This window comes from Brenneria izadpanahii (genome assembly GCF_017569925.1).
Classification (GTDB): Bacteria; Pseudomonadota; Gammaproteobacteria; order Enterobacterales; family Enterobacteriaceae; genus Brenneria; species Brenneria izadpanahii.
On record NZ_CP050854.1, the window covers coordinates 3,166,497 to 3,397,182 of the forward strand.

Below are 230,686 nucleotides of genomic sequence, written 5' to 3' on the forward strand. Positions count from 1 at the left end.
GTGCCGGTGAAAATCTTCGCCGCCACCCAGCCGGCCGACGTGCAGTTTGTGGTCCCGGCCGACTCGCCTATCAGCCAATTTTCCCAGTTGAAAGGCAAAAAGATCGGCATGTCTCCGGCCGGCTCGTCCGTGGCGGTGATCGCCGGCGCCATACTGGCCGGCAACTACGATATCAAACCGGCGGATTTCTCGCTGGTGGGCGGCAACGAATCGCGGCTGGCGCAATTCCTGTCGCAAAAGCAGGTCGATGCGGCGGCGCTGCGCTCGGTGACCATCGCGCAATTGGATGAACTGCAAGTCAAACCGCTGGGCAGCTTCGCCGATGAATGGCGCAAGCTCACCCACAGCGACGCCGTTCCCTACATCGGCATCGGCGCCGTACGCAGCGATCTGATCGATAAACAGCCGGATACCGTCGCCAGGGTAATCGCCTCGCTGCGCGATACGCTGATCTGGGGACAGGCGCACCCGGACGAGGTGGTCGGCATTCTGCAGAAAAAGGCCAATCTGCCGCAAAAAGACGCTGAAGTTTACGTCAGCCGCTGGGAGAGCATGAACCGGATGTCGTTTGAACCGGCCGATATCGATACGTTGAAACTCCAGCACAAGGTATTCGTCGAAAGCGGCGCGATCAAAGGCCAACTGAGCGATGACCTGTTCGTCACCGGCCCTTATCAACAGGCGAAGTCCATTCAATCTCTGGCCCAATAACCCCCTACCGACAGGAGAAACATCAGGTGAGCAATACCATGAAAGCACTGATACTGACGCAGCACGGCGACCTTGATCGGCTAAAAGTCGTCGACGACCATCCCCGGCCGACGCCGCAGCCAGGGCATGTGGTGATCCGCGTCGGCGCGTCGTCGTTTAACTATCACGACGTGTTTACCGTACGCGGAATGCCGGGTATTACCGTGCCGCTGCCGGTGGTGCCCGGTCTGGATTTAGCCGGCGCCGTCAGCGCCGTCGGCGACGGCGTCGAGGGCTGGCGCATCGGCGACCGGGTGCTGGTCAATCCGTTGAAACCCTCCGTGGGACTGATGGGCGAGATGATCGACGGCGGCATGGCCGAATATGCGCTGGCGGATGCCGCTCAGTTGATTGCGCTGCCGGACAACGTTAGCTTCGCCCAGGCGGCGGCCCTGCCGGTCGCTTACGGCACCGCGCACCGCATGCTGATCACCCACAACACCATCAAAGCCGGCGATCGCGTGTTGATTCTCGGCGCCAGCGGCGGCGTCGGCAGCGCCTGCGTGGTGCTGGCCAAACGGCTGGGGGCCGAAGTCATCGCCTGCGCCGGCAGCACGCAAAAAGCCGACGCGCTGCGCGCGCTTGGGGCCGACCATGTAATCAACTACCGGGAAACCGACTTCTCAAAATGGGCCATCGCCACCTACGGCAAACCACAGCGCCGCACCTATGAAGGCGGCGTCGATGTGGTGATCAACTTCACCGGCGGCGATACCTGGCGGCCATCGCTGCGCTGTCTAAAGCGCGGCGGCACGCTGCTGGTGTGCGGCGCGACCGCCGGTTACGACCCGCAGGAAGATCTGCGTTATGTCTGGAGTTTCGAACTGACTATCAAAGGCTCCAACAGTTTCTATACCGACAACCTGAGCGCCCTGCTGAAGATGGTGGCGCAAGGCGAAATCGATCCGCTGATCGACCGGGTTCTGCCGCTGGAACAGGCCGGCGAAGGACTCAGACTGATCCGCGATCGGGAAGTGCTTGGCAAGGTCATCGTCACGCCTTAGTGACTAGGATAACGATTGAGGGTAACGATAATGACGCAATCCGCACCGCTGAACGCCGCCGATATACAGGCGCGTTTATTACAGGGCCCCTATCACCAGTGGCTCGGTCTGGAAGTCACCTCCCTGAGCGAAGGTGAAATCGAATTAACCGCGCGCTGGCGCGAAGAGTGGGTGGTCAACTCCGCCGGAGGATACACTCACGGCGGCATCCTCGCCGCGCTTATCGACCTGACCGCTGACTGGGCGCTGGTTTCCTTTACCGGACGGGGCGTGCCGACGCTTAATCTGCACGTCGATTATCACCGTCCGGCGCGCGGCGACCTTACGGCCCGCGGCCGGGTGATCAAAGCGGGTAAGCAGGTATCCTGCGCCGAAGCCCAGCTGTTTGACGGCGAAGGACGGCTGGTCGCCAGCGGGCGCGGCCTTTATTCCACCGTCAGCGCCTGAGGAGAAAACGATGCGTTTATCTCTCGATCATCTGGTGCTTAATGCGCAATTTGCAACCGATCAAGCGGCGGCGATACTGCGTCAGTTGGGCTTCATCCTGACGCCGCGCGGGTATCACTCAATGGGCTCCATCAACCATCTCGTGATGTTTGACGGACACTATCTGGAAATTCTGGGGCTGCCGCCCGGCGAGCCGGTGCGGCGGCAGGAACTGCTGGCCGGTCCGGCCGGACTCGACGGACTGGTGTTCGCCAGCCAGGATATTGCAGCCAGCGCGGCGGCCATCCGCCAGGCCGGTTTTACTGCTCAGCCGGTTCGTTCGTTCTCCCGTCCGGTGGATATCGAGGGACAACAGCGGCAGGCGCGTTTTAGCACCGTCCATTTGGCGGCAGGCACCTTCAGCGCCGGACGAGTCTATTTCTGCCAGCACCATACCCCGGAACTGGTCTGGCGCGATGAATGGCGGCGCCATCCAAATGGCGTGACGCACATCGGCCAACTGACCGTCGTCACCCGCGCTCCTGCGCCGCTGGCCCGGCATTATCAGGCGTTGGGGACGCTGGAGCCGGGCTTTGAACTGGCTTTTCTCGATCATGACGACTACGCCAAGCGCTATCAGCGTCTGCTCACCGTGGATCCGGCGCGTGAGAGTCAATTTTCCGCTTTGCGTTTTCACGGCGGCGACCGTGAATGGATAGCCGCGCAGGCCCGCATCCTTGATCTGCCGTTCAGCGAACAGCCGGATCGTCTGCTGGTGGCGCTGCCCGCGTTTCATTGCCTGTTTGAGTTTCTGCCATGATGAACAGTCATAATCTCGGCGTACTATTTTCCGCGCTCGGCGGCGAGCAACCGGCGTTGATCGCTCCGCGCGCCGATCGCCCGGCGCAGGTAATCAGCTACGCGCAACTTAACCGGCAGGCCGATGCCATTGGCCGCGCCCTGCTGTCGCGCGGTCTTGTTCCCGGCGATAAAGCCGCCATTCTGGCGCTTAACTCGGTGGAATACGTCGCCACGCTGCTGGGGATCCTGCGCGCCGGGCTGGTGGCGGTGCCGATCAATATCAAACTGCCGGTCGACGCCATCGAACATATTTTGCAAGACAGCGGCGCGCGCTTTCTGTTCGGCGACAGCGAACAGCTGGCGCGGCTCGCCAGTCCGCCGCCGTTCGCCAGTTTCAGCGACGGCGCTCTGACCGCGTTTTATGACCAGGGGCCGCTGACGCCCTGGCAAGCGCGTCCGGATGATGTCGCGCTGCTGCTGTATACCTCCGGCTCCAGCGGGATCCCCAAAGGCGTCAGGCTAAGCCACGACAGCCACCTGTGGGTGGTGCGGACCCGTCTGGCCGCGCGCGAACTGCATGACGAACGGGTGTTGATTGCCGCCCCGTTTTATCATATGAACGCGCTGGCGCTGATCCTGCTTTCGCTGGCCAGCCGCGTCGCCACCGTCATACTGCCGCAGTTCAGCGCTCCGGCCTATATCCGCGCCATTCACGACTATCGCTGTAGCTGGCTGACGGCGGTGCCGCCGATGATCGCCATGATGCTACGGGAAAAAAGCCTGCTGGCGCAAAGCGATTTATCCTGCGTGCGGGTGGTGCGCATGGGCTCGGCGCCGGTGAGCGCCAGCCTGATAAGCCAGATTCATCAGCTATTGCCCAAGGCGCGCATCATCAATGCCTACGGCACCACCGAAGGCGGCCCGGTGGTTTTCGGCCCGCATCCGCAAGGATTGCCGCTGCCGCCGCTGGCGACCGGCTACCCGCATCCCCAGGTTCAGTTGCGGCTGCGCGCCGCGGACGGTCAACTGTCCAACTACGGCGTGCTGGAGATGAAAAGCCCGGCGCTGATGCTCGGCTATCATCAGCGGCCGGACCTCCCCGCCCCCTTCACGCCGGACGGCTATTACATTACCGGCGATGTGTTCCGCCGGGACGAAGCCGGCTTTTTCACCTTTATCGGACGTTATGATGATATGTTCGTCTGCGGCGGGGAAAATATCTATCCGAGCGAGGTCGAACAGCTGCTGGAGCGCCATCCGGCGGTACAGCAGGCGTGCGTAGTGCCGGTGGCCGACGAGATTAAAGGCTGCAAACCGGTGGCCTGGGTGATATTGCGCGCCGGCCGGCAGATCGACGGCGAAGCGCTCAAAGCATTCACGCTACGGCACGGCGCCGCCTATCTGCATCCGCGCCATATCTGGCTGGTTGACCGCTTTCCGCTGGCCGGCACCAACAAAATCGATCGCAAAGCGCTGATGGCGGAAGCCGCCCGGCGCGTACGGCAGTCCGGGCCGACAGGTTCAGACAAAGAGCAGAGTAAGGAGAGTAAGGATTGACGGCCTAGCGCGGCACATCGTCTTAAGATGGCGATGATCAGTCGGACTCACGCAGCCAGGGCGTATAGGTCACGCCGATCAGTATGCCTTCGGGACTGAGAAAACGGGTTACCTGCTGTCCCCAGGGTTCCAGCCGGTTATCAACCAGGAGCCGGTAGCCCTGCCGTTTAATCGCCTGCGTTGCCTCAGCCACGTCGGCGACGTCAAACTCCAGCCAGCTCTGCGGCACCGGCAGATCCGGCGGCCACCGATCCTGACCGAAACAGGACTGGCTGGCCTGCTCCAGCGGCCATAGCGAAAAGTGTTTTACGCCGGCCAGCTTATCGGTCACCAGATAGTCGCTGTTGCCCTCCAGCGGCTTCAACGGCAGACGCAGCGTGTCGACGTAGAGCGCGTAACTGTCCGACAGCGATTTGACGATGGGGCCGAAGCCCGCGACAAACAACACGTTCACGCCGGGTATAGCGATATCCATAATGGCTTCTCCGTGTATTTCAAATCATTAGATCAATCAGAATGCGGCGGTGAATTGCGCAATAATAAAGACGAGATATCATCGTAGCCGAATATCTTGCTGGCTACGCTGTGTAATCATTCTACTGCTTCGCGTATGACGCTTCCATGTCAGTCGGTTCCCGGTCGATCATCGATAACGGGCGACGGTAAAACGCCGCCGCCCGTTTACCCATGCTCAGAACAAAATGGCAGAGGTTATGAGTTTGCTGACAAACCTGTCTGTGAAGCCGAGATACCCGGGGCGACCACGGGGGTGAGGCGTCCCTGCGGGAACCTCCCTCCGTGTTTCCCCTACAAAAACGCGTGCGTTTTTGAACGCCGCTTGCAGCGGCACAAAGGGCGAGTCCCGCTAGCGGGGCGAGTAATAATTGGCTTTATCAACAGTCTGAGGTTATGCCGCTTTCACCGCTGCCTGACGTTTTTTATTCAATTCCTCGGCGCAGGTAATGCCAAAGATGGTGGCGGCGGTAAGCTGCGCGCCCACGATATAGTCATCGTAAAACAGTCCGCCGATGGAGTTGCCGATTGCATACAGCCCGCGGATAGTTTTCCTTTCGCCGTTCAGCACTTCGGTTTTCACATTCACCAGCGGTCCGCCGAACGTCGCCGTCATGCCGCCCTGGAACGGAAATGCGTAGAAAGGCGCTTTATCAATACGTCGCGGATTCTCCAGCGTCAGCGGCGGATTAAGCTCGCCGGTGCGCTGATTACTGATGGCGTCGTTATACTCTTTAATGGTGGCAACCAATGCCTGAGGATCGATACCGGCCGCTTTCGCCAGCCCCTCGATAGTATCGGACTGATATACCGGCGCCTTGTTTCTTTCGTATCTGGCAAAGCGCTCTTTCACCGTCGACGAGGTCTCTTTAGAGGCTTCGTCGATAATAATAAAGGCCAGGTTTTCTTTTATCTGCCGGGCGGTTTCCTTAGCGACGCGGACATAGGTATTCACTTCATCGATATAGCGCTTGCCCTCTTTCGTCACCAGCGGGCCATAATTCACCAAAATGGAAGGATTGGCGCTGCCGTAAATCGGCCCGGCGTGGAACTGATCGATGTTGACCATTTTGGCGTATAGCGGCCGCGTCAGATTCAGGTTTTCTCCGGTGATGATGCGCGATCCCCGGATCGGCATCTGCGCCGCCCATCCGCCCATATAGGTGGTGACCAGATCTTCCGCGGCGTGGAAACCGCCGGTGGCGATCACCACCCCGTACTTGCCCTTAAGGTGTTTAATTCCTTCATTGCCGACGACCTTAACGCCGGTGACGGCAAACTTGTTATCCGTAAGCAGCTCCAGCGCCTTGGTATTGGTCAACACCGGAATGCCCCTGGCTTTGACCTGTTCAAAAAGCTGCATCACTAACTGCGAGCCGCCCGGCTTCGAGGGACCGTCGACCACATGGCTGCGTCCACGCGCCGGATAGGCTTCGGTTTCAATTTTCGCCCACTTGATGCCGACGACGTCGGAAAGCCATTCCAGCGCGGAATTGCAATGCTGGACAAAGTAACGCGTTAATACCGGGTCGCCTTTGCCCTGCGACATTTTGATCATGTCATCATAGAAAAGCTGCTCGCTATCCTCGGCATTGACGCCCTGCGCTTTTTGAAACCGGGTGCTCAATCCCAGAAAAATACCGCCCGCATAGAGAGAATTCCCCGCCGGCCGGGACATTTTCTCAACCAGAATCGGTTTTAAGCCCAACTCCGCGGCGTGGATGGCGCAAACCATACCGGCGCAACCGGCGCCCAGGATCACGGTATCGAATTCGGACTCGCCGCCCGCCGGCTGTGCGGCCGCCGCTACGCCAGCGGGCTGCGCCGCATGTGCGATGCCCGCCGCGCCCATCAATGAAAGCGCGCCAACCCCGGCGGTGGCTATCCCTCCCGTAATGGCCTCGCGCCGGGTTATTTTTTTCTCAAGCGTCATCATATTTTCCTCGCGTTAATATAAAAATTTATCAATGCCAATAATCGCAACAAATAATAATTATTTATACGCTTTGAAAAATCATGCTGAGAAAAAACGCCCCTGTTAATGATTTCATTCAACTATTATTTGAATTTATTCCACGCTTGGCGTTAATTGTTATCGTTGTCACAGAATCAATATATGTTTTTATATAGTTAGCGGGCGTATTACAGATTTGCATCAAAGTGGCTTGCAGCGGATCCAGAGAGGGCGGGTTCAGGATAAGCCGAATAATAAAGGGGAGTCGGCCTTTTTAATCATCCGTAAGTAATTCCACTGATTTCATGTAAGGTGAATATGTTCCGTACCTATCCGTTTGACCCTCTCATCATGAGTCACAATTATCGCTGTCCTTCCTTTAGAAGATTCCGCGATAGCCCAAATAATCTTAAGTACTGTCGCATCATCAAGGCCCGTTGTCGGTTCATCAAGAATCATCACTTTTGCATCATGATAGAGCATTCTTGCCAATCCGACTCGCTGTGCCTGCCCTCCAGAAATGTTTGTTCCCATCTCCCCGAAAGAGCGCTCAGACATACTCCGGATCTCATCCTCTGAAAAACCGACCCGGTTAAGGCAAGATACAAGCTTCATCTCATCCCTTGACTTACCAAGAATAATATTCTCGTCGAAATTCATGTCAAAAATATCTACATTCTGATGAAGATAAAATATATCATCGGATTTGAAATTTGTATTCACACAACCGTCATATTCACACAGACCAGCCAGCACTTTAGCTAGAGATGATTTACCCACGCCAGAATCCCCCGATATAATAACTATCTCATTTTCGGGTATATATAAATCTGGAAATGTTATTCTCTTTCCATCAGGATAAACAACCATTACACCATCAAGTTGAAATCCTTTTACATTTACGTTCAGATTATGACTTTTTTTCTCTTCAACACTCCTGAGTGCAAGTAGGTTAAACAATTGCCTGGCGCTTGAGAGTCCCTGAATAAAAAACCGATAAGAAGAAGAAAACTGTAATAAAGGAATAGCTATCTGCAAAAGTAATCCGTTTACAAGCACAAGGAGGGAAACCATTTCATCAGCGTCAGTCGACGTATGAATAGTATAGAATGTTGATATGAAGAACAATAAAAACAATAGTCCACCCTGAATCATCCCCAAAATGATCCCCGGTTTAAGAGATATTTTCACTTCCTCTATAAACCTGTCATTTGCTCTGCCATACCTTTCGTTCATCCACCTTGTCTGATTAAAGGAACGAAGAAACTCGAATGACCGTATACCCTCTGACATCATTTTATAGTTACTTGATGCTGTTTCAAACCACTTCTGCTGAAGCTTTTGAGCAATAATGGAGAAGTTATAAGTGAAATAAACAAATGCTGACAGAAGGATAAAAACAACAACTGCAAGAAAGGCACTTGCTTTATAGCCAATAATTATCAGCAGAAGTATACACTCCAGACTCAATGGAAGAAGAGTAAAAATAAGATTATAAAGCGCAGACCGAATACCACCCAAACCGCGATCTATTATAATAGCGCTTTCACTGCTTGTATTTTTCCTTGCATCCGTGAAAGATAATGAAAAAAATTTATTCAATGTGTTTAATATAAGGCTCTTTTGCAATATCTGTTCAAAGTAAACGTAACAGGCCAGTCTGAATTCCTCAAGAAAACGTGAGACACAAAATATCCCGGCATAAACCAGACAAAGCATAAGAATATTTTCCCTGACATACCCGGAAAAACTGATTATATATGCGAAAAATACGGGTGTAGACACACGCAACAATGTAGTTAATAAGAACAGAACTACCGCAAGGTAAAAGTAACCTTTGCTTCTTTTATCTATCATCTTCCAACTGCGAGATGCTATATATAGAAAATTATTCATGCGAAGGCAATAGGTCCTGTATTAACTTGTCCAGAATAGCCATAATAGTTCGCGGCTTCCTCATTAGCAAACTCATTACATCGATCAAGACTCATCGACGTAAAACCATTGACACTTTTTATATTATAGTAGAAAAGTGACATCCGTGGATCACTGAAAATAATTTTTCTGTTCCATATCAATAGTTCCTCTTCATAGAAATTCTTGATAAACTCAATATTCTCATTAATATTCCTCCTTTCAATCCTCTGATTATTCAGAATATAAGAGAACTTCTTAATTACATTCGGATTATTAAAACTTGCATACCCTGATATTATCGGGTCATCAATAGTTTGGTTCTGGTAAAATCTCGAATCTGAGATATTTTGCATCAGAATATAAGCTTGATACATCTCGGTGAGAGATTTTTCTACTGCCTTTTCAATATGCTCATGGCCGGCAGCACCTGCCGAAAAATGTACAGGACCTTTCTCAGATAAATACACAGATACAAAAGTTCTTACCGGTGAGATAAGTGAAACATCAAATAGATAGACCTCTCCATTTTCTAGCAAATGATCCATAAATCGTAGATGAGGGACATTAAACTGCCAAAGGGTATCCGGTGATATCCTGATAAAAGATAAGCAATGCCCATAATACCAGAATAGCGACAACGCCTGCCTTTCACAGTACTCATCACGGCTACCAAGAAATGCACCTTCATCTGTATAGTGAAGCGCGGTACCTGAACTATCTCTGAATCCATATTTCACATCATCAGGGCAAATCCCAAGCGTGAATGCAACCAAAGGGGCCAAGTAAATATTTCCTGATAATTGTTCACGCACTTGGGTCATTATGAATTTATGAACTGCTATATCTTCGTTGTTCTGTGCTGAAGACAGTGTCCGAAGAAACCACTTTTGTATAAAGGGTTCTAGTTCACTTAGCGTTGTTTGTTTCGTTCCATAATCTGAATCTGAATAACACAGATGCCTTTCCAACCCCTCCCCGATAGCCCGGGTGACAACAAGCCGATCATACCCGGTTGCACAACTGGCAATCCCTCTTTCAAGGTGCATTCTCACCATCATGGGTGCATTCAGGTTTGGTGAAAGGTCATAACAAATACGTAAGAATTTCGGACCTAACATTAAGACCTCCCGACCAGTTGGCAAACGACTGGTAAAATGACTCTTGGATCAAGGCCCAGTGCAACCGTCAGTGCTTCATCATTAAATCCCCCCCAAACTCTGTTATCGAGTTCAAGAGTGTTGCAGGCTATTTCCATATTCCGGTACATCGAACCGATCTCTAGCATTGCCAGGCGATACCCTCGATAGCCATATTTTGCTGCATGTTTAGTAATAACCGAACCATAAAGGATAAAGAAATCGTAATCGCTAAATTTATCATTTTTCCCAATAAAAAGACTTTCTTCAACCACCTTTATTGATAGTGCTGAAAGACTCTCTATTTCTCCCGAAAGAGGTAAAAAGTGATAAGCTCCCGGTTGAAAATTACTTATGTTTTTTACATAAATAATTACTTGTCCGGAATACAGAGCACCACCACTTGGGTAAGGCATAATAATTCTTTCACCAGAACGGTGAGCCCCATAACAACTGTTAATAAGGGCGGAAAAAACATCCCCGGATAAAGGAGAGCAAGCAGAAAAACCAGATGAAGATGGTACCCTGTGAAATGAATGAAGAATCTCATCATTCCGAAGTTCACGTTTCACATTACCAAAACGGTGCTCAGACCATTCAAGCATCCGGTTCTGTCCGTCCGTCAGAAGCGTTCGGTTAAAATTAAAGGGATTAATTTTCTTATCCACACGATTGCAGGTTTTTACATGGAAATCCATTAAATCGTTATGTACCCTCTGATCAATTGTATCATTTAAAACTGCCAGCATATAGTCAAACATTGGTCTGCTCCTTTGACTTATGATAATGAAGCAGGCAATCACAACGAAATGAAAATGGTATATCCATTTCCTGCTTTTCCAACGTATACATATTAATAATTTTTGTATGTTCTGTATTACACTCTGCGAAAACTGAACGCCCCTTACCGGATAGAATATCTACATCCTGCATGACTACTCTACAGATAAATGCCAAATCCAGTAAATCCGGTTTCACTTCCGGTAAGGTTGAATGATAAAGATGCTCAAGATAAAGCATAGCATTTGAAAGACTATTTATTTTATTCTCACTATCATAGTAAACCCGATCCATCAGATAATCGTAGACACATAACATACAGGGATTGCAAAGAGACTTTGACCAGATATGACTTATTACAGCATATTCCCCAATTATAAAAACGAACAAACATAATTGGTTAGATTTTGTTCCATTCATTAACCTTTCAATTTGCTCTCTTTTCGGCCAGACAGGAAGAAAAAATATTAAAATAGCATTATCGTTCAGAGAGTTCGTTTCAAAATATTCATTAATAGTATAAAAACTTAAAATAGAACAATCATTTTCAAAAAGTAATAACACACTCTTTTCATCAGTGATGAAATGAATATCTCTCATCAAATATCTATCCGATAATTTTATTAAAACCTGTGTTTCATTGGTAAGATAGTTAATAACCTCCTCTTGTTTATCCATATCCCCACCATAAGCAACCCATTTTTTTATCAAAAAGTCATATGTAACAACAATTTCAGCACTGATAGTTGCAAGCAATTTAGACATTACGCAATCATCAACAACAAAAACCCCTTTTGGGGTGTACATTACTGTCTTTCCAGCAGATTGTGAGATACTGACAGGTGTTCTTGAATATAACATGCTAGTTTCTCCCCATGTTTTTAAAGGCCACAACCTAAAGGCATGACCTTTAATTAATGGTTAGTGTGGATTTAATTAACCTTAACCACCATCACTACAGTTACTTGGCGCACTGTTGGAGCAAGCTGCACAATTTCCCGGCGACTGACTGTAAAGCCCCTTTTTGACAGGATTGTTTTTATTGACGATCTGTGAACCAAAGCGGTTTTTCAGTTTAGACATAATAACTCTCCTTACCCAAGTATTGATATTACAGGTTATTTATAACACCGACTATTGACTGTTAAGTCATATAAAATCTTAACGACATTACCGAATTAATCAATTTTTTTAAATTACTCTCATCACTATTAAAAAGCAACTCACTACATATTAATAGAAAAAATCTATCATAATGAAAGGCTGTCAACTTCGAAAAGCATTTAATTACAAAAACAAAAACCCTTTAACTTTATGATTTTAATCATTCAATGACATAGAATTATTTATCACACCGAACCTTCCCCAAAATATTACCGCCATCAAAACATAATATTTAAATATTTATTTTTGTTATCCACTGCAAATAAAAAATAAACTTACCACCTTTAAATTATTAACAACCTATTAATAATTTATTTTATTTATGGAAATATTATCTAATTCATTTAAATTAATATAAAAACAAAAGAATATTAAATATATATAGTAATCATTGAAGATTCTTGATTTTATACATTATGGAGATCATGCCTTCCAGCATGAATATATTTATCACTATGAATAAAAACAGAATCAGTTCGTTGAATATTATGCGAATTTAAAAGAAATCGCCGGTGATGAACCGATTGATGTGGTTCATCCGACACAAGCCACGGAAATCAGCTATGGGTGGATACTCAAAGGTTAGAAAAAGCAGTCAGGACCACGGGAAGCCAGCCGGGCCCTCCTGAACATTTTGGGTGCGCTGAATCTGAACGATATCGGCGGGACAGTCATTCATTACTATAAAAGCGATTAATGACTATATCCAATAAATAAGTCGCTTAAGAAAATGGCAACCAGAACCGATACCCTTTATGCAGCGGACTTGTCTATGGATTGTCAGCCAACAAACGCGCATACCATTTCTAGGGAGGAGCATTATGTCAATATCTATTGATGCAGCAGGAAGCAGCGCCGCCATCGCTGGCGGAACAGGCAATACCAGCGCTGAAACCCGCATTTTAAATCGTATCGAAGTTCTGAATAAGCAATTGAAGACGCTGGTATCACAAGCCTTGTCCGCCGAAAGCAGTAAAGAGCGGGAGGCGATCCTCGCACAAAGAAAGATGATCCAGTCGGAAATATCCATGCTGCAGGCTGAGTTGGCAAAAATTCAGCTTGAACAGTTTGCGGCGGCTCAAAATAAGAAAGAGATCGAAGAAATGAACGCGGCGACCAAAACGAGTGATGGCGCGCCACAGGATAACAGCGGCAAGGCATAAGCGGTAGAGGCTCGCTTGCCGCCGGCCTGCCTTTATTTATGCAGAGGCAGAAACCGTTTCGTGCGCCGGAATGCCGCCATTTCTATGCTATGCCGCAGCCCGCATTCGGCCCAGGCGCGGCGGGCTTGCGGCGCAAACGGTCAGGACGCGGCGATAAACTGTGCTCGCAAAGCCTGAACCTGATCGCGCAGTTCGGCAGCCTCTTCAAATTCCAGATTCTGCGCATGCGTCATCATCTTGCTTTCCAGCTCGCGAATCTTCTGTTCCAGCGCTTTCGGCGTCATTAACTGATAGCCCGCAGCCGGCTCGGCGGCTTTTTTACCTCGCCCTTTGCCTTTATGGTTCGGCTGGCCCAATTGCAGAATATCGGCGATTTTCTTATTCAACCCCTGCGGTACGATGCCGTGTTCATGGTTGTAAGCCTGCTGTTTCTCACGCCGGCGTTCCGTTTCGCTAATCGCCCGTTCCATGGACGGCGTAATTCTGTCGCCATACAGAATGGCTTTACCGTTCAGGTTTCGCGCCGCACGACCGATGGTCTGAATCAGCGAGCGCTCGGAACGCAGGAAACCTTCTTTATCGGCATCCAGAATCGCCACCAGCGACACTTCCGGCATATCCAGCCCTTCCCGCAACAGGTTGATGCCCACCAGCACGTCAAACTCGCCAAGCCGCAGATCGCGGATAATCTCGACGCGCTCCACCGTATCGATATCAGAGTGCAGATAACGCACCCGCTCGCCGTGCTCTTCCAGATATTCCGTCAAATCTTCCGCCATTCGTTTGGTCAGCGTGGTGACCAGCACCCGCTCGTTCACGGCGGCGCGCAACCGGATCTCCGACAGCAAATCGTCCACCTGGGTGGCGACCGGCCTGACCTCCAGCACCGGATCGAGCAGGCCGGTGGGCCGCACCACCTGATCGATCACTTCGCCGCCGGATTTTTCCAACTCATAGTTGCCCGGCGTCGCCGATACATAAATGGTCTGCGGCGCCAGCGCCTCAAACTCCTCGAACTTCAGCGGCCGGTTATCCAACGCCGACGGCAGGCGGAAGCCGTACTCCACCAGCGTTTCTTTGCGCGCCCGGTCGCCGCGGTACATACCGCCAATCTGCGGGATGGTGACGTGCGATTCGTCGACCACCAGCAGCCCATCGGCCGGCAGATAGTCAAACAGGGTCGGCGGCGGCTCTCCGGGCCCGCGCCCGGAGAGATAGCGCGAGTAGTTTTCGATCCCCGAGCAATAACCAAGCTCGTTCATCATTTCCAGGTCAAACTGCGTTCGCTGGCTCAGCCGCTGCTCTTCCACCAGCTTATCGTTCGCCAGCAGTATTTTGCGGCGTTCGGCCAGTTCAACCTTGATATCCTCCATCGCCTGCAAGATACGCTCGCGCGGCGTCACATAGTGCGTTTTCGGATAGATGGTATAGCGCGGCACGGTTTGCAGAATCTGCCCGGTCAACGGGTCGAACAGCGACAGGCGTTCCACCTCCTCATCAAACAGCTCGACGCGCAGCGCCACCTCGTCGGACTCGGCAGGGAAAATATCAATCACTTCGCCCCGAACGCGGAAGGTTCCGCGCTGAAACGCCTGATCGTTACGGGTATATTGCAGCTCCGCCAGACGCCGCAAAATCGCGCGCTGGTCGATAAGCATCCCCTTCGTCAGATGCAGCATCATTTTCAGATACAGATCGGGATCGCCCAAACCATAAATGGCGGAAACCGAGGCGACCACCACCACGTCGCGCCGCTCCAGCATGGCTTTGGTCGCCGAGAGCCGCATCTGCTCAATATGTTCGTTGACCGACGCATCCTTCTCAATGAAGGTATCGGAACTCGGCACATAGGCTTCCGGCTGATAGTAGTCGTAATAAGAGACGAAATATTCCACCGCGTTATCCGGGAAAAACGCCTTCATTTCCCCGTAAAGCTGGGCGGCCAGCGTTTTATTGGGGGCCAGCACCATGGTGGGACGGTTCAGATCGGCGATCACGTTGGCGATGGTAAAGGTTTTACCCGATCCGGTTACGCCCAACAGCGTCTGATGCGCCAATCCATCCTCTAACCCTTCCTTTAAACGGCGAATGGCTTCCGGCTGATCGCCCGCTGGTTTAAATTCGGAATTCAGTTTGAATACTTTACTCATAATCGAATACGTTTCTCTTGGATGGGCTGCCGGATGTCAAGCGAATGGAACCGGATGGCTATCGTCGGCACTCACAGTATTATGGAAATCAATCTCAGGCTTTGCCACCACCATGATACTGGATATAAAAACAGCATCAAGGGGATTATGATCCGCGCGCGCGATTAATCCACCAACCGGCTTGCCAACACATCGGTTTTCAGTTCGCCGGTAAAATATTTATCCCCAGATTAATAATTTTGCTAATGAATAGGAGATAGTCGCTGCCGCTAATTTATGCAACTGCATGTCATCAACGGGAAAGGGACTTGATTTTAAATAACGCAATGATTTAAAAAGAGTTAACAAAAAAGCAGAGAATAACGTCAACCTGGCGGGAACCCGCGTCGTTTCTCGCCTGGCATGGTTTTTCTATCTCTAATGCACACAGTTATCCACAGAAATAGTGGATAACCCCCACAACCCCGCATCCGCTCTGCGCTGCCGAAATACTATCGTCACATAATAGAGGTATCGATATAGGTTTTCTTCACCTTTTTTCTGCAATTTATCTGATAAATATTAGGTGAAAAAACGATAAGCGCGGGAACTGACAGATACGCGCATAGCCCACGCTGTCAAGGGCTAAGATGCGAATTTCAAGATATTTTTTCTACCGGGCGCTGATGAATATGACGCTAATTATCAGCGCGGGAATAGCGATAAAATATACTATTAACGCCATCCCCTATTTACTATTTAGGATTGCCGATGGGAAAATTTACGTTACGCCAGCCGAGTCAAATCGACATACTGTCCTAAATTTCGCGACAGGGGATCGGCCAAATGCGGAATTTCCCCCAGCATCGGCGCAGACAACCGCTGTCGTAAGCTGGACAGATATTCCTGATGCCGTTTTCCCGGCGGCATAATATCGTTGGCGATCCAGCCGCTGAGCGTCAGCCCGGCCTGTCTGACGGCGCAGGCGGTCAGCAACGCGTGATTAATGCAGCCGAGTTTGATCCCCACCACCAAAATAACCGGCAGTTGTTCCCGCGCCACCCAGTCAGCAAAGGTTTCCCGCTCCGACAGCGGCGTCAGCCAGCCTCCGGCGCCTTCCACCAGCAGCCAGTCGGCCTGCGCTGCCAGCGCTTGCAGCCCGGCGGAAAGCTCAGCCAGCCGAATCGGCCGCCGTTGCGCGGCGCTGACGATATGCGGCGACGTCGGCTCGACGAACGCCACCGGATTGACGGCATGGTAATCAAGCCGCACGCTGCTATTAGCCTGAAGCGATAACGCATCGCCGTTACGTATTCCTTCCGGCGTAACGTCACAGCCGGATGCCACCGGCTTATACCCCGCGGTGCGGTATCCGGCCTGATTAGCGGCTTGCAACAACGCGCTGCTGGCAACCGTTTTACCGACCTCCGTATCGGTTCCTGTCACAAACCAGCGTCTAGTCACGATAAATTACTCCATAAACCAGTTGATAACTAAGCGGGTAGCCATCCTCTCGCGGCGGGTACGACGCGGAGAGCGCCGCAAGACGCTTACGGCTGAGCAAACCGGGCGTCCGCCCCTGATGCAGCCAGGTGGCGCCGATACCTTTCAGCGATTTGAGCAAGGCCGGCACATCAGGAAAACAGCAGGTGACGCATTCCTGATGAAGTTGGTAACGATAAGGGCGGCAAGCGGCTTCAATGGCGGAAACGGGCAGAAACCGATTCACCCGGCGGGTGCCGTCCAAACGCTGCCAGGCCTGAGCCAGCTCAATCAGCGAGCCTTCCGCCAGCGTGGAAAATGCGATCGCGCCGCCGGCGCGGGTAACCCGGTGGAATTCGGCCAACGCCGCAGGCAGATCATCGCACCACTGCACCGCCAGATTGCTGTAGCTGATGTCCACGCTGCAATCCGCCAGCGGCAGATTTTCTATGTCCCCCAGCACATAACGCGCGGCGGAGCGCCGTTCTGCGGCGCAGGCCAGCATCTCCGCGGATAGATCCAGCGCCGTCACGCTTTTCCCCAACTGCTGCCAGCAACGGCTGAAATACCCGGTTCCGCAGCCGGCATCCAGCACCTGCCGCCCGTTGTGAGCCGCGATCATGTTGAGTAATCGCTCGCCGCTGGCGCGTTGCAGCGCGGCAAAGCGGTCATAGCTGGCGGCCGCCCGGCCAAAAGCCCGGGCAATAGCCTGTTTGTTATGCGTATGCGCGTCAGACAGCATGATGCAGCACCGTCAACAGCCGTTCGATATCTTCCGGCCGGTGCGCCGCCGTCAGCGTAATCCTTAGCCGGGCGCTGCCGGGGGGAACCGTGGGAGGACGCATCGCACTGACCCACAGCCCCTGCGCGCGAACTCGCGCCGTCAACGCCAATGCGCGGGCATTGTCGCCCACCACCAGCGGCTGAATGGCGCATTGGGAATCCATCAGTTGGAAAGCGGCGGCATCGCAACCGGCACGGAACTGGGCGATATTGCGCCGTAGCTGCGCGCGCAACGCCTCGCCCTGCCGGATACACGCCAGCGACGCGCTCAATGCGCACGCCTGCGCCGCGGGCATGGAGGTGCTGTAAATTAAATGGCGGGCAAATTGCAGCAGATATTCCGCCAGCGGTTCCGCGCATAGCACGGCGGCGCCGCTGACGCCGAAGGCTTTGCCGAAAGTGACGATCAAGAGTTCGGGCTTTACGCCCTGCGACCAACAGCTCCCCCGCCCTTCATCCCCCTGGACGCCGATGCCGTGCGCATCATCCACCATCAGCCATGCGCCATGTTCACGGCACAGCGCATGCAGCGGCGCGAGCGGCGCGGCGTCGCCGTCCATGCTGAAGACGCCCTCGGTCATCGCCAGCGCTTGCCCCTCGGCCGTTTTCTCCAACAGTTGCCGCAACGAATCTTCATCGTTGTGGATAAAGCGCCGCAAGGTTGCCGGCGAATGCGCGGCAGCCTCCAGCAAAGAGGCATGGCTCAGCCTATCGGCCAGAATACGGTCGCCCTTCTGGGTCAACGCCGCCACCACCGCCTGATTCGCGGCATAACCGGAAATAAATAACAGCGCGCGCGGATAGCCCAGCCAGTCGGCCAGTTGCCGTTCCAGCCGCGCGTGGGCGTCGGTATAACCGGTGACATGGCCGGAGCCGCCGCTGCCGACGCCATAGCGCTCCGCCCCCTGCCGCCAGGCCTGAATGATATCGGGATGACGGCTCAACCCCAGATAGTCATTGCTGGAAAAATTGATGTAGCGCTGTCCCTCCAGTTCCAGCCAACGGCCATTCCCCCCCTGATTCGCCTGCCGCGTCCGGTAGGCGTCATCCTGGCGGCGCTGTTCCAACGCCGACGCAATACGTTGTTGCCAGCTCATTGGCTCATCCGCCCTTTGGGATCCGCCTTACCGCGGCGATGTTCCTTATATCGCGGCATTTTTTTATACCGCGGCATTGTAGAACTGGTCCGTATCGGCATGGGTGGTTAACTGCTGCGTCAGCCGCTCCTGCTGTTGATTGTCGCCGTATTCGATCTCGGTCTGCTGCGGATTCAGCCCCAGCTTGCGGAACAGCGCCAAATCTTTGTCCTCTTTGGGGTTCGGCGTGGTGAGCAGTTTGCAGCCATAGAAAATGGAGTTGGCGCCGGCCATAAAGCACATCGCCTGCGTCTGTTCGTTCATCTGCTCGCGTCCGGCGGATAAGCGCACGTATGACGTCGGCATCATGATGCGGGCCACGGCGATGGTGCGGATGAAATCGAACGGATCGACGTCCTCGTTATCGGCCAGCGGCGTACCTTTTACCTTGACCAGCATATTGATCGGCACGCTTTCCGGCGGCTTAGGCAGGTTAGCCAACTGCACCAGCAGGCCCGCGCGGTCGCGCACCGTTTCCCCCAGACCGACGATGCCGCCGGAGCACACTTTGATCCCGGCGTTACGCACCTTATCCAGCGTATCCAACCGCTCCTGATAGCTGCGGGTAGTGATGATGCTGCCGTAAAATTCGGGCGAGGTGTCCAGATTGTGGTTATAAAAATCCAGACCGGCCGAAGCCAGACGCTCCGCCTGATCGCCGTTCAACGTTCCCAGCGTCATGCAGGTTTCCATGCCCAGCGCCTTTACGCCCTGCACCATCTTTTCCAGATACGGCATGTCGCGCTCATGCGGATTCTTCCAGGCGGCGCCCATGCAGAAACGGGTCGAGCCCGCGGCCTTCGCCTGACGGGCGGACGCCAACACCTGATCCACCTGCATCAGCCGTTCGGTTTCAATCCCCGTGCGGTAGCGGGAGCTTTGCGGGCAATATTTACAGTCTTCAGGACAGGCTCCGGTTTTAATCGACAACAGCGTGCTCACCTGCACCTGCCGGGGATCGAAATGCTGGCGGTGAACCTGCTGGGCTTCAAACATCAGTTCCAGAAAGGGCTTATCGAAGAGATTTTGCGCTTGCTCAAGCGTCCAGTGAATGCGGTCTGCCATGTCGGCATCTCCAAAATAAAAACACTTCGTCAGTTTAAATTAACCCTTTATACTGTCAACCAACTCAATGCTATTTTAGTTTACGAAAGATGATGATGACCCCTGCCGATCTCGCCTTTGACCAACGCCACATCTGGCACCCTTACACGTCAATGACCCGGCCGTTGCCCTGCTATCCGGTCGTCGCGGCCGAGGGCGCCGAGCTTCAGCTTGATAATGGACGCCGCCTGGTAGACGGCATGTCCTCCTGGTGGGCGGCGATCCACGGTTATAACCATCCGGCCATCAATCAAGCGTTGCAGCAGCAGATGTCGCAAATGTCGCACGTAATGTTCGGCGGCATTACCCACCCGCAGGCGGTGGCGCTGTGCCGTCGGCTGACGGCTATCACGCCGGAGGCGCTGGAATGCGTGTTTTTGGCGGACTCCGGCTCGGTGGCCGTCGAAGTGGCGCTGAAAATGGCGTTGCAGTACTGGCAGTCCCGCGGTCAGAATCGTCAGCGCTTTCTGACGCTGCGCCACGGCTATCACGGCGATACCTTCGGCGCGATGTCGGTCTGCGATCCGCAAAATTCGATGCACAGTCTGTATCAGGGCTATCTGCCCCGGCATCTGTTCGTCGATGCGCCGCAGTGCCGGTTTGACGGCGTCTGGGATGAAGAAGATCTCGCCCCGCTGCGCGCTCAGTTGGCCGAACATGCGCAGCAGGTGGCGGCGGTGGTGCTGGAGCCTATCGTACAGGGCGCCGGCGGCATGCGTTTTTATCATCCGCGTTATCTGCGGCAGGTCCGGGAACTCTGCGACCAATACGGTCTGCTGCTGATTGCCGATGAGATCGCCACCGGATTCGGCCGGACCGGCAAGCTGTTCGCCTGTGAGCATGCGGGGATCGCGCCGGATATCATGTGCCTGGGTAAAGCGCTGACCGGCGGCTATCTGACGCTCTCCGCCACGCTCGCCACCCGCCAGGTTGCGGAAACCATCAGTAACGGCGCGGCGGGCTGTTTTATGCATGGCCCGACGTTTATGGGCAATCCGCTGGCCTGTGCGGCGGCCAACGCCAGTCTGGCGCTGCTGGCGGAGAACCGCTGGCCGCAGCAGGTAACGGCTATCGAGCAGCAGTTGCGTCAGGCGCTGACGCCTTTATCCGCCTGCCCCGAGGTGGCGGATGTGCGCGTGCTGGGCGCAATTGGCGTAGTGGAAACGCGCCGACCGGTCAATATGGCGCGTTTACAACACTTTTTCGTTGAGCGCGGCGTATGGATCCGTCCATTCGGTAAACTCATTTATCTGATGCCGCCATTTATTATTCAGCCGGCGCAGTTGCGCCGGCTTACCGATGCTATCGCCGAAGCCCTATCCGCGCGTTATTTATTTAACGAATGAACAAAATATCGCCGATCCGACTCAAGGCGCAAATTAATGTAGCGAGGGGAAAGTTGTGATCGGTGGCACACTAATTATATTAGCGTTATGATTAGCCCATCAGTTAATCAGGACTTCCCCATGCGTAATACGATCACCCTTTGCTGGCAGTATTTACGCGCTTTCGCATTGATTTACCTCTGTCTGCTGGCAGGCAATGCGATATCCGCGCTACTCCCGATTGTTATTCCCGGCAGCATTATCGGCATGCTGATTTTATTCTCGCTTCTCGCTTCGCAGATCCTGCCGTCGGACTGGGTCAGACCCGGTTGCCATATGTTTATTCGCCATATGGCGATGCTGTTTGTTCCGATCGGGGTGGGCGTGATGAACTATTACGATCTGCTCAGCCAACAGTTCGGCCCGATTGTTATCTCCTGTCTGATCAGTACCTTTTTTGTGATGCTCGTCGTCGGTTTCAGCACGCAACTTATGCAGAGAGAACACGCTATCGCTGGCGAAAAAGAATTATTACCCAAGGATAAAGAATAATGCTCGCCTATATATGGTGGTCATTGCCACTTACGCTGCTGGTCTTTTTTGCCGCCCGGAAGCTGGCGGCGTGGACAAAAATATCGTTGCTGAACCCGTTACTGGTTTCGATGGCTATTATTATTCCCTTGTTGCTGCTGCTGCGGATCCCTTACGACCACTACTTTAAAGGCAGCGAAGTGCTCAACGATCTGCTTCAACCCGCGGTCGTCGCCCTGGCCTTCCCGCTGTATGAGCAGTTGCACCAGATTCGGGCCCGTTGGAAATCCATCATCAGCGTCTGCTTCATCGGCAGCGTCGCCGCTATCGTCTCCGGGACGCTGGTCGCGCTATGGCTGGGCGCGTCGACTGAAATCGCCGCCTCCGTACTGCCAAAATCCGTTACCACGCCAATCGCCATGGCGGTAGCCAGTTCGATCGGCGGCATTCCCGCCATCAGCGCGGTATGCGTGATTTTCGTGGGTATCGTGGGCGCCGTAACCGGCCATAGCCTGTTCGACCGCGTCGGCATTAGAACCAAAGCGGCGCGCGGCCTGTCAATGGGCACCGCCTCGCACGCCCTGGGCACCGCACGCTGTGCCGAGGCGGATTTTCAGGAAGGCGCTTTCAGCTCGCTGGCGCTGGTCATCTGCGGGATTATCACCTCGCTGCTGGCGCCGTTTATTTTCCCCATCCTGCTGGCGTTTTTTAAATAACCTTCCAGCTTTCCATACGGGTTAAAGCTCGGCGCTTTAACCCGTAAAAACTATTTCCTCATCCCGCGTCTATTGCCGCCATCCCTCGCACGATTTGATTTACACCTCATATTGATAATATCAATTTCATTTGTTTCATAGATAACGAGATATATATCACTATTTATTATTTATCTGATTCCTATTATGGTTGCCTGTATTGGTTCAAAGAGATAGGCCGCTATGCACCCACGATTTAATGACGCATTCCAACAATTACCGGCTCGTTTGCAATCCGCGCTTAAGCCTATTCTGGACAGGCGGAACTTTGCCGCCATGTTGACTGCTGATGAAGTGAAAATGTTGGGCGCCGCCGCCCGGCTGGACGGCAATGACCTGGCGTTTGCGCTGCTGCCGCTGGCGGCCGCCTACGCCCTGCCGCGCATTTCTCATTTTTCTGTGGGCGCGATCGCCCAGGGCGTCAGCGGCAGTTTTTATTTCGGCGCCAACATGGAGTTCAGCGGGGCGCAGTTGCAGCAAACGGTACATGCCGAGCAAAGCGCCATTACCCACGCCTGGTTGCGCAATGAACGGGCGCTGCGTTCGATAACGGTGAATTACACGCCGTGCGGCCATTGCCGGCAGTTTATGAATGAACTAAACGCCGCGTCTTCTTTACGCATCCAATTGCCGGGACGTCAGCCCGCGCTGCTCGGCCATTATCTCCCCGATTCGTTCGGCCCCGACACTCTGAACATCAGCACGCGGTTAATGGATGAAGTCGACCACGCCTATACGCTGCCGGATAGCGATCCCTTATCCGTTGCCGCACTGGAAGCCGCCAATCATAGCCACGCGCCGTACAGCCAGGCGATAAGCGGCGTTGCATTAGCAACGGCCGGCGGTAATATCTATACCGGCCGCTACGCCGAAAATGCGGCATTCAATCCCAGCCTTCCTCCTTTGCAGGCGGCGCTTAATCTGATGAATCTGGCCGGCGAGAAGCACACGGAAATACGCCGGGCGGCCGTTGTCGAACGCCGTAACGTCGCCATAAGCCAATGGGCGATCGCCAAAGCGATATTAAATGAACTCGGCTGTAAAAATGTCACATTACATTTCATCTGATTAATAAAATGAGTAACGAGGTTAATTAGAAGCTGTTGAATCGTTACAGCTTTTTATATTTATTGACGCAAGTCATATGTAACTATTTTAATTAACATTATCTGTACATATTTCACGGGTAATTTAAGATCGGGACTGCAATAATTTCGCACTACCACCTAAATTCGTTTCCGTCACCAAAAGAGTAAAAAAGTCATGGAATTAGAATACGAAAGTAAACGTCCTCTCTATATCCCTTATGCTGGTCCAATACTTCTTGAATTTCCCTTACTAAATAAAGGCAGCGCATTTACAGAAGAAGAACGCGCCAACTTTAATCTGCATGGTTTATTGCCGGAAGCGGTAGAAACAATTGAAGAACAGGCTGAACGCGCCTGGCGGCAGTGTCAGGAATTCAAAAACGATATCGAAAAGCATGTCTATTTGCGCAATATACAAGACACCAACGAAACGCTGTTCTATCGCTTGCTGGATGCGCATCTCAGCGAATTGATGCCCATCATCTATACGCCGACCGTGGGCGAAGCCTGTGAGCATTTCTCCGATATTTACCGCCGGGCGCGCGGTCTGTTTATCGCTTACCCCAACCGCGCCAACATCGACGATATGCTGCAAAACGCCACCAAGCAGAACGTCAAGGTTATCGTGGTTACCGACGGCGAACGTATTCTGGGCCTGGGCGACCAGGGCATCGGCGGTATGGGCATTCCGATTGGTAAACTGTCGCTATATACCGCCTGCGGGGGCATCAGCCCGGCCTATACGCTGCCTGTAGTGCTGGATGTCGGCACCAACAACCCGCAGCGCCTGAACGATCCGCTGTATATGGGCTGGCGTCATCCGCGTATCACCGATGACGAATATTACCAATTCGTTGATGAATTCATCCAGGCGGTTAAACGCCGTTGGCCGAACGTGCTGCTGCAGTTCGAAGATTTCGCCCAGAAGAATGCCACCCCGCTGCTGAATCGCTACCGTGACGAAATCTGTAGCTTCAATGACGATATCCAGGGAACCGCCGCGGTAACGCTGGGCAGTCTGATCGCCGCCAGCCGCGCTGCCGGCAGCCAGTTGCGCGATCAGACCGTGGTCTTCCTCGGCGCGGGCTCTGCGGGATGCGGTATTGCCGAGCAGATCATCGCCCAGATGAAATCGGAAGGTCTGAGCGAAGAAGAGGCCCGCGCCCGCGTATTTATGGTTGATCGTTTCGGTCTGCTGACCGACAAACTGCCGAACCTGCTTGAATTCCAAAGCAAACTGGTGCAGAAAAGCGAACGACTGGCTCACTGGGACGTCACCAGCGACGCGATCTCGCTGCTGGAAGTGGTAAGCAACGCCAAACCGACCATCATGATCGGCGTTTCCGGCCAGCCGGGTCTGTTTACGGAAGAGATCATCCGCGAGATGCACAAGCACTGCGCGCGGCCGATCGTTATGCCGCTGTCTAACCCGACGTCTCGCGTGGAAGCCCGTCCGGAAGACATCATTCGCTGGACGGAAGGCACCGCGCTAGTGGCCACCGGAAGTCCGTTCGCGCCGGTTAACTATCAGGATAAGGTTTACGCCATCGCCCAGTGCAATAACTCCTTTATCTTCCCAGGTATCGGCTTAGGCGTGCTGGCCTCGGGCGCGACCCGCATTACCGACGGCATGCTGATGGCGGCCAGCCGCGCGCTGGCGGACTGCTCTCCGCTGGCGACTCACGGCGAAGGCGCGTTACTGCCGGATATCGCCGATATCCAGAGCGTATCGAAACGCATCGCGCTGGAAGTCGGTAAAGCGGCCCAGTTGCAGGGGGTAGCCGTAGTCACCTCCGCCGACGCGCTGGCGAAATCCATCGAGCATAACTTCTGGCAGCCGCAGTACCGCAGCTACAAACGCACCTCGTTCTGATTTTTCTCTCCACAAAACCGCGCGGCTTAGGCCGCGCTATTTTCATACGGCCTCAAAGCACGCGTCCGGCACGGGGCGGTCAAGGTCAGCGCTGCATATTTGTTTCCGCCGGGTAACGGCAGAATCCGCCATCAGCCTTATATTTGTATATAAGAGACTGGCGAGGGGGGAAGCCGGGATTCGTTACCCGGCCGCCGCCGCTTCACGTTGCGCGCCGGCCGGCGTCATCGCGGCCAATACCTCGCGCCGCAGGTCGGTAAACGCATAGCTGGCGCGATCTCGCGGCGAGGGCAGCGACACTTCCACCACCTTGGCTATTTGTCCCGGATGCGAGTGCAACACCATGACGCGATGACTCAAATAGATCGCTTCCTCAATATCGTGCGTAACCAGAATCATGCTGGTGCGCTCATGCTCCCAGATATGCAGCAATTCATCCTGCAAGCGGGTTCGCGTCAGCGCGTCCAATGCGCCCAGCGGTTCATCAAGCAACAGCACTTCCGGGCGCGCCACCAGCCCGCGGGCAATGGCGGCGCGCTGCGCCATACCGCCGGAAAGCTGGTGGGGAAAGGCGTGCTCATAGCCCGATAGTCCGACGAGTTTAATATGTTCGCGCACCGTGTCGCGTTTTCGCGCCGCCGGCCAGGAGACATTCTCCACCGCCAGAGCAATGTTCTCCTCCAGCGTCAGCCACGGCAGCAAACGATGGTCCTGAAACACGATGCCGCGCTCTGGGCCGGGGCCGCTAATGCGCCGCGTTCCCAGGGTAATCTCGCCCTGATAGTTTTGATCCAGCCCGACGATCAGACGCAGCAGAGTGCTCTTGCCGCAACCGCTCGGCCCAACAATGCTGACGAATTCGCCGGGCGCCACCGTTAAATCGATGCCGCGCAGCACCTCGCGCGGCGCGTCGCCGTCGTGCGAATAGCGCTTGGTCACGCCGCGCACATACAATGTCTCGGTCATGGGTTATCCCTCATAGCCCTGTTTCCATACCAGCGCGCGCCTTTGCAACGCCAGCATCAACCGGTCGATCAGAAAACCGACGATGCCGATTGTCGCCATGCAGACCAGCAACTGGTCGGTCAGCAGCAGCGACTGAGCGCGAAAGATCAGAAAGCCGATGCCCACCTGCCCCGCGATGCCTTCGGCCACCACGACCAGCGCCCAGGCCAGCCCGGCGCTGTAGCGCAGGCTCACCATCACGTTGGGCAAGGCCGCCGGGATCACGATGCGCCGCAGGGTTTGCCCGCGCGTCAGACGCAGCACCTCCCCCAGTTCAATGTAATTGCGATCGACGTTGCGGATCCCTTGCAGCGTATTGAGAAATACCGGAAAGAACACCGATTTAGCGATCACCAGCGTCTTGGCCGGCGCCCCTACCCCCAGCCACAGAATGATCAGCGGCAACCAGGCGATGCCGGGGATATGACGGATAGTGTCGAACGTCGGGCCGAAGAAAACTTCCACCTTGCGGGACATACCGGCGGCGATCCCCAGCAGCAGCGCGGCCAGCGCGCCGAGCAGGAACGACTGCGAAACAAGCATGATACTGGTAAAAAAATCCTGCTCGAACGACTGTTTAGTCAACAAGTCCCAGAACGAGGCGAGAGTACGCGCCGGCGACGGCAGAAATACCGGCGGAACCCACTGATAATAGGAAGCGGCCTGCCAGCCGGACAAGATCGCCAACGGCAGGATAAAGCCGATCCAGTTCCCCGCTCGCCAACGGCGGCGAGGCTTTGCCACCATTGCGTCGGTAAGAATGTCGTCACTCATGGTTATCGGTCCTGTTCATAAGAGGCGGTCAGCGATAGGCCGAGTAAGCGCCGCCTTTGAAAAAGCGAGCGTCGACCAACGTATCAACCTGGGTATCGCTTAGATGGCGATCGCTCAAGATATCGTCCCCGTGCTTGATGTACCAAGCCTGGAAGTTTTTGATATTGCCGCGCACGCTATCGGCGTCTTCCTCGCCGCGCATAAAGAAGTACTGTGACGGATCGGTGATTTGAAATCTGGCGATAGATTCCGGCACGCGCGTGGCTTTGGCGACGATCGCCGCCGCCTCATCGGGGTTCTCCCGCGCCCACGCTTTGCCGCGATCGACCGCCTGCAAAAACGCCTGGATGGCCTGCGGGTAATTTTCGGCGAACGAACGCATCGCGAAGTAGGAAACCCGGCCGGCGCCGTTGACATAAACGCCGTCATCCGGGGAGCGCCCGATCACCTTCACCTGGCCGGAGGTATAGAGCGCGGCAGCGCCGGACGCGCCGAGATGCACCGCCGTCGCATCGATGGAGCCGCTCAACAAGGCGGCGGCTACCGCGGCGTTGCTATCTATCGACTGGTAGCGTATCCGCCCCTGCTGCTTACGGGAATCCAGCGGCAACCCCGCCTTGGTCAAAACTTCGGCGGGTGCTGTCCAGTAGCAGCTCACCCGGCTGCTGGCGAACCGGCGTCCGTCCAGATCCTGAACCTGATTAATCCCCTGGTTGTCCGCCCGCGCGATTATCGGCGTCCGGTATTTGTCGGAAGGCTCCGACACCCAGACGATGACGGCATCCAGCCCGTTGGCGCGGTGCACCACCGCCGGATAGATCATGCGCTGCGCCACCGCGATGCCGCCGTGGTTGAGGTGCGCCGCCTCCGCGCCCAGCAGCTCGGCGCTGCCGGAGGCGCTCAGGTTGACCTCTTCGATGCCGATCTTGTCAAACTCCTCTTTGAAGAAACCCTTTTCCTGCGCCACCGCCGTGGCGGGGTCGAGTTGCAGCGTAATACTTTTAAGCGATTGCGCCGCGCCGGATTCGGCAATCGCCGGCGGCAACCCCAAAATGAGCGTTACGCTCAGCGCCAGCAGGGCGGCGGCCCGCCTCTTTTTGCTCACAGACTGATTAGACATATAGAACCTCCTGTAAAACGAATCGAATAATGACGGGATAGCGGCGGCGCTGGTATCGGCGATGCCCGTCGGTTGGCGTTATCCGTCCGCCGAAATCGGTTATTGCCTGGCCAAGTCAACCCGCGTTTTCGCAAACCAAGACGTCAGGCGTAGGTTTGATTATTTTCCTGTTTGTTCAAAACGACTTTCAGCCCGAAACCGGACAGAATCTGGCAGGCTTCCCTGACTCGGGGGCGCTTATTTTGATAAACGTGGTAGCTTTTCCCCAGCGCTTCGTATTTAGAAGAACCAAATTCGTGATAAGGCAGAATCTCGATGGCGGGCAGGGCGGCCTCCGTCATAAAGGCGCCGAGCCGGGAAAGATTGTCGTCGTCGTCGTTAAAACCGGGAATCAGGGGCAAACGCACAAGTACGGGAAATCCACGCTTGCCGAGGTTGCGGGCGTTTTCCAGAATGCGTCTGTTATCGCGTCCGGTCGCCTTTTTATGGCGGGCGGCATCCATATGTTTCAAATCCAGAAGGATCATATCGGCGTGGGGCAAAAGCGGCTCCAGCGTCGACCAGGGCGCGTAGCCGCTGGTGTCGAGACATAAATGAAAGCCAATTTCGTCGTGGAGTTTCCGCAATAGCGCTTTCAGGAAAACGGGTTGAGACAGAATTTCTCCGCCGCTGCAGGTAACGCCGCCTCCGCTTTGCATGAAAATGCGCCAATGCTGGCGCACTTCGTCCACGATTTCATCAACGCTCATCTTGCGCCCCGATAGGCTGCGGGCGTCATTGGGACAGGCTTCAACACAGAGGCCGCAGCCTTGGCAGACGGATCGGTCAATACTGACGCCCTTCTCCCCCAAAGAAAGCGCGCCGGCCTTACAGACGGCGACGCAGGAGCCGCAGCTGACGCAGTTCGCCACAAAATACAGCAATTCCGGTTTTCTACGCTGGGATTCCGGATTGGAACACCAAAGGCAGGATAAAGGGCAGCCCTTGAAAAACACGGTCGAACGCACGCCAGGCCCGTCATGCAAGCTGAAATGCTGAATGTCAAAAATAACGCCCTGCTGTTCCATTGCGCTACCCCTGATAGAAGAGGCGGCGCGGAGTCGCCTCACCGCCTCTACAGTTTTAAAACCCGCCAGTTAAAACGAGAGTTCGGTCCGAGCGATGATTTCGTCTTGCACCCCTTTATGGAGGCGGGTGAAATAAGCGGAGAAACCGGCCACGCGCACGGTCAAGCCCTTGTACTCTTCAGGGTTGGCCTGCGCCTTGCGCAAGGTTTCCGAACTAACCACATTGAACTGGATATGCGACCCGTTGCGATCCATATAGTCCTTGATCAGCGCCAGAAGTTTGCGGGCGCCGCCAATCCCCGCCAAAGCCTGCGGATGGAACTTCATATTGAAATGGTTCGAACCGTATTTAACCGTATCCAAAGCCTGTGCGGCTGAGCCCAGAAGGGCGAGAGGCCCTTTTCGATCCGAACCGGGCGTGGCCGAGACGCTGGCATCGGTCAATGGCGTGCCTTTCTTGCGCCCGTTGGGCAAAGCGCCAGTCAGGATGCCGAAGTAGTTGTGGATGGAAAGCGAGAACGCCTCCAGGTTGGCGCCGTTGTCGCCGAAAAAATTGTCCTGGCCGTCGAGCGAGTGGAACAGCGTCCAAGCATCATCATACACGCGGCGGATCAGGGCGTCGGTTTCGGGATCGCCGTTGCCGTGTTTGGGGGCTTTAAGCAATTTGGCGCGCAGGTCGTCGTAACCTTCGAAATCGGCGGCCAAAGCGGCCAGCAACTCGTCCCATCCGGTTTCTTGCTCGTCGTAAATCACATGCCTGAGCGCCGCCAACGAATTGGCGACATCCACACCCGCCGTCGAGATGACGAAATAGAGGTAATAATCCGCCCCGCCTTTGTAGATATCCTTGCCGCGCCTGCGGCAACCTTCATAAAGCGATGAACGGAACGGCACGGGAACCGTATCGCCTAAAGCCTTGTTGGACAGCGATCCCAACGGCCGCACCTGCTGAAAAAGGTGAAGAACCTGCTTCGAGTAGGCGTCATAAAGCTGTTCGAAATTAGCGAAATTTCTTGGATCTCCGGTTTTCGCGCCGACGATAAGGCCGGTTCCGGGATCGACGCCGTCATGAAGCGCAAGCTCCAGCGCCTTTGCCAGATTAAACGAACCGCCTTCGTGAAGAAACGCCGTTTTGCCCGCAATGCCGGTGGCGACGCAGCTCATGTTGATGCAGTTTCTTGCGTCTTCAATGGTGATGCCAACCTTGGCGTAACGGGCCAGCAGACGTTCGATGATCACGCGGTTGTTCAGCCATTGAGGCTGACCAAGACCGGTACGTTCAAGATCGATCGCCTTTAGCAGGAAATCCTCCGCGAGACCGTCATGGTAAAGAATCGTGATGGTGGGCTGAATAGTCTGCAATTCTATCTGCGTATCGAGCAGAATGTAATCCAACTCCGTGGTCGCATCCCGGCCGCTAGCGTCCAGTCCGCCCAGATTGATGGTGTGGCCGGTGTGGCCCGATCCTTGGCGGGCGGCGATCACCCCCTGATAGAACCCATAGGACAAAATCTTGACAAACAGCGCCTTAAGCCAGCTTTTGGCCTGGTCGGCGGTAAGGCCGTTTTCGGTTTTATCCGCCTGGTAATATTTATTCAGGTACTGCCCCAGCCTGCCGGGGGACGAACCGCAGCCACTTTGCTCGATCTGAATTCCCAGATGGATAAACCACCAGCTTTGCAACGCTTCGCGGAAATTTCTGGGCGGATTTTCCGGCACGTTGCGAGCAACCTCGGCGATCGCCAGAAGTTCGGCGCGTCGTATGGGATCGCCGGTTTTATCCGCTTCGTTTTCCGCCAGATCGGCGTAGCGATGTGCAAGGGCGATCACCGCTCTTAACGTAATCAGGCTGGCTTTGTAGTAATCGATCCTATCCGAATCCGCAGCCGTTCTGGGAACCGCGCGAAGGCGCTCTTCGGTTTCCCGGATGACGTCTTTCAGCCCCCGGTCGATGAAGCTCGCGTAATCGACGTTACCCGCGCCGACGGTGTAGCGCGCCGACTCCGTGAACAGGCCGGCCGCCACGCCTTCTTTGGGGTCAAGCCCCAAAAGCTCGCGCGCCAGTTCGCGGGAGCGGGCTTCGGCGTTTTTATCTTGAAAATAGGCAGCCGCTTGCGCCAACAGTTCCCGGTCCTTTCTGGAAAGTGCAACTTCCCCCAGATGGGAGACGATCGGCTGGTCAAGCTCCTCGGCGATCCACTCCGAACCGTATTCGGGATAAACATAAACCCCGGCGGGATGCGACGTAATCGTCCCTACTAGAGGGTTATCATCCAGAAACAGCGTCTTGTTTTGCAAAATCTGCTCAAACACGCGAGCTCTTAAAAGTATGGCGGGCTCGGTTCCGTATTTCTGATACACATCCAGAAGATGGACCAGCCGTTCGGTATCCACTATCTGAGGCGAATCCAGCAGCCGCTCCTTGATTTTCAGCGCCGCTTGCAAGGCGCGCTGCGCCTGTTCTTCGTAAGTCAGCTTTCCATTCACAGCGAAAACCGAGCGGGAAAACGTTATTTCCTCTTGCAAAAGCGCGTTGCCGCTTGATGGCATGATGGTCTCCTCCATAAAGGTAAATACGTCGCAGCATTAATTAGCAATTTCGAATACAGACCTTGTATGTAGCGATCCCGAAGTTAATAAACATTAGAACGACTTACAAATATAACATTAACATTAGTATTGTTAATATTAACAATTGTACGTTTTTCAACCATTTCGGTATGGTGACGGTTGGTGATTATCTCTCTCGAAACAATAAAATTTTCAGATGCCGGTACTAGCCGCGCGGCATTAACCCGCCGTGAACACCGCTTGGTATACGTCTCGCCGGCGCGACGCGTAACAACCTATCAATAAAAAGCCGGGATTCAGGCCGATCCCTCTATGAACGTTGGCGAAAAAGGTTTTTGCTATTTTTTTCCTGTCTTTTCCCCACGTTCTGCGTCACAACCATTGGTGATCGCCCGGATTGAGTGGTAAAGATGGTATTATCCGCTTCATAACGTTAGCTTTTCTCATCCATAATTGTGTTCTGAGTCAGGGAAGGCAATGCGCGTTAGAACCCTGTCCCGGTTAGCGAGAACGTACTCCGTTGCCATCGGGTTTTAAATTGAAAATAGAGGTTTCATTGATGTCTATACTCCCTCGCCTCCCCTGCGGCTGGGAATATGCCGCAGGCCTGAAACAGCAAACGCTTCAGAATGAATATGAAACAGAACTGCCGCAACAGCATTCTCTGCACGGCGTTGATGTTGCCGTTATCGCCTATCGGGAAAGAAATGACGACATTCTGTTGCGGCACACTCAGGAAGCGGATCGCGTTTCCGTCGTTCATCTTACCTGGACAAAACGCACGGAACTCGCCAACTTTCCACGAGTGGAATTTACCGGCAGCGCCGATGAATTTATACGCTGGGAATTCGACGTCTATGGCGTTGGCCTGGATGATGGCTAACAGCTGACCGGCGATTATCCTTCGACGTCAGCAGCAATGGCGAATCGATAGCTACAAATACCAGTTCACAAACGAAACCACCTGGAATAATGGAATACTTTGATGGCTAATCCTGCGCAGCCCTCCCAATGTCCAATCTGTGCCGGCGAACTGCGCCCCATACCGGTCGCGCCCTGTTTCGACTGCGGCCACGTCCGTGGCGAACTGAAAGAGTGTAAACGCGGAGAACATGAATACAACGTTTGGCAATTGTGGGGACAGGAGCTGGTGTTATGCGATTTCTGCGATGCGGATTTCGACTCCTACACCCCGGTTTACTGGGGGCTGGCCGACAAGCAGAACGGTAGCTACCCTCTGCAATGGATACGAAAAGTTGAACGTCCGCGTATTTCGGAAGATCTTTATTGCCCAAACTGTAAACATCGTCTGGCATTTTTACTGTTTCGCCAGCAGGCCTTACGTTTTAACGGCGCGTCAGAACCCGACAATAATAATGCAGAGTGAAGCGTTGTTATGCCGAGGATAGCTCAACGCACTTCAACCCATACGTCGCCGGTTCGCCGCAAACGGCCCCCCGGTCGCCCATCGGCCATATCAATATCAGAAACCATCGAATAAACCGCGGCGTAGGCTAAAAAAAAACGGCCAGCTTGGATAGTCGAGCTGGCCGCCGTTATAAATATGCGTTTAGCCTTTCAACTTCGGATCCAGCGCATCGCGCAATCCATCCCCCAGCAGATTGAACGCCAGCACCGTCAAGAAAATGGCCAGACTGGGGAAAATCGCCACGTGCGGCGCGATCACCATATCGGAACGGGCCTCATTGAGCATGGCGCCCCATTCCGGCGTCGGCGGCTGCGCGCCGAGCCCCAGAAAGGAGAGACTGGCCGCCGTAATGATCGACATGCCGATACGCATGGAGAAGTAGACCACAATGGAAGACACGGTTCCGGGCAGAATATGCCGGCAGATAATCGTCCAATCGGACGCGCCGATACTGCGGGCCGACTCAATATAGGTCTGCTGCTTCAATACCAGCGTGTTCCCCCTCACCAGCCGGGCAAAGGCGGGAATGCTGAAAATGGCCACCGCGACAATCACATTCGCCATACCGCTGCCCATGATCGCCACCACGGCAATCGCCAGCAGAATGCCGGGGAAAGCGAATAACACATCACAAATGCGCATGATCGCCCGATCCCACCATCCCTCGTAGTATCCGGCCAACAGCCCCAGCGCCGTGCCGATCAACATGCCGACCAATACGGAGAAAATGCCGGCGGCCAGCGAAATCCGCGCCCCTAGCAAAATGCGGCTAAAAATATCCCGCCCCAGGGAATCGACGCCGAGCCAGTGAACCCATGACGGCCCTTCATTCAAGCGGTCGTAATCAAAGTAATTTTCCGCATCAAAGGGAACCAGATACGGTGCGAACAAGGCAATAATAATCAGCAGCAGCACAAACACACCGGCCAACATCGCCACATGTTGATGACGGAAACGCCGCCAGAACTCATGCCACGGCGTGCGAATCTGATTTTCCTTAATCACCGGCATAGCCGACAATACCGCTTTACGTCGCCAGTTTCTCATTCTCCTTCCTTATTTATAACGAATCGCAGGGTTAATCGCGGCATACAGCATATCGACCAACAGATTGATAAGAATGAACTCCAGAGAAAACAGCAGGACTTCCGCCTGGATCACCGGATAATCGCGCATCTCCACCGAATCGACCAATAGCCGCCCCAGTCCCGGCCAGTTAAAAACTTTCTCGACCACAATCGATCCGCCGAGCAAAAAGCCGAACTGTAACCCCATCATGGTGATAACCGGGATCAACGCATTGCGTAAACCATGTTTCACCACCACCAGCGATTCCCGCACGCCTTTGGCACGCGCGGTACGCATATAATCTTCCTGCATCACCTCAACGAAAGAAGCGCGGGTAAAACGGGCCATCACCGCGGCGACCGCCGCTCCCAACGTAATAGAGGGTAAAATATAGTGCCGCCAGGTATCCGCGCCGACGGTGGGCAGCCAGCCCAGCTCCACGGAAAATACCTGCATCAACAGCATGCCGAGGGCGAATGCCGGAAAGGAGATGCCGGATACCGCCAGCGTCATGCCGATTCTGTCGGGCCAGCCATTGCGCCACACGGCGGAAACCACGCCGATCGTCATACCGAAAATAACCGACCACGCCATACTGCTGATGGTCAGCCACAGCGTCGGCATAAAACGGGTGGCGATCTCTTCCGTTACCGGCCTTTTGGAAACTATCGATTTGCCCAGGTCGCCCTGAAGCACATTGGTGAAGAAATGCCAAAACTGCTGCGGCAGCGGCTTGTCCAGCCCCAGATCCTGGCGCACCAGTTCTATCACCGCGGCGTCGGCTTCCCGTCCGGCGGCTAACCGCGCCGGATCGCCCGGCAACAGGTGGACAAAGAGAAAAACCAACACCATGACGATCAATAAGGTGGGAATCAGTCCCAGTAACCGTTTAATAAAATAATTCAACATGGATAAGTTTCCACGTACATGCGACTTGCTCTCCCTTGAGTGAAATTTCCCGAAAATTCAGGGCGGTATACAACCGCCGCCGCCCTGGGTCGCCGCCGAGTGATTTACTCTTTCAGATCCGCATCATCAAAACTGAAGGCGGTATCCGGCATGACGTAAAACCCGGTCAGCTTCTTGCTGTTCGCGGAAACCAGACTTTCAGTCGCCAGGAATATCCAAGGGGCATCAGCCCAGATTTTATCCTGCGCGTCTTTATACAGTTTCTGTTTTTCCGCCCGATCGGTGGTTTTTAACGCGCCGGCCAGATCGGCATCAACCTGAGAATTGCTGTAAAACGCCGTGTTAAACAGCGCCGGCGGCCAGGATGACGTCGCAAACAGCGGCGACAGCGCCCAATCCGCTTCCCCGGTTGAAGCCGACCAGCCGGTATAGAACATCCGCACGCCGGTCTCTTTTACGCCCTTACCTTCTACCTCGGCGGCGCGCTGTCCCGCATCCATCGCGGTGACTTGAGCCTTGATGCCGACCTGCGCCAGCTGTTGCTGGGTGAACTGCAACACTTTCTGCGCCGTACTGTGGTTATGCGACGACCAGAGCGTAGTGGTAAAGCCATTCGGATAACCGGCCTCTTTCAGCAGTTCTCGGGCTTTAGCCGGATCGTAAGGCCACGGCTGATACTTCACCGCGTAATCGATACTGGGCGGCAGCGGCCCTTCCGCCGGGGTCGCATAGCCGGAAAACGCCACTTTAATCAGCGCGTCTTTGTTGATCGCATAGTTGAGCGCCTGCCGTACTTTAAGATTATCAAACGGCTTTTGCGTCACGTTGAGGCTGATATAGCGATGTAAAATAGACGGCGAAGCGACCAGATCCAGCCGATCGTTTTTCTCCAGCACTTTGGCCTGTTCAAAAGGGATCGGAAACGCGAAGTGCGCTTCGCCGGTTTGCAGCAGCGCCGCGCGGGTATTGTTATCCACGACCGGCCGCCAGGTAATGCTATCCAGCTTAGGCAGGCCCGACTTCCAGTAACCGGCAAATTTTTCAACCTTGACGTAGTCGGTCTGGTTCCAAACCACAAAGCGGTACGGGCCGGTGCCGACCGGATGGAAACCGATATCTTTACCGTATTGACTTAATGCCGCAGGCGAAATCATCACCGCCGCCGGATGCGCCAGGTTATTGATAAACGCGGAGAACGGCGTTTTCAGCGTGATTTTTACCGTTTGCCCGTCAACCACTTCCGTTTTATCGATCATCCTGAACAGGTTATAGCGCTTTAGGCGGTTTTCCGGATTGCTGGCGCGATCCAGGTTCACCTTCACCGCTTCGGCATTAAAATCCGTGCCATCATGGAACTTCACCCCTGGGTGCAGCTTGATGGTATAAACCAGACCATCAGGGCTGGTGGTATAACTTTCCGCCAGCACATTAACCAGCTTCATATCCTTGTCGAAACCAAATAGCCCCTGATAGAACGATTTGGCCACGGTTTGGGATAACGAGTCATTGGCATCGTAAGGATCCAGGGTAGTGAAGTTCGATGCGACAGCGATAACCGCATCCTTGGCCGCCCAGGCTGGCGCCGTTGCCATGGCGGCGGCGATACCGGCAGCAAGTAACCATTTACGTTTCAAAGTGATAACATTCATTGCGTTACATTCTCCTTGTGAATCCCTGTCAATAAGCGCCCGCAATCGGATGTTGAGCGACAAAATGCCGCTCGCCAACCTGAACTAAAGGCGCGGTGGTAGGTTCATCGCCTATTGCCCGGATCGGGCTCGGTACTTCATCAACCAATAAAACCTGTTCACGATGGCGGCGCGATGGATCGGCTACGGGCACCGCCGCCATCAGCTTGCGGGTATAAGGATGCTGCGGGTGCTCAAACACCTCGCTGCGCGGGCCAATCTCTACAATCTGCCCCATATACATCACCGCAACCCGGTGGCTGATCCGCTCCACCACCGCCATATCGTGCGAAATAAACAAAAAAGAGATGCCGAATTCACGCTGTAGTTCAAGCATCAAATTGACGATCTGCGCCTGAATAGAAACATCAAGCGCCGAAACCGCCTCATCGGCGATCACCACTTTGGGGTTCAGCGCCAGCGCTCTGGCGATGCAAATACGCTGCCGCTGTCCGCCGGAAAACTCATGGGGATAGCGCCGGGCGTGTTCCGGCTCCAAACCAACGCGGGCCAATAGCCACGCCACGCGTTTCTCCGCCTCCTGACGGTTCGCCACGCCGTGAACCAGCAAAGGTTCCATAATGGAGAAACCGACCGTCAGCCGCGGATCCAGAGAGGCGTAAGGATCCTGAAAAATAAACTGGATATCCCGCCGCAGATGCTGCAACACCGGACCGGTCAAACGGTCGATTTGTTGTCCGTTAAAGATAATGGCGCCGCTCTGGCTTTCCACCAGCCGCAGTAACGAGCGGCCGGTCGTGGACTTTCCGCAGCCCGACTCGCCCACCAGCGACAGCGTTTCTCCCGGATAGAGATCAAAACTGACTTTTTCCACCGCATGAACCTGCCGCGTGACGCGGTTCAAAATACCGCTGCGAACCGGAAAACGGGTGACCAGATCCTTCACCTGTAGGATCGGCTCGGCGTTGGGCGGAACCGTATTCTGCGGCTCGTTGTCGGCCGGCGACGAGGGATCCTGGTTCAGCAACGGAAATTTTGCCGGATAGGGCCGACCGCGCATCGAACCCAGCTTGGGCACCGCCGCCAGCAACGCTTTGGTATAGCGCTGGCGCGGGGCGGTAAAAATCTCGGCGGCGGCTGCCGCTTCAACGTTCTCCCCGCGATACATCACCAGCACCTGGTCGGCGATCTCGGCCACGACGCCCATATCGTGAGTAATGAAGATCACCGCCATGTCCATTTCCCGCTGCAATACGCGGATAAGTTGCAGGATCTGCGCCTGAATGGTGACGTCCAGCGCCGTTGTCGGCTCATCGGCGATCAACAATGACGGCTTGCAGGAGAGCGCCATCGCAATCATGACCCGCTGACGCATTCCCCCCGATAGCTGATGGGGATAACGGTCCAGCACATTGCGCGCTTCCGGGATGCGGACCAAATCAAGCATGCGCAACGCTTCGCGCCGCGCCGCCCGGTGATCCATGCCCTGATGCAGACGAATGGACTCGGCGATTTGCTCGCCGACCGGGTATACCGGATTCAGCGATGTCATCGGCTCTTGAAAAATCATCGCCATATCGGCGCCGCGCAGTTTGCGCATCTGCGATTGCGCCGTAGTTTTCAAATTCAGCACCTGGCCGTCTCGCTTGCGAAACAGCATTTCGCCCTGATGAATAACGCCGCCGGCCTGCTCGACGAGCCGCATCAGCGCCAGAGACGTCACGGATTTCCCCGACCCGGATTCCCCCACAATCGCCAGCGTCTCCCCTCGATCCACCGAAAAGGTTAAATCACGCACCGCATCAGTCCGCTGGCCCTGCTGTTCAAAATAAACGCTCAGATCGCGTACAGATAACACCCGCTCATCCGGCAAAAAAAAGCCCGGCGCAGGTTCGGAAAGCGGCGCATGATGATGCCGTGTTTGTGTCATTAACAGTGGGTCTCCATAAAAAACGGGATGCAAAAATAGTAGAGCAGACAGGCAGGTAAATAACCGATTGTCATTAAACTCGTTTTTTTGACTATATTTAGCGCAATGTAGGATGTAAAGCGGAAACTGAATCGCCACTCTGGAAAATTTCTTTTATAACATTAAGTTAATTAACATAAACAAACAGTATAAATAACGGGAAAAGCCGACGCGCCGCCGCCCGGAAAGATGAAGGGGGCGGCGTTCTCTGACATAATATTGGCATATAATGCGCATTTTCGCCTACCGGCGGAAATACGATCCATAAAATGATGGAGTGCAGATGGAAAACGTTAACTCTGGTTTATTGACTCTCGAACACGCGCGAGAAAAAATGTTTTCCCAGCTTGAAACGATCCCGGAAACGGAGACGGTTTCACTGTTTGATGCGACGGGCCGAATTACCGCCCGGGCGATAACTTCTCCAATAAACGTTCCCCCGTTCGCCAATGCCGCGATGGATGGCTACGCCGTTCGCTGCGCGGATTTGTCCGCCGCCGCCCCGCTCCCGCTCATCGGCAAATCTTTCGCCGGCGCGCCGTTTGACGGTGAATGGCCGGCCGGAACCTGTATCCGCATTATGACGGGCGCGCCGATCCCCGCCGGCGCCGATGCGGTTGTGATGCAGGAACACGCCGAGGCCGGTGAATCGGGCATCCGCTTTCTCCGTGAAGTCAAAGCAGGACAGAATATCCGTCTGCCGGGGGAAGATATCCGCGCCGGCGCCGGCGTGCTGCCTGCCGGAACCAGACTGGGCGTGGGGGAATTGCCTTTGCTGGCATCGCTGGGGATCGCGCAGGTTGAGGTATTCCGTCGCTTGAAGGTCGCTATTTTTTCAACCGGCGATGAGCTTCAGCCCGTCGGCCAACCGCTGCAAGCCGGACAGATTTACGACACCAACCGTTTCGCCGTACGTTTGATGCTGGAACAGCTGGGCTGCGAGGTTAATGATTTGGGTATCGTCCGCGACGATCCCGCGGCGCTGCGCGACGCATTCTCGCAGGCTGACGAAAGCGCCGACCTGGTCATCAGCAGCGGCGGCGTTTCCGTTGGCGAAGCGGATTACACCAAACAGATGCTGGAAGAGATGGGCGATATCCATTTCTGGAAATTAGCCATCAAGCCGGGCAAACCTTTCGCCTTTGGTAAGCTGCAAAACGCCTGGTTCTGCGGCCTGCCGGGTAATCCGGTTTCCTCCGCCGTGACGTTCTATCAGCTGGTTCAACCGCTGTTGGCCCATTTATCCGGATATTCGCAGTGGCGTTTTCCCGCCCGGCTTCGGGTGAAAACCGCCAGCGCGCTGAAAAAAACGCCGGGCCGCGCCGACTTCCAGCGCGGGATCTTTAGCCGTAACGCCCAGGGCGAATGGGAAGTCAAAACCACCGGACATCAGGGCTCGCATGTGTTCAGCTCTTTTAGCCTGGCTAACTGCTTTATCGTGCTGGAGGCCGAACGTGGCCACGTAGCGGCCGGTGAATGGGTTGAAATTGAACCCTTCAATGCGCTGTTGGGCCATTAGCCATGCTGCCGGAACTCAGCGACGCAGAAGCGCTGCGCTATAATCGCCAGATTGTGCTGCGCGGCTTTGATTTCGACGGCCAGGAAAAGTTGAAAGCCGCGCGGCTCCTGGTTGTCGGGCTCGGCGGACTGGGCTGCGCGGCGGCGCAATATTTGGCGACTGCGGGCGTTGGACGCCTGACGCTGCTCGATTTCGATACGGTATCGCTCTCCAACCTTCAGCGTCAGATACTCCACCACGACGCCCGCATCGGAATGCCTAAGGTTGAGTCCGCGCGCATTGCCCTGGCGGAAATCAACCCTTACCTTACGCTCGACGCGATTAATGCCGATCTGGATGATGACGCCTTAAGCGCGCTGGCGGCGAAACACGATGCGGTGCTTGATTGCACCGACAACGTATCTATCCGCGATCGCCTGAACCGCATTGGCTTTCATTTGAAAAAACCGTTGTTCTCCGGGGCGGCCATTCGTATGGAGGGCCAGATTAGCGTCTTTACCTATCAGAAAGATGAACCTTGTTACCGCTGCCTTAGCCGGCTGTTCGGCGAAAACGCGCTAACCTGCGCCGAAGCGGGCGTAATGGCGCCGCTGGTGGGCGTCATAGGCAGTTTGCAAGCGATGGAGGCCATCAAGCTGCTAACAGGATATGGCAAGACGATCACCGGCCGCCTGCTGTTGTTCGACGCCATGACCATGCAGTTTCGTGAAATAAAATTGCCTAAAAATCCCAACTGCGAAGTCTGCGGCGGCTAATATATTAAATACGACACGCAACCGTGCCACACGCTCGAAGTAAGCAATCATGCAAAGAGGAACCAACCATGAGTAATGCTTTTTTGCAGTCCATTAAGAATCGTCGTTCTATCTATGCCATCGGTAAAACATTGCCAATATCAGAAGATCGGGTTGTCTCGCTCGTTACCGAAGCCGTTAAGCAAAGCCCCTCATCGTTTAATTCCCAGAGTTCCCGCGTCGTTATTTTGTTCGGCGAACAACATAAAAAACTTTGGGATATCGTTAAGCAGCAGCTGAAAAAAATCGTTCCTGAAGATGCTTTTGCCCCAACAGAGAAAAAGCTGGCGTCGTTCGCGGCGGGCGCCGGCACGGTGCTGTTTTTTGAAGACACCAAAGTCATTGAAGATCTGCAACAAAAATTTGCCCTGTATGCGGATAATTTCCCCATTTGGTCGGAACATTCGACCGGGATTGCGCAATTTTCCGTGTGGTCCGCTCTGGCGCAGGAAAAAGTGGGCGCCTCATTGCAGCACTACAATCCGCTGATTGATGACGATGTGAAAAAACAGTGGCAGTTGCCGGCAAGCTGGAAATTACGCGCCCAAATGCCGTTTGGCTCAATTGAACAACCGGCGGGTGAAAAAACGTATATTCCCGACGAAGAGCGTTTCCGCATTTTTAAATAACAAGCAAAAGTCAATGAATAAAATTCAGGCCAGCTACGCCGATAGCTGACCTGAATCTTTCATCACATTGAATCGTGTATTGTTATCGGTCAGGTTAATTTATTAACTTTATTAAATGGCGTAACGCAATTCGGCGCGGCTTCGGTAATTATCTGTTCAACATCGGCCTTCCCCGCCCAAATGGAAAGAATTGTCGTCGTTGTCCACCATAGATCCGACTGAACTTTATCAACAATTTTCGGCGTCTCTGACTTTAAACATAAAATTACCTGCTGCGCGGTTTCTTTTGGCATATTGATAGATTCAGCATAGCGATTTAATTCGTTTTCAAGCGGCTCAAATAAAAAGAAAGCCAGTATTGCAGAAATAATAGTTTGCATTGTTAGCACTTATATAAGTTTAATTAATTACCCTGATTGGGGCGAATACGCGAATAGCTTTTTCCCTGAGGGTAAATGTTGCGGGCGTTTTTCCAATGAGTTCGCCATCGGCATTGATATCATGCGGCTTTGCAGTATGCAATGTTAGGCGGGTCGCGGAAAAGGCGCGTACTTTGCGCCAGCGTCCGTGCGTTCCCCGCCGCAGAAAAGGGACAAGCGCCAGCATTTCCCACCAGTGGGAGATTTCCAGACTATAGACGTCAAGCCGGCCATCGTCAGGCGCCGCCGTTTGCTCCACCGTCATCCCGCCGCCGTAAAAACGGCCGTTGCCCACGGAAACCTGAACGGTTTTGACCCTCTCTTTGATACCGTCGTGCTCAATTTCAACCCGGAAAGGACGGCTCTGCTTGAGTAATTTAAACGCGGCCAGCGCATATCCCAACGTTCCCCAGCGCTTTTTAGACTTTGCCGATAACCCACGGGCCAGAGCCGCCGAAAACCCGATGCTGGAGACATTAAAGAACAGATGACCGTTCACTTCCCCCAGGTCGACAGGCCTTAAATTTCCCGCCGCGATAATTTGCGCCGCCAGCTTTAAATCCCTTGGGATCCCCAGAGTACGAGCAAAATCATTTGCCGTGCCTAACGGCAATACGCCCAGCGGCAACCCGGTATCAACCAGAGCCTGAGCCGCCGAGTTTAGTGTGCCATCGCCGCCGCCGATAATAACCATATCCACATCATGCACATGGGCGCGAATAATATCGCCGCAGGAACCAGACTCCCGTTCGCCGGGTTCAATAACCGCAATATTATGCGATCGTAATAATTGAATCACATACGATTTTGATGAACTCCCATTCCTCGCGTTTTGATTAATAAATAAAAGTGCGGTTGGGCCGTCCTGCTTGTTTTTTCGGCTTTCTGCTGTCATTGCCAACCCAATTTAATTACCGTGACCAACGTTAATTAATACCACTCTTTTATCAGCTTTCACAAGTTACATTGAGTAACACCACAATAAAATACAAATCATTACATTATTCCCGTCGATACCGGAGTTATTCGCAATAATTCGTTAAAATATCGCCCGCTCATGCATTACTTTTATTTCTTCGCATAGCCAATAACCAGCTAAAAACGAACGCTGCTTTATCATGTCGTCTTCTGTCTTCCTTGCTTTACGATAGCCACGCTAAATCAGCGGCCCTCGGCCGGGCTTTTTATTGATGTTTTCTGCTATGCCTGCTTAACTTTAATGAAGGAGTTTACCGGCAGTCATGACGTCGCACGATAAATTTTTGCCTGCCTACCGTTAGTTGACAGCATCAGGAGCCCTGCTTTGCTGATAGGATTGATGACCTACTCCCGCTGGTTAAATAAAACTCGGGCAATTGTGATATTTGCCGTAATGCTGCTTACCGCATTTCTGATTATCAGTTTGACCAGCTATGAAGTAGCCAAAAAATCGTTGGAAGAAGAAATAAAAGAAAATACGCTCCCGCTGACCAGCGATAACGTGTATTCCGAAATTCAGCAAGATCTTCTAAAGCCCATCTTTATCTCATCGCTAATGGCGCACGACACCTTTGTCCGCGACTGGGTTCTTCATGATGAAAACGATTCGCAGGCGATGATCCGCTATCTGAAAGAGATTGATCGCCGCTTCGATACCCTATTCTCCTTTTTTGCTTCGGACAAAACGAAACGCTTTTACGATCCTCAGCGAGTTCAGCGCATCATGTCGGCGCAATCTCCCGAAGATCAGTGGTTTTTCCAAGCCCAAAACCTGTCAGATGAAACGCCTTATTCTATTGATATTAAAGTCGATCCTGAAGATCGCACCCATATGGATATCTTCATCAACTACAAAGTCATGGACTATGAAGGCAACTTCATTGGCGTCACCGGCATTGGTATTCCCGTTGAACGAGTCAAACTCCTCATCGAAAAATATGAGCAACGCTACAACCGCACGATTTATTTCGTTGATAAAACCGGCAACGTAACGTTACACGGCACAACGTATAACCGCGCGCTGAAGATTCAACAGCAGCCAGGGCTGGCAACCATCGCCACCTCGATTCTGACCGTGCCCGGCGGCGCATATGAGTACCATACGCAAAATAAGCAAATCTTTCTTAATACCCGCCTGCTGCCGGAGTTCGGTTGGTATTTAATGGTCGAACAAAGCAACCATCCGAGCGAGCGGCGGTTGTTCGATACGCTGATAAAGAACCTCGGGGTCAGCATCAGCGTGAGTATGCTGTTTCTGTTCCTGCTATGGCTGACCATCGGCGGCTATCAGCGCCGCCTGGAGCAGATGGCGACAACCGACAAGCTGACCGGCATTATGAATCGTCAGGCGTTCGACTACTCCTTTGAACGCCTGAGCAGCAAGCGGCTTGCGCAACATCAGCCTATCTCCATACTGTTGCTTGATATTGACCACTTTAAAGCGGTCAACGATCGCTACGGACACGGCATCGGCGATTTAGTCTTGCAGAAGATCGCGAAGATACTGCAACAATCCATACGCCATAGCGATCAGGTGTGCCGCTGGGGAGGGGAAGAATTCGTGGTATTGCTGGATAACTGCGATCTGGAAAATGCGCTGCAGCGAGCTGAAACGCTACGGCATGATATTGAAACGGCGGCGGTATCGTTTCAGGATGAAACGATTCATATCACCATAAGCTGCGGCGTAGCGGAATACCAAAAAGATGAAACGCTGGATGCCTTGATCAACCGCGCCGATATCGCGTTATATCAGGCCAAACAGCAGGGACGTAACCGGGTAATCAAATCGGAAAAATAAAGTAGCCCGGCGGCGCCGTTTTAACGCGCGGCCGGGTTGCATCAGCGCCTTTTGCCATAGGCATATTTCACCTCGGCAATACGCAATTCATAATGCTGATACCAATCGGAAATACCGAACTCTTGAGCGATACGGTGCTCTGAATGACTTTTCCATCGCTTGATCGCGTCAAGGGAATCCCAATAGGAAACGGTTATGCCGAACCCCTGCTGGTCGCGCGCGCTTTCCGCGCCGAGGTATCCGGCCTGCTGCATGGCTAGCTCAGCCATTCTGGCCGACATTGCGTTATATCCGTTATCCCCCTCCGTGCGTTGCGATGAAAAAACGACGGCGAAATACGGCGGATCAGGCAAACGGGCAAAATTGTCATCACGCATTCATTGCTCCATAAAAACAGAATTAATCACTAACGCCGCTTTATGCGTCTCAGGGCTGCATCAGCGTTAACAGCGTTGTAATGATGGTAATGCTGATGATGACCGATAATGAGTTGGTAAAACTGGAGACGGACGCGAACATCCCGCTGAACCTTGAGGTAAATAAAGGCGCCAGTGACGACAACGGCGAAAATACCACTATGGCAAGCACCTGGCGGATCTCCAGCGGAAACGGCGTGTAATAGTAAAACAAAACGGCGAATACGGTAGCGATGCTATAGCGGATAACCAACACCTTAAGGACATTCGCCAGCGCCGCCCGGTTAATATTGATTTCCAGCATCATGCCGATAATCAACATGGCGAGAAACGGGTTGGCGTTGCCAATGGTCGAGGTGACCAACGTAACCTGGCTGGGAAGATGCAAACCCAATAGCGCCGCGACCAGCAACAGCATGTAAACATCAAACGGAACCGAAGAAAACAACCGCTTAATGGTGCTTTTCAGCCCGGCGCTGCGGCCGGTGGCTTGCGATGCGGCGACATAACTGCCGCCGGTACAAATAATGGAGTTTCCGGCATCAAACAGACAGGTTGCGACAATGCCGGCCGGCCCAAGAAAACTCTGAACATAAGGTAAGGTAAAACAGCCGATGTTATAGCCGGGCGAATTGATCATATAAAAGGCTTTCTTGTCATCAGGGCCTTTTCGGGCAATCCAAAAACCGGTTCCCATCAGTAAAAGGTTACACCCCAGCCCTAGCAGCACCAGAATCAATAACGTGTGATCGACTTTAAAACTGGCAAAGCCGGTGATAACCGCCGCCGGCAACGTAATATTCATCATGATCCTGGACAAGGCGAGGCTGTCGGAACGTTGTAATACGCCATGCCGTTTCAGCAGATATCCGATAATGATAACAAAAACAAACGAGAAGGCTTTGATAAGCACATCAATCATCTTGATTCCCCGACACCACAAAGATAACTGCTACATCCGCACTTTGAACGACAAAACGACAGGAGACCATGCCAACACAAACTATGCGGTTATAATATTTAACCAATAAAAGAGCAACTGCGGGCCGTCACCAACGTCAAAGATAAAAAATGATAATGCAAAGGTAGTTTCAAGACGTTTTACAACCCGGATTACCGCTACGATCTGCAATCAGAATAGCATTCTCGACTGCATACTGAACAGCCTCAAACCGGTTATATCAGTCGGGAATACAACATAAAACGGGTAACGCCGGCAGCGTCACCCGTTGGTGGTAAAACATGGCTAAATATCATGTCTTAATAGATAAACCTGGCTCATGCCGCTTGGTATAGGCCTTATTCAAATACCGTCATTTCTCGTCTGAACCCAAAACGCATGAATCAGTCCTGGGAAATACCCCAGCAGCGTTAAAATAATATTCAGGATAAACGCCCACCCTAACCCTTTTCCAAGCAGCACGCCCAACGGCGGCAAAATGATAGTAAAAACGATGCGCCAAAATCCCATATTTTTCTCCCTAACATAATAATTAACTATGAAATTAGTACACTAAGGACAATCCGACAAATTTATATGCCCGCCATATCGCTTAACGGATCGCCATAAAAAAATGCCGGTCAGCCTCGCCGACCGGCACTCGTCCTAAAGCGTTTATTCAACGGATAACGCTATGTTCATTCAGAACAATGAGATAACCGATAGTTATCAATCATCAGGCCTGATGTTCAATGGCCTTCCCGCGATTTTCTATCGCTATCTTTTGCGGTTTTTCACTTTCAGGAATTTCCTGATAAAGCTCTACGGTCAACAACCCGTTTTCCAGCGCGGCCCCTTGTACTTTTACATGTTCGGGCAACGAATAGCTGATACTGAAATCAGCGCGGCTAATGCCCTGGTGGAGCCAGCCTTCATCTTCGGATTTACTTTTCTCTTCACGTTTGCCGGTAACGGTCAACCTGCCGCCGACCGTTTTTATCTCCAGTTCATCTTCTTTCCAGCCGGGCACGCTTAACGTGATCCCATACCGGTTGTCGCCTAACATCCGAATATCATACGACGGCGTTGCCGATAGCGGCGTATCGCCAGTTAGCTGGCTGAATAGCCGATCGATACGGTTGAAACGATCGGAAAAAAGCGAACCAGAAACATCAGGGAACAATGACAAGGTTCTCAGTGCCATAATTAACCTCCTGAATATGCTCGATACATTCAAAAGCTCAACATATAAGACAAGCATCGCTTGTCCGCTTATTAAGATGGCGGCATTGATGAAAAATTCAAGCGTGAATCCGTTAAGAAAATCACATTTTTCGCCCTTCGCAAGGTCATGGCATCAACTGCTGAAGAGTCAAGCCGAGCTGATCGTCATCCGGTAATCTGATACTTTAGCGGCTGGCGCATACCAACCCCGCTAATTTTTACAGAGAAACGTTTTCCGATGGAAATTATACTGATGCGGCACGGGAAACCCTGCCTAAACGGACGCCCAAAAGTCTCACCGTTTGAGATGAAAGCCTGGTTCGAGCAGTACAATCAGGCGGGAATAGGCGATGATCTTCCGCCCGATACCGGCCGGAAACTTGCCTCGCGCGCTAGCTGCATCATCGCCAGCCCCGCCCCCAGAGCGCTCGCTTCCGTGCGGGCGTTGGGATACGAACCCAACGTCATTGACGCCATGTTTTGTGAAGCGGACTTGCCGGTTACCCATTGGCGCGGGCCGGCGCTTTCTCCTTTTTGCTGGAGCTTTATTTTTCGTCTGGCCTGGCTATGCGGCTATTCCCGCGATGTGGAATCAAAAGAAAAAGCCGGGCGACGGGCAAAAATCGCGGCAAACCGGTTGATATCCTATGCGGAATCCGGCTCCGTTCTGCTGCTGGGACATGGGATGTTCAATCATCTGATTGCGACACGGCTTAAGCAGGAAGGATGGAGCGAAGAGCGCAATCAGGGAAATGGGTACTGGCGCGCCGCAATTTATAAACGTGATAAATAAAATTCGAATGTGCCGCGTTATTATGTTATGAGGGAATGGTTACTACGGACAACACAAAACGGCCCATCAAGCCAAAGACGGAAGTGATATCGCGATTATATGGAAAATTTCTTCGGCGTGGTAATCGTCACAGAAAGACATTCATGTAACTGTTTGAATGTTGGCGGAGAGAGGGGGATTTGAACCCCCGGTGGAGTTGCCCCCACTCCGGTTTTCGAGACCGGTCCGTTCAGCCGCTCCGGCATCTCTCCGTTTTAGAGGCTGCTATAATGCCCTCTTTTGAGGCATTTTAACAGCATTAGCTATCGTCTTTAGATTCAAGTGATGACTTAGCGAGCAATAGCAATGATTAAGTGGCCGTGGAAAACAATTGAACTCCAGGTTGACGAGCTAGATCGTTGGCAGCCTGCGCTGGCAATCCCCCTACTCGCCCCTTTAAGCGATAAGGAACAGTCGCGGCTGGTGAATATCGCGGATCAATTTCTGAAGCAGAAACGCCTTATTCCATTACAGGGATTGACCTTGACTGAAATTATGCAGCAGCGCATCGCGCTACTGTTCTCTTTGCCGATCCTGGAACTGGGTATTGAGTGCCTGGATGGTTTTCACGAAGTGCTGATCTATCCTGGCCCTTTCACGGTGGATGACGAATGGCAGGATGATATCGGACTGGTTCACACCGGCAGAGTGGTACAGTCCGGACAAAGTTGGGATCAGGGGCCGATTATCCTTAACTGGCAGGAAATTCAAGACTCGTTCGATCTCTCCGGCTTCAACCTGGTAATTCATGAAGTCGCCCACAAACTGGATCTGCGCGGCGGCGGCATTGCTACCGGCGTTCCATTGATCGCCCTACGCGATATCGCGCAGTGGGAGCAGCAACTGCACGCTGCGATGGAATCTTTGCAGGAAGAAATCGATTTAGTCGGAGAAGAGGCGGCCAGCATGGATCCCTACGCGGCTCAAGACCCTGTAGAATGCTTTGCTGTACTGTCCGAATATTTTTTCAGCGCGCCAGAATTGTTGGATGAACGATTCCCAGCGCTATACCAGTGCTTTAAAGGCTTTTATCGCCAGGATCCGTTAACCCGCCTCAAAGCGTGGCAAAACAGCGCGGATTACCGCGCGCCCGTTACTTATTAACCAATATGAGAAATAACTGTACACGGCCTAAACAGTCAGACAATTACCTCCGACTTTGCCATTGACACTGCATCAGGCGCCGGATATCATGCGCCCCGTTCACACGATTCCTCTGTAGTTCAGTCGGTAGAACGGCGGACTGTTAATCCGTATGTCACTGGTTCGAGTCCAGTCAGAGGAGCCAATTTCCTGTTTTCATGCCGCTTTGCGAATCCTTATACGATTTAGATTCAACAAGTTAGCGTGAAAAATCTTCCCGATGCATTTTCAGTTTTCCCTCCGCATCGGGAGAATTTGGTGGTCAGATTTGGGGTCAAGTTGGTTCGATGACGGAGTGACCCCCAAATGTCCCTTAACGACTCAAAAATCCGCAACTTAAAACCATCCGCTAAACCCTTCAAAGTTTCCGATTCTCACGGTCTGTACCTTTTAGTTAATCCAGGCGGTTCACGTCTCTGGTATCTCAAATATCGTATCAATGGCAAAGAGTCTCGCCTCAGTTTAGGCGCTTATCCCGATGTATCGCTGACCGATGCCCGGCAACAGCGCGACGGCATCCGCAAACAACGGAACTGAAAACCCGACACTTCACTGCCCTGCTGAAAGGTATTGAGGAAAAAGGTTTGCTGGAGGTCGCATCCCGCGCGCGGCAGCATCTGTGCAATATTATGCGTTACGCGGTTCAGCAAGGATGGGTGGAAAACAACCCGGCGCTGAACTTAGTTGGCGTAACGGCTCCGCCGGTTAGACGCCATTATCCGGCTCTGCCGCTGGAGCGTCTGCCTGAGCTGCTGGAACGTATTGAAAGCTATCAGCAAGGCCGAGAGCTAACCCGGCTGGCGGTATTGCTCACCCTGCACCTGTTTATCCGTTCCAGCGAACTGCACTTCGCTCGCTGGCGCGAGATAGATTTTAGAAACAGGGTCTGGACCATACCCGCCACCCGCGATGCGATTGCCGGCGTTCGCTACTCCGGGCGTGGCGCGAAAATGCGCACGCCGCATATTGTCCCACTCTCCCGACAACCCATCGACATTCTGAAGCAGATTCAAGCGATTTCCGGTCATTTGGAACTGGTGTTTCCCGGCGATCATAATCCGTATAAACCGATGTGTGAAAACACGGTCAACAAGGCGCTGCCGCTCTTCCCCCTGTAATCAAGGCCACCCTAGGTTCAGATACCCAAAATGGCCGTTTTGTTTTATTTAGAGAACTAATTCCAGTCTTTGTCTCGCCTGGCTGGTCAGACGTTTAATACCCAGTGACCTTGCCATTTCTGAGATTTTATTTTCCCCATCAATACTTGAAGCCAATGCTCGCAACTCTTCACTTGGAATAGCATCAACCTGACGAACATCATGATCCGTAGCAGGCAAACGGAATGAATTCCAACCTGCTCTTTGAACTTCCGACAACCAGATAAAATCCTCGCCAGAATGATCCGTAGCTACATGATAGTTTTGATCCACAATCTCCATAACACGCTCGCGAATCAGCCTACCTGTACGGTTAAATCCATGAGCACGTGCTATACGCTGCACCAGTGTGGTATCCAGGAGAGGGGACTCTGCATTAACCACTTCTGCAATGAGAGCCTTTAGCGTCTCATCGTACTCTACGACATAGAACTTCTCTGGATTAGTTTTGCCGAGCCACTCCTTCAATTCATTCACGACATATTTGCCTGCGTTTGCAGGTTGGGCTGCCTCAGATACCGCTGAATAGGCATACTTCAGTTCCGGCAATGAATCCACTGCCTTATCTTCCGTTGCTACTGAGTGGACAACTGGTTCGATGCTCTCAACTGGCGCTGATATTTCCTCATCATTAGCCACCAGCGTAGAGGCTTGTCCCTCGCTCACTTCTATAGTGCTGTTTTCTGCAGTGGCTATAAGTGCCTGCTCTTCTGTTTCAGCAATTGCGGCTTCGGCTGCTCTGGATTCCTCCAACAGGCCATTAATCGCTATATCCAGCCTTTCTAACGCACCTTCCTTATCAATCCACCATTCTGTTGACCATAAGCGAAGAAGTTTCCAGCCCAACCCCTGCAGAATCGCGCTGCGGACTTTATCACGGTCACGTGCAGTGGCTGCGCTATGGTAGGTAGCCCCGTCGCATTCAATCCCCACAAGATAGTCTCCGGGTTTATCCGGATGGACGATCCCCAAATCAATGCGGAAACGTGACACTCCAATCTGCGGAACAACTTGCCAACCTCTCCTTCTTAGCCCATTTGCTACAGCCTCCTCGAATGGTGAGTCATAACCTCCTACCGAACCACGAACCGCCTGCGCCAAAGCCATCGGGCCGCGCTGGGCAAATTCGATAAAGTGTTTAAGGTCGGCAACCGCTCGCGCACTTGTGCGATTAAGATCGATAAAGGAGGGATCAAAAGAGCTGAATACCATCATTTCCTGACGCGCGCGGGTGACGGCAACATTGAGACGACGCCATCCACCATCACGATTCAGTGGTCCGAAGTTCATCGACATGGTATTAGCGCCTGGCTCTGTCGGACCATATCCAATGCCAAGCATAATCAAATCTCGCTCATCCCCCTGAACGGTTTCAAGATTTTTAACCACAACAGGTTCTTCCAACTCAAACTGGAAGAATGGCTCAATTTCGGGATGCTGCTGTCGGGCACGATCCAGCAGATCATTAATCAGTTTTTGCTGTTCCGTATTCAGCGTAATAATGCCGATCGATTTGCCGGACGCTATAAAGGTTTTATCCGTCAGGCGTTTTACGGTTTCATCAACCATCGCCTCTGCTTCTGCCTGGTTATGGCGTCCCTTACCTTTGGAGTAGAGCCCCGCAACTTTTCGCCACTGAACAGCACTTTGCTTTGTCTCAGATGCAGGGAAGGTGATCAGATTGCTGTCGTAATACCGATGATTAGAGAACGTAATCAAGCTTTCGTGGCGGCTTCGGTAATGCCAGCTCAGGCTATGATTATACAGGCCAGCGGCCAGGCACTCATCAAGAATGCTTTCCATATCCTCTTCGGTATCATCATCAGTGTCATTTGCCGCACGATTGAAGAAGCTGGTTGGCGGCATCTGTCGCGGATCGCCTGCAATAACAACCTGTTTACCGCGAGCCATTGCACCAATAGCATCCCAGGGGGATATCTGTGATGCTTCATCAAAAATTACCAGATCAAACAGAGCCTGCTCCGAAGGCAGGAATTGTGCAACTGAAAGCGGACTCATCAGCATGCAGGGCGCAAGCTTAGACATAGCATCACCCATTTCAGCGGCCATCTGGCGGATCGGCTTATGACGCCGGGACTTCTGCAACTCATGTTTGAGCAATACAAAGCCGCCTTGCTTGCTGACCTCATTTTTCGCAGGTATCACACCGCACAATCGTGCACGAATATAGCGAACCGTGAGTCTGGCTAGGCGGTCAGTCTGAGTGCGGTAAGCCTCAATATCACTCATATGTTCAGCTGGCACAAAATTATGCAGCAAAGGCTCTGAGTCAATAATCCATGAGGCAAACCATCGGCAATACGCTGTTTCAAACAAATCTGCTGCGCTGACATCACTTGAGTCACGTTGGATAAGAACATTGATCAATGGCAATAAGCCCTGGCCAATGGCTTCTTCACGAACCCGGCTCCAGTCACTCCAGGCTTTCAGAGCAGATTGATGGTGAATGATACCCAATGCACAATCTCGTAAGACTGGTATCGACAGGTTGCTTTCCGGATCTTTGATCAAAGTGCAGAATCTTGCTTTGGCTCCATTGAAACTAGATACAGAGGCACGCAGACTCTGGGTTAGAACAGCAACAATGCTTTGCGATCCGAGCAGGTCATTGGCATCAATAACTAACGTTTTAACCGCAGAGCGGATCTCTGCAAGCTGCTGAGGGGATGAGGCAAAACCAACCAGAGCACAGCGAATGGCGTCAGCTAAATCCAGAGTGTTCTGTAAGACAGAATGATCGGTGTCAAGCCCATTCCATCCCGGCAGAGTCACCGTCGAAGGAGTGAGCTCCGATAACCTCTGGTGCAGTGTTTGAAGCTTCTCAATAACTGGAAGATCGGCAGAAAGGTCGGGAGTTGCGCTAAGTAAATATTGTCGAACCACCTCGCCAACGACTTTCTTACGGGCACTGGTTGCGAAGAACCAGAGTTTTTTGTCCGCCTTTTCAAGTGAGCTATTGATCTGCTGAACATTGACGTTCTGCCAACTGTTTCCGGGATAGGCAACAGACAATCGTGCTCTAGTAGATTCGATTTCGCTGAGAAGGTTGATTGCCGTTTCCGCAGCTTCAATTCGGGCTGCTGCATCCGGGGCAAACATAAAACTCAGATCGATACCGACCACTTTAGACAATAATTCACAAAGTGAGATCAGTTGAACCAGCTTATCAGGCTCGTTTGAATCCAGGGGGATTCCCGTCGCTTTAAGTAATTCCCCGGCGGCTTTTTCCAGATTCTCAATTTTCCCCGGGATTGCCTGTGCTTCAGCAATCAGCGACGATTGCCAGCCATTCGTCCAGTCAGTCTGGTTAATGATCCCAAAATGGGTGCCATGTTGTTTAAAAGCATCACGATTGAGTTCAAGACGTTTGGCAATTTCCCTGAACTCTGTCATTTGTACGGAGGTATGCAGAGTGCCTGCAGCCCATGTGAACTGAGGCGTTGCCGTACCGGCATCTCTGATGACGCGTCCCATCGCCTGATGGAGCGTCAGACCATTTGGCCAACGCAGATGTAGTAAACGGACAACCTCATTTAACCTGTCACGCAGCCGTTGCACCTTGCCTGCTTCCTCTTCCCACTCACTGGTGGTGAGCATATCTCGGGCATCCCATGCCCGTTCCAGTTGCTTGAGGAAATCCATTTTTGACGTTTTACTGGAATGCAACTCCAGACAAAACTCGCCCAGTCCCTGAGATTCAAGTCTGCGATAGACCACATCAAGTGCCGCTTTCTTCTCGGCAACAAACAATACACGTCTTCCCAGCGCTAGATTATGTGCAATCATGTTGGCAATTGTCTGAGATTTACCGGTGCCCGGCGGCCCATCCAAGACAAAATCACGGCCTTTGGCGGAAGTCACTACAGCGGCAATTTGCGAGGAGTCTGCGGGTAATGGCAGGAAAAGATCCTGAATGTTTACAGCATCATCAAGTTTATCAACCTCAACTATTTCTCCGCTCTTCTCAAGAACAGCATCTTTCTGACCACGTTCAATGAGGTATTTCACCAGAGGACTTTGCATCAGTTGTGGCGCCCTGTCGATGAGATCTTTCCACATCAGATACTTGGCAAAAGAAAAGGTACCAATCACGACGTCACGTATGACCTCAAAACCAGACATATCCCGTACAGCGCGGCGCACTATATTCCAGATACCATCCACATCAATGCCACTTTCATCTGTGGGCAACTCACCATCAAGACCATTGATCGTCAGTGCAAAATCATTGCGCAACAACTCAAGTAAGGTGAGGTTGAAGCGGGGTTCCTCTTCCAGCAAACGCATGGTCACGCCAGAAAGCGCACTTTTACGGTCAAGCTGAATTGGCAAAAGAATAAGAGGTGCTGAATAACTCTTTGGATCTTCAGCTGATTTTTTCCACTTCAGGAAACCAACCGCAAGAAAGAGGGTGTTTGCTCCCCCTTCTTCTAGATCGCTCTTTGACTTACGATACAAATCAATAAGCGCTGATTCCAGACGATCTTTTTCAAGCGGTGACACAACTTCACCACGATCCAGAGCCTGTTGGGCATATTCCTCCCGGAGATTTTCATTTGTCTGCTGACGATATAATTCAGCATCACGTCCGCCCAATTCGAGATCAGGCAATGAGACAATACGGATTCGTTTGCCTTCTGCCAGCTTGTCTTCCAGGTAGCCGGGATTAGAACATATCAGCCGGATACCTTTGGCACTCTCAGGTAAGTGCAGTAGCCGGTTGCGGGTCGTCAAATCAAGCAGTTTGCGCTGCCAATGTACCAGACGACTAGTTGCTTCGCTCTCACCTTCAATCTCAATATCAAGTTCAAAAGAAGGGAGTACAGGAGCATCTTCAAAACCATGCCGAACATCCGGTGATGAATCTGACTGGCTTTCTAAGCGGGTAATTCCCAGTGCCAGGGGGCGAATCTTTTGCATCCGCGCGCGGCGAGCATCAATGGCTGCATGAAACTCTTCCTCCGTAAGATGCTTTAACGCTTCCTCAAAAGCCTGAGTGAATGAAGGTGGATGAGCTTTAGTGACCAGCGTCGTTTCAAACACCACCATTTCTTTCAAATCGACGCGCTTACGAACCGAAGACACGTCTTCAGTTACTAATTGTGAAAACTCCTGCGGTTGAAGCCAGAAACCAGCGAAAGCATGTCCTTCGCTAAGGAATACCAAAGCGTTGAGTCCAATTTGTTCCAGAGCGGAGGCAAATAATAACGTTGTATCCAGGCAGGTGGCGACTTTACCTTCTAGAATGGCGCCCGGTGTACGAATTTTCTGACCGTTCCGCTCAAAGCTGGCGGGAGGCAGTGCATAGCTGATGCTCAAGTTACAAACCGCAGTCCATAGCGCAGAAGCAATCTCCCATACGCGTGTTCTGGACTGGCTTTCGTAACCATCCAACGCATCGTTTTTCCCGGCACTGCGCAGAACGTCTGATGTAGCTTTGAGGAGACGATCTACAGCAGGATCATTTGGCATAATGAAAGAGGGCAACAGTTCAAACATTGCATTGCCACCCCACTCATTTTTCGCTAGCGCCTCTAGGGGATAATTAAGGGTGAGAAGTTCTTCGTCACCCTGCCGCAAACTTAACGTGACTTCACAAACCACACTTTCAGTAAGTTCAGCCAACCATTCCGCATTGATATTTACATCGCGCTCACGAATATCGAGAGATGAACCAGGAAGCAGGCGGTCAATATTCCATTGCTTCGCTTCCAGCACTGCCGGTGTTGTCTGCAGATGCAACGTTAGATCTTGAAAGATTTGATCTGATTCGTTATGCAAGACAAGCTCACGTAATAGCGGAACCGCATTCTGGTGGGAAGTGAATCCCAGTTTGCGCGCGATACTCACCTGCGCGTTGATACTCATAAAAACGCATCTCCTTAGAGGAAAATCCTTCTAATATTTAAATAATTTTGACTACCGGGCTTCTAGAACAGTCATAAGGGGTAGTGCGATGAGTTGCTACAACGAGAAGTCAAAAATTGCAAAGCCAAGTTGCACAGTCTGATCGCTGGACATTAGTGCAAAGGGCAACAAATGAGCAGCAACAACATGCAAAATCCACCACCTAGAGAAACACCTTAAGAATAGTCTTAGTTTTTGATACCTTAAATGATAAAGCGCGACTAATCTATAGATGCAATTAATTTTAGGACTGCGAAATAAAACCCCAATATATTATTCGTATATGATTGATAAAAATATCTTTCCATAAAAGACCATCACATCAGGATGGTATTGAAACAATAAAAAATATTAATAATTTAGTTTTTTCCAAACAATATTTGGGAATGCGATTAGATAACGCGTAAAACTAATGCATACAGGGATCTATGGAATACGACTAACGCAGCACCCCATACGGAAAAGCATTATCGATGCTTTCAATCCAACTATAGGGCGGGATCGTCTACCGGAGCAGGTTCAGTCCGATAACACTTTAATATTGGTTCAGCTTGCTGGGGAGATAGGTTTCGGTGCTAGCCATTAGCAGCGGCAATCATTAAAGCGCTAGAAGCCGGCCAGCCGCCGGCCCCGTAGCGCGTCTGTAACGCCCTGCCCCATTCGCCGGCAAGCTCACATCCAGCGCCCTTGCCGAGCCGTCGTGAATGCGCAGCGGCGCGAGAGAGCCGGCCAAAGGCGCCGTAACCGGCTAATGCGAAATGTATCGCCCTCCCCCCTGCGTTTATCCGGCGACACGGTCAGCGGAAGATTTAAAGTGCCTGATTATGCTGCGGATGATCGGATACAGCAGAGTGAACGCCGCCAGCCCCAGCAGAACGGCGGTGATGGGATGGGTGTAGAGAAAATCCATGCTGCCGTTGGATATCGACATCGCCCGGCGGAAGTTGCTTTCCGCCATCGGCCCCAGAATGAGCGCCAGTACGACCGGCGACGGCGGGAATTCGAATCTGGCCATCACGTAGCCCGCGACGCCGGCCGCCAGCATAATACCAATATCGAAGATGCTATTGTTGATGGCGTAAGTGCCGATGATGGATAGCGCCATGATCAGCGGCGTGAGGACAGGTTTCGGAATTTGCAGCATCTTCACAATCAGCTTCAGCGAACCCAGCCCCATGATCAGCATGACGACGTAGCAGAACAGCATGCCGGCGAAAATGGTGAACACCATATCGCCATGTTCTTTGAACAGCATCGGTCCCGGCTGTAGCCCCTGTAGCGTCATGGCGCCCAGCATGATGGCGGTGACCGCGTCGCCGGGGATCCCCAACGTCATCATCGGCAACATTGCGCCGCCGGTACAGCCGTTCGCGCCGGACTCGCAGGCGGCGACGGCGGTGATTTCGCCTTTGCCGAAGTTTTCCGGGGTTTTGCTGAAACGCTTGGCCTCGTTATAGGCGACGAAAGCCCCGATCTCCGCGCCGACGCCGGGTATGGTGCCGATGAAAACGCCGATGCCCGACGAACGCAGGATGGTGCCCAGACAGCGCTTGATGGTGGCTTTGGTGGGGATCACGCTGCCAATCGCCACGGCGCTCTTCTTGACTAAATCGGTTTCCGCCATGCCTTTAAACGCCTCGGACGCGGCGAACAGGCCGATCATCACTGGAATAAAGGGCACGTTCATCAACTCCGGCATACCGGCGGTGAAACGTGGAAACCCGGTCATGGGATCAAGCCCGACGGTTGCGATGAGCAAGCCGATGAAACCGGCGATAATCCCTTTGATCATGGATTTGCCGGCGATGCTGGAAATAATGCTCAGGCCGAAAATCGCCAGCGCGAAATTTTCCGCGGCGCTGAACTTCAAGGCGACCTGCGCGAGCAGCGGCGCGAGGAAAACCAGCACCAGAACGCTGATGATGCCGCCGACGGTGGAAGAGATGATGGCGATGCCCAGCGCGCTGCCGCCCTCACCCCGTTTGGTCAGTTCATAACCGTCGATCGCCGTGGCGGCGGCGGCGGGCGTCCCTGGAATTCTCAGCAAAATGGCGATGATGGAACCGCCGTACACGCCGCCGAAAAATACCCCGCTAATCATCAGCAGGCCGGTTACCGGATCCATGCCAAAGGTAAACGGCAGCAGAATGGCCACCCCCATAGTGGCGGTGAGGCCGGGCAGCGCCCCACCATAATGCCGAGAAACACGCCGAAAACGGACAGCAACAGCGCCGTAGGGTGATTGAATAATGCGATGAAGCCATCTGCAAGCATGGATAGTTCTTGCATATCGTTACCTCTTTACGCCGCCTTGCCGTTTATTCGAACAGCAGACCGACGGGGACGGCCACATTAAGGCCAAGATAGAAAATCGCGTAGGTCAATCCCGTAATAAAAATAGCGATGACGGGATTCCATATCCTGTGTTTGAACGCCATGAGCCACATCAGGAAGATCAGATAAGGGATCATGGAAACGATATAGCCGACATAATACATGCCGAAGAAACAGGCAAAGGACGCCAGGATGCCCAGGATGGTTTTCCCGTGCCGAATATCCACACCGTCGGGCGGAGGCGGGGTTGAAATCGTGATGCCGGCGCGTTTATTGCGCCTGATAACGGACAGGTTATTAAAAATCAGTAATAACGCGAGCAGTATCAGCACCACGGAATAAAATACCGGAAAGCGCGCAGGCCCGATATCGGTCGCCAAACGCGAAGCCGGAAATTTCAGGGTGGCGACGATGGCGGCCAGCGATACCAGGATCAGAACCATGCCGATGACGATTTCAATTTTACGCGCGTTATCCGGTACTGAGGTATCCGGCGCTTTCGGTTGATGAGCCATATTCATATTCTCTGATGCAAAAGGTTTCTGCGGCAGTCTGAGAGCGGGATAGCGCATCGCCGCCCTCTCTGGGAAACCGGGTGAAAAATCCTAGCGCCGGGGTTGCCCCCGGCACGCCGTTCCTTCACGAATTACTGCGCCAGACCGACTTTGGTCATCAACTCTTTGAAATAACGGTTGTCACGGTCGATCAACTGCTGAAACTCCTCCGCGTTGCGATAATCGAAGTTCAGATTAATGCGGCCCAGCGATTCGGCGAACCTGGGGTTTTCCGCCACCTTGCGCGCGGTTTCCGCCAGCACCGCCTGAACGTCCTGCGGGGTTTTCTTCGGAACGAGAATGCCCCGCCAGGTGCCGATGGACAGATCGACGCCGTTTTCTTTCAGCGTGGGTACGTCTTTGAAGGCGGGTAAGCGTTCATCGGCCATGATGCCGAGAATTTTCACGCTTCCTGCCGCCACGTGCGTGGACACTTCCGCGGCGCTGACGCTCACCGCTTCGATATGCCCGCCCAGAAGCGCGGTAATGGCCGGCGCGGCGCCGTCATAAGGGATGTTGTTGAACTTCGCGCCGGTTTTATCGCTGAGCGCTTCCGCGGCCAGATGCCAGATGGCGCCGGAACCGGAATTGCCGATGCGTATTTTGCCCGGATTGGCCTTGGCGTATTCCATAAATTCCGCGAAGGTATTCCATGGCGCGTCGCTTTTCACCGTGATGGCGCCCGGATCGGCGTTCAACAACGCGATGGCGGCGAAGTCGTCGGCATTGAAATTGACCAGTCCCATGTGCGGCAACATGGTGATCTCGGCGGTGCCGAGGCCGATTTTGTAGCCGTCCGGACGGGCCGCGACCAGTTCGGAGAAGCCCACCGCCCCGCCGCCGCCGGGCTTGTTGACGATGCCGATAGCCCTGGGCAAATATTCTTTCGCTACATCGGCGAACGAACGGGCGACCAGATCGGTGCCGCCGCCGGCGCTGTAGGGAACGACCATTTCTATCTGCCGGACCGGATAATCGGCAGCCGACGCAGGCGCGGCGGACAGAAGCGAGCAGGCGGCCAGGAATCCGGCCAATGCGTGGGGCAAACGATTATGAGTTTTCATATTGCACTCCAGGTACAGAGGTATAGTTATTTATTTAGTTATGCGACGAATTTCGCCAGGCCCGCACAAAAGCGGCGGCGCGCTCTCCGACGCTCTCAGGCGGCATGCCGGGTTTATAGAGCATGCCTCCAATGCCAAAACCGCTGGCGCCGGCCGCCAGCCAGCCGGATAGGGATTCGGGAGTGATCCCGCCGACTGGCAGCAGGGGATCTCGGCGGGTATCACCGCCCGCCATGCCTTCAGCGTCAGCGGAGAAGCCGCCTCGGCGGGAAAAATCTTGATGCCGTGCGCGCCGTGGGACAACGCGCTAAAGGCTTCGCTTGGCGTGGCCGCGCCGGGCAGACTAATCAAACCCTGTTTTCGGGTTTCCTGAATAATGGCCGGATCGGTATGCGGCGATATGATGATTTCCCCCTGGTGCTGCTTTACCGAGCGGACATCGCTATCCGACATAACCGTTCCGGCGCCCACCCGGCAATCCTGCGGCAGGCTCTGCCGCAGACGGGCAATGCTGAGCAGCGGATCGGGCGAGTTTAACGGTATTTCAATGATGCGCACCCCCGCCAGATACAGCCGGCGCCCGACATCCTCAACCTCATCGGGAGTGATCCCCGAAGGATGGCAATCAGTCCCGTTTGCCTTAATGTTGTTAAAAAATCCATTGTTAAATCCCCTGGTATTGGCGAAAAAACGGCGTTAGTCGAGCAGGCCCGCCAAGCTGGCGATAAACCACAGCCCCCTCTCCGTCGCGCCGTCGGAAATATGAACCGGATAAGGACACTCCAGGCAGGTCAGCGCCCGGATATAACGCTGGCACAGCGTTTCTGAACCGATGAAAGTGAGCGGTATATCCTGGCCCGGTTCTGGCGTCAGCCTGGACAGTACCGCCAATAATTCACTGCCCAGCACCAGGCCGGAAAGATAGTCGGCCTGCTGTCGCGCGTTGATATGCTTGCACAGCAGGCGGCTGCGCACCGAAAACAGCGTGCCGAGCAAACCGGCGGATTGTCTGTATCGCTGCGCGACCGCCACTCCCTGGTCGAACGCGTCCCAGTCCGGCTGTTCAGAAGGCTGTATCGTGGCGGCCAGAATGGTGTGGTGCGTCAGCGCATCGTAAAGATCGCCGGTCATAAAAGTCTGGATGTGCGTGATCCGGTTTTGCGTCACTTCGACCCACTTGGAGTGGGTTCCCGGCAGCGCGATCAGCGCTTTTCCCTGCCGCGCCATCGCCGAACGCAATTGTTCGTCATGCTGCAACGCGCCGGCTATCTGCGTCTCTTCGCCGCGCATCACCTCAGGCAGATCGCCGTCTTGCCATACGCCGGGTACGATGGAAAAAGCGCGATCCGGGCCGGTTTCGATACGGATCAACTGCCGGGCCAGCTGCCGGATATCGCAGGGCGCTTCAATATAGGGAGCCTGACGCCAGCCCTGGGCGCTGCCGATCATGCCGCAGGCCAGCACCGGACACGCCGGCGTTTCCCGCAGCCAGTCGCCGCACGCCTGGGTATAAGCCTGAAGAAAAGCCTCTTCCCGGTTGGCGACCGGCGACGGCAGCTTCGCCACCCCGTACGGCAGCGTCCTTTTTTCCAGAACGACGCCGTTTTTCCCCAGGCGGCAGGCGCGTAGCATAGAAGTTCCCCAATCCAGCGCGATTAGTGTTGTCATCGTATCCACCTTGTTATTTTTTCCCTGCCTGCGCCCGACTGCGCATGTTGAACAACGCCCTGCTCCACCCCATTTCGCTGGAAATGGCGTCGGCATGGCCTTTAACGATATTAATGAGTTCGCTCATGCGGCTGTCTGGCATATAAGGCGCGATACTGGCGACGGAAATGGCGGCGACAATTCGATTGGAAGCGTCCCGCACCGGCGCGGCGACGCAGCGGATGGTGAATTCATTTTCTTCCAAATCGAACGAATACCCCCCCTGGGCGTATTTAGTCATCACCTGGATAAACCGCGCTGCGTCGCACGACGGCTGATTAACCTGAAAAATGGCTTTCCATTCCTCCGGGCCATCGTCGAGGAGGAGCGACTTGCCAAGGCCTGTGGATGACAGCGGCATGCGCTGTCCGACGCGAGAGCGCATTTCCAGCCCGCGCATGCCGGGGATCTTATCGATGTACAGCAAGTCGTTGCCTTCCCTGATGGCGAGATGCACCGTATCCTGGGTCAGTTGCGCCAACGCCTCCAGGGTAGGTCTGGCGGCGATCCTCAGCGGATAGGCGTTGAGGGAACGGGTGCCGAGCTCGATTAATTTCGGGCCGAGATAATATCCGTCCTTATCCACCAGCCTTAATAGGTTCTCCTCGACCAGCGCGTTGACCAGGCGGTGTGTGGTGCTGCGCGAAGTGCCGACATAAGCGCCGATGGATTTCAAATCACGATGACCAGCGGCCACGGCATCAATAACCGATAACCCTCTTAGCAGCGTCTGAACACCACTGGGTCCCGCAGCGCTATCCGATTTCATCGTCCTTCCCCTGTAACCAAATATGAATTGTGGTCATTTTTAGCACAGGTATGCGGTGTCCTTTTGTGATGCGCCCCGCAGAACTCTACAATGTGGTCATTCGTCCCATATATAGGGATTTTTTCCATTTAATAGAAGGGATGCATCTCTCAAGGCCCGTCTGAAAAAACTGCCGTTGAAAGAACTGAAAGATGGCAATCTCCATCGCCAAAAGATGTGCGCTTTCGCAAGGGGAAAAAGTTCGGCTGGAACCACATGCCGTACCGCAACGGATGGCGTACACGGCATTGCAGGACGATTCAAAGCAGGAGGTTCGATTGAGTGGCGGGAAACTCGTTGCGGGCCATTGTTTGGGCGTGAATGTGCCAGCCCGCAGGGATTATGGGTTCGTTATAGGGGCGTTTGGGAACAAACGGTTTCCGCACCCGCAGTGAAGTGATTCCTCGTTATCGATCTCCCGGATAACGCCTTTCAGAAATTAGCCCCACCGCAGCGATAAATTGAACGCCCCATGATTAATGCAAATATCACCGATTCTTGAAATTCGGCCGGCGCTTTTCCCGGAAAGCGGCCATGCCCTCCTTTTGATCTTCGGTAGCGAACAGGGCGTGAAACATGCGTCTTTCGAAGCGCGAACCTTCGGCCAAAGAGCTTTCGTAGGCGCGATTAACCGACTCTTTAGCGGCAAGCACCGCAGGACGGCTCTTCGCGGCGATGCATTCGGCGACCTTGAGGGCTTCGTCAAGCAACTCTTTGGCCGGCACAACGCGGCTCACTAAGCCGCAACGTTCCGCCTCGGCCGCGTCCATAACCCGGCCGGTAAGCACCATCTCCATGGCTTTGGGTTTGCCAATAAAACGGGTCAGGCGTTGCGTTCCACCGGCCCCTGGAATGATGCCCAACGTGATTTCCGGCTGCCCGAATTTGGCGGTATCGGCGGCCAGGATGACATCACACATCATTGCCATCTCACAGCCGCCGCCGAGCGCATATCCGGCTACGGCGGCGATTACCGGCTTTCTGACTTTGGAGACGACTTCCCAGCCTTCGGTGAAGTGGTCTTTATCATAGCATTTTGTAATAAAATCAGTTACATAACATTCAGTGAAGGTTTTATCCATCATCTCTTTGATATCGGCGCCGGCGGCGAAAGCCTTCTCGTCGCCGGTAATAACAATGGCGCCGATTTCATCATCGGATTCAAAGCGATCAAGCGCCGTTACTAATTCCGCAATCAGGGGGCTCGACAGAGCATTCAGCGCCTTTGGCCGATTTAAACGGATTAGGGCGACATGGCCTTTGATTTCAACAAGTAGATTTTCGTAGTCCATAACATGATTCTCCATTGTTAATAGGTGATATCTAGCGCGTCGGTTCCGGCTTCTCGCCGGAATAGTCGTAAAAACCACGCCCCGCTTTACGTCCGAGCCAACCTGCCTCGACATATTTTACCAACAGCGGGCATGGGCGGTATTTGCAGTCGGCGAATTCGTGATGCAGCACTTGCATAATCGCCAAACAGGTATCGAGGCCGATGAAATCAGCCAGTTCGAACGGCCCCATCGGCTGGTTGGCTCCCAGTTTCATGGCATTGTCGATATCGCCGACCGATGCAACGCCCTCATAGAGGGTGTAAATCGCCTCATTAATCATCGGCAGCAAGATGCGATTGACGGCAAATCCGGGAAAATCCTCGACGCTGACGGCCGTCTTGCCCAATCGTCCGACTAAATCGAGGATGGCGGAGTAGGTTTCTGAGGTGGTGGCGATACCGCGAATGATCTCCACCAGGGCCATCACCGGAACGGGATTCATAAAGTGCATGCCGATAAATTGCGAGGGGCGATCGGTTGCCGACGCCAGACGGGTGATCGACAGCGATGAGGTATTTGAGGCGATGAGCGCGTCGGGCCGCAGCGCCAAGCAAAGTTTGGCGAAGATCGCTTTCTTGATGCTTTCATTTTCCGAAGCCGCCTCGATCACCAGATCGGTATCCGAGAAAATGTTGTAGTCGGTGCTGGTAGAGATCTCGGCCAGCGCCGCTGTTTTGGCTTCGGACGACAATTTACCGCGGCTAACCTGTTTTTCAAGGTTTTGCTCAATAGAAGCCACGCCCTTTTTGACAAGATCTTCTCTGATATCCAACAGCCGCACCTGAAAGCCGCTGACGGCAGCGACCTGGGCAATGCCGATGCCCATCTGCCCCGCGCCGATAACGCCAATGGATCCAATATGAGCCGAGTTTAATGCAACAGAGGAATTGCTTACGTGTGTCATGACTATTACTCTCCTATCGTTCACCGCCAGCAACGGCTGGCTTTCCATATTTTTCGCGTCATTTTGTTGTTGGCCGTCAATCTGTGGTTGGCCATCAACGACAATGAAAATTGACGCCCTATGACGCGCGTGACGATATGGCGCATGCTCAAGCACGACTGTCGTTTACCCAATGCGTCGTACTTGTTCAGCCGCGGCCGCACTCCGAGTCCATCGGGCGGCCGTGGCGTATGCGTATAGGTTCAATCAAAGCGCCTCGACGCAGATAGCGATTCCCATGCCCCCGCCGATACACAGCGTAGCCAGTCCCTTGCGCGCTCTGCGCCGGCGCATTTCATGAACCAGGGTGACAAGGATGCGCGCTCCCGAAGCGCCGATGGGATGACCCAGTGCGATAGCGCCGCCATTGACATTGACTTTATCCGTGTCCCATCCCATTTCCTGATTAACGGCCAGCGCCTGGGCGGCGAAGGCCTCGTTGGCTTCTATCAGGTCAAGATCCGCTACCGACCAGCGGGCCTTGCTCAAGGCTAATCGGCTGGCGGGAATCGGCCCGGTTCCCATAATGGAGGGATCGGTGCCGGCGGTTCCCCACGACACGATGCGGGCCAAAGGCGTAATGCCCCGTCTGGCGGCATTCTCCTCCGTCATCAATACCAGAGCGGCGGCGCCGTCATTGATGCCTGACGCATTGCCCGCCGTCACCGTTCCGTCCTTGACGAAAGCGGGCTTGAGTTTCGCCAATGTTTCCACGGTGGTGCCGAACCTGGGGAACTCATCGCGATCCACCACCACATCGCCTTTGCGGCCGGGAACCGTCACCGGGACGATCTCGTCCGCAAATTTACCCTCCCTGATGGCAATTTCCGCCTTTTGCTGCGAAGCGGCGGCAAAAGTATCTTGTTGTTCGCGGGTCAACCGCCACTGTTTGGCAATGTTTTCAGCGGTAACGCCCATGGGATAATCATGGAACGCATCGGTCAGACCATCCTTGAGCATGGTATCAACCACCTGCGTCGATCCCATTTTGACGCCGGCGCGTAAAAAGGAAGCGTGGGCTGACTGACTCATGCTCTCCTGACCGCCGACCACCATGATGTCGGCGTCGCCCATCCCGATGGCCTGATAACCGAGCACCACCGAGCGCAGCCCTGAACCGCACACTTGATTAATGCCGAAAGCGGTTTTTTCTTGCGGAATACCGGCGGCAATGGCTGTCTGACGGGCATCATTTTGGCCCAGTCCCGCGGTTAACACTTGACCGAGAATGACCTCGGTAACTTCTTCCGGCTGCGTCCCGGCGCGCAATAGCGCCTCACGAACCACGAGAGTCCCCAGCGCATGGGCGGGAAGCGAACTCAAGCTCCCCAGAAACGCGCCTATAGGGGTTCGAACGGCGCTGGCGATGACGATATTGGTCATGTTATTGCCTCCATTTTTTACCGTTGAGCCATGCATCGAGGGACAGAATAGGAACCTGGTCGGGGCAATCCGGTAGCCCTCAGCGTCCGCCGAAGCATTTCCTTGTCGTCGTATTCGTTAACCGGCCTTCCCCGTCGTGAGCAGGCCGGCCGCAAAGATTCATACTCCCCCGCCTCAACCGATCAGCTGCTGCGGAAGGTGACGCCAAAAGATACGCGGGGATAATTCCAACTGGTGACGCCGCCGTCGCTGCACATGATGCGGCAAGTGCCGCATTCCAGGCATCCGGCATATTCGAAATTAACCTCACCGTCTTTCAACCGATAGCAACGGGCGGGACAAACGACCAGACAAACCCGTCCCTTGCACGTTGCGCAAATCACCTTGTCGACGAGAATATGAGGGTTGCCTTCGTCGACCCCGAATCTATCGAGGGCGAGAAGGTCTTCCGGGCTTAATCGTTTGATCGTCATAGGTGCCTGTATATTTTCCAGCAGTCGACCGCCAACCGGCCGAACGAGACATTGCGTTTAATTGATTCCATTATTCCCTTGAACATCGGCTTGGGCGTTTTGCCGTCGACGCTGAACATGAAGCGCATGGCGTCGTTGGCAAGATTGGGATACTCGCGGAAAATTCGCGGGATTTCGAAAATGCCGTGAAAGTTTTGGTAAGCCTTCTGATTGGCGATCAACAGCAACTCCTCCAACTGCTGCTGATAAAGCCGCTCCACATCGGCCGGCTGTTTGGCCGCGATGATGGCCCGCGCGGCCGCCAGACCGCTGACGATCGCCAAATCCATGCCGCGAATGGTCACCCCGGTATTAATGCCGAATTGAGCCGCATCGCCCACCACCACCAACCCCTCGCGGGCCAGCCGCTTGGGAATGCCGTGGAAGCCGATTTCGGGAACCAGATGCGCGCCGTATTCGATGCTGGTGCCGCCGTCGATCAGGGACAGGATCGCCGGATGCATTTTAAAATCCTGGAGAATATCCTGGATATGGCGTTGCTGCCGGCCCGCCTGTTCGGGATTAAAAACGATGCCCAGGGAAATGCTGCCTTTATTGGTGTAAAGAAAGCCGCCGCCCGAAATACCGTCCGTGCAGCCGATCGCCACGCGCGCGGCGCCTTCGCCATCCTTGACGCCGAAACGGGCGCTGATCAGGTTGTCGGGCAGTTCGATGGTCTCTTTGACGCCGACCCCAACGGCGTGCGGCTTGACGTCGGGGAACAGCCCGGCCTTCTGGCCGAGCAGCGAATTGACGCCGTCGGCGGCCACCACTACATCGGCCCGCATCTCGTCTTCACCGGTTCGAATCCCGACGATCCGCCCGCCCTCCTCAACCAAGTCGTCCACCAGAACGCCGGCGGCCAGCATGGCGCCCTGGGCTTCCGCCTCGCCGGCGAACCATTCATCCAGATCGGCGCGAACCACCGAATAGGACTGCGGGACTTCGGCGCCGAAACTCGGATCGAAATAGTCGACGGTGGTGGCGCTCCGGTCGTTCAGCAACATGACCTGTTCGCGAATGATCTTGCGTTGCAGGGGCGCGCGTTCGTACAAACCGGGTTCCACCAGCTCCAACGCATAGGTATAAAGACGTCCGCCGGATACATTCTTGGCGCCGGGAGCGTCGCCGCGTTCAAGCAGGAGGACGCTGCGTCCCTCCTTCGCCAGGGTATAGGCGCAAGCCGACCCCGCCGGGCCGGCTCCCACCACGATCGCATCGAACTTATCTTCTGACATCGTCGCCTCAGTTATCGATTGCCGTGGTCAGCAACGGCAGCACGGTATAAAGGTCGCCGACGATTCCGTAATCGGCGGCCTCGAAAATCGGCGCCCGTTCGTCATTGTTGATGGCCACAATGACCTTCGATTCGCGCGCGCCGACCATGTGCTGCACCTGGCCGGACAAGCCGACGGCAAGATAAAGGTCGGGCTTCACGGTCTGACCGCTGATGCCGATGTAGCGTTCGATAGGCAGCCAATGCTCATCCTCGGCAATCCCCCGCGTACAGGAGACTTCGCCTTTCAGCTTGGCGGCCAGGCGCTCGGCGAGCTGCAGATCGTCTTTCGCGGCGAATCCCCGGCCGACCGACACCAGCTTGTTGGCGGCTGAAATATCGACGCCCGAACTTTCGGTCGGCGTCGTCGCGGCGATCGTCACCCGCCCGTCGTCGGCGACGGGGGCCGGTTCGACGCTGCCGGCCTCCGCCGCGGCGCCCGGTACCGGGAAACTGCGCGGCGGAATGGTGGCGACGGCGGGGAACGTCAGTTCCTCCTCGACGACCGCCAATCCGGCATACAGAATGCGCGACGTCACCAGTTTGCCATCTTCGATGGCCAGGGATTTGGCGTCGGTGGACAGCCCGGCATCAAGTTTGGCGGCGACATGAGCGGCGAGATGCTTGCCGCGCAGCGTTCCGCCCACCAGCAACACCGTGGCGTCATCCTTGACGAGTTCATAAACCGCGTCGCCAAGCCCTTCAACCCACCCCGAAGCGGATTGTAAAACCAAGACTCGGTCGGCCCCCAGCTTCGCCAATTCGTCGGCATTGGCGGCATCAAGAACCAGCGCCGTGATCGGTTGCCCTAGTGAACGCTTCAGTTCCAGCGCCGGCGTCAACAGTTGCTTAGCCAGCGGGGGGACTTCAGAAAAGAGGAAAATTCCAGTCATATTCGTTATCGCTCTTCTATATAAGACCTTCGGAGACCAGACTGGTCACCAACTTGCCAACGGCATCCGCCGGGTCGGCGTCTTTGAAAACCACATTCTTGCGGGTCATTACGAAGCCCTTGACCGAACGGCGAACCGCCTTCGGTTGCAGATCCGCCGGCGACAGGCCGAGAGAGTCCAGCGCTATCTCTTCGTTTGGTTTCTTGGCCGCGCCCAAAACCTGTTTCAGACCGGGAATACGCGGTTTATTGATATCGGACAGCACGCTGATCACCACCGGCCCGTTGACCGTCACCTGTTCGGTGCAATCGGTCAATTTACGCGTTACGCTGACCGTCTCGCCGTCCACATCCAGCTTGTGAATAAGGGTCAGACAAGGCAGGCCGAGAAGCGCCGCCAGACGAGGCGCCGTTTGCTGATTAAACTGATCCGAGCTGCCTTCGCCGGTCAGGATAATGTCGTAAGGGCCGATCTTGCGGATGGCGGCCGCCAAAACCTTGGCGGTCACCGTCGCGTCGGCCGTTTCGGCGGAGGCGTCGGCTATCCAATAGGCCTTATCGGCGCCGCGGGAAAGGACATCTTTCAGGGATGACTTAAGCGACTCGGCGCCGTAGGTCAGAACGTCGACGCTACCGCCTTGCGCTTCGACGATCTGCGCCGCCTCTTCAATCGCATTGCGATCGAAGTCGCTTATTTTGCCTTTGGCGCGGCTGGCATCCAGGCTTAGGTCATCCGGCCTGATCTTGATGTCCTGCTCATTGAGAGTCCACTTGTACAAAACCAAAAACTTGGGCATTTTTTATCGCTCCGTTGACGTGTTTTCTGACCGGGTTAATATCGATTAAGCGATGGAGTCCGCGATGATCTTGTCGGGGAAATCGGCAGGAGCATCGAGCAGAGTGGTTCCCGCAATGTCGCGGAACATACGCGGCAGCGGCATAAATTCGCTATAACCGAAACCACCTTCAACCTGACAGCTATCGATCAGCATTTGCGAACCGAAACGGGCAAGAAACGCTTTGACCATCGCCGCATCGGTTTCGAACGGTTCGCCGTCTTCAATCAATTGGGCGGTCCGTTGCACCCCCAGCCAGGCGAGATGGCAGTTGGAGGCGGTTTCGGCCAACAACGTTTGGATCGCCTGTAGCGCAGCGATGGGACGTCCGAACTGAACACGCTGTTTGGCATATTCAGCGGCATGTTTAACCGCCGCTTTGCCGATGCCGACGGTCTGCGCCGCTTCAAACACCGAAGCCTTGGTCAGAAGCGATTGCGCGATGGCGGAGCCGCCATGTTCGCCGCCCAACAGCGCCGCTGCGGGCAGCGTGACGTTGTCGAAGGTGATATGAGCCACCGGACATCCGTTAAGGCCCATGGTTTCCAGGCGGGGCCCACCTTCAAACCGGGAGTCCGGCCATCCACCAGGAAGACGCTGAACGCCTTCTTGTCCGCCGCCGGCTCAAGGGTTGCGAAAACCACATACAGATCGGCAACGCCGGCGTTGCGCACAAAAGTCTTGACGCCATTCAGCACATAGTTGCCGCCCTGACGCGAAGCGAGCAGAGCATCGGCGCCGATCCCCGGCGCCGGGCCGTTTTCATAGATAGCCGGAGTAGCCAGACGCTCCCCCTTGGCCAACGGCGGCAGGTAATCACCCTTCTGCGTCTCGCTCCCCCATTCGGCGATGGCAAGCGCGCCCAGGGTATGGTTGTTCAGGATTGTCGCCACCGCCGCGCAGGACTCGGAAATCCCTTCGATCACCTCGATATAAGCGACAGCGCCGGCGTTGGCGCCGCCCGCCGTTTCCGGCAGCAACAGCCCCAGGAAGTCATATCCCGCCAACCGATCGATGATCTCCTTGGGATACTCTCCGCCGTGGTCCAACTCGGCGGCGATAGGATCCAAATACTCCTTGGCGAACTCGCGGGCGCTTTGCCCGATAAGACGTTGCTCTTCGTTCAATTCGAAATTCATCATGCACCTACCTTCTGAGCTGGGGCTGGGGCCGCCGCCGGAGCGGGGGCGAGAACCGCACGGGAAATCACCAAACGCTGGATCTGATTGGTGCCCTCATAGATCTGCATGATTTTCGAATCGCGCATATATTTCCCCAACGCCGACGTGTAGCCGTAGGAGCCGGCCAGACTCACCGCCTGTGCGGTAACACGCATCGCCACGTCCGAACAGAAGGTCTTGGAAATCGCCGACTCTTTGGAAAACGGCTGTCCGCTATCGCGCAATTGCATCGTGTGATGCAGCGTTTCGCGCGCGGCTTCCACCTGGATGGCCATATCGGCCAGTTTGAACTGTAGCGTCTGCCCCGGCTGCATTTTGTCCGGGAAGCGTTGGCGCAGATAGTTGACGCATTCGTCGAGGGCGCGCTGGGCCAGACCGACGCTCAGGGCGGCAATGGCCGGACGGGCCAGATCGAGGGTCTTCATGGCGATCTTCATGCCTTCGCCTTCTTTACCCAGCAGATTGGCGGCGGGAACGCGTACGTCTTTCAGCAGCAGTTCCGAGGTATTCGAACTGCGGATGCCGAGTTTGTGGTCGATGGTGCCGATGGTGAAGCCCGGACGATCGCGCTCAACGATAAATGCGCTCAATCCTTTCACGCCCTTGGCCGGATCGGTCAGAGCGAAGATCACGTAAACCGTGGCGATGGCGCCGTTGGTGATCCAGCACTTCGAACCGTTGATCACATATTCGTCGCCGGACCTGATCGCCGTAGTCTTGCCGGAACCGGCGTCCGAACCGGCGCCGGGTTCGGTCAAACCGAAAGCGCCGAGCTCGGCCGAAAGCATCGGCGTGAAGTAACGCCGTTTCTGCTCATCGGTGCCGGCCACCAGCACCGAATCCATGCTAAGAATACTGGCCGCCAGCGTGGTCCCCATGCCGGCGCAGCCGTATCCCCACTCCTCAAGCACCAACGCCTGGGTCACTGAGTCATAATCCAGGCCGCCGTACTCTTTCGGTACTGCCATGGCAAAGACCTTGCTCTCCCGCGCAGCATCGAGTAGATAAGGGGGAAACTCGCCGCTCCGATCGAACTCCGCCGCCCTTGGTGTAATATATTCCGCAACGAAACGCCTTGTTGCCTGCTTTATTTTCTCTTGTTCTGGATTTAGGATCGCCACGTCTTTTACCCTTTCGCTATTATTCAAATTGATTAGGCCAAATCATCCCGCGCCGTAAATACTGCGGCCTATCGGCCGTCCGATACGCCCGTTAGGCCAAAACGGAATCCCTGACGCCTGCGACAACCGTTTGGCGCAAGGCATCCCGGAAATCGGGATGGGCGATGGCGATTAGCGCCTCGGCCCGCTGGCGCAAAGTTTTGCCGCGCAGATCGGCGATACCGTACTCCGTCACCACATAATGGACGTCGGTACGCGAGGTGGTCACCGCCGCGCCCCGATCCAGTTCCAGGCAAATGCGCGAGACGGTTCCCTTGGCCGCCGTGGACGGCATGGCGATGATGGCTTTGCCGCCTTTGGAGCGGCTCGCCCCGCGGATGAAATCCACCTGGCCGCCGATGCCGGAAAACTGCCGGCGTCCAATCATCTCGGCGTTCACCTGCCCCATGAGATCCACCTGCAGCGCGGAGTTGATCGAAATCAGATTGTCATGCTGACCGACCACGAAGGGATCGTTAACATAGTTCACCGGCCTCATTTCCACCGCCGGGTTATTGTCGACGAAGTCGTAAAGCTTGCGGCTGCCCATCAGGAAGGTCGCGATGAACTTGCCGGGGTTGATGGTCTTTTTCTTGTTGGTGATGACGCCCATTTCGGCTAAATGCACGACGCCGTCCGAGAACATTTCGGAATGGATGCCGAGATCTTTTTTATCGTTCAAAAACAGCAGCACCGCGTCGGGAATGGCGCCGATACCCAGTTGCAGCGTCGCGCCGTCGGGAATAAGGCTGGCGACATGACTTCCGATCTTGCGCTCCACCTCGCCGATTTTCGGCGGCTGCAGCTCAATAATCGGCTCGTCTTTCTCAACGATGTAGGTGCACTGATCGAGCGAAATCTTCGCCCCGCCGGTGCGGGGATAAAGCGAGTTCATCTGGGCAATGACGATCCGGGCGCTCTCTGCCGCCGCCTGGGTGTAGTCCACCGAAACGCCATAGCTGCAAAAGCCATCCTCGTCCGGCGGTGAAATCTGGATCAGCGCCACATCCACCGGCATTATCCCTTCCTTGAACAAGCGCGGAACTTCGGAGAAGAAGCTGGGGGTGAAATCGCCGCGTCCGTCTTCGATCGCCTGCCGCGTGGTCGCGCCGAGGAAAAAACCGTTGTGGCGAAAACTTTTCTCCATACCGGGCTGGGCATATTTCGCCGGCCCCATGGCCACCATATGGACGATCTCCACGTCCCTCAGTTCATCAGCCCGCGCCACCAGCGCCGCGATCAACGTCTGCGGCTCGCCGGTGCTATGGCCCACGACGATGCGGTTGCCCGAATTGACTGCGGCCAAAGCCTGTTCTGCGCTGACGATCTTGTCACGATACCTGTCTTTCCAACTGGTCATTATTCGTTCCTCACATATGGATCGAGTCCATATCGGTCTCCGCTCCGTGAACCCTTTTCGAGCCGGCGAACGGGTGGCTAAGTCATCTTTCACCGCTGCGACAGCCCTCCTTCCGCAGCTTTAAAAACGGAGAAAACCCATAAACGGCTAGTCGGGACGTTCCTTGTCGGTTATCGCCCTACTTGGCGGAAGAGAGCTCTTTCTTCTTTATGTCCTTTCCATCTTTTCCGTCTTTTGCATCCTTTTCGGCGCCCGCCTCAGGGGGAATGCCGGCGATGATCTTCGCCAATTCTTTCTTCCCGTTGAGGTTGCCCTGACGGGCGATCATGATGCGCTGCGCCTGCGGACTGCCGGCGCCGTGCATCGATTCCGTGCGGTATCCGACGGCGGCGGTGCCGAGCGTGATGTTTTCGATCAAGCGAAGGATGCGCATACGATGTTCGGTCGGCACCGGAGAGACGCCGGACAGATATTTTTCCAGCACATTGGTGAGTTCCGGGTTTTTGAGGTCTTTCTCGGACGGCATGGTAACCATCAGACCGCCGGCGATATCCTCGGCGAGACGGGCGATCTCATAGGGGAAGCGGGTAATATTCTGCTTGCACACATTGGCCAGCAAAAGGTTGATGAGATAGGTGCCCGACGCCGTCTTGTGGCCTTCGCAAGAACAGGAAATGCCGCACGCGTACAGCGTTTCATTGAGATGCGTCATCTCAATGAGTTTATCCTTAACGTGCGACGCCTTCTGGGCGCCATTGTATTCGGCCGCCAGCGCCGACGCGCCGATCAACACATCGCCTACGCCGACCTTGCAGCCGCCATAACTCTGGCGGTGATAGCCGGCGAACCGTTCCACCAGCATGCCGGAGAATTCGCATTCGCCGCACATAAAGACGCGTTCCCACGGCACGAACACGTTCTCGAATACCACCAACGCTTCATGGCCGCCATAGGTCGGGTTGCCGACGTCGATGTCGCCGCCTTCAAGTTTGCGCGTATCGCAGGACTGCCGGCCGTAAATGTAAAGAATGCCGTCGGAATCGGCGGGGATGGCGAAACTGACCGCGTAGTCATCGTCGCCGGGCCCCATGCTGATGGTCGGCATGACCAGAATCTGATGCGAATTGAGGGCGCCGGTCTGGTGGGCCTTGCACCCCTTAACCACGATGCCGTCGGCGCGCCGTTCAACCACGTGCAGGTACAGATCGGGGTCGACCTGTTTCGACGGCGCCAGGCTGCGATCGCCCTTAACGTCGGTCATTGCGCCGTCAACCGTCCAGTCATTTTCCTGCATGGCCCGCAGAAAATTTTCGAACCGTTCGTGGTAGTTGGTGCCGAGTTTCTGGTCCATTTCAAAGGTCGTGCTATCCAGCGCGTTGACGGCGTCCATACCGACGCAGCGCTGAAAGCAGGAGGCGGTAGCCTGACCGAGCAAACGCTGCATTTTGACCTTCTTGATCAGATCATCGGTGCTGCGGTGCAGGTGGGTGAACCGGTTGACTTTCTTACCGGTCAGATGAGAAGTTGCGGTCATCAGATCCTGGTACTGCGGATCCTGAGCCAGTGCGTAAGTCGCCTTCACCGAATTCAAGGAAGGGCGGATGATGGGATGATCCACCGTGTTTTCCACCAGTTCCCCTTGTAGATAAACCTTGAAGTTCATCTTGCGGAGGCTTTCTTCATACTGTTCGGGTGTCATTAATGGCATGATGATATGTCCAAAAGTTATTTCATTGCGGTGCGGCAATACCCCAGCCTCTTGCTCAGAAGGCCTCTTTATAAAGGGCAAGCGCATCGGCCTCGGTGACTTCCACCGGATTATTAATCAGCAGTCGGGTCTGCTTCATGGCGTCGGACGCCAAAAGGCCCAGGCTATCTTCAGTCACGCCGACGTCGCGAAGCCGCAAAGGCGCCCCGCTATCGTTCAGCAAGGTTTCCATGGCGCGGACAAAGGCGGAGGAGCGCGCCTGTACGTCGCCGGTGCCTGGCCCAAGCAGCACATCGGCCAGTTCGGCGTAAAGCGGCGCCGCCGAGCGGGCGTTGAAACGCAGCACCGGCCCCAGCATCAAAGCGTTCGATAAGCCATGGGGGACGTGATAATGCCCTCCCAGCGGATAAGCGAGCGCATGCACGGCGCCGACCGGCGAATTGGCGAACGCCTGGCCGGCAAGCGTGGCGCCGGCCAACATTCCTTCACGGGCGGCGCGGTCTTTTCCGTCTTTGCAGGCGGCGATCAGATTGCTGCTCAACAGCCGCAGCGCCTCGCGGGCAAAGGCGTCGGAGATAATGTTTTTCTTGATTCGGCCCGTATAGGCTTCAATGGCGTGCACCATGGCGTCGATACCGGTCGCCGCGGTGTGGACCTTCGGCAGCCCGACCGTCAGTTCGGCATCAAGCAGCACATAGTCGCAATAGAGTTGAGGCGCCACGACGCCGGATTTGGTTGATTCGCCCGTGGTAATGATGGCGATGTTGGTCACTTCCGATCCGGTGCCCGCGGTAGTGGGGATCAGCACCAGCGGCAGCCGTTCCCCCTTCACATTGCCGATGCCGGCCATCTCGGCCAGCGTCTGCGGGGTACGGAGCAGAATGGCGGCCAGTTTGGCGACATCAAGGGACGATCCCCCGCCCAGGCCGATGACGATATCCACGCCGGCGGCGCCGGCCTGCTCGACGCACTGCATTAAAATGCTTTCCGGCGGATCGGCAAGAACGCCGTCGAAAATAGTCACCGAAAAGCCATTCTCCTTCAGATTCGCCGCAATCGGCTCGACCATGCCGGCTTTAACCAGACCAATATCGGTGATCACCAGCGCCCGTCGCGCGGCGAAACGGCCTTTCAGCAGCTCGCCAAGCCGCTTGGCGCCAGACCACACCATCTGGATATTGGATACCGTGTTGAATTCAAAAGGTTCGATGAATTTAGGCACAATCATTCTCCATTCATAATCATATATATTTAATTTTAATTAGCTTTACGCGCTAAATTGTCTAAACTTCCAGATGGCTAATACAATTAGAGAAAATATATTTCTCTAGACGGCTAATGAGATTAGAAAAAGTATATTTCCCCCTGGCAATAAATACTTTAGCGATCTTGGGTTAAATAATGACTTAAATGCCGATCGCCATCACACATTGTCTTTGGTTTATTAACAATGTTGTTTTGCCCTTCAGGGTAATGTTTACTGTAACTAGGTGAGATTAATAGCTTTCCATTTTATCAGCCGTGGTTTTCCGTCGGGAAATGGCGTTCCGCCGATCAAAAAAATTCTATATTTTTCAATAGCAGCCGCAGATATCGGCATCCGCGGCTGCGTAAAACGGGCTGCTATAACGAAATAAAAATCAATTAGCAAGACGAGATCGCCGCCTGCTTACATAATTCAATCCATTTGGGTAAGACGATTATTCAGAACATTCAAACCGGATTGAGCTCCCGTAAAATAATCGGCTAATGACTAATTAGTTTGGCTAGTCCGTCGCGCTTATTCAGTGAACTCATCAGACAACCTCTCTTCGGGGAGCGCGCGGCCCGGAGCGCGTCACTCGTTTTCCATCAGATACTCGCGCCGGAACTGCCCCGGCGTCTTCCCGCCGCACCGTTTTTTAAAATAGTTTTGAAAATGACTCAGGTTGGCGAAGCCGACGCGATAAGCGATCTCGGTGATATTTTCCATCGCCTTCCCCTCTGCGGTGGTTAGCAGTATTTGAGCTTCTCCCAGCCGCCTTTTTATCAGGTAATCCATCGGCGAGTAGCCGTAGGCCCTCTTAAATTCATGCGAGATGTAATAAGGGCTCACCCGGAACTTACGCGCCAGGGTTCCCAGCAGAATGGGTTCGTGGTAATGCTGATCGATAAAATTTTTTATGCTTGCCGGCAGCGTGTCGCTTTGCGGGTCAACGCTGTCGTCGATCGTTACCAGAATATTGCCGTTGATGTAGTCCAGCAGCACCTGCGTCAGGGACTGCGCCATAGAGTTCCGTTTTTCCGCGGCGCTGTTGAGCATCGTGAAGATGAGATTCATCAGCATAGACACGTTGCCGTAATGGTGATAGAGCGGGAATATCGGCACCGCGCCATCCGGAATGAGCGTATTTGGACGCATGCCGCGCTTGACGATGTTGCGGATGCCGCAGCAGAGAAGAGAGTGCGCCGATGATGAGTTCGCCTTCTCAAGGAATTCATCATGCACCACAAGACTGTTATAAATCACCAGATCGCCGCGTTTGACCGGATATGTCCGATTATCAATGAAAAAGTCTCCCGCCCCGTCAGTGATCAAAATAAGCTCCACTGTCTCTGGATGCATGTGCATAAAACGGGAATACGAGCCTTGATACTGATCGACTTTGCTGGCCCATGCCAGGTATGGGCGATCCGTCATGGGGGAATCAGGCTGGCAGAAACTCTGTCGCATTATCACTTTCCTCCTCAATAGCGTTGCACTAGCAAGCATGCCCTGAACACGCCCTGAAGTTGAACTGTAAATCAAACAACACGGTTCAGTATGTAGGTAGGATATTTCCGGGCAGACCAGGCAGGGATAATCACTTCAATTAATTTGCCCGATAGTATTGGTATACTTAAGCATGAATTTATAAAGTGATCCTTTTCACATAACGTTATCGTCACGAATAAAAACAAAACCATAATTTGTAAATTTGTATAAACCATTATTACGTCGGCGTCACAAAAAACGGAAAATTCTGATTTATTCATCAAGATGTCAAAGCGGCCGAAAAACATTACCACAGCGTGAAAAGCAATATTGTGAATAAGTTGGAAGCAATGTGTGATGGCGATCGGCATTTAAGTCATTATTTAACCCAAGATCGCTAAAGCATTCATTGCCAGGGAGAAATATACTTTGCCTCATCTTATTAGCCGTCCACCTTATTAGCTCTTCTGTAAATTTATAAAAATCCGGCGAGTAAAACTAATTAAAATTAAATATATATGATTGCGAATGAAGGCGTAATTATTATGTCCGATATGATTAAAAATATAATCATCCCCTGACGCCCGTTGCCGGACGGCTCCGGCGGGCGGAACCATCCGGGCAGCCCGCGCGCCGCCGCGGTACGGTTCGATTCGGACAGTCGCGCCGCAATGCGCAATAAACGATAGCGATTACGGCATCGGCCATTCGAGCCGCTATGTCCGATCCATAAAAGGGGATGCACATCATGAAACTGGGATTTAATCAGGCCACCTGCATGGAGAATTCGACGCTGGAGCAAGATATCCAGCTGGCGGAAAGCTGTGGCTACGACGTGATCGAGTTACGTCTGGATATGCTGGCAAACTATCTGAAACAGCACGATATCAGCGAGCTGGCGGATTTCTTCGCCTCCAGCCGCCTGAAGCCCCACGGGTACAACTCATTGGAAGACATCACTTTCTGCGATCCCGAAAGCTGGCGGGAAAAGCGCGCCCAACTGGCTTTTGCCTGTGACGCGGCCGCGGCCATCGGCGGCGATTGCCTGGTGGTGGTGCCCACCATTCAAGCCGGCCTTGCGCGCACGCAGGATGAAGTCATCAAGGATTCGGTGAAACGGCTGCGGGAGTTGTCCGACTATGCCGGCGAGCATGGAATGCGTCTGGCTTTCGAACCCATCGGCAGTGCGAACTGTTGCGTGCGCAGCCTGCCTCTGGCGATGGAGATTGTCGATGCCGTCGACCGCAGCAATGTCGGCGTGGTGGTGGACGCCTTCAATCTGTTTCTGTTTGATCAATGGCGCGATCCCACAATATTGCGCAAGGTGCCGACGGAGAAAATATACGTTTATCACATCGATGACGCCGACGATTTGCCGGTGGACAAGTTAGATCACTGCCATCGGCTATTTCCCGGCAACGGCATCATTCCCCTGGCGGAGATTTCCCGCCAGTTGCAGGCCATAGGCTATACGGGGCCCTGCTCGCTGGAGCTGTTTAATCCGGGCTATTGGCGCATGGCGGCGCGGGATGTGTTTGAGATCGGCGCCAGCAAAACCAAGCCGTTCCTCGGCGTTGACGCCTAGTCGCGGCGCAAGCCGGGATCCCGGAGCGAAAGGTGGGCGAAGAATTGCCCGCCTTTTGCATTATGCGTTCGATGTTCGACGGAATGCAGCCATAGCGGCGCCTCTTATCACGGGCAAGACCCGGTGATTTGACTCTTTCTTTCCATGTCGTCCGCCCGCCGGTCACGCTGAATTGTCTTCGACGGTATGCGTCGGCCGCGTTATTGGCGACAGCCGGGGGAAAATTAATGAATCGGCAAGCAGAAGCGGATATCGGCCGCCGCACGCCAGCGGGACGGGATCCGTCAGCAGGAAACCCGGCTATCACCGTAGTTGGCGACGGTACGCCAAAACAGATGAACTCCCGGCTATTCCGCATCATTTGCTCCATGTTCCTGGCGTATATGACTATCGGCCTGCCGCTGACGGTCATCCCGCTTTATGTCCACCAGCAGTTGGGGCTGAATGATACGCTGGTCGGCGTGGCCGTGGGCATCCAGTTTCTGGCCACGGTTCTGACCAGGGGATATGCCGGCCGGTTAGCGGATAAGCATGGCGCGCGGCGCACGACTTTCCAAGGGTTGCTGGCGTGTTCGCTGTCAGGTCTGGCTTATATTACTTCCGCCATACTGGCTGACTCCACCGTCGCGGCTTTTTTGCTGCTGATAGTCGGCCGGTTGCTGCTGGGGCTGGGAGAAAGCCAACTGCTGACCGGTAATCTGACCTGGGGACTGGGGCTGGTTGGCGCGCAGCGTTCCGGCAGAGTTATGTCCTGGAACGGTATGGCGACTTATGGCGCCCTGGCGGCCGGGGCCCCGCTCGGCCTGGTGATTTTCCACCTATGGGGATTCGCCGCCCTCGGCCTCGCCACCCTGCTATTACCCGTGACGGCCATGCTGCTGGATCTGACCGTTCCCCCCGTCGCTCCGCGCAAAGGCGAACGCGTGCCGCTGATGAAAGTTATCAGTCTGATCTGGCGGCCGGGATTGGCCCTGGCGCTGCAGGGTATTGGCTTTGCGGTAATCAGCACCTTTATTTCGCTGCATTTCAGCGTCCGCCAGTGGGGCAATGCCGGCTTTGCCTTGACGGCTTTCGGCTGCGCTTTTATCGCCATGCGCCTGCTGTTCGGCTCAATGCCGGACAAGTACGGCGGGGCTAACGTGGCAAAATTATCGCTTTTATTGGAATGCGCCGGCCTGTTGCTGCTGTGGCTGGCGCCGGTATCCTCGCTGGCGCTGGCTGGCGCGGCCATTACCGGAAGCGGCTGTTCGCTGATATTCCCTTCGCTGGGGGTTGAGGTTATCAAACGGGTCAGCCCCCAGGCGCACGGTACGGCGCTTGGCGGTTATTCCGCCTTTCAGGATATCGCTTACGGCGCAACCGGCCCGCTGGCCGGTATGCTGGCGACATTTTCAGGTTATCAAACGCTGTTTCTGGTTGCGGCGATCTGCGCGTTATCGGGAGCGGCGGTGGTTCACTATCTGGTGCAACACAAAGGTTGCAGCCAGATCGGGAAATAACTTTCTGCCAAACATTATATTTCTGGGAAGTATTTTGCCTCTTTATCCGCGACCCACGCATGTTCAGGCGCCAAAATAGTCTTCATCGCCACGTTATCCTGTAGCCGGATAACCCAAATATAGTATTCGGCATAGCCAGGCGCCGTCGCCTGGCTATGGGTAAGACCGCTGGGCATGCCCGTAAGATCGTTGTGTCTGACTTTGTAGACATCATCGCCGATCTCCGCAAAGCCGTAACCGTTCTCCGGCAAGAATTTATAGAAATAGATCTCCGGCTCCACGTGGAAGTGAGGCGGAAAGCTAGACCACTTGCCCGGATAACTTACGACCTCGCCGATAAAGAAGTTGGTCTCAGGGCAATTCGACCGATCGAAGAAGGTACGGACGATACGGGTAGACGCCTCATTCATCAGACCGGCCCCCCGCTGTTCGGAAGCGCAGAGCAAATCCTGGCTTTTCATCAGACGGGGAACAAAACTTTTGGGGTTGGTTGTGCGCTGGATAGCCACCTCCGCCTTGTCGGATACGCACGTAATGCTAACGGCGGTATTCTGGGGAACATGAAGCAGGATAGGATCCTCTTTAAAACAGGACGTCCGCTCGACGGTCTCCCGCTTGCCGTCCCATTCAAAGGTAACCTTGCCGAATATCAGCACATAGATGGATTCCTTCGGTTCATTATAGGAAACAGCGTCGCCTTCACTCATGCGCTGGACGCCGAAATCCATGTTCATATCCCTATTCGTTTCCTGAACCACCATAGAGTTGTAACCGTTTTTAAATTCACCAGCTGTCAGTTTCATGATAGATCCTCTCCTTGTTAAGGGTCGATTTACGGTTGTTCCGGCATCGGCGCGTTATCCTCCGTTCTTTTTTCTCTGTATCGCCTTGATCGCCTTCTCGGCGATAGCATTCGCTGAAAGGCCAAATTTGTTACGGAGGTAATCTACCGAACCGACTTCGCCGAAATGATCCTGTACGCCGACCCGCTCCATCGGGACGGGATGAGTCTCGACCAACGCCTCGGCGACGGCGCTGCCTAATCCATTGTAAATATTGTGGTTTTCAGCGGTGACGATAGCGCCGGTTTTTATCGCCGCCTGTTCGATGGCTTCCCGGTCAACGGGCTTGATGGTAAACATATTCAATACCGCGGCGCTGATGTTCTGTTCTTTGAGGATGCTCGCCGCTTTCAGCGCTTCGGCAACGCAGATGCCGGAGGCGATAATGGTGACGTCCTTACCCTCGCGAAGCGGCGCTGCCTTGCCGATTTCAAAGGTGGATTTATCCTCGAAGATCTTGATCGCATTCTTGCGGGAAAGACGGACGTAGAACACGCCGAATTTCTTCTCTAGCTGCCGTATTATGTCCTCCAGCATAACCGAGTCGGTGGGTTCAATAATGGTGACGCCGGGAACGTCCCTGAGCGTGCCGATATCTTCGAAGGGCATATGGGTCGCGCCGTTGAAGGCGGCCGTTATGCCGGGATCGCTGCCGATGATGCGGATATTGTTGCGGGCAAACGCCGCGGAAACGAAGATCTGATCCAATGCCCGGCGCGTCGCAAAACAGGCGAAAGTGTGGGCGTAGGGAATCAATCCCACCGCCGACATGCCGGAGGCGACGCCCATCATGTTGGCTTCCATGATGCCGCAGTCGACGATGCGCCCAGGAAACGCCTTAGCAAATTTTACCATGCCCACCGAGTTCATGAGGTCGGCATCCAGGGCCACGATTTTGTCGTTTTGGGAGGCGAGTTCTATCATTGTTGATGCATAGACATCCCGCATCGCCACTTTTTCCGTTTCCAGACCAGTACACACCTTGTAGTCCATGTTAGCACCCCTCATCAACAAGCTTAGCAATGGCGTCGTCGCATTGCTCTTTGGTGAACGTCATGTGGTGGTTGTACAGAATCCCTTCCGCAAAGTTACATCCCCGGCCCTTCTGGGTGTGGAGGATAATCATCACCGGTTTTTCATCTTGTCCCTTGCCCAGTTCGATGGCCGCAACGATCGCATCGATGTTGTGTCCGTCCACTTCCAGGGCGTACCAGCCAAAGTCATGGAATTTCTGACGCAGGTCGCCAAGATCGCATATATCTTTGGTATAGCCGTCCAACTGCTGCTTGTTGTAGTCAATGAAGGCGATAAGGCGGGACAACTTCTGTTGCGGCGCGTAGAGGGCGCCCTCCCAGATCTGCCCTTCCTGGCATTCGCCGTCGCCAAGCAGAAGATAGGTATAATTCTTCTTGCCGAGGATCTTGTTGCCGTGAGCAATGCCGATGCCGGTCGACATTCCCTGCCCCAGCGATCCCGTGGTCATATCGATTCCGGGGGTGCTGTTGCGGTCGCAGTGGCTCGGCAACCGGGTGCCGTTCGTATTGATTGTTTTCAACTCTTCAATTGGGAAATACCCCCGCAACGCCAGAGCCGCGTAGAGACCTGGCCCCGCATGCCCCTTGGACATGACGAAATAGTCGCGATCCTCCCAACTCGGATTTTTGGGATCAATCTTCATAACGCCGCCATAAAGAACGCCCAGCACGTCCGCCGCCGACATCACGCCGCCGATATGACCGAAGCCCAGCCCGCTTAGCGCTTTAAGCGATTCCACGCGGATGTTTCTGGCGTAAACCCGCATATCTTCATGATGATACATCTAGCCCTCCTTACTTTTACTCGTGTTTGGTTTGGCGCAGGGCCGATGAAAAGAACCTGCGCCCAGTCATCTATAGGTTTTTCCGCGCCTCGCTTGGCACATCAATAACAACTTCAATCACAACTTCTCCCAACACCCGGTTCGTTCGAACATCCGCGAACCCTTCGCCCCAAGCCTGAAATATTCAGCTGCCTCCGTTACGGCTTGGGACGATCATGCATGGGCATCGCGCGCCGAACGCGGGCTTACAGCCGAACCTCATCAATCTTCACCGGGCGGTGTTCTTTCAACGATAAGTCAAGCGCATCGCAGACATAGAGAGCTTCCAAGGCATCAGCGACCGTGGCGATGCTCTTGCCGCCGGCGTTCACGGTTTCGATAAACTGCCGGACCTCCGACTTGTATGCGGGCACGAACCGTGGGTAAAAATTGGGATAACGTTCGCCGGCCTGTTGGAAGACGAAGTCTGGCTCTGCGGACGTCACCGGCATGTAGGTATCGAATCCGACGGACAAAGTCTCTTTGGTTCCAAACAGCTCCATCCGAATATCGTAACCGGCGCCATTGTTTCGGCTCACCTGGAAGGTGACGATGGTGTCGTCGCTCAACGTCCAGACTCCGCCGCCCTCATCGATATCCCCTAGCTCGCCGATATAGGTCGCAGGGCCGCGGGCCTTGCCGATCGCATAAACCTCGGTGATCTCTTTTCCCGTAACCCAACGCGTAACATCGACGTCATGGATGATGCAGTCCTTGAAAATGAATCCGGATCCGGGAATGTAAGAGGCCGGAGGCGGAGGGAAATCGCCCATCGTGATATTAATGCGATGGAGTTCGCCGATATCCCCGTTATCCAGCCGCTTCTTGGCGTTGATGTATCCCCCGTCAAAGCGGCGCATGAACCCAACCTGCACCAGGGTTCCCGTCCGCTCGATGACATCAAGCACAGACTTGGTCGTAGCCGCGTCAAGCGCTACCGGCTTCTCGGTGAACACGGGAATATGTTTTTCGGCCGCAGCGATGATCCAGCGAGCGTGATCTTTGGTCGGCGTGGTGATCACCACCGCATCAACTACGTCGAGAATTTCTTCCGGGGGAAGCGCCGTGGCGTTCAGTTCTTTGGCGACGGCCACGGCTTTCTCCGGAATGCTGTCAGCCAGAAACAGATCGCCGACGCCATTGACGGTCCTTATCGTCCGGGCGTGGTCAGCGCCAATTCGCCCGATGCCAATTACTCCGATATTCAACGACTTTGATTGCGCGTTCATAATTGCAACTCCTTTTGTGACAAGTGTTGTTTTTTTATCAGGACTCTGAGTGCTAGCGACGTGCGACGCCTTCCGAGGAAAGATTCCACAGAAAAGCAAGGCTCTCCTTGATATCGTTGAACGTAGCGGCGAGATCGTCCTCAGATGCGAGAATCGCATCCTGCTCCATGACATACCAACCCGTGTACCCAGCCTCCTCTAGCGCCATAACGATTTCGCCGATCTTCGCCTCCCCGGCGCCAAGGGGATGGAAGATTCCTTCGCTGAGCGCATCCATGTACTTCAATTCGCCCTTTTGCACCCGTTTGGCGATAGCGTTGTCTACATCTTTCAGATGCACGAAATTGATACGCGATCCGTACTTTTTGGCGAGGTCGATCGGATGGACGCCGGCAATCATGGCGTGGCCGGTATCCAGACACAGACCGATCTCCGAATTGGCGAGCAGCCGATCGATTTCCTCAGCCGTTTGAATGATGGTCCCCATGTGATGGTGCAGCGTGGGGGTGATGTTCCGTTTCTTTGCCGCCTTGACCAGCCGATCCAGATTAGCGAAGAAGGTGGCCCACTCGCCCTCGGTCAGCTTCGGCCGATCGTTGTAACCCTGCCCGCCGGACAGCGCGGCATAGATGATGGTTGATGCGCCGGCCTGCACATAGTTATCAAGAATCGTCTCGACCTCCGGCAGAGGGTCGTGATCTTTTTTGAACAGCAATACCGGCACGAACGCCCCCAGGCTCTGCAAACCGTAGGCTTCCAGCTTCGCCTTCCGGGCGCGCCCGTCGACGGGAAGCCACCCTTCGGGACCGAATTCGGTTGCCTTTAGCCCAAGGTCTTGAACTTGCCGTAAATAAAGGTCGGGAGGAAGCGTCCAGCCAGAGGCGCCGTTCGCCTCCCAAACTCCCCAAGAGATGGGAGCGGCTGCTATCCGTTCACGTATACTCACCATGTTTTTCATATTTTCCTCTTTAATCTCATCTCTATTTGGGTCTGATCGGGCGTAATGCCCAAAGCCTGCTTGATATTTGGACAAACCTCAGGATCATTACCCGGTGATAATCAAAGCCATCGCCTACTGTTGAACCTTAGGCACGGCCTTCACGACGACGGCCTGGCGCATAGCGCATCATCGTCTCTTCGATCTTTTCGAGCGAAACTCCGTTGGTTTCAGGCACGAACCGCATCACGAACCAGAACGAAAACAGCCCTAACCCCGCGAATAACCACATCGAAAAAGCGCCGTGGAACCGTTCCAATAGCCAGGGATTTTCATTAAGCATCGGGAAGCTCTGGGCGACGGTGAAATTGAATATCCAGTTGGACGAGCACGCGATACTCATGCCGAGACCCCGGCAGCGGTTGGGAAAGATTTCGGAAACCAGGGTCCAGGCGAGAGGCGCCCAGGACATGCCGAAAAACACCATGTAGGCGAGCATGCCCGTCAGCATCAGACCCGTACCGGTTTTCATATACATGCTCCAGGAGACAACCAACAGGCTGAGGATTACGCCGACCGACCCGACGGCTATCAGCGGCCGCCGCCCCTTACGGTCAACCAACGCCACGCCGATCGCATTGCCGATCAACTGCGCGACGCCGATCCATATCGTTTGGAATAGCGCCTCCACCATGTCGCCGCTTGAACTCTTTAGAACCATCGGCGCGTAGTACATCATGACGTTGACGCCCATGATTTGTTGGCAGCCCGCGATCATAAAACCCACGAACACCAGCCAGCGCGCATTAAAGTCATTCAGCAGTTCCCTAAGCGTGACTTTCTTGTTGCCGATGGCTTCGTTAATCGATTCGCGGATTTCCCCCATAAGCTCCAGGGCGTGCTTCTCATTGGAGATACGTGTAAGCGCTTTCTTCGCACGTTCCTCCCGGCCAATCAGCATTAGCCAGCGCGGCGATTCGGGAATGAAGAAAATCACGGCGCAGAAAAGCACACAGGGAACAACCTCGGAGGCAAACATCCATCGCCAGCCCATGGAGTGCAGCCAGGCTTCGGTCGCGCTGCGCGCTATCAAATAGTTGACGATGAAAACGACGATTTGGCCGAAAATAATCGCGAAGTTATTCATGCTGACCGCACGGCCGCGCATGTTCTTCGGCGAGACTTCGGACATATACATCGGGGAGACTACCGAGGCGATACCGACGGCGATGCCTCCGGTTAAGCGATAGACGACAAACCAGAAAAAATCCGGCGCCAGCGCCGCGCCGACGGACTGGACGGTGAAGAGCAACGCGCACAGAAAGAGTGTGATGCGCCGCCCAAAGCGATTCGCCAGAAAGCCGGCCATCATTGCGCCGAAGATACATCCCACTACCACGTTCGATACCGCCCACCCGGTTTCCGCCGCCGACAGACCGAAAGCAATGCGCAAAGGCTCAATCGCGCCGGAGACAACCGAGGTGTCGTAGCCGAACAGCAGGCCGCCTAAAGCCGCCACGCTACATATTCTCAGCAGGTAGGATATATCGTGCTTGACCGGCACGTCTTCCGCCGATCGCGCTAATCCAACTGGATCATTGCCTGTTGGAGACATAATGTCTTTCCTCATTGTATTTTCCCGCAAGCACATCCTTAAGTTGAACTGTAAAACAAACAACACGGCTCAGTGGCAGGTAGAATATTTCCGGACAGGCTAGACGGGAATAATTAGAATCACACCAATAAAAACAGACTAAATAGTATTGGCATACCTATACATAGCCCTGAAAACGCTCCTTTTCACATAATGCCATTGTTATTAAAAATCAGAGTTTGTATAAAGCAGCTATAAAACATTACCCGCTATGATTTTTGTAACTTTTCTTATATCCGTTCTTATATCCGTTACCGGTAAAGCATGTTGACTTTTATAAGAAAGATGGCAAAACACGACCGTTATGGCGCAACGGTCTGCTATCCATATATATTTTTTAATTTGTTCCACATGCTAAAAATGCCAAACAACCCAGATGCATAATGAGATGAGAGAAAGTATATTTCCAGCTGGCAACGAATACTTTAGCGATCTTGGGTTAAATAATGACTTAAATACCGATCGCTATCACACATTGCTTTCTGCTTATTCACAATATTGCTTTACTCATCAGGGAAATGCATCATCCCTTTTTAACCGGGATTTTTAACCCAGGTTATGCTGTAAATAATTCGAGCCGCGGCAAAGCGGCGGCTGAACGGCCATTCGCCGGGAACGGATTTGACCGGCCTTCGGCGGCAGAACGGCGCTCTCCCATTACTCCCCTGGGGCTTAGCTCAAGCAACCGGCCGGGGCGAGCGGCAAAAGCGCCGGGAGCGGCCCCGCAGCAACGCAGCCCATGTATGAGAGCAACTGCATGAGAGCCGCAGCCCATGCATGAGCCGGGCGGCAAAACCAACGCGCCGGCAACTCTTGCAGCCTGTAACTTGAAGCATGGCGAGTATGCGTTATACGCTTGACCGCTCTGCGGGTCAGAAAGAATCTCCGGCGTTCAGGTTACAAGACATTTCTATTTATCAACTTATCAACGCGCCGTTTTTTTCGGCGGATTATCTTTTCATGATAAGCAAAGCAATATTGTGAATAAGCAGAAAGCAATGTGTGATAGCGATCGGTATTTAAGTCATTATTTAACCCAAGATCGCTAAAGTATTCGTTGCCAACTAGAAATATACTCTCCCTAATCTTATTTAGGCATCCGGATAGTTTTAAAAACTTGGCGCCCGGCTAGAACCGAGTCAAGTCAAATATATATGGATAGCAGACCGTTGCGCCGTAATGGTCTCGTTTTGTTATCTATCTTATAGAGACAAGGTCAGAAGTTGCGATTTATGAACGCTAAATCGTTGAAAGAGGCAGAAAGCCGTTTTCCGTATTTCCCGTTCATAACGTATGACGCATCGCCAGCAGCAAAGGCGCCATCTGACAAACCATAACGATTAAAGAAAAAACGACACTGCGGGAGGATGCCATATTTCAATGCAACATTCTTAAAACGCTAAAAAATAATGTCTATTTAAAAAACGGGCCGTATCGCCGCAGTCGTGAGAAATAACGTAAAACGAATTGGACGATTTATTACTTTAATTGGATGGAGGTTTTTTTATGGGAATTAGAATATCAACGGCGCCTTGCTGCTGGGGAGTGGATGATGTAACGAATCCGCATCTGCCACCGTGGGAACGCGTGTTATCCGAAGCGCACCAGGCCGGATACAAGGGAATCGAGCTCGGTCCATATGGGTATATCCCGCTGGATTTGGCGCGCGTTTCGGCGGAGCTGGAAAAGAACGATCTGATTATCGTTGCCGGCACGATCTTCGACGACATGGTATCGGAAAGCAACTATCAAAACCTCCTGCGGCAAACCGACGAAATCTGTTCGTTGATCACCAAGCTGCCGCAAACGACTAAAGACGAGGGACAGCATTTCGCCGCGCCCTATCTTACGGTAATGGATTGGGGGCACGACGAGCGTGATTACGCCGCGGGCCATCCTGACCGGGCGCCCAAACTGCCTGAAGATATCTGGAAGCGCACCGTGGAGCACTTTTACACCATCTCCAAGAAGGCCTGGGAAGAGTATGGCGTCCGCGCCGTCATTCACCCCCATGCCGGCGGATATATCGAATTTGCCGACGAAATCGACATGATTGCCGACGCCGTTCCGCCGGAAATCGCCGGATTCTGTCTGGATACCGGCCACCTGACTTATTCGGGCATGGACCCTGTCGTATGGCTGCGAAAATACGCCTCCCGGCTTGACTACATCCACTTCAAAGACATTGACGCAAAAGTATATGCCCAGGTGATGAAGCAGAAAATCCGCTTTTTCGAGGCTTGCGCCAACGGCGTTATGTGCCCCATCGGACAAGGCATCGTCGACTATAAAGCCGTACTGAAATTGCTCAAGGAAATCAACTACAACGGCTTCATCACCATAGAGCAGGAAAAGGATCCCAGAAACGCGGATGCGAGCCTCACGGAAGTTAAGAAAAGCCTGGATTACTTGATTAGCGCTGGTTACTGATAAAAACAGAGGAAGATTACCATGATCTATGGAGGCAAAACGATTGACCGCCCTCTTCGTTGGGCAATGGTCGGCGGCGGCAGCACAAGCCAGATTGGCTATATTCACCGAAGCGCCGCGCTGCGCGATTTCTACTTCGACCTGGTGGCGGCCGCTCTTGATATCAATCCGGAACGCGGCAAGGAATTCGGCAACAAGCTTCATATTGCGGAGGATCGCTGCTATCCGGATTATAAAACCATGTTTGAGAAGGAAAAAGAACGCCCAGACGGCATTGAAGTCGTTACCGTCGCAACGCCCAACGGAACCCACTATGAAATTTGCAAGGCGGCGCTGAACGCCGGCCTCCACGTCGTCTGCGAGAAACCGCTATGCTTCACCACCGAAGAAGCCGAAGAGCTGGTGGCGCTGGCCGAAAGTAAAAACAAGATTGTCGGCGTTACCTATGGATACTCCGGCCATCAGTTGATCGAACAGGCTCGGCAAATGATTGCCGCAGGCGAACTGGGCGAAATCCGCATCGTCAATATGCAGTTTGCGCACGGCGCGCATAACGTGGCGGTGGAAAAGAACGCGGAGAGCACCCGGTGGCGCGTAGACCCCAAAATGGCCGGTCCCAGCTATGTTTTAGGCGATGTGGGCACCCATCCCTACTACATCTCCGAAGTGCTGCTGCCGCACCTCAAAATCAAACGTCTGCTGTGCTCAAGGCAGAGCTTCGTCAAAAGCCGCGCTCCTCTGGAAGACAACGCGTACACCCTCATGGAATACGACAACGGCGCCGTAGGCATGGCCTGGTCCAGCTGCGTAAATAGCGGCTCTATGCACGGCCAGAAAATTCGCGTGGTCGGCGAAAAGGCCAGTTTGGAGTGGTGGGATGAACGCCCCAATCAGCTTATTTACGAGGTTCAGGGCGAACCCATACGGATATTCGACCGCGGGATGGACTGCTTATACCCCTCCGCGCGGGAGGAAGACCGTATCGGCGGCGGACATCCAGAAGGACTCTTTGAAGCATGGTCAAATCTGTACGGGCGTTTTGCCCGCGCAATGGTTGCCGCCGACAAGCATGAAACGGTCGACTATTGGTATCCGGACGTCCATGCGGGGCTGGAAGGCGTACGTTGGGTCGAAAACTGCGTTCGCTCCGCCGATGGCGGCGCCGTTTGGGTCGACTACCGATAGCGGTTAATTATTTGGGAAGAGGAGGTACAAAATGAATCGAATCAAAATGACCGTCGGTCAAGCCGTTGTCAAATTTCTGAACCAGCAATATGTCAGCCTGGACGGCGTGGAGAACAGGTTCGTGGATGGGATCTTCGCCATCTTCGGCCACGGCATCGTGGTTGGCCTGGGACAAGCATTGGAGGAGGATCCGGGCGAACTCCGGGTCTACCATGGCCGCAACGAACAGGGCATGGCCCATGTAGCCATGTCTTATGCAAAACAGAATAACCGTCGCAGGATCATCGCCTGCACATCGTCCATCGGCCCTGGCGCCGCCAATATGGTTACCGCCGCCGCGACAGCGTCGGTCAACAACGTGCCGCTGCTGCTGTTTCCGGCCGACACCTTTGCGACCCGCCAGCCCGACCCGGTGCTCCAACAGGTAGAGCACGAATCCAGCCTGGCGATCACCACTAACGACGCGTTCAAATCGGTTTGCCGCTACTGGGATCGCGTCAACCGTCCCGAACAGTTGATGACGGCGTTGATCAACGCGATGCGCGTGCTTACCAACCCCGCTCAAGCCGGCGCGGTATGTATTGCGCTTCCCCAGGACGTACAGGGCGAGAGCTTTGAATTTCCAGACTACTTCTTCCAGAAACGCGTGCACCGCATTCCCAGAACGCCGGCGGACCCCGAGCAAATAACGGATGCCGTGAACATGATCCTGGCCAGCAAGAGGCCTTTGTTCATCGGCGGCGGCGGCACGCGCTACTCCGAGGCCGGCGCCACCCTGCAGAGCCTTTGCGAAGAACTGGGCATTCCCTACGCCGAAACCCAGGCCGGTAAGAGCGCCACCCCGTCCAGCAGCCCCATGAACATGGGCGGCGTGGGCGTGACCGGTACGCCGTCGGCCAATACCGTGGCGGAAAAAGCGGATCTGATCGTAGGCATCGGCACCCGTTTCTCCGACTTTACCACCGGCTCAAAAGAGATCTTCCGCAACCCCGACGTCAAGGTGCTGACCATCAACGTTTCCGAGTACCACGCGGAGAAGTTAGACGCGGTCAAGGTCGTTGGCGACGCCAAGACCTGTCTGGCGGCTATTGGCGCGGAACTTAAGGCCAAGGGATACAAGCCCGGCTATGGCGACGGCGAGATTGCCGGTATCAAAGCCGAGTATATGGCGGAGCTGAAACGGATTCAGAATCTGACATACGACGGCCAAGACTTCGTTCCCGTCGTCGCCTCATGGACGCCGAAGATCATTGACGACTATCTCAAAATGATTGGCGGCAAGATTACCGAAACCAACGGTCTCAGCATCGTGCGGGAGTGCATTGCGGACGATGCCATCGTGGTCAGCGCTTCCGGCAGTCTGCCCGCCGACATGGAACGGATGTGGCTGACCGACGCCAAGGACTCCTACAACATGGAATACGGCTACAGCTGCATGGGTTACGAAGTACAGGGAGCGTTGGGCTCCAAGCTGGCCCGCCCCGACAAAGAGGTTTACGCCCTGGTCGGCGACGGCGCTTTCTTGATGCTCCACTCCGAGCTAACCACCGCCATTCAGGAAAAGAAGAAAATTAACGTGATAATTTTCGACAACTGCGCCTTTGGCTGCATCAACAACCTGCAAATGGGCAACGGTATTGGCAGTTTGTGCACCGAGTTCCGCTACCGCAATGAGGATACAGGCAAAACCGACGGCGACTACATCTATGTGGACTTCGCCAAGGTAGGCGAAGGTTACGGTCTGAAAACCTACACCGCCAAGACGCCGGAGGAACTGCGCGCCGCCATTGAAGACAGCAAGAAGCAGACGGTCTCCACGCTGATCGATGCCAAAGTGCTGCCTAAAACGATGGCCGAAGGCTATTTCTCCTGGTGGCATTTCGGCGTGGCTTCAGTCAGCAAGTCCGAAGGGACTCAGGCCTCTTACAAAAATAAGGAAGAGAAACTTAAGAAAGCCAGAATGTATTAATTAGCATGATGGAGGGCCCCCTCTGTCAGGATAGTTGTCGCTTCTAAACTTATTAATACACGATGTTTAGGGGTGTAGATTGCCGGGGGAATAGGTTGAAAGACTTCCCTATGGGCAATGCACCCTGACAATAAGTCAGCACTGCCGGCTTCTCCTTCAATATTGTTTCCTATGCATCAGAGGGGAAGTCGGAACATGAGCAATAGAAATATCAAGACGGGAATAATCTATTTTTTTGGCGCATTGGGGGGGCTGCTGTTTGGCTATGACACTGGCGTCATCGCCATAGCGCTCACCTACATCAAAAAAGACGTCACGCTTTCCGCCACGCCATTATCTTCCGCTGCGGAAGGGTTGATCGTCAGCGGCGTGCTATGGGGCGCCATTCCCGGCGCGGTGCTAGCGGGACCGTTGTCAGATCGCTTCGGCCGCAAGCGCGTAATCATCGCTTTGGGCTTTCTCTTCACCATTGGCGCGTTGGGCTGTGCCTGGGCGCCGACGGTATCCGTGCTGGTCTTTTCACGCATCATCCTTGGGTTTGCCGTCGGCGGCGCGTCGGGTCTTGTGCCGGTCTACCTTTCCGAAATAGCGCCGGCCGGCAGCCGCGGGATGATTGGCGGTATTAATACAAGCATGAATGCCGTTGGTATCCTGATGGCGTATATATTCGGCAATCTCTGCGCCGCCAATGCCGATTGGCGCATGATGGTCGGTTTGGCCATCGTTCCCTCGATCATGCTGATGGTCGGTATGTTTTTCATGCCGGAAAGCCCTCGCTGGCTGTTGAAGAATGTGGGCGAGAAAGCGTCGAGAAAGGTTTTGCTCATGCTGCGCAACGAAAAGGAGGTCGATGCGGAAATCGCGGAGATCAATTTAGCGAACGAAATGGAAGTGAAGCAAAACCAGAGCAGATGGGAAATGCTTTCCGAATCCTGGGTGCGCAAATTAATCCTGATAGGGATAGGGTTGGCCATCGGACAGCAGATCCTGGGCGCGCAGGTTCTTCTCTATTATACGCCGACGATTCTGCTGGGCGTGGGGTTCTCCGAACAGTTCGCGCTGCTCTCCACGTTGGGCATCGGCATCATCAATCTACTCTTTACCTTCCTGGGTATGGCGTTAATCGATCGCTGGGGACGTAAAAAGCTGCTCATTGCCGGAAACATCCTGATGTGCGTTTCGATCGCGCTGCTTGGCGGCCTGGGCGTTCTCAATATTAGCTCCGGCCCGCTGATGCTGACATGCATGTGCCTCTTTATGGTCGGATTCTCCGGCTCATGGGGGATGACGGTCTGGGTTGTTCTTTCGGAGATTTTTCCGCTCAAAATCCGCGGTTTGGGGATGGGGATCTGCAGCACCTGTCTGTGGGTAAGCTGCGCTTTGGTTTCTCAATTTTTCCCAATTCTGTCGGACATCATCGGTTACTACACCATCTTCTTGATTTTTGCCGGCATCAACGTGCTTGTGTTGCTGTTCGTGGCGTTCAAAGTGCCTGAAACCGCACGCCGCTCTCTGGAGGTGATCGAGATGCAAATGCGAGCGAATTACTAATGCATGGCGCATAACGCGCTAGCTTTCGCTTCTAATTCCGCAAGCGGAAAAAGATTTCGCCATTCGTCATGGTCGGCCTGGCCGAACGGGGGCGCGCAGTGAACAACTTAAAAAATGTAAAGGTGAGTCATTATGAAACAGATTAAAATTGGCGCGTGCGACTGGGGTCTGCCCGGAGCCGGACTGTATGCCACACAGATCGCCGCGTCTGTCGGACTGGATGCGCTTTCGCTAAAGATCGGGCTTTATGAGAACGATTACCCCATCACCCATCGCGAAATGCAGGCCATCTACCTCAGCGAGCAGCAAAAGTACGGCATTGAGTATTGCGCGGTCGCGCTCAACGACTTCGACAATATTCCCATGCACGCGCGGCCGGGCACAAAAGAATACGAGATCGTCTGGGATCTGCTGCGCCGCGCCGTGCCTACCGCCAAAGCGCTCAACGTGCCGATCATCCAGGTGCCGGGCTTCGCGGCAAGCGAGGTAATAACCGAAGAAGATTTCGAACACAGTGCGCGCGCCTTTCAATATTTATGCGACGCGGCCGGCGAATATGGCATATCCGTCGCCGGCGAAAACCTGATGACCCCGGCCGAATTCGGCAAAATGTCCGGCCTGGTGGATCGTCCGAACTTCCATCTCTATTTCGACAGCCAGAACTATCACCTATTCCGCAATTATTCACAGCTCGAAATTCTGGCGGGCGTATATCCGTACATGTGCAACCAGATTCATGTCAAAGACGGTCTGGGCGCCATGAGCGGCGGCCTTCTGGGCACCGGCGATTCCGATTTCTTCGCCACCATCTCCTGGCTGAATGAGCATGACTTCACCGGCTATATCTTGTTGGAAAATTACTATGACCAGCTTCCTCTGCGCTTACAGTCGCCAGATCCTTATGAACTGCTGCGCGAGGATATCAAGATCCTGAAGAAAGCAATTCAATAACCCTATAAAAACCGTCAAATTTAAAAGGGCAATTCAAATGAAAAAAGCAGCATTGAAAGTCGCCGTTCTCGGCGCAGGACGTATCGGCCGCGTTCATATCGAAAATATTAGTTCCGGCGTGCGGGGAATGCAGATCAAAACCGTGGCGGACCCTTATCTCGATCAAGAAGGCGAATCTTTCGCCAAAGAATTCGGAATTCCCGTTATCACCAAGGATGTGGATTCGGTTTTCTCCGACCCGGAAATTGACGCGGTCCTGATCTGCTCGTCGACCGATACCCACGCCGACCTGATTATCAAAGCGGCCGCCGCCGGCAAGCATATCTTCTGCGAAAAACCGGTAGATCACGACGTACAACGCGTCCGCAGCGCGCTCGCCGCCGTAAAGGAAGCGGGAGTAAAAATGCAGATTGGCTTCGTACGCCGCTTCGATCACAACCACCACGGAGTATATGACGCCGTGCGCAGCGGCAAGATTGGAACGCCGCATATCCTGCGCATCAGCTCCCGCGATCCTCAGCCGCCGACCATCGAATACGTGCGTCGTTCGGGAGGACTGTTCTACGATATGATGATTCATGACTTTGATATGATCCGCTTTTTAGCCGACAGCGAAGTCACCGAGGTTTATGCCAAGGGAACCGTGCTTGTCGATCCAGCCATCGGCGCGGAAGGCGACGTGGATACCGCTCTGGTCACCCTGACTTTTGCAAACGGCGCGCTCGGCGTAATCGACAACAGTCGTCAGGCTGTCTATGGCTACGACCAGCGTCTGGAAGTCTTCGGCACCAAGGGCTCGGTGCAGAGCGCCAATGATATTCCCAATACCGTGGTGGTGTTCGGCGCCGATAACACCTCCTACGGCACGACCTATAAATTAATGTGGGATCGCTATACGCAGGCGTTCATTGATGAGATGAAAGCGTTCGTCGATGCAGTCATCAACGACAAGGAACCTCCGATTACGGATTTGGATGGGTTGTACCCGGTTCTTATGGCGGCTGCGGCGAACAAATCGCTTAAAGAAGGCCGGCCGGTAAAAATTTCGGAAGTGGAATAGTCATGGTTCCACAGATACCGGGCTCACGCCCTAACTAGCTTCCGAATAGCGGATCGTTCGGAGAAAACTCGGTCCGGATTGCGCGATCTAATCCATCGTCAACCGGACTGAGTTATATCCGTCAGCATCACTCCCTCAATCCCGCATCCCACATCCCACATCCCGCCGAAAAAGCAGCGTGGTCATAAATAAAATTTCCCCGAAATAAGCATGCCGAGATTTTTTATAACCCGAAGCGCATAACTCTTTAAAAAACTCAATTCAACACCTTGATAACCGCCTATTAACGCAATATATGCAACGTTTATTGCACCAATATAAATCAAACAACAAATATTGCAGCATCTGTGATCGGTATCATAAGTTTTATATTTTAACTTAATTAATTGATTTTATTGTTAAAAATAAGAAGCGGACGAAAACCGTTCACAACAGCGGCCCATCGTTAAGATAATAATTCATTGTTTTAGCAAGGAAATATTAAAAACGTTCCTCTGGTTATCGCGCATCCCCCGCCTGTTGCAATTTAAATTGTGATAGATATATATTCGCAACAATCATTGAAAATATATAAAAAGAGAAAAATAGCCTGGCCGTCAATTCGCGGGCTTTGAATTCGCATTTATACCCAATAGATCACGCTAGCTATAAATAAAAACCTATAAATAACCATTTAATAAATGCGGGAATTAAGCGGTTATTGGTTGTTATTTTGTTAATACAATGAAAAATTAACTGATAACTAATTTATGACCATCGGCAACGGAATTGTTATTAGGAAACCAATAAATCCACGATTGCAATATATCTTTTTATCTGAATGAGGTGGCGGCGCAAGCAAAAAAAACACATTAACGATATTCCATTAAATATATTTCATTGCAAATTTATGTAAATGAAATCCGTATCAACCCTATATTTTATGGGGCTGATAATGACGTCTAATTTAAAGGCTTATTTTATAAGGAACAACGAAGGTGGAAGCTATTCTGATTGGTCTTATACCGGCTTTTCTGTGGGGAATTCAGCCTGTCGTAATGCAGATATTAGGAGGAAAACCAGGAAATCAATTAATGGGGATGGTAATGGGGACGCTGCTGCTCGCCATTATAGTGGCGGTGTTCAGACCGCCGGTAGAATGGACGACGTCGCTTATTGTGGCATCGTTTGTCTGCGGTGTGGTGTGGTCCGTCGCTCAATTCGGCCAGGTGTCATCATTTCCGCTCATTGGCGTATCGAGAGCCTTCCCCATATCCACCGGGCTACAGTTACTCGGCACCTCTTTAGTGGGTATCTTCTATTTTCATGAATGGAATACCACGACAAAACTTGTGCTGGGGCTAAGCGCCATCGTCATTATTATTATCGGAGTTATGCTGACGGCCTATCAGGAAAAACAGGGGAATGAAACGCGGCATCATGTCGATATGAAGAAAGGCATTTTCATTCTGATTATCTCCAGCGCCTTTTTTATCATCTGGGTTTCTATTCCCCGAATAGCGAATCTAAACGGATGGGATGTGGTTCTCCCTCAGGCTATCGGCGCATTTTTAGGCACGTTCTTTATTTGTCTGACCCGGAAAGACGTCAAAATATGGGCCGTCAGCTCATTTAAGAATATTGCGACGGGCTTTGTCTTTTTTGTCGCGAACCTCGCCATGATGATATCCAACCAGATGAACGGCATTGCGGTTGGTTTTACCTTAACTCAGATGTGCGTCATTGTCGCCGGAATCGGCGGTATTCTGATATTGAAGGAAAGGAAAACCAGGAAAGAGTTGATATACCTTTTAACCGGCCTGTTTCTCGTTGCTTTTGGCGGCGTTTTAATTGGCATAACCAAGCTGTAACAATAAATAGACAAAAAACGATAGCCGTCACCTTTCAAGTGGCGCAGGCGTGGGCTTCCTGCAATTCAAGACCTATTGAGCGTAAATATTCTATTGGCAATACATATAAATTAAGGAGACAAACACTATGGTTAATGTAGGCGTAATTGGCTGCGGTCAAATCGGCCGCGATCATATTTCCCGACTAAGCAGCGTTATTTCTGGCGTACGCGTTGCAGGCGTCTACGATATAATAAGAACCGCTGCGGAAAAGAGCGTTCAGGATTTTAACCTGGATGCAAAAGTTTATCCTGGCGAGGATGAACTGATAAACGCTCCCGATATAGATGCCGTTATCGTTTGTAGCAGTAACGATACTCATCTGTCGCCGGTATTGAAGTCGATAGCAGCCGGCAAACCCGTGTTTGTCGAAAAACCGATGACGATTTCCGCCAAGGATAGCTTCTCGGTTGTTTCTGCCGAAGTAGCGAAACAAAAACGCTATGTTCAGGTCGGTTTTAATCGGCGCTACGATACGGGATATTGGCAATTGAAAAACATGATCGACGCGGGAACGGTAGGCGCTCTGCTATTAGCAAACTGCCGTCATTACAACACCCGGCCTTCGACGAATTATTATAAAACTGACAACGTAATTAACGATACGCTGATTCATGACATCGACATTCTTCGTTATTTGTTTGCGGAAGAATTTCATAGCATTGAGATGCGGTTCGCCAGACCGAATTCGCTCAATCAGGCCAGAGAATTGCGGGAACCGCAGCTCGCGCTGATTGAAATGAAAAGCGGCGCGTTGGTCGTGGTGGAGTTAAACGTCAATTGCCAGTACGGCTACGATATCCAATGCCGGTTGGTCGGCGAGACGGGAATTATCTCCCTGCCCGACGTCGCCACGCCCGAATTGCGTAAGGCCGGCCAAATCTCTCATGCGATTTCCGATAACTGGACTGAGCGTTTCATCGATGCCTATAACCGGGAATTCCAGGCTTTTATCGATAATGTGAGCGCCAGCGGCTCACCGGCGGCGACGGCAACCGCATGGGATGGGTATGCCGCTTCCGTCATCGCCGATGCCGCGATACAAAGTCTGCATCAGGGTGGCGGTGTGGATATTTTGCTGCCGGAAAAACCGGCTCTATATGATAAATAGTGGCGCGGCAGTACAGTATGGCGGCGAGCTATCCAATGGCAACGCCGCTTAAACGGCCCGGCGGTTGCGATCAACATTTCGCGGCCGCTCGGGTTATGTTCCCGGCGTTTTAACGGCGGCGGCAGGCGGATCAGGGTGACGCGGCGCATGTGAATATAACGGGTTATCGCCGCACTCAGTGAATTTTTGCGACAGAACGCCGAAGTTTCTTCGCGCCGGTTGCAAGCTGCATTTTATATGGGCAAGCTACGTTTCACATGATGTTAATTGTCAGATCAAGGTGAAAATTAAACAAACAATGAAGACGCCGAACATCACACCGAGAACAAAAAAACAATTGCCTCATGAGAATTACGAGCGGCTCGTCAATGACATTACCGTGCGTTATGCGCAACTTTCCGAACGCTACAAAATGGTGGCCCGCTATATCACGCAAAACCCTAATACGGTGGCGTTGGAATCGAGCAACGCCATCGCCGCCAAATGCGGGGTAATGCACGCATCGGTTCTGGTTCGCTTCGCGCAATATTTCGGCTATAGCGGATTTAAACAGATGCAAAGCGTTTTCCAGACCCGGCTTGTCACCGTGGCGCCGGGATACGATGAGCGAATCGCCGCTCTTGAAGATGAATTACGGCAGAATGACGATAAAGGCAGCTTAGGTCTTTTAAAACGGCAAGTTATCCGTGATATCGCGACGCTGCAAGAGCTTTTGACCAACGTCACGGAGTCGGATCTGAATAATGCCGCATACCTGCTAAGGGATGCGGAAACCATTTTTATCGCCGGGCAGCTTCGTTCCGCCCCCGTGGCGCAATTAATGCGTTATCTACTCACCATGTTGAATCGCAAAGTTATTTTGCTCGATCCCGCAGGGGGGCTCGCTGCATATATGGCCAGGAACATGTCGGAAAAAGATATATTAGTCGCCATTGCTTTTAGACATTACGCCCAAGAGGTCATTAGCATTGTGGATATTGCCGACAAAAACCATATCCCGACCATTTCGATAACGGATAGCCCGCTGTCGCCGCTTGCGAAAAACGCGGCCGTTCTGTTTACCATCCCGGAAGCGGAATTCAGCTTTTCCCGCTCGCTGGCTGCGCCGGTTTGTCTGGTGCAAAGTATCGCGACGACATTAGCATCCATTCTGCACCCCGGCCAAGATCAAGAGCCGCCGCTAATGCCGCGGTGATCGCCCCTTCCCCTCCGGCCAATGCTCCGCAATGCCGGGAACGCCGCTATCAACGCCATAAGGATATTCCCCCATTATCAACCTTATGGATAAAGTCTCTTTATTATATTTCCATATAAACCATTCACATTTGGCATCACAATGGTGCTGTTTTGCTTTCTTTCGCGGTAGCTAAATCACCGTGATTACCTACCATAAATAAACAGACCGACGTTCTATTTCACGCAACCTGCGGTTCCACAGAACCGCGGTATAGAAACAGAAAAGGAAAAAATATGGAAAAGCGAAAACTCGGTAATACCGGACTGCAAATCGCGCCGCTGGTGTTCGGCGGTAACGTCTTTGGCTGGACGATCGATGAAAAAAGCAGCTTTACGGTTTTAGATGCCTTCATCGACCACGGTTTTAACGCCATCGATACCGCGGATGTCTATTCATCCTGGGCGCCGGGCAACAAAGGCGGGGAATCGGAGACGATTATCGGCAGATGGCTTAAGGCAAGGCCGGGTATCCGCGAAAAGGTGGTCATCTTCACTAAAGTCGGTTCCGATCTCGGCAGCCCCGATCGCAAGGGATTGTCGGAACGGTGGATCACCCAGGCGGTGGAAGGGTCGCTCAAACGCCTGGGTATTGAGGCCATAGATCTTTATTTCTCTCATTGGCCCGATCCCGACGTGAGCTATGAAGAAACGCTGGGCGCCTATGAAAAACTGCTTAAGGCCGGCAAGATAAAGGCTATCGGCGCTTCCAACCTTAACGCCGGGCAGCTGGAGGCCGCGCTCTCGACGGCGAAAGAAAAAGGGCTACCCGGATATCAGGTACTCCAACCCGAATACAACCTCTACGATCGCGACGCCTACGATGGAGCATTACGCGATCTGTGCATAAAAGAGGGGCTGGGGGTGGTTACCTACTACAGTCTCGCATCAGGCTTTCTGTCGGGAAAATACCGTTCGAAAGCCGATTTGTCGCAGTCCCAACGGGGTGAAGGCATCGCCAAATATTTAACCGAGCGGGGAACGAAAATCATCAGCGCGCTTGAAGCCGTATCCGCCCGCCACAGCGCCAAACCGGCGGAAGTCGCGTTGGCCTGGCTGATCCAGCAGGCGGGAGTCACCGCGCCTATCGCAAGCGCCACCAGCGTCGCCCAGGTCGCCAGTTTCGCCAACGCGGTCGGGCTGACGCTCTCTCCTGAAGACGTTAAGGCGTTGGATACTGCAAGCGCATATTAATTTTCATTTTTCCACAGGGATAAAGACGGGAACCGATCCGCGCTTTATCCCTTGATTTTCTTGTGTATTTAACGCCTTAGCTCACCCGTTTTCCGTCATTTACCGCGCGCTTCATCAGCCGCTCATGCCCTGCGCCAGTTTGATGGTCGCGGCAATATTGCGCGCCGTCATTTTCACGTTACCCGCGGCTTGCTCCAGCGCTTCGTCTAACGAGCAAATGCGGTACAACACGCTGAATACCGCATCCAGACCGTGTTTATGTACGATGCCGACATCCGCCGTCAGGCTGCCCGCAATCCCCACCACCGGTTTGTTATAGCGTTTTGCCACGCGCGCCACGCCGATAGGCACTTTGCCGTGGATGGTCTGACTGTCGATGCGCCCTTCGCCGGTGATCACCAACGACGCGTCGCGGACCAGTTCGTCCAGTCCCAGCGACTCGGTTACAATATCGATCCCCTGCCGCAACGCCGCGCCGCAGAACGCCAACAGCGCGGCGCCCATGCCTCCCGCCGCGCCGGCGCCGGGCGACTGTTCGACTTCAATATTCAGATCGCGGCGAATGACGCCGGCGTAGCGCTTCAGCGCTTCGTCAAGCTGGATAATCATGGCTTCCGTCGCGCCTTTCTGCGGCCCGAACACCGCGGAAGCGCCTTGCGGCCCGGTGAGCGGATTCGTGACGTCGCAGGCGACCTCGAAACGGCACGCCTTGATACGCGTATCCAGGTTGCTGATATCGATGCTGGCGAGCTTTTCAAGTTCACCGCCGCCGTAGCCGATTTGTTCGCCTTTATTATCCAGCAGCTTCGCCCCCAAAGCCTGCGCCATACCGGCGCCGCCATCATTGGTCGCACTGCCGCCGATACCGATAATGCAGTGCTTCACGCCGAGATCCAATGCGCGGCGGATCAATTCGCCCGTGCCGTAGCTGGTGGTAAACAGCGGATTGCGCCGCGCCATCGGCACCCGTTCCAGGCCGCTGGCGGCCGCCATTTCGATAAACGCCGTTTTCTCATCGCCCGACAGGCCGAAAAACGCGTCTATCTCCTCGCCCAGCGGGCCGGTTACCGGCACCTTGACGACCCGTCCCCGGGTTGCCGCGACCATCGCATCCACAGTGCCTTCGCCGCCGTCCGCGACGGGAAGTTTGACGTAGCTGGCATCGGGAAATATTTCCCGGAAACCGGCCTCAATCTGCGCAGCCACGTCCTGCGCTGATAAACTTTCTTTATAAGAATCCGGCGCGATAACGATTTTCATAAACAATCCTATTTTATAAACGTTCCGCTTGCGTCATCCAGTCCCGCTGAATCGGCGCCGTTTCAAAAGCCGGGGCGATACGCGACAGATCGCGCCCCGGCCTGCCGCATCAGCGCGTTACCTCAATTTTAGCCAGTTTCTCGTAATAGCGGGCCAAGGCGCTATGGTCCGCCGCCCCAAGATCGTCGGTTTTCAGCGCCTGCATCATTTCCATCACCGCCGCTGTCAGCGGCAGCTGCGCGCCAACGCCGTGCGACGTATCCAGCGCATTAGCCAGATCCTTGATGTGCAGATCGATGCGAAAACCCGGTTTGAAATTGCGATCCAGCACCATCGGCGCTTTGGCGTCCAGCACCGTGCTGCCGGCCAGTCCGCCGCGGATCGCCTGATACACCAGTTCAGGGTTGACGCCCGCTTTGGTCGCCAGCACCAGCGCTTCCGACATGGCGGCGATGTTCAACGCCACGATCACCTGATTCGCCAGTTTGGTGACGTTGCCCGCGCCGATATCGCCGGTATGCACCACTGAAGCCGCCATGACTTTCAGTATGCTATGGCAGCGCTCGAACAGCGCCTTATCGCCGCCCACCATGACCGCCAGCGTGCCGTCAATCGCCTTCGGTTCACCGCCGCTGACCGGCGCATCCAGCATATCAATGCCTTTTTCCGCCAGCGCGGCGGCGATTTCGCGGCTGGCGAGCGGCGCGATGGAACTCATATCAACCAGCGCCGAGCCCTTGGCCGCCCCTTCAATAACGCCGTTTTCACCCAGCACCACCTGTTTGACGTGCGGCGAATTCGGCAGCATGGTAATGATGATGTCGCTCTGCTCCGCCACCGCTTTCGGCGTGGCGGCGGATACGGCTCCGGCCGCCACGACGTCGGCGACCGCGTCTTCATTCCGGTCCAACACAATCAATGAGTAACCTGCTTTAATCAGGTTTTTACTCATCGGTCTACCCATGATCCCCAATCCAATAAAACCAATTTTCATGACGTTAACCCCGCTGTACGATCGCTAAATGGTCACTTTCGTTTACAGATTGACTGGCCGCGGTTGGTAACTCACTGTTTAAACTTGTCGAACAACGCCTGAGACGCGCCGCGGAACAAGCCCAGATCGCTGCCGACGGCGACAAAGCGGGCGCCCCACTCCAGGTAACGCCGGGCATCGGCTTCCACCGGCGCCAGAATGCCGCTGGGTTTGCCATGCGCCTCCGCACGTTCAAAGATATGGCGGATCACTTTCTGCACTTCGGGATGGTTAGGCTGCCCCAGATAGCCCAGCGCGGCTGACAGATCGCCCGGCCCGACGAAAATGCCGTCTACCCCGTCCACCGCGGCGATGGCATCCAGGTTGTCCACCCCTTCCTGGCTTTCGATCTGCACCAGTACGGTGATGTTGTCGTTAATGGTTGCGAAATAGTTGGGTTCCGTGCCGAACGAATTACTGCGGTGCGAAACGGAAACCCCGCGGATGCCGGCTGGCGGATAGCGCGTCGATGCTACGGCGCGCACGGCTTCTTCTTGCGTCTCCACAAACGGGATCAGGAAATTGTAAAAACCGATATCCAGCAACCGTTTGATGATCACCGGCTCATTGCAGGGCGGACGCACCACCGGCGCGCTGTGGCTGCCTTTGAGCGCCATCAGCTGCGGAATAAAGGTGTTGATATCGTTCGGCGAATGTTCGCCGTCCAGCACCAGCCAGTCGAATCCGGCCAGCCCCAGTATCTCGGTCGAGATCGGGTTTCCCAGCCCGCACCAGCAACCGATAAGCGTTTTTTGTTGCTGTAGATTCTGACGAAAGCGGTTAGGTAAAATCGGCGTGTTCATTTTTCATCCTCAGTAATTGGAAGGCGCTATTCAATAGCGGTCAGCGCACCAGACAAGGACGTTTGTTATCGAACGTCCAGCCGGGAACAAGATATTGCATTCCGGCTGCGTCATTGCGTGCGCCTAACCCATTGTTTTTGTACAACTCATTGGCTTTATACAGTTGATCCATATCCAGTTCGATACCCAAACCGGGGCGCTTCGGCACATCGATCCTGCCGCCGATAATCTGTAACGGCGCTTTTGTCAGGCGCTGGTTGCCTTCCTGCCAGATCCAGTGGGTATCGATGGCGGCGATATCGCCCGGCGCGGCGGCGGCGACATGGGTAAACATCGCCAGGGAAATATCGAAGTGGTTATTGGAGTGCGATCCCCAGGTCAGCCCCCATTCATGGCACATCTGCGCCACGCGCACCGATCCCTGCATGGTCCAGAAATGCGGATCGGCCAGCGGAATATCGACCGATTGCAACGCAATGGCATGTTTCATCTGACGCCAGTCGGTGGCGATCATATTGGTGGCGGTCGGCAGCCCCGTCGCGCGCCGGAACTCCGCCATCGTCTCGCGCCCGGAGAAGCCCTGTTCCGCGCCGCAGGGATCCTCGGCGTAGGCCAGCACGCCTTTCAGCTGTTTGCCTAGATGAATCGCTTCCTGCAACGACCAGGCGCCGTTGGGATCCAGCGTGATGCGCGCCTGCGGAAAACGCTCGGCCAACGCCGTGACGGCTTCCGCCTCTTCGCTGCCGGCCAGCACGCCGCCTTTCAGTTTGAAATCATTGAAACCGTATTTTTCATAGGCGGCCTCGGCCAAACGCACTACGGCCTCCGGCGTCAGCGCCTCTTCATGGCGCAAGCGATACCAGTCGCATTTTTCATCCGTCTGGCTTTGGTAGGGCAGATCGGTTTTGCGGCGATCGCCGATATAGAACAGGTATCCCAGCGCCTCGACCGAATCCCGCTGCTGTCCGTCGCCCAACAGCGCCGCCGCCGGCACGTTCAGAAACTGCCCCAGCAGATCCAGCATCGCCGCTTCCACGGCGGTAACTACATGCACGGTGGTGCGCTGATCGAAAGTCTGCTGACCGCGGCCGGAAGCGTCCCGATCGGAAAACCGGCGAAAGATGGCGCTCATGACGTTTTTGTATTCGCCCAGCGATTTGCCTATCACCAGCGCCGCAGCCTGTTCCAGCGTCCGGCGGATTTTTTCGCCGCCGGGCACCTCGCCTGCGCCGGTGCGGCCGGCATTGTCTTTCAGAATAACGATATTACGAGTGAAATACGGCGCATGCGCGCCGCTAAGATTCAACAACATGCTGTCGTAACCGGCGACGGGAAGAACCTGCATGTCGACAACAACCGGAGAATCAGGGAAGTGATGGCTATCCATCGCGGACTCCTTAATTTGAATCGATAAGTATTCTTTGCAGATCCCCTGCTTTCTGCGCCGCAAACCCCAACGGCAAGCGGCTTTGCAAAAAAACAAAGCCGCCGGTTGATATCGCTATTTGGCTGTAGGCATGGCGAATTCCGGGCCTTGCGCAATGCTGTCCGGCCAACGCTGCATGATGCTCTTATAGCGGGTATAGAAACGGATGGCCTCTTCGCCGTAGGCGTGATGTTCGCCGAACAGCGAACGCTTCCATCCGCCAAAGGAGTGCCAGGCCATAGGAACGGGAATGGGAACGTTGATGCCCACCATGCCGGCTTTGACCTTGCGGGCGAAAGTGCGGGCGATACCGCCGTCGCGCGTAAAGCAGACCGCGCCGTTGCCAAATTCATGGGCGTTCGTCAGCTCAATCGCCTCTGCAAATGTCGGCACCCGAACGATAGACAGCACCGGTCCGAAGATCTCCTCGCGATAGATGGTCATGTTCGGCGTTACGTCATCAAACAGCGTCGCGCCGACGAAATACCCATTTTCCGCTCCCGGAGCGCGGAAATTGCGGCCGTCCACCAGCAGCCTGGCGCCCTCTTCCACCCCTTTATCAATGTAATGGGTAACGCGCGCCTGATGTTCGGCGGTAACCAGCGGCCCCATATCGGCTTCGCCATCCGTCCCCTGGCGAATTCGCAGCTTATCAATACGCGGCAGCAGCTTCGCCACCAGTTCGTCGCCGACGGAACCTACCGCCACGGCGACCGAACAGGCCATGCAGCGTTCTCCCGCCGCGCCATACGCCGCGCCGATCAGGGCATCCGCCACCTGATCGAGATCGGCGTCAGGCATAACGGTAATATGGTTCTTGGCGCCGCCGAGCGCCTGTACGCGCTTGCCGTGCTGGCTGGCCTGCCGATGAATGTATTCGGCGACCGGCGTTGAACCGACAAAGGAAACGGCCTCCACTTTAGGATGCGTCAACAGACGGTCCACCGCGTCTTTGCCGCCTTGCACCACATTGAAAACGCCGTCCGGCAGTCCGGCTTCCTTCAGCAGACGGGCCACCATCAAGCTGGCGGAGGGATCGCGTTCAGAGGGTTTCAGCACGAAGGTATTGCCGGTCGCCAACGCCATCGGGATCATCCACAGCGGCACCATGATCGGGAAATTGAACGGCGTGATGCCGACGCACACGCCAAGCGCCTGACGCAGGTTCCAGTTATCGATATTGCCGCCGATATTGTCGGAGAAAGCGCTTTGCAGCAGGCTTGGCGCGCCGCAGGCGAACTCCACCACTTCGATACCGCGGGTGATTTCGCCCATCGCGTCGGACAAGACTTTGCCGTGTTCGCGGGTGATGATCTGCGCCAGCTCTTCACTATGTTTTTCCAGCAATTCTTTGAAACGAAAAAGCACCCTGGAACGACGCAGCGCTGACTGGGATGACCAACCGTCAAACGCGGCGGCGGCGGCTTCGACGGCGAGATCGACGGTTGCCGGACGCGCCAGCGCAACCTGAGCCACCACTTCGCCGAGCGCGGGGTTGTATACGGGTTGCTGTCCGTCCTGTTCGCCCCCCACTTCTTTCCCATTGATAAAATGTTGGATTGTTTCCATTACAGCACTTCCTCTCTTTTTCGGTTCATAAAGAAATAAATAACGCGGATTAAAACGGCGTATCCGCCGCCGCGTTTTTCGTGCCCCGGCGCCCGACAGCGGTCAGGCGCCGGTTGGGCGATTACTGAATCGGCGGTTCAGGAATCAGGCCTTGTTCACCCGGTACGGTTTGCAGGAAATCGAAATCGCAGCCGTCGTCGGCCTGACTGACGTGTTCGGCGAATAACCGGCCGTAGCCGCGCGGGTAATAAGGCTGGGGCGGCGTCCACGCTTTGCGCCGCTGTTCCATTTCTTCTTCGGGGATCAGTAAATTAAGCTGGCGTTTTGACACGCTTAACTCAATGCTGTCGCCATCGCGCACCAACGCCAGCGGTCCGCCGACGAAAGATTCGGGCGCGATATGCACCACGCAGGAGCCGAAGCTGGTGCCGCTCATGCGCGCATCGGACAGACGCACGATGTCGCGGATGCCCCGTTCCAGCAGTTTTTTCGGGATCGGGATCTGTCCCCACTCAGGAAAGCCGGGAGCGCCCAACGGTCCGGCGTTTTTCAGCACCAGTACGGAGTTTTCATCCACGTCCAGCGCCGGATCGTCGATGCGTTTTTGCAGATCCTCCACGTTGTTGAAAACAACCGCGCGGCCGACGTGCTCATGCAGGCGCGGATCGGCCGCATGGATTTTCAATACCGCGCTGTTAGGCGCCAGATTGCCGCGCAGGATCACCAGGCTGCCCAGTTCGCCCAGCGGTTTCTCCAGCGGCAGAATCACATCGTCGTTGTACACTTCCGCGCCGGCGAAATTTTCCCCCAGCGTTTTGCCGTTCACCGTCAGCGGGGAAACGTCAATCAACGATCCCAGACGGTTGAGCAAGGCCCGCAGGCCGCCGGCGTAATAGAAATCCTCCATCAGGTATTTTCCGGCGGGGCGAATATTGGCCAGATGGGGCACTTTCTGCGATAGTTCATCGAAACGGTCCACCGTAAGGGGGATGCCCGCCCGGCGCGCCATGGCGATCACGTGAATCACGGCATTGGTGGAGCCGCCGAGCGCCAATGCGGTGATAATGGCGTTATCGAAAGAGGCGGGACACAGGAAATCCGATGGTTTGAGATCTTCCCAGACCATTTCGACGATGCGGCGTCCGGTACGTTCGGCCATGATGGCGTGGCGCGAATCCGGCGCCACAATGGATGACGCGCCGGTAAAACAGAATCCCAGGGCGTCGGCGATACTCATCATGGTGGGCGCGGTGCCCATGGTCATACATGTTCCGGCCGAACGGGATATGCCGTTCTCCACCTCTTCCAACTGCTGTTCGTTATACTCTCCGGCCTTATATTTGTACCAGGAGGCGAACAGGTCGGTGCCCGAACCAAGGAATTTCCCTTTGTTGTCGCCGCGCAGCGAAGGCCCGGCCGGTAAATAAATAGCCGGAATATTCATGGAGATGGCCCCCATAATCAGGCCGGGCGTGGTTTTATCGCATCCCCCCATCAGTACCGCGCCGTCAATGGGATGAGAACGCAACAGCTCCTCGGTTTCGATTGCCAGCAAATTACGGTAGAGCATGGCCGCCGGCCTGACATAAGGCTCGCCCAGCGACATGGCCGGCAGTTCGATCGGAAAGCCGCCGGCCTGAAGAATGCCGCGTTTTACCTGCTCGGCGCGATCCTTGAAATGCGTGTGGCATGGATTGATCTCGCTCCAGGTATTGATAATCGCAATCACCGGTTTGCCCATGTAGTCTTCCCGGGCGTAACCTTGCTGGGCCATACGGGCGCGGTGCCCCAGAGAGCGGAATACCGGCGCGCCGTACCAGCGATAACTTCTTAGTGTTTCAGGCGTTTTTTTGATTTGTGCGCACATGGTTGCCTCCAGTTATTATTAGAAAACATATTCTCATTACGTTATTGCTTGGCCGAAAAATCTACGCGCTTGATCTCTCCCACCAGGAACAGGTAACAGAAGATAGCCAGGGCGGCGAAGACGGAAACGTACAGCAGCGCGCCGCCGAACGAACCGCTTGTCGCCACGATGTAGCCAATAACGATTGGCGTCACGATACCGGCGATATTGCCGATGGTGTTGAACACGCCGCCGCTCAGGCCGATGGCCTCTTTCGGCGAGGTATCGGCGACGACCGCCCAACCCAGCGCGCCGACGCCTTTGCCGAAGAATGAGAAGGACATCAGGAAGATCACCAGTCCGATAGAGTCGGTGTAGTTACACAACACCATCGACATGGAGCAGACCATGCCCAGGATAATTGGCGTCTTGCGGGCGAGAGACAGCGAATAGCCGCGTTTTAACAGCGCGTCGGATATCACTCCGCCTAAAATCCCGCCGGCAAAACCGCAAATGGCGGGCAATGAAGAGGCGAAACCGGCGTTAAGTATCGTCAGGCCGCGTTCTTTCACCAGATAGATGGGGAACCAGGAAATGAAGAACCAGGTCAACGTCGAGATACAGTACTGACCGAGATAAACGCCGACCAGCAAACGCTGCGACAACAGCATGCCGATCGTGACTTTCGGTGCGTCCGACGCCGGTTCGGCCGCCTTATCGACAACCTCCGTTTTCTGCTTCGAATCCAGATCGACCAGCGCGCCGCCTTCACGCATGTAGTCCAGCTCTTCTTTGCTGATGCGCGGATGGTGCACCGGCGGATAAATCACCCGCAGCCAGATCAGGCTGATGATGATGCCGAGCGCGCCCATGAAGATGAACGGGCTGTGCCAGTCGGTGATGTGAACCAGCCATCCCATAATCGGCGCGAAAAACGCGGTGGCGAAATATTGCGCGGAATTAAAGATAGCCGACGCCGTAGCGCGCTCTTTTTGCGGAAACCATGAGGAAACGATTTTACTGTTGCCAGGGAAAGCGGGACATTCCGCCAGACCGACAATAAAACGCAGCGTGAAAAGCAAAACCACGGCCAGCGATACTCCGCCGAATACCGTGATGCCGTGAAACAGAAAAATAAACCCTTGCAACAAGGTAAATAGCGACCAGAAAAAGATACTGCCGAAATAGACGCGTTTAGCGCCGTAGCGATCCAATAACCAGCCGCCTGGGATCTGGCCTATGACATAGGCCCATGCAAAGGCGGAAAAAATATATCCCATGGTGATTGAATCAATATTTAATTCATCGGCCATCGGCGAACCGGCGATAGCCAGTACCGCACGATCGCCATAGTTAATGGAAGTTACAATAAATAACATCAGAATGATGTAATAGCGTACGTTCTTTTTCTTTTTTATATTTTCTTGCTGTTGAGCTAAGTGGGTCATTATTTACTCCAGCATCGAACAAAAACCAGTTTGTAGGGATATGAGGTACTAAGCTGGATACAACAAACGCGGATATTTTAGATATCTCTGATCCAGTGCACCATCATCGATAGGTTATATTCGGCATCCCGTTGTAAATAAAAAAACCTGTATTAATTAGATTATTGGTCAACGGGAAGCCAAGCGCCTCACGTTGATCAGTTTAGGGAGAGGAGTACATGCTGACCAGATACAGTTTTATTGCATAAAAACAAACTGTATTGCTTTAAAAACAATACAGCTATAAAAACCAAAATAAATAAAAAACAATCAGTTATATATAAATTAGAAAAACTGATGTTTTAATAATTTAACTGTATAGGTAACAATGGAATATTTTAGTGACCCCATCGACACTTTGTCGCCCCCCGAAATTCGGAGGGCAAAAAGAGGGAAAATTTATAACAAAAAATATTTTATGAATTATTTATTTCATTTTTATATAAAATGAATTTACACTACCATTTTATTTTCACTTAGAAACTCGTGAAATTCATCCTGATAGCGCTGTAAAAAAGCCACGTTGAATCGCGTCCAGGAACTGGTGCAGCGATGAGGATGAAATAATGTTCCCGGCGCTAAAAACAATTTATGTTGCCGCGCGATTTCCGCCAGCTTCAAAGCATCAATGGCATTTTTCGTCGGGCGGGCATACAGATAAAAACCATTGACGGCCTGGGTATGAACCTGCCAGCCGATACGCTGAAAAAACTGGCTGGCGACGGTTTGCGCCTGGGCCAAACGGGTTCGCAGCCGGCTGCGGTATTTGTGATACTGCCCGTCTTGCAATACGGACAGAACCACTCGCTCGGTCAGTTCCGAACTGGTCAGCCCGGACATCATTTTAAAAACGATTAACCTTTCAACCAGATCCGTATTGCCGATGATGTATCCGACCCGGAGCGTCGGAGAGAGGGTTTTGGAAAAACTGCGAATTTGCGTAACGCGCTTCATCCCGCCCATTGACAGCAGCGATACCGCGTCTTGCGGCATCAGTTCTCCCGAAACGTTATCCTCCACCACATGGATATCGTACTGCTCCATTAAAGATAATATCTTGTGGGCCATGCCAAGCGACAGGCAGGCGCCGGTCGGATTCTGAAACCAGGGATTGGTGATATACAGCCGCGGCTTCTCCCGGCGCAGCACTTCGGCCATACGATCAATATCCGGCCCCTGAGACGTCCAGGGAATGCCGATAGGCCGGATACCGCGCAACATCAGCGACGTGAGGAAGTTGCAATAGGCGGGTTCATCCACCAATACGCTGTCGCCGCGGCTCAGAAACGCCATGGAAACAATATCCAATGCTTTACTGGCGCCCTGCGTCAGCAGGATATTCTCTGGACTGACGGGCTGCATATTTTCCGGCAGCGTAACGGCCAGATGCTGGCGTAACGGCAGATAGCCGCGGGATTCGCCATATCCTGAATTGCTCAGGCTCTGGCGGGACACGGTTCTCAGCGCTTTCGCCAGAATATCCTGTTGATACCAATCTTTCGGCAGCCATCCGCAGCTCAGTTGACGATATTCCGGCGAGGCGACATAAATGCTGGACAATAACCAGTAATCATTAACGGGGTTTATGGCAAAACTTTCATCGCTATCGACAACCCGGGTTTCGCTTATTCCTGATTCGGCGACGTAAAAACCCGATCCAGGACGCGCCGTTATCCAGCCTTCGGCCACCAACTGTTCATAAGCCTGCACTATCGTGGAGTTGCTGACGGAAAATAAGCTGGCGCCGCGGCGCACCGACGGCAATCTCTGCCCTCCGGGCAGTTGCTTGCTGGCGATGGCGTTGCGAAGCGTGCTGACGACCTGTACGACCAAAGGTAAAGGGAGCGTTCTGTTAACGGGAGAAAAAAGCTGACTCACATGCATCCTCGTAATAAGTAATGAGTACCGATAATTTCACATTCAAACCGTGTAATTAAGCTGGATGCAATCCTGATGAATTGCGCCAGATGCAGGGCGGGAAAAGTGCTGGAATATCACTGTGCCATATCCGAAGCTCGCTGAGAAGTAGTTACGTCTTATCTGACGCCGAGCCGCCGGGGAAAAGCGCGGACGAATATCCAATGATATACGCCGTTATCCGGCGCTCGCCAAAATGACAATCAGCGATTAAAGTAGTTTTTCTCCAATATCGATGCGCCGTCGTCAATCGCTTTATGAATTGATTTTATACCGCGCTCGCCGTCCCCTTCCGCCAGAGCCAGCAATAATTCATCGTAATTGTGCTGACGTTGGACGGTATCCGCGGATTGGGGATAAAGATAGTTAAAACACGGCCCAATCTGCACCCATAGCTGTTCGATCAACGAGAGCAGCGTCGGCATATCGGCATAACCATAGAGCGTAAAACGGAATTCGTGGTTGGCCTTGAGGGACGCTTCAAAATTCCGCACGATCTTGCTGGACCTGAACTGACGGTTCAACATGGTCAAATGCGCCAGCTTGTCGGCATCCATCGCCTGGGCGGCCTGCGATACCGCCAGCCCCTCCAATTGTTTCCGAATCAGGGTGATTTCCCGATACCTGCTTAATGGCATCACTGGAACCAAAAACGCTTTTGCCGGGGTCGCCTCCAGCGCGCCGGCCGACACCAGGCGCAACAAGGCTTCGCGCACCGGCGTAACGCTGGTGCCCAACTTCTCGGCAATCTCGTTCGTCACCAGACGCGCTCCGGGTTTCAGCATGCCGACAATCAATGCGCTTTTCAGTTGGGCTTCTACTTGCATGGTCAGGCTAAGGCGCTGCGCTTTCCCCATCTCGAACATATAACTTTTTCCTTTAGTTAAAAGATGATTTTGCTTTTGCAGTTTAATCGTTAGCTTGCTAAAAACATATTATATAGGATATATCGTGTATTTTGCAGTTGGGCAGCATTCGTCCAAATCTGTGACGAATAGCGTACATCAATGCTTACGTCAGCCCTTTGGGGCTATGTTTTGGGAACGATCGTCATGAAAAAACCTGCCTTAACGTTAATCTCGCTCGCACTGCTGTCCGGTCTGCTATCGCCGCCGTCGATGGCTTCGGCGTTGACGATCGCCCAACCTGCCTCCGCGACGGCGATGGATCCCGGATTTTTGAAAGAATCGGCCACGCTGGTCGATAACGTCTTCGATACGTTGGTATTACGCGATTCGCAGATGAAACTCCAGCCAGGATTAGCGACCTCCTGGCAATCCATCGATGATACAACCTGGGAATTCGATCTTCGCCAGGGCGTGAAATTCACCAATGGCGAACCGGTCAATGCGCAAGCCGTTAAATTCTCCATCGATCGCATTCTTGATCCGGCCAATAATGCGCCGACCATCTCCTATATCCGCACCATTAAATCAGTAGAGGTTATCGGCGACTATCGCGTGCGTTTTCATACGGACGGTCCGGACCCCCTGCTGCCTACGCGTCTGAGCCGTTATCCGGCTTATATCGTACCGCCGGAATATGTAACCAAAGTCGGCGCGGCGGAGTTTGCCCGCAAACCCATCGGCAGCGGCGCGTATCGGGTTGAAACCTTCATTCCTGATGAAAAAGTGGTGATGCAGGCAAACAGCGCTTACTGGCGCGGCAAGCCGTCGATTGACACCGTTACCTGGCGTCCGATACCGGAGGCCACGGCGCGGATAACGTCATTGTTGACCGGCGAGGTTCAGCTCGTCGATAGCGTGCCGGTAGATTTGGTGCCGGCGCTGAAAAACAAACCGGGCATCCATTTGGTGCAGGTCAAAGGCGGCGGACTGACGATCTATCTGGGACTGAAAAACGATCAGAAGCCGCTGGATGATGTGCGCGTGCGGCAGGCGCTGTCGCTGGCGCTGAACCGGAACGCCTATACCACCCAGCTGCTGCACGGGTTCGGCGCCCCGACCGGCACCATGGCCGGTGAAAAAGATTATGGCTATCAGCCGATACCCGCGCCGGCGCAGGATATCGCCAAAGCCAAATCTCTGCTGGCGCAAGCGGGCTATCCGGATGGATTTACCCTGCGCTTCCAGGCGCCGCGCCGCTATATCGCCAGCGCGGACGTCGCCCAGGCCATCGTGCAGGATCTTGCCGCGATCGGCGTCAAAGCGCAGTTGGAAGTGCCGGAATGGTCGGTTTACACGCAACAGGTGGCGGCGAAAAAGCAGGCGCCGATGTATATGCTGGCCTGGGGCTCAACGCAGACGCTGGATGCCGATGCGGCGCTGTACCCCATCCTGCATTCAGGCGAACCCTACTCAACGGTGAGCCTGCCCGAACTGGATAAGTTGCTCAACGAAAGCCGCAATACGGTGAATGCCGTGAAACGCGAAAAAATATTACAGCAGATCCAGGATATCGTCGCGCAGCAGCAGCCGCTGATCCCGCTCTACCGGGAAGATTCGCTCTATGCCGGCAGCGATGACCTGACGTTTACCGGCCGCGCCGATGCCCGGATACCATTGTTCGATCTGAGGCTGAAATGATTGCGCCGGGTTATGCGCTGAAGAGAAAACCGCGCCGTCAATTTTACGGCGATGGCGTTATCGGCGGGTTGCTGCTGGCGATAACGATCGCCTCGGCGATACTGTCCCCCTGGCTGTCGTTGCCCGACCCGCTGGCCAACAATCTGGCGGATGTTTTCATGCCGCCGGGCAGCCGTACCGCCTCAGGCATGCACTGGCTGGGAACCGATCAACTGGGACGCGACATGCTAGCGCGCATTCTTTCCGGCGCTCGGCTATCGTTATTCGTGGTGCTGATGGCGGCGGCGATCGCCGCGGTTATCGGCAGCCTGCTGGGAATGCTGGCGGGATACGTCGGCGGCTGGCTGGATGCGGTAATTATGCGCCTGATGGATATTCAACTGGCGGTTCCGTTTATTCTGCTGATCCTGCTGGTGATGGCGCTGTTCGGCACCTCGCTGAGCAATATCATCGTCATTATGGGCGTGAGCAGCTGGGCTATTTACGCCCGCGTCGCCCGCGCCAAAACGCTGGAAATCCGGGAGCTGGAATATATTGAATCGGTGCGCGCCATGGGGTTTTCCACCCCGCGCATTCTGCTGCGCCACGTATTGCCCAATCTCGCCACGCCCTTGATTGTCCTGCTGACGCTGGATATCCCGCGCTTGATTGTTCTTGAAGCCTCCATCGGCTTTCTCGGCATGGGGATTCAGCCCCCGACGCCTACGCTGGGCAACCTGGTCGGCGAAGGCCGATCTTATATGCTGCTGGCGCAGTGGCTGGTGTTGTACCCAGGACTGGCGATCGCCGCGCTGGTGGTCGGCTGTAATCTTCTGGGCGACAGCCTGTTGCGTAAAACCCGCACGAGGCTCGACTGATATGGTGAGATACGTGCTGTCCCGCGTCGGGCAATCCGTTCTGGTGATGTTCGGCGTATCTATCCTGATTTTCTACAGCCTTCATCTGACCGGCGATCCGGCGGCGGTGATGATGCCGCCCGGTTCCTCGCAGCAGGAGATCGACCATTTTCGTCACAGCATGGGCTTCGATCGCCCTCTGCTATGGCAATACGGTCATTATCTGTATGGCGTCTTACAGGGCGATCTCGGCGATTCGCTGCGCTACAGCCAGCCCGTTAGCGCCTTGATTGGCGATCGCGTTCCCGCCACCTTGCTACTGGCCGTCAGCGCCCTGTCCTGGAGTACCGTCGTCGGTCTGACGCTGGGGATCATCGGCGCGCTATGGCAAAACAGCCTGTGGGATTTGCTCTCGCGCCTGCTGGCCTTTTCCGGTCAGGCCATACCTGTGTTCTGGCTGGGGCTGCTGATGATTCTGTTCTTCAGCCTGGATCTGCGCTGGCTGCCATCCGGCGGTTACGGCGACCTGAGTCACCTGATTATGCCGGCCGTCAGCCTCGGCGCCTATTACATGAGCGCGATCGCCCGGCTGGTGCGCGCCAGCCTGATCGACGTCATGCAGCAGGATTATATTCGGACGGCCCGCGCCAAGGGGCTGAGCGCCTGGCGCATCGTGGTGCGCCACGGTCTGCGCAATGCATTGATTCCGGTGGTTACGGTACAGGGCATGTACTTCGCCTCGCTGCTGGGCGGCGCATTGGTGACGGAAATCATCTTTGCCTGGCCGGGCATCGGCCGTTTGGCGGTGCAGGCGATCCAGAACCGTGATTTTCCGTTGGTACAGGCCATCGTGCTGTTGGCCGCGCTGGTGTTTGTGACCGTAAACCTGATCATCGACCTGCTGTATGTGTTGCTTAATCCGAGGATACGACTGTGACGATAAATTCAGCGGCGATGTTGCAGGCGGCCCTGACGCTACTCGAACAGATCACGCCGTTTCGCAGCGTTTCCGGTCAGATCGGCCAGCAACGCGCGATGGCGCAATGGCTGGAAACGTGGCTGGTTCAGCAGATTGGCGCTCGGCCGGTGTTGCCGGTGGCGCAACAACAGCGGCAAAACGCTCCGCCGCTGGTTCACGTCCGCCTCGACCGCGGCGCCGATAAAACGCTGGTGCTGTATAACATGTACGATGTCATGCCGGCGGATGAAGACGGCTGGGAAGTACCGCCCTTTACCGGCGGCGTCCGTCACTGGCCGGAACTGGGCGACGTATACATTTCCCGCGGCGCGGAAAATAACAAAGGACCGCTGGCCGGAATGCTCGTCGCGATCAAAACCCTGTGCGATAGCGGCAGGTTCCCGGTCAATCTGGAAATTATTGTGGAAGGCGAGGAAGAGATCGGCAGCGGTCAGTTGCGGCGCTATCTGGCGCAAACCCCCTGTCCGATTGCGCCGGCCGCCGCGGTGCTGTTCCCTTCCCTTTGCGAATACGGCGGCGGCCAACCGCGCGTCTATTTGGGCTTTACCGGTCTAAGCGGCGGACGACTGACGGTTAAAGGCGGCGACTGGGGCGGCCCGCAGGCGGCCATCCACGCCAGCAACGCCAGTTGGATCGCCAATCCGGCCTGGCGGCTGGTGCAGGCGCTGCATGCCATCGCGCCGCCGGAGAAGAACGGCGTTTTGGCGACCATCAAGCCTGATGACGAAGCCAACATGCTGCTGGCCAGACTGGCCGATAGCTTCAGCATCGACGACGAACTGCGCTTTCGCCGCAGCCGGCGTCTGACGTTGACCGGCGATACGCTAAGCTGCCTGCAAACCTTTATCGGCAGCGCCGTGCTTAACCTATCCGAAATCAAAACCGCTCCCGCCGGCGCGCGCGGGGTCATTCCGCCATTCGCCGAAGCGGAGCTGGCGTTTCGCATACCTCCGGGGATCGACGGCGCGCAGTTGCTTAACGCCGCTTATGCGCGTCTGGCCGCTCCCGAACTGGCCGGCGCCGAACTGACGCTGGACGACAGCTACCCCGGCTACCGCTTCACCCTCGACGCGCCAGGCGTTCGCCAACTGCTTGCCAGCTATCGCCGGCTTGGCGCGCAAGCGCAGATTTGGCCGTGGGCGCCGGGCTGCGCTCCCGCCTATGCCTTTGCGCCGGTTGCGCCCGCCTTTTTAATCGGCGGCCTGGGGCACGGCGGCAACGCCCATGGCGTAAATGAATTTGTCACGCTGCGCGGTTTGCAGCGTTTTATTGCGTCACTGATCAATTGGCTGACCCGTTTTACCGAGCCGGCCGAAGGCCAGCCGCTTACTTAGCCAGCACCAGGGAAATCGTTGTATCTGATTTCAGGACAATATATGAAAAATGTTAATGATTTTGAACGTGTTACGTTAGGCTTCTTCCCAACGCCGCTGGAGCCGCTCCCCCGGTTCGGCGACGCGCTGGGGATCAAACTGAATATAAAACGGGATGATTACACCGGCTTCGGCGGCGGCGGCAATAAGGTGCGGAAGCTGGAGTACCTGATGGCCGACGCCTGCCGCCGCAACGTCGATGTGGTCATTACCACCGGCGGGCATCAATCCAACCATGCGCGTATGGTGGCGGCGGCGGCGCGCAAATTCGGCATGAAGCCGGTGCTGGTATTGCGAGGCAATCCGCCGCAAACCTATCAGGGCAATCTGCTGTTGGATAAGCTGTTCGGCGCGGAACTACAGTTTCTCGATCCTGACGAGTACTTCACGCAAATCGACGGCGCGATGCAGGCGCATGCGGACGCGGCGGCGGCGCGCGGGGAAAAAGCGCTGATTATTCCGCTGGGCGGGGCGACGCCGCTGGGCGCGCTCGGCTATGTGCGCGCGATAGAGGAGATGGACGCGCAGTTGAAAGCCCGCGATCAACGCCCGCCGCAGTTTATCGTCGCGCCTACCGGTTCCGGCGGCACGCTGGCCGGGCTATACGTTGGCGCGCATCGGTACTGGCCGGAGACCAAAATCGTCGGCATCAGCGTCAGCGCCAAAGCGCCGTGGTTTCAGGAACGCATTTCCGCCATGGCGCAGGAGTGCGCCGATTTGCTGGAGTGGCCGCAGCGCTGGAAGCCGGAGGATATCTGGATAGAGGACGGCTATGTCGGTACGGCTTATGGCGTACCTTCGCAAGGCGGTATCGACGCCATTTACCGCGTCGCCCAGGACGAGGGCGTGCTGCTGGATCCGGTCTACACCGGCAAAGCGATGCACGGGCTGATCGGGCTGGTCGAACAAGGCAAAATCCCGGCCGGCGCCCAGGTGATATTTATTCACTGCGGGGGATCGCCGGCGCTCTACCCCTTCGCCCAAACCTTGCTGGAACGCTAGCATGCATCCCGTTTTGCGTTATCTGGACCGTCAGGCCGTTATCCAGCTTGGCGGAACCGATCCGCGGCAAGCCTTTAACGATGTGGTGGAGGTGGTCGGCCTGATGCGGCGCGGAGAAGCGCATATGACGCCAGAGTCTCATGTCGATCTGGCGACGCCGCGCGGTAGAGCCTATGCGCTGCCCGCCGGCGTAGGCGGACGATTTAACGCCGCGGGCGTAAAATGGACCGCGCACCGGCCGCAAATACAGGATCAATTGCCGCAGGCGATGGCGCTGACGCTGATTAATCGGCTGTCCGACGGTGTTCCTGTCGGCCTGGTGGAAAGCGCGGCGTTGACCGCGGCCCGCACCGCGGCCGTGTCAGCCGTCGCATTACGCTATGCCGCCCCCAAAGAGGTGCGGCGCGTACTGCTGATCGGCGCCGGCGTTCAGGCGCAGGCTCACATTGAGATGCTGCGGGTTCTGTTCCCGTCGCTGGAAAAACTGGCGTGGTGGAACCGCACCCCGGATACCCGCAGCGCATTTTCGCATCGCTGCCCGCACTGCCCTGGCCGGTTCATTACCGGGGGCCGGGCACTTCAACGTGTATGATTACTTTATTGATGATTGCACCGAGGCGGGCATCGCCGCCATGGCCGATGACGTCATGATGGGCTGGCAACGGCTGGGCGTGATTGACGGCATCGTCCCGGTATTTTTCGAACAGCAAACCGGCATGCGTTCGCCCCGCGGCGCCTGGTTCGCCTGGCTGATCGGCCGTTCCGATGCGCTGGTGTTAAACGGCGGCGTGGACGCCTGGCTGGCGGCGGGCGGACAACTATTTCCGGGGAGCGGCGTTGACAGCACAGTGGAACGCCAGCCGGTTCGCGGCGTAGCAAAAAACGTTGTCCGCGGCCTGGCCGCCAGCCGTCAACAGGTTCTCGATGCCGATGGCGGGCAAAACGTGATCCTCGACGCCCGACGTCCTTCGGAATTCGACGGTAGTTTTGCGCATGACTGCTGCCATCGCGCGGGGCGGATCCCCGGCGCGCATCTACTCTTTTGGGAAGACGTGATCGAAGCCGGCGCCTACCGATCGCCGGCGGATATCGCCCAGCGCGCCGCGGCGGCGGGACTGCATCCCGAACAGCGGCTGCATATTTACTGCCATCGCGGCGCACGGGCCGCCACCGTGCTGGTCGCGCTGCGGCTGGCAGGCTACCGGCATCTGGCGGTCTATGTCGGCTCCTGGCATGAGTGGGCGGAACATACGGAACTGCCCATCGTTCAGGGCGGTCAGGAAGCCTGACGTAACCGCAGAGCCAGTTGCACGTCCGGCGCCGCGGCGAGCAACTGGCGGGTATAATCATGCCGCGGCGCATTCAGAATCTGCTCGGTAGCGCCGCTTTCAACGATATTGCCGCGATACAACACTACCACCCGGTCGCACAGCTGGCGGACGGCGCTCAGATCGTGGCTGATAAACAGCACGCTTAGCCCCAATTGTTCGCGCAGACGATCGAGCAGCGCCAATATCTGGCCGCGCACCGACAAATCCAGCGCCGAGACGGCCTCGTCCGCCACCAGCAAATCGGGTTCCAGAGCCAGCGCGCGGGCGATCGCAATACGCTGGCGCTGTCCGCCGGAGAAAGCGCCGGGCAAACGCTGCGCATGATAGGGTTCAAGCCCGACCAGCGCCAGCAACTCTTCGACGCGCGCCGCAACCTGCCCGGCCGGGCGCAGTTTATATACGCGCACCGGTTCGGCGATCTGTTCGCCGATAGTGATTTTGGGGTTCAGGCTGGCGTACGGGTCCTGGAAGATAATCTGCGCCCGGCGCCGCAATAGGCGCTGCTGCCGATCGCTTCGCGCATTCACTTCATGACCGTCGAACGTGATTTTCCCGCTATCCGCCGGGATCAGCCCGATTGCCGCGCGGCCAAGCGTGGTTTTCCCCGATCCTGATTCGCCGATCAGGCCGACGATTTCCCCCCGGCCAATCTCCATTGAGGTGGGAAACAAAACGGTATGCCGCTTCGCCGGAAAAAACGGCAGGCTATGTTTTTGCGGATAGCTTTTCGTCAGGCGCTCAATGCTGACCAGCGGCGCGGCGAAACCGCCATGCGGCCTTACCGGCTTCGCCTGAGCTTGCGAGGCGGCGATCAATTTACGCGTATAGTCATTTTGCGGTTGCGTAAGCAGCGTCGGCACATCGCCCTGTTCAACGATGCGGCCTTGATGCATAACGCAAGCCCGATCGGCATAGCGGGCAACTACGCTGAGATCGTGGGTGATTAACAGGATCCCCATCGCCATCTCGCGCTGTAGCGTTTGCAACAGGGCCAAAATTTGCGTTTGGATGGTGGCGTCCAGCGCCGTGGTCGGTTCGTCGGCAATCAACAACGACGGCTTGCAACTGATGGCGCTGGCGATCATCACCCGTTGACGCATACCGCCGGAAAGCTGGTGGATATACTGCCGGGCGCGCAACGCCGGATTAACGATGCCGACGCGCTCCAGCAGCGCCACGGCTTCCGTTTGCGCCTGTTTCCAACTGAGCTTTTGATGACGAACCAGGACTTCGGCAATCTGCTCTCCGACTTTCAGCACCGGATTCATGCTGGTCATCGGCTCCTGAAAGACCGTAGCCATGCGATGACCGCGCAGATGAGAGGCAAACGGCGACCCCGGTCTGGCGATCGTCCGCCCCTCAAGCCGGATTTCCCCGCCGGTCTGATATACGCCCGGCGGCAGCAACCCCATTAACGACAGTGAGCTGAGGGTCTTGCCGGAACCCGACTCGCCAACCAGCGCGACGATTTCACGCCGCTGCACGGAAAAATCGAGGTCGCACACCAGCGGCATGCCGCTTTCCGTGCCGATGCTAAGGCTGCTGACTTCAAGCAAAGAACCCGACTGCGACATACTCCGCCCCAAAACGTTTGGTTAAATTATGAACTTGAGAATATATCCTATATTCTTGCCAGGCAAGCCGCGGGTTAGGCTGTTTTGTTATGACTCAGAAGGATATTTTTTATGGCGGCCAAGGAGACGGGCATTGCGCGCCGCAAGCGGTTCGTTAAAACCGGCTATCGGCCAGGAAGCCGCGCAGCGGCATAATTTCCGGGGTCGCGAAGGAAACGTCCCGCATCGGGCGGGCGCGGAAATGACGGCGCGCAAAACCGCCGCTGAGCCCAAAATGCGACTCAGCGACGGCAGGCAAGGAATGATGGCCGGGAGACGGCGAAATCCGCATATATCCTCATGAATCATTCTGGGAATATGCGGCCTTTCTCTATTTGTTCAGCACCGTCTGGATAGCCGCCGCCAATTCGTTAATTTCGAATTTTGCCACATAGGCATCGGCGCCGACCTTGCGCACATGATCTTCATTCGCGCTGCCGGACAGCGACGAGTGGATGATAACGGGGATGTTTTTCAGGAAATCGTCGTGCTTAATATTTCGCGTCAGGGTAAAACCGTCCATTTCCGGCATTTCCAAATCGGTGAGCACAAAGGCGATTTTATCTGAAATCGGCTTGCCTTCGGCCTGCGCCTCTTGAGCCATCGCCTTTATCTTTTTCCAGGCCTCCAGCCCGGTAACATGCATCATCGACGGAATCGACATGATATTCAGCCCCTGTTCAAGCAGCGAGCGCGCGACTTTGGAATCTTCGGCGACAATGGCGACCGCGCCGGGCTTCATGGGAAATTTCTTCGATTCCACATTATCCACATGAACATTGCGATCCACGGGAATAATGTCATGCAGGATCTGTTCGACATCCAAAACCAGAGCCAGGCGATTGCTCTCTTTATCGCTGTCGAGGCGGGCGATACTGGTAATATGGCGGCTGCTGACGCCCGCTTCGGCGGTCAGCACCTGTCCCCAATCAAGACGGACGATATCGTCAACGGACTCCACGGCAAACGCCTGGGTGCTGCGCGCATATTCCGTCACCAGAAGAATATTGAGTCCGGTGACCGGCACGCAGCCGGCTACCGCAGGAAGATCGATAACAGGAATGACTTGTCCGCGAATGTTGACCATGCCGAGCATCGGGGGTTTCATGCCCGCGGCTTTGGTTAACGACGGCATCGGTACAATTTCGCGCAGCTTAAACACATTGATGCCGAACAACTCGGATTTTTCTTCGTGCTGTGCGTTTCCCAATCGGAACAGCAATAATTCAAACTTGTTAGCCGACGTGAGATTTGTTCTCTCATCAATCTCTTTTTGAAAATTATCCATGCTTTCCTCAATACGAATAATTAATGATGGGCCTGATAAAACGACATTCATGATGCGAGCAAAATAAGGCCCAACATCTCCTTTTCACACCGCACGCGGTTGGCTGCGCGATTCAAGTCACTCTTGCCTATCCTCCACTTTCAGAAAGAAAAAACAGCGATTCCACCTTATCTATTTTCGTCACCCTGAATTTAAAGTTTAGTGAAATATTGTATGAAAAATCAGTTCGCGCGCAGTTGGCGGATAATGGCGTAATAACCATCCGCCGCACGCGTAAGCTGTTCTATCTCAATATACTCATCGATCACATGAGCCAGGTTTTCGCGCCAGGGGCCAAATCCGATCGTGGCAATCCCGGCTTCCCCGGCATAATGGCTGCCGTTGGTGCAAAACGAATACGTTGCGACCTTTGGCTGCCGGCCATCCTGCGTCAACGCGGCTAATGCGGTTTCGACCAACGGGTGCCGGCGCTCCGTTATCCATCCCGGAAAGAAACGCTTACCGTCAATGGCGTTGCCGGTGTAACAGGTTTCCTGCCTCAGAGCTATGGCGACATACTTCGCCATAGCGAATGACGCGCCCAGCACGTTTCATCGCCGCGCCGACGTTCGGGGCATGATCTGACAGGATAAATGGCTTAAGCCGCATATCGCGGCTTATCGGTTAACCCAGAATTTTTTTTACGCAGGTCTTAAATACGCGAACGCCTATTTCCAGCGCCTCAAGATCAAAACGCATCTCTGGATGATGCAGGCCGGGCGTCAGGTTGGCGCCCAGCCCCCAGAATCCAGTTTTAATGGCCGGACGCTGAATCGAATAGTGGAAAAAATCCTCGCTTCCCGGCGTGGTTTTCGCTTCGGTCAGCCCGCCCTCGCCCAGCACCTCGGTAATGGCTTCGGCAATCAGGGCGGTTATCTCGTCATCGACCTGCGCCGCGGGCATTTCCGTCAAGACATTGATCTGCGCGGTAGCGCCCAAAGCCTCTACGCTGCGGCTAATCGCCTGAATGACCTTAGCCTTCAGCGCCTGCATCGGTTCATTGTATTGCGAGCGCAAATCCCAGCACACCACCGCTTTATCAGGAATCGAATTGGTTACGCCGGCATCGCAAAGAAAGCGGGTCGCTTTGGCGCTGTAGTTCAGGTTCGGCGCCAGATGAATGGCGTTGACCGCCTGAACCGCGCTGACCGCCGCATCCAGGGCGTTAATCCCCAGATGAGGGCGGGCCGCGTGAGAAGGGATGCCGGTAATCGTGGCCTCAAGCGTGGTATTGGCCGAATACAGCATGGCCGGAACCGCCAGCCCCAGCGGGCACTCCTCCTGCGGACGAAGATGAAATCCGATCAGGATATCGACATCATCAACGGCGCCGCCTTCCACCATCGCCAGCGCGCCTTTTCCCAGCTCTTCCGCCGGCTGAAAAATGATCTTTAAGCGGCCTTTTTTAACCAAACCTTCCTTGATCGTTTCCTGCGCCGTGGCCATGACCACCGACGAATGCCCGTCGTGTCCGCAGGTGTGGCGGGCGACCCGCTCGCCGTCAATAATGTGTCCTAACGCATCCATATCGGCGCGCAGCGCCAGCACCGGCCCCGGCTGACCGCTATCCAACTCGGCGACAATCCCGGTGGTGCCATTCAGGTTGCGAGTGACCTTATAACCGGCCGCTTCCATCACCTCGGCGATATAGGCCGACGTTTTAAATTCCTGAAATCCTAATTCGGGAATCTGATGCAAATAACGGTAATGCTCCAGCGTATTACTCATGCCCTGCTCCCCAGTGAAAACAGAAAAACATCAAGTTATCGCATTCAGAATACAAGCCGACATCGGCAGCGGCCAATATCTTTTCCGTAAGGCTGGTTCTTCTCGTCATTCCCGCGCAGGCGCACATCTCAGTGGTGGCTTCATCCGCGTTGGCACCCCCCTTTCTCATCAGGCCAGTATTTCAGGAAGTCGAAACGGCTATCGTCAATGCCAAAACGAGGAAAATAGTCTTTCACAAGGTCGTCAGCGGTTTCTCTGGCCCACGGATACTTGCCCGCAGATAGACGCGTATCGAGCGTTAGCGGACGCTTTTTACCGAAGGGAGTGGGTTCGTCATACCACTTTATGACGGCTTCTGCGGCGTTATCTTTCAACTCCATAGCTTGTCATCCTCGCGCGCGATCATTACAGCGTATGCTCGGTGCGGGCGATAATATCGTCCTGGGTATCGGGTGACAGCGCGGTGAAAAACGCCGAGTATCCGGCCACGCGCACCACCAGATCGCGGTATCTGTCCGGGTGTTTTTTCGCTTCAATCAGCGTTTCGCGCGAAACGATATTGTACTGAATATGCCAGCCTTTATGCACTTCGAAGAAGGTACGCAACAGCGCCATCAGCTTATGGCGATCGTTAATATTATCCAGCGTCGACGGGTTCAGCTTCTGGTTCAGCAATACGCCGCCCAATATTGACCCGGTAGGCAATTTGCCAATGGAACTGATGACCGCCGTCGGCCCCAGATGGTCGGTGCCGGACGCCGGGCTGGCCCCTTCGGCCAACGGCGCGTGGGCTTTGCGCCCGTCCGGCGTCGCCATGGTCGCGGCGCCAAAGGGAACATTGGCGGAAATCGACGACGTTCCCGCGTAATAGTTGCCGCCGATCGGCCCGCGGCCATGGCGCGGATTGTGGTAATGCTGAAGCTCGGCGATATAGGTCTGGTAGGCGCGCACCAGCAGCTCATCAACGCTGTCGTCGTCATTGCCGTATTTCGGCGCCTGATTCATCAGGCGCTGGCGCAACTGTTCATTGGTCACGCCGGCAAAATCGCTCGCCAGCGCCTGCGCCAACTGCTGCTGACCGATAATCCCCTGGTCAAACACCAGTTTTTTCACCGCCGCCAGGCTGTTGCCCAGATTGGCGATCCCCACCTGCAGGCCGGAAACCCAATCATATTTGGCGCCGCCCTGCTTGATGCTTTTCGCCCGTTCGATGCAGTCATCCACCAGCGCGGAACACAGAATATCGTGCGCATTCTCTTCAAGAACGGTATCGACCACATACTCGATCTCAATCGATTTACGCGTGTAATAACGAATTTGCCTGTCCCACGCCTGCATTACCTGATCAAAGTTCTCGAAGTTGCCCTGCGACAGGCTCTGTAGCTGCGGCAGGAAAACGTTGCCGCTGGTGGCGTCGCATCCGCCGTCAAGGGCGGCCAGCATCACGCGCGCAAAGTTGATGAAGCTCATGCCGGTACAGCGGTATCCCCATTTGCCCCCGACCGCCGTTTCGATACAGCCAATCGCGGCATATTGATAAGCATCTTCCGGTTCAACGCCCAGGCGGATGAACTCGGGAATAACGATTTCATCGTTATTGAATGCCGGCATGCCGAAGCCGCAGCGGATCACCTGCACGCAGGCGTCGAGGAAATCGTCGCTGATGCCGGCATGATAACGCACGCTCAGATTCGGCTGGGTTGAACGCAGGCGGCCGCATGACTCCAGAATGGCGTAAGAGAGCGGATTAACCGCGTCCCTCGGCTCGCCGCCGATCAGGTTTTGCCCGCCGATGGTGACGTTCTGATAAAGCGGGCTGCCGGCCGAGGCTTTCGAGTGAGAGCCGGAGCGGATTTTATTGACTTCAAGCAGCTTGAGCCAGCAGCTTTGCAGCATCTCGATGGCGTTTTCCCGCGTCAGCGTCTGTTGCAGTTCCACGTCGCGGCGGTAATACGGGTACAGATATTGGTCCATGCGCCCGAAAGAGACCGAGTGACCGTTGGATTCGATCTGCAGCGCCAGTTGAATGAAATAGCACAGCTGTAACGCCTGATAGAACGTTTGCGGCGGCTGATGCGCGATCCGATCGCAGTTCGCCGCGATCTGGAGCAGTTCCCGGCGGCGGAAATCCCTCGTCTCCGCCGCAGCCATGTTTCTGGCCAATTCCGCGTAACGCTTAATGTGCCGGCTCAATGCCTCAAGCGTAATATCAATGGCTTTCAGAAACTGCTCGCCGTGCAAATCGTCAAGTACCGTCAGATTGATGCGCGAACGGCGTTCGGCCACTTTTTCACGCAATCCGTCCAGGCCTTTCTCCAGCAGCAGCGGAAAATTCACCGCCAGATGCGCATCGCCGGAGGTCATATTGCCTTCCGCTTTGATAATGCCGCTCGCCAGCAGCGCTTTCTGCTCATCGGTAAACATGCCGTAGCAGCGATCCTGCACGGTCTGTCCCCGCCACCAAGGGCAGATCTGATGCAGCACGCGTTTGTTCTCTTCACTGACCGAGAAACCGGCGCCGGGACGATCGGCCAGTTCGTCGATCTCTTTTTCAATCCAACTGACGGTGTATTCCGGGAAAATGGGCGCGGCGCGCACTTCGCCGGCCTGATTGCCGATAATCAACTCATCGTGTTTAATCCAGATGGTGCGGTTAGCCAGATGGCCGGCCAACGCCAGCGCCCGGCGCACCGGGATCGGCTTGTCCATATTTTCCTGATAGATGCGGGTATAGTGCTGAGCGCGCTCGGTGCATACCGGCGGTTTCACAATATGAACCAACGCGTTTTTATGGGCTTTAATACGCTCGCTCAACATAGTTAAATTCAGGGTGGTCATAGGTCTATCCTCTCAGTGTGACTTTCAGCCCTTTTGCCTGCGCATAACGTTCTGCAAAAGCAAGTAATTCGGGATCGTTCAACGGTTTATCCGCGGCAAGATAAGCCTGGTTCAGCAAGACATACTTATTCATGCCCAGCGTGTGATAAGGCAGAAAATGAATATCGGCGACGTTCAGTTCATCGGCGGCGAAGTCGGTTATCGCCCTGACCGCCGCTCTATTGGCATTGAAATTCGGGATCAGCGGCACGCGGATGGTAAGCGGTTTCCCGGCGCGCGCGACTTTCCGCAGATTTTCCATCACCCGCCGGGCGGAACCGTCCGTCCACGCACGGAATACCTGTTCATCCACGTGCTTAAGATCGGCCAGGAAAAGATCGGTGTAGGGCAGTGAGGGTTCAATATAGGACCAGGGCACATGCAGGCAGGTTTCCACCGCGGTATGGATGCCCGCATCATGGCTGCGCCGCAGCAGCGCGCTGGCGGCATCGGGCTGCATAAAGGGTTCGCCGCCGGACAGCGTCACCCCGCCGCCGCTGCGCTGGTAGAACGGCATATCGCGCCGCACGATCGCCATCGTGTTATCCAGGTCGATCTCCTCGCCGCAAACCGTCAGCGCCTGCGTCGGGCAGCAGGTTTGCAGGCGTGGAAAGTCGCTCTCCTGCAACCGTTCACGATAAATCACCAAACCTGCGCTCGTGTTTTCAATCGCCTCCGGCACGGCGCGCTGGCAGAGATCGCAGCCATCCAGACACAAACGGGCATCGAACAGCAGCTCTTTTTTTCTGGAACGGCTTTCAGGGTTCTGACACCAACGGCACCCCAGCGAACAGCCTTTCAGAAACACCACGGTTCTGATGCCTGGGCCGTCATGCGTGGAATAGCGTTGTATGTTGAAAATCATCACTTCGGCCTATTGCGCTTGCTTCATACGAAGATTAAATTTATTTCGAAAGAAAGTTATTTTGATTTATATCAACAGTATTACGCCTTTATCATTTTACACTTGGCAAAATTAGCGATAACTCACACTTTCCGAGGACGAACCGATGGAACTCTATCTCGATACCGCTGACCTCACGGCCGTAAAACGTCTGGCCCGTATCTTCCCGCTGGCCGGCGTCACCACCAATCCGAGCATCATCGCCAGCGGCGGCAAGCCCGTGGATCAGGTGTTGCCGGCACTGCATGAAATACTGGGCGGCAACGGGCGTCTATTTGCCCAGGTCATGGCGCCGACGGCGAAAGGCATGGTGGAAGACGCCAAAAAACTGCATGCCATCACCAGTAACGTGGTGGTGAAAGTACCGGTTACCGCGGAAGGGCTGGCGGCCATCAAGATATTGAAAACAGAAGGTATTCCGACATTGGGCACGGCGGTGTACGGCGCGGGCCAAGGGCTGCTGTCCGCGCTGGCGGGAGCCGAGTACGTGGCGCCGTATGTCAATCGTATGGACGTTCAGGGCGGCGACGGCATTCAGACCGTAACCGACCTGCAAAAACTGCTGTCGCTGCATGCGCCGCAGGCGAAAGTGCTGGCCGCCAGTTTTAAGACCTCGCGCCAGGTGCTTGACTGTTTGCTGGCGGGGTGCGAATCGGTGACGCTACCGATCGACGTGGCGGAACAGTTTATCTCCGCGCCGGCGGTAAAAGCCGCGGTGGAAAAATTCGAGCACGACTGGAGGCAGGCGTTCAACACGGTTTCGTTATAGGGCGTTATTTCTGGTTTTGCCCCGCCCCAACCCTCTCCTTCACAGGGGAGGGAGTCTATCGTTCGCCTCTCCCAAGCAAGGAGAAGGGATAAAATACTTTTCTGGTCTAATGAGTTAGCCCCTCCCCTTGGAAAAAAGAGACAAGGGGAATCATCAACGGCTACATTTCGAACTTTGCCGGCAAACGCGGTATAGTATCGCCTATTACCTTCATTTCCTTTTCATTTGGCTATTATGAACGCACGGCAACAAAATATTATTCAGCTCGTCAATCAGCGAAAAAGCGTTAGCGTCAGTGAACTGGCGCAGATTTCCGGCGTGTCGGAAGTCACTATCCGTCAGGATCTCAATACGCTGGAGCGAAATAGCTATCTGAAGCGGGTACACGGCTATGCCGTTGCGATAGAAAGCGATGACGTCGACGCTCGCATGCAGACCAACTTTCAATTAAAAAAATCGCTGGCCGAATATGCGACCACACTGATTAACGACGGCGACTGCGTTTTCATCGAAGGCGGCAGCACCAACGCCCTGTTGGCCCGATACGTCGCCAATAGCAAAAATGTCACCATCATTACCGTCAGCCACTATATCGCTCATCTGCTTAATGATACCGACTGCGACGTCATCACCCTTGGCGGCCTTTTTCAGAAAAACAGCCAGTCGGTGGTCGGACCGTTGACCCGCAGCGGCATCCAGCAGGTGCATTTTCACAAGGCGTTTATCGGCATTGACGGCTACCATAACGATACGGGCTTTACCGGCCGCAATATGATGCGCTGCGACGTCATCGACGCCGTGCTGAGCAAAGGCGTCGAGACAATCGTGCTGACCGATTCCACCAAGTTCGGGCAGATACAGCCCTACCCGATCTCGACCGAATATCAGGTCAACCGGGTGATCACCGATACTCACCTGCCGCAGGAATACCGGGATAAAATGGCGTCTCTGGGCATCAAGCTCGATCTGGTGGCGGAATAGGCGTTAGCCCACGACGCCCTTAAATTCCAGATAGTCATGCAGGCCGCCGGGATAGCCGGGCTCATTCTCTGGGTTTTCTTCATCGCCCGCCGGATGAGCGAGGATTGATTCACCCTCGCTCATGGCGCGCTCGGCGTCAAAGACCGAGCAGTTTATCCACCACTACGTTCAATTGCAGCCAGAAGGTATAGCCGTTTTCTGGCTTGACTCCGGAATACGGATACTGCCAGTTGCTGTTATTCCAGGTGCGGGCGCCGATCATCTGTAAATTGACCTCCGGCGTCAGCATGATGGAGGCATCGATGCTGAGTTGATACTCGTTGTTCGGCACCTGCCATCCCGTTCCGCCCGATACGTTATACATATCTTGCAGATAGTTCCGCTCGCTGCTGGTCAGTTTGGCCCAGCGGAAAGTCAGGCCATAGCTGTCGTGAGGACGGCTCTGCCACGGGCCGGACCAGATCAGCCCGGTATCCGCCAGCGTGGCGATGCCCCGGTGAGCGTGCGACTGCAACGTCTGCGTTACGCTGCCGTGCAGACTGATGGCGCTGGGCGCCGGGTTTTGCGCATCGGCTCCGCCGTCGCGCCGCCACAGCGCCTTCTTGGCGGTGAGATAGACGCCGGAAACGCCGTCGTGGGTGCGCGCCGCGGCGCTGCCGTCGTAGACCTTGGACGTCCCGTTCACCGTATAGTAGACGTCGTCGTACTCTTTGAAGTTATGAAACGCCATCACCTCCCAGTTAAAGGGGTACGGTTCTTGCTGCCAGCCGACGCGCTTGGCTACGTTGGCGACCAGCAGGGTGTTGCCGCTCTGGTAGTCGTCGTCCCATCTTTCCCAGCCGTTGGTGAACGGAAACGCCTGATAGGTGCGCCAGGCGCCGATAGCGGACTCCAGCGCCGGCGTAAAGCGGTAGCCGATGCGCGCGCCCCAGCCGGCATAAGGCGGCGGCGCGAATACCGCCGTTTCATTCAGAATGGTATTCACGCAGGCCGACGGAATATTGCAGTTGGTGAAACCGAAGAACTGGCCGGGATTGCTCTTACCGGCTTCAATCGACAAGCGATCGTTGAACAGCTTCTGCTCGTAGGTGAAACGCATCAAATGCGCCGTCTTAGGAATGTATGGGGGCGGGTTGCCGGCCAGTACGCCTCCCGACTGGTTGCCGAGATCCAGATTATGGGTAAACGGCACCCACAGTTGCATCAAGTGGATGCTCCCGCCGGGGATCAGCCCCATGCGATCCAGATCGAAATCCGCGCCGGCCATCAGCATCGTCAGCGTTTCATGGTTATCGGTGTCGGTCCCGGCGCTGGGGTTTCCCAAATAAAGCTGGGAAGCGATCAGGTGCGGCGTAATGCCGTGATCCGCCAGCCATTCTCCCGCTTCGGACAGCGGACGCCCCGTATTATCGGCGGCGGCCGCGCCGTTCATCAACATCATACCGGACACGACAACCCCGGCGGACATCATCCTCACCCACAAATTACGGTGTGTTATTTTCATTGTTCTATCTCACAAAGAGCAATGAGACGGCGACAGGCGGTCATTGAATGACAAAAAACGGCAGAGCGAATTATTTATCTCTATTCATTACGGCTATTTATTTCCGCTTAAGGCGCGCAGAATTTAACGGCCGCAGAATAAAGGTCATACCCTAAATAATTCGAGTCGCGGGGCGAAACGTCGTCATGTTGCACAACGTAAAACATCGGCCCTTTACGGGCGCGGCTCAGAGAAGAGCCGGGCAATGCAGGCAACTTGAAATATAAACGGGTATATTCACGCTCTTTTCGGTCATGAATAATGTTAATGACGGTACGATAATAATTATTCTCCGGCAGCGGAATTTATTATTAGCGTTCTGTTTCCGTCTCTGGTTGTCATTAATGCGGCACATTCCGTGCCGCATGGCTGATTATCAATATTGCTTTATTATTTTTTCGAAATACTTTGCGCCGCATGTTCGCCGGCGATACGCCCGGAATTCAGAGCAAAGCCATTCGCCAATCCCTGATAAGGCGGATAACCCGGTACGCTGTAGAAACCGGCCGCATTATTCCCGACCGCATACAGACCGTCGATAGGCTTAAGATCCGCATTAGTGACCTGCAAATCGGAGTTGACCCGCACGCCGCCCAGGGAGCTCAGGCTAACCACCACCGCCTTAAATGCATAGAACGGTCCCTTTTCGATACCGTATGCCAGATATTCAGGCTTCTTGCCGAAATCCTTGTCCTGTTTGGCTTTCACATTTTCGTTGTAGCGATCGACGGTGGCTTTCAGGCTGGCAGGCGCGATGCCCATATGCGACGCCAGTTCGGCAATGTCCTTGCCTTTGAATATCGTGTCGCTCTTACCACCTTTGGTGCCGGCATCCGCCAGCGCGACAAAATCGCCGGGCTTAGGCGGGTTGGCCGGACCGGCTCCCGACAGCGGGAACGGCATGGCGTTTTTGCTGAAGGATTGCAGCGTAGGGGTATCGACGATGATGTAATAATTGCCGCCGACGGAATAGGCGACGTTGGCCCAGAACGCGGTATCGTAGATATGTCCTTCGTCGGCAAAACGCTCGCCGACGACATCCACCCACAGCAGCGGAGATTTCAGCAGCCAGATCAGCGGGCTGTCCAACGCCGCCGCGTCGCCGCCGCCGTGATGCGCGTCTTCCGAGGGTTCAATGCCAATCAGTTGGGCCGCATGAATCAATGCGGACTGCATATCCCATTTCGCGCCGCCGGCGGCCCAGGCCATTTCCAGCCCCTCACCCATGTTGGGCCATGCCAGCGGGAAAATGTTCGAGGTCAGCATCGCCTCATCCAGCATCTTCTTGTTCGCGCCGAAGCCGCCGCTTGCCAGAATGACGGCCTTGGCGTGTACGGTTAATTTACCGCCGTCCGCCTTTTCCGCGATCAGCCCGATCACTTTTCCTTTATCATCCTGAATCAGTGATTTACCAACCGTTTTGGTCATCACTTTACCGCCAAGTTTCTCGAAGTCGGCATACAACTTCTGATAAGCGGCCTCGCCGCCGTTTTTGATGCGGTGATACACGTCCGATTTTATCGGATCTTCAAGATGCGCCTGCTGTACCGAGCTCTGCTTGGCGTCGCGCGTCGTCGATACGATTTCCAGCTCCACGCCGTGGTTGATCATCCAATCCACCGTCGAAGCCGATTTATCGACGATCTTTTTCGTCAACGGCCCGTTGGACAAATATTGGTTATATTCCAGCAGCCGCTGCGTCAGCTCGGCGGCGGTATATTTCATGCCTTTGGCTTTTTGCAGCGACGATTCCACCGCGGTAAAACCGCTGGCCATCCGACCCGCGCCGCCCAACACCGGCATCTTTTCCACCACCAGCACGCTGGCGCCTTTCTCCGCCGCCGCCAGCGCGGCCGCCGTACCGGACACGCCGCCGCCTACGACGACGACGTCGACGCTGGTTTCCTCATCCTGTCCCTGCCTGGCGACCTTGCCCTGATAGCGCGCGACGTCCGCCCCCGCCTGAGATAAGGCATTGGCGACGGCTTTCTTCACCGCGTTGCTGGTCATCGTCGCGCCGGTCACGCCGTCCACATTCAGACTCTGGTGTTCGACAATGGCCTTGCCCACCGCCGGACCGGCTTCGCCGCCCAGCGCCGGAGTTTCCTGACTGGCATCCACCGCGATATCTTTGATGACGCCTTCGCCATCGACGGTGACCGTCACATTGACCATGCCTTCGTTGCCCTTTTCCGTGGCGCTATACTGACCCGCGGTAACCGCGGCCTGAGCCGAGCCCATCATGCCGCAGATCAACAACATCATGGCAAGCCGCCGTTTATAGGTGCTTCCTCTGTTTTTCGTTATCATAATCTCACCTTTATAGAGATGTTTTCATCATGCCAATACCGCATTTGATTCCCCGCCCTTTGTTTTCATTCGTCCAAATAGCCATATTTAATTTTTAATATCAGTGACATAAACGACAAATTCCTGTACCTCGCGCTGATATATATTTTCCCGTCGTTATTCCTGATTTTATTTTTTCGAATGATTTACGCTTTCCATACGCTACGTTCAAATGCGCTCCACAATCATCGCTACCCCCTGCCCGCCGCCGACGCAAAGCGTCGCCAGTCCCAGAGTTTTATCTTGTGCGGCCAATGCATGTAACAGCGTCACCAGGATACGGGCGCCGGACGCGCCGATTGGATGCCCCAACGCAATAGCGCCGCCGTTAATATTGGTTTTATCCATATCCAGCTTTAATTCATGGCTGACGGCGACAAACTGCGCGGCAAAGGCTTCGTTAGCTTCCACCAGGTCAAGATCGCCGACCGTTAACCCCGCCCGGCTCAACGCCTGCCGGGTCGCCGGCACCGGACCAATCCCCATCACGGCGGGATCGACGCCGCTGACGGCATAGCTGCGGATACGGGCCAAAGGCTTAACGCCATACTGTTTCGCCCTCGCTTCGCTCATCACCAACAGCGCGGCGGCGCCGTCGTTAATCCCCGATGCATTGCCCGCCGTTACTGAACCGGCGGGATCGAAAGCGGGCGACAGCTTGGCCAGGCTTTCCGCCGAGGCGTCGGCCCGCGGGTGTTCATCAACCGCAAACACCGTATCGCCCTTTTTGCTTTTCAGCGTGACCGGAATGATTTCCTGCCGAAATGCGCCGCGCTCAATCGCCGCCGCCGCCCGCTGCTGGGAAAGCAATGCCGCTTCATCCTGCTCCCGGCGGCTGATATGGCAGCGTTTCGCCACGTTTTCCGCCGTGACCCCCATGTGATAACGGTTAATGGCGCAGAACAGACCGTCGTTGACCATGCTGTCCACTACCGTTTTATCGCCCATCCGGTATCCCCAGCGCGCCTGATTAAGCAGATAGGGCGCCGCCGACATATTTTCCATGCCGCCCGCCAGCACCACGTCCGCATTGCCGGCGGCAACGCTCTGCGCGGCGAGAATCACGCTTTGCAGACCGGAGCCACACACCATATTGATGCTGGTGGCCGGCGTGGTATCCGGCAGACCGGCCTGCAGCAGCGCCTGACGAGCGGGGTTCTGCCCCAGCCCCGCCTGAAGCACGTTGCCGAAAATCACTTCCGTAACCGCCGATGACTCAAGTCCCGCCCGGCGAACCGCCTCATCCATTACCAATGCGCCTAGCTGCGGCGCGCTGAAGCTGCTCAGGCTGCCGCCGAATTTGCCGATTGCCGTTCGTACGGCGCTGGCGATAACAAGTGATGTCATAAATGCCTCGTTATAATAAGAGATACGCTTCACACTGAAATTAATTCGGCATCCAGCCGAATTAATTACCGAATGACAAAACACACCGCGTTATTTATATTTTCTTGAAATTAAAAATTCGCCGTTGATATTAAATACGCCGCTGCTCAGTGAAAATTAATTAACGGCATACTAAATCCGAGGTGAAGAAACGATACATCGGCGTCATTCTTTGCCCGTAGCGAGAACAACATCCGCGCATTTACCGAGAACGCGCCGAAGTCATAGGCCAATAAAGGCCCAGCCAGCACATGCTCCATTTTATTTCCTTCACCATAAAACCCCGGCACTGCGGACACCGTTTCCCCATTAATTTTATCGTCGGTAATTTGCCGGGTATAATTTCCAATTAATCCCAAGGTAAAATTATCGATGCGTCTGGCGGCGGTCATATCCAGATAATACGTCATGCCCGAACGGTAATCGGTTGTCTTATTAGTGGTATTCACATCCAGCAAATTATTAATCGTAATATTCCAGCCATCGGCCAGATAGGTTAATGCCAGACTCGGCTCCACCGTCCAGTAATCATTGCCGATGGCGGTGGAGGATTTCACGTTGCGTCCGGCGGTTGCATCATAGGCGTAGCGGAATTTTCCATTATCGGCATAGAGCGTCAGCCCGGTTCCCAAATAATATCCGCCGCCCAAGCTCCATGACAGGATAACCGGCGTGATGGCGGTGTTGACCATGCCGCTGCTGCGCACGACGTCACTGCCGTTTTCATCGCTGATCCGGGTCCGCGACCATTTATACGGCTGCGCAATGGCCGCGGCATAACGCGCGCCCAGCGCTTCCCAGCCCGGCACCCAGGTCAGCGCCGCCACGGAACTGATATTGGACGCCTTAATGCGCTGCCCGGCCGGCGTTCTGGCCGTTTTGCCCCGTTCGTCTTTCAGCTTTCCGCCTTCAGATGCGACATCCGCCATCAAATACAATCCCGGCGGCGGCAACGCTCCAGCGGCATTGCCCGTCGTCGCGCCGGGTTGCAGAGGGCTGATGCCCTCCGCGGCAATGGCGTGGCCGCCCATCACGGAGAGATAAAGCGCCGCCGCGCCCATCACGCGCCGAGACATCGGCTTTATATGAGTCATTCTCCGCTCCTGGTTTCCTCAACGTTCACGCTGACATCCACCGGCGTCACATCGGTCATCAAAATCAACAGAAACGCGGCGGCGCCGACCCCCACCAGCAGCAGGTAAGCGCCGGTATAACCGCCCAGATACGCCAGACCGAAAGCCAGAATGGAAAACGCGAAACAGCGCACCACGGATTGAATCGGATGAACAATGCCGATGGCGCGAACGTAGAGACGACGGGGAAACTTGGTGGCGATCAGCGCGGTGCTTAAGTTGGTGGCGCCCGGCAGGCTAAAGCCGATCATCAGCAGAGAGATCCACAGCATTACGGCATGATGGGCGAACAGGTTGATCACCACGGCTGCCATCCACCAGAGGGTATAAACCAGCAGCGCCCGTTTGACCCCAACGCGGTGATTGAGCCAGCCCCAGCCGTACGCGCCCAGCGTGCCGAACAGCGCAGACATGGTCATATAAAAGATGGCGGTGTTTAACTCATAGCCCATCTCCATCAGCCGGGGCACGATCTGGCTGACGACTCCCACCAGCATGATGTAAATAGCGCCGGTGGAGATCCCCATGAACCAGACATCCCGCATGCCCAGCAATTGCCTGACGCCAAGCGGACAAACATAGCTGTCGTGCTCGCGCACCCGCGCCCCCAGTTCAGCGGCGGTGAGCGGCTCGTTATCCGGAGCAAGGCCGACATCCTCGGGTTTATTGGCGACGAACAGCAGCACCAGTACGGCCATAATAAACATCATGACTGAGATGCCCCAGAAGCCATGAATAACCCCCAGCCAGACGAACAGCGCCGCCAGAGTGGGAACGAAGAAGGCGCTGGAAAACGTCTGCCCCACCGTACACCATCCCAACGCCAGCCCCGCTTTGCGCACGAACCAACTGGTCATGATGGCGGTGCCGCCTACATAGGCGAATCCAGTGCCGAAGAAGCAGACGCCCGCGAACAACAGCGCGAACCCGGTCAGCGAAGCGCAGTATCCCAGCAGGCCGAAGCATAGCCCGCAGGCCAAAAGACAGAAGACGATGTTGAATTTGGCGCCTTTCTTTTCACACAGCCAGGCGCATATCGGGCCGGCGGGAATCGAGGCCCAGGACGCCGGCGTCGCCAATGCCAGCAGCGCGCTGTATTCCAAACCGTAGATCTGCGATAGCGCGGGCAATATCACGTTCAGGCCGTGAGTCACTGCCCCCGCGGCAATCCAGAACATGAACGCCTGAAAGATGATAATGGTCCAACCGCGCGCGCCGAAACCGCTGCGATCGGCGACAGAAGATTGCGTATCGTCCTTGATGGAACATGCGGCCATTTTATTTAACGCGATATTATTTTTTTGCCCAGTCATAAAAGAGTGCTCCCACGGCGCGAACGGGGTAATACGGCATCGTCGCCGTTATTAGGCCTGCATAATCGTCAACCGATCGGCGACGATCAGTTGCGGTTCGACCTGACGTTGAATATCTTCAGGCGTCAATCCTTCCAACAGTTCGACCAGCATCAGCCCGTCGCGCGTGACGTCAATCACGCACTGCTCGGTTACGATATGGTCGACGCAGCCTTCGCCCGTCAGCGGATAACTGCATGATTTAACTATCTTCGGCTCGCCTTTCTTGGTGCATAGCTCCATGGTGATAATCACTTTGCGGGCGCCGTTGACCAGATCCATCGCGCCGCCCATGCCGAACACCCGGCCGGGCTGCGCCCAGTTGGCCAAATCGCCGTTCTCCGCCACCTGCAACCCGCCCAGCACCGTCGCCGCCAGTTTGCCGGCGCGCACCAGGGCGAAGGATTCGGCGCTGTCGAACGCGCAGGCGCCGGGCACCGGCTCAAAACGCAACGCGGTGGCGTTGGAGAAACCTTCCACCGCCAGCAGCCCGTCGACCAGCGGCCCCATGCCCACCAGGCCGTTTTCGGTATGGAACATGACGCCGCGCGGCGCATAGTCGCTGCATAGGCTGGGAATGCCGATGCCGAGATTGATGACGTCGCCGTCCGCAAAATATTGCGCGGCGCGCTTGGCAATTCTGTCTCGTGCGTTCATAACCGTTCTCCTTGCAACGTCAGGATCTTGTCCACATAGGCGCCGGGGGTGATGATGCTGTCGACGCCGAGCTCATCCACATCCACCAGCATGTCGGCATCCACCAGCGTCAGGCGGGCGGCCTTGGCGACCAGCGGATTGAAGTTGCGCATGGTGCCACGATAGGTCAGATTGCCGAGCGGATCGGCGGTGCGCGCGCGCACCAGGCCGATATCCGCCTGTAGCGCCGTTTCCAGCAGATAACGCTCGCCGTCGACCATGACGGACTGCTTGCCTTCTTCCACCATCGTGCCGATGCCGGTTTTGGTCAGCACCCCGCCCAGCCCCGAACCGCCGCAGCGCATCCGTTCGGCCAGACTGCCCTGCGGCACCAGTTCCAGTTCAATCTTTCCGGCGGCGACCAGCGCCACCGTTTCGGTGTTGCGCCCGATATGCGACGCAATCAGCTTGTCCACCAGGCCGTGATGGATAAGACGGCCTATCGTGAGATCCGCGTCGCCGGAGTCGTTGGAAATCAAAGTGAAGTGGCGCGCGCCGCTGTCGATCACGCACTGAATAAGCCGGTTAGGCACGCCGTGGTTGGCGAAACCGCCGCACATTAACGTTTGTCCGTCCTGAAACAGGCCGGTAATTTCATCGGTTGAAGCGAATTTTCCCAGCATCATCATTCCCTCGTCAGCAGGACCGCCACGCCCTGACCGCCGCCGACGCAAAAGGTGATGACGGCGTTGTTCAGATTACGGCGTTGCATGTCATAAACGGCTTTGGTCGCCAGAATGGCGCCGCTCCCGGCCAGCGGATGTCCCAGGGCGATCGCCCCGCCGTTCGGGTTAACCCGATGCGGATCCATGCCGATATCGCGGATACAGGCCAGCGACTGGGCGGCAAAGGCTTCGTTCAGCTCCCACAGGTCGATGTCATTGACCGTCAGGCCGGTCTGTTGCAGCAACTTGGCCGTCGCGGGCACCGGACCCAGCCCCATATAGTTGGGATCGACGCCGGCGGCGGCATAGCCGCGGAATACCGCCAGAATTTCCCGCCCCTGCGCTTGCGCCAGCGAACGCTCCATCACCACCAGCGCGCCCGCGCCGTCGCTCATCGGCGAGCTATTGCCGGCGGTGACGACGCCATCGTCGCAAAAGCAGGGACGCAGCGAGGACAACGCCTCCAGCGAGCAATCCGGACGCACGGATTCATCGCGCTGAATCACGATTTCCCGCCCTTTTCGATCCGGCAGCGAAACCGGCGTCACCTGTCCGTCAAATAGCCCCTTCTGCCAGGCGTCGGCGGCCAACCGATGGCTGCGCAGCGCAAATTCATCCAATTCGCGGCGGCTCAGTTCATAGCGGCGGGCGATGTTTTCGGCCGTGATGCCCATAGACGGATTGCCCAGCCGATCCGGCGAGGTATGAATATCCACCCAGCGCGGCGGCTGTACCGAATACGCCGTTTCCGTTTTTTCCATCGACCAGGTGCGCCTGGAATCGCTTTCCACGCCGCCGACCACCACGGTTTCGGCGAACCCGGCCATAATCTGAATCGCGCCATAGGCCAGCGCGTTCAGCGACGCGGCGCATTGGCGGTCAAGCGTAATGCCCGGCACCGTAATCGGCAGCCCCGCTTCCAGCGCCACCATGCGCCCCATATTGTTGATTTCGTTGTTCATTAAATTGGCAAAGATGACGTCATCAATGCTCTCTGGCGCGATCCCGGCGCGGCGCACCGCTTCCTTCACCGCCTGCGCGCCCAGCCTATGCGCCGGAACCGGCGCCAATACGCCGCGGCACCTGCCGATCGGCGTGCGAACCGCCGAGACAATCACTGCTTCTTTCATAATCTTTCCCCGATAAACCGCATAAAGGGATAACTACAGAGGACGGATCCCCAGCATTTTTCTGGCGCTGGCCGGCGTGGCGACCTGTTTGCCGAACAGGCGAATGGCCCGCGCGGCGCGTTCCACCAACTGTGGATTGGTGGCTTTTACGCCTTTGCTGAAATAGACGTTGTCTTCCAGGCCTACCCGCACATGTCCGCCCAGCGCCAGGGTGGCGAACAGAATCGGCAGATGGTGTTTGCCGACGCCAAAGGCCGACCAGGTGGCATCGGTTGGAATATGCGAAACCAGATAGTTCAGGTTCTCTACCGTGGCGGGCATCCCCCCCGGCACGCCGAGACAGAATTGATAGTGAAGCGGCGAGCGCAGTTTGCCCTGCTCGACGAAATAGCCGGCGACGCCCAGCATGCCGCTGTCGAAGATTTCCACTTCCGGCTTGATCGCCCGCTCGGTGAGAATTTCCCCCAGTTTGCCCAGGAACTGCGGAGAGTTGACGAACACGCCGCCGGGCATCCAGTTAAATGACCCGGCATCCCAGGAGGCCATTTCAATCCCGTCCAGCCGGGAAACGTGTTCCATCCGTTGCGCGTCGCTGGCGCGATGATCGCCGGAGGTGGTGCAGTTGATGATCACGTCGCAGTCATGGTAGCCGCGCAGCAGACGCAGGGTTTCAGCGAACTTATCGCAGTCCATGGTGCCCATGCCCCGATCGTCGCGCATATGAAGATGCACGATGGCGGCGCCCTGCTGCCAGCAGCGGTAAGCATCTGCGGCGATCTCTTCCGGCGTCAGCGGAATGTGTTCATTGATATCTTTTGGCGTTACCGCGCCGGTCAGCGCGGCGGAAATAATGACGTCGTTGCCTGTGTTCATGGATTTTCCCCGTTCACAGTTTTTATAATTGTTAAATCAATAGGTTGCCTATACCCATCTGCCACTCTGACGGCGGCGGGCGTTAAGCCGCGCGGCTATCGGATTGGGCGACCGCACGTGCGATCGCCGCTAACAAAATGGCTATGGCGCTGACGTATACAGCAAAGTCAGTCGAGGCCGTCAGGCGCTCACTTGATTTCATCTTCCTCCTGCCCGCCGCCGATCCTTGGACGAATAACCTTGCCTTTCTTCTCGGCGGCCTTAACGAGCTCGGCCTCTTCATGGGCCAACATCCAGTAGTTGGCTTCGTGCGGGGAGTGCTCGGTGGCGGTCACGAACATTTCGGTGGCGAAGGCGTTGCGCAGTTCGTTGGCGATATCCTCCTTCCAGGCTTTACGCAGTTGCTGCGTGGTGATGCGGCGGGTGACGCGGGTGCCGGTGCGCATAATCAGTTCGGCGATTTCCCAGGCGCGGTCATAGGCCGCTTCCGCATCGGGACAAATTTCGTTGACCATGCCGAGGGAGAGCGCCTTACGCGCGGTGATGATTTCGCCGGTCAGTTCAGCGTAGGCATAACGTTTGCGCCCCATCAGCTCGCGCCAGGCGATTTGAATACCGTCGCCGGGCACCATGTTGGTGCGGAAGTGCATCTCCGTGGTCCATGCGTCTTCGGTACACAGGGTGATATCGCTGAACAGCACCAGGTCGGTATGGAAAGCCGCGCCGTTCCATACGCCGATGGTGGGAACCTCAACATCGAAGACCTGGCCTTCAATGTCGTTGGTGCCGTCATAGTACTGATATTCATACATTTTCCATGCTTCATCCGGCGCTGAAGCGAACTCGGTGGCCGGAAGCCAGTTGCCGTTTTCATCCAGCCGGCCGATGCCTTTCATAAAATCCTTACCGGTGCCGCCAAGAATGATGATTTCGTTATCCGGATCTCTTCCGGCCCAGTCGAAGAAATAATGAAGAGCCTGGTGCGCAGGCGCGCCCCACTGTAGGCTATCGCCATTGGTATGCAGACGCGCTTCAAGAATTCCATTTTTCCGCTTCATGGTGAAACAGTGTTTTAGCTTTTCCGAATATTCTTCGAAAGGCATATGGGGAATAGTTCCCAATTCCTTATGTGACATTTCTTTGCGTTTATCGTGATCGGACTCGTAATTGGCTTTAATCACCATGATTTATTTACTCCCATATTTCTTTATTGGCATTTATTAGAAGCGACGTCGATTTAAGTGATGTAATTCACATTTTACCTCTGGAGCTTCCAGACAATAAAAACGTAGCATCGCCCCTATAACGGGAGAAATTCTTTTTATTTTCGCGCCTATGCATTTTTTACATAACCATTTGCAAATTGGCGCTATTTTTATTTTTTTATCCTTAAAAAACAAATAGAAGCATGGGGATAAAACAATAATTGATAATATAAAAAACCCTAATCGACGGCGATTAATAATATATTAATGAGACAGAGGTCACATTTAATTACCGCACGCCATTATTTCAATTTTTTCGCGGTCAAGTTCTCTCTCAGGGAGCAAAGATGCATGCCGTCAGACAAAATGGCGGAGAGTCCAGAATTGCGGCTGATTAATAAGATAAGGTAATGAAATAAGCGGGGTAGGTTTTATGAGCAATATTCAGGAGAGAGTGTTTTATTATTAAAAAAACATTTAAATTCATTTAGGAATAGCGGAATACAAGGGTTGGTATTTTTATTGTCCCACACCAATTCCAGATTAAACCAATAATCATTCTCCACTATTTCCAGCAAGACGCTATTCGGACCGACTAAGTACCCCCGGTGTTTGGGCATCACTAAAGCGACCTGTTCCCTGAACTCCAGATTAAAACAGCAGGTTTTCAGATTGGGATATTCCTTATCCAGATTAAAGGCAATGCCGTAGCAATCAAAAAATCGGGTGCTGTATTCTTCGGATAACAGAAACTCGCGCGGATCGACGCGAATAATCGGCCATTTGCTGACCTCTCTTAATGATACCTGGGATTTTCCGGCCAGCGGATGATTCTTGTTCACCACCACGCACAGCGAGTCGGTTTGAAACGGCAAAGCGTTAAATTTTTTATTTTCCAAGAAGTTAGGGCGAACTAAAAAGCCCAGATCGCAGGTGTGATCTTCCAGAAAAAGCAACGCTTCATCCAACTCGCTATCACGGCATTCCACCATGATATCGGGGTGATTTCGTTGGAACTGGGTTAATAGCTCAACCAGCACATGTTGAATGGCTTCGCCCAGATAGGTGATGGTTAACCGGCGGCGGCTTTTCCCGGTAAACGCGTTGACGATGGACATAGAACTTTCATACTGCTGAATGATTTTGCGCGCCTCTCCGCATAGCAATTTCCCGGTCGACGTCAGTTCCACGCGGTGGGTATCACGCCGGAACAATTCAGCGCCGAATTGCTCTTCGAGCGATTTCATATGCCGGCTTAAAACCGGCTGGGTTATATTCATCTTCTGCGCAGCTCTGCTGAAGTTAAGCAAATCCGACAACAGAATAAATTCGTACAAAAGCTGCATTTTCATCGTTTATCTCTTCATGCCGATCTGGCGACGCCTATACCCGATCGACACTATAGCGGGATTGCGCCGCATGAAATGTGAAAGCAATCAAAGTGCATTTATCGCTGTCGCCTGATTATGTAGTTTTGACATAACAGAGGCGTTATCTTGAACAGAGCATGATATAGGCTGCTATTCTAATGTGACTGGTTTCACGAAACGAATATCCATGCGTTAACCGCCGAGCCATAAACCTTATGGGGATCCCAAATGACCAGCAGAACGATTAAATTCCAGCACCCCGCGCATAGAGATGATATTGCCGATCTATCGACGGTGCGGCCGCTTCCCGGCCCCAAGGTTGAGCAAATCGATCCTTTCCTGTTTTTGAACCATCACGGTCCCCAGGTGTATCCGCCGCATAACGCCGGCCTGCCGTTTGGCCCGCATCCTCATCGCGGTTTCGAAACGGTTACCTTCATTCTCGACGGCGAACTGTCCCATCTTGATAGCGGCGGTCATGAAAATATCATCAGCGCCGGGGGCGTACAGTGGATGACCGCCGGTTCCGGCTTGGTGCACGCGGAGCTCTCCCCCGCGTCGTTTAAACAAAACGGCGGACCGCTGGAGATCCTGCAACTGTGGGTTAATCTGCCTGCCCGGCTGAAAATGACCAAACCGGCCTATAGCGGGCTACAGAAAGAGCAGATCCCCGCAATCTCGCTTGACGACGGACGGGTAAAGGTCGATTTGGTTTCAGGCCAATTCGCGGGAACAACGGGGCCGATCGCCTCGTTGACCGATGTCTCGCTGATGACGGTCGCCATGAAGCCCGGCGGCAAAATATCATTGCCCGCGCCGCAGGGACGCAACGTGTTTTTATATACGGTCCGGGGAAATCTTGCCATCGACGGCGTACCGCTCAATCCCCAGCATTTGATTGAACTGAACGATGATGGCGATGAGGTCGGCATCACGGCGTTCACCGATGCCGTGATCCTGTATGGACACGCCGCCCCGTTAAATGAACCGGTGGTCTCGCACGGTCCTTTTGTGATGAATACGCGAGAGGAGATCTCCCAGGCCATTCGCGACTATCAGTCGGGCGCATTTGGCAAGGTTACACTCTGAGGCGCTGCGGATTTATCGTCAATGACCTAAACGCATACGCAGCGTCGCCGACGGCTTCTCGCTGAACAACCGCTGATAATCGTTGGCGAACTGGCTTAAATGCCAGAAGCCCCACTGCATCGCCGCGTCCTTTACCGTCTCACAACGGGAAAACGGGCTGATCAGCTCGCGGCGCACCGCATTAAGCCGAATCATTTTCAGCCAGGCATTCGGTCCCGCGCCCAGCACCTCGCAGAAGGCATTCTGCAGCGTCCGGCGGCTAACGAACAGTTCCCGGCACAGATCGGGAACCGTTACCGGCTCCGACATCCGGCTCAGGGCGTATTCGCGCGCGCGCGTCACCAGCCGCCGGTAGCCGATGCGCCGGTCGGTTGTCTGGGAAGGCGCCGGATAGGCGCTTTCCAGCAAATCCACCACCGCCGTCAGCAGATTATCGTTCAACACCTTGCTGGCGCCGGCGCTCCGCATCCCTTGCGGATCGTGACTGCCATACCACAACGCCTGATGGATGAAAGACCACAGCGCCGCTTTTCGGCCGCGTTCCACCATCAGAGCCGACGGCTCTTTCAGCAGCCGGAAGAACTGCTCCTGCTCCGCCAGCATTCCGGTATGCTTAAGCAGCACCTCATACGAAATTACGACGCCCAGGATCGCATACTCGTTCGGCGTATTCAGCTCGAACTCTTTACCGCCGGGGCTCAGCGCGATACTTCGTTCGTCAATGGGCTGTGAACCGATGGATCCCATATCGCCGCGCGCGACGGGGCTCCCCAGCCAAAACGCCTCCGGCCACACCATGCAGGATTGTCGCAACGCCAGATTGGTGTATTCATGGCAGAATTGAATGCCGTCGAACAGCAACTCCGTCAATTCGCCCCGGAAATGCCCAGGATGAACCTGATCGTAAAGCTGCTGCCACGCCGTAATGGCGCAGGATTGCGCGTAGACATCCTGCGTATGATGCTGATGTACGTTCTCATCCTCGGTCAACGATGCCAGTTTTATTTCCGAGGGATAATTCATGGCATCGAGAGAATGCAGATTGGGGCGTTTTTTAGTCATCGCACGCTCCTCGACAATTACCGTAACGATATCCACAACATTGCCGACCGCCGCTATCCGGCATGGATAACGATACTCTATGTCATATTCGGGCGAATTAACGTGACGCCGACGATACCCTCGCACCATCGGCGCCGCCTGACCAACGCCCGATGCGCTTTGCCGCCGCGGCGGCCCGCCGGCCGTTTGGCCCGCCTCCCCCTTTCGGGGCGCGGCCCCAATCCGCGGCAGGAGGATTGGAGCCATTAACGGCCAGAGGCCCGGTGGCCGCGGCCTGCAATATGCCGGCCGCGGCGTTCCTCGTCTAACGCCTCACACGATACGGAACATATCCACCATCACACAGCGGCGGCGGCGGACGAAGGTACTGGCCGAGGTTACGCCTTCCCCGGTCGGCGTTGATATGGTCATTGAAGTACAGCCTTCGCCGCCCAATCCCAGACCGGCGATGCAGGGGCCGTTCTTCACGAAGATGCTGGTATCAATGATGCTCGCCATACTATGCATATTGTTGACATTCGTAGAGTGAATCGCGGCGGTATGATGGCGGCCGCCTTCCAGCTTCACCGCCAAATCAATGGCTTCCTTCACGTTTTTGGCGCGCACGACCGGCAATACCGGCATCATCATCTCGGTGACGGCGAACGGATGCGCGGCGTCGGTTTCCGCCAGCAGCAGGCGCGTTTGTTCGCCGACATGCAGGCCGATGCCCTGCGCGATTTTCGCCGCATCGCGCCCCACCCATTCACGGCTGACCACGCCCTTGCCGTTTTCGTCGATATCCGTCAACAGCATCGGCAGCAACTGCCCTACTTCGCTGTCGCTCAACAATACCGCCTGATAGCGCTGCATTTCCGTCAACAACGCATCCGCCACGCTCTCTACCACAATCAGCACTTTTTCATCGGCGCAGATGATGTTGTTATCAAAAGACGCGCCGCGCACGATAGAACGGGCGGCCCGCGCAATATCCGCCGTTTCATCCACCACGACCGGAGGATTGCCCGCGCCCGCGGCGATTAGACGCTTATCGGTGTGCTTACGCGCCGCTTCCACCACCGCTTCGCCGCCGGTCACCACCAACAGGCCGATTCCGGGATATTTAAACAACCGTTGCGCGGTTTCGATATCGGGATTCGCCACGCTGACCAGCAGATTTTCCGGGCCGCCGGCCGCCACGATAGCCCTGTTCAGCAGGTTGATCGCATGCAGGGAGACTTTTTTCGCCGACGGATGCGGCGCGAATACCACGCTGTTGCCGGCGGCGATCATGCTGATGGCGTTATTAATCACCGTCGCGGCCGGGTTGGTGGAAGGCGTGACCGAGGCCACCACGCCCCAGGGCGCATTTTCAATCAGGGTCAACCCGTTGTCGCCGGTCAGCACTTCCGCGGCCAGGCACTCCAGCCCCGGCGTGCAGCGCGCCTGAGACACGTTCTTAGTATATTTATCGATGACCCGGCCCATTCCTGTTTCGGCGACGGCCATCTCGGCCAGCACCTGCGCATAACGCTCCCCGGTCTGGCGAATGGCATCAATCACCCGCTGACGCAAAGCCATGCTGTTCAGCATCTTCTGCGCCATCGTCGCAGCGTATACCGCATCGTCCAGCGAGTCGAACACGCCGGCCTGCGGTACATGCGCTGCTTTTTCGGTCATTAACTGTTCCATACTCACTTTCCTCTTAGTTATGCGGTTATGCCGTTTATTCCAACCGTGGACGGCGAAAAGTACGGATGTTGATTAACTCGCGTCCTCTTACGACATCGCCCAGACCGCACGCCGTTAAAACACGCCATTCCTGGCGGGAAACGGCTTGCCGTGCACCGTCCGGGCAGGCCATGAGAAACATCAACGTAATCGGCCTGCTGAATGAACGCCTGAAGAATCCGTTCCGTTTCATCACGTTTCCTCATTGCCTTGAAAGCGATTCTGGCAACGATTTGCAAAAGGAAATAGCAAATTTCGGCAAGGGGAATGAAAGATTGAAGTGGATCACTTAAATAACGGCGTTTAACCGCCGATGGTCTGATGGATGAGGGGCGTTAAGAAGGGCGATCGGCGCGATCGCCCGATAAAAACCATGCCGCGTCATCGCCCGATGCGCGCGGCGATGGCCGCTGCGGGCCTACGCCGCGCTCAGCAACTGCGCCAGCACGGTTTCCATTTCGCCGAGCAGTTGCTCGGCATCACTTTGCGAAAAGACCAGCGGCGGACGAATTTTCAGTATGTTCGCCGAGAATCCCGTCGCCGAGATCAGCACCCGGCGCTCGCGCAGTCCGTTGACAATCGCCGCCGCCAATTGCGCGTCCGGGGTTTTCTGCTGCGGATCGCTGACCATCTCAACGCCGATGTACAGCCCGCTTCCCCGCACGTCGCCAATCTGCGGATAGCGCCGGGCCAGTTCGCGCACACCGTCGCGGATAAAACGCCCGACCCGGAGGGAGTTTTCCTGCAATCCTTCATCGCGGATCACGTCAAACGTTGCCTGTGCGGCGGCAATAGCCACCGAGTTGCCGCCGAACGTATTGAAGTAGCGCTGGTCGCGGCCGAAACGTTCGACGGCTTCGTGGGTGACGGCCACCGCCGCCACCGGATAACCATTGCCCATCGGTTTGCCCATGGTAATGATATCCGGATCGATGCCGTGACGCTGAAAGCCCCACAGCTTCTCGCCGGTGCGGGCGAAACCGGATTGCACCTCGTCGGCGATAAACAACCCGCCGGCCTTGCGCACCACCTCCGCCACCGGCGCCAGCAGGTCGGTAGGATCGGTATAGATGCCATCGGACGAAAAGGCCGAATCGGCGATAAACGCCGCCAGCCCTTCGCCATGTCGCTGTAATTCGTCGATCTGCGCGGCCACCTGCGCCGCCATCCGCTGCCCCATCTCCGCGCGGGAGAGACGGTAGGAATCCGGCGCCGGCACGCGGCGCACCCAGGCGCCAAGCGCCGAATGAACGCCCAGCGACGGCGAGATGCCGGCGGTAAGGAAAGAGTTGCCGTGATAGGCCTCAGAGGTGATGATCACCCCCTGCCGCCCGGTATAATGCCGGGCGATGCGCAAGGCCAGATCGTTGGCCTCAGATCCGGTGCAGGTGAACATCATATGGCCCTGCTCCGCTATCCGTCCGCCGAACGTCGGCAGCAACTGCTCGGCAAAATCCAGAATGCCGTCCTGAATATAGCGGGTATGGGAGCAAAGCCGCCGCATCTGGTTGCTAACGGCGTCGGCGACTTTCGGATTCGCATGTCCCACCGAAACGACGTTATTGTAGGCATCCAGATACTCATTGCCGTTGCGGTCGTACAGTCGCACGCCCTGGGCGCGGCTCACCTCCACCGGATGCTGGTAAAAAAGGCGATAGGCCGGGCCGAGCAGCCGGATACGCCGCTCGATGGCGGCGCGGTCGGCGGCATCCAGATGATCAAGATCGTCGGGATTAAAAGCGTTGACCATTTTACCGCGGCGGACATGGGAATCAGTCATGGTGTTCTCCTGAATACGGGATCATCGACATAAAAGTTTGCGCAAGCGTGTCGCTGGGCCGGTCCAACAGCCAGGCCAACTGCCCCCACCCCGGCTCCGTATTGCGCAGAATATACCGGGCGTTGTCGGGAAAACGCTGCGCCCGCCATAGCGTAATCAGCGCCCGTGCAATCACCCGCCCCATCACCAGATGGGGCAACAGCGCCAGTTCTTCGCGGCTAAGCGACGCCTGACGCAGATAGCCGCGCAGCAGATCGCGGCCGGCGGCGAACAGGTCGTCGGGCGGGTTGTCGGCGGCATCCCGCGGCAGCTGATTGAGCAATGCGGTGGATACGTCAACGGCTACCGCGGTATACACCGTATCGCCGAAATCAATGATGCCGGTGACGAAATCGCGGCGGCCGGGATCAACGATAATATTCGACTGGCTGAAATCATTATGCAATACCTGGCAGCGCAACGCCCGGATACGATCCGAAAAACGCAGAAAGCGCGCCATGCCGCGTTCCAAAAGCCGCCTGCGCCCGCTATCCTCCACCGTCGCCAGCAGCGGTTGCAGGCTCGCCAGACGTTTCACGTCCCATAACAGCGCGCGGCGAGCCGCCGGATGTTCGAAGCCCGCCATCGCCAGCCGCAGCCGGGCCAGCGTCTTTCCCACCTGCTCCCGCTGCCGGGCCGACGCGGCCACGCTATCCAGCGGCGTCCCGTCCAGATAGGTTAACAGCCGCGCGCATCGCCGCTGGCCCGCGCCGTCCGTTATCTCCGCCATAGCGCGGCCCTGCGCGTCGGGAATAACCGCGGGCACCGGCAAACGGCTGTCCGCCTGTTGCAGATAATTCAACAGATCCGTCTGTAGCGCGATCTCTTCCGCCGGTTCGGCGGGATTGGCGACCTTCAGAATATAGTGCCGTCCGGCCATATCCGTCAGCCGGAACGTATCATCCTTTTCGGTGGCCAGACGTCTGACCTGCCCCTCTATGCCAAAGTGATGACGGGCAAGCCGCAACGCTTCGTCATCCCCCATGCTGATGAATTCGGCGGCTAAATCGTTGCCCGCCAGCGTGATAGCAATGTCATCGGAGTGTGTCGCCATAGCCCGTTATTCCGTATTGAATCCTACATTGCCGATTGTCGACAATAAGGCGTGATAAAGCAAGCGGAGAGTCGACAATCGCCAATTCCCACCTATATAATTTGGTTATCACTGATTCCCGATGCGCCGATAATGAAAAACTCCCAGTTAAAACCGCTGACCAAAAGTTCGATAGAAAGCCAAACCACCGACAGCCTGCGCAGCTACATTCTCTCCGGCGCGGTCAGGCCGGGCGATCGGCTCACCGAAACCGCGCTGGCCGAACAGCTTGGCGTGGGCCGGGCGACCGTCAGGAGCGCCTTCCAGCGCTTATCGGGAGAAGGCATTCTGGTGCAAATTCCCTATACCGGTTGGGAAGTCACCTCGCTGTCCATCCAAGACGTCTGGGAGCTGTGGACGCTGCGCGGCAGTCTGGAAGGGCTGGCGGCCAGGCTGGCGGCGGAACAGGACTCCCCGGCGCGGCGCAAAACCATTGAGCTGGCCTACCAGCGGCTACGGGACGATTGCGCGGCGGGCGATATGGACGACATCAGCGAAAGCGACATGAATCTGCACCGAGCCATCGTCGACGCCGCGGGGCACACCCGGCTGGCGCATCAGTACAAACTGGTGGAGCAGCAGGTTCGTCTCTACATCGCAACCAGCAATGCCTACGCCTCCGACGGCCCTTCCGATATCCTTTCCCAGCACGCGCCGATGGTGGAAGCGCTGCTGGCGGGCGACGGACAGCGCGCCTCGCAGGAAGCCTGGCTGCACAACGAAACCGAAGGAAAGCGGCTGTCCGAGTGGCTGCGCCGGCAAAGTTCCCCGGACGCCGCCGGCTGACGCGCCCTATATGGCTTAATCGTCAGACGCGACGCCGGCTATCGGCAAACGGGGAGTGCGCGCTTCGATATCGGCCCCCGCCGCCAGACACAGATCCTCGCGAAAGCGCCCCGCCACTATCTGTATGCCCAATGGGGTTTGGTCGGGCAGATAACCGGTGCACAGGCTCAGCGCGGGCAGACCGGTGACCGGCAGGCCGATCATCGGCAACTGCGAACGCCAGACGTATTGATAGGCTTCCTCCCCCTGCAAATCCAGATCGTTGGCGAAAGGCAGCGATGCGCTGACCGGCAGCAGCACAACCGGATACTCTTGTAGGAAGGCGGCCCATTCACGGGCAATCCCCAGCCGCCGCGACAGCGCGCGGGAGAAATCCGTAATGCCGATCTGCTCGGCGATCGCCTTTTGTCCGGCCAATGCGGTGATAGCGCCGGGATCGCCCTCCTGCTCCGCCGCCGCGACCATGCCGTCATAGCCGTCGCCCATCCACAGCGTAATCTGGATCGCGACCGCCTCTTCCAGCGAGACCAGTTCATCCACTTCATCGACGATCCAGCCCGCGTCGCGCAGCTTGTCAGCCGATTCCAGCAGAGCCTGACAAATTTCCGGCGCGGTGTCGATGCCGTCGGGGCGCAGACAAACCGCGGCGCGGCGCGGCATATCCGGGCCGTTGAGCGGCGCCGGCACCCACCAGGGATCGTCGGCGCTGCCCACCGACATCGCCTTTAGCGCCAGCGATAAATCCGCCACGCTGCGCGCTATCGGCCCGGACACCGCCATAATCTGCCCGCCGATGGTGCGCTCGGCGCCGGAGGCGTTATAAGCGGCGATACGGCCGAACGACGGGCGCAGGCCGTGAACCCCGCAGGCATAGGCCGGATAGCGAATTGAACCGGCGATATCCGTACCGTGGCCGATGGCGGCTATCCCCGCCGCCACCGAAGCGGCCGCGCCGCCGGACGATCCGCCCGGCGTTAGGGCGGCATTGCGCGGATTCAACGTGGCGCCGTGCAACTGGTTGTTGGTAAACCAGCGATAGCTGAACGCCGGCGTGTTGGTGCGCCCGACGGTCAGCGCCCCGGCCGCCAGCAGGCTGGAAACCACCGGATTATTGCGGGCGGCGATCAGATTTTTTTGCGCTTTCAGGCCGTTGGTATTGGCATAGCCGGTTTGGTCCACGTTGACTTTAATCGTAACCGGCACCCCGGCCAGCGGCCCGGCATCCTCGCCGGCGGCCAGCTTTCTGTCCACTTCGCGCGCCTGCGCCAGCGTATCTTCCGGGCGATAATCCACCACCGCATTGATGGCGGGATTCGCATCCTCCAAACGTTGCAGACAGGCTTGCGCGACGTCTCTGGCGCTAATGTCGCGCAGTTGAATCAAGCTGGCGATTTCGTTCGCCGACAGTTGCCACAGTTCGGGTATATCTTTCATACAGGTTTCCTTGTTTCATCGCAGAAAAGCATCGGAGACATCAGCAGACTGCGGCTGACGCGCCCGCCGGACAGAAATTCTGAAAATCCCAATCCCGTCCGGGAGCCGCGTCAATCAGCGCGCGCGTATAGCTGTGGCTGGGCTGGCTCAGTACCCTGACGGCATCGCCGGCTTCGACGATCTCTCCCTTTTTCATCACCACGATGGAGTGGCAGATTTGCGCCGCCACCCGCAGATCGTGAGTGATAAACAGGATGGCGACGCCGGTGCGCTGGCGAATCTCCTCCAGCAGAGCCAGCACCTGCGCCTGCACCGAGACATCCAGCGCCGAAACCGCTTCATCCGCCACCAGTACGTCCGGCTCCATCACCACCGCGCGGGCGATGCACAGCCGCTGGCGCTGGCCGCCGGAAAACTGATGGGGATAACGTGACATGATATCCGCCGACATTCCCACCAGCGTTAAGGCGTTGGCGGCCGTCTCCAGCGCCTGCCGGCGGGATACGCCGAAATTGATCAACCCCTCGATCAGCGAATCCCCCACCGTGCGGCGCGGATTAAGCGAGCGATAGGGATCCTGAAAGATAAACTGTATTTTGCGCCGCAGCGCGCGCATCTCCCCGGCGCGGGTTTTCACCAAATCGGCTTTGCCCAACATAATGCTGCCGCCGGTCGGTTCCTGTAACCGCACCAGACAGCGCGCCACCGAAGATTTGCCGGAACCGGATTCGCCCACGACGCCGAGCACTTCGCCGCGGCGAATGCGGAAGCTGACGTTATTGGCCGCCACCACGCGCCGGGTGGTTCCCATGAATTTTTTCTCTTCGTAAACTTTATCCAGCCCCGCCACTTCGATGGCCACCGCCGTGTCCGGACGGGCGGTATGCCGGGGCAGCAGGCTGGGCACCGAGGAAACCAGCATACGGGTGTAGTCCTGCGCGGGCCGGACCAGAATGTCGTCGCGGCTGCCGCTTTCCACCAGCGCGCCGCGGTTCATCACCACGATACGATCGGCAATCTCCGACACCACGCCAAAATCGTGGGTGATAAACACCACCGCCGTCTGCTGGCTGCGCTGCAACTCTTTAATCAGCGTCAGGATCTGCTTCTGCGTGGTGACATCCAGCGCGGTGGTCGGTTCATCGCAGATCAGCAGCCGCGGTTTAAGAATCAGCGCCATTGCGATAACGATACGCTGGCGCTGTCCGCCCGACAGTTGATGCGGGTAGCTGTGATAAATACGCTCAACGTCCGGCAGATGAACCGAGGTCAGCATCGCCATAATCCGGCCTTTACGCTCATGCCCCGACAGCCGGGTGTGAATACGCAGCACCTCATCGATCTGCTTGCCCACGCTCTGCACCGGGTTCAGCGCCGTCATCGGCTCCTGAAACACCATGCCGATCGTGGACGCCCGCAGTTGACGCAGGCGCGAAGGCGCGGCTTTCACCACATCCTCGCCGTTCACCAGAATAGCGCCGCCGGTGACGGTCAACGCGCCGGCGGGCAGCAGCCCCATAATAGCCAGCGACGTTACCGATTTTCCTGAACCGGACTCGCCGACGACGCAGACCGTCTCACCGGCGTAAACCTGATAGGACACGTTCTCCACCACCGCTCGTCCTTCGCCCGCTGCGCCGGTTTTCACGGTGACCGACTGTACGCTCAGCACCGGACTACGGTCTTGCTCCGCCTCAGAGGATTGAATTTGCGACATGGGTTCTCCCGTCGTTGTAAACATGCGTCGTTATAAACTTGAGCCGTAACCGCCGTTTCCGTTACAGCCGTTTCGCCATACGGGGATCGAGCGCATCGCGCACCGCGTCCCCCAACACATTCACGCTCAGCACCGTCAATGAAACCAGGATCCCCGGATAGAGGATCATGCCCGGCAACATCATGAAATAGACCCGGCCATCGGCCATAATATTGCCCCACGACGGGATCTCCGGCGGGATGCCGGCGCCGAGGAAGCTCAGAATCGCTTCGGTCAGAATGGCGGAAGCGAAGATATAGGTTCCCTGCACGATCAGCGGCGCCACCGTGGACGGCATCATATGCCGCCACATAATGACCGGCGCCGGCGTGCCGAGAATCGTCGCCGCCTCCACGTAGGACTCGCTGCGCACGCCCATAATGACGCTGCGCACCATCCGCACCACGCGCGGAATTTCGGGAATGGAGATCGCCACCAGCACCGTAAACAGACTGGCTCCCGACAGGGAAACCAGCGCAATCGCCAATAAAATGCCGGGAATGGCCATCAGGCCGTCCATAATGCGCATCGCTATGGCGTCCACCAGCCGGAAATAACCGGCGACGACGCCAATCGCCAGCCCGATAACGACGCTGATGCACACCGCGCCCAATCCCACCACCAGCGACTGGCGGCCGCCGTACGCCACGCGGGCGAAAATATCGCGCCCCAGCGCGTCGGTCCCCAGCCAGTGCAGCGCCGAGGGCGGCTTGAGCCGCTGAGAGGGATCGATGTCAATCGGGCTGTAGCTGCTAATCCAGGGGGCCAGCAGCGCCAGCGCGACAACCAGCAGCAGTACGGTGCATCCCAGCATCACCGGCCAGGTCATCAGGCTGGCGCGAATCTGGGCGGACAACCCGCCCGGCGATGCGGACGAAACAATCGCGGTCTCTGAACTCATCGTCAATCTCCTGTTCGGCTCAGTAACGGATACGGGGATCAATCAGGGCATAGAGCAGATCGATAACCAGATTGATCACGATATACAGCGCGGAGAAGATCAGAATCAGCGCCTGAATAATGGGATAGTCGCGCGCCTGTACCGACTCCAGCACCAGCCGCCCCAATCCTGGGATATTGAACACCGACTCGGTGACCACCACGCCGCCGATCAGCATGGCGATGCTGACGCCGATGATGGTGACGATCGGCACCGCGGCGTTGCGCAGCGCATGGTGGATCAGCACGCCGCTCTCTTTCAGGCCTTTGGCGCGCGCGGTGCGGATAAAATCCTCCCCCATCACTTCAATCACGCTGGTACGCACGATGCGGGCGATCAGCGCGATGTAGGCCGTGCTCAGCGCCAGCGTCGGTAAAATCAGCCGTTCGAAAAACGGCCACAGCCCTTCGGCCGGCGGACGGTATCCCTGCACCGGCAGCCAGCCGAGCCAGCGGGAGAAGACCAGGATCAGGGTGTAGCCAAAAATGAACACCGGCACCGAAAAACCGATCACCGAACCGGCCATGATCAAACGATCCAGGGATTTTCCCTGCTGCCAGGCGGCCACAATCCCCAGCGGGATAGCCACGGCGATAGCCAATACGATGGTGGACAGACACAGCGCCAGCGACGGGCCGAAGCGATCGGCGATCATTGACGATACCGGCGTGCCGGAGATAAGCGATACGCCCAAATCGCCGCGCAGCAGTCCGCCCGCCCAGATAAGAAACTGTTGCAGCATCGGCTTATCCAGCCCCATGGCGGCGCGGATGTTTTCCAACTGTTCGGGGGTGGCGCTGTCTCCGGCCAGAATCAGCGCCGGATCGCCAGAGGTAACGCGCAGCAGCATAAAGACGATAACCGCGACGATACACAGTACCGGCAGCGTCGCCGCCAGGCGTTGCAGAATGAATCTTGGCATAGTGAGTTACCTGTCGTGTCGGAAACGAAATGCCCGGCCGGCGCCGGGCATACAGACTCAGTTACCGGTTTTAGTCATATTCCAGAACACGGGAACCGTGGTATCCACCTGATCCTTGACATTGGCCCGGCGGGCCGTGACCACGGAACGCTCTCCCAGCGGTATCGCCGCCGCTTCGTCCAGCAGGATTTTCTGCATCTCGCCGGCATACTGCTTTTTCTCATCGTCGCTGGCGCTCAGCGCGATTTTCTGGCGCAGTTCCTCAACCGCCGGAATATCCGGCCAGCCGAACCAGGCTTGCGGCCCGTTGGCCGCCGCGGTGATGGAGCCAACCGGATCGGAAATATCGGCGATGGTGTTATAGGTGCTGAAGATGTGCCAGCCGCCGTTGGCGGGCTTCTCTTTGGAAGCCCGGCGCACGGTGACGGTTTGCCAGTCCATAGCCTGCAACTGCACGTTAAAACCGGCCTGACGCAGCGACTGGGCGAACACCGGCGGCATCGCCGCCAGCGACTGTACGTCGGTCGCATGCAGGATAACGATCGGCGTGCCGTCATAGTTTCCTTCCTTCAGCAGCGCCGCGGCTTTGGCCGGATCGCCCTTTACCAAATCTTCCGCGCCGGCTTCGTTGGCGTAGGGCGTATCGCAGCCAAAGAACGCCGCGCAGGTGTGGTAATACTTAGGATTGCCGCTTTGCGCCTGCAATACCGATTCCTGATCCATCGCCGCCAGCGCCGCCTGCCGGATAAGTTTGTTATCGAACGGCGGTTGAAGGAAATTCAGGCGGGCGACATTCTGGGTGCCCTGCCGTTTGTATTCGGTCAGCGTGATCTCATCGTTATTCTCCAGCATCGGCAGCAAATCCATCGGTAAATCCTCGATGAAATCCACTTCGCCGGAGAGCAACGCATTAACCGCGGTCATGGTGTCCGGCATGGAGATCCATTTCACCCGATCCACATGCGCCGCTTTCCCGCCCGCCAGGCCGTTGGCCGGCTCTGAGCGGGGAACGTAGTCGGCGAATTTCTCAAACACCGCCTGTACGCCGGGACGATATTCATTGGCGACGAATTTAAACGGGCCGGAGCCAATCGCCTCTTTGATCGGCTCCCCCGGCGGCTGGCCGGCAAGCCGTTTCGGCAAGATAAAAGGCGCTACGCCGCTCGGTTTGGACAACGCCTGCAACGCGATGGCGGTGGGTTGTTTAAAGGTCATGGAGAAACTTTTGGCGTCAATGACCTGCATATTGTCCAGCAGGCCGTTCATCACCTGTCCCAGTTTATCCAACTGCGCCCAGCGCTGAATGGAAGCGACGCAGTCCTCGGCGGTCACCGGCTGGCCGTCATGCCATTTAAGACCGTCGCGCAGCACGAAGGTGTAGGTTTTACCGTCCTGAGACACATCCCACTTCTCCGCCATCTGCGGCTGGACTTTATTGTCGGCGTCAAGCGCCAGCAACGTATCGTAGACCATGTAAGCATAATCACGCACGATGTAGGCGGTGGTGATATTGGGGTCCAGCGCGCGCAGGCTGGCATGCATGACGGCGTTGATGGTTTCGGCCTGAACCACTGTCGAACTGAACCCTAGCGATGCGGCCATTAACGCATAACGGGCATAACGCCGCAGCGGTAACTTTAAACTGGTCATGTAAAGCTCCTGGATCAATTGATGGAAATGGCGTTATTCTCTGACAGTACGTTGTCGACAATCGACGACATGATAATTCAAGCAATTTTCGTTCCAGCTTTTAGACCTGATTAAACGCGGCGCCTTGCGCGCTGCTGGTGCATTTTTAACCGCCTTCGCCACTCGGCGCGCACCTGGGCGGTGCAGTAACCCGGAAAGTTTCAGACAGGTATTCCCAATACAGCGAGGAGAAGACATTGCGTATCGTATATGGCGGTTTTGAGCATGAAACCAACACGTTCGCCCCTAGCCCCGCCGACTGGCGGATGTTCGAACAAGGCGGCGGCTGGCCGGGAATGACGCAGGGCGACGCGGTATGGCCCGCCATCAGCGGCAAGAATATTCCCGCGGCGGGTTTCGTCGCCCAGGCGCTGGCCCACGGCGATGAAACGATCCCGACGGTATGGGCGGCGGCCAGTCCTTCCGGCCCGGTCACCCGCGATGCTTTCGAACGCATCGCCGGTCTGATTGTGGACGGTATCCGTACGGCGCTGCCGGTCGACGCCGTCTATCTGGATCTTCACGGCGCGATGGTGGCCGAACACGCCGACGACGGCGAGGGCGAGCTGCTGCGTCGGGTCAGAGCGCTGGTGGGCGCGGCCGTTCCCATTGTGGTCAGCCTTGACCTGCATGCCAACGTGACGCAGGCGATGCTGGATAACGCCGACTATCTGGCGGCCTTCCGCACCTATCCCCATGTGGATATGGCCGATACCGGCGCGCGCGCCTATGATCTGCTCACGCGCCGCATCGCTTCGGGCCGGCCGCCGGCTAAAGCCGTTCGGCGTATTCCGTTTCTTATCCCCATCAGCTGGCAGTGCACCGATATGTCGCCCGCCCGCGAGCTTTATCAACAGTTGGCGTCGCTGGAAACCGAGCAGACGCATCTGTCGTTTACCATGGGATTTCCGGCGGCGGATTTTGCCGAGTGTACGCCGGTCATCTGGGCCTATGCCCCGGAGCAGGCGCAGGCGGAACGGCTGGCCGATACCTTGTTCGCCGCCGTGTGCAAGGCGGAACCCCGGTTCTGCGATAAAACCTATACGCCGGACGAGGCGGTGCAATATGCCATGAGGCAGGCATCGCAAGGCCTGCGTCCGATCGTGATAGCCGATGCCCAGGATAACCCCGGCGCGGGCAGCGACTCCGACACCACCGGCATGCTGCGCGCGCTGATACGCAATCAGGCTAGCCGGGCCGCCATTGGCCTGATGGTGGATCCCGACGCGATGCAAACCATCGCCGCCGCCGGCGCCGGCAATACCGTCACGCTTTCGCTGGGCGGCCATGCCGGTCTGAGCGACGATCGCCCCTTCGCCGCCGATTTCTTTATCGAACGTATTATGTCCGGCCGTTTCAAAGCCACCGGCCCCTATTTCGGCGGTTTCGATATGGATCTCGGCCCCAGCGCCTGTCTAAAAATCGGCGAGGTGCGGGTGGTGGTATCCACTTATAAGGCGCAAATGGCCGATCAGTCCATGTTTCGCTTCGCCGGTATTGAAACCACCGAGCAGGATATTCTGGTGGTGAAAAGCGCGGTGCATTTTCGGGCCGATTTTTCCGCCATTGCGACGGAAATTATTGTGGCCGCCGCGCCGGGCTTTATGCCGGTGGATCTAACCACTCTGCCCTGGCGGCATCTGCCGGACGGTCAGCGCCTAATGCCGATGGGGACGCCATTCAAAGCCCGGCGCTGAATTATTGCCTGCTAATGGCGCCGTCAACGCGGCGCCCGCCGCTGCCGATGCGGCGGATTATGCCGCGTCACGCCCTTGATTGAACGGGAAATATTGATGCGTGTGCTACACTTACTCCTACAATATCAATAAGGTCTTTTTTGCCCGGAAGGGCTATTTCAGACCACTTCCGTGGATACCCGATAAATTTCGAGACGCAGGACAAAACGTTGCCGTTTTGAATAACGCCAGGCGTTGTCTCTTTACGGATGAGGCTCAGCAATGAACCGAGTCATAGCGCGGCCGACGCGCCTGCGGCTTGAAAGATGAAGGGGGTATATTGTAGGCGTAATAAAATCCCACAATATCGGGGAAATAAAGAATAGAGACGTAATGGAAAAAAACGATTATAACCGCGCCCCCGGAAATCTGTTTCTGCTTCTCGCGGCCTGGTTACTCCCCGCGTTACTGGGCATCATCTTCAGCTATATCATCGCAAGGCAAAACGTAAAACAGGATTTGCAGGCCACAACCCTGGTCATCGTGCATCAGACGGAATCGATCAGCCGCCAGGCCTGGGAAATGGTCGACAGCCTGATGGGGTTCGAGGGCCAATCCTGCGACGCGGTTTCTCCGACGCTGATACAACAAGGCACGCTGTCCCCCTATTTTCGTTCGGTGGGTTTGACGCAGGGACGAGATATGTACTGCTCATCCGTCTCCGGCAACCAGCGCGTGCCGTTAAAGGCGATTATTCAATGTTCGCTGCCAATACCGAGCTCGGGGAATTGGAATATTTCACTGTCGGAAACCAAGGGCGTCCAGGGCCGGCCGGCCGTCATCTTCGCCAAACAACGCGCTTCGTCATTCGGCGCGTTTGCCATTGTCGACGCGCAATATTTGATCGACTTTATGAGCGCGATAGGAAATACCCGGCAATATCTGCTGACCATACAGTTCGGCGACGGCTATGAGATTCGGGAAGGCCGGGATATTGCCGACGACAACCCGATCATCTCGCCCATATCCGATACGGTCGTCTCATCCCATTACCCGATCAAAGTCAGCGCGACGGTCGCCGCCGCTGAAATAACCGAGTCATGGCGGAGCGCCTTCTTCACCTTCCTGCCGCTGTCGCTGATTCTGTCGCTGATATTCGTCTCCATCATACGCTCATGGCAGAAACGCAAAATGTCGCTGCGCGATGAACTGCGCAAAGGCATGATCAGCAACGAATTCGCCGTACATTACCAACCCATCTATGATATCGCGGCCCGCAGCTGCATCGGCGTAGAGGCGTTGATGCGCTGGTATCGGCCCGGCGGCAGAAGCATCAGACCGGATGTGTTTATCCCTTCCGCCGAAGCCGAAGGCTTAATCATTCCCCTGACGCGCCACATGTTCAAACTGCTGGCCGACGACGTAAAACACTGGCGGGTGCCCGCCGGTTTTCATCTGGGAGTGAACATCGCGGCCGAGCATGTTCAGCATCCCGACTTTGTGGACGATATCCGCCGCCTTTCGGACATGCTGTCGCCGCACAAGATGAGAATTACCCTGGAGCTTACCGAGCGCAGCCTTATCACTAATACGCAAGATGTGGTGGAGAAATTGGCCATTCTGCGTCAGGAAGGGTTCGTCATCGCCGTTGATGATTTTGGCACCGGTCACTGCTCCTTATCCTATTTGCAGATGTTTCCGCTGGATTATCTCAAGATTGATAAGGCCTTCGTCGGCACTATTGATTCGGCTCACAACGATACGCCGGTGCTTGATGCGATTATCGGCCTGAGCCATAGGCTGGCGCTGGATATGGTGGCGGAAGGCGTTAATACCCGGCATGAATACCGCTATCTGAAGCAAAACGGCGTCAAATACTTACAAGGGTATCTGTATGCCCGTCCGATGGATAGCAAGGCATTGATGGCCTGGCTGCAAAGTCGTAGAGTCCGCCCGGTTAAGCGCGAATCGTGACCTTGGGTGGGAAAAAACAAAATAACGGCATGCTCCGTCATTCCCGCGGCGGTAGCGGTAGGCGGGGATCTCCCGCCGAAACCGTAAACCGTCATTAACCGGTTCCCGCCGGCGCGGGAACGACTAAGAAGCGTACCCCGTCATCCCCGCGGCGGCAGGCGGGGATGGCGACGGGAACCGTAAACCGTTATTGGCCGATTTCCGGTTATTTTTCGTCAGGCAACGCATAGGCGATAATGTAGTCGCCGAGTTTGGTGCCGAACGAACCGTGACCGCCGGCGGCGATGACCACATACTGCTTGCCGTTGACCGCATAGGTCATTGGCGTGGCCTGCCCGCCGGCCGGCAAACGCGCTTCCCACAGCTGTTCGCCATTGGTAACGTTGAAGGCGCGCAGGTAGTTATCCGCCGTCGCCGCGATAAAGAATACATTACCGGCGGTCGATACGGGCGCGCCCAGCATCGGCATCCCGACCTTGAACGGCAACGGCAGCGGCGAACTGTCACGCACGGTGCCGATGCGTTTTTTCCATACGATATCATTGGTTTTCAGATCGATGGCCGAGATATAGCCCCAGGCCGGCTGCTTACAGGGAATGCCCAGCGGCGATAGGAACGCATTCAATTTCACGCCATATGGCACGCCGTACTGCGGCTGAACGCCGGATTCCGAACCGGAGCCGCCTTTCTCTCCCTCGCCCGGTTGCGCCGGGTTATTCGGACCGCGCGGAATCAGTTGAGAAACAAACGGCAGCGCCATCGGGTTGGCGACGGCAATCTGGCGATCGGTATCAACCGAAATACCGCCCCATTCAAACATCCCCAGGTTGCCGGGGAAAACCAGCGTGCCCTGTTCGGAAGGCGGGGTAAACGGCCCTTCATAGCGCAACTGGTGGAACATCACGCGGCAAACCAGCTGATCGTAAATGGTCGCCCCCCACATATCCTTGCCGGTCAGCGGCTGCTGCGGACGGAAAGTCAGTTCGGAGTACGGCTGAGTGGGTGAAAGGCGATCGCCCTTGGCCGGGCCTTGCGGAACTGGGGTTTCCGGCGCGGGCACTACGGTTTCGCCGGTCCGGCGATCCAGTACGAAAATGTTGCCGGTTTTCGCCGGCACATACACTACCGGCACCTTGTCGCCGTTCTTATCGGTGATGTCCGCCAGGCTTGGCTGCGCCGGTACGTCCATATCCCATAAATCATGGTGCACCGTCTGATAAAACCACGCCAGCTTGCCGGTCGTCGCATTCAGCGCCAGCAGACCGCTGGCGAAGCGTTCCATTTCCGGCGTACGATGACCGCCCCAGATATCCGGCGTCGCCACGCCGATCGGCAGATAGACTAAATCCAGCGCGGCGTCATAGGCGGCCGGCGCCCAGGAGTTAGGCGAGTTGGGGGTATAAAACTGCCCTTCTTCCGGGATCTTATTCGGATCTTTGCTGCCGGTATCGAATACCCACAGCAGCTTCCCGCTATTCACATCAAAACCGCGGATCACGCCGGAAGGTTCACGGGTGGAATAGTTATCGGTGACCGCGCCGGCGATGATCACCACTTTGTCGGTCACAATCGGCGGAGACGTCGGCTCATAGGCGCCGGCTTTGGCATACGGCATATTGCTTTGCAGATTCAGTTTACCGTGCTCGGCAAAGTCGGGGCACAGTTCGCCGCTTTTCGCATCCAGCGCATACAGGTTGCCGTCATTGACCGGCAGCAGAATACGCCGGGAACAGAGCGCGGGTTCGGCGCCGGACGCATTAGCCTGCGCGGCCTGCGGCGTTTGGTGGTAAGAAACGCCGCGGCAGGTGACATGCTGGAATGAAGGGTTGGTTTCCAACTGCGGATCAAAATGCCATTTCTCCTTCCCGGTCACCGCATCCAGCGCGAACAACCGCTGGTGCGGCGTACAGAGGTAAAGGGTATCGTCAATTTTGATCGGCGTAACCTCATCGGTGATTTCCGCCGGATCGTTGGCATTTTTCAGGTCGCCGGTGCGAAACCGCCAGACTTCCTGCAACCGGCCGACGTTTTTATCGTTAATCTGCGCCAGCGGCGAATAGCGCGTGCCCTGCTGAGTACGGCCATAAGCGGGCCAATCATCGTCGGGAATGCCGCTGGCGGCCTGTCCGGCCGGCGTGGCGGTCTGGGCCGCGCTCAAACTGCCATCGATCTCCTGCGGATCATTAAATATCGCATAGGCCAGCACGATGACGGCGATCGCCAGCGAGGCATTCAGCGCGCCGCGCGCTAATGCGTTCTGCGCGGTCAGGCTGCGGTAAATAAAAGGCAGCGTAATCCACAGGCCGAAAAAGAAGGTAACGTCCAGACGCGGCGTCAGCGCCCAAAAGTCAGGCCCGACTTCCCACAGCGCCCAGATAGTCGTGCCGAGCAGAAAAGCCGCATACAGCAACAGCGCAACGGCGCGCCGGCGATACAGCAGCCAGGCGGTCGCCAGCATAATCAGACCGGCGATAAGGTAATACAATGAACCCTGAAGTTTGGCCAGCCAAATACCGCCGATTAACAGGTATAGACCGGTCAACGCGGAAAATAGAACAGTGATGATTATCAGTATTCGTGATATCCCTGCTTTACTTTGCATAACATTAACCTTACTGAAATTTACATTGACTCAGATAAAGGTTACGCCAAATTATTAAAATGTCCTTTTTTTATCCGGCCATTTACGCCGGAGTTATCAACATGCGGTTTTACCCGGTGACGACGCCTTGTAAACCGGGCGACCATGCCGCTGACGCCGTCATCGGGAAAATGTAAGAAAGAGTGTGTCCCCCTCAATCCCTGCCGGAAGACGGGCGATGTTTATAACCACCCTTTTTCTCTGAAATCAAACATCAGTTGGGTAAACCTGCCCATTTCCTCAGGCGTTCCCATCGAGATACGACACCAGTCCGTCGCCGGCGGGAACGCCCTGCCGATTATTACGCCATGCTCTTTCATTTTTTGCTGATAAGAGGCTAAAGGCACACTGATACGGTGAAACAGGAAATTGGCTTCCGAAGGCAGATATTCAAGATCGAGCTTTTTCAATGCGGAAATTAAAATCTGGCGCGAGGTATCAATGGTCTTTTTGCTGTAACTGATAAACTCTTTATCATCCAGCGAAACGCTGGCCGCCTCGATAGCGCAATAGTTTAATGATTCGGAGGTATTGTAATCCGCCATTTTTTTCAGCATCCCGGCGTTTCCGATCGCATAACCGACGCGCATCCCCGCCATGGCGAATATTTTTGAAAACGTCTTCAGCAGAACAATATTGTCATAACCTTCTCTGATTAACCCGGCAACCGAACGGAAGGTATCGTCATTGACAAATTCGGCGTAGGCTTCATCCACCAGAAATAACGTATCCTTCGGTTTGCTTTTTATCCAGGGTTCAATTAAATCGGCGGGAGTAATGGTTGCCGTAGGATTGTTCGGGTTAACGATATAAACAATAGAAGGGCCGGCGTATGCGTCAACGGCTTTTTTCAACCCGGCGACATCGAATTTCCAGCCCGGCGACATGGGCACGCGGACAATATTCATTCCCATGACTTTGGCGTATTTAGGCCCGCCTTCATAGGTTAACTCAGGAATAACGAGCTGGGTTTCCGGCGTCCCCAGCGCTTCAAAACAGGAGCGAATACCTTCGCACGAGCCCTGTAATACCAGCACATTGCTTTTATCAACGCCTTGCATGGCGGCAATCTTATCGCGCAGCAGCCCCTGTTCCTGATAAGGATAACGGTTAGCTTTGGCTATCGCCAGGCGCGCCGCTTCCTGCGCTTTGGGCGACATCCCCAGCGGGTTTTCATTATAATTAATACGTATTAACGCAGGGGCGGTATTATCCGCCGATGCCCCGCCGCCGATGGATGAGGCTAATGCCGTTTTGCTCAATCCGCCTAATGCCAAGCCGCCCAGAATAGCGCCGGAATATTTAAACAGATCTCTACGTTGTCTATTAATATTTTTTATATCGCTCATGAACACCCCATCATTACCTGTTAATTAACATCAGGTATTCATTAAGCAACTCCTGTACCAATCATATATAAAATTAACCATTAAATAAATTGAAATACATATTCACACTTCACTACAAAAAAGCCATAAAAAAGACTATTACCCTGACGTTATCGGGATAAATTTAATTATCACCATAATAGTATTAGATTAGAAATTATATTTCCCATACTACAAACGCATGTATTAATAGATTAAAAATCAAACAAAACGCACCGTATGCCTATTTTAGTTGCACTTAAAAAGTGCCACCTATTAATTAAAATAATGATTACTCTACCAGGAGCGGCGAATGCCGCGCCTTAGCTACTTACCGTCGCCGGCCACGTCCGCCCCGTCTTTCGTCAGATGCCAGGCCGCCAAAATCGGGATCATGGTCAGCGCCATCAGACACAACGCGACGACGTTGGTTATCGGCACATCCCGCGGACGTCCCAACTGATTCAGCAACCAAATCGGCAAGGTGCGTTCATGTCCGGCGGTAAACGTCGTTACGATGATCTCATCAAATGAGAGCGCGAACGCCAGCATGCCGCCGGCCAGCAGCGCCGTGCCCAAATTCGGCAGAATGACGTAACGAAAAGTTTGCCAGCCGTCAGCCCCCAGATCCATCGACGCCTCCAGCAGATGGTGGGAAATACGGCGAAAACGGGCGATCGCATTGTTGAACACGATCACAATGCAAAACGTGGCGTGTCCCACCACTATCGTCAGCATGCCTGGCTCGATATCGGCCGAATGAAACGCCGACAGCAGCGCCAACCCGGTAATAATGCCCGGCAGCGCGATGGGCAACATAAACATCAGCGTGAGGCCGTTTTTACCGAAAAAATTACGCCGGTAGAGCGCCGCCGCCGCCAACGTGCCGAGCAGCAGCGCGATCAGCGTGGCGAAACAGGCGATCTTCAGCGACAGCATCACCGACTCGATAATGTCATGCCGTTGCGCCGCAATGCTGAACCAGCGCAGCGTGAACCCCTGCGGCGGAAAGCTGAAGGCGGCGTCTTCGGTATTAAACGCATAAATGGCGATAATCAGCAGCGGGAAGTGCAGGAACAGCAACCCGCCCCATGCCGCCAGTTTTAACAGCAGCGGCGCGCGTCTAGAGTGCATCGAAAGCCCCCAATCGTTTAACCAGCGCTAGATAGACGGCGATCAGCACGATGGGAACCAGCGTAAACGCGGCCGCCATCGGCATATTGCCGATCGCCCCTTGTTGGGAATAAACCATATTGCCGATGAAGTAGCCCGGCGGCCCCACCAACTGCGGCACGATAAAATCACCCAGCGTCAGGGAGAAGGTAAAAATGGATCCGGCGGCGATGCCCGGCACGGACAGCGGCAGAACGACATAGCGGAAAGTCTGCTGCGGCTGCGCCCCCAGATCTTCCGACGCCTGGAGTAGAGACTCCGGCAAGCGCTCCAGCGCGGCCTGGATCGGTAAAATCATAAAAGGCAGCCAGATATAGACGAACACCAGAAAGCGCCCCAGCCCGGAAGTGGAGAGCGTATTACCGCCGATGCCGGGTAACAGCAGGATATCGTTCAGCAGCCGCTCCGCCCCCAGATGCTGCAAAAACCACTGAATAACGCCGTCTTTGGAGAGCAGCAGCGTCCATGCATAGGCTTTGACGATATAGCTGGCCCACATCGGCATCATAACGGCGATATAAAAAAACGCCTTCTGCTTGCCGGTGGTGTAGCGCGCCATATAGTAGGCGATGGGAAAGGCCAACATGGCGCTGAACACCGACACCAATATCGCCATAACCAGCGTTCGGACAATAATGTCGTAATTCGACGGGCTGAAAAGCGCCTGAATATTCGCCAGCGTCAAAACGGGGGAGACCGTCATGGTAAAGTCGTCGAAGGTATAGAAGCCCTGCCACAGCAGCGACAGCAGGGAACCAAGGTAGATGGCGCCGAACCACAGCAGCGGCGGGATCAGCAGCAGAGCCAGGTAGAATCCCGGACGGCGGTAGAAAAAGTCGGCCAGCCGATGCATCCAGCCGCCGCGCGCCGTTGCAGGCATAAGCGGTCTATCCATCTTAACCCGCCTCCCGCAGCGTCACCATCGCGCTGCGATCCCAGCAGGCAACGACCTGTTGACCGATATGCAACGCCGGGCGCGCGTCATGGCTTTGGGTATTCGCTTCGCTTACCAGCAACCGCTCGCCCTGTTCCAGCGCCAGCTCATAACGGGTAGCCGCGCCCTGATAATGAATGTCTCTGAGTTGCCCCGCCACGCGGATATCGCCGGGCAGACTCGCCGCGGCGGACGCATCGGCCAGTTGAATATACTCCGGGCGGATGGCGTAACTGGCCGCGCTTCCGGTTAAGCGCCGCGCCTGCTCGCCCGACAACACATTGGACGTACCGACGAACTCCGCCACAAACGGCGTTTTCGGATGCATATAGAGTTCGCGCGGGCTGTCCACCTGTTCAATGCGGCCATTATTGAACACCGCCACGCGATCGGACATGGACAGGGCTTCGCTCTGATCGTGCGTCACAAAAATAAAGGTGATGCCCAACTGGCGCTGCAACTTTTTCAGTTCGCCCTGCATCTGCTCCCGCAGTTTAAGATCCAACGCGCCCAGCGGCTCATCCAGCAGCAGGACGCTGGGCTGATTGACCAGCGCCCGCGCCAGCGCCACCCGCTGACGCTGGCCGCCGGAAAGCTGCGCCGGTTTTCGCCCGGCGACGAAACCCAGCGCCACGCGCTCCAGCGCTTCCTGCGCGCGATCGCGGCGCTCCCGTTTACCCACGCCTTTGACCATCAGGCCATAGGCGACGTTTTCCAGCACGCTCATATGGGGAAACAACGCATAATCCTGAAAAACCGTGTTCACATCGCGCTGGTAAGGCGCCAGCCCGGCGGCGTCCCGGCCATGAATACGGATCGAACCGGAGGTAAGCTGTTCAAAACCGGCAATCAGCCGCAAGCAGGTGGTTTTCCCCGAACCGGAAGGACCGAGCATGGAAAAAAATTCGCCGTCCTGTATTTCGATGGAAACGCCATCGACGGCGCGCACATCGCCAAATATTCGGGACACATCAATAAATTCTACGGCGTTGGACATAACGGACTCCTGATAAATGATGATGGCATCCTTCATCATTCATTAAACTCAAACGGAAAATAGCGTCAGAATATTCACGGCAAATAAGGGAAGAAGAGATGATATTAATAATCCCTCTCGCCGCTACAGTTATTTCCGCGCAGGCGGGAATCTATTTCAACGCCATGAATTGATATCGGCAAGATTCCCGCCGGAATGCTCATTTAGCTACGCGATTGACGGCGTTAATGCTGATTAATAAAACGGCGAATTAATTAACGCCCGCCCATAATGGCGATATAGTCCTGCGTCCAGCGGCTATAAGGGACGAACTTACCGCCCTCGGCCTGAGGCGTTTTCCAGAAAGCGATTTTTTCGAACTGGCCGGCGCCGTTATTTTCGCAGCCTTCCGCGCCCAGCAGCGCATTGCCTTTACAGGCGGCCGGCGCCGCCGGAACCGAGCCGAACCAGGCCGCGATATCGCCCTGTACTTTCGTTTCCAGCGACCAGTTCATCCATTTATAGGCGCAGACCGGATGTTTGGCGTCCGTCGCCAGCATGGTGGTATCCGCCCAGCCGGTGACGCCCTCTTTAGGGATCACGGTGGCTACCGGCTGTCCCTCGCTTTTCAGCGCGTTAGCCTGATAGGGCCAGGTGCTGGACGCCGCCACGCCCTCGTTTTTGAAATCGCTCATCTGTACCGAGGTATCATGCCAGTAGCGGTGAATCAGCCCATGCTGATTGCGCAGCAGCGTCAACACGGCCTGATACTGCGCCTCCGTTAACTGGTACGGATCGCTGATACCCAGTTCCGGCTGCGCGCTTTTCAGGTAAAGCGCGGCGTCGGCGATATAAATCGGGCCATCGTAGGCCTGAACCCGCCCCTGATTTGTTTTACCGTCAGGCAGATCCTGTTTGACGAAAACCACAGACCAGCTATCCGGCGCGGAAGGGAATATTTTGCTGTTATACATCAGCAGATTCGGCCCCCACTGATAGGGCGTGCCGTAAACCTGGCCGTTGACCGTATACCAGGGGGCGTTGACCAGACGCGGATCGAGATTTTTCCAGTTCGGAATAGCGGCAGGATCAACGGGCTGTACGCGCTTACCGGCAATCAACCGCAGCGAGGCATCCCCCGATGCGGTAACCAGATCGTACCCGCCTTTCGCCATCAGACTGACCATTTCGTCGGAGGTCGCCGCCGTTTTGACATTCACCTGACAGCTGGTTTGTTGTTCAAACTCCGTTACCCAGTCATAGCTCTTATCACTCTGCCCGCGCTCAATGTATCCGGGCCAGGCGATGATATCCAGGCGTCCCTCGCCTTTTGCCGATAGATCCGGCGCAGCCGCATCGGCGCTATTAATAGCGCATAGAATACTCAGGCAAATAGCGGAAAGCGAAGTCGTTACGGTTGTTTTTCCCATACCAATACCCCTGTCATGAATATATATACGGCGGCGGGAACGACGCCGCCTGTTTTTAGTTCGTTATAAAAAAACCGTACTTAACTGTGCGTGCATCTTATTAATATTAATGACGTATTTGCCGTAATGACGGCGCGTGTATAATTTTCGATCCTCTGCCGGAAATACTTAATGTATAACTAACACGCTATTGATTGAATCGAAAGGAAATGCCGGCAATTATAATAAATGCATATGAAGGACGATGACGGGAAAGTCAGCGCGGTCGGTATGAAGGACGATAATAACGATATCTTATAATCTTTCGTTCATTGCCTTACTTCAGCCATCGCACATAAAAAACGACGCTTATCAGGTAATAGGTTATGCATCTGGATTTACGGCAATTACGCAATTTTCTCGCGCTGGTGGAACACGGCAGTTTTGTGCAGGCGGCGGAAGCCGTCTGTCTGTCGCAATCCGCATTCAGCCGCAGCATTCAAACGCTGGAACAAACCCTGGGCCACCCGCTGATCGATCGGCAGAGTAAGCGGTTCGCGCTGACATGGCAGGGGAAAAAACTGTTGCCGTTCGCGCGCCGGATGCAGGAGCTGTCCTGGGAGTTGATCAACGATATGCAGCAAATCCTCGATGAGGACGGCGGCGAGTTGACGTTCGGCTGCGGCCCCGCGCCCGCTATCGCGCTTATCCCGCGCGCCGTGGCGCACTTTCACCGGCTGCGCCCGCGGGACAGGGTGGCTTACAGCGTGGATAACTGGCAGTCGTTGCGTCAGCGTCTGTTGGCCGACGAATGGCCGTTTTTCGTCGCCGATACCTGGCAGGCCGAGCTGGAAACCACGTTTCGCGTACAGCCGCTGAGTCAGCAGCGCTGCTTTTTCATCTGTCACCACACGCATCCGCTGGCCCGGCAACCGGCCGTCGCGCCGGACGAACTGCTGCGCTTCCCGCTGGCCTCGCCCTATCTGCCGGTCGGCATGCGCAAAATCCTTGCGTCGCTGACGCGCCAGCCCGATTTCCGGCCGCAAATTCAATGTGACCATATCTACTCGCTGTTTAACGTGCTGTCCCAGACTCAGGCCATCAGTTTCGCCAGCGAAGACGGCTTCGCGCTGGGCCGGCGTAGCCACCAACTGGTGGAAATTCCCCTGACGGAAACGCCGCCGGAATGGGGGGAAATGCGCACCCGTTTTGGCATCATATCCAACCTGCAAAAAGCCATTCCTCCGCTGGCGCAACTGATGATAGACACATTGCTTGAGCAGGATCGGCTGCGCCAGTCCGACGGCTATTGAGCCTGGCCGGCCGCATCATAGAGCGGCCAGACCGTTTCCTGCTGTTGATCCGCCAGCGACTTCTCGACAAAGCGGCCGTCAAACCACTCGTCGACCGGATAATCGCGGCGAATCAGCCCGGCGGCTTTCGCCCGCTGAATGCTGTCCTCGAAGCTGCTGCGCAAAAACGCATCCAGCCGGGGGAACTCTGGAAGTTGAGATCGTTCGGATTCAGTTCTTCCTCAAACAGAGCCGGCGGGATCTGGCTCTGTTCCGCCATCAACGCGATATAGTCCGGCAGATGCGCGGGATCGGCGATCCAGCGGGCATTGTCCACCAGCACGTCGACCAGTTGCTGCGTCGCCTGCGGGTAACGCTGAATGAAGTCCTCGGTCGCCAGCACCGCGGCCTGCGTCGTATTGGCGCGCCCCAGCGCGCTGCTGTTGGCCACAATATTGATGCCCTGTTTGCGCAAGGCCAGCAGACCGACGCCGCCCCACGCCGCATCCACGCGTTTGGCCGCCAGCGCGGCTTTACTGGCCGTCCAGTCCAGATTAATCACCCGGATGTCCCGTTCATTAAGCCCGGCGCTTTTCAACGCCCGTTCGAAAGAGAGCTGATCCGCCGTTCCTTTGTAGACCGCCACGCGTTTGCCGCGTAAATCCTCAATGCGCTGAATGCCCGATTCCGGCGTCGCCGCCAGATAGGAATTTGAACCGCGCGCGCCTAGCAACACCTTGGTAGGCAGCCCGCCGGCGCGGCCGATAATGGCGGCCAAATCGCCCAGGTAGACGACGTCCAACTGCTGGTTTGCCAGCGCTTCGTTAATCGCCGGCCCCGCGCCTTTAAAAAACAGCCAGTTAACTTTTATCCCCTGGGGCTCGAATACCGCTTCCAACTGATGGCGAATATGCGCCAGCCCCAGCGGTCCACGGATAAACGGCTTGCTGCCCGCGCTCTGATCGGGCAGACCGATACGGATTTCCGCCGGTTTGTTCTCCGCCGCCTGAACCACGCCGCCGGCCAGCATAAGGCCGATCAGCGCCAGCGAACCAACCATGCGGCCGGCCAATATTCGCCAGCGGCCTACTGCGCTCTTCTGCATCATTTTCTCCATGAATAACAAAATATTGCCGTCAATATGCTGATATCAAACTACCGAAACACAGCGGCGCGCTTTAAATAACATTTCCGGCTTTATTCAGTAAAAAAAAGCATAAACCCAATAGATCTCCGGCCGCATCAAGGGGCCGTCTTAACGAGGCGCCGCTGGTTTACATCAGTAACTAAATGGAATTATTAGTAAAAATCAACGCGAACGCGGCTTGAAAGATGAAGGCGCGGATCGGTCATCGGGCGGTCATCCCGCATATATGCATTTTTTGCACGTCAACTATCGGATTAATGCATTGGCCTTCACGGCTAAAAACTGTTTTTTATTCCTTATTAGTCCGCTTTAGCTTATTTCGATAAAGAAAATGAATAAGGTTATTCCACTAAAAATGTCTCCGTTGACCTGGCCCGCCTTACCGGAAAAAGCGTTTTATCCATTGGCGGCGCCGCTTGTTCTGCTGATGCTGTGGTACGTCAGCAGCCAGTCAGGATGGATGCCGCCGCAGATCCTCCCATCCCCGGCGGCGGTGGCGCATACCGCCGTCGAGCTTTGGCAAAACGATCTGCTGTCTCAGCTATTGGTCAGCCTGAACCATCTGCTGCGCGGCCTGCTGGCGGGATTGGCGGCAGGCACCTTATTGGGCGCGCTGATGGGCGCCTCGCCGCGCGCGGCCAGCCTGCTGCATCCGACCATCTATGCCCTGGCGCAAATTCCGACGCTGGGCTGGATCCCGCTGTTTATGGTGCTGTTCGGCATCGACGATGGTCTGAAACTGGCCGTGATCGTTAAAGCGGTGATTGTGCCGGTCACGCTGCACACCCAAAGCGGCGTGAGCAATATTCCCGCCTCATTGCTGGAGGTGGCGCAAACGCTGCGCCTGCCCTGGCATCAACGGCTGATTCGCCTGACGCTGCCGGCGATGCTGCCGGTGTGGCTGACCGGGCTGCGGCTGGCGCTGTCGCAGGCCTGGGTTTCGCTCATCGTGGTGGAGCTGCTGGCGTCGTCGCAGGGCATCGGCTACCTGCTGGTTTGGGGCCGCCAGCTGTTTCAACTGGATATCGTATTCGTCTGCATCGCGGTCATCGGTCTGGCCGGGCTGACGATGGAGTGGGCGATCAACCGGTTGGAGCAGCGGCTGGTCTATTGGCCGCATCCGCCGGTCAGCCGCCTCAATACGACGCCCTCGCGCTGGCTGACCGGCTTACTCTTGCCCGTCGCGCTGCTGGCGCTCTGGCGCCACGCCAGCCTGTCCGGCTGGGTTGACGACGTATTGCTGCCGCCGCCCTCCGCCGTACTGCATACGCTGGTTCAGGGGATCGGCGACGGCGTATTGCTGGACGCCATGCGGCACAGCCTGATGCGCGCGCTGGCCGGCGCGGCGGGCGGCGTCATCGCCGGCCTGCTGCTGGGAACATTGCTGGGACTCAGCTCGCGCGCCGATGCCTTGTTTACCCCGACCATCGCCACGCTGCGCCAGATTGCCTTATTCGCCTGGCTGCCGTTACTGACGGCCTGGGTCGGCAACGGCGAAGCGGGCAAAGTCGTATTTGTCGCATTGGCGTCTTTCTTTCCGATGCTGGTCGCCAGCCACCGGGGAATTCGGCAGCGCTCTCTCCAGTTGCAGGAGGTGGCGCAGGTGTTGCGGCTTTCGCTGGCGCTTCGGCTGCGCGTGCTGATTCTGCCGGGGGCGGCGCCGGCCATCTTTGCCGGTTTGCGCCTGTCGCTGATTTATGCCTGGCTCGGCACGATCGGCGCGGAATATTTCATGTCGTCGAACATCGGGATCGGCAGCCTAATGATCAATGCCCAGCAGTTGCTGGATATGCCCACCATCATCAGCGGCATGCTGCTGATTGGCATCACCGGGGCCGTTATCGACCGTGCCGGCCTCGCGCTGGAAAAACGTATGACCCGCTGGCGTACCGCAGGAGAATCCGCATGAGCATCGTCACCAACGACCACCCGCCGGTGGTGCAGTTTGAACATCTGAAGAAACAATTCAACGTGAAAGGCCAACCGCTGACGGCGATCGACGACTTTTCACTCGCCATTTACAGCGGCGAGCTGGTCGCCATCGTCGGCAGCAGCGGCTGCGGCAAATCGACGCTGTTGCGCATGCTGGTCGGGCTGGATAACGATTATCAGGGCCGCATTCTGGTGGACGGCAAACCGGTAAACGGCATCAGCCGCGATCGGGGCATGGTATTCCAAGAGCCGCGGCTGTTCCCCTGGCTAACGGTGCGCCAGAACATCGCGCTGGGGCTGGCGCATGAGAAGCAAAACCGGGAGACGCGCGAACGGCTGATCGACCATTTTATTCAGTTGGTGCACCTAAATGAATTTGCCGACGCCCTGCCCGCCCAGCTTTCCGGCGGTATGGCGCAGCGCGTCGCCATCGCGCGCGGGCTGGTGGCCAACCCACGGATTTTAATGCTGGATGAACCCTTCGGCGCATTGGACGCCTTAACCCGCCAGCAGATGCAGCAGGAACTGCGGCGCATCCATCAGACGGAAGGCACAACAACGCTGCTGGTCACCCATGATGTGGAAGAAGCGGTCTACCTGGCCGATCGCGTCGTGGTGCTGGCGCCGCGTCCGGGCCGCATCCGCCACGTCGCCACGCTCAGCCAGCCGCATCCCCGTCAGCGGGACAGCCAGGCTTTTCACCAGCAGTGCAGCGCACTGCTGTCGCTGTTGACACATCCTGAGACGCCGGCGTCGCCGGAACCCTCTCTTACACCTTTCTGAATGGAGCTTTGCTATGGGACATCCTTCCGTTTACCCCACCGGCACAACAATTTACAACCCGGATAAGGCCTGGGGCGGTTATACCGTCTTTCAGGCGCTGGAAAGCGGCGCCGTGCTGATCGACATGAACGGAACCGAACTGCGGCTGTGGGAAGGCCTGCACGGCTTCCCCAATAAAATCCTGCCCGGCGGCTACATTCTCGGCCATAGCGGCGAGCGCGATTCACGCTATGGGATGCAGGATATGGTCGATCTGATTCAGGTTGACTGGGACGGCAATATCGTCTGGAAATTCAACGGCTATGAACAGATCAGCGATCCCGGCCTTCCCAGCGAATGGATGGCGCGCGTCCATCATGACTACCAGCGCAGCGGCAACCCGGTCGGTTACTATGCGCCGGGACAAGAGCCGCAATCGATCGGCGGCAATACGCTGCTGCTGGCGCATAAGAATCTCTACAACCCGCGTATCAGCGACAAGCTGCTGCTCGACGACGTCATTATCGAGGTGGACTGGCAGGGAAATATTCTGTGGGAGTGGCGTTGCAGCGATCACTTTGATGAGCTGGGTTTCGACGACGCGGCCAAAACCGCCATCTACAATAATCCCAACATGCGCAAAAGCGGCGGCGGCATGGGCGACTGGATGCACATTAACTCGATGTCGGCCCTGGGCCCCAATCCGTGGTTCGATCAGGGCGACGCCCGCTTCCACCCCGATAATATTATCTGGGACGCGCGCGAATCCAACATCATCGCCATCATCGACAAACAAAGCGGCAAGATCGTCTGGAAGCTGGGACCGAACTACAACACGCCGGAGCTGAAACATCTGGGCTGGATCATCGGCCAGCATCACGCCCATATGATCCCGGCAGGATTACCCGGCGCCGGCAATATTCTGGTGTTCGACAACGGCGGCTGGGCGGGCTACGGCGCCCCTAATCCCGCTTCCGCCGACGGCGTTAAAAACGCCTGGCGCGACTACTCGCGGATACTGGAAATCAACCCGGTCACGCTCGATATCGTCTGGCGCTATTCGCCTTATGAAGCCGGCATCCCGCATCCTACCGACGCCTTCCGCTTTTATAGCCCTTACATCAGCAATATTCAGCGTCTGCCGAACGGCAATACGCTGATCAATGAAGGGGCGAACGGCCGGATTTTCGAGGTGACGGTAGAGCACGATATCGTGTGGGAATATATCTCGCCGTATTGGGGCAAGACCGTTAACACCAATATGCTTTACCGGGCCTATCGCGTGCCCTATGACTGGGTGCCGCAGTTGGCGCGCCCGCGGGAGATCCCGGTGGAAGCGCCCGACAACACGCGCTTTCGTCAGCCGGGCGCCGCCCAGCCTGGTTTCGCCAGCGTTATCCGCGTCGACGGCGTGCGTCCTTACAAGAAAAGCGGCGACGCGCTATGCGTGGCGACCGACAGCGAAGACCTGAAACGCAGTCCCAAATTGTTTACCGTTGACCGCGCCCGCTTTACGCCGCTGGACGATACCGTATGGGAAGGCCTCAGCCGGCAGCCGTCGCCGCAGCTGTTGCTGGTCGGCGCGGAGCGCTGCGTACACTGTAAAAGTCTGTACCGGCAGTTGGAGACGGTATTGAGCGAGGACGCCTTCCGCCAGCTTGACGGCCACTATCTGGATGCCGATCGTCACACCGATTTAGCGCAGTTGTTCGCGGTGCGAACGCTGCCTACGCTGCTGTGGCTGGAACAGGGCGAGGTGAAGGCGCGCATTAACGGCGTTCAGCAGCCGGAGGCCCTGCGGGAGTGGCTGCGAAATAATTCATAATAAAACAAACTGTTAATGCAACACTTACCCCACCCCAACCCTCCCCTTGTCAGGGGAGGGAGCAAACCGGAACCAACGTCTCGTGCAGCAGCCGGTGGGTTCTCATTCCTGTCCACGCAGGATGTTCGAAATGGATCGCGGCATCGAAACCGCTGCCGGCGAGCACAAAAGGTTCCATCCGTTCGGCCAGATGCACGATGATATTCGGGTGCATGTCACGAAACCGCGCCAAGCGGGGAATAAGCCAGCGCGCGGCGAAGGTCGGGATGGTGGCGATGTCGAGGCTCGCGCCGCCGCTGGGCTGCCCCATCAGATATTGGCTGTCACGCTCCAGCCGGTCGAGAGACTCCCGAACCTGAACCGCATAACGCTCGCCGTTCGGCAAAAGCCGAACTCGATTACCGACCCGCTCGAACAGCATAACGCCGAGAAAAGCCTCCAGCCGGCTAATCTGGCGGCTGATCGCGCCTTCGGTCAGAGCCAGTTCGTCGGCGGCGCGAGCGAAGCTGCCATGACGAGCGGACGCCTCGAACGCCATGAGCGCGGAATTGCTGGGGATCTTGCGGCGCATGAGCGGCCCTCGAGATGACGGTTCGGCGTTCGATTCGCCGTTACCTTGACATTAGATCACTGAAGCATGAGTCAATGTCGATTTATAGACGGATAACGACAGCTTATCATGAGGAAATATCAGTGAGAAACCAGACCGGGAGTTACGTGCTTGCGGTCGAAGGGGGCGCGATGATCTATACGGTAGAATGCAGCTTTGCCGATCCCGGCAGCGAAGCGGAATGGAACGACTTTTACAGCCTGGACAAACTGCCGGCTCTCATTTCGGTGAGCGGTTTCCATACCTCGCAGCGTTTCATGCTTTGGTTATGACGCATCGAGCATCCACGCGCGAAATTAAGTTAATGTCTGGAGAAAAACGATGTCTAGTCTTGCATTTCCCTGCCAACAGGTCGGTGACTTAACAATCACCGCGGTCAGTGATGGCTATCTCCCCGCCAGCTTCGACATCCTCTCTAATATCGACCCGGCCGATGCCACCCGGATGCAGGAAAGCGCGGGGATAAAGGATTACACCGCGATCCATATAAACTGCTACCTGGTGCGTGGAGGCGGCCGCACGGTTCTGATCGATGCCGGAGCGGGCGGCGTCAAGCAATGGGGCGGTCGATTGCAGACCAATCTGCCGCTGGCTGGCATCCAGCCTTCCGAGATCGACGCGATCCTGTTGACCCATGCCCATCCCGATCATGTCGGGGGGCTGACGGACGCTTCAGGAGAAGCCGTATTCCCGAACGCCGAGCTGGTCGTCCACCATCGAGAGCTCGCGTTCTGGCAGGACGACGGCTATCTGAGCCGCGCTTCCGAGCGAGCGCGGGGTAACTTCCTCATGGCGCGCCAGGCGTTCGACGGCTATCGCGATAGACTGCGCGTCTTCGATGCCGGAGAGGTGCTTCCCGGCATGACTGCGGTTCCGCTTCCGGGCCACACGGACGGACACACCGGCTATCGTCTCGAGTCCGCCGGCCAAAACCTGCTGGTTTGGGGCGATATCGTCCATTTCCCGCAGATTCAGATTCCGCGCCCGGATGTGTCGATTGCCTTCGATCAGGATGCGCATCTAGCCGCCGCGACACGATCGAGGCTGCTGGATCTCGCCAGCTCGGAACGATTGCCGATCGCCGGTATGCATTTTGGCGAACTCGGTTTCGCTCAAATCGAACGAACCGCGTCAGGTTACCGCATTGCTTACGACAAGCCCCCTGCGGGAGAGGCTGCGGAATAACGCCGGATAACACAGACGGTTTTCCCTCCCCGCCCCAACGCTCCCCTTGTCAGGAGCTGTCTCTTCGTCACATTTTTATGCGGACTCAGAGACAGCTTCGTGCGCCACAATACCGCCATTTTCATGCGGCTTCGTCGCTCGCGCTGTTCAAAAACGCTCCCGACAACAAAACATTTCTTTTGCATTATCCCGTTGCATTTTGTTATGTTATTACATAACAAAAAACGATGACTAATACAGTGATAATGACGAACAGCAGCAAAACAGCGGATACCGTATTAGAGGTGGACAACCTTAGCCTGTCCATTGGCGGGGATCGCAAAATCAGCGATCTGACTTTCAGCCTGCGCGCCGGGGAAAAGGTTTGTCTGATCGGCGCATCCGGTTCCGGTAAGTCGTTAACCGCCAAAATGGTGATCGGCGCGCCGCCGGCAGGCGGTCAGATAAGCGGACAAATCCGGGTAAACGGGGAAAACGTGACGCATCTGAGAGCGCTCGCCCGACCGGCCAGTTCACGCGTGTCCGCGGTTTTTCAAGATTCCGCCACGGCGCTGAATCCGCTGATGACGCTCGGCAAACAACTGGCGCTGGCGTTAGGTACGTCGTCACCGAGTGAACTCGCTATGCTGTTGGATGACATGGGACTGGGCGATATCGACAATCTGCCGCGGCGCTTTCCGTCAGAGCTGTCGGGCGGACAACGCCAGCGCATTTGCATCGCGCTGGCGCTGCTGAGCCGGACCCGTTTACTGGTTGCCGATGAACCCACTACCGCGCTGGACGTCATTACCCAACAGCAGGTTCTACAGGTCTTACAGGCCAGATGCGCGCAGCCGTCGGCCCCGGCGCTGCTGTTTATTACGCATGATATCGCCGTCGCGGCGCAGCTTTGTCAACGCGGGCTGGTGATGGAACAAGGATGTCTAGTTGAATCCGGCGACATGCGGCGATTGCTGAACGCGCCGCAGCACCCTTATACCCGCGCGCTGGTCAAGGCGGCCCGTCACGCCGATATGTCATTGGCCTCCGCCGGAGCGCTTGCCGGATGAGCCGCCATCTTCACGACGTTTCAATGCCGTTTTTGCGCATGGAGCGCGTTAGCCGTTACCGTCATTCACCGCGCTTCCCGTGGCAAAAGGCTGATCCCGCCAGCGCGATTTTTCTTGATCTGTCGCTGAGCCTGCAACGCCGTGAACGCGTCGGTCTGGTCGGGGTATCCGGCTGCGGCAAATCCACGCTGCTGAAAACGCTGCTGGCGTTGGACACGCCGGACAGCGGCGCGATACACTGCGACGGCCAATTGGTGCGGCCCGGTTCCGTACGTTCGCTCCTGTGGTATCGCCGCCGTGTACAGTACATTCCGCAAGATCCGGCCGGCTCGCTGGATCCGCGCCAGTCTGTCGCCGCACTGATCGCCGAACCGTTGAAACGTCTGAAAAGCGGCGAAAATATTTGGTTATGCGTCCGAGACGCGATGGATCAGGTGGGCCTGAGCGCCGACTTACTGGCGACGCCGGCCGGTCTGCTATCCGGCGGGCAGGCTCAGCGAGTGGCGATAGCCCGCGCCCTGGTGACGCGACCTGATTTTTTACTGGCGGACGAACCCATCAGCGGATTGGATTTACCGCTGCGGGAACAGATAAAAACCCTGCTACGGCAGGTGACGTTACAAAATAATATGGGATTGTTGATGGTGTCGCACGACATCTCAATGATCGCCGGTTTGTGCGAACGTATGCTGGTCATGGACGATGGACGCATTATCGAAGATCGCCCGACGGCCGATGTGCTGGCATCGCCCCTGCATCCGCATACTCACCGGTTATTAACGGCAATCCCTTCTATAACGACGCTCAATGAATTTCACGTCGCCGCTAATCGCGTGGCGATTTGAAAGACGACGGGCATATATACCCAATAGCTTGCAAGATATCGGGTACTTTGAATTAATGGATGATTCTATGTCAGACCTCGCAAATAACCGCGCACTGCGCCCTTACCCGCCCCTACTGCTGGGCAGCCAGCTTGTTTTCAATATTGGCTTTTATGCCGTCGTCCCCTTTTTAGCCATCTTTCTGCGTGACGACATGCGGCTTTCCGGTTGGACGATCGGACTGGTCATCGGCTTAAGAACCTTTTCGCAGCAGGGCATGTTTTTGATCGGCGGCGCGCTGGCCGACCGTTTCGGCGCACGGGGCGTCATCCTCTGCGGCTGCGTGGTGCGTATTGCCGGCTATCTGTTATTGGCGCTGTCGGATTCGCTGTGGCCGATTATCCTGGGCGCTTGTCTGACCGGCGTTGGCGGCGCGCTGTTTTCGCCCTCCATTGAAGCGCTAATGGCGCAGGCGGGAACCTACAGTGAACAACAGGGAAAACGCAGCCGTTCCGAATGGTTTGCGCTGTTTGCCATCTGTGGCGAACTGGGCGCCGTACTGGGGCCGTTGCTCGGCTCAATGCTGGCCGGCTATGGCTTCCAACGGGTCGCCCTGGCGGGGGCGCTGATCTTTTTACTGGCGCTGTTGGTGCTGTTTTTCAGCCTGCCCGCCACGCCCCGCAACCAGTCAACGCTGCATATCGCCCCCTGGTGGCAGACCTTCCGCCAGCGGCGTTTCGTCGCCTTTATCATTGCCTATAGCGCCTACCTGTTCAGCTATAACCAGCTCTATCTGGCTCTGCCGGTGGAGCTACATCGCGCCGGCGGAAATGAAAAAGATCTCGGCCCGCTGTTTGTTCTGGCGTCGCTGTTGGTGATTGGCCTGCAACTGCCGCTGGCGCGTTTTGCCCGCCGTCTTGGCGCGGCCCGTATGCTGCCGCTGGGATTTGCCCTTCTGTCGGCCTCTTTTGTCAGCGTGGCGCTGTTCGCCCCCATGACGCCGCCGGAGGGCTGGCTGCGATTATTGCCGGCGATCTGTCTGATTACGCTATTGACGCTGGGGCAGATGCTTATTATTCCCGTCGGCATGGATCTTGTTCCTCACTTCGCCAATAACCACAACCTCGGCGCGCACTATGGCGCATTGGCGTCAATGGGCGGGGTGGCGGTACTGGCGGGCAACTTCCTGCTCGGCGGCCAGCTTGACCTCGCGCTGACGCCCTCGCCGCAGGCCGCGATCCCCTGGCTGATGCTGGCTGCCGTTCCGCTGTGCAGCGCATTGGCGATGGCGCTGATTTGTCGCCCGTTTAAACACCCTCTCCCTTTTAATCAATAGGATTGTCCAATGAATACTCGCTCATTATGGCCGATTCCCGGCCTGCTTTGCACTATCCTGCTCCTTTCCGGCTGCTTCAACGAACCAGAGGAAAAACCGGCCGCCGATAGCGCTAGCCGGCTGAAACTGGCTATGCTGCAACCGCCGCGTTCGGGACTGACGCCGCTTAGCGACGATGCGTTTAAACTATCGCGCTGGAGTACGGCGGAGACGCTGGTGGTGCTCAATGAACTTGGCGAAGCCCAACCGGCGCTGGCCACCCATTGGCGGCAAATCGATGATAAAACCTGGCGTTTTGAACTGCGGCCGAACGTTCATTTTCATGACGGCACCACGTTAAGCGCGGCGACGGTGGTCAATGCGCTCACCGCCGCCTCGACCGCCGCGCCGAAACCGCGCATCCTCGACGGCGTTCAGATGAGCGTGGAGGCGGATGGCGATAGCGCCGTTATCGTATCGACCGCCAGCCCCGATCCGTTAATCCCGCAGCGTCTTTCCAGCCCGCAGTTGGCGATTCTGTCCGTCAACGCCTATGGCGCAAACGGCGTAGTCAATCCGCAAAACCACGGCAGCGGCCCCTTTGTGCTGCGTAGCGTAAACGGCACCAGCGGCGCCACGCTGGACAGATTCGACGGCTATTGGGGCGACAAAGCCCAATCCAGCGGAATCGATGTCAGTTTCGTGCCGGATGGCGCGGCCCGCGGCGCCGCATTGCGCACCGGCACGGCGGATATCGTTGAGGCCATCCCGGTATCGCAAGCGCCGTTGCTGGACCCAAAAATGGTGCATGAAGTGCCGATGCCGCGCACCAATACGCTTTACCTCAATGCCCGCCAGGGACCGATGACAGATCCGGCGCTGCGCGCGGCGGTGCGCAACGCGCTGAACCGGCAGCAACTGGTGGATAACGTTTATGAAAAACGCGCCGACGTGGCGCAGGGATTGCTCGGCCCGGCGCTGCCCTGGGCCGCGGAACTGCGTCAGCCGGTCGCCGATCCGGTTCAGGCCGCGTCGCCCGGCGGCACGAGCATCACGCTGGCCACCTTCAGCGATCGCGCCGAACTGCCCGAAGTGGCGGTCTATCTGGCGCAACAGCTCACCGCCGCCGGTTTCACGGTAAACCAGGTGGTGCGCGAATATGCGCAGATTGAATCCGATGCGCTGGCCGGCAAATTCGACGCCTTTATTTTATCCCGCGCCACGGTGTTGGATTCCGGCGATCCCGTCGCCTACCTCTACAGCGATTTCTCCTGCGAAGGCTCGTTCAATATTTCCCAGCTCTGCCGCCCGGAAATCGATCGGGCGTTGCAACAGGCCGCCGCCATTCCGGCCGGCGATGAACGGCGCCGGGCGATTATGCGGGCGGAAAATCTGATTCTAGCCAGCGATGCGGCCATCCCGATGCTGCACGAACGCGTTATCCAGGGAGAGCGCGCGCAGGTGGTCGATGCGCTGCGCGATCCGCGCGAACGCGCCCTAATCAACAGCGCCACCCGGATTGATCCGAATAAACAAGCCGAATGATGCCTGAATGACCGTAACGAGTGAAACACCGCTATGAGTGAAACCATATATTGCCGCACCTGCGCCGAAATCGGCCGGACGCGGAATGCCCGCTACGGTATGCTGATCCCGCTCTTTTCCCGCCTGATGACGCTGGCGGCGATTATCGTGCTGATTGGCGTATTGCCGTGGCTTTCGGGAAAGGATCCGGCGCTGGCCTTGCTGCGCGCCCGCTCCGGCGATCAGGAGCCCACGGCGGAAACCCTGAATGCCATCCGCCGCTCGTTGGGGTTGGATCAGGGGCCGTTGCAGCTGCTGGCTAACTGGCTTAGCGGCTTACTGCATGGCGATGCGGGAAACTCATGGGTATCGGGCCATCCGGTCTTACCGGGAATGTTGCAGGCCGCGGGGGTATCGCTGACCCTGATGGCATCGGCCGCGCTGGTGGCCTTTTCGCTGGCGGCGATACTGTGCGCCAACACGTTCCGGCGGGGATTACATGGCCGAATACGCCGCTCAAACGGGCTTTTCGCCGCCATGTTCACCGCGCTGCCGGAGTTTCTGCTGGCATCGTTTCTGCTGATAATCGGGGCGGTCTGGCTGCAATGGTTTCCGCCCTACGGCTGGCGCGGGCTGCACTATGCGGTATTGCCGTCGCTGGCGTTGGGGATTCCCGCCGGCGGCTACCTCGGCCGCATTATTGCCGATGCGCTGGCGGCGACTTTCAGCGAAAGCTGGCTGACAACCTGGAGCGTCGCGGGCATCAGCCGCCGACACATTGCGCTGGCGGTGCTGAAACGCACATTACCGAGCGTGATGCCGATGGTGGGGCTGGTTTTAGTCTCGCTTACCGGCGGCGCCATCGCCGTAGAAAAAGTTTTCGCCATTCCGGGTCTTGGCCGGGCAACGCTGGGCGCGGCGGCGGCGCAGGATCTCCCCGCGCTGCAGGCGGGCGTGCTGATTTTACTGCTCATCGCATCGATAGCCGGTATAGCCGTTGGCGGAGTACGGTTGCTGATCCTTGGGCGCGCGCTGAACAATGGCGCGATGCCGGTGCCGGAAGAGAATCAAATGACGGCATCGCGCTATGCCGCCTGGCTGCCGCTAGTCTGTCTGCTGATATTGCTGGTATTGCTGATCGCTGGGCTGCCGCGGGATCCCTATACGTCCGAGTTTTTGCGTTTGCAGCCGCCCTCTTTTGCGCTGCCGTTCGGCGCCGACGCCATGGGGCGCGATCTGCTGGCCCGCGTCGCTCACGGCACGCTGAACACCTGCATGCTGGCGTTGGCGGTGGCGCTGGCCTGCCTGACGATTGGGCTGTTTATCGGTCTGTTCCCGCGCTTGTTTATCGGCCCGGTGGAAGTAACCAATGCCCTGCCCCCAGTGATTGCCGGTCTGCTGGTGGCGGCGATCAACGGTCCGTCGTCAACGGGCGCGGCGGTGGCGGTAACCGCCGTCAGTTGGGCGCCGCTGGCGGCGCACACCGCGGCATTAGTGTCTGAAATCGGCGCTCGCCCCTACATTCGCATGTTGCCGGTAATCGGCGTCGGCCCCGTGCGCCGCAGTCTGTTTTATGTGTTGCCCGCGCTGATCGGACCGTTATTCCGTCACGCCATGCTGCGCCTGCCGGGCATCGCGCTGGCGCTGGCTTCGCTGGGATTTTTAGGATTAGGCGCGCCGCCGCCGACGCCGGAGTGGGGCCGCGTATTGGCGGAAGGCATGCCGTATATCGAACGGGCTTTCTGGGGCGTACTGGCGCCCGCCGCCGCATTGAGCATTTTGTCGGTGCTGGCGGTCAGCGCCGCCAATCTGTCTGGCCGGGCCAAGCGTTAGTTCGTTGCTGCATGGTTTAAAAGGCGAGACGGCGGGTGAAAATAATCATTACGTTGGCAAGATCGCGCCAGGCGCAAAGGACAACGCTTTAGCCTCTGCCAGTAATAATTGCCGACTAGCCGCATCCTCGGGATAGGAAAGATCGCTAAAAATAAAAGCTGATGCACTATTTTATTTAGTGAAGCCTGCGCTATCGGTGAGAAGCCGCGCCGCTGCGGCCGGAGGACGAAGGGTATATACTCACTTTCAGTTCGACACTCGGTTGAATAATTGAAAACCAATGCCAATGAGAGGAGAAAATATGCATAACAACGGATCCAGAACAAACCTCACGACCGCTGAGGCGCTTGATAAACTGGAAGCGTTGTACAACAGTGCTGTTGCGGCACTGCGTGACGCAATAGGGGATTTTATCAATCACGGTAAGTTACCTGACGCGAAGGCGCGTGCCGCGGGGCTTTTCGCCTATCCTGAACTGCGCGTCAAATGGGACGGCGAATCGGCAGGTCACCCTAAGCACCGGGCTTACGGCCGTTTTACCCGGCCGGGCAACTACTCAACCACCATTACCCGCCCCGAGTTTTTCCGCCACTATCTGAAAGAGCAGTTAAGCCTGCTGGAAGGAGAATATGCGGCCAGTATCGAAGTCGTTCCCTCGCAGCAGGAGATCCCCTTCCCTTACGTTCTGGATGGCTCGGATTTGATCCTCGATCGCTCGATGAGCGCCGGGATCGCCAAACATTTCCCGACCACCGAGTTATCTAAAATCGGCGATGAGACCGCCGACGGCTTATTCCACGCCACCACCACCTCCCCGTTGTCGCACTTCGACGCGTTGAGAACCGACTTTTCCTTGGCGCGGCTACGGCACTATACCGGTACGGCGGTCGAACATTTTCAGCCTTTTATTCTTTTTACCAACTATACCCGCTACGTTGATGAATTCGTGCTGTGGGCCTGTAAGCAGATCGCGGATCCGAATAGCCCCTATGAAGCGCTTGCCTGCGCGGGCGACATCCTTATTACCGGGGAAACCCCGGAGCCGGAACAGACCGTTTCCGACCTTACCTGGAAAAAACATCAGATGCCGGCTTACCATCTGATCTCGCGCAACGGCAAAGGGATTACGCTGGTCAACATCGGCGTCGGGCCGTCCAACGCCAAAACCATCTGCGATCATCTCGCCGTACTGCGTCCCCACGCCTGGCTGATGATCGGCCACTGCGGCGGTCTGCGTGAAAGCCAGTCGATCGGCGATTACGTGTTGGCTCACGCTTATCTGCGCGACGATCATGTTCTGGATTCGGTGCTGCCGCCCGATATTCCCATTCCGAGCATCGCCGAAGTACAGCGCGCGCTGTATGACGCCACCAAGATGGTAAGCGGCATGCCCGGCGAGGAAGTGAAACAGCGGCTGCGCACCGGTACGGTAGTCACCACCGACGATCGCAACTGGGAACTGAGATATTCGGCCTCCGCGCTGCGCTTTAACCTCAGCCGCGCGGTCGCCGTTGATATGGAGAGCGCGACGATCGCCGCGCAGGGTTACCGCTTCCGGGTGCCCTATGGCACGCTGCTCTGCGTTTCGGACAAACCGCTGCACGGTGAAATCAAGCTGCCCGGTCAGGCCAACCGTTTTTATGAGGGCGCCATTTCGGAGCATCTGCAAATCGGTATCTGCGCTATCGATCTGCTGCGCGCGGAGGGCGACCGTCTGCATTCACGCAAACTGCGTACTTTCAACGAGCCGCCTTTCCGTTAAAACCGCGGCAGTGGGCTTTCGGGTTCACTGCCTGCTACTTTTGCGCGATAGCTCCTTAAGTTCCTGCGTCTCTTTCGCATCAATGCTTAATTCCGCCGTCGGCCTTAGCAGCAGGCGGCGCAAACCGATGGGATCCCCGGTTTCACGGCAATAACCATATTCGCCGTTACGTATCCGCAGCAATGCCGCATCAATTTTCGGCAGTAACCGGCTTTCGCGGTCGATCTGACGGAATAACATTCTCAGTTCTTCCTCTCTGGTCGCTTTATCCCCGTCATCCCCGGACTGTTCGTTGAATTGAATACTGCTTTTAAGCTCATCGATATGATTGAGCAACGCGATGCGCTCCGCGTTAAGCCGGTTTTTGAAGAAATCCAACTGCTGCTGGTTCATGTAATCTTCCGACGGCATGGTCAGAATATCTAATTCTTCTGGTACTGATTTTGGCATCTTTGGCTCCAAAGATAGAATCCACAATTTTGTTATGTTATAACAACTAAAAATGACTAATAACAGGCCGCCATGATGCAAAAACACGCCTACCTGCTGTTCCTTTTACTCGTTGCGGCAAAAGCTCCCGCCTTTCAGGCAAAGATTGCGCCTTCCGGCGAAGCAAATAATATCGAGAATGCCCTTTATCAATCGCCAGCAATGACTATACAAACTATTCATCCGGGCGTATGTAGCGCCGTCTCCATTAATGGCTGCGGCTGCCCTTTTTGCACACAGTTAAGAAGCATAGGTCGCTAAACGCGATTCCTCAATTTCACAACACGTTTAGGCCAGGGATCGTAAAATTCTCCGCCCCGCTGCCAATATGCGATTTCATTTTCCGTCAGGAAGCAGGTTTGCAGCGCTGAAACAAAATAGGCCAACGACCGCCGTTGACCGATAACCGTCAAACGACAACAGCGATCGCCAAAGCGTCCCGGCTGATTTGCCAGCTGTTGTTGCAATATCATCCGTTCAGACTGGCTCAGCCCGTTATCCTGATGGTTGAGTATTCCCGCTTTCCAGTAGCTAATGAATTCCAGGCCGATGGCGCCGGCGGCCTGATTCCACAGCAGAGCGAGATCGTCTCGGCCCGGCAGCCAAAAAAACCCTTTACTGCGATGAATTCCCGCGCCGAGCCGCTGGTGATAAACCTGCCACAACCGCTGCGGGTGGAACGGCCGATCGTCGTGAATCACGCGAGACTCAATATCATAAGGCGGGCTGCCGTTAGGCGTCGGCGTCTCCACTTCCGCCTCCAGCTCGGTAATCAGTTTTTCGACGCGATGGAAATCATAGTCCGGCAAGGAGAGTAAATCGTTTAGCCTGACATTGCCCCATTGGCAAGAGAGGATAGCGACGTAGGGATTCAGCGGATGAATGGCCTGAGCGATGTCTCTCACCTGCTCCGCCGACAGGCGATCCGCTTTCGTCAAATGCAGCTGGCTGCAAAACATGATTTGCTCCGCCAGTAAATTATCAATATTGCGTTTTCCGCTCGCCAAATTACTCCGTAAACGAGGAAGCAGCGCGGTTCCTGCCGCATAATCCTGCTCCAGCATGATGGCATCCACCAGCGCGATAACCCCTTTTAGCGCGACGGAGGGATGAGCGCGTAAGTATTTGATCAGCGGCAAGGGATGGCTGCTGCCGGATGTTTCCAGCACGATATGCGCCGGCGTGTTTTCCGCCAGCATATCGGCCAGCGCGCGATCCAATCTGGCAATACCGTCGGCGCTACTGATATTGTCGTCCGAGATACTGATAAGATTGCGTTTCCGCTTATCGACGATTTCAGTATTGGCGATCAGCACGCCGTCCACATCCAGTTCACTCATATCGTTAACGATGACGCAGATCGGCATGGCGTATTGATGCGCCTGCGCCAGCAGACTTTTGAGCAAGGTGGTTTTCCCCGCGCCCAAAAAGCCGTTCAATATGGTCAGCGGAATTTTGTTCATTGATGCACTCGGCTATCCGTTAGCGGTTAAACATTGCAGACAGGTTTATCCGCGCTCCGCCCGGCAATGACTAAAACGCCATGCGGCGGAACGCAATGGATATGTTATAACATAACATTTATATTTTCCATAATACGCCGAATGGGATAGCGCAAAAGCGGATAGTTGCCGGACAGACCGTGAAAACGGCGGTTGAATCAACGGAAAGCCGCTGCCGGCTTTCTGCAATTTGAAATTTATTGGATGCAGCCTGAAATCGGCTGGATAGATATGAATAAAAAAACTGCCTCCGTTCAACGCCAGGAGGCAGTTTAATTATTCATCAAACTAATTTATTTCTGGGTGCTGATCGATCAGCGTTTTTCTTTTCTTCTGCAATTCGGCGATCTGCTCGTCAATATCTTCGATTTTCTGTTCAATATTGTCGTGATGCTCCTGCAGCAGCTCTTTCGCTTCAGCCCGGTCGGATGCCGCAGGCGTCGCGCCTTTCAGCGGCCGGTTGGCCGTTTCTTTCATCAAAATCCCCGTGACCAGACCAATAATGGAAATCACCATTAAATAATAGGCCGGCATATAGAGATTCTTGGTTGATTCCACCAGCCATGCCGACGCCGTGGGGGTGAAACCGGCAATCAGAATGGAGATGTTGAATGAAAGCGCCAGCGCGCTGTAGCGGATATGCGTGGGGAACATAGCCGGTAAAATAGACGCCATAACGCCGGTAAAAGAGTTAAGCAATACGGCCAGAATCAACAGCCCGCAGAAAATCAAGCCAATCACGTCGCTGTTAATCAGCATGAAGCTCGGGATGGCTAAAACAAACAACCCAATACTGCCGCAGACGATAAACGGCTTACGGCCAAAGCGGTCGCTCATTAGCCCCATTACCGGCTGTACAAACAACATACCGATCATCACCGCGATAATAATCATTACGCCATGGTCTTCGGAATAATGCAGGCTGTGTGACAGATAGCTCGGCATATACGTCAGTAACATGTAATAAGTGACGTTGGTGACAATCACGATACCGACACAGAGCAGTAGGTTTTTCCACTGGGTAGAAGCAATCTGGCGAAAAGAGGTCTTTGGCGCCGTCTGTAAGCTGTCCTTCGACTCTTTATCGATAGCATCAAAATGCTGTTGAAAAGCGGGCGTTTCCTCCAGCGCATGTCGCAGATAGATACCGATCAGCCCCAAAGGACCGGCAATAAAGAACGGGACTCGCCATCCCCACTCAAGGAAATTGGCTTCGCCGACAATGGATGAGATCAATACCACCACGCCCGCGCCTAAGACAAAGCCGGCAATCGAACCGAAATCAAGCCAACTGCCTAAAAATCCGCGCTTTCTGTCTGGCGAATATTCAGCGACAAATATCGCGGCGCCGGTATATTCGCCGCCGACGGAAAATCCCTGAGCCAATTTTGCAATCAGCAATAAGATCGGCGCCCAAATGCCGATTGAGGCATACGACGGTATCAACCCGATACAGAATGTACTGACCGCCATAATAATAATGGTAATTGACAATACTTTTTGGCGACCAAATTTATCGCCCATGGCGCCAAAGAATATTCCTCCCAGCGGCCTGACGAGAAAAGGAACGGAAAACGTCGCCAGCGCGGCGATCATTTGCACGCCAGGATCGGCGCCGGGAAAAAATACCCGGCCAAGCGCATAGGCGACGAAACCATATACGCCGAAATCAAACCATTCCATTGCATTACCCAGCGCCGCAGCCGTAATGGCTTTTTTCAGCTTGGCATCGTCAATAATGGTAATGTCCTGTATTTTCATTGGTTCCATTCGTTTCTTTCTTAATACCATTTATGACATCCTCCGTTTAAAAAATAACCGCTCATAAAATGGTATATATAAGCTGTCATAGTAATTCGACGTTGATTATAGAGTATTTTAAAAAATGAATCCCGCTGCGCTACATGAGCTACCATCTACCGCCGCGGCGTGCCGATAAGAACATCAAGACAATAATTTCTTTGCTTATTATATCCGAATGATAATTCTGGAAATTTAACAACACGCCAGACGCAATAGAAATCATGCTCCAAAAATCCCAATGTCTTTTGAAATATAATTATACGCTTTTAAAATAGGCCGAGGCGGTTATAATTCCACCAATTAGAAGAAATATTCACCATAAAGCTAATTTGGCTTTTTACAGTTGTCATTATATTGTTCAAACCGACGGGTCGGCGTTTGCCGTTATTGGCGCAACCAATTCAAGCTCGCTCAGCTAAAAACGCTCATGACGCAAAAGCGTTGTAATGCTGTTTTCCGATATAGATCCAATAAGTTTTTTGCGCGCGCCGATTGCGTGGGAATCGCAAATCAGTCGGCGTTTTAATACGGATTCACAGATAGAGGAAATGTTCCCACAGAGCAACCTTTCTCCGTGGGAACCGGGGATTCATCAATCAAGACGTAGCGGGGTTATTATCCATTACGGCTGGCCGGATAACATACCGCGCTACCGTGAGCCGCGGGCGGCAATAATCTCATCCATCACATTGCGCGGCGCTTCCACATAGTGTTTGAACTCCATAGTGTAGGTTGCCCGCCCCTGAGACATCGACCGTAATGCGGTGGAATAACCGAACATCTCGGATAGCGGCACCTCGGCGCGGATAATCCGTCCGGCGATCATCTCTTCCATCCCCTGCACCAGACCGCGGCGGGAGGATAGGTCGCCCATTACGCTGCCGGCATACTCTTCCGGCGTTTCAACTTCCACTTTCATGACCGGCTCCAGAATCACCGGATTGGCGCGTTTGACCGCATCACGGAAGCCGATAATCGCCGCCATCTTGAACGCCATTTCCGAGGAGTCCACCTCATGGTAGGAGCCGAAGGTCAGCGTAACTTTAATATCGACAATCGGATACCCCGCCAATACGCCGGTCATCATCGCCTCACGTACGCCTTTTTCCACCGACGGAATGAATTCACGCGGCACCACTCCGCCTTTGGTGGCATCTTCAAAAGCGAAGCCTTTGCCGGCTTCCTGCGGCTCGACCGTCAGCACCACATGGCCATACTGCCCTTTACCACCGGACTGGCGGACAAACTTCCCTTCCACATCCGTCACCTTGCTGCGTATCGTTTCACGATAGGTGACCTGCGGCCTGCCGATGTTGGCTTCCACGCCGAACTCGCGCCTCATGCGGTCGACGATGATCTCCAGGTGCAGTTCGCCCATGCCGGAAATGATGGTCTGACCGGATTCTTCATCGGTTCTGAGACGGAATGACGGATCTTCCGACGCCAGCCGCTGCAGCGCGATCCCCATTTTTTCCTGATCGGCCTTGGTTTTCGGCTCGATCGCCAGCGAAATTACCGGATCGGGAAACTCCATACGCTCCAGCGTCAGTACGGCATCCGGATCGCACAGGGTTTCTCCAGTGGTCACCTCTTTCAGACCGACGCAGGCGGCGATATCCCCAGCCCGGATCTCATCCACTTCATGACGGGCGTTGGCATGCATCTGAACGATACGGCCGATACGCTCTTTCTTACCCTTCACCGGGTTATACACGCTGTCGCCTTTTTTCAGCACGCCGGAATAGACCCGGATGAAGGTTAGCTGACCGACATAAGGGTCCGTCATCAGTTTGAACGCCAGCGCCGAGAATTTTTCATTGTCATCGGCATGGCGCGCCACCGTCTTGCCTTTTTCATCAATTCCGCTGACCGGCGGGATATCCAGCGGCGAGGGCATCAGTTCGATGATGGCGTCCAGCATACGCTGCACCCCTTTATTTTTAAACGCGCTGCCGCACAGCATCGGCTGAATTTCACCGGCAATGGTGCGAGTACGCAGGCCAAGGGTAATTTCCTCTTCGCTCAACGCCACGCCGTCCAGATACTTGGTCATCAGTTCATCGGAAGCCTCTGCCGCCGCCGTGACCATCTTCTCCCGCCACTCCTGGGCGGTCGCCAGTAAATCGTCCGGGATAGCCTCATAGCTGAAGACCATGCCTTGTGAGGCTTCATCCCAGATGATGGCGCGCATCTTGATCAGATCGACCACGCCGGTAAAGTGCTCTTCGCTGCCGATCGGAATAACGATCGGCACCGGATTGGCCTTCAGCCGGTCAATCATCATCTGATAAACACGGAAATAGTTGGCGCCGGGGCGGTCCATTTTGTTAACGAACGCCAAGCGCGGCACATGATATTTATTGGCCTGCCGCCATACCGTCTCCGACTGCGGCTGCACGCCGCCGACAGAGTCGTATACCATCACCGCGCCATCCAGCACGCGCATCGAGCGTTCGACTTCAATAGTGAAGTCGACGTGTCCGGGGGTGTCGATAATATTGATCCGGTGCTGGGGATAACGGTGATCCATGCCCTGCCAAAAACAGGTAACCGCCGCAGACGTAATGGTAATGCCGCGCTCTTGTTCCTGCGCCATCCAGTCTGTCGTCGCCGCGCCATCATGTACTTCGCCCATCTTGTGACTTACCCCGGTATAAAACAGGATACGTTCCGTGGTAGTGGTTTTCCCGGCATCAATGTGGGCGGAAATACCAATATTACGATAGCGTTCAATGGGGGTTGTGCGTGCCATATAACATCCTTAATTAGCTAAACTAATTCTGGGCTGGCAGTTAACTGTCTGCGGCAGAACTCGATATTGATTATCGATAAACAATATAGTCCTATTGTACGGGTATATGCGAACTATTTGTGCAATAGATTTTCACTTTCTATCACCATGCCTTCCGGAAGGAATCGCCCTCCCTTCTGATGATTATTACCGTTCAGGGAATTTTTGCCGTAAGAAGGCGCTTATTATTCGCGCGCTACCCAGTCAACTACCCTCCTCTTTTCCAGTGTTGAAATCGATGCTTCGCTAATACCAGGCACACAATGCTTTTTTACCGGCAACGAGAAAGATGAAGGGTGTATCACATATACCGATCGCGGGTATTGTCATCCTCATACCGGCCCTCTATAAAATAGGTTTACAGGGCGTGACTGAACAACTAAAGGCGAACCTGTCATGCACGGTCATAGAGATCGTGCATGACAGGTTTTTTTTTGCGTTGAGCGCCGCCTGACGCCGCTTTTCAGGTCGTCTCCCGGAGCTTGTTTACTTTTTGGCATTAAGAGGGACAGACAGATGAATAAATCACTAGCCGCCGGACTGATGATCCTCCTATCGTCAGCCAGCTATTCTGCTTTTGCCAACGGACCGGAGGTTACGCTGGATAGCGGACGCGTCGCCGGAACGACGATTCAAGACGTGGATGTTTTCAAAGGCATTCCTTTTGCCTCTCCCCCGGTGGGAGAGCTGCGCTGGCAGCCGCCGCAGCCGGTACAGCACTGGACGGACGTGCGACCGGCGCTGGAATACGGTAAAGATTGTATGCAGGAACCGTTTCCCGGCGATGCCGCTCCGCTCGGCGTCGGGTTCAGCGAAGATTGTCTGACCGTCAACGTATGGCGCCCGGCTAACACTAATGGGCCGCTGCCGGTCATGGTATGGATCTATGGCGGCGGTTTCGTCAACGGCGGTTCGTCACCCGCCGTCTATTCCGGTGAAGAGTTTGCGCGCCAGGGCGTGGTATTCGTCAGCTTTAACTATCGCGTCGGCCGTTTCGGTTTCTTTGCGCATCCTGCCTTGGCTAATCAACCGCTGCGCGGCAATTACGGCCTGATGGATCAGATCGCGGCGCTGCAATGGGTGCAAAAAAACATTGCCGCCTTTCATGGCGATGCGCAAAACGTCACGCTGTTCGGCGAATCCGCCGGTGGGTTTTCCGTCGGCTCTATGCTCACCACCGACTTAGCCAAGGGACTGTTTCAAAAAGCCATTATTCAATCCGGCTCCGGCAGGCAGAATATGGTGCCGAAACAGGAGTGGCAGCAGGCGGAAAAAGCCGGTCTGGCTTTCGCCCAAGCAAACGGCATCAGCGGTGAAGATGAAAAAGCCCTGGATGCCTTACGCCAAATCCCGGCCGATAAAATCGTCAATGGGCTGAACATGGCGACAATGATGTCGGCGGATTACTCCGGCCCGATGATTGATGGCAAAGTGATCGTCGGAGAACCGCAAGATCTTTATCGTCGGGGCGCATTTCAGCACGTTCCGCTGATGATTGGCGCAACCGATGCCGATATCGGCTTTCCCCCTAAAGCCACCTCGCTGGATGAAGCCGTTGCGGTTTTCGCCGATGCCGAACGGCCAAAAGCCAGACTAGCCTATCAGGGGATGACGCCTCAAGCTGTCGCAGAGGCAATCGCCAGCGATGCTTTTATGGTTGAACCCGCTCGTTTCGTCGCTCGCATCTGGGATAAGACCGGCATTCCGGTTTGGCACTACCGTTTTGGCTATGTGGCGGAAAGCATGCGCGATCAATGGCCGGCAGCCGTACATGCCAGCGAGATCCCTTACGTATTTAACACGCTGAACGCGCGTTATGCGGATAAGGTCACGGCCAAAGATCGGGCCGTCGCCCGGCAAGCGCATCAGTACTGGGTTAACTTTGCCCGAACCGGTCAGCCAAGCGCCGGGGATCTGCCGCCATGGAATCGCTATAGCCAGCAAAAAGACAACATTCTGATCATCCCGGCCAGCGGAGCGGAGCACACCAAAGAGCAAGCCGATCCCTGGCAAACCCGTCTGGATTTAGTGGAGAAACTGACGGAGCAGAATGCGCATTGAAAGTTATAGCTGCTCGGCCCGCAACGGATTAATGAAACGAAAAAGCCAGTCGGCCTATAGCCGACTGGCTTTCGGAATAACGTAAAGAAAATGCTGTATGCCAGTATCGCCGTCTTACTCGACGGCGTATTCTTTCATTCTATTTTCTTCCGTCACCATACTCTTGAGCTTTTTTAACACCTCGCCGGCTTCCTTCAGCACCCGAGCGCATTGCTCGTGAGTGATGGTAAGCGGCGGCTCAATCCGAACTGATTTGGAGTTATTCAAAGTACCGGCGACCAAAATATTGCGATGGAAAAGCTCTTTCGCAAATGCATAGCCGATTTCGTTTTTCTTGAACTCGATGGCCTGCAACAGACCAAGACCACGAACTTCAGAAATCAACTCCGGGTAGCCGGCGGCAAGTTGCTTCAACCCGTTCAGCAAGAAAGCGCCCTGCTGCGCGGCCCGTTCAGGTAACTTTTCGGTCAGCAACACATTGATGGTGGCCAAAGCCGCGGAACAAGCCAGCGGGTTACCGCCAAACGTCGTGGTGTGCAGGAACGGATTCTCAAACAGCACGGAGAATACTTCTTCCGTCGCCACCGTCGCGCCGATAGGCATCACGCCGCCGCCCAAGGCTTTAGCCAGACAAAGAATATCGGGCTGAACGCCATAATGCTCACAGGCAAACATCTTGCCCGTGCGACCCATGCCGGTCTGAACTTCATCCAGAATCAGCAATGCCCCAACCTCATCACATAATGCTCTGACTGCAGGCAAGTAATTATCCGGTGGTAAAATTACGCCGCCTTCTCCCTGAATAGGTTCAAGGATAATGGCAGCTACGTCATCTCCGGTCTTCTGGCATTGATGAACCTGCTTCCTGATAGCGTTGATATCACCGAAAGGAACATGGTGAAAACCAGGAACTAAAGGCATGAAAGGACGGCGAAACTCAGCTTTCGCGGTAGCGGATAACGCGCCAAGCGACTTACCGTGAAACGCGCCCGATGCGGCGATAAATGTATATTTGCCACGTTTGGACTGATAGGCTTTGGCCAGTTTCAGCGCTGCTTCAACCGATTCCGTGCCGCTGTTGCTAAGAAAACTATATTTAAGATTACCCGGCGTTAATGCCGCCAGCGTTTTTGCCAGCATCGCCCGCAGTGGATCAAGAAGCTCCTGACTATGCAAAGGTTGCTTGGCAAGTTGCTGCTCTACGGCAGCGATAACGGTGGGATTTCGATGACCTACGCTGAAGATACCAAAGCCGCCCAGACAATCCAGGTACTCATTTCCCAAGGTATCGACCAATGTATTCGGGCTACTGGCGCGCCATTCTACTGCGCCATACTCGCCCCCGGAAGTGACTGATTTTCTGTATTCCAGAAAACCTGGGTTAACGTATTCACGAAAGGAAGTTAGAACATCTTTGTTTAATGCAGCCACTTCATCAGTGGTCAATTTTTCGCTTTTAATCCAATGCAATGCCTGCTGAGTACACTCTAGCGGGTTGACGTTTGACTTTGATCTGGACAAAATGCGCTCCTTGAAAACTGATATCACATGATATCAATCTAATTAATGCACATAACACGCCAGTTGACCGCCCCTAAAAGCAATAAAAGATTAAAATCTACCAGGGCATATAAAACCAAAATAAAAAGAAAAATAAAACTTTATGGCCAGAATTAAACACTAATACAAACGTCCTGTGCCAAAAAAACATGGTTAAAATTCGTCCAATCGCACCACCATCGAGCAATCAGCCCCATTTCGGTGCAATCAAACCATAAAAATGCAGCGTCTCTACCAAGGGAAATATGACCGGTTGGGAAATAGCTAAATAACCCACATTACCTCAGTAAAAACATAAGGTAATGTGGCGTTATGCGCTCAGGCGGGTAAATTAATGGCGGATCATGATGTGGCGGACAATGGTGTAATCTTCCAGACCGTATATCGACATATCCTTGCCGTAGCCGGAAAGTTTTTGTCCGCCGTGCGGCATTTCGCTCACCAACATAAAATGGGTATTAACCCAGGTACAACCGTATTGCAGAGAGGCCGCCAAACGATGCGCCCGGCCGATATCTTTGGTCCAAACCGACGACGCCAGCCCGTAGTTGGAATCATTAGCCCAGCCGACCACCTGCTCTTCATCATCGAACGGGGTGATGGAAACCACCGGACCAAAAACTTCTTTCTGGACGATCTCATCTTCCTGACGGGCGCCCGCCAGCACGGTCGGCAGGAAGTAATATCCTTTCCCTGCTCGCCGTTCGCCGCCGGTCGCTACGGTGATATGCGGCAGCGCTTTCGCCCGTTCGACAAAACCCGCTACCCTCTCCAACTGCGCCTCGGTAATCAACGGCCCCAGTTCGGTATTTTCATCCATCGGATCGCCCATGTTCAACGTAGACACGGCTTTTCCCAACTCCGCCACGACCCGATCATAGACGCCGCGCTGCACATAGAGGCGGCAGGCCGCGGTACAGTCCTGACCGGCATTATAGAAACCAAAGCTGCGAATGCCATCGACAACCTGCTCGATATCCGCGTCGTCAAAGACAATCACCGGCGCTTTGCCGCCCAGCTCCATATGCGTACGCTTTACGCTGGGCGCGGTATTGGAAATAATGTTTACGCCAGTGGCGATCGACCCCGTCAGGGAAACCATTCGCACCTTTTCATGTCCGGTAAGCGCATTGCCCACGTCAGCGCCGTTGCCAAACAGGATATTCAGCACGCCGGCGGGCAAAATATCCGCCACCAGATGAGCCAGGTAAAAGGTGGTCAAGGGCGTTTGTTCCGCCGGTTTCAGCACCACGCAGTTGCCTGCGGCCAGCGCCGGCGCCAGCTTCCAGGACACCATCATCAGCGGGTAGTTCCACGGAGCGATAGACGCCACCACGCCCACCGGATCGCGCCGAATCATTGAGGTGTGGCCCTCAAGGTATTCGCCCGCCGCCGAACCATTCAGACAACGCGCCGCGCCGGCGAAAAACCGGAACACATCGGCGACGGCCGGTATTTCATCATTCAACACCGCATGATAGGGTTTGCCGCAGTTAAGGGACTCCAGCCGGGCAAACTCCTCGGCATGTTCCTCAATCACGTCGGCGATTTGTAATAGATAGGTAGAGCGCGTTTTGGGCGTGGTTTTCCCCCACTGCGCAAACGCCGCATCCGCCGCCTGCACGGCTGCATCGACCTGCCGCAGGTCAGCCTGCGCTATCAATGCGATTTGCTCTCCGCTAGCGGGATTAAAAACCGCCAGCGCTTCACCCTGACCCGCAACTTGCTTACCATCTATGAGCAATTTATCGTGCATAACACTTCCCTTATAAACAGAAAATCAGTGGTTTTTCATTACTTACTGGTTCTTCACTTATAAAAGACACGTGCAAAATATCTGCCACTTTTTCGGTTGGGGACAACACTGGCGGACCGTAGCGAATATCGCCTCGTCCGCGTATGGCTATTCGCCATCTGCTAGAACGGCATGGTTAACGTTTTCTGGCGGCGGCTTCCTGCGATTCAATTACCGCCTTTTTGGCTTCCTCAGCCAACTCGGCCACTTCCTCTTCGGTGAGTTTGTCTGCCGCTTCCCGCATCTTGGCAAGCCCTTCGCTGACGGTGACATCTTTGGGATCGGTATTAGCCATAGTGGGCTCCTTAATTTGAGATAGAGGGGATCAGATAAGTGTAGTCGATCGCGACATTACGCCAACTTAAGAACATTTATCTCGCCGACCATGTATGATAATGGTTATCAGTTACATTACTTTTAATGACTCGGGCCGTCTTGCCTGACGGGAAGTTGGATGTCGGCGTCTGAACTCAGAATTCTTTTCAGCCATTATGCTCAGCGGTTGGAAAAGTATCTCGATCATAAAATTCGCGATCCGCAGGCCGCGGCAGATTTGGTACAGGAGAGTTTTTTACGCTTGGCGCAACGGCTGGAACAGAAAGATGACGTTGTTGATAAGAAGGCCTATCTGTTTAAAACCATAATCTGCAGGCCAACTATGGTCTGGATATTTTCTACGGCAAAGCCAACAGCGACTCGGCCAAAGAAGCGATGGTAGGCGTCACACCCGCAGGTAACCGAACGACGGCAAGCCCGTTCACCAATTTGGAATATCGGTTTTAACCGCGTATAAACCGCGATGCCGTGCATTACCCGCAACTTCCCTAACGGGAAGGGAACGCGGCATAACCTAAAGGTGAGCAGCCCGCGGTCTGCCCGCGCAGCATAATAACAACAGGTGAAACAATGAGTTGCATGTCATTCAATACGCCCGGAACAGAGCGCGCTATATATGATTTCATATCACTCGATTATGCTGATGGCCTGATAACGCCATGCGATATCAGTTAGCACGTTATTTTTATTAAGGCTAAGCGATGCCATTTAAAAACAAACCCGCCTTCATGTTACATCATCCACGCCCTTCTCTCGCTTTGCGTTTGTCTAATCACCCGAAACGTTTTCAACCGCCGCGCGGGTAAATTCCAATATTCGGAGATCATATGTAAGCGCCGTTTTGAAACTTATGAAACCACCACAATCAAGCTATTTATTTCAAAACACCATTTCCACAAAAATAAAAATCAGAGAGGTAAATCGAGCATTAGATAAAAAACAATTATAGATATCCATTTGTTATTATTAATTGGAATATTGAAAATATGTGATAATTGACATTTAATTACGACAAGCCATCTTATCGTTATAAAAACAAATTTCTAACAAAATCAATAAAATAAACATTATCAATCACTAATAATTGATTAACCTCACATAACGAATGGTTGTTAAGCTAAAGGATGAAACTTAATCAATTCAAAATAAAAACCAATTAACAACAAAAATAAAACATTTTTATACTGGTTATGCAATATATAAACCCATAATAAGACAAATATAATTCATTGATTTTCAATTTCAATTTAGAAACTAAACTCATAATTAAAAAACTAAAAAAATCAAAATTTAATAATTATTGAGAGCTAGCTCTTTTATTTGAAATAAAAGCGAGAAACATAAAAAATAATAGACATGGATCAAAAAAATAAATAACCAGTAATTCATATAGTAGCCGTGATGAGGGTAAGGCAACCTATTAATCAACCCGTCATTTTGAGCAATGGGGTATATATATATGGATTTCATCATTCAGCTAGTCATTGTCCTAATCTGTCTTTTCTACGGTGCTAGAAAAGGCGGTATCGCGCTGGGGTTATTAGGCGGTATAGGGCTCGTTATTCTGGTATTCGTCTTTAAACTCCAACCTGGCAGACCACCGGTTGATGTTATGCTGGTGATCATCGCCGTAGTAGCAGCATCAGCGACGCTTCAGGCCTCAGGGGGTCTGGATGTCATGTTACAGATTGCAGAACGCCTGCTGCGCCGTAATCCTAAATATGTATCGATTATTGCGCCGTTCGTTACCTGTATTCTGACCATCTTGTGCGGTACCGGCCATGTGGTTTATACCATTCTGCCGATTATTTATGATGTCGCCATCAAAAATAATATCCGTCCGGAAAGGCCCATGGCCGCCAGTTCCATCGGCGCGCAAATGGGGGTTATCGCCAGTCCGGTATCCGTCGCCGTTGTTTCTCTAGTTGCGATGCTGGCGAACTTCACGTTCCATGGCAAACATCTAGAGTTCCTTGACTTACTGTCGATTACCATCCCGTCTACTCTGATTGGTATTCTGGCAGTAGGTATCTTCAGTTGGTTCAGGGGTAAAGATTTAGATAAGGATCCTGAGTTTCAGAAATTTATCTCAGTACCTGAAAATAAACATTACGTTTATGGCGACACCGCCACATTGCTGGACAAAAAACTGCCGGGAAGCTACTGGCTTGCCATGTGGATTTTTTTGGCCGCCATTGCGGCAGTAGCAACGCTGGGCGCGATAGATGAATTACGTCCGTCATTTGATGGCAAGCCCCTATCCATGGTGCTGGTTATCCAAATGTTTATGCTGTTGTCGGGCGCCATCATCATCATGGTAACCAAAACCAATCCGGCGTCCATCTCCAAAAACGAGGTGTTCCGCTCAGGTATGATTGCCATCGTTGCCGTTTATGGGATTGCCTGGATGGCGGAAACCATGTTCGGCGCGCATCTGGAACAGATTAAAGCCACGCTGGGCACGCTGGTAAAAGAATATCCGTGGGCTTATGCCATTATTCTGCTGCTCGTGTCCAAATTCGTTAACTCGCAGGCCGCAGCGCTGGCCGCGATTGTGCCCGTTGCCCTGGCAATCGGCGTTAATCCGGCTTATATCGTTGCTTCCGCGCCGGCCTGTTACGGTTATTACATTCTGCCGACCTATCCAAGCGATCTGGCGGCAATCCAGTTTGACCGTTCAGGCACAACAAAGATTGGACGTTTCGTTATTAACCACAGCTTCATTTTCCCAGGTTTGATCGGAGTCGGTACTTCCTGCGTCTTCGGTTGGATATTTGCAGCGATGTACGGTTTCCTATAACCGCCAGGTTTGCGGAATCCCGTAGAGAGCCGTCCGGCATAACCGGACGGCTTTTTATTTTAACCTACTCGGTATCCGAGCGTTGCCATTCCCGCACGCAGGCCTGGGCCAGCGCCCTGGTGGGATCGAGACTGATATCTAAATAAGGCGAATTGACCGCCGTCAACGCCGGCGGCACTTCGGTACAGGCCAGAACCAGCCGCTGCGCGCCACGCTCGACAAGCCGCCGAACCAGTTGCTCAAGCAACTCCCCCCCTTGTTGCAACTCGCCGCGCTTTACCGCATAACAACCTGGAACAAAAAGCGTCGTCATCTCCTGTTCATCCGGCGTCAGCGTCTCCACGCCCAGCGCGGCAAACCGCTGTTGATACCACCCGGCGGCAAGCGTGCCGTGCGTGGCGATCAATCCAACTTTTTGCAGTTCCGTCTCCCGGTTTTTCACCTCAGACGCCACGGAAGCCAGTGTCGCATCGGCAATATGGATCAACGGAGCATCGCTCGCTGATGACAACGCGTCAAACCAGTGATGCGCCGTATTGCAGGGAATAACAATATGACTGACGGAAAGGCGATTCAGCTGGCTAATGGCTGCCAACAGCGCAGGCAACGGCGATTCGCCCGTTCCGGCCAGCGCCTGCTGACGGTCGGGGATCTGCGGCACATTCCAGGCCACCACCGGCACATGATCCTGATCGCGGGATACAGGCGTTTCCTCAATAATCTTTTGCAACAGGTCCACCGTCGCCAGCGGCCCCATGCCGCCCAATACCCCGATCAAGATCGGCTTTTCCCGTTGAGCGCTCATCAGAGATCGGCTTGCTCAAAGAGTTGACGGTAGCCAAACAGCCCGGCAGAGCCGCCGGTATGAATAAAGACGATGTTCTCATCGCGCCGGAAATGCCCTTTGCGAATCAGATCGATCAGTCCGGCCATGCCTTTTCCGGAGTAGACCGGATCAAGCAGAATCCCTTCCAAGCGCGCCAGCAAGGTCAGAGCTTCCAGCGTGCCCTCGGTCGGAATACCGTATCCTTTGCCCACATAGTCGCTGTTTACCTTCACCGCCTGGCGAGGAACTTCACCGGCAATGCCCAACAGTTGCCAGGTTCGCTGAGCCAACGCATACACATTTTCCTCCTGCTTCTCCCGCGGCGCCCTCACGCTGATTCCCAGCAAGGGAATCTGGCTGTTGGTGGCGGTTAATCCCGTCACCAGGCCCGCCTGCGTTCCCGTACTGCCGGTCGCATGAACAATATGATCGATGCGCAAACGCTGCTGACTGGACTGAAACAGCAATTCCTCCGCGCAGGCGACATAACCCAGCGCGCCAATGGGGTTGGACCCTCCGCCGGGAATGACATAAGGCTTGGCTCCCTGCTTGCGCAAGGTATCCGCCAGATCCTCCATTGCCTGCTGCATATCCGTTCCTGCCGGCAGGTGATCGATAATTTCGCCCCCTAACAGGTTATCCAGCAAAATATTACCGGAGCGCTGATAGTCTTCGCCGTAGTCCTCCACGCGTTTTTCCAGCAGGATTTTTGTTTTCAGCCCCAGTTTTGACGCGGCGGCAATAGTTTGCCGAACGTGGTTAGATTGCGTGGCGCCCTGGGTGATAATGACGTCAGCCCCCTGCTGCAACGCGTCGGCCAACAGAAACTCCAGCTTCCGCGTTTTGTTGCCGCCGGTCGCCAGCCCTGTCGCATCATCGCGCTTGATGTAGATAGTCGGGCCGTCCAGATATTTGGACAGCGCAGGCAAGGCCTCCAACGGTGTTGGGAAATGTCCCAACGTCAGCCGGGGAAAACGGGCAAGATGCATGAAACTCTCCTTAAATAAGGTCAAATTACCGATTAGGATGATCGTTCAGGGAAATGCGTTCATCGCATTCGTCTTCCCGGGGACAAGCCCCAACGAAGCCGGGCAACAACGTCAACACGTTCGCAGTCCGAAAGGTTGACGGATATAAAAGCGACGAAATTGAATATACCATGTATCGCGCGGCTAATTTGATTAACAACACGGCTTAATTAACGTCATTTCGCATTTACGCTGACTCAGGCTACTTGTTTATTTAAATCAAGTAATTGCTGCCAACTGGTATCATCAACATAAATACCTTGTTCAAGACGTTGCTGATATTTTTGTTTTTCCGGTTCACCCGGCAATAATAATTCTCCGTCATCGCGCGACTGCCGGATCCAGGCTAATAAAGCGGGGATTTCCTGCTGATATGTTTCAGCGCCGCCCAGCCGTTGAGGATCAATTAAAATAGACAACATGCTGTTGATAATCTGTTTCTTTTCTCCTTTTACCGTGCGCTCCGTGCGGCCGCCGGTTAAAGCCGCCCCCAGCAATGAGCAGATAAGCGAAAGTCCCGCCCCTTTATGCTGACCGAACGGCAGCAGCGCTCCCAGCGGTTGTTCCATCAGCCAGCGAGGATCAATGGTCGGATTTCCCTGATTATCAACAATACAGCCGGGAGGCAGTTGTTTACCTTCATTCCAGGCAATACGCGCCTTATTACCGGCAATCACGCTGGTGGCAAAGTCCAGAATCACCGGGTCGCCCCCCGTTACCGGCACCCCACACAGAAAGGATTGGTGCCGAAGCGCGGCCGTTCCCCCTGCCACGGTAAAACCACCGTGGTATGAACATTGGCGAAGTGCAGTGAAACCAGACCGGCATCCGCCGCCTGTTCCGCCCAGGCGCCGATACGCCCCAGATGATGGGAATCCGCCAGACTGACCACCGCGACGCCATGTGCCTGCGCGCGTGTAATCCCTTCCGCCAACGCCTGCTTTGCAACGACCTGGCCGAATCCCTGCTGACCGTTAAAAGAGATTAGCGGCCCGAAATCCAGCGTTTTTTCGGCATTGGCATGCGGCGATAACCCGCCCTCCCTGATCGCCGCGATATAACGAGGCAACATACTGACGCCATGCGAATCATGCCCCTTAAGGCTCGATTCCACCAAATTATCCGCTACGATCTCCGCCACGCGACTATCTACCTCAATATTCACTAACTGGGTACGCAAATAATCACGTAAATAATGATGACTGAACACCGGCATAATTGTCTCTGTATCTTGATTAAATTATTTGAGCATCACTATAACGCCGCTATTTTCATTGCTAAATGAAAAATAAAGATATCGTTAGCAAATATTGTACTAAAGGCAATATTGAATTGATATTAGATAAGAAATAGAACATTAATTCTAAGTTATTCCAAAATGTACTTTATTAATGAATTCATAAAAAAATAGGATGCAACAGAGCGTTCCCTTAAACCCAGGGTTATTTGTATCAGTTTTATTTATTTAACTTATTTAATCGTTTTTGAACAATTCAAATAAAAATAACGTGTTGCAAAAAAGAGAGAAGAAAATGAACAAAGCGGCAAAAAATAAAATATTCCGTCGGTTAACTATCACTACGGCGTTGGTATGCTCGTTAGCCTCATTTGGCGCAAGCGCGGAAGGGAATATCAGCATCGCCCAACAGTTCGGCATCGGCTACCTGATTCTGGACGTGGTGCGCGATCAGCATCTGATCGAAAAACACGGCAAACAGCAAGGTATTGATATCAACGTCGAGTGGCGCACCCTCTCCGGGGCAACCGCCATCAATGAAGCGCTGCTATCCGGCGCGCTGGATGTCGCATCGGCCGGCGTACCGCCGATGCTGACGGTATGGGATCGCACCCTCGGCCGACAGAATGTAAAGGCCATCGCCTCACTTGGCTCAATGCCCAACTACCTGTTGAGCAATAACCCATCGGTTAAAACCATCGGAGATTTAACCGACAAAGATCGCATTGCCGTACCCGCCGCCGGCGTCGGATACCAGTCGCGCACGTTGCAGATTGAAACCGCCAAACAATACGGCGCGAGCGACTTTAAACGCTTTGATAAAATCAGCGTCAGTCTTCCTCATCCCGATGCCAGCGCCGCGCTGATCGCCGGCGGTTCTGAAATCAGCGCGCATTTTTCCAGCCCGCCATTCCAGTATCAGGCGCTGGAGAACAAAAACGTGCACAAAATTCTCAGTTCCTACGACGTGTTGGGCGGCCCGGCGACATTCAATGTGCTGTACACCACGCAGAAGTTTCACGATGAGAATCCTAAAACCTATCGCGCTTTTTACGATGCGCTGGCGGAAGCCGCTGAGATTATCAAAGCCGATAAGCCCGCAGCGGCTGAAACTTATATCCGGGTGGAAAAATCACGGCTCGACCCCGCACTGGTAAAACGCATCGTGGAAGATCCTGAAATCGACTTCACCATCACGCCCGAACGCACTTACGTTTACGCCGAAAAACTACACCAACTCGGCATACTGAAAAACAGAGCCGACTCATGGAAAGACTACTTCTTTAGTGAAATTCATGACCAACCAGGCAGCTGACTCTGAGGATTAATCATCACGCTGACAGTTTATATCAGCCGATTTTGTTAACCGTGTTTAACGTGCGCAGTGGGCCACATGTTACAGGACGACAGACCAATCACGCACAGGAGGATTTATGGGCATCCCTAATAATGACACGCTTACACAACCGTTGTTGCAGATAGACGGCGTCGGGTTGGAGTACCGCACCCGTCGCAGCCAGGTCAGGGCGACTCATGACGTCAGCTTCGACGTCTTCCCCGCCGATCGTTTTGTGCTGCTTGGGCCGTCCGGTTGCGGTAAGTCCAGCCTGCTGAAATCGATTGGCGGCTTCTTGCCGCCGGTGGATGGCGAAATTCGCCTGGATGGCGCCGCCGTCACCCAACCGGGACCAGACCGGATTATGGTTTTTCAGGAGTTCGATCAACTGCCGCCCTGGAAAACCGTGCTGGAAAATACGCTGTTTCCGCTGCTGGCCAGCCGCAAAGCCAGCCGCGCCGAAGCGCTGGATAAGGCAATGTATTTTCTGGATAAGGTTGGGTTGGCGAAATTTGCCGACGCCTATCCGCACACGCTGTCCGGCGGCATGAAACAGCGGGTCGCCATTGCCAGAGCGTTGGCGATGCAGCCCAAAGTATTGCTTATGGATGAGCCTTTCGCCGCGCTGGACGCGCTGACCCGCCGAAAAATGCAGGAAGAACTGCTGATTCTATGGGAAGAAGTGCGGTTCACGCTGCTGTTCGTCACCCACTCTATTGAAGAGGCTTTGATTGTCGGCAGCCGGGTTCTCTTGCTTTCTCCACACCCTGGACGCGTCCGCGCTGAAATCAACTGCCACCAGTTCGCCATGAACGATCAGGGCAGTGAGGCTTTCCAGGCGGCGGCCCAACGCATTCACCACCTTCTTTTCCCGGCTGAAGGCGCTATCGCCACGCCAGCCACAACACATCAGGGTAGAAAACATGAGCATTCAGCCGCCCATCCGGCCCGAGTATCAGCGTGAGCTGACGCCACTAACCAATTTCACGCTGGCGCAGCCGCTTCCTCTGATCACCCGCTTATGGAATCAGGAATGGTTGCGCAAACTGACCATTTTGCTGGCGCTGCTGGCAATCTGGGAGATCGTCGCCCGCGTGCAGAATAACGATCTGATGTTTCCCGGCTTTCTGCAAACCTTTGCGGCTTTCAGAACCGACCTCGCCAGCGGCGAACTGCCGGAAAAAGTAATCATATCGCTGAGCACGTTGCTGAAAGGCTATCTCATCGGCAGCCTGCTGGCGCTGGGGCTCAGCGCGCTGGCCGTTTCAACCCGCACCGGGCGCGATCTGCTGGCTACGTTAACCTCCATGTTCAACCCGTTGCCCGCGATCGCCTTGTTGCCGCTGGCGCTGCTGTGGTTTGGCCTAGGGGAGAAGAGTCTGATCTTTGTGCTTATCCACTCCGTCATGTGGCCGATGGCGCTTAATACCTATTCGGGTTTTCTCGGCGTATCGGAAACACTGCGCATGACGGGGCGAAACTATGGCTTGCGAGGCCGGCGTTATGTCACCGCCATCTTAATTCCCGCCGCGCTGCCGTCGATTCTGTCCGGCCTGAAAATCGGCTGGGCGTTCGCCTGGAGAACATTAATCGCCGCCGAGCTGGTTTTCGGAGCGTCAAGCGGCGGCGGCGGTCTGGGCTGGTATATATTTCAGAACCGCAACGAGCTCTATACCGATCGCGTTTTCGCCGGTCTTGCGTCCGTCATTATTATCGGCCTGCTGGTGGAAAGCCTGATCTTTTCCACTATTGAGAAACTAACGGTAAAACGCTGGGGAATGCAGCGTTAATGCCGGCGGCGGTACGAATCCGATCGCGCCGGCCGATTGGATTCGGTATGCCGTCTGATTATACGGGATTAACCTATATATAATCGGAATTGTTCTTTTGCGTCATTGGCTATCACTGTTACAAAAACAACATCTGCCTTCAGCCATACAGAGAAAGAGATTACAAATATGATCGCAATACAAGCCCCCCAAACCTACCTGAACCGCGATGGCGTCATCGGGAATATCGGTGAATATATTACGCCTTTCGCCAAAACCATTCTGATAGTCACCAGCCCGCATGCCTGGCAGGCCACCGCTGAAAAAATTGAGCCCAGTTTGACGCGACACGGCATAGTCTGGCAGGTTGCGAACCTGCCGGGCGACTGCACGCAGGCCGCTATCGATACGCTGGTCGATCTGGCTAAGGCGCAGGGAGCGGAACTGATTCTGGGTGTTGGCGGCGGGCGAGTGCTGGATGCGGCAAAAGCGGCCGGCGAATATCTGGGACAGTTGCCGGTGATCACGGCGCCCACCATCGCCGCCACCTGCGCGGCCTGGTCGCCCATCAGCGTGATCTACGACGATACAGGGGCGCATCAGGGCTCGTTAGAGCTTAAGCGGTTACCGGTGTGGGTATTGGTCGATAACGAAGTGATTGCGCAAAGCGACCCGCGTTATCTTAAGGCCGGCATCGTAGACTCGCTGGCGAAATGGTATGAATTTCTGCCCTATCTGCGCAACGGCGATGACGGGCTGGCGCTGGCGTTAAAAGCGCAGGCGGCCAAACTGGCGGTGGATACGTTTAATGCCTATGGGGTACAGGCTATTGCCGATAACCAGCAACAGCAGGTAACGCCGGCATTACGTAAAGTCATTGACGCAGCGATCGCGCTGGCCGGCGTGGCCAACAGCATGAAAGACGACGTGCCGCGCATCGGCGTCGCCCATGCCATTCACCACAGCATGACCCGTTTGCCGGAGCTACGCCGCTGGCTACACGGAGAAAAAGTCGGGTTCGGTCTGGCCGCGCAGGCGATCCTGGAGCATAACGATGCCAATGACAGGCAAGAGCTGTTGCAACAGCTTCATCGTTACGGCAGTCCGGTGACGCTGACCTTGCTCGGCCTTGCCGATCGGCCGCAGCAGGTTGATGAAATCGCCGAAAATGTGCGGATTAAACCCCATATTGCCGCCCTGTTGCCCTTCTCCGTCGAAAAAGAGCGCATTAAACAGGCTTTATGGGACACCCGACAACTAACGGATCCCGCGTTGAAGACGGATAACCAGGCCGCCTGATTATCCGCCCCCGGATGCGATAAAAATGGCATGCCCGCAATGCGGGCATAGCGAGTTAAATCCTTTCCTCTTGCTGGACGGATTCGCTCTCGATTCCGTTCAGTTCACGCTCGTATTGCTGCGCTTTCTTCTCGTCAAACTGGCCTTCCCATTTGGATATCACCAGCACAGCCAGCGCATTGCCGACTACGTTCAGCGCGGTGCGCGCCATATCCAAAATACGGTCGACGCCGGCAATAAACGCCAGCCCCTCCAGCGGAATCCCCACGCTGCCGAGCGTTGCCAGCAGAACAACGAAAGAGACGCCCGGTACGCCGGCGATCCCTTTAGAGGTCAGCATCAGGGTTAGCACCAGCACAATTTCCTGCCCGATCGACAGATCGATGCCGTACAACTGCGCGATAAAGATAGCCGCAATGCTCTGATAGAGCGTTGATCCATCCAGGTTGAACGAATAGCCGGTCGGCACGACAAAACTGGTGATCGATTTCGGCGCGCCATACGCCTCCATCTTCTCAATAATGCGCGGCAACACGGTTTCGGAACTGGCCGTGGAATAAGAAAGGATCAATTCGTCTTTCAGAATGCGAATCAGCGTCGTGATGCGCAATTTACACAGCCGGGCAATGCTGCCCAGCACCATCAGGGCGAAGAACGCAATCGCGGCGTAAACCAGCACCACCAGCTTCGCCAGCGGCCACAACGAGGCAAAACCAAAGTTGGCCACCGTGACGGAAATCAGGGCGAACACCCCGACCGGCGCATAACGCATGATCATATGCGTTACTTTGAACATGCTCTCAGAAACGCCGCGGAACACGTTCAGCAGCGGTTCACGATGCTCTTTCGGCAAAGATGATAGCCCCAGGCCAAACAATACCGAGAAGAAAATGAGCGGCAACATATCCCCTTTAGCCATCGATGCAAAGATATTCGACGGAATTAAAGACAGAATGGTGTTCACCAGACTATGGGAACCGCTTTGCACCTGTTCCGTGGTCTTCTCATACTGAGAGATGTCAACGGCCGTCAGGATCGACATATCGATCCCCGTTCCCGGTTTAAAGACGTTGGCCAGCGTAATTCCCAGCACAATGGCTAACGTGGTGACGATTTCAAAATAGATAATGGTCTTAAAACCAATCCTTCCGAGCTTTTTGGCGTCGCCGACCCCGGCAATACCGACAATCAGCGTTGCGATAACAATCGGCACGACGATCATCTTAATCAGGCGGATAAAGATATCGCCCGCTGGGCTGAGAATATTGCTGATTAGCCATTGGCGGCTTTCAGGCTGGTTATGCAATACCGCGCCAAGCGCGATACCAAGGACTAATGCGATGAGGATTTGCCAGGCCAGGCTGATTTTCTGTGTTTTCATAGAGATCTTCCGTTGCAAAACTCCTCGCCCGGAACGAAGGCGATAGCGCGAATTCCAGCTCAATGCGAGCCGTAAAATAAGCGTGGAGATAGCGAGTATTAGGTATGTTTGATGGGACAGTGACCGAAGATTTTCCGGCACCGGTACACAAGATGAACCACATAGTTATTCAATAAAAGTGCACAAGTATTTGTATCTAAAAACAAAACACCAAACATATGTTATTGTTATGCCGGGCGATGCTACTATCCCACCACGGCGAGATCAAGTGGATTATTCATAACCAGCCTCATAGTTATGCGAATTGAATATATCAGCGCGGCTATTTAATTGATATGAAAGCGGGTAAAACCGCCGTGAGGAAAAGCGCAGAAAGCCAGAAATTTTCTGGCTGGTTAGTCAGTTATCCCCAATGAATTTCAGGGGATGAGCTTATGATAATCCGGCAGACGGCGGAAATACGAAACGGAACGGATCAGAAAATTAAATTTGATAATCAATAATGCTTTCGTCACTCTCTGCGAATACCCGCTCTTTAATTTCCGTTAGAGAGAGTTCCGTGTTGCATAGCTGGATAAACTTCCAGGCATAGTTACGTTGTAACTGATTCCTTTTTAACCCCAGCCACACGGTATTCGCTTCAAACAGGTGCTCGGCGCTCAGACGCACCAGACCTTTATCCCGCACCGGATCGTAAGCCTTATCGGCAAGAATACCGACTCCCAGCCCCAATTCCACATAGGTTTTGATGACGTCGGAATCCTGCGCGCTCAGCGTAACGTCCGGCTCCATTCCCGCCGCCTTAAAGGCGCGATCCACGCGGGAACGTCCGGTAATGCCCTGGCGATAGGTTATCAATGGCATCGAGTTGAGCATATCCAGCGTCACAACCTGCTCTTTAGCTATCGGATGCGCTTCGGGTACGACGATCGCATGATGCCAGCGGTAATAAGGGAAAGCCGCCAGCGAAGGATCGTTAATCAGCCGTTCGCTGGCGATACCGATATCGGCCTCTCCTGAGTGCAACATGGACACGATCTCATCGGGCGTGCCTTGATTCAGCACCAGACGCACCTGCGGATAGAGCTCCCGAAACGCCATAATCACCTGGGGCAGACTGTAGCGGGCCTGAGTGTGGGTGGTGGCGATCACCAGTTGCCCGGTATCATTGTTGGTAAACACATTAGCCAACCGGCGAATAGTGCTGGCGTCATTCAGGATCCTTTCGGCCACGCTTAATAATGCTTTGCCCGGCTCGGTCATTCCCAATAACCGTTTACCGCGCCGGATAAAGATTTCAATTCCCAGTTCTTCTTCCAGCTCACGGATATGGCGACTCACGCCGGACTGAGAAGTAAACAGGGTATTCGCCACTTCGGTCAGGTTGTAATTGCACCGTGCTGATTCACGAATAATCTTCAATTGTTGAAAATTCACCTTTCACTCCATCACCGTTGCCCTATTCGTAGATAACAGTGATACGAAGGAATAATATTCAAGACAAATAAGGAAATGGATTTGATTATATTTTTTTATACTAACGCCAGTATCCAAATGCATTTTCAATGAAAGAGTAATCAGGATAAAAATAAAACACCATTTTATTCAAAGGATTACAAATTCAATATAAAGAATGTGGTTATTTCCGGCGGCGGCCGTTAAATCTTTTTGCCATTATTTATAATATTTATATCTATACTTCTCACCCGTTTATCAGGATAAAAAGTATATATCCGATAAGCGAACTGATGACTGCCCTGCCCGCATCGGGGACGACGCTTGCGCGTTACCCGGTCGCCTCTCGCCGCCGGGTAACTGCGTGCGTTTTTTCAATATAGCCGACGTCAGGTCATCATAAAGATCACCAGGCCTTCAGTGAAAATGCCTACCGCCGTGCCAACCAGTATCGCGGAGGACGCAGATTCCACATAAGTGTTGCTGCGTATCGCGAACATTCCGGCGGCGATGGCGGATGGCGTCGCGCCGATAATAACCACCTGCTGCATCAGACTGGGGCTGAGTCCGAAAGCGATACCGGCGGCGGCCATGATTGCAGGCTGCACCAGATTTTTCAGACCGATATTGGTAAAGGTATGCAGGTTAAACTTCGGATTTTCGCCATAAAACAGCAGACCGAGCGCAAACAGAGAAATTCCTCCGGCGGTTTTACCCATCATGTCAATCGACGAATGCAGCAATTCCGGAATTTTGATGTCCAGCAAACTGAGCGTAACCCCCAGGATAGGAATCCACACAATTGGATTTCGCGCCGCTTTAAACAGGTTATTCACGATCATGATGCCCAACCCCTCCTGCTGGGCGGCGTCGCTATTGCTCTCGCCCATGCGGATAAGCACTATCGTCAATGGAATCATGAACACGCTGGTGATCAGGTTGCCGATCAATACGCCAAGAAAACCTTCAGGACCGATAAGCACCGCCAATACCGGCGCGCCGAAATAGGCCATATCGGGAAAGGCGCAGACAAGCGACTGAATCGCGCTGGTCTTGATATCGTGACGGAATATAAATCGGGAAATGCACAGCGTCAGCAGATAGGCGCCCATCAGGCCGATGAACAGCACCGCGACGAAGGAGAAATTTTTTATTTTATCGGGGCTGGTATTCAAAGCGCCGATAAACAAATGTAACGGCAAGGCAAAACGAATAACGACCGTCGCCAATACGCCGGCGTCATCTCGTTTCATATAATTTAATTTCCCACTCAGCCAACCCATTAGCATGATAAAGACCAACGGAAATAAAGAAGACAATAATAATGAAGACATAAAGAACCTTTTATTTATCTACGTTATAAGATAAAGGGGTTTTATCTTATTTATTAATTTCCCGTTGTGATTATCGTCACATGCTTTTTTCTATTTAATTTTCAATAGTTAATAAACACAAAACAAACTAATATAATGAATTAATAAAAATTAAAACTCATATAATAATTAATATATTCAGATAATCCGTATTCCCGGTTACCTTTTGTTTTCTAATCATAAAAGGTTAAAAACCATCCAAAAAACATTTATCCATCGGATAATCTTCCTTTTTTTGATTCAACCAGCGGCCATTCATCATCCCTCGGCAAATGGCCGCCAGACTTAACGTATGTTGTTATGTCATTCAACAGAAAACCGGTAAATTCGTCAGAAAATAAAATTCCATATAGGCAGACAAATCACTCCTTTCATTAATACATTTTTTTAGGAAAATTACCGATGATAATTTAGATTTAAATATTCACAATTCATTCAAATATATTTCACGATTAAATGCATTAGCAAATTTCTGATAAAGTTCGAAACATGACCATTAATTATCCCCGCCCGGCCTCCCCCTGGCCAGGACTGTTTCTTGGCCACATTTTTATGCGGACTCAAAGACAGTTTTCCAGGGGGAGGAGACAACGGATTTACCCCCTCCCCTTACCAGGGAGGGGCGGGGTTAGAACCAGAAGGATCGTCATCAAACTCATCTGATTTTATATTTGCTTTGCTGGAAAAAGTTTTCCGGATATTGATAACCGGAGTAACAAGCAACGGAGATCATCAACGTCAGGCTGACATGATAAAAAACGATGTTTAACCGTCTGTTATACGGCGAGGTTAAACCTGTATACTCAGGCAAGTCATGAATGCGGACGAATGGCAAAATAGGCCGAGATGTTGATTTTAGCGCCGATCCGATGTTTACCGCACGCCCATGACGCAAATAACCGGACAACCAACAGGCTTAATAATGCTAATCGGTATTCTCTTTGCGCTTTCCGCAGGATTAATGTGGGGATTGGTTTTTGTCGGCCCGCTGTTGATACCTGAATATCCCGCCGCGCTGCAATCAACCGGCCGTTATCTTGCATTCGGCCTGATCGCCTTACCGCTGGCCTGGCTGGATCGACGCCGGCTACGCCGATTGACGCGCCGGGACTGGTGGGAGGCGACCAAGTTAACTACCGTCGGCAATCTGCTCTACTATTTTTTTCTCGCCAGCGCCATTCAACGCACCGGCGCGCCGGTTTCAACCATGATTATCGGCACGCTGCCGGTGGTGATTGCCGTAACGGCGAACCTGCTCTACGGTAAGCGCGATGGTCGGGTGTTATGGCGTCAACTGATACCGGCCCTGACGCTGATCGCCATAGGATTGATCTGCGTGAATATCGCCGAACTGTCGGCGCTATCGATAACGCAGGACAGCATCTGGCGCTATGTCGGCGGAATCGTGCTGGCGTTTTTATCGGTGATTTGTTGGACCTGGTATCCGCTGCGTAACGCCCGCTGGTTACGCGAACACGCGGGCGGCAACCCCAGAACCTGGGCGACCGCGCAGGGCGTGGTCACGCTGCCGCTGGCGCTGTTGGGCTATATGCTGGTTTGCGCTCAACTCGCCGTTACTCAACAGGGGTTCACGCTGCCGTTCGGCCCCCGCCCCGCGGTATTCATCGCGTTGATGGTCGCCATCGGCCTGTTTTGCTCCTGGCTGGGAACGCTCTGCTGGAATGAGGCCAGTCAGCGCCTGCCGACCGTGCTGATCGGCCCGCTGATTGTGTTCGAAACGCTGGCGGCGCTAAGTTACGCTTTTATTCTGCGTCAAGCCTGGCCGCCGCTGCTGACGCTGGGAGGCATATGCTGTCTGGTGGTCGGCGTGATTTATGCGGTAAGAATCAAACCCAAACCGGTAGCGGCGCCGCTGACGGTTTCGCTGCCTTCGAGGAAATAACGCCGCCGCGCCATCAAGACCGCATCATCTTTCGCCGCGGGGCTGAACGTTGAATTCGCCATGTTGTTCAAACCAGGCAAACTGCTCGGCGCCATAGGCCGACATTTTCGCGCCGCTATGCCCCACTCCGGGTACGATAGTAAAACGCCAGTTAAAATCGGCCCCGTAGCCTTTGGCTTGCTGCTGGGCCGTCAGAAAATAGTTGCGCGCGCGAACCAGCCGGCTGTCGCCCTGCGCCATTGCCTGATGGGAGCGGCGCAGCAGCGGATGATGGGGATCGTCGTCTTTAGCGCCCACCGTGATCAGCACCGGTTTGGCAAAATAAGCCGCCAGCTGTTCTTTCGACACGCTTACCGGCGCTTTCCCTAAACCATAGGGCCAGGAATGTTCCGCATCCGGCAATGTCCACCATCCCGCGGCGGCGCAAATAGCGGCTTTAACGTTAGCCTGCGGCACAAAAGTCAGCATACGGTGTACAAACTGGCAGCCCGCGCTATTGCCGAACAGATAATAGCCGCGCTGACGGGTTATTCCCTGTTTTTGCAAATCGGCGAACAGATCGTCAATCACCGTAAACGTCCATTCGCCTTTGGCATTCGCCCGATGCGTTTTGACATTTTCCAGATTGCCCAGGTTGTAACCGTCGACGCCGGGATAATCGGCCTTGGAAAACATCGGGGCGATAACGATAAGCCCGCTTTTCCTGGCGTTCTCAATCCATGAATTCCGATAATCATCGGCGTTGCGGTTCAACCCGGTCAGCACGAAAACAATCGGAGTATCGGCGCCGGCATTGGGCGGCTGATAGCTGAACACCGTCACCGTTTTACCCGTTTGCGGGACGGTGAAATGGAAACTGCCGCTCGCTTTCGGGAGCTGTGCCGCATGGCCGAGTACGGGGCTCAGGGCTAAAAAAATAGCGAACAGACAGAGCGTGCGATTCATTTTTTGGATCCTTGACCGATGATTAAAATCCGCCGGCGACGGATTTTAATCGTAGCCCGGTCACGCCCCGTGCGCTAGCTGCTCAAACAGTTCCGTCAGCTGTTGTTCATTGCGCGCCCCTTGATGTTGCGCGGCGACCTTGCCGTTGCGATCGATGATAAATGAAGTGGGCGTGCCGATAACCTGATAGCGCTCTTTGGTGATGCCCAGTTGATCGCGAATAACCGGGTAGCTGATCTTTTGCTGCGCCAGCAGTGAGGAAATATCCACGCCATCGGGATCCGTATTGACCGCCACCACCACGACCCGATCGCCATAGCTTTTGCTGAGTTTTTCCAGCGTCCCCATTTCCGCCAGACAGCCGCCGCAGCCCGAAGACCAGAAGTTCAGGTAAACGTTTTTCCCCTGCCAGCGCGCCAGCTCCGCCGGCTGTCCGGCTAAATCATAGGCGGCCAGCGCGGGCGCCTTTGCGCCAATACTCACCTGCTCCTCTTTGCAGCCGCCCAGCAACGCCAATGCGCCCAGCAGGCAACCGGCTTTTAATGCGTTACGCCATAGCATGATGATTGACCTCCTCGCCTAAATATTTGCCGTGTTGCAGACGAATAATGCGATCGGCGAACTTACCCAGTTCAGGGTTATGCGTCACCATCACGATGGTGCGCCCCTGATGGTGCAAATCTCTGAGCAGATCCAACACCCGTTGCTCGTTTTCTTCATCCAGGTTGCCTGTCGGCTCATCGGCGAAAATCACCGGCGGCTCGTTCACCAACGCTCTGGCGATACAGACCCGCTGCTGTTCGCCGCCGGAAAGCTGACTGGGTAAATGGCCGATCCGGTGTTCCAATCCCACCTGCGCCAGAACCCGTTTGGCGGCATCCTCGTCGACCACGCTGTGGTAATGCTGAGCCAGCATGATGTTTTCCAGCGCCGTCAAAAAAGGGATCAGGTGGAACTGCTGAAAAACCAATCCGATTTTATCGGCGCGAAACTGGCGCCGCCCCTCTTCATCCAGCGCGGCGGCATCGACACCATCCAGCAGCACCTGACCTTCACTCACCGTATCCAGACAGGTAAGGATATTCATCAGCGTGGTTTTCCCGGACCCCGATGCCCCCATAATGGCGACGAACTCGCCGCGGGCGATTCGAATGTTGATATCTTCCAACGCGGTAACCTGGCCAAAACGCTTGTAGAGCCGCCGTGTTTCAATCACCGCTTCCTGCTGCGCGTTCCGACCGTTTATTGATGAGGACATCGCACTACTCTCCTTTTAAAACTTTAGCCGGTTCGATATGGATCGCCCGCCGGGTGGGAACAATGGCCGCCACGGCGGCTACCAGCAAAGAGAGCGCCAGCGTCAGCGGGAAGACGGGAGCCCGTAGCGAAATCGTCGCATTGAAAACCGCCATTCCCAGAATCTGGGCCAGCAAATAGCCCAGCACCGAGCCGCACACTACGGCCGTTAACGCAATGATGCCGGTTTCGGCCAGCATCTGACGGATAATATCCCGCCCGCTGGCGCCCAGCGCTTTCTGTAGCGCGAATTCGCGCGCGCGTTCGCCGACAATCGCCATCAGCGTGGTGTTGACGCACAGCGAGGACAGCACCAGAATGACCGCGGAAACCAATCCCATCAGCCCTTTGATTTTGTTCAACACCTGGCCTTCCGAGGCGGAAACCTTGAGTATCGGCCTGATTTCCAACTGCGGGTATTGCTGCTGCAACCGTCCGGCGAATTGATCCACCTGTCCCAAATCGTTACTGACGCTGAACAGCGCATTGCTGATCGTTCCCGCCTTATCCAGCCATTTCTGCGCCAGATCCAGATTGACGATCAGCATATTGTCCGTGGCGTCGCCGGACTCGACGATGCCTTTAATCTGCAAGCTCTGTTTAGCGCCATCGCCCACCAGCGTGATGCTGTCGCCGACGCTGACGTTCAACCGTTCCGCCAGCTTGACGCCAATCATCGCATTGCGATCGTCAAAGCTGACGCCGATCCAATTGCCCTTCACCTGCCAATAAGGCGCCAGCGGGCGTAATGATTCGAACCACACGCCCATTAGCACCACTTTTTCCAGCTCGGTGCGCGCCATGCCGTACAGATAAGGGCTGGCCGCATTGATTAAGCCGGCCGGCGCGTTATCGACAATCTGTTGAAATGTAGTCTGCGGCAGCGAATTGCCCCGCGCGGGACCGATATAGAAATTCGCGCCGAAGGTGCGCAGTTCCTGACTCATCTTGGCGTTAATATCGAAATAGACGGCGGACATGGCGGTGACGATCGCCGCGCCGACCGTCAAAGCGGCGAACACCACGCCCACCCGCTGCATCCGCAGCCGCAGCGCCCGCAGCACCAGCCGCCAGAACATGCCGTTCATCCAGACATTAGCGGCCATACAGCACCTCCACCGGATAGAGTTTGGCGATCCGCCGCGCCGGGAACCAGGTGCCGATAACGGCAATCAGCATCGAAATCACCAGCACGCAAGGGATGACGATCCAGGCAAAGCTGAGCGGAACGCCGAATAACATCAGGCCGATGGCTTTCGCCAGTCCCCAGCCCGCCACACAGCCGGCGATCCCGCCAAGCAAACCGCTCAACGCCGCCTCCAGATAGAACAGCAGCATAATCTGCCATTGCCGGGCGCCCAGCGCCTTCATCAGACCGATCTCCCTGGCTCTTTCCATAATGGTGCTGGTCATCAGCGAGGCGATCCCCATCGCGGCGGCGACCAATGCCGCAAAGGTGACGACGGCCAGCAAGAGCTGAATTTTATCGATCACCACCCCTTCCGACGCGGCGACCTGCCAGATAGGACGCACCACCGACCCCGATATCGCCTCTTCCAATTGATGAGCGATGGATGAAACATAGGCGGTGCAATACCAGAGATCATATTCTTCGGCGTTCAGCGCCTCCAGGTTTTCACGCGCCCGGCGCGACAGATCGTTCTCCGGCACCGTCAGCGCCGAAACGCGAATCGCCTGTATTTTCCCTTCCAGCCCCAGCAAACGCTGCGCCACCGCCAGCGGCATCACCAGACGGTTTTCTTCATCCCCGCCGCTGGTCAGGATCCCGCTGACGCGAACCGTGATATAGCCCTTTGGACCGTGCAACGGCAACTCGCGCCCTACCTGCCAGCCATTCTGCTGCGCCAGCTGCTTGCCGACCAGCGTCTCGGCCATCTTCCCTGCGGCGACCGGCTCCTGCGGCCACTGACCGGCGACCTGCCAGTACGGGCTGACGGTTATCTGACCGGTGCGGTAATCCTCTTCATCGGGCACCGCCACGGGCTGCGAGAAGAAGGTTCCCAACACCGCGACCGGTTGTCCGTTAAGCTCGACGTCGCCGCTGAGCAGCGGCGCAAAACCGACGATATTGTTACGCCAGAAGATATCCTTGATGTTGGGCAGTTCCGCCTCATCGAGAAAATCCTGACCGTCCAGCGGATTGCTGCGCTCGCCGAACAACGCCGGCAACGCCGCCTGCCCCGCTGGTTCAATCAGGATATTCGCGCCATAAGATTTCAATTCGCGCGACATTTTATCGCCGATATCGATGGAGACCGCCAACAGGGCCGAAATCAGTCCCGCCGCCAAAAAGACCGTCAATATCGCCAGCGATTTACGCCGGATATTTCTGCGCCAGGACTGACGCAACATGCGCCATAGCATGATTATTCCCCTTCCGCTTGATCGTCAGCCGCGGCCGTTGAGGTCACATATTTTCCGGGGTTTTCGCGGAAACGATTGTAGTTGGCTTCAGACGAGAAGAAATAGGTTTTACCGGCATATCGATACTTATGCTCGGCTTTCACATTGGTGAGTTTTGAGCCATCCACCGGATCGACGACATCCATGGCTATCACGGTAGTGAAATAGTTAGTACCCGCGGCAAGCGACGCATAGCTAATCGCCAGTTCGTGGTCGTCGTTGCTCCAGCCCTCAATCGGCACCGGATTGCATCCCCCCGCCTTACCGATGGAAGGAATAAAGATACGCACATCGCAGGCGACGCAAATCACCTGATTGCCTTCCATCACATAGCCCTGATCGCCGCATAGCAGGCAGGCATCGAACACCACCCCCAGCCGCAGCCGATCTGGATAGCGGTTGATGACGAAAAAGCGCACCGCCTTGCCGTCATCGGCAATCCAGACAAATCGGTGCAACTTGCCATCACGCACCTGTTCTATCGGAATATGAACCTTGCCATCTCCGGCAAGCGTCACGGGTAGCGCTTCAGACAGGCGCGGAGGACGGGAAGCCACCTGATCCCAGTAAAGCTGTCCCGCGACGATCACCAGCAACGCCGCCACGGTTGACAGCACCGTGCGGCGCACATTCCGGTAGTCCGCCGTGGCCTTGCGTTTGGCAATGGCTTGCGTTTCATCCAGCATCCGCCGCCGCGTACTAAATAGAGGCGACAGGTAGCAGGCCGCGACGACGGCCATCAAAAACGCGCTGAAATAATTCAACAGATAGGCGCTGTTGGTCACCTGCGCGACATAGCTCAGGCGCGGTTTGGTTAGCCCCAACACCTGGAGCTTCATCAATAATAACAATATGTTGCCGCTAATCGGCAATAGTAATAAAGCGCTCAGCAATACCAGCAGCGGCCAGCGCAATAGGCGAATGCGCCGTACAATCATGCCGCAAAGCGCGGCGCTGAAAACCAGCCAGCCGAAAGCCATCGCCACCGCGCTGAAATTCAGCAGCAGATCGGTATTCACCACATGGGTGGTGGTCAATGCGCTCAGGTTGGGATCGCCGCCCCAATGGATCGCCGCGCCGGCCACCAGTATCGCCTGCCAGAAATAGCCGATGCGCGGATGAGAGAAAAACTGGCTGACGAGAAACAGCGCCAGGGCAACCGCCTGGATAGCCGTTATCCAGAGTTGAAATTGCTGTCCGTTGGGCAAGCGAACGCCGATCAGCGTACCGATAATCAGCGCCAGTAAGGTGATCCATGCCAACGGTCTGATTTCGGGCGCGGAACGGTGACTCCAGTTTAGCCCTAACAGCAACGCTATCGGCAGAAAGGCCTGTAGCGTAGTCACAAAGAAATAACTCATATACCCGTCATCTTTTAAGTCGCAGCCAAGCCGGCTGCTTTACTCGCCCCATCCGTGGGTCTCGTTCCGTTGGGCCGCTCAGAGGGGGAAACGCGACCGCGATGGCGACGCGCGCATCGCGGTCAGGGCGATTACTTAATACCGACGTATTTAAAGTCAAAGCTGACGTCGAACGGTTTCCACCAGCGGCCGACGCCGGTTTCGCTATCGGTATGGCGGTGCATGCCTGCTTTGGAAGGCGGTTCGATGTGGTAAACCACTTTGTAGTTGCCGACGCCCATCATTTTGATGTTCGCGCCGTAGTGCGGGCCGTCGCTGGCGACCATCGGCATGAAGTTGCCTTCTTGCTTGGCTCCGGTGTCGGTGTTGGTCAGGGTATAGGCAATCGTCAGATACGGCATCCATTCTCCGGCGCCAATCCCATTCTTGTTGCCTTCAACCGCGTGGATATCCGCTTCCAGGTGGATGTCCGATTTCGCCGCGGGCAATCCCATGCCGCGAGGTTCCATGTCGATCGGTTGCAGATAAACCGCAGCAATCTCCATTTCATTGATGGTGACTGGCTCGCCTGCCGGGTATTCTTCAAACGCCAAGACTGCCGGTGCGGTGAAAATACCGGCGATTACTGCGCCAGCAATCAGACTCTTTCGCATATTCATCAAACCCATCCTCATATCATCAGTGTAAAGATCATCTTTTGTTTTGTTGCAGCGCTTTCCATCACTTCATCAATCAGGCGGCAGGGGCCCGCCGCCGCATAACCACCAATGCGGCCAACGCGGCGACCAGCAGCACCGCTTGCGGCGCCAGCGTTTCCACATAGGGATAAATACCCAGCCCGCTGATTTCCGGCACGCCCGTCAGCAACGTCGGCTCAAACAATTTGCCTTCAATCAGCTCCAACACGCCTTTGCCTGCAAAGACAAACGCCATCAAATACATGAAGCAGCCGGTAAACATAAAGAAAGGTTTAAGCGGAAGTTTAACCACGGTGAAGCGCATAATCAGATAGGCGATAACCAGGATCACGCACCCGATGACGAACCCCGCCAGAATGGAAAGGTGCCCCATCATATTGTTCGCATCGCCCACCAGCGCATAGTAAAACAGCACGGTTTCAGCGCCTTCCCGGTAAACCGCCAGAAAACTGGTCAGCCATAGCCCCGCCATCGATCCGCTGCTCAGGGAGTGCGACAGTTTTCCTTCCAGATAGGCTTTCCAGTGTTGGGCTTCCACTTTCGAAAGCAGCCAATAGCTCATGAAGAACAGCATCACGACGGCGATAAGCATCGTAATGCCTTCCAGCATTTCGCGGCTGGCGCCGGAGTTGGTGAACAGCAGTTGGAAAATAACGGCGGTAAGCACGCTGCATAGCAGCGCGACATAAACAGACTGACGAATAAGCGGCAGCTTGTCGTGATGCTGGTTTTTCACCAGATAGGCGACGATGGCCGCCACAATCAACAACGCTTCCAGCCCTTCGCGCACAATAATCAACAGGCTGTAGAGCAGCAGGCTCCAGTGGGTATCGCCCCCTTCGCCCAGCATGGTGACGGCGTTCGCCAGATCCTGTTTCAGCGCGTCCGCCTGCGCCTGCAATTGTTCAACGGGCTGCCCGGCGTTCATCAGGCTGACCAGGCGGGTAAAATAGCCTTCCAGGGTGGATTTGAACGCCGCGTTGCGCGAGCCGACTTTATTTTCCATGCCGCTGGCTTCAAACAGATCGAAGTAGGCGTCCTGCACCGCCATCATAGCCGGCCGGGCCTGTCCCTGACGATATTGTTCAATCGCCGCGAGCATGGCCTGATTAATATCGGCGGCGACTTTCCCCCAGTCGGCGTTAGGCACATTATCATCGGCGGCGATGCCGGCATCGCCTTCGGGCGTCGCCGTAACCGGCTGGCTATCGCGCGTAGTGGGCAGCCCCGGCAGCAAATCCTCAATGTCCTGCAACAGCGTGGTTACGCGATAGGCGACCTCGCTCATCTGATCCGGCTGCTTCGTCATGGCTATCAGCGCGGAGAACTGCTGATTGATGGCGGCGGCCTGCTGGGCGGAACGATTCTGACGCACCGACATTTCCATCTCGGAATTCTTGAATCCCTGATAGAGCGCCTGCTGCACGCTCTGGCTGGCGTTACCGTAATCGCCGTCCTGATAATCGCTTATCGCCTGCGCCAGCGAGTCATCAATAATCTTAAAGCTCTGCTGCCAGTACAGCGCGATATCCGTATTGTCATAAGCGCCGTGCTGCTCCTGCGCCACCAGCTTATGACCTTCGGCCAGTACCGGCTGCACCGCATTCAACTCCCCTTTCAGCCAGGAAATTTTGGCCTGCACATCGGCCAGCGGCTTCCCCTCGCCGATCATGCGGCGGATTTCACCGAACGTCGCTTCCAGCTGATAGCTTTTTTGTGCGGAAATATTGATGCGAATGGGGCCTTCAAGATTTTCGAATACTTCGAAATAGGCCATCTGAACTTCGGTACGGGCTTCATCCGGCTTCTGCTGCTCGTACAATTGAGCCGTTTTATCCAGTCTGGATTCGATATCCTGGATGAAGGAAGCGTAATCAGTCGCGGCTAAAGCCAGAGAACTGCTAAATAGCCAACACAACGCAAAGAAGAGTTTTTGCCAGGTAGACATAGGAGTGAATCACTAATGATATTTATTATCATTATCACCCTGAAAATCGCACAAGCCTTGATTCACATCACAAAAGGGAATTTATTGGCGGATAAAAAATGTAACATCTTGTTCCAACTCTTCCATTTGGCGTAAAACATTCAGCGTCGCCTGGGCCTCTTCTTCATCTATACGGCTCATGGCGAAGCCGACATGAACCAGAACCCAGGTGCCGATCAGCTGTTGACGATCGATGCCATCCATCACCAGAGCAATATTCACTTCACGCCGGACGCCGCAAATATCAACCCAGGCCAGTTGCCCGTCGCCAGACGCCAGCTCTACAACCTTTCCCGGAATGCCTAAACACATGATCATTCTCCATTGAGATTTACCAGATAATGCCGCCCTGCAATTTTGACAAAAAACAATCCAGCAATATTTATGCCACAATGAAATTTACGAGCATAAAACGCCCGATAAATCCGTGTTAAATAACGTTTTCTTTACATAGGATAGGATAAGTTTACATAACAACGATTTTTTATCCCCGGTTTACCGTCGCCCGCGCACTCTTCCTGCCGCCACGCAGTGTTTGAAGCTGAGGTTCTAACCCCACCCCAACCCTCCCCTTCACAGGGGAAGGAGTCTGTCTGGCTCCTCCCCCTGCCAAGGGGGAGGCAGGGAGGGGGTCATTGCCGGCGATGTTTCGAACGTTGTCCACCGACGGCGCAGCCAAGATACCCGCATACCGCCGGATGACGAAAAAGAAGGCAACGCGGTGAAGGAATAATTCTGTCGTCAAAAGTGTCGAAACCGCCCGGCGGGAAGCTATCGACACTAATGACGAGCCTATCGCCCCCCGGTTCGCCGCCCTGTCTTTCCCCTCTCAGCCCGCGCCCGCCGCGGCCTGGCGATGTCATATCCTGACGTGGCACGGAATATGCTTTAGCGCTGCAAACACGAATAATTCCCCACGGAGGGTGTGGCTATGAACCGCTTCGTCATTGCGGAGCCTAAGCGCTGTATCGGATGCAATACCTGTATGGCCGCCTGTACGCAGGCGCACCGCCGTCAGGGATTGCAGACTCATCCGCGGCTGACGGTGGAACGCGACCTCGCCGGCACCGCGCCCGTCTTGTGCCGTCACTGCGAAGACGCGCCCTGCGCCAGAGTCTGTCCGGTTAATGCCATCACGCATCGGGATCAGGCGGTGGCGCTGAACGAAAATACCTGCATCGGCTGCAAACTGTGCGCGATCGCCTGTCCCTTCGGCGCCATTACGCCATCAGGCAGTAAGCCGTTAGCCATCCCGGCGACCTTTCCCCAGAATATCCCGCAGTCCATGCTCGCCGATGTGCCGGTCAGCGTCGCTTCCGTCAACCCGCTACTGGCCTGGAATGCCGGCATCCGCAGCGTCGCCGTGAAATGCGACCTCTGCGCTTTTCAGGAGCAAGGGCCGGAGTGTGTCCGCGTATGCCCCACCAAGGCGCTGTTTATCGTGGATGAGCAAGAACTCGAACGGATTACCGCCGAAAAACGCCGGCATGCGATGGAGTGGCCGGCCGGCAACATGCCTTTCCCGCCAGACGCGGCCGATCGGGAGAATACGCTATGATGACTTCACTGGAATGGCTGGCGCTGGCGCTGACGCTCTATGCGGCTGGCGCGTTGTTATCCCTCTGCCTGGCGCGCGCCGAGTCCCTGGCTATCCTGCTAAGCGGCGTCGGTTCGGCGCTGGGCGGCCTGTGTGGTCTTGCCGCCGCGCTGCCGGTATTGCTTAACGGTCAGCTGCTGACGGCCAGGTTTGAAGGGCCGTTTGCCGCCTTCGCCCGCTTAACGATAAGAATGGACGCGCTGGCGGCCTTTATCGTCATGGTCATTTCGCTACTGGTTATCGTCACGTCAGTCTATTCGCTCTCTTATTTACGGGAATACCGCGGGCGCGCCTGGGCGATGGGGTTCTTTATGAACCTGTTCATCGCCTCGATGGTGGCGCTGGTGGTGGTCGATAACGCCTTCTATTTCATCATCCTGTTTGAAGCGATGTCGCTCAGCTCCTATTTCCTGGTGATTTCCGATCAGGATGAAGAAGCCATTAACGCCGGGCTGCTTTACTTTTTAATCGCCCACGCCGGTTCAGTGCTGATTATGATCGCTTTCTTCCTGCTGTATCGCCACAGCGACAGTCTCGATTTCGCCGATTTCCGCCAGGCCACCCTCTCCGCGCCGCAGGCGTCCATCGTATTCCTGCTGGCCTTCTTCGGCTTCGGCGCCAAGGCCGGGATGCTGCCGCTACACGGCTGGCTGCCGCGCGCGCACCCGGCCGCGCCGTCCCACGCGTCGGCGTTAATGTCCGGCGTGATGGTGAAAATCGGCATCTTCGGCATTATCAAGGTGGGGATCGACCTGCTGGGCGCCGCCGAAGTCTGGTGGGGCGTGGTGGTGCTGGCGTTCGGCGCCGTCTCGTCGGTGCTTGGCGTGCTCTATGCCCTGGCCGAACACGATATCAAACGGTTGCTGGCTTACCACACCGTGGAAAATATCGGCATCATTCTGATGGGCGTCGGGGTGGGAATGATCGGCATCGCCACGCACCACCCGTTGCTGGCGGTTCTCGGCCTGTTGGGCGGCCTGTACCACCTGTTGAACCACGCAATATTTAAAGGACTGCTGTTCCTGGGCGCCGGCGCGGTGATTTACCGCCTGCACAGCAAGGATATGGAAAAAATGGGCGGCCTCGCGCGCTTGATGCCGTATACCGCGCTGGCGTTTCTGATCGGCTGTATGGCGATTTCCGCGCTGCCGCCGTTGAACGGATTCGTCAGCGAATGGTTCACTTACCAATCGCTGTTTACTCTCAGTCGCGAGGGCGGTTTTTCACTGCGGCTGGTCGCGCCAATCGCCATCGTCATGCTGGCGATCACCGGGGCGCTGGCGGCCATGTGCTTCGTCAAGGTCTACGGCATCAGCTTCTGCGGCGCGCCTCGCAGCGAGAAAGCCGCTCAGGCGCGGGAAGCGCCCTGGCCGATGACCGCCGCCATATGGCTGCTGGCGCTGTTATGTATCGCGCTCGGCGTCGGCGCCAGCGCGGTGGCGCCGGTGGTAAGCCGGGTGGCCGCCAGCCTGGCGGGAACCGCCGCGCCGCCGGTGGCGCAGGGTATGCTGATATTCCCCGGCGATCCCGCTCAAACCGCGTTATCCGCGCCGCTGATTTTTATTCTGCTGCTGGCCTTGCCGATCCTGCCGTTACTGCTTTATCTCGGCGCTAAAGGCTCGCGGCTGAGTTTCCGCCGCCGCGGCGCGCCCTGGGCCTGCGGCTACGCTTATGAGGCCTCGATGGCGGCGTCCGCCGCCAGCTTCACCCAGCCATTACGCGTGATGTTCGCTCCTCTGTACCGAATACGTAAAACGCTGGACCCGGCCCCGATGATGCAAAACGCGCTGGATAAAACCACGCTGGCCGCCGGACGGACCGAACCGGTCTGGGATACGCGCCTGGTTATGCCGCTGGTCAATCTCGTCCAGCGCGTGGGCCGGATAACGCAACGGATTCAGCATGGCGACTTCCGGGTCTACTGCCTGTATGTGGTGGCGGCCCTGGCGATTCTGCTGCTGACGATGGCCTGAGGAGAACATGATGATCGCTGAAAGCTCAATCGCAGGAACGGTAAACGCAGGGACGCTGGCCGCGCCCGTATCCGTCCTGATGGCCTGCGCGGTTATTCAGGCGCTGCTTCTGCTGGCGCTTGCCCCGCTGATGTCCGGGATGGCGCGGGTTATCCGCGCCAAGATGC

Annotated in this window: 186 protein-coding genes, 2 tRNA genes and 7 pseudogenes (2 of these 195 only partly in view); 73 read left to right on the plus strand and 122 right to left on the minus strand. The window is 55.2% G+C overall.

Annotated elements, in window-relative coordinates:
• The 5 genes in view from HC231_RS14210 to HC231_RS14230 are tightly spaced (at most 38 nt apart) and all read left to right on the plus strand, a layout consistent with a single transcriptional unit that may run on beyond the window.
• Positions 1-711 carry the 3' portion of an ABC transporter substrate-binding protein gene (locus tag HC231_RS14210; RefSeq protein ID WP_208227273.1) on the plus strand. It extends 282 nt beyond the left edge of the window, so only the last 711 of its 993 coding nucleotides appear in the window; its start codon lies beyond the left edge, outside the window; its stop codon occupies positions 709-711.
• 38 nt (positions 712-749) lie between these two features.
• Entirely contained in the window at positions 750-1,754 is a 1,005-nt protein-coding gene (locus tag HC231_RS14215) for a zinc-binding dehydrogenase (protein WP_246494503.1), read from the plus strand.
• Between the two features lie 30 nt (positions 1,755-1,784).
• Positions 1,785-2,201, plus strand: coding sequence for a PaaI family thioesterase (locus tag HC231_RS14220; RefSeq protein ID WP_208227275.1), 417 nt, complete (start codon positions 1,785-1,787; stop codon positions 2,199-2,201).
• 10 nt (positions 2,202-2,211) lie between these two features.
• Positions 2,212-3,000, plus strand: a complete 789-nt coding sequence (locus HC231_RS14225) for a VOC family protein (RefSeq protein ID WP_208227276.1) — start codon at positions 2,212-2,214, stop codon at positions 2,998-3,000.
• Complete coding sequence (locus HC231_RS14230) at positions 2,997-4,538, plus strand: class I adenylate-forming enzyme family protein (RefSeq protein WP_246494505.1); 1,542 nt, start codon at positions 2,997-2,999, stop codon at positions 4,536-4,538. The genes HC231_RS14225 and HC231_RS14230 overlap by 4 nt, the downstream gene beginning before the upstream one ends.
• A gap of 37 nt (positions 4,539-4,575) precedes the next feature.
• Here the strand turns inward: HC231_RS14230 and HC231_RS14235 are convergent, their stop codons facing one another.
• The 7 genes from HC231_RS14235 to HC231_RS14265 all read right to left on the minus strand — a co-directional run bounded on the left by HC231_RS14235 (position 4,576) and on the right by HC231_RS14265 (position 11,921).
• Complete coding sequence (locus tag HC231_RS14235; RefSeq protein WP_208227277.1) at positions 4,576-5,013, minus strand: VOC family protein; 438 nt, start codon at positions 5,011-5,013, stop codon at positions 4,576-4,578.
• A 432-nt stretch (positions 5,014-5,445) separates the two neighbouring features.
• Positions 5,446-6,987, minus strand: a complete 1,542-nt coding sequence (locus HC231_RS14240) for an FAD-dependent oxidoreductase (protein WP_208227278.1) — start codon at positions 6,985-6,987, stop codon at positions 5,446-5,448.
• Between the two features lie 321 nt (positions 6,988-7,308).
• Entirely contained in the window at positions 7,309-8,901 is a 1,593-nt protein-coding gene (locus HC231_RS14245) for an ATP-binding cassette domain-containing protein (RefSeq protein ID WP_208227279.1), read from the minus strand.
• Positions 8,898-10,040, minus strand: a complete 1,143-nt coding sequence (locus tag HC231_RS14250; protein ID WP_208227280.1) for a YcaO-like family protein — start codon at positions 10,038-10,040, stop codon at positions 8,898-8,900. The genes HC231_RS14245 and HC231_RS14250 overlap by 4 nt, the downstream gene beginning before the upstream one ends.
• A complete protein-coding gene (locus HC231_RS14255) occupies positions 10,040-10,819 on the minus strand; it encodes a SagB/ThcOx family dehydrogenase (RefSeq protein WP_208227281.1) in 780 nt (259 codons plus the stop codon). The genes HC231_RS14250 and HC231_RS14255 overlap by 1 nt, the downstream gene beginning before the upstream one ends.
• Positions 10,812-11,699, minus strand: a complete 888-nt coding sequence (locus HC231_RS14260) for a hypothetical protein (protein ID WP_208227282.1) — start codon at positions 11,697-11,699, stop codon at positions 10,812-10,814. Before HC231_RS14260 ends, HC231_RS14255 begins: the two co-directional genes overlap by 8 nt.
• A gap of 81 nt (positions 11,700-11,780) precedes the next feature.
• Positions 11,781-11,921 (minus strand): hypothetical protein, encoded by a 141-nt coding sequence (locus HC231_RS14265; protein ID WP_208227283.1) that lies wholly within the window; start codon positions 11,919-11,921, stop codon positions 11,781-11,783.
• A 544-nt stretch (positions 11,922-12,465) separates the two neighbouring features.
• Between HC231_RS14265 and HC231_RS24010 the strand changes: the two are divergent.
• A pseudogene (locus tag HC231_RS24010) lies at positions 12,466-12,693 on the plus strand (IS630 family transposase); the annotation flags it as partial.
• 130 nt (positions 12,694-12,823) lie between these two features.
• The gene (locus HC231_RS14270) at positions 12,824-13,165 is read left to right on the plus strand and encodes a FlxA-like family protein (RefSeq protein ID WP_208227284.1); all 342 of its coding nucleotides are present in this window, start codon (positions 12,824-12,826) and stop codon (positions 13,163-13,165) included.
• Between the two features lie 140 nt (positions 13,166-13,305).
• Here HC231_RS14270 and uvrB read toward each other — a convergent pair whose 3' ends face one another.
• From uvrB to bioB, 5 genes are all read right to left on the minus strand, one after another.
• Positions 13,306-15,315 carry an excinuclease ABC subunit UvrB gene (uvrB, locus tag HC231_RS14275; RefSeq protein ID WP_208227285.1) on the minus strand — a complete coding sequence of 670 codons (2,010 nt, stop codon included), beginning with the start codon at positions 15,313-15,315 and terminating at the stop codon, positions 13,306-13,308.
• Between the two features lie 765 nt (positions 15,316-16,080).
• A complete protein-coding gene (bioD, locus tag HC231_RS14280; RefSeq protein ID WP_208227286.1) occupies positions 16,081-16,758 on the minus strand; it encodes a dethiobiotin synthase in 678 nt (225 codons plus the stop codon).
• A complete protein-coding gene (gene bioC / locus HC231_RS14285; protein WP_208227287.1) occupies positions 16,751-17,518 on the minus strand; it encodes a malonyl-ACP O-methyltransferase BioC in 768 nt (255 codons plus the stop codon). Before bioC ends, bioD begins: the two co-directional genes overlap by 8 nt.
• Positions 17,508-18,656: an 8-amino-7-oxononanoate synthase gene (gene bioF, locus HC231_RS14290; protein ID WP_208227288.1), complete on the minus strand. Its 1,149-nt coding sequence runs from the start codon at positions 18,654-18,656 to the stop codon at positions 17,508-17,510. Before bioF ends, bioC begins: the two co-directional genes overlap by 11 nt.
• Positions 18,657-18,719: 63 nt before the next feature.
• Entirely contained in the window at positions 18,720-19,760 is a 1,041-nt protein-coding gene (bioB, locus tag HC231_RS14295) for a biotin synthase BioB (RefSeq protein WP_208227289.1), read from the minus strand.
• Between the two features lie 95 nt (positions 19,761-19,855).
• On the opposite strand from bioB, the gene bioA reads away from it, so the two are divergent.
• The 5 genes from bioA to HC231_RS14320 all read left to right on the plus strand — a co-directional run bounded on the left by bioA (position 19,856) and on the right by HC231_RS14320 (position 25,371).
• Positions 19,856-21,145, plus strand: coding sequence for an adenosylmethionine--8-amino-7-oxononanoate transaminase (gene bioA / locus HC231_RS14300; RefSeq protein WP_208231342.1), 1,290 nt, complete (start codon positions 19,856-19,858; stop codon positions 21,143-21,145).
• Between the two features lie 120 nt (positions 21,146-21,265).
• The gene (locus tag HC231_RS14305; protein ID WP_208227290.1) at positions 21,266-21,676 is read left to right on the plus strand and encodes a CidA/LrgA family protein; all 411 of its coding nucleotides are present in this window, start codon (positions 21,266-21,268) and stop codon (positions 21,674-21,676) included.
• Entirely contained in the window at positions 21,676-22,371 is a 696-nt protein-coding gene (locus HC231_RS14310) for a CidB/LrgB family autolysis modulator (protein ID WP_208227291.1), read from the plus strand. The genes HC231_RS14305 and HC231_RS14310 overlap by 1 nt, the downstream gene beginning before the upstream one ends.
• A gap of 222 nt (positions 22,372-22,593) precedes the next feature.
• Positions 22,594-23,478, plus strand: coding sequence for a cytidine deaminase (cdd, locus tag HC231_RS14315; protein ID WP_208227292.1), 885 nt, complete (start codon positions 22,594-22,596; stop codon positions 23,476-23,478).
• 195 nt (positions 23,479-23,673) lie between these two features.
• Complete coding sequence (locus HC231_RS14320; protein ID WP_208227293.1) at positions 23,674-25,371, plus strand: NAD-dependent malic enzyme; 1,698 nt, start codon at positions 23,674-23,676, stop codon at positions 25,369-25,371.
• Between the two features lie 183 nt (positions 25,372-25,554).
• On the opposite strand, the gene HC231_RS14325 is transcribed toward HC231_RS14320, so the two are convergent.
• The 5 genes from HC231_RS14325 to HC231_RS14345 all read right to left on the minus strand — a co-directional run bounded on the left by HC231_RS14325 (position 25,555) and on the right by HC231_RS14345 (position 31,887).
• Positions 25,555-26,337, minus strand: coding sequence for an ABC transporter ATP-binding protein (locus tag HC231_RS14325; RefSeq protein WP_208227294.1), 783 nt, complete (start codon positions 26,335-26,337; stop codon positions 25,555-25,557).
• Between the two features lie 3 nt (positions 26,338-26,340).
• The gene (locus HC231_RS14330; RefSeq protein ID WP_208227295.1) at positions 26,341-27,150 is read right to left on the minus strand and encodes an ABC transporter permease; all 810 of its coding nucleotides are present in this window, start codon (positions 27,148-27,150) and stop codon (positions 26,341-26,343) included.
• Between the two features lie 28 nt (positions 27,151-27,178).
• Positions 27,179-28,270: an ABC transporter substrate-binding protein gene (locus HC231_RS14335; RefSeq protein ID WP_208227296.1), complete on the minus strand. Its 1,092-nt coding sequence runs from the start codon at positions 28,268-28,270 to the stop codon at positions 27,179-27,181.
• Positions 28,271-28,413: 143 nt separating this feature from the next.
• On the minus strand, positions 28,414-29,337 hold the full coding sequence (locus HC231_RS14340; RefSeq protein ID WP_208227297.1) for a glycyl-radical enzyme activating protein: 924 nt from the start codon (positions 29,335-29,337) through the stop codon (positions 28,414-28,416).
• Between the two features lie 69 nt (positions 29,338-29,406).
• The gene (locus HC231_RS14345; protein WP_208227298.1) at positions 29,407-31,887 is read right to left on the minus strand and encodes a glycyl radical protein; all 2,481 of its coding nucleotides are present in this window, start codon (positions 31,885-31,887) and stop codon (positions 29,407-29,409) included.
• Between the two features lie 580 nt (positions 31,888-32,467).
• On the opposite strand from HC231_RS14345, the gene HC231_RS14350 reads away from it, so the two are divergent.
• On the plus strand, positions 32,468-32,791 hold the full coding sequence (locus HC231_RS14350; RefSeq protein WP_208227299.1) for a hypothetical protein: 324 nt from the start codon (positions 32,468-32,470) through the stop codon (positions 32,789-32,791).
• 102 nt (positions 32,792-32,893) lie between these two features.
• Complete coding sequence (locus tag HC231_RS14355) at positions 32,894-33,295, plus strand: hypothetical protein (protein WP_208227300.1); 402 nt, start codon at positions 32,894-32,896, stop codon at positions 33,293-33,295.
• Positions 33,296-33,478: 183 nt separating this feature from the next.
• Here the strand turns inward: HC231_RS14355 and gsiD are convergent, their stop codons facing one another.
• The 4 genes from gsiD to gsiA all read right to left on the minus strand — a co-directional run bounded on the left by gsiD (position 33,479) and on the right by gsiA (position 38,893).
• Positions 33,479-34,384 carry a glutathione ABC transporter permease GsiD gene (gene gsiD, locus HC231_RS14360; RefSeq protein ID WP_208227301.1) on the minus strand — a complete coding sequence of 302 codons (906 nt, stop codon included), beginning with the start codon at positions 34,382-34,384 and terminating at the stop codon, positions 33,479-33,481.
• Between the two features lie 9 nt (positions 34,385-34,393).
• Positions 34,394-35,314, minus strand: a complete 921-nt coding sequence (gsiC, locus tag HC231_RS14365) for a glutathione ABC transporter permease GsiC (RefSeq protein WP_208227302.1) — start codon at positions 35,312-35,314, stop codon at positions 34,394-34,396.
• A gap of 104 nt (positions 35,315-35,418) precedes the next feature.
• Positions 35,419-36,963 (minus strand): glutathione ABC transporter substrate-binding protein GsiB, encoded by a 1,545-nt coding sequence (gene gsiB, locus HC231_RS14370; protein ID WP_208227303.1) that lies wholly within the window; start codon positions 36,961-36,963, stop codon positions 35,419-35,421.
• A gap of 28 nt (positions 36,964-36,991) precedes the next feature.
• Entirely contained in the window at positions 36,992-38,893 is a 1,902-nt protein-coding gene (gene gsiA / locus HC231_RS14375; protein ID WP_208227304.1) for a glutathione ABC transporter ATP-binding protein GsiA, read from the minus strand.
• Positions 38,894-39,215: 322 nt separating this feature from the next.
• On the opposite strand from gsiA, the gene moeA reads away from it, so the two are divergent.
• The 3 genes from moeA (at position 39,216) to HC231_RS14390 (ending at position 41,874) form a co-directional block, all read left to right on the plus strand.
• Positions 39,216-40,451 carry a molybdopterin molybdotransferase MoeA gene (gene moeA, locus HC231_RS14380; protein WP_208227305.1) on the plus strand — a complete coding sequence of 412 codons (1,236 nt, stop codon included), beginning with the start codon at positions 39,216-39,218 and terminating at the stop codon, positions 40,449-40,451.
• 2 nt (positions 40,452-40,453) lie between these two features.
• Positions 40,454-41,206 carry a molybdopterin-synthase adenylyltransferase MoeB gene (moeB, locus tag HC231_RS14385; protein ID WP_208227306.1) on the plus strand — a complete coding sequence of 251 codons (753 nt, stop codon included), beginning with the start codon at positions 40,454-40,456 and terminating at the stop codon, positions 41,204-41,206.
• A 68-nt stretch (positions 41,207-41,274) separates the two neighbouring features.
• Positions 41,275-41,874 carry a nitroreductase family protein gene (locus HC231_RS14390; RefSeq protein WP_208227307.1) on the plus strand — a complete coding sequence of 200 codons (600 nt, stop codon included), beginning with the start codon at positions 41,275-41,277 and terminating at the stop codon, positions 41,872-41,874.
• An 89-nt stretch (positions 41,875-41,963) separates the two neighbouring features.
• On the opposite strand, the gene HC231_RS14395 is transcribed toward HC231_RS14390, so the two are convergent.
• A complete protein-coding gene (locus HC231_RS14395; RefSeq protein ID WP_208227308.1) occupies positions 41,964-42,254 on the minus strand; it encodes a hypothetical protein in 291 nt (96 codons plus the stop codon).
• Positions 42,255-42,273: 19 nt separating this feature from the next.
• Positions 42,274-43,188 carry a lipid kinase gene (locus tag HC231_RS14400; protein WP_208227309.1) on the minus strand — a complete coding sequence of 305 codons (915 nt, stop codon included), beginning with the start codon at positions 43,186-43,188 and terminating at the stop codon, positions 42,274-42,276.
• Positions 43,189-43,611: 423 nt separating this feature from the next.
• Between HC231_RS14400 and HC231_RS14405 the strand changes: the two genes are divergently transcribed.
• Positions 43,612-45,072 carry a sensor domain-containing diguanylate cyclase gene (locus tag HC231_RS14405; protein WP_208231343.1) on the plus strand — a complete coding sequence of 487 codons (1,461 nt, stop codon included), beginning with the start codon at positions 43,612-43,614 and terminating at the stop codon, positions 45,070-45,072.
• 41 nt (positions 45,073-45,113) lie between these two features.
• Here the strand turns inward: HC231_RS14405 and HC231_RS14410 are convergent, their stop codons facing one another.
• The 4 genes from HC231_RS14410 to HC231_RS14425 form a co-directional block, all read right to left on the minus strand.
• The gene (locus HC231_RS14410) at positions 45,114-45,449 is read right to left on the minus strand and encodes an antibiotic biosynthesis monooxygenase family protein (RefSeq protein WP_208227310.1); all 336 of its coding nucleotides are present in this window, start codon (positions 45,447-45,449) and stop codon (positions 45,114-45,116) included.
• Positions 45,450-45,498: 49 nt separating this feature from the next.
• Positions 45,499-46,410 (minus strand): AEC family transporter, encoded by a 912-nt coding sequence (locus tag HC231_RS14415; protein WP_208227311.1) that lies wholly within the window; start codon positions 46,408-46,410, stop codon positions 45,499-45,501.
• A 381-nt stretch (positions 46,411-46,791) separates the two neighbouring features.
• A complete protein-coding gene (locus HC231_RS14420; RefSeq protein ID WP_208227312.1) occupies positions 46,792-46,959 on the minus strand; it encodes a YqaE/Pmp3 family membrane protein in 168 nt (55 codons plus the stop codon).
• Positions 46,960-47,164: 205 nt separating this feature from the next.
• Entirely contained in the window at positions 47,165-47,632 is a 468-nt protein-coding gene (locus HC231_RS14425; RefSeq protein WP_208227313.1) for an Hsp20 family protein, read from the minus strand.
• A gap of 258 nt (positions 47,633-47,890) precedes the next feature.
• Here HC231_RS14425 and HC231_RS14430 point away from each other — a divergent pair, with 258 nt between their 5' ends.
• Positions 47,891-48,445 carry a histidine phosphatase family protein gene (locus HC231_RS14430; protein WP_246494507.1) on the plus strand — a complete coding sequence of 185 codons (555 nt, stop codon included), beginning with the start codon at positions 47,891-47,893 and terminating at the stop codon, positions 48,443-48,445.
• Between the two features lie 161 nt (positions 48,446-48,606).
• Here HC231_RS14430 and HC231_RS14435 read toward each other — a convergent pair.
• Positions 48,607-48,696: transfer RNA gene (locus tag HC231_RS14435), tRNA-Ser, on the minus strand.
• A gap of 94 nt (positions 48,697-48,790) precedes the next feature.
• Here HC231_RS14435 and mtfA point away from each other — a divergent pair.
• The 3 genes and pseudogenes from mtfA to HC231_RS14450 form a co-directional block, all read left to right on the plus strand.
• Positions 48,791-49,588 carry a DgsA anti-repressor MtfA gene (gene mtfA / locus HC231_RS14440; RefSeq protein WP_208227314.1) on the plus strand — a complete coding sequence of 266 codons (798 nt, stop codon included), beginning with the start codon at positions 48,791-48,793 and terminating at the stop codon, positions 49,586-49,588.
• A 108-nt stretch (positions 49,589-49,696) separates the two neighbouring features.
• Positions 49,697-49,772 (plus strand) — tRNA-Asn (locus HC231_RS14445).
• A 161-nt stretch (positions 49,773-49,933) separates the two neighbouring features.
• Positions 49,934-50,733: pseudogene (locus HC231_RS14450) on the plus strand (tyrosine-type recombinase/integrase); the annotation flags it as partial.
• Positions 50,734-50,793: 60 nt separating this feature from the next.
• Here the strand turns inward: HC231_RS14450 and HC231_RS14455 are convergent.
• The 9 genes from HC231_RS14455 to HC231_RS14495 all read right to left on the minus strand — a co-directional run bounded on the left by HC231_RS14455 (position 50,794) and on the right by HC231_RS14495 (position 65,417).
• Positions 50,794-56,673: a DUF3320 domain-containing protein gene (locus HC231_RS14455; protein ID WP_208227315.1), complete on the minus strand. Its 5,880-nt coding sequence runs from the start codon at positions 56,671-56,673 to the stop codon at positions 50,794-50,796.
• An 820-nt stretch (positions 56,674-57,493) separates the two neighbouring features.
• Positions 57,494-58,873, minus strand: a complete 1,380-nt coding sequence (locus tag HC231_RS14460; protein ID WP_246494509.1) for a tripartite tricarboxylate transporter permease — start codon at positions 58,871-58,873, stop codon at positions 57,494-57,496.
• Positions 58,874-59,030: 157 nt separating this feature from the next.
• Complete coding sequence (locus HC231_RS14465; RefSeq protein WP_208227316.1) at positions 59,031-59,561, minus strand: tripartite tricarboxylate transporter TctB family protein; 531 nt, start codon at positions 59,559-59,561, stop codon at positions 59,031-59,033.
• Between the two features lie 131 nt (positions 59,562-59,692).
• On the minus strand, positions 59,693-60,664 hold the full coding sequence (locus tag HC231_RS14470) for a tripartite tricarboxylate transporter substrate binding protein (protein WP_208227317.1): 972 nt from the start codon (positions 60,662-60,664) through the stop codon (positions 59,693-59,695).
• Positions 60,665-60,694: 30 nt separating this feature from the next.
• Positions 60,695-61,222, minus strand: coding sequence for a beta/alpha barrel domain-containing protein (locus tag HC231_RS14475; RefSeq protein ID WP_246494511.1), 528 nt, complete (start codon positions 61,220-61,222; stop codon positions 60,695-60,697).
• A 138-nt stretch (positions 61,223-61,360) separates the two neighbouring features.
• Positions 61,361-62,332, minus strand: a complete 972-nt coding sequence (locus tag HC231_RS14480; protein ID WP_208227318.1) for a 2-dehydro-3-deoxygalactonokinase — start codon at positions 62,330-62,332, stop codon at positions 61,361-61,363.
• Between the two features lie 13 nt (positions 62,333-62,345).
• A complete protein-coding gene (locus HC231_RS14485) occupies positions 62,346-63,140 on the minus strand; it encodes an IclR family transcriptional regulator (protein WP_208227319.1) in 795 nt (264 codons plus the stop codon).
• A 527-nt stretch (positions 63,141-63,667) separates the two neighbouring features.
• Positions 63,668-64,471 carry an enoyl-CoA hydratase gene (locus HC231_RS14490; protein ID WP_208227320.1) on the minus strand — a complete coding sequence of 268 codons (804 nt, stop codon included), beginning with the start codon at positions 64,469-64,471 and terminating at the stop codon, positions 63,668-63,670.
• A 31-nt stretch (positions 64,472-64,502) separates the two neighbouring features.
• Positions 64,503-65,417 carry a 3-hydroxybutyryl-CoA dehydrogenase gene (locus HC231_RS14495; RefSeq protein WP_208227321.1) on the minus strand — a complete coding sequence of 305 codons (915 nt, stop codon included), beginning with the start codon at positions 65,415-65,417 and terminating at the stop codon, positions 64,503-64,505.
• Between HC231_RS14495 and HC231_RS24145 the strand changes: the two genes are divergently transcribed.
• A complete protein-coding gene (locus tag HC231_RS24145; protein ID WP_281397326.1) occupies positions 65,409-65,531 on the plus strand; it encodes a hypothetical protein in 123 nt (40 codons plus the stop codon). The two genes, HC231_RS14495 and HC231_RS24145, sit on opposite strands and share 9 nt — an antisense overlap.
• A gap of 132 nt (positions 65,532-65,663) precedes the next feature.
• On the opposite strand, the gene HC231_RS14500 is transcribed toward HC231_RS24145, so the two are convergent.
• The 12 genes from HC231_RS14500 to HC231_RS14555 form a co-directional block, all read right to left on the minus strand.
• Complete coding sequence (locus HC231_RS14500) at positions 65,664-66,839, minus strand: acetyl-CoA C-acetyltransferase (protein ID WP_208227322.1); 1,176 nt, start codon at positions 66,837-66,839, stop codon at positions 65,664-65,666.
• Positions 66,840-67,021: 182 nt separating this feature from the next.
• Positions 67,022-67,312, minus strand: coding sequence for a ferredoxin family protein (locus tag HC231_RS14505; protein WP_208227323.1), 291 nt, complete (start codon positions 67,310-67,312; stop codon positions 67,022-67,024).
• Entirely contained in the window at positions 67,309-68,589 is a 1,281-nt protein-coding gene (locus HC231_RS14510; RefSeq protein ID WP_208227324.1) for an FAD-dependent oxidoreductase, read from the minus strand. The genes HC231_RS14505 and HC231_RS14510 overlap by 4 nt, the downstream gene beginning before the upstream one ends.
• Positions 68,590-68,596: 7 nt before the next feature.
• A complete protein-coding gene (locus tag HC231_RS14515) occupies positions 68,597-69,520 on the minus strand; it encodes an electron transfer flavoprotein subunit alpha/FixB family protein (protein ID WP_208227325.1) in 924 nt (307 codons plus the stop codon).
• A gap of 16 nt (positions 69,521-69,536) precedes the next feature.
• Positions 69,537-70,316, minus strand: coding sequence for an electron transfer flavoprotein subunit beta/FixA family protein (locus tag HC231_RS14520; protein WP_208227326.1), 780 nt, complete (start codon positions 70,314-70,316; stop codon positions 69,537-69,539).
• Positions 70,317-70,361: 45 nt separating this feature from the next.
• A complete protein-coding gene (locus HC231_RS14525) occupies positions 70,362-70,874 on the minus strand; it encodes an acyl-CoA dehydrogenase family protein (RefSeq protein ID WP_208227327.1) in 513 nt (170 codons plus the stop codon).
• Positions 70,781-71,497 (minus strand): acyl-CoA dehydrogenase family protein, encoded by a 717-nt coding sequence (locus tag HC231_RS14530; protein WP_208227328.1) that lies wholly within the window; start codon positions 71,495-71,497, stop codon positions 70,781-70,783. The genes HC231_RS14525 and HC231_RS14530 overlap by 94 nt, the downstream gene beginning before the upstream one ends.
• The gene (locus HC231_RS14535) at positions 71,494-72,657 is read right to left on the minus strand and encodes an acyl-CoA dehydrogenase family protein (protein WP_208227329.1); all 1,164 of its coding nucleotides are present in this window, start codon (positions 72,655-72,657) and stop codon (positions 71,494-71,496) included. Before HC231_RS14535 ends, HC231_RS14530 begins: the two co-directional genes overlap by 4 nt.
• Positions 72,658-72,748: 91 nt before the next feature.
• The gene (locus HC231_RS14540; protein ID WP_208227330.1) at positions 72,749-74,056 is read right to left on the minus strand and encodes an acetyl-CoA hydrolase/transferase family protein; all 1,308 of its coding nucleotides are present in this window, start codon (positions 74,054-74,056) and stop codon (positions 72,749-72,751) included.
• 178 nt (positions 74,057-74,234) lie between these two features.
• On the minus strand, positions 74,235-75,764 hold the full coding sequence (locus HC231_RS14545) for a 4-hydroxyphenylacetate 3-hydroxylase family protein (protein WP_208227331.1): 1,530 nt from the start codon (positions 75,762-75,764) through the stop codon (positions 74,235-74,237).
• A gap of 55 nt (positions 75,765-75,819) precedes the next feature.
• Complete coding sequence (locus HC231_RS14550; RefSeq protein WP_246494513.1) at positions 75,820-76,986, minus strand: iron-containing alcohol dehydrogenase; 1,167 nt, start codon at positions 76,984-76,986, stop codon at positions 75,820-75,822.
• A 615-nt stretch (positions 76,987-77,601) separates the two neighbouring features.
• Positions 77,602-78,477 (minus strand): AraC family transcriptional regulator, encoded by an 876-nt coding sequence (locus HC231_RS14555; protein ID WP_281397327.1) that lies wholly within the window; start codon positions 78,475-78,477, stop codon positions 77,602-77,604.
• Between the two features lie 766 nt (positions 78,478-79,243).
• Between HC231_RS14555 and HC231_RS14560 the strand changes: the two genes are divergently transcribed.
• A complete protein-coding gene (locus tag HC231_RS14560) occupies positions 79,244-80,083 on the plus strand; it encodes a sugar phosphate isomerase/epimerase family protein (RefSeq protein WP_208231346.1) in 840 nt (279 codons plus the stop codon).
• Positions 80,084-80,418: 335 nt separating this feature from the next.
• A complete protein-coding gene (locus HC231_RS14565) occupies positions 80,419-81,582 on the plus strand; it encodes an arabinose transporter (RefSeq protein WP_208231347.1) in 1,164 nt (387 codons plus the stop codon).
• Positions 81,583-81,596: 14 nt separating this feature from the next.
• Here HC231_RS14565 and HC231_RS14570 read toward each other — a convergent pair whose 3' ends face one another.
• The 6 genes from HC231_RS14570 to HC231_RS14595 all read right to left on the minus strand — a co-directional run bounded on the left by HC231_RS14570 (position 81,597) and on the right by HC231_RS14595 (position 88,063).
• Positions 81,597-82,385 carry a 5-deoxy-glucuronate isomerase gene (locus HC231_RS14570; RefSeq protein ID WP_208227333.1) on the minus strand — a complete coding sequence of 263 codons (789 nt, stop codon included), beginning with the start codon at positions 82,383-82,385 and terminating at the stop codon, positions 81,597-81,599.
• Positions 82,386-82,439: 54 nt separating this feature from the next.
• Positions 82,440-83,417: a transketolase family protein gene (locus HC231_RS14575; protein WP_208227334.1), complete on the minus strand. Its 978-nt coding sequence runs from the start codon at positions 83,415-83,417 to the stop codon at positions 82,440-82,442.
• A 1-nt stretch (position 83,418) separates the two neighbouring features.
• Positions 83,419-84,243 carry a transketolase gene (locus HC231_RS14580; RefSeq protein ID WP_208227335.1) on the minus strand — a complete coding sequence of 275 codons (825 nt, stop codon included), beginning with the start codon at positions 84,241-84,243 and terminating at the stop codon, positions 83,419-83,421.
• Between the two features lie 245 nt (positions 84,244-84,488).
• Positions 84,489-85,511 carry a Gfo/Idh/MocA family protein gene (locus tag HC231_RS14585; RefSeq protein ID WP_208227336.1) on the minus strand — a complete coding sequence of 341 codons (1,023 nt, stop codon included), beginning with the start codon at positions 85,509-85,511 and terminating at the stop codon, positions 84,489-84,491.
• A 52-nt stretch (positions 85,512-85,563) separates the two neighbouring features.
• The gene (locus tag HC231_RS14590; protein WP_208227337.1) at positions 85,564-86,469 is read right to left on the minus strand and encodes a TIM barrel protein; all 906 of its coding nucleotides are present in this window, start codon (positions 86,467-86,469) and stop codon (positions 85,564-85,566) included.
• A 127-nt stretch (positions 86,470-86,596) separates the two neighbouring features.
• Entirely contained in the window at positions 86,597-88,063 is a 1,467-nt protein-coding gene (locus HC231_RS14595; protein ID WP_208227338.1) for a sugar porter family MFS transporter, read from the minus strand.
• Positions 88,064-89,608: 1,545 nt separating this feature from the next.
• Here HC231_RS14595 and HC231_RS14600 point away from each other — a divergent pair.
• The 10 genes from HC231_RS14600 to HC231_RS14645 all read left to right on the plus strand — a co-directional run bounded on the left by HC231_RS14600 (position 89,609) and on the right by HC231_RS14645 (position 102,675).
• Positions 89,609-90,532: a sugar phosphate isomerase/epimerase family protein gene (locus tag HC231_RS14600; protein WP_208227339.1), complete on the plus strand. Its 924-nt coding sequence runs from the start codon at positions 89,609-89,611 to the stop codon at positions 90,530-90,532.
• A 21-nt stretch (positions 90,533-90,553) separates the two neighbouring features.
• The gene (locus HC231_RS14605) at positions 90,554-91,717 is read left to right on the plus strand and encodes a Gfo/Idh/MocA family protein (protein WP_208227340.1); all 1,164 of its coding nucleotides are present in this window, start codon (positions 90,554-90,556) and stop codon (positions 91,715-91,717) included.
• A gap of 31 nt (positions 91,718-91,748) precedes the next feature.
• The gene (gene iolD, locus HC231_RS14610; RefSeq protein ID WP_208227341.1) at positions 91,749-93,686 is read left to right on the plus strand and encodes a 3D-(3,5/4)-trihydroxycyclohexane-1,2-dione acylhydrolase (decyclizing); all 1,938 of its coding nucleotides are present in this window, start codon (positions 91,749-91,751) and stop codon (positions 93,684-93,686) included.
• A 195-nt stretch (positions 93,687-93,881) separates the two neighbouring features.
• Positions 93,882-95,237, plus strand: a complete 1,356-nt coding sequence (locus HC231_RS14615) for a sugar porter family MFS transporter (protein ID WP_208227342.1) — start codon at positions 93,882-93,884, stop codon at positions 95,235-95,237.
• Between the two features lie 132 nt (positions 95,238-95,369).
• Positions 95,370-96,188 carry a sugar phosphate isomerase/epimerase family protein gene (locus HC231_RS14620; RefSeq protein WP_208227343.1) on the plus strand — a complete coding sequence of 273 codons (819 nt, stop codon included), beginning with the start codon at positions 95,370-95,372 and terminating at the stop codon, positions 96,186-96,188.
• A gap of 37 nt (positions 96,189-96,225) precedes the next feature.
• The gene (gene iolG, locus HC231_RS14625; RefSeq protein ID WP_208227344.1) at positions 96,226-97,248 is read left to right on the plus strand and encodes an inositol 2-dehydrogenase; all 1,023 of its coding nucleotides are present in this window, start codon (positions 96,226-96,228) and stop codon (positions 97,246-97,248) included.
• Positions 97,249-98,225: 977 nt separating this feature from the next.
• Positions 98,226-99,098 (plus strand): GRP family sugar transporter, encoded by an 873-nt coding sequence (locus HC231_RS14630; RefSeq protein WP_208227345.1) that lies wholly within the window; start codon positions 98,226-98,228, stop codon positions 99,096-99,098.
• A 127-nt stretch (positions 99,099-99,225) separates the two neighbouring features.
• Complete coding sequence (locus HC231_RS14635) at positions 99,226-100,248, plus strand: Gfo/Idh/MocA family protein (protein ID WP_208227346.1); 1,023 nt, start codon at positions 99,226-99,228, stop codon at positions 100,246-100,248.
• Positions 100,249-100,546: 298 nt separating this feature from the next.
• On the plus strand, positions 100,547-101,443 hold the full coding sequence (locus HC231_RS14640) for a MurR/RpiR family transcriptional regulator (RefSeq protein WP_208227347.1): 897 nt from the start codon (positions 100,547-100,549) through the stop codon (positions 101,441-101,443).
• 275 nt (positions 101,444-101,718) lie between these two features.
• Entirely contained in the window at positions 101,719-102,675 is a 957-nt protein-coding gene (locus tag HC231_RS14645; RefSeq protein ID WP_208227348.1) for an aldo/keto reductase, read from the plus strand.
• Between the two features lie 114 nt (positions 102,676-102,789).
• Here the strand turns inward: HC231_RS14645 and HC231_RS14650 are convergent, their stop codons facing one another.
• The 9 genes from HC231_RS14650 to HC231_RS14690 form a co-directional block, all read right to left on the minus strand.
• The gene (locus tag HC231_RS14650; RefSeq protein WP_208227349.1) at positions 102,790-103,935 is read right to left on the minus strand and encodes a glycerate kinase; all 1,146 of its coding nucleotides are present in this window, start codon (positions 103,933-103,935) and stop codon (positions 102,790-102,792) included.
• 109 nt (positions 103,936-104,044) lie between these two features.
• Positions 104,045-104,929 (minus strand): 2-hydroxy-3-oxopropionate reductase, encoded by an 885-nt coding sequence (gene garR / locus HC231_RS14655; RefSeq protein WP_208227350.1) that lies wholly within the window; start codon positions 104,927-104,929, stop codon positions 104,045-104,047.
• A gap of 71 nt (positions 104,930-105,000) precedes the next feature.
• Positions 105,001-105,771, minus strand: a complete 771-nt coding sequence (garL, locus tag HC231_RS14660; protein WP_208227351.1) for a 2-dehydro-3-deoxyglucarate aldolase — start codon at positions 105,769-105,771, stop codon at positions 105,001-105,003.
• Positions 105,772-105,811: 40 nt separating this feature from the next.
• Complete coding sequence (gene gudD, locus HC231_RS14665; protein ID WP_208227352.1) at positions 105,812-107,158, minus strand: glucarate dehydratase; 1,347 nt, start codon at positions 107,156-107,158, stop codon at positions 105,812-105,814.
• 114 nt (positions 107,159-107,272) lie between these two features.
• Complete coding sequence (locus tag HC231_RS14670) at positions 107,273-108,766, minus strand: CoA-acylating methylmalonate-semialdehyde dehydrogenase (RefSeq protein WP_208227353.1); 1,494 nt, start codon at positions 108,764-108,766, stop codon at positions 107,273-107,275.
• A gap of 121 nt (positions 108,767-108,887) precedes the next feature.
• Entirely contained in the window at positions 108,888-110,633 is a 1,746-nt protein-coding gene (gene araD, locus HC231_RS14675; RefSeq protein WP_208227354.1) for an L-arabinonate dehydratase, read from the minus strand.
• 41 nt (positions 110,634-110,674) lie between these two features.
• Entirely contained in the window at positions 110,675-112,060 is a 1,386-nt protein-coding gene (locus HC231_RS14680; RefSeq protein WP_208227355.1) for an MFS transporter, read from the minus strand.
• 492 nt (positions 112,061-112,552) lie between these two features.
• Positions 112,553-113,977 (minus strand): aminotransferase-like domain-containing protein, encoded by a 1,425-nt coding sequence (locus HC231_RS14685; RefSeq protein ID WP_208227356.1) that lies wholly within the window; start codon positions 113,975-113,977, stop codon positions 112,553-112,555.
• Between the two features lie 242 nt (positions 113,978-114,219).
• Positions 114,220-114,882 (minus strand): FCD domain-containing protein, encoded by a 663-nt coding sequence (locus HC231_RS14690; protein WP_208227357.1) that lies wholly within the window; start codon positions 114,880-114,882, stop codon positions 114,220-114,222.
• A 186-nt stretch (positions 114,883-115,068) separates the two neighbouring features.
• On the opposite strand from HC231_RS14690, the gene HC231_RS14695 reads away from it, so the two are divergent.
• The 7 genes and pseudogenes from HC231_RS14695 (at position 115,069) to HC231_RS14725 (ending at position 122,041) form a co-directional block, all read left to right on the plus strand.
• Positions 115,069-116,562, plus strand: coding sequence for an ABC transporter substrate-binding protein (locus tag HC231_RS14695; RefSeq protein WP_208227358.1), 1,494 nt, complete (start codon positions 115,069-115,071; stop codon positions 116,560-116,562).
• Positions 116,559-117,419 carry an ABC transporter permease gene (locus HC231_RS14700; protein WP_208227359.1) on the plus strand — a complete coding sequence of 287 codons (861 nt, stop codon included), beginning with the start codon at positions 116,559-116,561 and terminating at the stop codon, positions 117,417-117,419. Before HC231_RS14695 ends, HC231_RS14700 begins: the two co-directional genes overlap by 4 nt.
• A 1-nt stretch (position 117,420) precedes the next feature.
• Positions 117,421-118,335 (plus strand): ABC transporter permease, encoded by a 915-nt coding sequence (locus HC231_RS14705; RefSeq protein WP_208227360.1) that lies wholly within the window; start codon positions 117,421-117,423, stop codon positions 118,333-118,335.
• Positions 118,332-119,711: a M20/M25/M40 family metallo-hydrolase gene (locus HC231_RS14710; RefSeq protein WP_208227361.1), complete on the plus strand. Its 1,380-nt coding sequence runs from the start codon at positions 118,332-118,334 to the stop codon at positions 119,709-119,711. Before HC231_RS14705 ends, HC231_RS14710 begins: the two co-directional genes overlap by 4 nt.
• 42 nt (positions 119,712-119,753) lie before the next feature.
• On the plus strand, positions 119,754-120,752 hold the full coding sequence (locus tag HC231_RS14715; RefSeq protein ID WP_208227362.1) for a 1-aminocyclopropane-1-carboxylate deaminase/D-cysteine desulfhydrase: 999 nt from the start codon (positions 119,754-119,756) through the stop codon (positions 120,750-120,752).
• Position 120,753: 1 nt separating this feature from the next.
• A pseudogene (locus HC231_RS14720) lies at positions 120,754-121,260 on the plus strand (ornithine cyclodeaminase); the annotation flags it as partial.
• A gap of 76 nt (positions 121,261-121,336) precedes the next feature.
• A complete protein-coding gene (locus HC231_RS14725) occupies positions 121,337-122,041 on the plus strand; it encodes a sulfurtransferase (protein ID WP_246494515.1) in 705 nt (234 codons plus the stop codon).
• On the opposite strand, the gene HC231_RS14730 is transcribed toward HC231_RS14725, so the two are convergent.
• The 8 genes from HC231_RS14730 to HC231_RS14765 all read right to left on the minus strand — a co-directional run bounded on the left by HC231_RS14730 (position 122,029) and on the right by HC231_RS14765 (position 130,493).
• Positions 122,029-123,657, minus strand: a complete 1,629-nt coding sequence (locus HC231_RS14730) for a dipeptide ABC transporter ATP-binding protein (RefSeq protein ID WP_208227364.1) — start codon at positions 123,655-123,657, stop codon at positions 122,029-122,031. The two genes, HC231_RS14725 and HC231_RS14730, sit on opposite strands and share 13 nt — an antisense overlap.
• Positions 123,658-123,811: 154 nt before the next feature.
• A complete protein-coding gene (locus HC231_RS14735; RefSeq protein ID WP_208227365.1) occupies positions 123,812-123,988 on the minus strand; it encodes a hypothetical protein in 177 nt (58 codons plus the stop codon).
• Positions 123,989-124,027: 39 nt separating this feature from the next.
• Positions 124,028-124,984, minus strand: a complete 957-nt coding sequence (locus HC231_RS14740) for a chemotaxis protein (RefSeq protein ID WP_208227366.1) — start codon at positions 124,982-124,984, stop codon at positions 124,028-124,030.
• A 221-nt stretch (positions 124,985-125,205) separates the two neighbouring features.
• Complete coding sequence (locus HC231_RS14745) at positions 125,206-125,550, minus strand: M20/M25/M40 family metallo-hydrolase (RefSeq protein ID WP_208227367.1); 345 nt, start codon at positions 125,548-125,550, stop codon at positions 125,206-125,208.
• Between the two features lie 97 nt (positions 125,551-125,647).
• Positions 125,648-126,751 (minus strand): M20 peptidase aminoacylase family protein, encoded by a 1,104-nt coding sequence (locus HC231_RS14750; RefSeq protein WP_208227368.1) that lies wholly within the window; start codon positions 126,749-126,751, stop codon positions 125,648-125,650.
• Between the two features lie 140 nt (positions 126,752-126,891).
• Positions 126,892-127,131: a DUF1493 family protein gene (locus HC231_RS14755; protein WP_208227369.1), complete on the minus strand. Its 240-nt coding sequence runs from the start codon at positions 127,129-127,131 to the stop codon at positions 126,892-126,894.
• Between the two features lie 25 nt (positions 127,132-127,156).
• Positions 127,157-129,589, minus strand: coding sequence for a formate C-acetyltransferase/glycerol dehydratase family glycyl radical enzyme (locus HC231_RS14760; RefSeq protein ID WP_208227370.1), 2,433 nt, complete (start codon positions 129,587-129,589; stop codon positions 127,157-127,159).
• A 4-nt stretch (positions 129,590-129,593) separates the two neighbouring features.
• Positions 129,594-130,493: a glycyl-radical enzyme activating protein gene (locus tag HC231_RS14765; RefSeq protein WP_208227371.1), complete on the minus strand. Its 900-nt coding sequence runs from the start codon at positions 130,491-130,493 to the stop codon at positions 129,594-129,596.
• Positions 130,494-130,638: 145 nt separating this feature from the next.
• Between HC231_RS14765 and fsa the strand changes: the two genes are divergently transcribed.
• Entirely contained in the window at positions 130,639-131,301 is a 663-nt protein-coding gene (gene fsa, locus HC231_RS14770; RefSeq protein ID WP_208227372.1) for a fructose-6-phosphate aldolase, read from the plus strand.
• A 234-nt stretch (positions 131,302-131,535) separates the two neighbouring features.
• A complete protein-coding gene (locus tag HC231_RS14775) occupies positions 131,536-132,282 on the plus strand; it encodes a DeoR/GlpR family DNA-binding transcription regulator (protein ID WP_208227373.1) in 747 nt (248 codons plus the stop codon).
• Positions 132,283-132,418: 136 nt separating this feature from the next.
• Here HC231_RS14775 and HC231_RS14780 read toward each other — a convergent pair whose 3' ends face one another.
• The 11 genes from HC231_RS14780 to HC231_RS14830 all read right to left on the minus strand — a co-directional run bounded on the left by HC231_RS14780 (position 132,419) and on the right by HC231_RS14830 (position 145,966).
• Complete coding sequence (locus HC231_RS14780) at positions 132,419-133,786, minus strand: carbohydrate porin (RefSeq protein WP_246494517.1); 1,368 nt, start codon at positions 133,784-133,786, stop codon at positions 132,419-132,421.
• Positions 133,787-134,215: 429 nt separating this feature from the next.
• The gene (locus HC231_RS14785; protein WP_208227374.1) at positions 134,216-136,135 is read right to left on the minus strand and encodes an FAD-dependent oxidoreductase; all 1,920 of its coding nucleotides are present in this window, start codon (positions 136,133-136,135) and stop codon (positions 134,216-134,218) included.
• A 207-nt stretch (positions 136,136-136,342) separates the two neighbouring features.
• Positions 136,343-137,521, minus strand: a complete 1,179-nt coding sequence (locus tag HC231_RS14790; protein ID WP_208227375.1) for an acetyl-CoA C-acetyltransferase — start codon at positions 137,519-137,521, stop codon at positions 136,343-136,345.
• A 146-nt stretch (positions 137,522-137,667) separates the two neighbouring features.
• A complete protein-coding gene (locus HC231_RS14795) occupies positions 137,668-138,654 on the minus strand; it encodes a SphA family protein (RefSeq protein ID WP_208227376.1) in 987 nt (328 codons plus the stop codon).
• Positions 138,651-140,006: an MFS transporter gene (locus HC231_RS14800; protein ID WP_208227377.1), complete on the minus strand. Its 1,356-nt coding sequence runs from the start codon at positions 140,004-140,006 to the stop codon at positions 138,651-138,653. Before HC231_RS14800 ends, HC231_RS14795 begins: the two co-directional genes overlap by 4 nt.
• Positions 140,007-140,057: 51 nt before the next feature.
• A complete protein-coding gene (locus tag HC231_RS14805) occupies positions 140,058-140,702 on the minus strand; it encodes a 3-oxoacid CoA-transferase subunit B (protein WP_208227378.1) in 645 nt (214 codons plus the stop codon).
• Complete coding sequence (locus HC231_RS14810) at positions 140,699-141,364, minus strand: 3-oxoacid CoA-transferase subunit A (protein ID WP_246494844.1); 666 nt, start codon at positions 141,362-141,364, stop codon at positions 140,699-140,701. The genes HC231_RS14805 and HC231_RS14810 overlap by 4 nt, the downstream gene beginning before the upstream one ends.
• A gap of 2 nt (positions 141,365-141,366) precedes the next feature.
• Positions 141,367-142,536, minus strand: a complete 1,170-nt coding sequence (locus tag HC231_RS14815) for a thiolase family protein (protein ID WP_208227379.1) — start codon at positions 142,534-142,536, stop codon at positions 141,367-141,369.
• 33 nt (positions 142,537-142,569) lie between these two features.
• On the minus strand, positions 142,570-143,409 hold the full coding sequence (locus HC231_RS14820; RefSeq protein ID WP_208227380.1) for a beta-keto acid cleavage family enzyme: 840 nt from the start codon (positions 143,407-143,409) through the stop codon (positions 142,570-142,572).
• 188 nt (positions 143,410-143,597) lie between these two features.
• Positions 143,598-144,593 carry an enoyl-CoA hydratase/isomerase family protein gene (locus tag HC231_RS14825; RefSeq protein WP_208227381.1) on the minus strand — a complete coding sequence of 332 codons (996 nt, stop codon included), beginning with the start codon at positions 144,591-144,593 and terminating at the stop codon, positions 143,598-143,600.
• A 452-nt stretch (positions 144,594-145,045) separates the two neighbouring features.
• Complete coding sequence (locus HC231_RS14830; protein ID WP_208227382.1) at positions 145,046-145,966, minus strand: LysR family transcriptional regulator; 921 nt, start codon at positions 145,964-145,966, stop codon at positions 145,046-145,048.
• 246 nt (positions 145,967-146,212) lie between these two features.
• Here HC231_RS14830 and HC231_RS14835 point away from each other — a divergent pair, with 246 nt between their 5' ends.
• Positions 146,213-147,073 (plus strand): pirin family protein, encoded by an 861-nt coding sequence (locus HC231_RS14835; RefSeq protein WP_208227383.1) that lies wholly within the window; start codon positions 146,213-146,215, stop codon positions 147,071-147,073.
• An 18-nt stretch (positions 147,074-147,091) separates the two neighbouring features.
• On the opposite strand, the gene eutR is transcribed toward HC231_RS14835, so the two are convergent.
• Together eutR and HC231_RS14845 are read right to left on the minus strand one after the other, a co-directional pair.
• Entirely contained in the window at positions 147,092-148,135 is a 1,044-nt protein-coding gene (eutR, locus tag HC231_RS14840; protein WP_208227384.1) for an HTH-type transcriptional regulator EutR, read from the minus strand.
• A 312-nt stretch (positions 148,136-148,447) separates the two neighbouring features.
• On the minus strand, positions 148,448-149,806 hold the full coding sequence (locus HC231_RS14845; protein WP_208227385.1) for an aldehyde dehydrogenase family protein: 1,359 nt from the start codon (positions 149,804-149,806) through the stop codon (positions 148,448-148,450).
• Positions 149,807-149,871: 65 nt separating this feature from the next.
• Here HC231_RS14845 and HC231_RS14850 point away from each other — a divergent pair, with 65 nt between their 5' ends.
• Positions 149,872-150,138 carry a hypothetical protein gene (locus tag HC231_RS14850; protein ID WP_208227386.1) on the plus strand — a complete coding sequence of 89 codons (267 nt, stop codon included), beginning with the start codon at positions 149,872-149,874 and terminating at the stop codon, positions 150,136-150,138.
• A 125-nt stretch (positions 150,139-150,263) separates the two neighbouring features.
• Here HC231_RS14850 and HC231_RS14855 read toward each other — a convergent pair whose 3' ends face one another.
• Together HC231_RS14855 and HC231_RS14860 are read right to left on the minus strand one after the other, a co-directional pair.
• Positions 150,264-151,625, minus strand: a complete 1,362-nt coding sequence (locus tag HC231_RS14855) for an aspartate aminotransferase family protein (protein WP_246494519.1) — start codon at positions 151,623-151,625, stop codon at positions 150,264-150,266.
• Positions 151,618-152,718: a phosphotransferase gene (locus HC231_RS14860; RefSeq protein ID WP_208227387.1), complete on the minus strand. Its 1,101-nt coding sequence runs from the start codon at positions 152,716-152,718 to the stop codon at positions 151,618-151,620. The genes HC231_RS14855 and HC231_RS14860 overlap by 8 nt, the downstream gene beginning before the upstream one ends.
• A gap of 132 nt (positions 152,719-152,850) precedes the next feature.
• Here HC231_RS14860 and HC231_RS14865 point away from each other — a divergent pair, with 132 nt between their 5' ends.
• A complete protein-coding gene (locus tag HC231_RS14865) occupies positions 152,851-153,543 on the plus strand; it encodes a GntR family transcriptional regulator (RefSeq protein ID WP_208227388.1) in 693 nt (230 codons plus the stop codon).
• A 15-nt stretch (positions 153,544-153,558) separates the two neighbouring features.
• Here the strand turns inward: HC231_RS14865 and HC231_RS14870 are convergent, their stop codons facing one another.
• From HC231_RS14870 to HC231_RS14890, 5 genes are all read right to left on the minus strand, one after another.
• Entirely contained in the window at positions 153,559-154,977 is a 1,419-nt protein-coding gene (locus tag HC231_RS14870; protein ID WP_208227389.1) for an amidase family protein, read from the minus strand.
• A 40-nt stretch (positions 154,978-155,017) separates the two neighbouring features.
• Positions 155,018-156,694, minus strand: coding sequence for a dipeptide ABC transporter ATP-binding protein (locus HC231_RS14875; protein ID WP_208227390.1), 1,677 nt, complete (start codon positions 156,692-156,694; stop codon positions 155,018-155,020).
• Positions 156,695-156,755: 61 nt separating this feature from the next.
• The gene (locus HC231_RS14880; protein WP_246494521.1) at positions 156,756-157,634 is read right to left on the minus strand and encodes an ABC transporter permease; all 879 of its coding nucleotides are present in this window, start codon (positions 157,632-157,634) and stop codon (positions 156,756-156,758) included.
• Between the two features lie 19 nt (positions 157,635-157,653).
• Positions 157,654-158,595, minus strand: coding sequence for an ABC transporter permease (locus HC231_RS14885; RefSeq protein WP_208227391.1), 942 nt, complete (start codon positions 158,593-158,595; stop codon positions 157,654-157,656).
• Positions 158,596-158,652: 57 nt separating this feature from the next.
• Positions 158,653-160,245, minus strand: coding sequence for an ABC transporter substrate-binding protein (locus tag HC231_RS14890; RefSeq protein ID WP_208227393.1), 1,593 nt, complete (start codon positions 160,243-160,245; stop codon positions 158,653-158,655).
• Positions 160,246-160,481: 236 nt separating this feature from the next.
• Here HC231_RS14890 and HC231_RS14895 point away from each other — a divergent pair, with 236 nt between their 5' ends.
• Positions 160,482-161,981 carry a M81 family metallopeptidase gene (locus HC231_RS14895; RefSeq protein ID WP_208227394.1) on the plus strand — a complete coding sequence of 500 codons (1,500 nt, stop codon included), beginning with the start codon at positions 160,482-160,484 and terminating at the stop codon, positions 161,979-161,981.
• A 372-nt stretch (positions 161,982-162,353) separates the two neighbouring features.
• Complete coding sequence (locus tag HC231_RS14900; RefSeq protein ID WP_208227395.1) at positions 162,354-163,934, plus strand: EAL domain-containing protein; 1,581 nt, start codon at positions 162,354-162,356, stop codon at positions 163,932-163,934.
• A gap of 205 nt (positions 163,935-164,139) precedes the next feature.
• Here the strand turns inward: HC231_RS14900 and HC231_RS14905 are convergent, their stop codons facing one another.
• From HC231_RS14905 to ydcS, 6 genes are all read right to left on the minus strand, one after another.
• A complete protein-coding gene (locus HC231_RS14905) occupies positions 164,140-166,536 on the minus strand; it encodes a glucose/quinate/shikimate family membrane-bound PQQ-dependent dehydrogenase (protein ID WP_208227396.1) in 2,397 nt (798 codons plus the stop codon).
• A gap of 221 nt (positions 166,537-166,757) precedes the next feature.
• Complete coding sequence (locus HC231_RS14910; protein ID WP_208227397.1) at positions 166,758-167,924, minus strand: pyridoxal phosphate-dependent aminotransferase; 1,167 nt, start codon at positions 167,922-167,924, stop codon at positions 166,758-166,760.
• A 345-nt stretch (positions 167,925-168,269) separates the two neighbouring features.
• Positions 168,270-169,076: an ABC transporter permease gene (locus tag HC231_RS14915; RefSeq protein ID WP_208227398.1), complete on the minus strand. Its 807-nt coding sequence runs from the start codon at positions 169,074-169,076 to the stop codon at positions 168,270-168,272.
• On the minus strand, positions 169,066-169,995 hold the full coding sequence (locus HC231_RS14920) for an ABC transporter permease (RefSeq protein WP_425490561.1): 930 nt from the start codon (positions 169,993-169,995) through the stop codon (positions 169,066-169,068). Before HC231_RS14920 ends, HC231_RS14915 begins: the two co-directional genes overlap by 11 nt.
• A 16-nt stretch (positions 169,996-170,011) precedes the next feature.
• Positions 170,012-171,046 carry an ABC transporter ATP-binding protein gene (locus HC231_RS14925; RefSeq protein WP_208227400.1) on the minus strand — a complete coding sequence of 345 codons (1,035 nt, stop codon included), beginning with the start codon at positions 171,044-171,046 and terminating at the stop codon, positions 170,012-170,014.
• 254 nt (positions 171,047-171,300) lie between these two features.
• Positions 171,301-172,455, minus strand: coding sequence for a putative ABC transporter substrate-binding protein YdcS (gene ydcS, locus HC231_RS14930; protein WP_208227402.1), 1,155 nt, complete (start codon positions 172,453-172,455; stop codon positions 171,301-171,303).
• A gap of 365 nt (positions 172,456-172,820) precedes the next feature.
• Between ydcS and HC231_RS14935 the strand changes: the two genes are divergently transcribed.
• Entirely contained in the window at positions 172,821-173,747 is a 927-nt protein-coding gene (locus HC231_RS14935; RefSeq protein WP_208227404.1) for a LysR family transcriptional regulator, read from the plus strand.
• Here HC231_RS14935 and HC231_RS14940 read toward each other — a convergent pair.
• Positions 173,741-174,756: pseudogene (locus HC231_RS14940) on the minus strand (ABC transporter substrate-binding protein). The gene HC231_RS14935 and the pseudogene HC231_RS14940 overlap by 7 nt on opposite strands.
• A 472-nt stretch (positions 174,757-175,228) precedes the next feature.
• Between HC231_RS14940 and HC231_RS14945 the strand changes: the two are divergent.
• The 3 genes from HC231_RS14945 to HC231_RS14955 are packed head-to-tail and all read left to right on the plus strand — an operon-like array spanning position 175,229 to position 179,392.
• On the plus strand, positions 175,229-176,782 hold the full coding sequence (locus HC231_RS14945; RefSeq protein WP_246494524.1) for an ABC transporter permease: 1,554 nt from the start codon (positions 175,229-175,231) through the stop codon (positions 176,780-176,782).
• The gene (locus HC231_RS14950) at positions 176,779-177,588 is read left to right on the plus strand and encodes an ABC transporter ATP-binding protein (RefSeq protein ID WP_208227407.1); all 810 of its coding nucleotides are present in this window, start codon (positions 176,779-176,781) and stop codon (positions 177,586-177,588) included. The genes HC231_RS14945 and HC231_RS14950 overlap by 4 nt, the downstream gene beginning before the upstream one ends.
• Positions 177,589-177,601: 13 nt before the next feature.
• Positions 177,602-179,392 (plus strand): aryl-sulfate sulfotransferase, encoded by a 1,791-nt coding sequence (locus tag HC231_RS14955; protein ID WP_208227409.1) that lies wholly within the window; start codon positions 177,602-177,604, stop codon positions 179,390-179,392.
• Positions 179,393-179,453: 61 nt separating this feature from the next.
• Here the strand turns inward: HC231_RS14955 and HC231_RS14960 are convergent.
• Positions 179,454-179,963, minus strand: a pseudogene (locus HC231_RS14960) (LysR family transcriptional regulator); the annotation flags it as partial.
• A gap of 170 nt (positions 179,964-180,133) precedes the next feature.
• Between HC231_RS14960 and HC231_RS14965 the strand changes: the two are divergent.
• From HC231_RS14965 to HC231_RS15000, 8 genes and pseudogenes are all read left to right on the plus strand, one after another.
• A pseudogene (locus tag HC231_RS14965) lies at positions 180,134-180,259 on the plus strand (sugar ABC transporter); the annotation flags it as partial.
• Positions 180,260-180,323: 64 nt separating this feature from the next.
• Complete coding sequence (locus tag HC231_RS14970; protein WP_208227411.1) at positions 180,324-181,187, plus strand: MBL fold metallo-hydrolase; 864 nt, start codon at positions 180,324-180,326, stop codon at positions 181,185-181,187.
• Between the two features lie 245 nt (positions 181,188-181,432).
• Positions 181,433-182,236 (plus strand): ATP-binding cassette domain-containing protein, encoded by an 804-nt coding sequence (locus HC231_RS14975; RefSeq protein ID WP_208227413.1) that lies wholly within the window; start codon positions 181,433-181,435, stop codon positions 182,234-182,236.
• Positions 182,233-183,081, plus strand: coding sequence for an ABC transporter ATP-binding protein (locus tag HC231_RS14980; RefSeq protein ID WP_208227415.1), 849 nt, complete (start codon positions 182,233-182,235; stop codon positions 183,079-183,081). The genes HC231_RS14975 and HC231_RS14980 overlap by 4 nt, the downstream gene beginning before the upstream one ends.
• A gap of 67 nt (positions 183,082-183,148) precedes the next feature.
• Complete coding sequence (locus HC231_RS14985) at positions 183,149-184,396, plus strand: MDR family MFS transporter (protein ID WP_208227416.1); 1,248 nt, start codon at positions 183,149-183,151, stop codon at positions 184,394-184,396.
• A 9-nt stretch (positions 184,397-184,405) separates the two neighbouring features.
• Positions 184,406-185,920 carry an ABC transporter substrate-binding protein gene (locus HC231_RS14990; RefSeq protein ID WP_208227418.1) on the plus strand — a complete coding sequence of 505 codons (1,515 nt, stop codon included), beginning with the start codon at positions 184,406-184,408 and terminating at the stop codon, positions 185,918-185,920.
• Positions 185,921-185,953: 33 nt separating this feature from the next.
• Complete coding sequence (locus HC231_RS14995; protein WP_208227420.1) at positions 185,954-187,732, plus strand: ABC transporter permease subunit; 1,779 nt, start codon at positions 185,954-185,956, stop codon at positions 187,730-187,732.
• A 301-nt stretch (positions 187,733-188,033) separates the two neighbouring features.
• Positions 188,034-189,494 (plus strand): AMP nucleosidase, encoded by a 1,461-nt coding sequence (locus HC231_RS15000; protein WP_208227421.1) that lies wholly within the window; start codon positions 188,034-188,036, stop codon positions 189,492-189,494.
• 24 nt (positions 189,495-189,518) lie between these two features.
• Here HC231_RS15000 and dksA read toward each other — a convergent pair whose 3' ends face one another.
• A complete protein-coding gene (dksA, locus tag HC231_RS15005; RefSeq protein WP_246494528.1) occupies positions 189,519-189,944 on the minus strand; it encodes an RNA polymerase-binding protein DksA in 426 nt (141 codons plus the stop codon).
• 72 nt (positions 189,945-190,016) lie between these two features.
• Here dksA and HC231_RS15010 point away from each other — a divergent pair, with 72 nt between their 5' ends.
• Positions 190,017-190,244: a hypothetical protein gene (locus tag HC231_RS15010; RefSeq protein ID WP_246494529.1), complete on the plus strand. Its 228-nt coding sequence runs from the start codon at positions 190,017-190,019 to the stop codon at positions 190,242-190,244.
• On the opposite strand, the gene HC231_RS15015 is transcribed toward HC231_RS15010, so the two are convergent.
• The 3 genes from HC231_RS15015 to fusA all read right to left on the minus strand — a co-directional run bounded on the left by HC231_RS15015 (position 190,241) and on the right by fusA (position 196,040).
• Positions 190,241-191,446, minus strand: a complete 1,206-nt coding sequence (locus tag HC231_RS15015) for a CobW family GTP-binding protein (protein WP_208227423.1) — start codon at positions 191,444-191,446, stop codon at positions 190,241-190,243. The two genes, HC231_RS15010 and HC231_RS15015, sit on opposite strands and share 4 nt — an antisense overlap.
• Positions 191,447-191,773: 327 nt before the next feature.
• Positions 191,774-193,276 carry a glycine betaine/L-proline transporter ProP gene (gene proP / locus HC231_RS15020; RefSeq protein ID WP_208227425.1) on the minus strand — a complete coding sequence of 501 codons (1,503 nt, stop codon included), beginning with the start codon at positions 193,274-193,276 and terminating at the stop codon, positions 191,774-191,776.
• Between the two features lie 661 nt (positions 193,277-193,937).
• Entirely contained in the window at positions 193,938-196,040 is a 2,103-nt protein-coding gene (gene fusA, locus HC231_RS15025) for an elongation factor G (RefSeq protein WP_208227426.1), read from the minus strand.
• 555 nt (positions 196,041-196,595) lie between these two features.
• Here fusA and HC231_RS15030 point away from each other — a divergent pair.
• Positions 196,596-198,140, plus strand: a complete 1,545-nt coding sequence (locus HC231_RS15030) for a carboxylesterase/lipase family protein (RefSeq protein ID WP_208227428.1) — start codon at positions 196,596-196,598, stop codon at positions 198,138-198,140.
• A gap of 114 nt (positions 198,141-198,254) precedes the next feature.
• On the opposite strand, the gene ygjG is transcribed toward HC231_RS15030, so the two are convergent.
• The 3 genes from ygjG to HC231_RS15045 all read right to left on the minus strand — a co-directional run bounded on the left by ygjG (position 198,255) and on the right by HC231_RS15045 (position 201,790).
• Positions 198,255-199,661: a putrescine aminotransferase gene (gene ygjG / locus HC231_RS15035; protein WP_208231355.1), complete on the minus strand. Its 1,407-nt coding sequence runs from the start codon at positions 199,659-199,661 to the stop codon at positions 198,255-198,257.
• A gap of 370 nt (positions 199,662-200,031) precedes the next feature.
• Entirely contained in the window at positions 200,032-201,456 is a 1,425-nt protein-coding gene (gene patD / locus HC231_RS15040) for an aminobutyraldehyde dehydrogenase (protein ID WP_208227430.1), read from the minus strand.
• 175 nt (positions 201,457-201,631) lie between these two features.
• Positions 201,632-201,790: a hypothetical protein gene (locus HC231_RS15045; protein ID WP_208227431.1), complete on the minus strand. Its 159-nt coding sequence runs from the start codon at positions 201,788-201,790 to the stop codon at positions 201,632-201,634.
• A 159-nt stretch (positions 201,791-201,949) separates the two neighbouring features.
• On the opposite strand from HC231_RS15045, the gene HC231_RS15050 reads away from it, so the two are divergent.
• A complete protein-coding gene (locus HC231_RS15050) occupies positions 201,950-202,213 on the plus strand; it encodes a sigma factor (RefSeq protein WP_246494530.1) in 264 nt (87 codons plus the stop codon).
• 1,077 nt (positions 202,214-203,290) lie between these two features.
• A complete protein-coding gene (locus HC231_RS15055; RefSeq protein WP_208227433.1) occupies positions 203,291-204,631 on the plus strand; it encodes an anaerobic C4-dicarboxylate transporter in 1,341 nt (446 codons plus the stop codon).
• 64 nt (positions 204,632-204,695) lie between these two features.
• Here the strand turns inward: HC231_RS15055 and cuyB are convergent, their stop codons facing one another.
• The 3 genes and pseudogenes from cuyB to HC231_RS15070 form a co-directional block, all read right to left on the minus strand.
• Positions 204,696-205,436, minus strand: a complete 741-nt coding sequence (cuyB, locus tag HC231_RS15060; RefSeq protein ID WP_208227435.1) for a cysteate racemase — start codon at positions 205,434-205,436, stop codon at positions 204,696-204,698.
• Positions 205,436-206,446 (minus strand): D-cysteate sulfo-lyase, encoded by a 1,011-nt coding sequence (gene cuyA / locus HC231_RS15065; protein WP_208227437.1) that lies wholly within the window; start codon positions 206,444-206,446, stop codon positions 205,436-205,438. The genes cuyB and cuyA overlap by 1 nt, the downstream gene beginning before the upstream one ends.
• 236 nt (positions 206,447-206,682) lie before the next feature.
• Positions 206,683-207,701 (minus strand): annotated as a pseudogene (locus tag HC231_RS15070) (malate/lactate/ureidoglycolate dehydrogenase).
• A 316-nt stretch (positions 207,702-208,017) separates the two neighbouring features.
• On the opposite strand from HC231_RS15070, the gene HC231_RS15075 reads away from it, so the two are divergent.
• The 4 genes from HC231_RS15075 to HC231_RS15090 all read left to right on the plus strand — a co-directional run bounded on the left by HC231_RS15075 (position 208,018) and on the right by HC231_RS15090 (position 212,126).
• Positions 208,018-209,037 (plus strand): ABC transporter substrate-binding protein, encoded by a 1,020-nt coding sequence (locus HC231_RS15075; RefSeq protein ID WP_208227439.1) that lies wholly within the window; start codon positions 208,018-208,020, stop codon positions 209,035-209,037.
• A 118-nt stretch (positions 209,038-209,155) separates the two neighbouring features.
• Complete coding sequence (locus HC231_RS15080) at positions 209,156-210,022, plus strand: ABC transporter ATP-binding protein (protein ID WP_208227441.1); 867 nt, start codon at positions 209,156-209,158, stop codon at positions 210,020-210,022.
• Positions 209,982-210,848 (plus strand): ABC transporter permease, encoded by an 867-nt coding sequence (locus HC231_RS15085; protein ID WP_208227442.1) that lies wholly within the window; start codon positions 209,982-209,984, stop codon positions 210,846-210,848. Before HC231_RS15080 ends, HC231_RS15085 begins: the two co-directional genes overlap by 41 nt.
• Before the next feature lie 168 nt (positions 210,849-211,016).
• Positions 211,017-212,126 (plus strand): iron-containing alcohol dehydrogenase family protein, encoded by a 1,110-nt coding sequence (locus HC231_RS15090; RefSeq protein ID WP_208227444.1) that lies wholly within the window; start codon positions 211,017-211,019, stop codon positions 212,124-212,126.
• Between the two features lie 55 nt (positions 212,127-212,181).
• On the opposite strand, the gene gltP is transcribed toward HC231_RS15090, so the two are convergent.
• The 3 genes from gltP to HC231_RS15105 form a co-directional block, all read right to left on the minus strand.
• A complete protein-coding gene (gltP, locus tag HC231_RS15095) occupies positions 212,182-213,507 on the minus strand; it encodes a glutamate/aspartate:proton symporter GltP (protein ID WP_208227446.1) in 1,326 nt (441 codons plus the stop codon).
• 483 nt (positions 213,508-213,990) lie between these two features.
• A complete protein-coding gene (gene cbl / locus HC231_RS15100) occupies positions 213,991-214,944 on the minus strand; it encodes an HTH-type transcriptional regulator Cbl (protein WP_208227453.1) in 954 nt (317 codons plus the stop codon).
• A 407-nt stretch (positions 214,945-215,351) separates the two neighbouring features.
• Entirely contained in the window at positions 215,352-216,296 is a 945-nt protein-coding gene (locus tag HC231_RS15105; protein ID WP_208227454.1) for an AEC family transporter, read from the minus strand.
• A gap of 961 nt (positions 216,297-217,257) precedes the next feature.
• Between HC231_RS15105 and HC231_RS15110 the strand changes: the two genes are divergently transcribed.
• Positions 217,258-218,238 carry a DMT family transporter gene (locus HC231_RS15110; RefSeq protein ID WP_208227456.1) on the plus strand — a complete coding sequence of 327 codons (981 nt, stop codon included), beginning with the start codon at positions 217,258-217,260 and terminating at the stop codon, positions 218,236-218,238.
• Positions 218,239-218,262: 24 nt separating this feature from the next.
• Here HC231_RS15110 and HC231_RS24015 read toward each other — a convergent pair whose 3' ends face one another.
• The 9 genes from HC231_RS24015 to HC231_RS15155 all read right to left on the minus strand — a co-directional run bounded on the left by HC231_RS24015 (position 218,263) and on the right by HC231_RS15155 (position 227,261).
• Complete coding sequence (locus tag HC231_RS24015) at positions 218,263-219,183, minus strand: hypothetical protein (RefSeq protein WP_246494531.1); 921 nt, start codon at positions 219,181-219,183, stop codon at positions 218,263-218,265.
• A gap of 60 nt (positions 219,184-219,243) precedes the next feature.
• Positions 219,244-219,744 (minus strand): TlpA family protein disulfide reductase, encoded by a 501-nt coding sequence (locus tag HC231_RS15120; protein ID WP_208227458.1) that lies wholly within the window; start codon positions 219,742-219,744, stop codon positions 219,244-219,246.
• Positions 219,731-220,441 carry an ABC transporter ATP-binding protein gene (locus HC231_RS15125; RefSeq protein ID WP_208227460.1) on the minus strand — a complete coding sequence of 237 codons (711 nt, stop codon included), beginning with the start codon at positions 220,439-220,441 and terminating at the stop codon, positions 219,731-219,733. The genes HC231_RS15120 and HC231_RS15125 overlap by 14 nt, the downstream gene beginning before the upstream one ends.
• Before the next feature lie 4 nt (positions 220,442-220,445).
• Positions 220,446-221,558: an ABC transporter permease gene (locus HC231_RS15130; protein ID WP_208231357.1), complete on the minus strand. Its 1,113-nt coding sequence runs from the start codon at positions 221,556-221,558 to the stop codon at positions 220,446-220,448.
• A 16-nt stretch (positions 221,559-221,574) separates the two neighbouring features.
• Positions 221,575-222,864 (minus strand): ABC transporter permease, encoded by a 1,290-nt coding sequence (locus tag HC231_RS15135; RefSeq protein ID WP_208227462.1) that lies wholly within the window; start codon positions 222,862-222,864, stop codon positions 221,575-221,577.
• 2 nt (positions 222,865-222,866) lie between these two features.
• A complete protein-coding gene (locus tag HC231_RS15140) occupies positions 222,867-224,264 on the minus strand; it encodes a Fe-S-containing protein (RefSeq protein WP_208227464.1) in 1,398 nt (465 codons plus the stop codon).
• Between the two features lie 131 nt (positions 224,265-224,395).
• Positions 224,396-224,923, minus strand: a complete 528-nt coding sequence (locus tag HC231_RS15145; protein WP_208227466.1) for an iron transporter — start codon at positions 224,921-224,923, stop codon at positions 224,396-224,398.
• A gap of 73 nt (positions 224,924-224,996) precedes the next feature.
• Positions 224,997-226,910, minus strand: coding sequence for an FTR1 family iron permease (locus HC231_RS15150; protein WP_208227468.1), 1,914 nt, complete (start codon positions 226,908-226,910; stop codon positions 224,997-224,999).
• An 81-nt stretch (positions 226,911-226,991) separates the two neighbouring features.
• A complete protein-coding gene (locus tag HC231_RS15155; RefSeq protein ID WP_208227470.1) occupies positions 226,992-227,261 on the minus strand; it encodes a HypC/HybG/HupF family hydrogenase formation chaperone in 270 nt (89 codons plus the stop codon).
• Positions 227,262-227,880: 619 nt separating this feature from the next.
• On the opposite strand from HC231_RS15155, the gene HC231_RS15160 reads away from it, so the two are divergent.
• From HC231_RS15160 to HC231_RS15170, 3 genes are all read left to right on the plus strand, one after another.
• Positions 227,881-228,507: a 4Fe-4S dicluster domain-containing protein gene (locus tag HC231_RS15160; RefSeq protein WP_208227471.1), complete on the plus strand. Its 627-nt coding sequence runs from the start codon at positions 227,881-227,883 to the stop codon at positions 228,505-228,507.
• Complete coding sequence (hyfB, locus tag HC231_RS15165; RefSeq protein ID WP_208227473.1) at positions 228,504-230,519, plus strand: hydrogenase 4 subunit B; 2,016 nt, start codon at positions 228,504-228,506, stop codon at positions 230,517-230,519. The genes HC231_RS15160 and hyfB overlap by 4 nt, the downstream gene beginning before the upstream one ends.
• A gap of 79 nt (positions 230,520-230,598) precedes the next feature.
• Positions 230,599-230,686 carry the 5' end (the start) of a respiratory chain complex I subunit 1 family protein gene (locus tag HC231_RS15170; RefSeq protein WP_208231358.1) on the plus strand. 833 nt of this gene lie beyond the right edge of the window, so only the first 88 of its 921 coding nucleotides appear in the window; the start codon lies at positions 230,599-230,601; its stop codon lies off the right edge, out of view.

Coding starts and splice junctions, on each gene's coding strand:
- HC231_RS14215 (WP_246494503.1), top strand. CDS start 750: ATGAAAGCACTGATACTGACGCAGCACGGCGACCTTGATCGGCTAAAA.
- HC231_RS14220 (WP_208227275.1), top strand. CDS start 1,785: ATGACGCAATCCGCACCGCTGAACGCCGCCGATATACAGGCGCGTTTA.
- HC231_RS14225 (WP_208227276.1), top strand. CDS start 2,212: ATGCGTTTATCTCTCGATCATCTGGTGCTTAATGCGCAATTTGCAACC.
- HC231_RS14230 (WP_246494505.1), top strand. CDS start 2,997: ATGATGAACAGTCATAATCTCGGCGTACTATTTTCCGCGCTCGGCGGC.
- HC231_RS14235 (WP_208227277.1), bottom strand. CDS start 5,013: ATGGATATCGCTATACCCGGCGTGAACGTGTTGTTTGTCGCGGGCTTC.
- HC231_RS14240 (WP_208227278.1), bottom strand. CDS start 6,987: ATGATGACGCTTGAGAAAAAAATAACCCGGCGCGAGGCCATTACGGGA.
- HC231_RS14245 (WP_208227279.1), bottom strand. CDS start 8,901: ATGAATAATTTTCTATATATAGCATCTCGCAGTTGGAAGATGATAGAT.
- HC231_RS14250 (WP_208227280.1), bottom strand. CDS start 10,040: ATGTTAGGTCCGAAATTCTTACGTATTTGTTATGACCTTTCACCAAAC.
- HC231_RS14255 (WP_208227281.1), bottom strand. CDS start 10,819: ATGTTTGACTATATGCTGGCAGTTTTAAATGATACAATTGATCAGAGG.
- HC231_RS14260 (WP_208227282.1), bottom strand. CDS start 11,699: ATGTTATATTCAAGAACACCTGTCAGTATCTCACAATCTGCTGGAAAG.
- HC231_RS14265 (WP_208227283.1), bottom strand. CDS start 11,921: ATGTCTAAACTGAAAAACCGCTTTGGTTCACAGATCGTCAATAAAAAC.
- HC231_RS14270 (WP_208227284.1), top strand. CDS start 12,824: ATGTCAATATCTATTGATGCAGCAGGAAGCAGCGCCGCCATCGCTGGC.
- uvrB (WP_208227285.1), bottom strand. CDS start 15,315: ATGAGTAAAGTATTCAAACTGAATTCCGAATTTAAACCAGCGGGCGAT.
- bioC (WP_208227287.1), bottom strand. CDS start 17,518: ATGCTGTCTGACGCGCATACGCATAACAAACAGGCTATTGCCCGGGCT.
- bioF (WP_208227288.1), bottom strand. CDS start 18,656: ATGAGCTGGCAACAACGTATTGCGTCGGCGTTGGAACAGCGCCGCCAG.
- bioB (WP_208227289.1), bottom strand. CDS start 19,760: ATGGCAGACCGCATTCACTGGACGCTTGAGCAAGCGCAAAATCTCTTC.
- bioA (WP_208231342.1), top strand. CDS start 19,856: ATGACCCCTGCCGATCTCGCCTTTGACCAACGCCACATCTGGCACCCT.
- HC231_RS14305 (WP_208227290.1), top strand. CDS start 21,266: ATGCGTAATACGATCACCCTTTGCTGGCAGTATTTACGCGCTTTCGCA.
- HC231_RS14310 (WP_208227291.1), top strand. CDS start 21,676: ATGCTCGCCTATATATGGTGGTCATTGCCACTTACGCTGCTGGTCTTT.
- cdd (WP_208227292.1), top strand. CDS start 22,594: ATGCACCCACGATTTAATGACGCATTCCAACAATTACCGGCTCGTTTG.
- HC231_RS14320 (WP_208227293.1), top strand. CDS start 23,674: ATGGAATTAGAATACGAAAGTAAACGTCCTCTCTATATCCCTTATGCT.
- HC231_RS14325 (WP_208227294.1), bottom strand. CDS start 26,337: ATGACCGAGACATTGTATGTGCGCGGCGTGACCAAGCGCTATTCGCAC.
- HC231_RS14330 (WP_208227295.1), bottom strand. CDS start 27,150: ATGAGTGACGACATTCTTACCGACGCAATGGTGGCAAAGCCTCGCCGC.
- HC231_RS14335 (WP_208227296.1), bottom strand. CDS start 28,270: ATGTCTAATCAGTCTGTGAGCAAAAAGAGGCGGGCCGCCGCCCTGCTG.
- HC231_RS14340 (WP_208227297.1), bottom strand. CDS start 29,337: ATGGAACAGCAGGGCGTTATTTTTGACATTCAGCATTTCAGCTTGCAT.
- HC231_RS14345 (WP_208227298.1), bottom strand. CDS start 31,887: ATGCCATCAAGCGGCAACGCGCTTTTGCAAGAGGAAATAACGTTTTCC.
- HC231_RS14350 (WP_208227299.1), top strand. CDS start 32,468: ATGTCTATACTCCCTCGCCTCCCCTGCGGCTGGGAATATGCCGCAGGC.
- HC231_RS14355 (WP_208227300.1), top strand. CDS start 32,894: ATGGCTAATCCTGCGCAGCCCTCCCAATGTCCAATCTGTGCCGGCGAA.
- gsiD (WP_208227301.1), bottom strand. CDS start 34,384: ATGAGAAACTGGCGACGTAAAGCGGTATTGTCGGCTATGCCGGTGATT.
- gsiC (WP_208227302.1), bottom strand. CDS start 35,314: ATGTTGAATTATTTTATTAAACGGTTACTGGGACTGATTCCCACCTTA.
- gsiB (WP_208227303.1), bottom strand. CDS start 36,963: ATGAATGTTATCACTTTGAAACGTAAATGGTTACTTGCTGCCGGTATC.
- gsiA (WP_208227304.1), bottom strand. CDS start 38,893: ATGACACAAACACGGCATCATCATGCGCCGCTTTCCGAACCTGCGCCG.
- moeA (WP_208227305.1), top strand. CDS start 39,216: ATGGAAAACGTTAACTCTGGTTTATTGACTCTCGAACACGCGCGAGAA.
- moeB (WP_208227306.1), top strand. CDS start 40,454: ATGCTGCCGGAACTCAGCGACGCAGAAGCGCTGCGCTATAATCGCCAG.
- HC231_RS14390 (WP_208227307.1), top strand. CDS start 41,275: ATGAGTAATGCTTTTTTGCAGTCCATTAAGAATCGTCGTTCTATCTAT.
- HC231_RS14395 (WP_208227308.1), bottom strand. CDS start 42,254: ATGCAAACTATTATTTCTGCAATACTGGCTTTCTTTTTATTTGAGCCG.
- HC231_RS14400 (WP_208227309.1), bottom strand. CDS start 43,188: ATGACAGCAGAAAGCCGAAAAAACAAGCAGGACGGCCCAACCGCACTT.
- HC231_RS14405 (WP_208231343.1), top strand. CDS start 43,612: ATGACCTACTCCCGCTGGTTAAATAAAACTCGGGCAATTGTGATATTT.
- HC231_RS14410 (WP_208227310.1), bottom strand. CDS start 45,449: ATGCGTGATGACAATTTTGCCCGTTTGCCTGATCCGCCGTATTTCGCC.
- HC231_RS14415 (WP_208227311.1), bottom strand. CDS start 46,410: ATGATTGATGTGCTTATCAAAGCCTTCTCGTTTGTTTTTGTTATCATT.
- HC231_RS14420 (WP_208227312.1), bottom strand. CDS start 46,959: ATGGGATTTTGGCGCATCGTTTTTACTATCATTTTGCCGCCGTTGGGC.
- HC231_RS14425 (WP_208227313.1), bottom strand. CDS start 47,632: ATGGCACTGAGAACCTTGTCATTGTTCCCTGATGTTTCTGGTTCGCTT.
- HC231_RS14430 (WP_246494507.1), top strand. CDS start 47,891: ATGGAAATTATACTGATGCGGCACGGGAAACCCTGCCTAAACGGACGC.
- mtfA (WP_208227314.1), top strand. CDS start 48,791: ATGATTAAGTGGCCGTGGAAAACAATTGAACTCCAGGTTGACGAGCTA.
- HC231_RS14455 (WP_208227315.1), bottom strand. CDS start 56,673: ATGAGTATCAACGCGCAGGTGAGTATCGCGCGCAAACTGGGATTCACT.
- HC231_RS14460 (WP_246494509.1), bottom strand. CDS start 58,873: ATGGGGGTGGCCATTCTGCTGCCGTTTACCTTTGGCATGGATCCGGTA.
- HC231_RS14465 (WP_208227316.1), bottom strand. CDS start 59,561: ATGGCTCATCAACCGAAAGCGCCGGATACCTCAGTACCGGATAACGCG.
- HC231_RS14470 (WP_208227317.1), bottom strand. CDS start 60,664: ATGAAAACTCATAATCGTTTGCCCCACGCATTGGCCGGATTCCTGGCC.
- HC231_RS14480 (WP_208227318.1), bottom strand. CDS start 62,332: ATGACAACACTAATCGCGCTGGATTGGGGAACTTCTATGCTACGCGCC.
- HC231_RS14485 (WP_208227319.1), bottom strand. CDS start 63,140: ATGAAATCGGATAGCGCTGCGGGACCCAGTGGTGTTCAGACGCTGCTA.
- HC231_RS14490 (WP_208227320.1), bottom strand. CDS start 64,471: ATGGACTACGAAAATCTACTTGTTGAAATCAAAGGCCATGTCGCCCTA.
- HC231_RS14495 (WP_208227321.1), bottom strand. CDS start 65,417: ATGACACACGTAAGCAATTCCTCTGTTGCATTAAACTCGGCTCATATT.
- HC231_RS14500 (WP_208227322.1), bottom strand. CDS start 66,839: ATGACCAATATCGTCATCGCCAGCGCCGTTCGAACCCCTATAGGCGCG.
- HC231_RS14505 (WP_208227323.1), bottom strand. CDS start 67,312: ATGACGATCAAACGATTAAGCCCGGAAGACCTTCTCGCCCTCGATAGA.
- HC231_RS14510 (WP_208227324.1), bottom strand. CDS start 68,589: ATGTCAGAAGATAAGTTCGATGCGATCGTGGTGGGAGCCGGCCCGGCG.
- HC231_RS14515 (WP_208227325.1), bottom strand. CDS start 69,520: ATGACTGGAATTTTCCTCTTTTCTGAAGTCCCCCCGCTGGCTAAGCAA.
- HC231_RS14520 (WP_208227326.1), bottom strand. CDS start 70,316: ATGCCCAAGTTTTTGGTTTTGTACAAGTGGACTCTCAATGAGCAGGAC.
- HC231_RS14530 (WP_208227328.1), bottom strand. CDS start 71,497: ATGATGAATTTCGAATTGAACGAAGAGCAACGTCTTATCGGGCAAAGC.
- HC231_RS14540 (WP_208227330.1), bottom strand. CDS start 74,056: ATGACCAGTTGGAAAGACAGGTATCGTGACAAGATCGTCAGCGCAGAA.
- HC231_RS14545 (WP_208227331.1), bottom strand. CDS start 75,764: ATGCCATTAATGACACCCGAACAGTATGAAGAAAGCCTCCGCAAGATG.
- HC231_RS14555 (WP_281397327.1), bottom strand. CDS start 78,477: ATGCGACAGAGTTTCTGCCAGCCTGATTCCCCCATGACGGATCGCCCA.
- HC231_RS14565 (WP_208231347.1), top strand. CDS start 80,419: ATGAACTCCCGGCTATTCCGCATCATTTGCTCCATGTTCCTGGCGTAT.
- HC231_RS14570 (WP_208227333.1), bottom strand. CDS start 82,385: ATGAAACTGACAGCTGGTGAATTTAAAAACGGTTACAACTCTATGGTG.
- HC231_RS14575 (WP_208227334.1), bottom strand. CDS start 83,417: ATGGACTACAAGGTGTGTACTGGTCTGGAAACGGAAAAAGTGGCGATG.
- HC231_RS14580 (WP_208227335.1), bottom strand. CDS start 84,243: ATGTATCATCATGAAGATATGCGGGTTTACGCCAGAAACATCCGCGTG.
- HC231_RS14585 (WP_208227336.1), bottom strand. CDS start 85,511: ATGAACGCGCAATCAAAGTCGTTGAATATCGGAGTAATTGGCATCGGG.
- HC231_RS14590 (WP_208227337.1), bottom strand. CDS start 86,469: ATGAAAAACATGGTGAGTATACGTGAACGGATAGCAGCCGCTCCCATC.
- HC231_RS14595 (WP_208227338.1), bottom strand. CDS start 88,063: ATGTCTCCAACAGGCAATGATCCAGTTGGATTAGCGCGATCGGCGGAA.
- HC231_RS14600 (WP_208227339.1), top strand. CDS start 89,609: ATGGGAATTAGAATATCAACGGCGCCTTGCTGCTGGGGAGTGGATGAT.
- HC231_RS14605 (WP_208227340.1), top strand. CDS start 90,554: ATGATCTATGGAGGCAAAACGATTGACCGCCCTCTTCGTTGGGCAATG.
- iolD (WP_208227341.1), top strand. CDS start 91,749: ATGAATCGAATCAAAATGACCGTCGGTCAAGCCGTTGTCAAATTTCTG.
- HC231_RS14615 (WP_208227342.1), top strand. CDS start 93,882: ATGAGCAATAGAAATATCAAGACGGGAATAATCTATTTTTTTGGCGCA.
- HC231_RS14620 (WP_208227343.1), top strand. CDS start 95,370: ATGAAACAGATTAAAATTGGCGCGTGCGACTGGGGTCTGCCCGGAGCC.
- iolG (WP_208227344.1), top strand. CDS start 96,226: ATGAAAAAAGCAGCATTGAAAGTCGCCGTTCTCGGCGCAGGACGTATC.
- HC231_RS14635 (WP_208227346.1), top strand. CDS start 99,226: ATGGTTAATGTAGGCGTAATTGGCTGCGGTCAAATCGGCCGCGATCAT.
- HC231_RS14640 (WP_208227347.1), top strand. CDS start 100,547: ATGAAGACGCCGAACATCACACCGAGAACAAAAAAACAATTGCCTCAT.
- HC231_RS14645 (WP_208227348.1), top strand. CDS start 101,719: ATGGAAAAGCGAAAACTCGGTAATACCGGACTGCAAATCGCGCCGCTG.
- HC231_RS14650 (WP_208227349.1), bottom strand. CDS start 103,935: ATGAAAATCGTTATCGCGCCGGATTCTTATAAAGAAAGTTTATCAGCG.
- garR (WP_208227350.1), bottom strand. CDS start 104,929: ATGAAAATTGGTTTTATTGGATTGGGGATCATGGGTAGACCGATGAGT.
- garL (WP_208227351.1), bottom strand. CDS start 105,771: ATGAACACGCCGATTTTACCTAACCGCTTTCGTCAGAATCTACAGCAA.
- gudD (WP_208227352.1), bottom strand. CDS start 107,158: ATGGATAGCCATCACTTCCCTGATTCTCCGGTTGTTGTCGACATGCAG.
- HC231_RS14670 (WP_208227353.1), bottom strand. CDS start 108,766: ATGGAAACAATCCAACATTTTATCAATGGGAAAGAAGTGGGGGGCGAA.
- araD (WP_208227354.1), bottom strand. CDS start 110,633: ATGTGCGCACAAATCAAAAAAACGCCTGAAACACTAAGAAGTTATCGC.
- HC231_RS14680 (WP_208227355.1), bottom strand. CDS start 112,060: ATGACCCACTTAGCTCAACAGCAAGAAAATATAAAAAAGAAAAAGAAC.
- HC231_RS14690 (WP_208227357.1), bottom strand. CDS start 114,882: ATGTTCGAGATGGGGAAAGCGCAGCGCCTTAGCCTGACCATGCAAGTA.
- HC231_RS14695 (WP_208227358.1), top strand. CDS start 115,069: ATGAAAAAACCTGCCTTAACGTTAATCTCGCTCGCACTGCTGTCCGGT.
- HC231_RS14700 (WP_208227359.1), top strand. CDS start 116,559: ATGATTGCGCCGGGTTATGCGCTGAAGAGAAAACCGCGCCGTCAATTT.
- HC231_RS14705 (WP_208227360.1), top strand. CDS start 117,421: ATGGTGAGATACGTGCTGTCCCGCGTCGGGCAATCCGTTCTGGTGATG.
- HC231_RS14715 (WP_208227362.1), top strand. CDS start 119,754: ATGAAAAATGTTAATGATTTTGAACGTGTTACGTTAGGCTTCTTCCCA.
- HC231_RS14730 (WP_208227364.1), bottom strand. CDS start 123,657: ATGTCGCAGTCGGGTTCTTTGCTTGAAGTCAGCAGCCTTAGCATCGGC.
- HC231_RS14735 (WP_208227365.1), bottom strand. CDS start 123,988: ATGCGGATTTCGCCGTCTCCCGGCCATCATTCCTTGCCTGCCGTCGCT.
- HC231_RS14740 (WP_208227366.1), bottom strand. CDS start 124,984: ATGGATAATTTTCAAAAAGAGATTGATGAGAGAACAAATCTCACGTCG.
- HC231_RS14745 (WP_208227367.1), bottom strand. CDS start 125,550: ATGGCGAAGTATGTCGCCATAGCTCTGAGGCAGGAAACCTGTTACACC.
- HC231_RS14750 (WP_208227368.1), bottom strand. CDS start 126,751: ATGAGTAATACGCTGGAGCATTACCGTTATTTGCATCAGATTCCCGAA.
- HC231_RS14755 (WP_208227369.1), bottom strand. CDS start 127,131: ATGGAGTTGAAAGATAACGCCGCAGAAGCCGTCATAAAGTGGTATGAC.
- HC231_RS14760 (WP_208227370.1), bottom strand. CDS start 129,589: ATGACCACCCTGAATTTAACTATGTTGAGCGAGCGTATTAAAGCCCAT.
- HC231_RS14765 (WP_208227371.1), bottom strand. CDS start 130,493: ATGATTTTCAACATACAACGCTATTCCACGCATGACGGCCCAGGCATC.
- fsa (WP_208227372.1), top strand. CDS start 130,639: ATGGAACTCTATCTCGATACCGCTGACCTCACGGCCGTAAAACGTCTG.
- HC231_RS14775 (WP_208227373.1), top strand. CDS start 131,536: ATGAACGCACGGCAACAAAATATTATTCAGCTCGTCAATCAGCGAAAA.
- HC231_RS14780 (WP_246494517.1), bottom strand. CDS start 133,786: ATGAAAATAACACACCGTAATTTGTGGGTGAGGATGATGTCCGCCGGG.
- HC231_RS14785 (WP_208227374.1), bottom strand. CDS start 136,135: ATGATAACGAAAAACAGAGGAAGCACCTATAAACGGCGGCTTGCCATG.
- HC231_RS14790 (WP_208227375.1), bottom strand. CDS start 137,521: ATGACATCACTTGTTATCGCCAGCGCCGTACGAACGGCAATCGGCAAA.
- HC231_RS14795 (WP_208227376.1), bottom strand. CDS start 138,654: ATGACTCATATAAAGCCGATGTCTCGGCGCGTGATGGGCGCGGCGGCG.
- HC231_RS14800 (WP_208227377.1), bottom strand. CDS start 140,006: ATGACTGGGCAAAAAAATAATATCGCGTTAAATAAAATGGCCGCATGT.
- HC231_RS14805 (WP_208227378.1), bottom strand. CDS start 140,702: ATGAACGCACGAGACAGAATTGCCAAGCGCGCCGCGCAATATTTTGCG.
- HC231_RS14810 (WP_246494844.1), bottom strand. CDS start 141,364: ATGCTGGGAAAATTCGCTTCAACCGATGAAATTACCGGCCTGTTTCAG.
- HC231_RS14815 (WP_208227379.1), bottom strand. CDS start 142,536: ATGAAAGAAGCAGTGATTGTCTCGGCGGTTCGCACGCCGATCGGCAGG.
- HC231_RS14820 (WP_208227380.1), bottom strand. CDS start 143,409: ATGAACACAGGCAACGACGTCATTATTTCCGCCGCGCTGACCGGCGCG.
- HC231_RS14825 (WP_208227381.1), bottom strand. CDS start 144,593: ATGGTGATTAAAGCCAATTACGAGTCCGATCACGATAAACGCAAAGAA.
- HC231_RS14830 (WP_208227382.1), bottom strand. CDS start 145,966: ATGAAAATGCAGCTTTTGTACGAATTTATTCTGTTGTCGGATTTGCTT.
- HC231_RS14835 (WP_208227383.1), top strand. CDS start 146,213: ATGACCAGCAGAACGATTAAATTCCAGCACCCCGCGCATAGAGATGAT.
- eutR (WP_208227384.1), bottom strand. CDS start 148,135: ATGACTAAAAAACGCCCCAATCTGCATTCTCTCGATGCCATGAATTAT.
- HC231_RS14845 (WP_208227385.1), bottom strand. CDS start 149,806: ATGGAACAGTTAATGACCGAAAAAGCAGCGCATGTACCGCAGGCCGGC.
- HC231_RS14850 (WP_208227386.1), top strand. CDS start 149,872: ATGTTGATTAACTCGCGTCCTCTTACGACATCGCCCAGACCGCACGCC.
- HC231_RS14855 (WP_246494519.1), bottom strand. CDS start 151,625: ATGACTGATTCCCATGTCCGCCGCGGTAAAATGGTCAACGCTTTTAAT.
- HC231_RS14860 (WP_208227387.1), bottom strand. CDS start 152,718: ATGGCGACACACTCCGATGACATTGCTATCACGCTGGCGGGCAACGAT.
- HC231_RS14865 (WP_208227388.1), top strand. CDS start 152,851: ATGAAAAACTCCCAGTTAAAACCGCTGACCAAAAGTTCGATAGAAAGC.
- HC231_RS14870 (WP_208227389.1), bottom strand. CDS start 154,977: ATGAAAGATATACCCGAACTGTGGCAACTGTCGGCGAACGAAATCGCC.
- HC231_RS14875 (WP_208227390.1), bottom strand. CDS start 156,694: ATGTCGCAAATTCAATCCTCTGAGGCGGAGCAAGACCGTAGTCCGGTG.
- HC231_RS14880 (WP_246494521.1), bottom strand. CDS start 157,634: ATGAGTTCAGAGACCGCGATTGTTTCGTCCGCATCGCCGGGCGGGTTG.
- HC231_RS14885 (WP_208227391.1), bottom strand. CDS start 158,595: ATGCCAAGATTCATTCTGCAACGCCTGGCGGCGACGCTGCCGGTACTG.
- HC231_RS14890 (WP_208227393.1), bottom strand. CDS start 160,245: ATGACCAGTTTAAAGTTACCGCTGCGGCGTTATGCCCGTTATGCGTTA.
- HC231_RS14900 (WP_208227395.1), top strand. CDS start 162,354: ATGGAAAAAAACGATTATAACCGCGCCCCCGGAAATCTGTTTCTGCTT.
- HC231_RS14905 (WP_208227396.1), bottom strand. CDS start 166,536: ATGCAAAGTAAAGCAGGGATATCACGAATACTGATAATCATCACTGTT.
- HC231_RS14910 (WP_208227397.1), bottom strand. CDS start 167,924: ATGAGCGATATAAAAAATATTAATAGACAACGTAGAGATCTGTTTAAA.
- HC231_RS14915 (WP_208227398.1), bottom strand. CDS start 169,076: ATGCACTCTAGACGCGCGCCGCTGCTGTTAAAACTGGCGGCATGGGGC.
- HC231_RS14920 (WP_425490561.1), bottom strand. CDS start 169,995: ATGCCTGCAACGGCGCGCGGCGGCTGGATGCATCGGCTGGCCGACTTT.
- HC231_RS14925 (WP_208227400.1), bottom strand. CDS start 171,046: ATGTCCAACGCCGTAGAATTTATTGATGTGTCCCGAATATTTGGCGAT.
- ydcS (WP_208227402.1), bottom strand. CDS start 172,455: ATGGGAAAAACAACCGTAACGACTTCGCTTTCCGCTATTTGCCTGAGT.
- HC231_RS14935 (WP_208227404.1), top strand. CDS start 172,821: ATGCATCTGGATTTACGGCAATTACGCAATTTTCTCGCGCTGGTGGAA.
- HC231_RS14945 (WP_246494524.1), top strand. CDS start 175,229: ATGTCTCCGTTGACCTGGCCCGCCTTACCGGAAAAAGCGTTTTATCCA.
- HC231_RS14950 (WP_208227407.1), top strand. CDS start 176,779: ATGAGCATCGTCACCAACGACCACCCGCCGGTGGTGCAGTTTGAACAT.
- HC231_RS14955 (WP_208227409.1), top strand. CDS start 177,602: ATGGGACATCCTTCCGTTTACCCCACCGGCACAACAATTTACAACCCG.
- HC231_RS14970 (WP_208227411.1), top strand. CDS start 180,324: ATGTCTAGTCTTGCATTTCCCTGCCAACAGGTCGGTGACTTAACAATC.
- HC231_RS14975 (WP_208227413.1), top strand. CDS start 181,433: ATGACGAACAGCAGCAAAACAGCGGATACCGTATTAGAGGTGGACAAC.
- HC231_RS14980 (WP_208227415.1), top strand. CDS start 182,233: ATGAGCCGCCATCTTCACGACGTTTCAATGCCGTTTTTGCGCATGGAG.
- HC231_RS14985 (WP_208227416.1), top strand. CDS start 183,149: ATGTCAGACCTCGCAAATAACCGCGCACTGCGCCCTTACCCGCCCCTA.
- HC231_RS14990 (WP_208227418.1), top strand. CDS start 184,406: ATGAATACTCGCTCATTATGGCCGATTCCCGGCCTGCTTTGCACTATC.
- HC231_RS14995 (WP_208227420.1), top strand. CDS start 185,954: ATGAGTGAAACCATATATTGCCGCACCTGCGCCGAAATCGGCCGGACG.
- HC231_RS15000 (WP_208227421.1), top strand. CDS start 188,034: ATGCATAACAACGGATCCAGAACAAACCTCACGACCGCTGAGGCGCTT.
- dksA (WP_246494528.1), bottom strand. CDS start 189,944: ATGCCAAAATCAGTACCAGAAGAATTAGATATTCTGACCATGCCGTCG.
- HC231_RS15010 (WP_246494529.1), top strand. CDS start 190,017: ATGATGCAAAAACACGCCTACCTGCTGTTCCTTTTACTCGTTGCGGCA.
- HC231_RS15015 (WP_208227423.1), bottom strand. CDS start 191,446: ATGAACAAAATTCCGCTGACCATATTGAACGGCTTTTTGGGCGCGGGG.
- proP (WP_208227425.1), bottom strand. CDS start 193,276: ATGGTATTAAGAAAGAAACGAATGGAACCAATGAAAATACAGGACATT.
- fusA (WP_208227426.1), bottom strand. CDS start 196,040: ATGGCACGCACAACCCCCATTGAACGCTATCGTAATATTGGTATTTCC.
- HC231_RS15030 (WP_208227428.1), top strand. CDS start 196,596: ATGAATAAATCACTAGCCGCCGGACTGATGATCCTCCTATCGTCAGCC.
- patD (WP_208227430.1), bottom strand. CDS start 201,456: ATGCACGATAAATTGCTCATAGATGGTAAGCAAGTTGCGGGTCAGGGT.
- HC231_RS15045 (WP_208227431.1), bottom strand. CDS start 201,790: ATGGCTAATACCGATCCCAAAGATGTCACCGTCAGCGAAGGGCTTGCC.
- HC231_RS15050 (WP_246494530.1), top strand. CDS start 201,950: ATGTCGGCGTCTGAACTCAGAATTCTTTTCAGCCATTATGCTCAGCGG.
- HC231_RS15055 (WP_208227433.1), top strand. CDS start 203,291: ATGGATTTCATCATTCAGCTAGTCATTGTCCTAATCTGTCTTTTCTAC.
- cuyB (WP_208227435.1), bottom strand. CDS start 205,436: ATGAGCGCTCAACGGGAAAAGCCGATCTTGATCGGGGTATTGGGCGGC.
- cuyA (WP_208227437.1), bottom strand. CDS start 206,446: ATGCATCTTGCCCGTTTTCCCCGGCTGACGTTGGGACATTTCCCAACA.
- HC231_RS15075 (WP_208227439.1), top strand. CDS start 208,018: ATGAACAAAGCGGCAAAAAATAAAATATTCCGTCGGTTAACTATCACT.
- HC231_RS15080 (WP_208227441.1), top strand. CDS start 209,156: ATGGGCATCCCTAATAATGACACGCTTACACAACCGTTGTTGCAGATA.
- HC231_RS15085 (WP_208227442.1), top strand. CDS start 209,982: ATGAGCATTCAGCCGCCCATCCGGCCCGAGTATCAGCGTGAGCTGACG.
- HC231_RS15090 (WP_208227444.1), top strand. CDS start 211,017: ATGATCGCAATACAAGCCCCCCAAACCTACCTGAACCGCGATGGCGTC.
- gltP (WP_208227446.1), bottom strand. CDS start 213,507: ATGAAAACACAGAAAATCAGCCTGGCCTGGCAAATCCTCATCGCATTA.
- HC231_RS15105 (WP_208227454.1), bottom strand. CDS start 216,296: ATGTCTTCATTATTATTGTCTTCTTTATTTCCGTTGGTCTTTATCATG.
- HC231_RS15110 (WP_208227456.1), top strand. CDS start 217,258: ATGCTAATCGGTATTCTCTTTGCGCTTTCCGCAGGATTAATGTGGGGA.
- HC231_RS24015 (WP_246494531.1), bottom strand. CDS start 219,183: ATGAATCGCACGCTCTGTCTGTTCGCTATTTTTTTAGCCCTGAGCCCC.
- HC231_RS15120 (WP_208227458.1), bottom strand. CDS start 219,744: ATGCTATGGCGTAACGCATTAAAAGCCGGTTGCCTGCTGGGCGCATTG.
- HC231_RS15125 (WP_208227460.1), bottom strand. CDS start 220,441: ATGTCCTCATCAATAAACGGTCGGAACGCGCAGCAGGAAGCGGTGATT.
- HC231_RS15130 (WP_208231357.1), bottom strand. CDS start 221,558: ATGTTCTGGCGGCTGGTGCTGCGGGCGCTGCGGCTGCGGATGCAGCGG.
- HC231_RS15135 (WP_208227462.1), bottom strand. CDS start 222,864: ATGCTATGGCGCATGTTGCGTCAGTCCTGGCGCAGAAATATCCGGCGT.
- HC231_RS15140 (WP_208227464.1), bottom strand. CDS start 224,264: ATGAGTTATTTCTTTGTGACTACGCTACAGGCCTTTCTGCCGATAGCG.
- HC231_RS15145 (WP_208227466.1), bottom strand. CDS start 224,923: ATGAATATGCGAAAGAGTCTGATTGCTGGCGCAGTAATCGCCGGTATT.
- HC231_RS15150 (WP_208227468.1), bottom strand. CDS start 226,910: ATGTCTACCTGGCAAAAACTCTTCTTTGCGTTGTGTTGGCTATTTAGC.
- HC231_RS15155 (WP_208227470.1), bottom strand. CDS start 227,261: ATGTGTTTAGGCATTCCGGGAAAGGTTGTAGAGCTGGCGTCTGGCGAC.
- HC231_RS15160 (WP_208227471.1), top strand. CDS start 227,881: ATGAACCGCTTCGTCATTGCGGAGCCTAAGCGCTGTATCGGATGCAAT.
- hyfB (WP_208227473.1), top strand. CDS start 228,504: ATGATGACTTCACTGGAATGGCTGGCGCTGGCGCTGACGCTCTATGCG.